Genomic DNA, 228877 nt, shown 5'->3' with positions numbered 1-228877 from the left:
ACTTTTCTGCCGAACCCAGTCGAGCTGCGTGTAGAGAGGCGAGTCGTTCCCGAAGAGCTTCTCGTTGATTTCTCCGAAGTCGCGGTTCCGGAGGCCTGACGACTGGTTGGCGCGCTGATTGAGCCGATGCGTCTCGTCGACGATGAGGAGGGAGTAATGCTGGTCGCTCTTACCCAAGGAGAAGGGTGCGAGAACCATGTCCTTCGACAGCTGAGGCGTTCTCGTGAAGACAGCTTGGATGGACTTCCGGAGGGCCTGCTGCGGCACAACCAGACCGATGGTGAAGTCTTGCAGCGCCTCCCGGAACTCCGGGGTGAAGAACTCGGAGAACCGGCTGTCCCCTTCGAGGTCTTCCGCGATCTCCTCATCGGTGACGGTCGCAATGTCGCTCAACAGCTTCATCAGGTAGACAGCGACCACCGTCTTGCCAGTGCCAGGGTCTCCTTGGATGACCAATGAACGTGGCTCAGCGCCTGACTCCAAAGACGAGCGCAAGGCCCGTAGCAGGTCCTCGACAGCGAGCGCCTGCTCGGGCGTCAGCGTCTTGAAAGGAGACAGCTTGAAGAGGTCCGAGTTCTCGATCTCCGGGATGCTTCGCTCGAAGATCTCCGCCTCGCGGAGTGCTTCGAAGATCTCGGGGAACGCGTCTCGATACGTCTCGCGGTCGTGATAGTCCGCATCGACGATGCCATGGTTCCGGTTGATGACCTCATACTTGCCGTCGCCGGCTAGCCATCGGATCAGATGAGACTCGAGGTCGAGAGCCGCCGACTTGTTGAAGTGCTCGTGCAGCAGGAGCCGCACCAGTTGCATGTCGCGCTTGCTCTCAGATGCTTGATGCTGGCGGATGCGGCTCGTCGCGCTGAGAGTCTCACCGACGTAGATCTTCTTTCCACCGTTCAGCGCGTAGACGACTGGCCAGTTCTTGAGTCGGGCGTCGTCGTTCTCCGGGAGCTGTTCCCGCATGGAGAACTTGCGAATCTCAAAGGCGGTCATATTTGGTGCTCCGCCCACGTGCCTTTTCGGTCGGATACTTCTCTCTGGTCCGCTGCAGCTTCTGCCGCACGATCTCTTTCGGATCCAGGCCGAGACGGTCGGCGAGCAGCAGGCAATAGGTCAGCACATCAGCAAGCTCGTCTCGGACTTCGGCAGATGAGTAGTCGGGGCCCGACCATTGGAAGCACTCGAGCAGCTCGCCAGATTCGATGGAGATGCTCTTCGCCAAGTTCTCCGGAGAATGGAATTGGCTCCAGTCGCGTTCGGAGACGAAGTCTCTGAGTTCGTGCGTGACGTCATTCACCTGATTCACGCTATCAGCATGGGAAGTTCGACCCATCACATACTGCCTACTCGTGCCCGATCACCTGGACTCGTGGTTCAGAAGCCACGGCCCTTGCGCCGGGGCGATCGGCGAGCCTGTCTGCTACCGTCGAAGTCGCCAGGTCCCGGGGCAGCACCTCGGAGAACTTCAGACCATCCAGTGCCCCCGGCGATACAGCGGGAAGGACTGCGGACCAATCGGACGAGTCGAGTGCATCAGAGAGCTTCTTAACCACCTCGGGACCGAGGAGCCGGATGCGGGAGTTTTCCGGCCGTTGAGTCTCATCGGCGATGCCCGGGAGTCCGGCTATCAAAGTGGCGTTGGCACGAGCACCAGCCCATGTGTACCAGTGTGTCTCTCCCCCAGCACGCAGTATCACCGACCCGTGTGCCGCGACTTCGGCTGCGTGTACGTCACGGATCTCCGCAAGCTTCGAATCCGCACGCTTGGAAATCGTGACGTCCGGGTCTTCACCGAGCAGGATCTCACGCTCGGCGCGTGTCAGTGAATAGCTCAGTGGGGCCGCTTCACCGACCCATCGCATCTTGACGGGAACGTCGGACGGCTCGACGAAGCACCTCCGTCGCTTCCAATCGATGTGAGTCACCTCCCACGAACGCGCAGCGAGGACGATGAACCGGGGTCCCTCAACCTTGCGCGTCAGTACCAGTGGATCGACAGCACCAAGCTCCTGACGCCCCTCGATGACGGTGAACTCGGGGTTCGCGGTGAAGACTGATACCAGGTCCATGAAGTTGCGGCGGCCGAAGCGCTCCTCCGTTTCCGGACCGATGAAGAGCATCTGACCGTCGGACTCCAGGTACAACGACTCCACAAGTGAGTCGACGATCTCTGGGGCCTGGTCTCCGAAGATCGACAGGCCCCTCCACCAGTCCGACCAGACGTGCTTTCCGACGCGCCCCTCCTGAAGACAAAGCGCCAGCACCTGCTGCGCCGCAATGTGCCGAGGACTCGGCGGGGCGGAGATCGGCTCGACGTATCCTCGCGACCACAGACGCAGCAGTCCGGCGGCCTGCAGCAACCCATCATCCGTAGTGGTCAGGAAGAGAGCATTGCGCGCTGTGCCGGACCGGCGGCCGGTCCGTCCCATGCGCTGCAGGAAAGAAGCGACAGCTCCTGGGGCATTGATTTGAATTACCCGGTCCAAATCACCGACATCGACGCCGAGTTCAAGCGTCGAGGTGGAGACGATCACACAGTCACGTGCCTCCGCGAAAGCTTGCTCGGTCCGTCGACGTTCATCGAACGACAACGACGAGTGGGAGACGAAAATAGTGACATCGCGCTCTCGCAGATTCCTCGCGAGTTCCTCAACTTCGCGACGCGACTCACAGAAGACCAGTCGCTTCTCCCCAACGTGCAACAACGAGATGACCTTCGCAGCATTGCTGAGAGACCCGACGTGGTCCAACGTCACGTCCCCGGCAGAACTGCCACCTGCCGGAGCCACGTCGGGCGAGACCACAGAAGCCGGCCGAGAGTCAGCTTCTGAGCCTTGAAGCCAGGTCAACAGCTCGTCGGGGTTTCCGACAGTCGCCGACAGCCCGATGCGCTGGATCGGGTGACCCGCCAGTTTCTCCAAGCGTTCGAGAACGGCCAACAGATGCCATCCTCGATCATCGCCGGCGAACGAGTGAACTTCGTCGACGACGATCGCACGCACATTCGCAAAGTGCTCCCGAGGATCGACCTTGGTCGAGACCAACATCGCCTCGAGTGATTCGGGAGTGGTCAGGAGCATCTCCGGCGGGTCTATCAGCATCTTCCTACGCTGGCCCTGGGTCGTATCGCCGTGCCAGAGCTGAGCTCGACGCCCCAACCAACCGGAGTACTTGTCCAGACGTGGCTCCAGATCATTCAGCAGCGCCCGCAACGGGCACACATACAGCACCGACATCCCCTGCCACCGTTCATTCGCGGCCCGTGTCAGCAGGGGGAAACTCGCTGCTTCGGTCTTGCCTCCTGCCGTCGGCGCAAGCAGGAGTGCATCGTCGCCCCGAAGAATTGGAGTGACGGCCTCCTCCTGTAGCGGGCGCAACCCTGGCCACTCCAACGTGTTGACCACGTGGTGGAGCAGAACGGGGTGAAGGTCAGCAGCGCTCACAGTTCGATGTCATCCACACTCGTCGCGGCAGCATTCTGCTCGACGTCGTTGAGCTCCGAGTTGCCGACCGTGAGCTTGTAGTGCCGGCGCGGGTCGAATTCTTCGAACTGGTCCACACGATCGAGGATGTCTCCGACGAGCTTCTTCAGAAACAGCCGCGGGGCGACCCCGACTTTCCCGCCGAGCGATCCGGCGACGGCGGCGGCCAGATCGGCGATATACGCATCGTCCACCGTCGTCCGGATCCGCTCCGCTGACTCAGTTCCTGAGGCGTACAAATCCCGCACGGCCTGGCCGACGTCTTGCAGGAGCGACTGAGAAAACCCCGGTAGGCGGAGCTGAACGGCACGGGGATTGTCGAACCGTTCTTCCGTGGTGAAGTCCGTGGCAAGGCGCTGCGCGAGCGGAGGAAGACGCTGCAGGCCCTGGGCGCCGTCGAAAAACGCTGGCGTGCCAGTGATCAATAGGTAAAGGCCAGGGAAACGCCCACTGTCAATCTCATCGATAAGCTGCCGCAGAGCGTTGAGTGCCTTCTCTCGGACATCGGTTCGAACCCGCTGGAGCGTCTCCACTTCATCCAGAATCAGCACGAGACCAGGATGGTCGGAGTCGCGGAGGACGGTCAGGAGTCCCTGCAGAAACCCGAAGGCGCCGAAATGGTCGAGGTCGCCACGCACACCAGCTTCACGACGGATAGCGGCAGCAACGTGCGGCTGCCCGCCCAGCCACGCGACCAACCCTTCTGCAGTCGCCTCATCTCCTCTCAGCAGGGCATCGCGATATCCCCGGAGAGCAGTAGAGAACGCGGGAGTCGTCCTGGAAACTTCAGCCAACCGCTTCTCGACGACGGCGTCGACGGATTCGCCCTCCGACTCAAGCGCAAAGAGCCACGCATCGAGAATAGGTCGGAACGCAGAAGGTGGAAACTCAGCAGTTTCCATCGACTCGCAAACGCGGCGATATACCGTCTCCAGCTTATGAAGAGGCGTCTCGGTTTCGGAGATCTGTACTTCAGCAACTGCCATCCCGGACTTTTTTGCTCGCTCACCCAACCACCGAGAGAAGAAGGTCTTCCCGGACCCGTACTCACCTCGAACAGCTTTGAAGGATGCTCCACCGCTTCGAGCAGTCCCCAACTCGGCATCCAGCGCTGCCTCGAACCGCGACAGGCCGACAGCCAGCAAATCCAGACCATTATGCGGCACCGTCCCACGGCGCAGTGCATCAATTACTTCGCGCCGCCGGCGAATGCTAACAACTCCACTCACGTGGTCACTCCGAACTGCTCCTGGAGCAAATCGAGGTCAAGAACAATCTCGATGCTGTCCGGATCACGGTACAGCACGGGATACTGGTCCACGTTCAGGAGCCGCTGCGCCACAGGAAGTGCACCTGACAGCTGGAACACGGGCACTTCTAGTGCCTCTGCTGCGTCGGACTGGTAGATCCGGTGTCCAGGTGCAGACATCAGTCGGCGCAACAAAGAACCAATCTGCTGGTCCGAAAGGGACGCCCGTCGGGCACGCCGACGTTGCTCCGTGAACATCGCCGAGTCCAGGACCTGGGCTACGACACCGTCTTCCGGTTCGCGACCAGCATTCTCCTTAGGTTCCGCCTGAGTGGGTTGCATAGGATCGGCGGAATGCGGCTGCGCCGTTCCAGAACTCGACCCGGGTAGGCCGTGATTTCCCGGCAATCCTAGCGCGAATGGTTGAACCGTCAGCATCGCATGAGCAACGCTCTCCCCGCGCCATGTCTCACCTTCCAGCGACTGACGCACCTGCTCCACTGCGGACATCGCGTCGTCGCGGGACTCAAAAGTGCCGAGCGCTACCCCCAGCTCGTCGGGCCCATTGGTGTCATACATGACGCTGAGAGACATCGGCGAACTTTCCTCGTCCAGGAAGAACCTAAGAGGAGTGCTACTCTTGCCTACCTGCTCCGCCTCGCTTGCAGCACCAGGGACACGCTCCTCCAGAGTGGATGGCCCACGCGTTTCCTCAGTTCCATCTCGTGAGACCCTCTCACTGCTTTCCGGGGACGCAGAGTTTACCGGTTCGGCCCCGCTGGGAACTCGACCCGGGGTCGAGCTGTCATGCCCTGTAGCTCCACCTGCTGGAGCCTCATCATCGCTCTTTCCAGCAGCTCTCAACTTTGGAAGCACGAGCGCGCCAGTCACCAATGCGACAAGGGCGCCGCCGATCCCTAGCACCCAAGTCAACACGCCGCCGGAGTCGCTGAACAGGCTACTGGCAACGAACGTACCACCAACCGCACCCAGGGGAGGAATTACGCATAAGCCCACACACGACTCCCAAGCGGGTGAGTCATCGTGATTTTTCGTAGAATCAGACTCACTCATTAAATGCCCCCTAAACAGCTATTCACCAAAAGTTAAACAGGTCCATCTCCGGCGAGCGAACACTTCGCCACAAATACTGCATGAAAGATTGATATAGACGAGAGGTGTTCAACTACTTCAGAGCCCACTCGCACGTCATTTTTCAAGCTGACCACGTCGCCATCCTTCACGACGGAGTCCTCGCCCTACGAGCGCCTTCCCGTTGACCTTGGCCTCCGCCATCGAGCCGGCGGCCATCAGAGCCTCGTGAGAGACCATCCGGGCATCGACGATGCCGCGCTGGAAGTCGGCGTGGATCGCCAGACCGTTATGCGGCACGGATCCCAGCGCAACGCATCAATGACTTTGCGGCGTCGTCGGGCGCTGACGGAGTGCGTCACTCTGTTCATCGGCCCACTCCGAACTGCTCCTTCAATAGTTCGAGATCCAGGACCACAGTCTCCCCATCAGGAGCGCGGTCCAGAACCGGGTACTGCTCGACATTCAGCAGACGTTGGACCATCGGCAGGGCCCCAGCGAGCTGAACCTTAGCAACTCCGAGGGCCGATGCCGCGGAGGCGGGATCGGCACGATGGCCAGGAGCCGCAATGAGCGAACGCAGGAGCGCAGTGATCTTCTCGTCCGACAGACTGATACGGGATGCTCGTTCACGTTGAGCTGCGTACGTCGGTGAACGAACCACGTCAGCGGCCATATCCTGAACCCTGGGATTGGGTTCCGGCTCGACTTCGTCAAACAGCGTGGGGCTCTCGGAGGGCGGAAGGACCAGTCGTCTCAGTGTCGCCGGTCCTGTCGTTTCCGAGGCAAGCGGATTGCGCCACCAGTCCGGTTCCTGTGGCGTCGCGAGATCCCAGCCCTTCGGCGGTTCCCCTGTGACTAGCACATGGATCGGCACGACCACTTCAGCCGGTGCGGCACCGCCATGATAGCCAGCCTTCAACGACCCGTACCGCAGACGCTCGTCGACGGCGAGCACAGCGTCACCATCGTGCAGCAGCACCCGCGGGCCGACCACCCGAATCTCGTCGTCCGTGACCCCTCCGCCATCCGAGGCAGGCCGCGACCGGTTGCTGGATGTCGCTGAGACAGACTTCTGGTGGCCGTCACGACGCTCGATGACGTGCCCGTGATCGGACGTCATGACGACGGTCCGCCCTGCTCGTCGAGCGCGGTCCAGCAACGGGCGCAGGTGTGACACAGCATCGGCCGTCCAGTCCATCCCTGGATCGGAACGATCCAGCGCATCATCGATGGTGTTGAGCACGCAGGCCACGACCTGAGTGTCCTCAGTGTCATCGATGGCAGTCTGAACGTCCGGCGCAAGCTCCGTCCCAGCACCGGACGTCTCTAGGCTCAGTTTATGGAAGAGACCCCCGGTAAGGCCGTGAGCTTTCATGAGGGCGGAGAAGCCCTTGCGCTCAGCATTCTGCTGTCCCGTCGCCAGCGTGCCGGACAGCAAGCTGCAGCGGGACACTTCAGTCAACGACGGCAGGGCGGAGACGCCGACGCTTCGCCTCTCGGCTCCCGACGGAACACATTCTAACCAGGAGTCGTGGCGGTGCTCGATGTCATCCAGGATCTCGGAACCCACCGCCGCACTCATCCCATCGGCAACGATCATCAGCACCGGACGAGGCTCTCGAGCCAGCGGAACGACTGTCCGAGCGATCACGTCCTCGAGAGGAATGACATCGTCGGGCAAGGCATCCCGAGACTGCGCAGCGACAGCGAGTTCCTTTGCGAAACAGCGATCATGAGCGTCCCGTCGCAGGCGCACGGCCGCCAGGACGGTCTCGAGCCCCTTTGACAGAGCTTCATCGCCGACGCCCCGCCACGCGTCGCCGTACGCTCGATCGACCCACGCATCGTCATCCCGATGCCTCCGCATGTGATCAGCGAAGGAGCCGCTCCGAGTGTCCTCGCCAGACGTGAGGTCGGCCGCGAGCCAACGAGTGAGACGCACACCGTCTTTGGCCCGTGAGACGCGACGCTCGTCTCGGTGGTGGGCGAGAACATGAGACTCAACGTCGGCCAATGCACGCTCCACATTGTCTAGTTGGGACCGGTCGGCCAAGGGAGCATCTACCTGTGCGACATTCTGCGTGGAGAACTGCGTCGCCTGGTGCAGGGCGTCTCCGAGCGTCCCCAGGCGTGCTGTAAGGCTCCGACGCAGAACCGAGGAATCCTGAACGCCAGCATCTGCTCGGAGCTCTGCGATGAGAGCATCCGCACGTGTGAGCACCCGGCCCACATCACGCTGAGACTCATCGTTGCTGCTCATCAGGAGTTCGCGAGTGACCTGCTCGGCGGCATCGACGAGGGTGTTTACCTGTGCCGGCGTGACCTCCTCGACCTGCAGCTGCTGGACCCGCAGCAGAACCCACGGTTCCGATCCTCCCGGGCACGCCAGCACCGCGCGACTCGCGAGCCCGAGCGGGACGAGATCAGCCAGCCGGTCGCTGGCAAGCAGCGTGGAGACGAGCGGTTGTGCACGTCCGCAGCGCCGGGCCAACCAATCGAGGGCCGCGTCGGCAAGCGCGTCGCCGACCTGCTTCCGCAATTCCCGAATGCGACTGCTCCGGTCAGCACGAATCGCCCATCTCAGGACATCGTCGATGCCGGGGTTCGGCAGCTCTCGACCGAGGTCAAACCAGCGCATCGCCACAGAGGCGAACGCGTGATCGTACGTGAGGAAGCCGGCGCGAGCCGGGTACCATGGTTTGTCCCCACGAGCTGCCAGAAATCCTGTCGCCAGCTCGCGAGCCCGCGGATGCGAGCTCAACTGCCTGTCTACGCCGACTGAGGCTGCGAACTGCTCGCGAACGGCCGCCCATGGGTCCGGGTTGCGCAACGTTTGGCCTTGGAAATGGGTGAGAATCCCGGTGCCGAGATCCGCCTCGTCCCGGTCGGTAAGGATGACCAACCATAATCCGCTGCGTCGGTCCTGGAGTGCTTCCCGCACTGCCAACGCCGAGCGGCAGGGCGCGACGATGACATCGGACCCATGGTGGGAGAACTCAGTCGCGCCGGACCACATCGTGGACGCGCGGATGCCAAGAACTCCCTCGCGGCGCCCCTTCTTCGAGGCCGATTCGAGGAGCTGACGAACGATGGGCAGCGTGGCTTCCGGGAGGCGCACTGACGCGTCGACAGTCACGGTTCGACCCTCCATTCGACGACCACGCGAGCACCGCCATGTTCTTCCAGGAAATTGTCGAGCTCTTCTCGAACACGGTGGAGATCATCCGCTGAGGTCACAGTGCGCCGTCCGTTCGTTGCGGCCCCCGCAGCCTCCGACGAAGCCGGTCCAGACGGGGTGGCGGGCTCCTGTTCCACGGCCTTCTGGCCCTCTTCGAGCCATGCGAACGCATCGTCTTCGGCACGCTTCAGCGCATTGGTGAGCGGCTGCGCCAGCTCGTCCGCCGTCAGAGAGTTCCGCAGTCGATCCAGCGCCTCTTTCGCCGACCGGCCCCGGTCGCTGTGATATCCCTCAGCATCGAGCAAGGGCGACAGACGTGACCACCCGAAATCGTGCAGCTGGCGGGCCACAGTCCCCGACTTCGACGCGGAACGCCCCGCAGCCTGATCCGTCGCCGTCAGCTCGGCACGACCCAGCGTTTCGATCAAGCTGACGTTGTCGGTCTTCGCCTGCAAGTCTGCGAACAGCTCAGCAGTCGATCGCGCAGTCGCCAGACGACCACCCGCCGTGCCGTCCAACGGCAGGCCGAGTCGCTGATAAGCCTCCGACAGCGCATCGACCAGTCCTCGGGAATCTGCGGACAGCTCGGCAATACGTTTCCGGATCTGCGTGGCGAGCTCGGACACCGCGCTGCCCGTCAGGTAGGTGTTCGCGTTGATGCCGAACATGGCCCCTGCGCGATCGACCGCCGACCGCCAAGCCGCCGCGTCCGGCAGGGCTTCGGGCCGAAGCTCCATCTCCTTGGTGAGACTGCCGGGCTTCGGGGCCGCCTCAAGCGCCGAGCCGTAGCGATACCAGGCACGCCCCTGGAGGATCGCCCACGCGCAGATGACCAGATCGGCGACCTCAGTACGGAGCCCGGGGGCAGGTGTGGTCTCGCGGATCCAACGACGGAGAGTGGCGACGTCGATCACGTCAGTCTGCTCCAGCTCAGCAGCTCCCATCGCCTTGGCGAACGTCATCTGCCACGGGAACCGGTCGGCGCCGAAGAGGAAGTGCGTCTCCCCCATATGCCCGACACCGAGCTCGTTGGCGATACGACGTACGGAGTCTCGCCGCGCCGACTCCACAAAGACACGACCGTCGGGGTCCTGCTGCGCCTCATTGACCGCGTCCAGTACAGCGTTGAGCTCGCGGGGTTTGACTTCGGCATCCTCGGGTTCGAACTTGGGGTGCCCGGGAAATGCCGCGGAGAAGACCTGGTCGACCAGGTTCGTGAATGCTGCCTCCAAGTCGTGCCCGACCGGGGCCTGCGGGGTGAACTCGTGGGTAAGCGAGATCAACACGCGCTCATGGGCCTCGTCGACGTCCAGATTGCCGGTCGTCGCACGAGCGGCGCCGTATGCTTCCTGGACGGCGCCGCGCATCCTCTCTCGGAGTGCATCACGCTGGTTCTCAAGAATGATCTTCGCTTGACTTCGGTCTGCCGGTGCGAGGTCGCTGGACATGGAGGTCCAACGATCCCCTGACCCACCGAGCAACCAGTCGAGGACAGCCAGTCGACCGAGCTCGCGCTGGCGCTTGTCCGACAAGAAGTGCGGCACCCAGGCCACGGTGCGCGTGTCGAGTCCCTTGTTCCGCAGGTCGTCAAGCCGCTGGTCGTCCTCCCGGACGCCGTGCCCGTGTTCGTCGAAGGGGTAGTCGATGATAAACCGCCACGTGTCGGACCCAGCTTCGAACATCTCATCGGCCAGCCATGTGCGATCGCGGATATTCGCGAATATCACCTCCACTTCACGCCGAGAGCCTCGCCAGATCCGGTTCTGCCTGCTGATACCGGTGACATCACCGTCGATCTGTTCGAGCCCGAACTCCTCCCAGACGATGTTCTTGAGAACTTCACGACGACGCCCCTCGTTATCTTCGCCTTTGGCCTTCTCGACCACGGACTCGTAGTCGACCTCGGAGATCCGGAGTCGGACCGTCGGGTTCCGACTGTCACCGGAGATATGGATCTCCGGGACCTCGCCGTTCCACTTCTTCAGTTTGGACAGCACCGTGGTCGCTTCTTGGCCCGGCAGGGGGCTGACGATCGAACCATGGTTCAGCGAAGCCAGCCGTCCTGGTGTGAGCTCCCGCAGTGCCGGCACCTCAGGTGCGATCGCGGACAGCACCAGAGTCTTCACCAGGCGGTCATCAGCGTGGAAGACGTGGTCGGGAGCGAGGCCCTCGACGTCCGCGTCGTCGAACCGGTGCTCGCGCAGCAGCAGGGGGCGGAGCTTCTCCTCGTACAGCTTCAGGGCATTGCGGAAGCGCCCTCGCATGTCTTCAGTGATGGCCTGATTGCCGTTGACGACCAGGTCGAATACGTCACCGACGGGGATCACGTCATCGACGGTGAGGTGGTCGCGCTGATCGACCAGCAGTTGCTGCATCACCTTCAGGGCCGTGCGGTCACGCTGCATCGCCGAGGCGAGCGTCCGGAGAGTCGAGACCAAAGCCGGGGAGAATGGGTACGTCCGCCGGAACGCCTGCCGGTCGGCGCCCTTGGTCCCCTCATCGTTGTTGATGCCGTCCAGCAGCACATCCCACAGGTATTCACGACGGTCGAGCCCGTTGAACGCATCATCGATGGTTCGGCGAGCCTCCCCGGAGACCGGCTTCAGCAGGCGCTTCTCAGCGACATACGGCAGGTTGTCGTCCCCAAGCACGATGGTGCGGAAGCGACCTTCCTGGTGCTGGAACGCCGAATCGAGCGCCTCCTGATGGGAGCCTGTACCTCCACCCGATTCGACGAAGTACTTGCGCAGGTCCAGCTGGCGAGCGACGAAGGTGATGAGAGGAATGTCCAGCTGGCCAGCACCGGACTCGACGAACTTGGTGAGCTTCTGCGCTTCACGCCCGAAGAACTCGGCGTCCCGAACCCGGAACGCCAGCCACAGCACGAGCTCGTCGAGGAACATCACGATCGCGTCGTAGCCGAGCGACTTTGCATGATTGCTGATGACGGCCAGCCCCTCGTCCAGGCTGACGAACTCCGCGCCGCGGGTGAAGGCCTTGAAATAGGTGTTGACCAGGGCCGAGACCAGTCGCTGCCGATCCTCAGAGTCCGGGGCCGCGGTACGGGCGCGATCGTAGGACTCGGACGTCCAGGTGCCCTCTTGCAGCACCTTGCCCCAGACGTCATCTTCACCACCGGCGACGTCGGACTTGTTGAGTCCCGCAAGGAAGGCGTCGTCTCCCATCTTCGCTCGCCAACCATCAGCATCATCAAGAAGTTGGTCGCTCTGGTGCACTGCAGGGAGGGGCGCTTCCGGGTGCAGCTCGGCGACCTGGTTCACGTATCCAGAGAAGATGGCCTGTTCGATGCTGTCGGAGTCGAGGAAGTGGAATGCCAGTCGCAGGACCTTCTTGCCTTGAAGCTCGCCATCGTACCGCTGGACGACTGGAGCGAGCTCGGGCTTGGCACGAGCAGTGGGATTGTGACCCAGGAGTGCGTAGAGCACCGCCATGAAGTGCGACTTACCGGAGCCAAATGACCCGGAGAGGAACGACGCCCGACTGGTGCCATCTTTCAGCGAGGTGGCCACCAGATCCAGTGCTTGGTCGAATGCCTCAGTGAGCGCATCCGTGACGACGTAGTCCTCAATGGTGGTGTCGAGACGCCCTTCCCCGACGCCCTCAGTGAGTCGGAGGACGTAGTCGTCGGCCCCGGCACGCTCAGGGATGCTGATGACATCTCGGAGCAGCGTCTTCTTCGAGGAATTGCTCATGCCTTCGCCTTCCGTCCCTTCTTCGCCGGTGCCGGTCGCCATGCTTTCAACTGGTCGGCTGTCGCCTCTACCTGCGTCATCCGCTCCTCGAGCTGCTCGGCCATGAACTCGGCCAGATTAGCGCCGCCGAACCGATCATCCGGCTCGTCGTGCCACTGCTGCACCCACGGCAACACCTCGGCCAGCCCAGCGACGAGGGGCACCAGACGCTCGTCTTCCCAACCGTCGGACTCCCGCTGCTGGATCAACATTGCGATCGCCAGGGCTCGCTCAGCGTGGTCCCAACCCGCCCAGCCCAGCATCGGGGTCGGATCGGTCTCGCGACCAGCGTCGGGATAGAGGATGAAACGCTCCTTGGGCACGTCGAGCTTGCCGCGATGCGCCCAGTACTCAGGCTTGCGGAAGTCACTGCTCTTGTACTTCGGCGGCACCGGGATCGGCCCGTCGCCACCCAGCTCCTTGCGCGCTGGTTTGTACGTACCGGCATCCTCGCGGCGCTGGAGTTCCCACGTGGACTCCCAATCGGCGTGCTTCCGCAGTCCGGGCTCCTTGTAGCGGTAGGCCGCCAGGTACGGCACAGCCTCGTTAGCGAGCAGAGACTCCAGACTCTTCACGACGGGCACGTCAGGCCGGCCCTCCCACAGAGCGAGAACTGCCACCATGTCCGCGTCACGAGACACCTCATCGGCCAGCGTGGCGACGCTCTGCGGAGCCGGTCGGCCATGGGAGTCGAACCAAAACGCCCGGTGCTCCAGCCGATCAAGCAACCAATCCCGCAGTGAGCGCTCCTTTTGCTCCCATGGATCGGTCACCCACCTACGTTTGTACTCTGGCCGTTCCAACAGATTAATGAACTTGCTTGACTCAATAAGGCTTATCCGCTTCTGGACTAGTTCACGGTAAGCTTTTGGCCAATGTTCTGGAATTTCAGTGATTGGCGTCGAACCGTGGCGACTAAACCAAGAAGTCTCTGCGCCATCTCGCATTCTTCGCGCCAAAACCATCTCGAATGCTCGTTGCCCCTTCCCAAGGCCAGGCAAATCATCGCCGGAGTAGGTCAAATCCTCATCAACGATCCCGTACAGACGATAAACTTCCCAGTCCAGCTCCTCCTGCCGGGAGATCATCTCGGCTCGCAGTCCAGCGTATTTGACTGAGGCATCAGAAAGTTCGTCGGCGGTAGGCGCTGTCTCGCCTTCGACGATCGACTGCGGTGTAGTCGCCGCAGCTTCTGATGCAAGCGATCGAAGGCGTTCGCCGGAGACTGACGGCAAGTACACTGGCATGGGAATCTCCGCGATGTTAGTGCCATTGAACGAGTAGCGTTCCTCCCATGCCTCCCCTGTCACGCGAGCCCCCTTTCCACCCTTTTTGTCCCCTCCCTTGGGGTAGCAGACCTGCTTCAGCCAGAAATTTGCGGCCGCTGAGTTCAGTACAGCTTGAACGCCAGCGTCAGGACTACCCTCCCTCAACTTCAAGACAATAACCGTTTCCTTGAACACCCCCGGCTGTTCGTGAAATGCACACTCCAAATGCGTAGATATATTCGCAATCACCAATGATTCTGGAGTGTCATATGCCGATTTTGTGTGCTGTTGGTATTCGGTCCAATGTAGTGCGCTATCCGCCATAGAACCCTGGAAGGTCTTGCGTGCCGCCAGGGTTGTCCGCAGAGGCCAGAGGGCGCCCTCAAGCTTGGCATCTGCAGGCCCTTCCGAGGCGTACGGATACAACACCCTTTGCCCGACGAAAACCCCCCAATCTCGCACCCCTGCCCCCACCACAAACGGGCGAAGGTATGAGCCAACCTCCCGCCGCACCAACGGGCCAGGGTCGGTATAGGCATCATCAGATCCAGCTCGGATGGCCAGGCCCGGCGGAAAAACAAGAAGGCTTGAAAGGGGCTGCGAACTTGCCTCGAGCGCCATTTTTGCCTCAGCTGCACTGCCGCCCTTCAACTGCCAGGGATGCACAGCTAGAGTCGAGCGGGCAACGTCTCGAACCGCAACAAACTCGCCTTCCCATGTGGGGTCGTCGACATTCTGCAACATCTCCGTCCATACGAGTCCGCGTGACGGATCATCTGGCACACCGGGTTCGCCCCGCACCCCAAGTACAGCACGAACGCTACCTGCCCTGGGAGCTCTATTTCGTCCTACCAGAATCACCGTTGGGGTCCCATGGCCGGGCAAATATGCACCCGATGTGTTTGCAACTAGCTCCAAGTCCTTGGACGCAAGGAACTTCTCAATGAGAGGTACACCAAACTCTCGCTTCATAAAAGCGTCATCACTGATCAGACCAGTCCGGCCAGAGGGATGGCCGAGCTCGAAGAATCTGACCGTAAATGGAGAAGAGAGATGGTATTGCCCCTTACAGGCCACAGGGTAGCGACGTCGGTATAGAGCATTCAGCGAGGCATCCTTAACCGCGATGTACGGAGGGTTGCCGACCACACAGTCATACTGCCCGTTACGAAGGATCCGTTTGAGTTCAGTCAAGTTCTCGGTGGCGTAGGCGAAGTTGGCGGCCACCCGGTCGGATGCCATCTCAGCCCCGAAGTCGAGCTCCTCCTGAGCAAGACCGTGCAGGAGCGAGTCGCCTGCTGCCAAGTGGTACTTGAACGCTGGCGCTTCTTCGAGACTCATCATGCCGCAGGCTTGGAGCGCGGCCACCGTCAGCCGGAACCGAGCAATCGACACAGCGAACGGATTGATATCGACACCATGCACCGCGTCGAGCGCCGTCTGTACACGTTCACGTTCGTCCATATTGGGGGCCTTGCGGTGCCACCGGTCCAACAAACGATGGAAAATGCCGAGCAGAAAATGTCCGGAGCCACACGTCGGATCGATCGCTCTGAAGCCCTCGAGCGGACGCTCGTTGAGCGCAGGTTCAAGAGCGCGATCGAGGATGAACTCTTCAACGAAGACTGGGGTCTGAAGCAGCGCAAACCGCTTCTGAGCATCCTCAGAGATCTCCTGATATAGGTCCCCGAGGAACCGGGTGTCCAGGTCAGCATCCGTCATATCCCGGAGCAGAACGCCGTCGTCGTCGCGCTCCCGCCAGAAGTTGAGGAGTCTGGTTGCCGCATCGCCGGAGGGTTGCACCAGCCACATAGGTGAGTTCCCATCCACCAGACCAGCTGTCGCCTGCAACTGACGCAGGTACCCCACTGCCTCGAGAAGCCACTCCCGGTCGGTGATATCCGGGTTCGTCCGCGCGGCTTCACGAAGGAAGTGCTGCTGGGCATCGAGAGCCTCTGCGTGTCGCGCTCCCGAATGAGTGATCCACACCGGTTTGACGAGGTCGTTGTCCTCACAGAACCGAACGAAGACTGTGGTGAGGGCCCACGCCACAGCGGCGAGAGTCACCCGTTCATCGACCCAGGCTTCCCACGTCGCCGATGTCCGTTCAGAGGCACGAGAGGCCTCGTACTCGTCGCGCCAGGCCGCCTCCACCTCAGGCTGGGAAGTGACCCGCGCGCGCAGGTCATCTTCGAGGTGGAGCACTTCGGCTCGCAGCTCAGCGGTCAACGTGTCGCGTGCGCTCACTGCGTTTCTCCTTCGGCGGCCGCCGGAACGGCGACGCGATTGTCGAGGTTCAGGAACTGGGAGGAATAGGACAGAGGGATGGGGGTGCCGTCAAGATGGGCCCCAGGTTCCGGCCCCTGGGGCACGATCAGCCACACGGCGTTCGACCGGTGCTGAGCGACGTCCGCGAGCCGGGCGATCACCCTGAGGTGCCCGTAGCGCGCCAGGGGCGCCGCGTCGGTCACCACCACCGGCTGCGTGGCCTCGGAGGCAGACTCCATCGCTTCGGCGATTGCAGTCTCGATCGTCGAGATCGACTGACGCACCAATGCAGCGAGTCCGTCAGCGGCACGCGTGCCTGACTCAGCGGCGTCTGCTGCCAACACGGCGTCCCACGGGACTGATTTCTCTTCAGCTTGGGACCGCAATCCTCCCAAAAGGAGGTCGGTGACGTTGACCTGGACACCGCCGTACGTCGACAGCAGATCTGATGTTGTCCGTTCGACCTGCCGCGCTGGGATACCGATCGCCAGGAACGAGCGTGCGCCGACGCTCTCTCGCAATTCTCGAACAAGACGTTCTGGCTGTTTTCCGTCGGCCCGTCCCACAGGAATCGTGGTGTGATGGGTTTTCGTCACGAATGTGGTGTCCGAGTGGCTGGAGGGAACCGCATAACCGTTGCCCGTCCACTCGAGTCCGGTGCCCGCCTGACGCAGGACGTCATCAAGGTCCGGGCGTCGTGGCAGATCGGCGACACCGGGGAATCGCACCTGCACAATCTTGTGTACATCCGCGACGGTGAACTCCTGAGAGGGGATGGTGGCGCCCAGCGCCAACCTGACGGCGTCGGCAGATGGCATCTCGCGTGAGTACAGCTCACCCGATGTCGAAGCGGCCGCGCTGTCCGACATCCGTGCAGCCAACCTGACGAGACGTACATCGTCGAGGTTCAGCAGATCGCCAGTCCAATGTGCTCGAAGCACAGCAGCTGCCCGACCACGAGATAGGACCGCGTCACCCACGTCGCGCGCCTCAGTCACCAACTGGTCGGCCACCTCACCAAGGGGACCTGCCACCGCAGCCAATGACGGTCTCACGGCAAGGATCAGGCGGGAATCTGACCGCCGACGCCGCCGTGCGATCGGAGACTCCTCGTCAGCGCCCTTCGCCTTGTCGTCCGTCCTGTCCAAGGCGGCACGAACCAGGCCAGCAATGACTCGGCGGTCACGCTCAACTGCCTCTGCCGGTGCCATCGAGTTGACGACGGTCTCGGCCCAAGCGGCTCCGTCCAAACCGTCTAAGGTCACGAGCACTTGATCAGCGATGTCATCAAGGATGGACGTGGCGGTCGCGTTGGCAGTCCACCCGTCCCGGATCGCGGCGAGCAACTGGGAGACCTGCGGCGAACCGCCCAGTTCGAGTGGCCCGGCCAGTTCGCCCAGGGTGCCGAAAGCCGGGGCACGTCCGGACAGTCCGAGGAGGACCTCTGCGCCGGTTCGCCGCGCAGCTGCCCGCTCGCTCCCGGCAGACTCGACCAAGAGCTTCGCCGTCGCGACCGGGGCGACGAGCGGGTCATCCGGGCGAACTGTCTCTTGGTCCTCGTCCGCACCGGCCACCGGCAGACTGTCGCCGAAGCGCTCGCGCCATTGCTTCGCCCGCGTGCGGATCTCGCGTTTCGTTGCATCGACGATCCCTGAGAATCGGCTGAGTTTGCCGGTGTCGAGCGCCGCCAGGTCGCCCACCGTCTCCAGGCGGAACGGCTCAAGAGCCGAGAGAGCCCGGGGGGTCAGCCCGGACTGCGACAGTGAGGTCCCCGGCGTGGCCTGCTGAGCGAGTTCATCGGCGTCGTCAGGCGTCGTGGTGGTCGTGGCCGACAGCGCACTGCGCCACGCCGCGAGCATCTCTGCGGCCGTGCCGAAGCGCTGCTTGGCGTCCCTGTCGAGCGCGCGGGTGAAGAACGCGACGAGCCCGTCAGCCGCCGTGGGGTCGAAGGCCGCTGCTTCGATGGTGGCCGGCTCTCGGATCGAGCCAGGATCCGACTGTCCATCGCCGTACACCGGAGTATTGCCAGTCGCCATCTCGAACAGGGTCACGGCGACGGCATACCGTTCAGCAGCCGAATCCCAGTGGCTCCGAGAGCCGGTGCCCAAAAACGGGTCGAGGTAGGGCGGTGTACCGGCCTTCACCGTGGCCGCACTGGCACGTGCCAGGGAGAAGTCGAACAATACAAGATGCTTAGCCCGGTCGCTGCGCTGCTCGCGGACTCCGAGGTTGGCCGGTTTGATGTCTCGGTGGTCGACTCCGGCTTCATCGAGCCCGACAAGAGCTTCCAGGAGGTCAGTTCCCCACCGGTCGAGCAGGTCCAATGAGAGCCGGCGCCGATCCCGCAGTTCATCTCCGAGCGTCTTCTCCCCGGCAGACGCCAAGAGCAGCGCGGTCCGTCCGCCCACCTCGAGGGGAGACTTCTCCACCAACCGCACGAGGCGTGGGTGTTTCTTCCCCCGCAGAGCAGACAACACTTCGGCCTCGTCATAGATGCGCTGACCTGCAGCGTCGTCGACAGCAACCTTGAGCACGCGTTGGGCCTCGTTCGCCTGGTGGTCGATGACGAGCAGTCCCACGGCAGTCGAGCCAGAACCGAGCCGTCGCACCAGTTCGAACCGATCGCCCAGGAACGTGCCCGGCGCGGCATCCAATGGATCCACATCGACGTTCGTCTCACCAGCCGAGAGTGCTCGTTCGACGTGGCTGAGGCCTTCGAGGAACGCCGGGACGTCACGCAGACGCTGGGACACCTGGGGGCGGGTCGCATCGCGGATGAGCTCTCGGAGCGGTGCAGGAGCCTCAGGTAGGTCGGCGGCCAGATCAAGGCCCCCATCACGAGCCAACCGCTCTTTGAGGTCAACTGCGCTCGTCGCGGGAACCTGGTTCGACACCAGAAGATACGCGACAGCTCCGAGGGCGAAGACGTCGAGCTTGACCCGGTGCGCGTGAGGTGACCACTGGCCTTCCGGCGCGACAAAGGAGTCGGCGAACCGCTCCCCTCGGTCCGACCGATCACGGTCGAGCAGGCCGAAGACACGCGTCGCCGTCCCCTGAGTCTCCAGAATGCTGTTCGTGGCGTCGTCGACAGCACCTGCCACCTGCCAGTTGCCCACCTTCAGCTGAGAACCGTCCCGCTGAGAACCGTGCACAGTGATCGCCATGGGGTTCAGGCCCCGATGGACGATGCCGTTGGAGTGCGCGTACTGCAAAGCTTCAGCGAGCTGCCGGACCAGATCGACCTGGTCCGCATGGGACAGGTCAGGGGCCCTATCGGCGAGCCAGAGATCGAGTCGCTGACCATCGGGGTCGTAGGGGAACACGAGCCCGGCACCGAGCTCGTGATCGACCAGGTCACGAGGACTCAAGACTCCGTCGTGACGGAGCCGGGACGTGAGGGAGAACTCCCGGGAGACCAGCTGCCGCCGCGCCTCCACCTGGGCCGCGGAGGAACCGTCCGCGACCAGGAAGAACCGAATCCTGGCGCGCTGCTCTCGAGCAACTCGGTGCTCGGCGGGCCAGTCCTGCCAGCCATCGCCCTCGTTCAGTGGGGCTCCGATGATCCGCCACGAGCCGACCTCGCGCTCCCGACGGACGGCGAAACCAGCAGCCTCGACGACCTCAAGAAATGCGTCCTCAGTCAACCCCGGCCGATCGTGGCGCCGCCGATCAGGCTCGAGAAGCCGATCAGCGATGCTCGGGAGGTTGCTGGCGTCCTCATAACCATCGAGCCCGAACAGATCAGTCTTATCGCTCTCCGTCAGCAAGCACTGAGTGTTGTCCGCGTGGAGGAAGATCGACTCCTGCACGAACGGCACTGCGCTGGGGTCCATGCCGATCCTGCGAGCCGCGTCCTTGAGGACGCTCGCGAGCCGCTGGGCCTTTCGCCGCGCGACGAGCAGTGGGGAGTCCTCGGACCGCTGACCACGCTGCCAGCGGTACGCGTTGCCGGATATCGGACCTTGATAGTGCTTCAGCTCGACGAGGTGCAACCGACCCTCGCCCAGCACGAGCAAGTCGACTTCGGCCCAGCGCCCCTGGTGATCCCGAAACTCGAAATTGCTCCAGGCGTGGAACGGGCCCCGGTCAGGTAGGAGATCACGGACGTGGCCAAGCCCCTCGCGTTCGTGCACGAACTCCGACTCGGAGACGACGTGCCAGCGCTCACTGTTCTGGCGCATGGACGGCTACACCTCCCCTCGTCGTTCAACGTTCGTGCATGGCCAATCCTTCCACGTCGAACCGTCGAGCTGGGAACGACCTCTCATCACGATGTGCGGATGCCCGACTCACGGCCAGTTGTCGAGGCGACTCGTGGAATCAAGGGCTCCGGCGCAAGCTGTGTAGGACTTGACCTGCACATTCTACTCAGCGAGACGGTCCGACTTTAAAAAGGGGGCCGCATCATTTCTCGGGTGAATCGGCCTTCGACTGCTTCACATGTGCTTCCGCGCCTCGTCCAGGATGGCCTGCCGCATTTCCGGGGCATAGACCGACGTCAGGATCGAGGCCAGATACTCGCCGTTCTTGACGACTAGCTCCCGTTCGACGGCGGAGAACTCGCGGCCCGTCTCGGGCTGGCGCTCCGCAGCGGCAGGGGCGGAGGCCGTCGTCGAGCCCAGACTGAACTGCGAACCGACCATCGCCGGCGCCGTCGAACTACTGCTGCTCCTGTTGGATCTCGGCGACCTGCTCCTGGACGGTCATCGTCTCCCCCTGTGCCGGCGTACGGTACTGTTGTTCGTCGAGGACCAAGTTAGAGGGAACCCGGTGACAGGGTTCACGACATCGGCCGGATGCGTCAGAGGCTCTGGTAATAGTCGCGGATGTATTCGGCCATCAACGCCCGGCGCTGCTGGAGGAACTCCGTGTAGGTCTCCGCCGTCGTCGTGCGCAGCGACTGCGGGACCGCGTTCTCGGCGAAGGAGGCCTCAAGCTCCTCGGTGCTGGAGATCTCTACGAGGATCGACTCGCCGCTGGCGATCTGCTCATCCACTCGGGCCAGGTACGCGGCGGGAGCAGTGTCCTTGATCCCGATGTTCACCGGAGTCTCCGTCAGCGCGTAGTTGGCGATCTGGTTGTACAACGACTGATCACGCACCCCGGATTTCACCAAGTAGTTCTTGGGCACCAGGTGGTGGATGTCGCCACCGTCGTCCATCATCTGCCCGACGGTGATGTGCTTGGAGAGGAATCCCTTGGCGTTGCGATGGATCTGCGCGGCCTCACCAGATCTCGGTTCGTCAGGATCCTCAGAAGACCCGGGTCCTCGGCGACGCGTTCGATCGCGGATTGGAACTCACGGACGTACTTCTCCGCCTGTCCCACGCCCCAGCGATCCTCGGTGAAGTCCCAGATCGAGGAGAGATCCCGCTGCGCGGCCGGAGTAAGTCGGTACTCGCTCACGCGGTCTTCGAGGCGACGAAAGCGTCGAAGTCGAAGGGCTCCGCTTCGCCACTGGTCTCACCGGCCACGAGCGCGGCACGCAGCGCGGACAGCTGGAGCTCCTGCTCCTCCAACAGCCGCAGACCGGCGCGGACGGCGTCGCTGGCAGACCGATAACGGCCCGCCTCGACAACGAACGGCTCGAGGTCCTGCCGGTAGTCACTGAGTCGATAGACGACGTTGCGGCCCTCGACAGCCCGCTCGACCACCTCGGCCCGCTCAAGGTCGCCGAGGCGATTGGTCAAGATGTTCGAGGGGATGGACGGGATGCCCTTCCGGAGTTCGTTGAAGCGTTTCGGGCCGACGGTCAGACCGCGCAGGATCACTAGGGTCCACCGCTCGCTTGGAAACTCAGCCGCCCGGGCCGGGCCACAGTACTGGCCATAGGAGGAGTCAAGGGTGCCTGCTCACACGTTTGAACTTGAACTCCACCACGTCGCCGTCCTTCATCACGTATTCCTCGCCCCCCCCATGCGCACCTTGCCGGCGGCCTTGGCGTCGTTCATGGTGCCTGCGGCGTCGAGGTCGCCGAAGACCGAGAACCACACGACACTGACCAGGCTCGGCACCAGCACCACCCCGACGACGACGCCGCGGATCGTACGACCGCGGGAAATGCGCGCAATGAACGTCCCCACAAATGCGGTGAAGAGCAGTACGATGGGTCCTTCGTCGCTGGGCGCCGAACCAGGGTTCAACCCACCGACTTCGCCATTTCCACCGGGCGCCCTGATCCCGCTGCAAACCGAACCGTAATCGTTGAATTCCCATCCGAAAGCCGACTTGTAGAAGACACGGGCAGCAGCGAGGTCCGTAACGCCGAACTCGATATAGCTGCGGCTGTGATGCATCGGCACAGACATGTTGCTAACACCTGCGGGCATCCGGCAGGCACGCCGATCCGCAACATAGTGGGCGAGGGCGCCGTCGATTTCGCCGAGGCCTGCGCGGTGAACTACTCGCAGGGCAGCTGACTGAGCAGGGAGCGCACGCGACTGGCCGAGGCGGTCAAGAAGGCCGAGGGGCAGTCATGACCACCATGACCTGACATTGGGCGAGACAGCCGCGCTCACCGGCCGTTCGCTGCGGCACATTCTGCGCAGTCCGGACACGATCATTACGACGGCGATCATGCCGGGGACCGTCGCCCTGATGAGCACTTTGACGGTGACCATACTGACCGCCACGACGGAGTCCCGCGCGATGGTTGCAGTTTCGCCGGGTCCGAGCATCACCGCGGCAATGAGGACGACTGCACCTACGGCGGCCCAACCGGGGGGATTCTGGCGATGACGGGGCCGCTGAGGATTAAGCGCGCCGCGGCGGTGTTGCGTAGGTTGCCGGATGTCATGAACAAGCCCTGTTCACAGGCTCGTCCTCGTCGTGCCGGCGCCGTCTGCGTCGCGTGGAGCGCTGACCAGTTTGTCTGCTGAGATTGAGTGTCCGACAACCAACCGGCAACTAGGATGTCACCGATTCAGTGACCTCTCCACGAATCTTTGTGACGAGCTCCTCGAGCTGCTCACACATGCCGTGCACTTCATTCGCATGGCGCTCCGCAGGGGTGAACTCACCGTCTTTCCAGTCGATGAACAGGTTGAAGTTGAGTTCAGCGCGAACGAACGGCATCGAGAAGTTCGACACGATCTGCCTCCACTGCTCGATGGCGCGCACCCCACCGACTGATCCCTGTCCGACGAAGGCGACCGGCTTGCCCACCCATTCTGTGCCGAGGGAGTCCACGGCGTTCTTGAAGCCTCCGGGTACTCCGTGGTTGTACTCGGGGGTGACGAAGACGAAGCCGTCGAATTCGTCTATGGCATCGGACCAGTTCTGAACGTTCGGATCGTCGTAGTTCTTATTGGCGACCATCGGGTGCACAGGGCTGGTCAGCAGAGGCACATCGAATTCGGCAATGTCAACGAGCTCGTAGGTGAAGCCCCCGGAGCGGCTTCCCGCGACGTTGTGGACGTACTTCGCTACGGCCTCGGTGACTCGTTCGACACGAATGGATCCGATGATGATGCCGATCTTCATCTGTGCTGCCTCTTTCTACCGTCGATTGATACAGATGTGCCCATCCTGCGACGGGTTCATCCAGCCCCAGGGGGCTGAAGCAAGTCTCACACAGTTCCTCAGGAGCAGACGAGTGGGCTCGTCACACACTGACACAGCTGTGGATCAGCATCGACTTCCTATTGCACTTTGCAACCGGTATGGCGTAGCCTCATGTCTGCTCCCACAAAGTTAGCCGGGATGGGTTGGAGCCTTTCGAAGCCCGACAGCCCCCGCCCCACGGCAGGATCGTATCGCGCTGGAAGGAGAGCCGAATGGGCAAGCTGATCTACTCGATGATCGTCTCCCTCGACGGATACGTGGCGGATCCCGAGGGGGAATTCGCTTCCTGGGCCCAGCCCGACGAACAGGTTCTGGCCGAGGTCACCAAGGAGACCTCGGCTGTCAGCACCTATCTGCTGGGGAAGCGAATGTACCAGATGATGTCGGTCTGGGAAACGGATCCAGAGGTGATTGAGCAGTCACCAGAGTCCACCCAGTTCGCCCAGGTCTGGCAGCGGGCCGACAAGATCGTCTATTCCCGCACCCTCGAGTCCGTACATACCTCGCGGACTGAGCTTCGGAGTCACTTCGACCCCGAAGAGGTGGCACGCATCAAGGCCGCGGCAGAGGGCAATGTGACAGTGGCTGGCCCCACGTTGGCGGCCGAGGCGATCCGGCACGGTCTTGTGGACCGCCTCGATCTCCTGGCGTGTCCGATGGCCGTGGGCGGCGGCGTGCGGTTCCTGCCCGATCAGCGGATCGATCTGGCGCTGGAGCACGAGCAGCGGTTCGACAACGGAATGGTCCAGCTGCGCTACGAGGTGCTCTCCAGCACCTAGAACCGGCGGCGCCTCCCCCTGCACAGGCCTCAGGAGCTCTCGTAGACTACGGGCACACGGCAAGTTACCTACAGGAGGGGCCCTCAAAGATGCCGTCACACCCACAGACCCCTTCTCAGCTGACCGTCCACACAGTCATCACCCACGGAACTGACTGCGGTGCCGACGGCGTCATCTCCTACGCCGACGGGCGCCGTCAGGCCTTCAGCCACGTCGTCATCTTCGCCGGGCACGCGGAGACCGCAAAGATCAGAGCCATCCGCACCTACCTCGTCGACGACACACCCGTGGCGTGACGCGTCCGCAAGTACAAGCCCCTATCGGTGGCCCACAACCTGCGTGCCAGCAGAGTGAGCGCCCCCAGAGCGCAGTCAGTCAAGCACCGAGTGCACGATCTCCACGATGCGCTTCTCAGCGGAATCATCTACGGTCTCGAAGTACCTACGCGGCCGGCATCAGGCCTCCGTCCGTGCCTCCCGGAGGTCGGAGGTCGACCTTTTCTGCGAGTGCCAGAGGCAGGCGATCGTCATTGCGCAGCGTCACGAACGCCGGTGTGCTCGACGATTTCGCGTAGGCGGGCATTCCGTACCAGATCCGCGGTTTAAGGGTGGGTGCTGCGGCCATGATGATCTCATGCACGTGCTGGATGACCGACCGCCGGGGCTCCTCCATCTGTGAGAACTTATCGAGCACCTGGATCAGGTTCTTCTCGTCCTTCGACGAGATGTCATTTCCTTTCGTCGACCGATGTCGGGCACCGGCGCCATCGTGCTGGACTTCTGGCGGTTCGCCCTCTCGGACCTCAAGATGAACAACGTTCGCGGATACGTCGTCGAGTTCCTCGTGGCTCGCGCGGTGGGAACAGACCTACAACGCCGACGTCTACGTGTTCGCCGTCCAGACGGCGACCAACCATAGGGAATACGACGCACTGTCGGTTTCCCAATGGAAGTTCTACGTCATGCCGCGAGGCTCCCTGCAAGAGCTGGGCTCCTCCTCGGTCGGGCTGCCGACTTTGGATCGGCGCGCTGGCCCTCCCATCGCCTACGCCGACCTAGCCACCACAATCCGATCGGCCTCCCTTCAGTCCGGAAGTGGACGCAACTGACCCTGTGACTACCCCTGGGCCCCCAACCCGGCCCGAGACGGGCTGCTGGCGTGGCGAACTTGGAGACGCCGGATAGTTTGAGCTGACATTCATCGCCAGAGACGCGCCCTGTCCATGCACTCCGCCGCCGACAGGGTGGCTAGGCTAGCTGGATGGCGACAGTTATTCTGGTGCGGCACGGCCGCACCACAGCAAATGCGGCTGGAGTGTTGGCCGGTAGGGCCGACGGCGTCAGTCTGGACCAGACCGGGCGCGAACAAGCGGCTCTGACCGGAGACCGACTCGCGGCCGTTCCCCTGGTCGCGGTGGTGTCCAGCCCCCTTGAGCGTTGTCAGCAGACCGCCCAGCACATCCTCGAGCGCCAAGCGGGCACACCGCACGCCCCGACCGAGCTCGACCTCACCGAGTGTGACTACGGCCAGTGGCAGGGCCGGGCCCTCACCGAGCTCGCGAGCGAGAAGCTGTGGCCGCTGGTGCAGTCGCAGCCATCCGCCGTGGTCTTTCCCGACGGTGAAGCCATGGCGGGGATGCAGGCGCGGTCGGTGGCAGCGATCCGCCGCCACGACGCCGCCGTCGAAGCCGAGCATGGGCCCGAGGCCGTGTGGGCTGCGGTCAGCCATGGTGACATCATCAAGTCAGTGCTCGCCGACGCGTTCGGCATGCATCTTGACCTGTTCCAGCGGATCAACGTGGGCCCCGCATCCGTATCGATCGTGCACTACGGCGCCAGCCGGCCGAGCGTCTACGCGACCAACACCGAAGCGGGCGATCTTGCATGGCTGGCGAAGGGCGTCCGGTCTGATGCTGCGCCGGTGGGTGGCGGTGCAGGCCACAACGCGCCGTGAACCGCGTACGCCTAGAATGCTGACATGCCTACACGTGTTCACGAGTTTGACTGGCCGGATCGGGTCGTGGTCGGCACCATCGGCCCTCCCGGGGCACGCACGTTCTACCTGCAGGTGCGCTCCAGGACGCAGATGGTGAGCGTGGCCCTCGAGAAGCAGCAGTCGGCCCTGCTCGCGGAGAAAATCGATGAGATCCTCGACCAGCTCATCAGCGTCGAGGGCAATCCCTTCAGCGTTCCCACGAGCACTCCCCCTGAGCTCGTCGACGATGACCAGCTCGAGGCCGTTCACGAGCATTTCCGCACCGGCACCATGAGCCTGGGCTGGGACCCGGCCACGGCCCAGGTGGTGGTAGAAGCCCACCCGATCACAGACGTCGATGCTGAAGGCAACGAAGAAGCGCCGGAGGAGGACGGCCCTCACCAGACGGAAATGCTCGTAGTGCGAATGCCAGTAGGGGCCGCTCGCGCATTCACCAAGCGCACCCGTGAGGTCGTGGACGCCGGGCGCCCGGTTTGCCCGCTCTGCGGCTACCCCATGGACGCCGACGGGCACACCTGCCCCCTTCCCGAGGAGTGATGACGGCGACGGACCCGGTGACCGGCGAACTGACGCTCACCGGTCGCATCAGAACGGCTTCCAACGCGACGTTCCTGGGCCGGATCGCAGACGTGGCCGTCGTCTACAAACCGATAGCCGGTGAAACTCCGCTGTGGGACTTCTCCGAGGGCACCCTGGCGCACCGGGAGGTGGCCGCCTACCTGGTCTCGCAGGTCCTCGGCTGGGGCGTGGTGCCGCACACCTGGCTGCGCGATGGCCCCCTGGGCGAAGGAATGGTGCAGCTCTGGCAGGAGCGAGACCCTGATCGCAGCCCCGTCGACCTGGTCGCGGCGGACAACGTGCCGAAGGTGGGGTGGAAGCAGGTTCTCCAGGGGCAAGACGAAGAGGGACGGCTGATCACCCTCGTTCACGAAGACTCCGCCGCCCTGCGACGCATGGCCGTCTTCGACCTACTCGTCAACAATGCTGACCGCAAGGGCCACCACATTATTGCGGTGACGCAGGGCCACCGCTACGGCGTGGACCATGGGCTCACCTTCCACCGCGACCATAAGCTGCGCACGGTCCTTTGGGGATGGGTGGGAGACGCGCTGACCGGCGAGGAACGCGACGGCGTCGATCGTCTCAGTGAAGCATTGGACGGCGACCTGGGACGAGACCTGGCGGACTTGCTCAGCGAGGAAGAGACCGCGGCGCTCGCTGCCAGGTGCGGCTCGCTACGGGCAGGAGGAGAGTTTCCGGCCCCTGCCGGTGGGATGCCAGCAGTTCCCTGGCCACTGTTCTGAGGGAGTCGCGGCAACAAGCACTGTCAAGGCGTGTGACGCCCGGGCTACACGTTGAAGCGGAACTCCAATGCGTTCCGAAGCCGAATAACCCCTAAGTTCTCAATCCGTTCCCACTGCTGCAAGAACAGCGTCGCGGAGGCGGACGTCGTCGGAAGCGAGCCCAGCCATGACTTCCGCGAGACTCACTTCGGTCTGGATGACTCGTTCGGGCGGATTCGGACCCGACGGCAAATGAGTGACGAAGACCCGCAAGTAGTCGGGCGACGGCACCAGTTCAGGTGCCCTCTGCACAGTGACGACAGCCGTGTGCCCGAAGACCAAATAAAGGGCCGGGTGGTCATCGGCGCGCCACAGCTGAACGCACCATTGCCACCCGCCCCGATATCTCGCCGAAACCGTTTCAATGAGCCCGCTGTCCAGCTTTTCGTTCACCTGGTCCCTCAGCGCTCTGAGTGCGAAGCTCCTCAGACTGGCCTTTACCTCAGTCAGGGCATTTCGGCTCTCCTCAAACTGGCGCCGCGCATGCTCCGCGAAAATATCGGCGAACTCTGCAGCCGCCCGATCACGGTGCGCCATTGCGTAGCGCTCCGACTCCCCTGTGTCACACATGGCCTTGATGAAAGTGAGCTGGTCGTTGAGGTTCACTGCGGTTGGACCTTCCACGAAATGGTGAAACATCTGCTCAAGAAAGAAGTGCTGTTCGGGGTGCCGTCGGCGCCACACCCCATCGGTGGCAATGTGTGCCTTTAAGTCCCTCAGCACTTCGGCGTAGGTGACCACTGCCGCTTGTTCCCATCCATCCCGCTGCAGATGGGCCACCCGCCGGATGCACAGCAAGACGACGACGGCCCTCCGACCAGACCCTGCGGCATGAGCGAGGTACCGGTGGTAGTCGTGCCCATGCCCGTCGGAGGTCCCATAATTCTCGATGGCGACCGCTGCATCTTCACTGCTCAGGAGGATGTCGGCGATGTCCCGGCCAACATCACCATCGGCTGTCTCATCCTCGCCAGTCGTGTTGACTTCTTGGAATACGCGGTAGCCGGCGGAAGGGAGCTTATCCTCCGTGGAAAGGCCTGCATTGACCCTGTCAAGGAATATTCGCTGAAAGGTGTCACCCAATTCGTGGGTTGCCTCGGGCCTAAGCAGCCACGCGAATACATTTGAAAGCTGCTTCTCATGAGTACCGTGGTGCATGACCCGGAAGACATTAAATTCCTCTGCCAAACTCCGGGACAGTGCCGGAAGCAGGTCAGTGACAAACCCACCTATATCCGCCTTCTCAGCTGACATGCATCCCACTCTACCGGCCCACATCGCAGCGCCCGGTTGAGACTTCTCGCCACGAGACTAAACCAGATAGAGGAGCCTCGTATCCCCCACGTGGCCAGCATCGGTCCAGATAAAGCGGTTCCGCCATTGGCCGCGTAAATAACGCTAGACGTTGAACTTGAAGTCGATGAGTATTCGGAACGAACCAACGTCAGAAGGATGCAACATCGCACGGCAAATCTCGCTAGCGACGTGGAATGCCGACGATCATACCGCCGTCGACGACGAACTCTGCTCCCGTAGTGAACGACGATGCCTCGCTCGCGAGGAACGCGACCGTTGCCGCGACCTCCCCTGCCGTGCCGCCTCGCCCAAGCGGGATGTTGAGTCGAGCTGGGTCCATCCGCAAGAGGCTGCGCATTCGGACGGCGACGTGGGCACCGACGCTACAGCTGCCTCGGCACCACCAAGTGCATCGGCGTCGGCTCCGTCGCTCCCCGTGAGGACCGCGACGAAGAGGACTACCTGGCCGTCTGGGAGGGGAGAACCCGGGCCGGACCGGTCACGGCAGCAGCCTGCAGGACAGGATTACGATGACGGAGAAGACCCTGAAGAGTCGTCGGAGTCCAGGTCGAATTCGTCCTCGCCATCGTCATCGGACCGTCCTGACCCTGCCACTCCGAGTGCTGTCTTGAGGTCGATTGCGTGCTTGCCTGTGAACGCGATCTTGATTCGCTTGCCGTCGAGGATGACTGGAACCTCGACAGCTCCTTGTCCAGCGTCAATGACAGTGCTGTAGAGCTGTTCGAGCAGAGCTTCGTTCTTTGTGCCTCGGGCGTACTTGTATAGCGCTGCGCAGAGTGGGCACAGGGCGATGGCGTTTGCTGTGTGAATTTGCGTACGCGCGTTCACGACACGAACAGCCTCGAAGTACCACGCGCCGTCGTGCGTCTTGAAGGGCAGCGGCTTGCGGCACGCTTGGCAGTGCATCTCACCTATGGAAGTGGAGTACTGGCTTCGCAGGTAGGCCTTGGACTCTGCGGATGCTTGGGTCCGGCCATTGACCACGCTACGTGGCCGGATCGATGTTGAGTGCTGCGGCGCAGTGATTGCGTCGAGCGCGGCAACGCCAGCGCGCCGCACTGGGTCTTCGGATGCGCCCACCGGGAATCGGTCCTTCGCTTTGTGTTCTTGAAGCATACTCCGCAGGTCGTCGCTGGTGAGGCCACTTTCCTTCGCTTCTCGAAGGAATTCGATCGCGTTCTCATCGAAACCCTCCTGGCGGAAGTACTCGGTCACGCCTTCTTCTTGTTCGCGTCGTCGAGCGGCGTCTGCTCCGAAACTCAACTTGTAGATGAGGGACGTCCGCGCCGGGGCCTGCCAGTCATCAGGTAGGTCGTCGACGGACACCTCGCAGGGGAGTTTCAGGTCACCATCACGGTTGAGAACCCACGGTGTCGCGGTCAGAGTCTGAGCCAGTTGGGAAGTGATCTGATGCGGCTGTGCGCTCGCATTGGCCTGGTAAATGGCGATGGCCTTGGAAGCGGGTGCTAGGACGACAACGTTCCAGAGGGAGCGGAGCAAGTCATGATCGGCTGTCTCAATGATGTCGTCCAAGCGCTCGATGCCCCAGTCGACGCGTTTGCCTTGCACGGTCTCGCGATTGATCCAACGCCAGGACCACGACAAGTCCGGGTTATCGATGACGTCGACTTCGGCGATCTCGATCCCCGTCTTTGCGCCGAGCGAAGCTATTAACTCAACGATCCCGTCGACATCAAGATAGACCCTGGCCAGTGGGTATGGCTCGCTGTCGTGTGCGTACTCGCCTCTTCGACTACCGCTGGCCCAGAACATAGGAACCCGGGGATACAGGCCGCTGAGGCCAGTGCTCTCGAACGGCAGGTCAACGAAAGTCTGGCGGGGTGTGACCCATCTCGGTTTCCCTTGGGACTGCTCGGCCAGGAGGAAGGCAACGTCGGAAAGCGCCCACCGAGCGCTGCCATGCCTGGAGGCGTAGCGGATGAACGACCGAACGTCTTCGAGGTGCTGTGCGATCTCGCTTCCCTCGGGAACGGGTCGGTCCGCTTCCCTGTACGCTGCGAGACGGCGCTCGGTCCGAGCGGATTCGTTCCAACGCTTGACCCCTGCTGCCCGGTAAAAGGAGGCGAGATTGTTGGGGCGCGCGTGATCTTCGTCGTCGTCGAAATAGGCGAGGTCTATCGGAACTCGCGACTGGACGGTGTCACTGCGTCCCGAGGGGAGATAGGTGTCAGGACCTCGGAGGTGCGTAGTTACATTGCGCTTCCGCAGTCGGACGATCGGGACAGCTTCAAGCCCGTCGAAGAGGTCGTGCTGACGGTAGCCGAAGCCGAGCAGTTTATAGACGCGGAGAAGGGAATCATCACTCTTCGCTCTGAGCCACGAGAACCAGACTCTTAGCGTGGCCTGGGCGGCTTCGTCGTTGGAGCTGTCAGGGTCCGCGAGAATCTCATCGGCGTCGCTTGCTGCGCTGACCGCCTCGCTGAGTTCTTCCCATCCGAACTCGATGGTGTCCAAGCTGGCGAGGAACTTCCCGGCACGCCCAACGGGGTCTCGAACCCAGCGCGGAGGTTGGTCGGTTTCCGTTCCAGAGAGATCCAAGAGAGTCGCGAGGTCACCCGGTTCCAACCAACGTCTGAACCCGATTGGGCTTGCCACGAGAGTGCGGGCAGGTGCGAATCCGCCCTCGCTTCGCCCTACCGGCGTAAGCTCCTGGTCGTTGAAAGCCTCAGCGACGGCAGCACGGATCAGGCTGTAGGGATGGCCGATTGGGTCGTCGTGGTTCGGAAGCGTCGCAAGAAACGCGTCGTTCAACAGTCCTTGGGTGCGAAGGCGCGGAAGTGCATCAACGATCAACGCAGCGATGTCTTCGACTAGGCGGACGTTGCCTGGGTCGTCCCGGACGCTGTCGCGCGCAACCGTGGACGCGAAGGGCGCGTGGATATGGAACCGCAGCCCCGAGGACTCCTTCACAGCCGGAAAGTAGATCGAGACATCGCCTTCATCGAGCGGAACGATCGTTCGTTGCGATTCAGCCGACGGGCCGTCGGAGCCGGATTGCTTTCCGCGCTTCGACCGGCCCTCCTTCGGCTGATCCATACGGAACGCGGCAGCGACGCTGAGCGCGTTCATCCCGTCGTGGCTCACGCTTGCCGGCCCAATCAGTCTCAGCCAATGCGACTCGATGAAGTCCTCACCTCCGGAGTTCTTGATCGAGATGACGAGATCGTCGACCGCTTCGCGTTCGATGATTCCAACGCGTCCATCCGGAAGTTCGAATGTGATCGTCCGGATGTGGTTCAAGAACAGAAGCGTCTTCTCGTCAAGCACTGACAGGCCGTGGGCCACCTCTTCCGCCGCAGTGGACGCAGGCTTGTCGGCCCGATCGAACGGGAAGACGAAGGTGGTTGCATCTGGCTTTTGCGTGTCACCGAGAACTATGGGAACGAAAAGATCTTCAATGGCGAAGGAGTGCTCCCCGGACCGCACCTCGGGTCGCGTGGTGTACGCAAAGACGGCCTTGAAACCGACCCCGAACTTGCCGATCTGCGTTGGGTCGTCGCGCTTGGTGGAGTTTCCGATGCCGGTGATCGATTCGATGTCGGCGAGTGAGAAGGGTCTCTTCCCATCGTGAGTCACAGTGAGGTGGTCTTCGGCGAGCACGAACTCGATGGTCGATGCGAGCGCGTCTTCGGCGTTCTGGAGCAGCTCGTAGATGAAGTGTGCGTTGTCGGGGTACAGCTCGGAAAGGAGGCTGTTGAGGCCTTCCTCAAAGTTGTTCTCCCTAGCGGACTCGACGTAACGGAGGCGCTTCTGTCGGAGCTCCTCGAAGCCTAGGTTCTCAGTCACTTATGACCTCCACCGTCCCGGTGTAGAGCAATGAGGTTGTGATGTCACTCCGCTGGATGCTGTCCTCCAGTCGTTTGCGGCGGGCTTCAAAGTCTTGCTCAAGCGAATGGAGCTCTGACTCGCGCATACGTCGGATGTTTTCATGGGTCGCCGAGACAATCTGGTCCTCAAGCAACTGCACGCGGGCCTGATGCGTCGTCGCCAGCGAGGACAACTGGCTCTCAACGTGGGCGCGAGTGCGGTCGATGTGCGTCGCTCGGGCGTCGGTCCAGTCCTCGTAGTGCTGGTCATCTAGGGAAGTAGTGAGATCCGTAGGACTGTCAGCGGCGTCCGTCGCCTCTGCAAGAAGACCTTCGAACTCATCGCCAAGACCCGGGTTGGCGGCTGTCACGACAATCTCGAAGTCGTCCCGAGCGCCCAAGTAGGTCCAGGAATGGACGGCCACCGGGTACGTTCCTGGCGCCAGGGCCACCGAGCGCACTTGAAGTGCCGCTGTGCTGTCAGGGGGGAACTGCGCCTCGTTGGACGCAGCGACGCGAACCAAGTCGTGTACGGGCGAGAGTAATTCGACGTCGTCATCCGTCGCCATCGCCGGATCAAACGTGAGTCGGCGTGATTGTTCGCCACCAGACTCTAACCAGCGACGCCACGGTGAGGTGCTGTTAGGAAGGGAGACTCGCAGATCCTCCAGAAGTAAGGCGCGGACGTCTTTGGTCGGTCTCAGCAGCGCGAGTGGCTTATCGAACAATGAATCAGCCCGCTCATAGCCTCGGTTGGCGAGGAAGCGTTGCACGAGGCGCCGGAGCTGGTCAGGGGCGAGCCAAGGACTTGCGGCTTGTTCGACTCCCTCGGCATCGAACTTCCTCAATGGCAGGCCGAAGAGCGCGCTCTCTCGCTCTTCGAGCTCCTCCTGCTCTTGGATGCGGCCGATCTTGTTGTCTGCGAGTTGACGTAGGCGCGCGTCACGTTCGGTCACAGTGAGGGTGAGGTCCTCGCCAATCTTGCGAATTTCTCGGGTCAGATCGCCGAGGATCGCCTCGCTGCCGCCGAGCGCCCCCGTGAACACTCCGATCCGCTCCAAGCAACGCTCGAAGATCACAGCATCGACTGTGCCGCTGACGACGAGGTTCTTTATTGCCACGGTCTCGCTGGCCTGGCCGCGTCGGTCGATTCGCCCAATCCGTTGCTCGATGCGCATGGGGTTCCACGGGAGATCGTAGTTCACCAACGCATCACAGAACTGGTAGTCGAGGCCCTCTGTGCCCACTTCCGACGACAAGAGCACATCGATTGCATCCGGTTCACTCTGGTCCTTGGCAAAGCGAACGCGAAGTTCTCGACGTTCGTCGTCCGGCACACCGCCGTGGACCAAGCCGACTCGGACTCCCGTCTTCGTCAAGTGATTGGCGATGTATCTTAGGGTGTGGCGGAAGGTGCTGAACAGGAGCAACTTGTTGTTGGGGAGTTGTTGCTTCTCCTCGACATAGGCAAGTAGTCGGTCGAGCTTCGGGTCCTCGGTGAGGTCGGACGCTTGGCGAGCGAGTTCCAGGATCTCGTCGATGAAACCCTCCAGTGGTGATGCATCGAGTTCGTCCGCATCGACGTCGGCCTCGCTTAACTCTTCGGCAGTGAGCTTTCTGGAAAGTACGTCCTCTACGAATGGAGCCAGCCCGTTGAGGCAACTTGCTGCCTGGCGCTGAAGGGTGGAGAGAATGAAGTCCAACGACTGACCGTGACCCTTGGATACAGAGATCCGTCCGGCGAGGTCGAGCAGGAGGTCGTGGACGACCTGTTGCTCGGGGGTGAAGTCGACCTCAAATGTCTCGGGCTTCCTCGTGGTGAACGAGCCGATGTCTCGTCGTCGAGTGCGATTGACGAGCCCGGAGAAGGTGTTGAGGGATTGTGTGATTCGAAGGGCATTGACTCGCTCGTGATCGGCGACTTCCGGCTGATCGAGAAGGTCGCGTAGCTCTTGAGCGCGCGGATTGGACCGGAGGACTCGGCTGCCCCAGGGCGTCGCGAGTGCAGCGTCCAACTTCTTGACTGAATCCTCCTGCCAGCCCGCCCCGGCGACGCGAACCGAACTCTCAACACTCGCCAGATGAGCGTTTGGTTCACGCATGAGTTCGAACGTCTGGTTGTGAACGAACGTGTCAGGGCGCAGGAGTCGAAGCAAGGTTCGGAGATCTTCGCTGCCGGTTTGGATTGGGGTGGCTGAGATAAGGACTGCAGCTTCCGCCGAGTCGAGGAGGTGCTTGACGATTCGATGGCTCCACGTCTCGCTGTTGCGAACGTGGTGTGCCTCGTCAACGATCACGAGGTCGAACTTCACCGGCGGATCAAGCGAGACCAAGCCAGCACGAGGCCGTCGGCCGGAGCTTTCGCCGAGTAGCAGCTTCTCGTCGAGGAGCGAGTACGGGAGGATTGCCTTCTTATATCGCGATGGCCATCTGCCCTCGGCGCGGGTCTCATCGATGCAATAACGGAGTGTCGCGCTGTCCAGATGCGCGAAGTCTTCGCCGAACCGCTTGAGTTCGGAGCGCCACTTGTTCTCGGCCACGAGCGGTTTGGGGCAGATCACCAGGACGGAGTCGAGCTTTTGGCGTGCTTGCAGCTCTTTGATAATGAGGCCGGCCTCGATAGTCTTGCCGACGCCGACGTCGTCGGCGATAAGGAGACGGGGCCGGTCGGCGTTGATAAGCTTCATGACAGGGCGGTACTGGTATGGCTCATAGTCGATTCGGCCGCTGTTGAGTGAGTAGAGCCGGTTCACGGACGGGTGGAGTACGTGGGCAGCAGTGAGTCGCGCCTTCATCTCCTCTGCCGTCAGGTGTTCTGCCGACATGGAATCCACGATCTCGACCTGGCTCTCGTAGTAGGTCTGGGTCATGCTTCCGTGAAATACCGTGAGGCGCGTCTGAGACCCAGAGGTGTCGACAAGAGTGATGACGCCTGTCAGTTCCGGTCGAGCCGTCAGGCGCACCAGTGTGCCCGGCGAGAAGGTGCTTGCGGCACCAGAAGAAGCTTCCTTCGCGGTCGATGGAGCTGGCTCGGCGTCTGCCTGAGGTCTCAATCGTACGAGCGCATCAGCCCGTGCACTCGCCAGCAGATCGGCCTCTGCGCTTCCCGGGTCAAGCGCCTCCGCGAGGAGTGCCAGCGTGTCGATGTCGCGGTAGACGGAGTCCGCGCTGGGTTCCCGGCCTGGTGCGTCGTGCGAGTACCGGTTGCGAACAGTCGATGCCTCCTTGAGCCAGTTGCGGTTATCCCACTTCACGAGTCCCCGTCGCCGGAACAGTTCCCAGTTCTGATCGACCACACGCAAGGTGGCTGCTACGTCGAGGTCATCGAGTGTCGTCCATCGCTGCTCGTCAGCTTGAGTCCGCTGTTGATACGAGAGCTTGTCGAGTACGCCTCCGCGCCACCAGTCGGAGCCGAGCGACGGAAGCTCGCGGGCAAGGAATCGGCGAATTAGAGACGCCAATGCCATCAGGTTCTCACGCATCGTCTTCTCCTGCAGTGGTCCGGCGGTCTCAGGGCACGTCCACCGGTTGGATAAGGATTTCCGGAAGGTGTGCTGCGCGGGGCTCTCGTCAGCCCGCTCGTTAACGAGCATTTACGAATGGTGGACAGACATGCATCTACATTCGACCCTAGGCGAATTGAACCCCCTGGAGGGGTCGCGTCGAGCCTCACCGCGTCTAGCGGAACGCCGTCTCGACCGGCTATAAGAGGAACAGGCATGAGTTGGGCTCATATTCGTCGATCTGGGCTGTCTCGTAAATGTGGGTGCCGACACCGATCGTGTCCGGCATGTCGCCGGTGTAGTGTAGATCGCCCGTGGGGTTCACGTCGCGGAACTGAAACGCGGGGCCGGATGCTGAGGCCTCACTGAAGTCGCCTGCGCCGATCAGGATGTCGTACCGCATGCTGGCGCCGTCGTGGCTGTTCATCGCTCCGATGTTTCCGCCGAAGGCGATCGTCTGACCGCGGTACTTCTCTGCGAAAGCTACGATAGAACCGTAGCAATAGTGGCCGAGGCCGAGGACCGCCGCAAGTTCCGTGTTGCTCTCAGGACTGAGCACGACGTCACCTGCTTTGGCCGACTCTGCGGGCGTCGGCTCCTTGGGAGGTGTTTCGCTTGGGGTGGGTGGGGTCTTGCTTGCGGAGGCTACAGTCGTCTCTACTGCCTCAATGCTGCTCTCCTCGCGGATGATCCCATTCACCATGAGGGCTATGATCGGGACCGCGCGCTCCCCACCGCCGATGGCGACAAGACGCCAGGGCGTCTTCGGTTTGCGCCGACGAATAATGATCTCCGGTCGCAGTTTTCCCCGCGACTGGGGGACGATCTCCCAGCCTTCCTTCTCCCATTTCGATACAGTCCGAGATTCAGCGCCGCAGATGGCCCGCACGGTTCTAGACTCGTACTTGACGCCATCGCCGGCCATATAGTGCCCATCCCCCGTTCACGCTGGCACCATGCCAGGCTCGATGAGCTTATCAGCTTACGGCGACCAACCATGGCATCGCTGTCGTGGCAGTAATGTGCGAGGCGTGTAGCGCCGAGGTCTACACGTTGAAACGAAATTCCACCACGTCGCCGTCCTTCATCACGTACTCTTTGCCCTCCATGCGAACCTTGCCCGCGGCCTTGGCATCGTTCATGGTGCCTGCGGCGTCGAGGTCTGCGAAGGAAACGATCTCCGCCTTGATGAAGCCCTTCTGGAAGTCGGTGTGAATCACCCCAGCGGCCTCGGGCGCGGTATCGCCCTTATTGATCGTCCACGCGCGAGCCTCCTTCGGCCCCGCGGTGAGGTAGGTCTGCAGCCCCAGGGTGTCGAATCCGACGCGGGCCAGCTGGTCCAGGCCGGACTCTTCCTGACCGTTGAGCTCCAGCATCTCGCGGGCCTCCTCCTCGGAGAGCTCCACAATGTCAGACTCCAGCTTCGCGTCCAAGAAGACCGCTTCGGCCGGCGCCACCAGCTCAGCCAGCTCCCGACGCTTCTGCGCAGAGCCGAGCACGGAGTCATCGGCGTTGAAGACATAGATGAACGGCTTGGCGGTCAGCAACCCCAGATGCTTCAGGTGCTCCATCTCCAGCTTGTCCGACTCGATGGAGGAGACGATCGAATCGCCGCGCTCCAGCACCTTCTGCGCTTCCAAGTACGCATCCAACTGGGCCTGCTCAGCCTTCTTGCCCTTGACCTGCTTCTCCAGCTTCGGGACCGCATTCTCCAGGGTCTCCATGTCGGCCAGAATCAGTTCGGTGTTGATCGTCTCCATATCGGAGCTGGGATTCACGCTGCCCTCCACATGGACCACGTTGTCGTCTTCGAAGACACGCACCACTTGGGCGATCGCATGGGCCTCACGGATATTGGCCAGGAACTGGTTGCCCAGCCCCTCCCCCTCAGAGGCACCCTTGACGATGCCGGCGATGTCCACAAAGGACACGGTGGCCGGCAGGATGCGCTCCGAGCTGAAGATCTCAGCCAATCTGTCCAGGCGCTCATCCGGGAGGTTGACCACCCCCACATTGGGTTCGATGGTCGCAAACGGGTAGTTCGCCGCCACGATCGTCTGCCGGGTCAGTGCGTTGAAGAGGGTCGACTTGCCCACATTGGGCAGCCCCACGATTCCGATAGTCAGTGCCACGGTCCCCTAACCTACCGCTGAACCGCCCGCAGCGCCGATTCGGCACACCGTCACAGGGACTCACCCCGCGGATGGACTCAGGTGTTCCAGGCCAGAATGAGGATCATCGTCGCTAAGAACCCCGCCCCGTAGTTCAGGAAGATGAACCGTCGCCACGCAGGATTGATCCTGCCCGAATCCGCCTCGCTGACTGAGGCCCAGGGCGCGGCGTTGATCACATACGGGATCACCAGCACAGCGGCCAGTGGCCCGGGCCAGGAGACGCTCAGCACCACCAGCCCCGCCAGCACCCACAGCACCAGCGAGAACCGCACGGTCACCCGAGCGCCCAGCACTGTGGCAATCGACCCGATACCAGCTTCTCGGTCGGGCCGGACGTCTTGGACCGCACCGAAGGCGTGGGCGGCCATCCCCCAGAGGAAGAAGGCAACCAGCACGACGACGACGTCGAACGTTGCCTCTGCTGCGGCCAGTGTCAGCCCCACCACAGCGGGGCTGACGAAGTGGGTGCTGGATGTGATCGAATCCAGGAAGGGCCGTTCCTTGAAGCGAAGCTTCGGAGCCGAGTAGGCGATGACGGCGAAGACGCTGACTGCCAGCGCCGCCCAACTGGCCGGCCCTCCCCATGCGGCCAGCACCGCCAGCATCGGCAGGGTGGTCAGCGCCGCCGCCCACAGTGTGGGTCCGTGCAGCCGCGGCTGCAGCAGCGCCCCTTCGATCCCGCCCTTACGGGGGTTGGCCACATCGGAGGCGTAGTCGAACACGTCGTTGATGCCGTACATCGCCAGGTTGTACGGGATCAGGAAGAACAGGGTGCCCAGCAGCAGCACCGCATCGATCTCACCGGCAGTGAGCAAGTAGGCGGCGGCAAAGGGGAAGGCTGTGTTGATCCAGCTGACCGGCCGCGACGCCAGCAGAACCTGGCGCGCATCGTCTCTGATCATGACGCCTGATGCTCCTGGACGCTGCTGGTCTCGGGCCGCGACCGGCTGCGCAGCAGCGCCCACAGGCACGGCAGCAGCACCGCCCCGGCCAACGGGTAGGAGAAGTCCTCCACCGGAGCCAGGCCGATATGTGCGCCCACCAGCATCTCAGGTGCGTAGTGGAAGAGATCCGCTGCGATCATCAGACTGTCGAACACCGCGGTCAGCAGCACCAGAGCAGCAATCGTCATCGCAATCGCCCCCAAGTGGGCAGGCGCACCGGCACGACGACGGGTCACCAGCTGCAGCACGACGGCGGCCAGCATCGCAGCAGCAAGGACCCACACCGCCAGTTCCAGATAGCTCATCAGCGCACCTGCCTCCGAGGCGCCGCCGCGATGAGTCGGGCGCTTCCGGTGTAGATCACCATGGTGCACACCACCAGAAAGATGAGAAAGACCGGTTCTTCAAGCGGCATCTCCGGGGCGAGCATAATGCCGGTGGCCACCACCGCCTCACCGCGGAAGAAGATGCCCAGCACAATGCCGGCGGCGTCCCAGAGCAGGAAGAAGACGGTTCCGACCAGTGTCACCACCAGCGCTGCACGCCGGTCATTCCAGAAGAAGAGCCGGAACCGCCGGTCTATGAGCAGCATGCAGCCCAAGAAGGTCAGCAGCAGGCCCAGGTAGACGACGCCCATCACTGCGCCCCGTACCTCGGCCGGGCCGCAGCGTGGGTCGGTTCGCGCATCGGCCCGGGACTGTGATCGCCCAGGATGCGCTTCAGCACCAGCTCCGCGCTGATCAGGCACATCGGCACCCCCACCCCAGGCGCCGTCGTCGCACCGGCGTAGTAGAGCCCGTCCACCCGGCGCGAGGCGTTCTGCGCACGGAACATCGCGCTCTGCCTCAGCGTGTGGCCAGGGCCCAGCATCCCGCCGCGCCAGGAGTTGTAGTCGGCTGCGAAGTCGGCCGGACCCAGGGTCTTCCTGAGCACGATTCGCCGCCGCAGGTCAGGGACATCGGCCCACTGGGCCACCTGGTCGATCACTGCGTCGGCGGCCTGCTCGAGAATCTGATCTCCGGCGCCGTCGCTGCCGCCGGCTCCCAGGGACGCATCGGCGGGGATGGGGACCAGCAGGAAGAGATTCTCGTACCCCTGCGGGACAGCTGCCGGGTCGGTGGCGCTGGGGCGGCAGACATAGACCGAGGCGGGGTGGGGGATATGGGCGTCGCGGCCGAAGATCGCCTCGAAGTTTGCCGACCAGTCCGCGGTGAAGAACAGCGAATGGTGCGGCAGCTGCTCAAGGTCTCCGGTGACCCCCAGCATCACGATCAGCGCCCCCGGACCGCTGGTGCGGCGCTGCCACCAGGGTTCGGGGTAGCTTCTGTGCGGAGCATCCAGCAGGGTGGTCTCGGTGTGGTGAAGATCAGCGGCGGAGACGACGACGTCGGTCTCCTCGGCGTGGATCTGGCCGGCGTCGTCGACCCAGCGCACGCCGGTGACCTGTGGGTGCTTTCCCCCGCCCGTGGACGTGAGGATCCGGGTGACCTCCGCGTTGGTGGTCATGGTGGCACCGGCCTGCTCGGCGAGCGCACCGATGCGCGCCACCACCTCGGAGAAGCCGCCAGCCGGGTACTGAACGCCTTCCTGCAGGTCCAGGGCGCTCATCAAGTGGTACATGGCAGGCGCACGAGCAGGGTCGGTGCCCAGAAACACTGCCGGGTAGCCGAGCATCTGGCGGATCACCGGGTGTTCGAACCGTGCGGCGACGTACCCCTGCAGACTGCGCAGCAGCAGGCCCGGCAGCTTGGGCAGACTGCTCAGCACTTCCCGGCCGAGCAGTGAGGAGATCCGGGTGAAGGGGTTGTAGAGGAAGTAGTCCTCCGCCAGCTTGGTCACGTGCTGGGCGGAGGCCAGATAGGTCTGCAGCCTGCGGCCCGCCCCGGGTTCTAAAGTTTCGAACAGCTCGATGACCTCGCCGGATCCGTGCGGCACGGTGATCGGTACAGATGCGGCGCCAGGCGCGTCCGGTTCGGGGAAAATCCGGTAGCCGGGCCGAAGCATCTTCAGATCCAGCTGCTCGGAGGTTGAGGTGCCCATCATGGCGAAGAAGTGGTCGAAGACCCGCGGCATCAGATACCAGGAGGGCCCGGTGTCGAAATGAAAACCGTGCCGCGCAAAGCTTCCTGCCCGGCCGCCGATCCCCTCGTTCTTCTCCAGTACGCGGACCTCGAACCCGCGCTGAGCCAGCAGCCCGGCAGTGGCCAGACCAGCCACCCCTGCCCCGACGACGACAACTTTCGTCATGCTGCGGCTTCCCTCCACGTCTGCAGCAGTGCTCGTGCGGCCAGCATCGCCTTGACCGGGTCAGAGACACGCACTCGTCTGCCGTAGAGGGCAGCGGCCGGTGTCCGGTCCACCTTCTTGGTCAGCGCTTCGAACAGCGCCAACGCCCCACGGACCGCGGCTCGGGCATCCTTGGGCAGCAGCGGCAGCGCGCGGCGGGCCTGGTCAAGCTGGGTGTTCACCAGCTCCACCCAATCGTCCTTCAGATCTTCGCTCATCTGTTCTCCGCGTGTGAGGTAGCTGCGGTTCAGCCGATCGGTGTCATCGCCCAGGTCTCTGAGAAAGTTGACGTTCTGGAAGGCGGCCCCCAGGTGACGGGCGCCGTCCTCCAGCCGGGCCAATTGGCCAGCATCGCGCTGCTCCTGACGCAGAAACACCTTCAAGCACATCAGGCCCACCACTTCAGCTGAACCGTAGACGTAGTGGTCATAGTCCTCACCCTGATAGGTCTGCACGTGATCCGACTGGGGGCCATCGCGGCCGATATCAGCCGCCATGGCCGTGAAGAACGGCTGAGTCAGATCCGGTCCGATGCCGCTGGCGCGCGCAGTGTGCGCGAAGGCATGGAGTACCAGGTCGCTGCTGTAGCCGCGTTCCATCGCGCGGTGGGTCTGGTCAGCGTACTCGCTGAGCGTCAGTCGCTGCGCGGCGGCGTCGAGTCCCGCTTCGTGGGCGACTCCGTCGACGATCTCATCGGCGACCCGCACCATCGCGTAGATATTGCGCACGTGATCGCGATGACGGGCGCCCAGCAGGCGTGTGGCGACCCCGAAGGAGGTCGAGTAGGCGTCTATGACGCTGGCCGCAGCAGTTTGCGACGCCTGAGTGAAGCGTTCGAGGCTCTCATTCATACGCTGCGGCCCCGCATAGCATCACTGTGCACACTGAGCACCCGCCGGACCTCCGCCGATATGGGGGAGGAACCTTCCAGCAGGTGGTCCAAGGCGCTCAGATGCTGGGTCAGCAGATTGTGGATGAACTGTTCTGCTCCGCAGTCACGCAGCAGTGCACGCAGCTGCTCTGTGTTGTGAGCAGTGGCCGTGTCGTGACCAGTGATGTCGCCGCGGCCCAAGCAGTCAGCGATCTGCGGCCACCAATCGGTGGTGCGTGCGTAGGCGATCAGCGGGGTCTGCTTGCCCTCACGGAAGTCTGAGCCTGACTCTTTGCCGTGCCGTTGGGGATCCCCGAAGGCCGAGAGCAGGTCATCCTGGAGCTGGTAGGCGATTCCCATATGTCGTGCTGCTGCGGTCAGCGCAGACTCGGTCACCTCATCGGCGCCCTCGACGATGGCTGCCGCCCGCAGGGGCAGTTCGAAGGAGTAGGTGGCCGTCTTGTACTGGGTCATCGACAGTGCGGCGGACAGGGTGGGATCGACGGCGCCCACACTGAGTCCGACGTCGGCCGCTTCGCCGCAGACGCTGGCTTGGATGGTGTCATCCAGCAGGTCCAGCAGTCGGTGCCCAGCCGTCTCACGGACCCGGGCGCGGGCGAAGATTTGGTGCACTTCAGAGATCATCAGGTCACCGGCCAGGATCCCCACCGCCGTCCCCCAGCGGCGAGCAGCCTCGCTCTGCGGCGCCGGGTGAGCATCCCGGACCTCGCCGAGCAGGTTCACACCCTGCCGACGTCGAAAATCGCGGTCGATGACGTCGTCGTGGAGAAGGAAGGCGTAGTGCAGCATTTCGATGCCCACACCGAGTTCGATCAGCAGATCGCGATCCAGCACCCGACCGTGCGCGAGAGCCTCTGCGGTGTCCAAGAAGAGCCGCGGTCGCAGCAGCTTGCCCCCTGCCGCGTGCTCTGCCATCTGCGCCCACAGCTCGGCAAAGTCCCCACCATAGCGTTCGGCCTGGCCGGCACGTCGTCGGATGCGGCGCCTCAGCGCCTCGCCGATGAGCGACCCCAGGTCTTGGTTCACCGCCTCCGGTGCTTGGACGTCACTCATGTGACCTCACTCATGTGGGGAGGCAGACGGGACGAGGGGCAGCTGTTCCACCATCCAGGGGCTGAACGCGAACGGAGCCGCCGCTGCCGCGGCCCGAAGCTGAGCAGGGTCCACCCACTGCCATTGCGTCAGCTCCTCCGGGTTCGGCTCCAGTGCTGACTCCAGGGTGGCGGTATAGACGGGGCAGACCTCGTTCTCGACGATGCCGCCGGGGTCCACCGCTCGATAACGAAAGTCCGGGGCCACCAGGTGCACTCTGCCCACCGCAGCTCCCAGTTCCTGTTCGGCACGGCGGTGAACGGCGTCCTGAACGGACTCACCAGGCTGGGGGTGGCCGCAGAAGCTGTTGGTCCATGCTCCGGGCCACGCCACCTTGCTCAGCGCTCGGCGGGTCACCAGCAGCAGCCCCTCGTCGTTGTAGAGGTAGCAGGAGAATGCCAGGTGCAGCGGGGTCGACTCTGAGTGGACCTGACTCTTCGCCATGGCACCGCTGGGCTCACCACGCTCGTCAAGCAGAACGACCTGCTCCATCAAGCCTCCACGTCAAATCATCTAGCCAAGCTAACAATTAAGCCTAACACTATCGATTGTGCCGATACCATGGACGCCATGAGCCCCAGAAGCAGCGAGGAGCCCCCCTCCGGGGACGGTCCGCCGCCGGAGCCTGCTCAGCTCTCAGAATCAGGGCAGCGCTCAGAATCAGGACAGCTCTCAACGCTCTACAGCATCCGGGCCAACGACCCGGACCGAAGCTGGACCGACACCCAGGGCATGTCGCAGCAGGATCTGGATCAGATCAGTGAGCTGATGAATGCACTGGGAGACCTCCGTCGCACTGAGCGTGACCTTTCCGAAGCCTCGCGCCGGTTCATGAAGCTCAATGAGACCGATATGCGCGCCATCCACTATCTGACCCTGTGCGCGAACCAGAACGTGGTGGCAACTCCCGGCTCCATCGCCCGGCACCTGGGCATCTCCACGGCCTCGACCACCAAACTGCTAAACCGGCTGCAGGCCGGCGGTCACACGACCCGGTCTGAGCATCCCAGCGATCGGCGCGCCCTGGCGATCAGCGTGACCCAGAAGACTCACCAGGCGGCCATCGAGACTGTGGGGCGGCAGCAGGCCAAGCGTATTCATGCCGCTGCTCGTCTCAGCCCGCAGGAGCGCGAGATCGTCATCCGCTTTGTGCGCGATATGACGGCCGAAATCTCACCGGAGGGTGAGCCCTGGGCCTCTGACCGCTGATGATGTGGGTGATTCTTCCCACACCGGCCCGCCGGCTCACTTCGCTACTTCCCAGTAATGAGGCACCAAGCACGCTGAGGGACGCCCCTGCACCTAGCCAAGCCACCTGAGTGTGTGACATAACGTAGATACGTTTTGCAGATGAATCACTGCTGCGCACATTGAGTTGAAAGGTACATAAGCTATGGCAGACGCACCAGCGTCTTCAAAGGTCAACTGGCCGGTGTTCATCGCCTCCACCGCGATCCTTCTGGGGTTCAGCGTCTGGGCGGCGATATTCCCCGACACGGCGTACTCCACCATGGAGACGATGTTCAACTGGGCCAGCGACTACTTGGGCTGGTACTTCGTACTCACCGCAGCCATCATTGTGGTCTTCGTCCTGATCGTCGCCCTGACCCGAATGGGCAAGACGAAGCTCGGCCCGGACCACTCCAAGCCGCGATTCGGCCTGTTTACCTGGGCGGCGATGCTCTTCGCCGCCGGCATCGGCACCGATCTGATGTTCTTCTCCGTCGTCGGGCCCGCCACCAACCTGCGCGTGGGCCCCGGCACGGAGGCCGGCAGCCTCCAGGCGGCTGAGGAGGCTGCCCTGTGGACGATGTTCCACTACGGCATCCCCGGCTGGGCGATGTACGCGCTGACCGGTATGGCATTCGGTCTCTTCGCCTACCGGTACCACCTGCCGCTGTCGATCAAGAGTGCGCTCTACCCCATCATCGGCAAACGCGCCCAGGGGGCCGCCGGGGACACTGTCCAGGTCGCAGCGGTGATCGGCACCGTGTTCGGCATCGCCACCACGCTGGGCATCGGCGTGGTCTTCGTCTCCTTCGGCCTGAGCATGATCTTCGACGTCGAAATGGGCCTGGGAGCCCAGGCAGCACTAATCGTCTTGGCGGCCATCGTGGTGACCATCTCCACCGTCTCCGGTGTGGAGAAGGGCATTCGCCGCATTTCCGAGATCAACGTGGTCGTCGCCGTGCTGCTGATGCTCTACGTGCTGTTCTCCGGCGACACGATGTACCTGCTCAACGCACTGGTGAAGAACATCGGCGACTTCTTCGCCTTCCTGCCCAGCGCGCTCACCGACACCTTCGCCTATGACATGTCGCCGGCGTGGGTCGATGAGGGATGGATGCAGTGGTGGACCATCTTCTTCTGGACCTGGTGGATGGCATGGGCCATCTTCGTGGGGCTCTTCCTGGCGCGCATCTCCCGCGGCCGCACCCTGCGCCAGTTCGTCATCGGCGTGCTGCTGGTGCCCTTCGCTTTCAACCTGCTGTGGATCGCGATCTTCGGCAACGCCACCATCGCACGGATCATGGGCGGGGACACTGAGTTCGCCGAAGAGGCCGAGAACGCTGAAGGCTCGGGCTTCTTCGCCCTGCTGGCAGAGTTCCCCGGGGCCACCTTCGTCATCGGCATCGCCGTCATGGTCGGGCTGCTGTTCTATATCACCAGTGCGGACTCCGGCTCGCTGGTGCTGGCAAACTTCACCTCTAAGACCACCGTCACCGACTCAGACGGGCCCCCATGGCTGCGCATCATCTGGAGCGTGATCATCGGTGCACTGACGCTGGCGATGCTCGCCCTGGACGGCATCTACACCCTGCAGATGGGAGCGGTGATCATCGGGCTGCCGCTCTCCATCGTGCTCTATCTGCTGCTGTTCAGCGTCTGGCGCGCCCTGCGCGTGGAGGGCCTGGCCGCAGACTCGAAGGAAGCCACCCTGCCCTCGGCGCTCTCTGAGCGCATCGCGCAGTCCTCCCCCGGGGCCTGGCGGCGTCGTCTGGCACGGCACATGCACTACCCCAGCGCCGCGGAGACCACTGAGTTCCTGGAGAACGTAGCCCTTCCAGCAGTGGAAGAGGTCGCCGGCGAATTGAAGGAGCGCGGCGCCGAGGTCACCTGCGGCCGCGGCACGGTGGAGGACAGCGGACTTCCGGAGGTGGATCTGCACGTCTACTTCGGCGATAAGTCCATGTTCAAGTACCAGGTGTACCCGGTGCAGTATGAGGTGCCCAGCTTCGCCACCCGATTCCGGCCCGCTGGGGAAACCTACTACCAGGTGGAGGTGTTCTCGGCGACCGGTTCCTCCGGTCAGGACCTCTTCGGCTACAACCACGAGCAGGTCATCGCCGACATCCTCGACGCCTACGAGCAGCACCTGACCGTGCTGACCATGGACGAGTCTGAGGGCAACACCCGCCCCACCACCCTGGACGCTGATGCGATCCCCACCGATTGGGACTCGGTGCGCACCCGCCGATCAAAGCCCAAGGCTGAGTAGCGGCTCGCTGCCAGTTTCGGCGTCGGCCCCTACTGATTAGAGTGAGGCAGGGGGCCGACGCCGACACGATCCATCACGGTTTTCCACACGTTATAAGGAGCTTCAATGACCGCGACTCTCTACATCGATGGCCAGTGGGTACCGGCCGCCGCCGGTGAGACCCGCACGATCATCTGCCCGGCCGACGGCAGTGAGGTCGGCGCCGTCTCCGAGGCATCGGCGGCAGACACCGAAGCCGCCATCGCCGCCGCCCGGAAGGCCTTCGACGCCGGAGAGTGGGCCAACACCCCGGCCGCCGAGCGTGGGGAGTTCCTGTTCAAGGTGGCCTCAGAGATCGAGCGCCGCAAGGAGGAATTCGCCCGGGCTGAAGCGCTGGACACCGGCAAGCGCCTGGTCGAGGCCGAGATCGACATGGACGACATCATCGGCTGCTTCAAGCATTTCGCGAAGCTGGCCGACGCCGATCCCGGCCGCGTGATCGACGCCGGGGACCCCACGGTGCGCTCCCGGGTGACCTATGAACCGGTGGGCGTGTGCGGAATGATCACCCCGTGGAACTACCCGCTGCTGCAGGCCGCCTGGAAGCTAGCCCCTGCGCTGGGCGCCGGAAACTCGCTGGTCCTGAAGCCCGCCGAGCTGACCCCGCACACCTCCATACTGATCATGGACGTCTTCGACTCCCTGGGGCTGCCGGCCGGGGTGGCCAATGTGGTCACCGGCGCCGGGGCCACTGCCGGGGCTCCGCTGTCCTCCCACCCGGATGTGGACCTGGTCTCCTTCACCGGCGGACTGCTCACCGGCCGAAAGATCGCCGCCGCCGCCTCCGAGACGGTGAAGAAGGTGGCCCTGGAGCTGGGCGGCAAGAACCCCAACGTGGTCTTCGCCGACGCGGACTTCGACGCCGCAGTCGACAACGCGCTCAACGCCGGCTTCGTCGACTCCGGCCAGGTGTGCTCCGCCGGTGTGCGGCTGATCGTGGAGGAGTCCATCAAGGAGAAGTTCGTCGCCGAGCTGGTGCGTCGGGCCGAGAACATCACCATGGGCGGGCCCTTCGACGAGAACGCCGAGACCGGACCGCTGATCTCCGCAGCGCACCGGGACAAGGTGACTGCCTACGTCAAACACGGCATCGAGGAGGGCTGCGTGCTGCGCACCGGCGGCCACTGGGGCGGCGAGGAGCACAAGGACGGCTACTTCTACGCGCCCACCGTGCTGGACAATGTGCAGCGCGGCATGCACGTGGTCACCGAGGAGGCCTTCGGCCCGGTGATCACCGTGGAGACCTTCACCACCGAAGAGGAGGCCATCGCCACCGGCAACGACACCATCTACGGGCTGGCCGGAGCAGTGTGGACCTCCGACGCCGGCACCGCCCACCGGGTCTCCGCCGGTCTGCGCCACGGCACCATCTGGATCAACGACTTCCACCCCTACCTGCCGCAGGCCGAATGGGGCGGGTTCAAGCAGTCCGGCGTCGGCCGCGAACTGGGCCACGCCGGCTTCGACGAGTACCGCGAAGCCAAGCACATTTACGAGAACACCGCCCCGGCGGTCACCGGATGGTTCCGCATGCCCGAGCAGGGCTGAACCCCTGCCGCCCCGCACTGTTTAGTCCCCCCTGAGCCGAAGGAGCACCCGACGTGTCAGATCAGCCCACCACCAATCGCCTCTCCCCCAATGTGGCCGCCGAAACACTGGATCAGACCTTCGACTACGTGGTGGTCGGCGGCGGCTCCGCCGGGGCCGCAGTGGCCGCCCGGCTCAGCGAGGACCCTGAGGTCACCGTCGCCCTGCTGGAGGCCGGCCCCACCGACGAGGGCAACGACCAGGTCCTGCAGCTCAACCGGTGGATGGAGCTGCTGGAGTCCGGCTACGACTGGGACTACCCCATCGAGCCGCAGGAGAACGGCAACAGCTTCATGCGCCATGCCCGGGCCAAGGTGCTCGGCGGCTGCTCCTCGCACAACTCCTGCATCGCCTTCTGGCCCCCGGCAGAAGATATGGACGATTGGGAGGCCTCCGGTGCCCTCGGCTGGAACGCGCAGAGCACACTTCCGCTGGTGAAGCGCCTGGAGACCAACGACGCCGAGGGTGAGCACCACGGCCGCAGTGGCCCGGTGCACCTGATGAACATCCCTCCCCATGACCCCTGCGGCGTGGCCCTGCTGGATGCCTGTGAGCAGACCGGCATTCCACGCGCCGAGTTCAACTCCGGTGAGACGGTGGTCAGGGGCGCCAACTTCTTCCAGGTCAACCGTAAGGATGACGGGACCCGGTCGTCGTCGTCGGTGTCCTATATCCACCCGATCCTGGACCGGGAAAACTTCACCCTGCTCACCGACACCTGGGTCAAGGAGATCCTGTTCGACGACGAGGCCCCCACCCCGCGGGCATCCGGCGTCTCTGTGGTGAACAACGCGTTCGGCCGGGCCTCCACGGTGCGGGCGAACAAAGAGGTGGTCCTCTCCGCCGGGGCGATCGACTCGCCGAAGCTGCTGATGCTCTCCGGCATCGGCCCCGCCGCCCAGCTGCGTGAGCACGGCCTGGATGTGCGCGTGGACTCCCCCGGCGTGGGCGAGCACCTGCAGGACCACCCGGAGGCGGTGATCGCCTGGGACGCCAAGCAGCCCATGGTCACCGACTCCGTGCAGTGGTGGGAGATCGGGATCTTCGCAGACACCCAGGAGGGCACCGGTCAGGCCGACCGCCCCGGCCGGCCGGACCTGATGATGCACTACGGCTCGGTGCCCTTCGACATGCACACCCTGCGCCAGGGCTACCCCACCAGCGAGAACAGCTTCTGCCTGACCCCGAACATCACCCACGCCAAGTCTCGCGGCACGGTGCGGCTGCGCTCCCGCGACTACCGGGACAAGCCGATGGTGGACCCGCGCTACTTCACCGACCCCGAGGGCCACGACATTCGGGTGGCCGTGACGGGCATCAAACTGGCCCGCCAGATCATCTCCCAGCCGGCGATGAGCGAGTGGGCCGGCGAGGAGCTGGCCCCCGGCCCGGATGCGCGCACCGACGAGGAGATCGCCGAGTACGTGAAGAAGACCCACAACACCGTCTACCACCCGGCCGGCAGCGTGCGCATGGGGGCCGCCGAGGACGAGCTGAGCCCGCTGACCCCGGATCTGAAGGTCAAGGGCGTGGAGGGCCTGCGCGTCGCTGATGCCTCAGTGATGCCGGAGCTGACCACCGTCAACCCGAACATCACCACCATGATGATCGGTGAGCGCTGCGCCGATCTGATCAGGGGAGCCTGATCAGGGGCTAGGTCACCAGCAGGAAGACCAGCGCAGCGACCCCCAGCATCATCACCGCCAGGGTCAGCCCGGCCACGGATCCGATGGCCGGGCGGTACTGCTCATCGGCGATCCCCCAGGTCGCGCTGATCAGCCGGTGCCGTTGGGTCAGCGAGACCCCGGCGGCCACTGCGAGCGCGGCGATGAACAGCGTGAGCACTGCGGCACCGTGGTACGGCGCCCAGCGCAGCAGCAGCCCGGCAACCACCACCAGCAGAAGGGAGGTGCGGGTCCACGAGAGCAGGGTGCGTTCAGGCTGAACCCCGGGATCCTGGTGGGCGGCTGGCCGGGTGCGCACCGCTCATCCACCCACCAGCGTGATGACCAGCACCACCGAGATCAGTGCCGCACCCGCTGCCAGCAGCGGGGCAATCAGCGGCAGCGGCAATGGCCGTTGGTGCCGCATGCTGCGTTCGACCCGCAGCCACCGGGTGAAGGCGCCGGCCGCCAGCAGCGCACCGAGCACCAGCAGCACCACCGCCAGAATGGTGCGGATCTGAGGCTCGAAGATCTGCTGGGTCAGCGCTTCCACGGCTACCCCGCCGGCCAGCAGCCCCAGTGAGGTGCGGATCCAGGCGAGGAAGGTGCGCTCATTCGCCAGGCTGAACCTGGGGTCCGGCTCCACGCCCCCGCCGAGGACCCGCTGGCGCCAACCGGCTCTGTGTTCACTCATGCCCCCAGATTACCTGCGCGCCCAGCCGCTGCACGCTCGCTGCCCCGCCCTCGCCGTTCGGTCACGCAGTCTGACCGCACTTTGGGCCCAAAAGTGGCTAAGAAAGGGTCATACTGCGTGACCGAACGTAGGGGCTAACGGGGCGGTCGAGCAGCTCGGCGATCAGGGCCATACGGTGAAGCCCGTCGACTCCGTCGACGGCGGTCCCGCCCCGGTGCACCGATTCCTGCCAGAGCGGATCGACCTGAACACCACCGGCCTCAATTCGGATAGGTGTTGGTTTTATCGGGCGCCTGGGCCGCTCGCTTCGGTATAGGGGTCGCGAGCGGTGATACCGGGAAAGCGGCAGAAGTCGCGGTCGGCAGTGAAGATCGTAGAAACCCCGTGCTGGCGCATCAGCGCAGCGATGTGCGAGTCGGTCACCAGGTTGCCGCGGATCGCGTCATCGCCGACGAGATCTTGATACACCTGCCAGAACCTATCGGTCTCGCCGGGACATCGCACGTGTGCACGAGCGAAGAGCTGATCCAGGTTCCCACGCGCCTAGGCCAACAGCTCGGAGGCGAGCACCCCCAGTGATTTGCCCCTGCTGCGCTGGCCGCGGCCCACCGGCATCTTCTTCTTGACCAGTTCAGCATCGATGCGCTGTCTTCTAGAGCCAGCCGCTGTGCATCGCCTGGCGGGCGGCGTCGTGCCGGTTCTCCGCACCGGTCTTGCCGATGGCCGCCGACAGGTGGTTCCGCACGGTTCCTTGGGAGAGGTGCAGCCTCGCGGCGATCGCTCTGATCGAGCCGCCCTCGGCCGCGGCCCGCAGGACCTGCTGCTCGCGCTCGGTCAGCGGGTTGATCCCGCCGGCCAGCGAGTCGGCGGCCAGCGTGGGGTCGACCACCCGGTCCCCGGCGGCCACCCGGCGCACCATCTGGGCCAGCTGGTCCGAGGGGGTGTCCTTGACCACGAACCCGGCCGCTCCGGCGTCCATGGCGCGGCGCAGGTAGCCGGGCCGGCCGAAGGTGGTCACGATCAGGCACCGGGCGCTCAGTCCGGCGGCAGTGATCTGGCGGACCGCCTCGATCCCGTCCATCCCGGGCATCTCAATATCAACCAGGGCGACGTCGGGGGTGTGTTCCCGCGCGGCCTGAACCAGCTGGTCCCCGCGGCCGACCTCAGCGACCACTTCGATGTCCGGCTCCAGGTTCAGCAGTGCCGAGAGTCCCCCGCGCACCAGGTCCTGGTCATCGGCCAGCAGCAGCCGGATCATCGGGCTGCTCATGCCAGCGTCACCTCGATCCGTGTGCCCGAGGCATCATCGCCAGCGCCCACTGCCACCTGTGCCCCTTCAGCTTTGGCCCGCTCGCGCAGTCCGCGCAGACCGGAGCCTTCATGACCGTTGACACCGATCCCATCATCGGTGACCCGCAGACTCTCCGGTCCGATCTCAATGCGGCATCGACTGGCCTGGGAGTGGCGCAGCACGTTGGTGATGGTCTCGCGCAGCGTCCAGGCCAGCAGCTGGGATTCACTGTGCTCCTCCTCCGCCCGGATGTCAGCGCTGATGCCGCCAGCCTCCAAGGCGGTGCGGGCGACCTCAAGCTCCTCCGGCAGCTGCGGCGCCCGCAACCGGGTCACCGTGGTGCGCACCTGGCTCAGTGAGGACCGGGCCAGCTGTTCAATCTCATCCAGCTCAGCCTGGGCCCGCTGCGGCTCGGTCTCCATCAGCCGGCGCGCCACCTGAGCTTTGATGGACAGTACGGTCAGCGAGTGTCCCAGCACATCGTGGACGTCGCGGGCGATGCGGTCACGCTCCTCAGAGGTCCGCAGCTGCTGCTCAACGGCTCGGGCGCGATCCTCATAGTGCTCGGTGGTGCGGATCACCACGATGAAGAGCATCCCCAAACCTGGTCCCAAGGCAATCCAGACTTCGGTCTCACCGGAGATCAGATATGCCGCGGCTGTGGACACGGCCCACACTCCCACGCCGATGGGGATGCCCACCATGGGAGGGCTGGTGAAGATGATCAGCGCAGCAATATAGACGCAGAATGTCACGGCCCAGGTGCCGGCGGCGGGAATGGTCAGGGCCCCGATTGCTGCCAGAGCCACACAGATCACCGCCAACCTGGACGGCGCCGGATGGTTTCGGTGGTCGTCGGCGAACAGTCGGGCCATCTGCCAGACGTAGACCAGGGCGAAGACGCCGGTGGCGGCCCAGGCCAACAGCTTCAGGCCCAGGTGGACGTCGCTGTAGGCCGCAGCCATCACCGGCGAGGCCAGGAACACCAGCCACACCGTGGCATAGAACAGCCCGGCGATCTGCGGACCGCTGACCGTGGGCCAGAGGCTGCGCTTGTCCTGATTCGCCCGCCGCCGCGGCTGCTGCGTCGTCGTCATGGGTCTTATCCTAGGTTCCCTCAGCGCCGGGTGGTCCGGCGGCCCTGCAGGGCCAAGCACCCGACGACGAAGACTGCGGTCCAGGCCGCCACGTTGGCCAGGATCATCCACAGCGGGTCGGTGCCGATCGGCCCCTCCATGCCGACAATTTCACCCTCGGTGAGCGGATAGCGGGCGAGGGCGGCTGAGCCGTACATGGGGGTGAACTTGCCGATGTCCAACAGCACGCCCCCCAGCGGCATGAACACGTTGCCCAAGAACGCGAAGACCACCAGCACCCCGGAAGCGGCGCCGATCGCCGCATCGGAGCGGAACAGCAGCCCCACGGCCAACCCGTAGAAGGCGAAGGGCAGCGCGGCGACCAGGGTGAGGCCCGCCGTGGCAATCCAGGTTCCCAGGGGCATGTCGGCAGCGGTGAAGTAGGCGACCACATTGAGCACGATCACCGGAAGGGTCGCCGTGGCCAGGGCAATGATCGACTTGGCCAGCACGAAGGCACCATGCGGCATCGCAGTCAGCGACAATGCCCGGCCCCAGCCCTGCTGCAGCTCCACTGCGGCGGATCCGGCCAGCGCTGTGGTGGCGGTGATCGCCCCATAGACGGCCATGCCGATCATGATCCAGGCGCTGACGTTGCCGCTATCGCCGACCGGGATGTCCGACCAGTCGTTGTAGACGCCGAAGAACAGGTACAGCAGGGTGGGCAGCACGATGACGAAGAAGGTGTTGCCGAAGTTGCGGAAGTTCCGCCAGAAGTCCATGACGATGTAGGTCGCGATGCTCATCGAACTGGCCTGAACAGTGGCGCTGGCGGCGGTGCGGGGTGCGGTGGCACTCATCGTGCAGTCTCCTTCTGCGCGGTCTCCATCTGGGTGTGCTCCATCTGGGTGGTGGCCCGTGGGGCCCGGTGCTGGTCGTCGGCGGTGGTCAGCTGCATGAAGGCTTCCTCCAGGCTGGCCGAACGAATGGTCAGCGAGTGAGCATCGGTGGTGGTCAGCAGGTGCTTCGCGAGCTTGTCGGCGTTGTCGGTTCTCAGCAGAACCTGGTTGCCGCGAACCTCATGGGCCTCCACGCACGGCAGCCCGATCAGCTCGGTCGGCGTCGGGCTCCAGGTCACCGAGACATGTGCCGACCCGGCGTGACGACGGACCTCGTCAGTCGGACCGTCGGCGATCACCCGGCCGCCGTGCATCAGCACCGTGCGGCGGGCGAACTGTTCAGCCTCCTCCAGATAGTGGGTGGCGAACAGGACTGTGGTGCCGGTGGCGGCCTGCTCGTTCATCCGGTCCCAGAACTCGTGGCGGGCTGCCGGATCCATGCCGGCGGTGGGCTCATCGAGGATCAGCACATCGGGTTTGGGCAGCAGGGCGAGTGCGAACTTCAGTCGCTGCTGCTGGCCGCCGGAGCACTTCCCCACCGCCTTGGACGCGATGCCGGTGAGCCCGGCAATCTCCATGACCGTGTCGACCCCGACGTGGTGGTGGTGCAGTGCGGCGATGATCTGTACGGTCTCTTTGACGCTGAGGTCCGGCAGCAGTCCGCCGGTCTGCAGCAGGGCTCCGACGTGTCCGTGCTGCACAGCCTTTTTGGGTGACTTGCCGAGAATCGTCAGATTCCCGGTGTTCGAGGTGTTCAGGCCCAGCACGATGTCTAGGAAGGTGGTTTTTCCGGCACCGTTGGGGCCGAGGATGGCGGTGACTTCCCCGGGTGCGAAGCTGAGGCTGACGTCGTCGACGGCTCGGAACCGGCCGCCGTCGCCGGTGGGGTAGGTTTTGGTGATGTGCTCTGTGCGGATGATGGGTTCGCTGCTCATACCCTTCAGTGTTCCGGGTGGCAGCAGGCACTGAGTAGAGCAGGTGTCACCTTCTTGCTATGACATTTGTCAGTTGGTCCGGGTCTGCTGCAGCTCACTGAGTGCGGTGAGGTAGCCCTCGCTGAAGGTCGGGAACTGTGCGACCTGCTCGATGAGCCGGCTGATGGGGATTTCGGCGCCGATGGCCAGAGCGGCCTGGTGTATCCACTCACTGGACTGAGGTGCCACCGCCCACGCGCCAAGCAGCGTCTCGCCCTCGGCGTCGGCCACCAGTCCCAGCTCGGCCCCGCTGGGCTGCTGCTCATAGGTCCAGGGGCGGGCCAGTGCGGCGGTCAGATCCACCACTGCGGTGGTGACCGGCAGCCCCTGCGTCTTCGCCTGTTCCACGGTGAGGCCGACCGATGCGACCTCGGGGGAGCCGAAGACCACCCGTGGGATGCTGCCGTACTGGGCGGTGCGGGGTCGGCCGAGTATCGCGTCGACGGCAATGGATGCCTGATATTTCGCGACGTGGGTGAACGGCATTCTGCCGGTGACGTCGCCGACGGCCCACAGACCTGATCCGGCGCGGCAGTGCTCGTCCACCTCGATCGCACCGTGGTCCTCCACGCTGACGCCCAGTGCCTCCAGGCCGAGTCCGGCGGTCCGGGGGCGGCGACCAGTGGCCAGAGTGATCACCTCGGCGCTCAGTGTGGTGCCGTCATCGAGCTCCAGTGTGCTGTGCGTGCCGTGGTTGGAGGCGCGCACCGGCGTCGCCCCGAGCCGCAGGCTGATGCCTTGGCTGCGCAGGTGCTCCTCCATCAGGGTGCTGACCCGGGGCTCCTCGCGGCGCAGGATTCGCCGACCGCGCCCGACTATGGTGACCTCGGCACCGAAGCCGCGCAGGTACTGGCTCACTTCCACCGCGACTGCACTGGCCCCGATGATGACGGCTCGCGCAGGAACTTCAGAAAGGTTGGTGACCTCGCGGTTGGTCCAGACGGCGGCCTGGTCGAGTCCCTCGATCTGCGGACGCTCTGGCGCGGAGCCGGTGGCGATGATGATGTGGTCGGCCGAGATTCGGCGACCATCGACGTCGACGAGGCCCGGTGCCGCAAGCCGTGCGGTGCCGCGGATGACGGTGGCCCCCTGCTTTTGGTAGTCGGCCGCCTGCTTGGTGTCGTCGAGGTGGCGCACCATATCGTCTCGCCAGGCCCGGGCGCTCTCCCAGTCGAGGGTGCCGGCAGTGATGCCCGGGGTGGCAGCGGTGGCCAGCGCCAGCTCGACGGGGCGCAGCAGGGTCTTCGACGGGATACAGGCCCAGTAGCCGCATTCGCCGCCGATGAGCTCTGACTCGATGAGAGCGACCCGCTTGCCTGCCTGCAACAGTTGGCCGGCAGCTGCTTCACCGCCCGGGCCCATACCGAGGATGACGACGTCGTAGTGCTCTGACATACGCTCAGCGTACTCGGCTCACCGCTCGGCCAACAGGGCTGTCACCTGAGGCCGATGAAGTCTGTCATCTGATGGCCACTGAGTCTGCGGCTGCGGGGTTGAGCAGCTCGGGTGAGAGGTTGATCAGCCGCAGCCGGCACCGGTCGGTGATCTGCTCGTCGCTCAGCCCAGCGATGTGTCGGGCCTCTACGGCGGCGTCGTCCTCCTCATCCAGCCCGCTGTGCGGCAGCGTGGAGGAGATCGTCCCGCGGTGCAGGGGAATGTCGATCATGGTCACCGAGGCTGGGGTCAGCGGGATGAACTGGTGGCGGTCGATCAGCCTAAGGCCTTCCAGCAGCACCCGCAGCGCGGCACCGTGGGAGACGACGACGGCGGTGCGCAGCCTAAAGCTGAGGTCCACAGACTCGGTGGGCCGGCTCTGCGCGGTCGCCCGGACGATGTCGAAGAAGGCGCGCTTCATCCGGGTCAGCAGGTGCTGGTGGGACTCGCCGCTGGCGGGGGTGTGGGTGCCGGCCCGCCAGCCCTCGAAGTCCTCGGGGAACTGGGTGCGCACGTCCAGGCCGTACCAGCCTTCCCACTCCCCCAGGTTCTGCTCAGCCAGGTCAGGGACCACCTGCGGTGCACGGTCCAGGCCGAATTCGGCGAAGGTCTGCTGGGTGCGCACCAGGTTGGAGACGTAACCCTGCTGGGGATTCTGGGCGCGGACGAACCCGCCGGTGATGCGGGCCTGCTGGACCCCGGATTCGGCCAGGGAAATATCGGAGTGGCCCTGGAGCCGATGGTCTTTGTTCCACTCGGTCTCGCCGTGCCTGACCAGCAGAATCCGGATCATTGTGCTCCTTCGTGTGTGCCCCCGCGTGCGCTCCTCAGCCTATGCCATCACCTATGACCGCCGCCGGCGAGCTGCAGGTGCCGGTAGCGGTTGACCGCTGCGTGGATCTCCTGGGCTCGGGGCCGGGCGAGATGCCCGGGGTGGCCGCGGTGCGGGGAGAGCGCATCCACCCCGTCGTCGTCGATTCTGGCCAGCAGCGCGGTCACGGCCTTTGCCAGGCTGGACTCGCCGTCGAAGGTCTCCGCCAGCCGGTCCATGGCGTGGGCGATCGCCTGGGTCTGTGCGGCGTCGACCAGTTGGGCCACCGCGGCAAGGTCCACCCGTTCCCGCCCGTACTGGATGACTGACCGTCCCCGCGCCGTGGCCGGTTTCGTCTTGCCCCGCTCAGCCAGTGCCGTGCTGGCGGGCACCCGGGGACGGCGGTCATGGCTGAAGATCAGCTCCTGACCCGCAGATTCGACGTCGGCCGCGTCACTGGCCGCATCAGTATCCCCGCCAGTGGCCGCATCACTGCGGGCAATCTCACCGGCGGCCTGGGTGACGTCCTTCGGCACGTACTCGTCCAGGGCAATCACCTGGTCGGCGACGTCGAAGAAGGCCCCCGATCCCCCGGCGACCAGCACTGTGGAGACCCCCTGCTGGGTCCACAGCGGCCGGACCCGGTCGATGAACGGGGTGATGGGTTCCCTCTCATCAGCGATGAGCCGTCGCATCCGCTCATCGCGGATCATGAAGTTGGTCGCCGAGGTGTCCTCATCGATCAGCAGCGCGGTGGAGCCAGCCTCCAAGGCTTCGACCAGGTTGGCCGCCTGTGAGGTGGAGCCGGAGGCGTTCTCCGAGGAGAAGGACCTGGTGTCCGCGCCGGAGGGCAGCCCGGAGATGAACGCGGAGATGTCGACGCCGGTCACCGCTCGCCCGTCTTCGGCCCGAATCGTGGAGGTCGCTTCTCTGGCGATGACCCATTCGCGCCCGTCGCCTGCCACATGGGAGTAGACCCCGCGCTCCAGGGCGCGCAGCAGCGTGGATTTGCCGTGGTACCCGCCGCCGACGATCACCGTGACTCCTTCGGGAACCCCCATTCCGGTCACGCTGAGTCCGCTGGGCAGATCGAAGCTGACCCGCAGGCTGTCCGGAGCGATGAACGGCACGGCTCCCTGCTTCAGCGGCGCATCAGAATCACCTGACCGCCGGGGCAAGATAGCACCCGCGCCGACAAAGCCGACCAGCCCCGCGGTGCCCAGCTGCTCACGCAGCGACTGCTGGTCCCGGTAGAGGCGCACATGCTCGGCCAGCGCACCTGCGTCGAGGTTCTTGTGCTTCAGCGCGGCGTCAACGATCTGCGGCAGCTGATCAGTGAGGATGCGCGCGGCCTGGCGTCCACGGATTCGCCGGCCGGAGGCCGGAAGCTCCACTGCGATGCGAGCCTCGATCCGGTCTTCGGCGATGAGCACGCTGGTGCGCTCCAGCACCTGTTGGCCCGGGGTGCCGATGCTCACCGCACTGCCCTTGCCCGCACTGTCCTTGCCGGCCTCGGCGGCAGAGCGCGCGTGGTCTCCTATGGCCTCAGCGAATCGCCGGGTGAGGAAGTCGCTGACGGCGGTGCGGCCCGCGGCGTCATCAATCAGCTCAGCGGGCAGGCCGACGACGCCGGGCTCCAGAATCACCCGCATCAGCGAGGGCGGGGCGTAGGGGTCCACCTGCACTTTGTCGACGGATAGTCGGAAGTCCTCGAACTGGTGGGTCCCGCGGATCTCTCGGTAGGTGCCGTAGCCCTGCCCGTCGATCCGGTGGAGCGTGTCCTGCAGTGCTCTGTTGTTGGCCATCGTCCCAGTCTGCCAGCCACCCGGGCTGGATGCTCAGCTGAGCAGCACCGTCGCTCCGATCAGCACTGCGGCGATCACCGGGAAGATGAAGATGCGCAGATAGTTCATCCGCAGTTCAAACCGACGACGCCGTTCCAGCTCCTCCGAACTGTCCAGGGGGCGCGAAATCTGTTCCTCGGCGGCCTCGGTACGCACTCGGGCCACCTCCCACACCGTGCCGACCAGCAGGAAGACCACCCCAAAGCTGACCGCACTGAGCACGGCGAATTCGGCGATCGGGTGCTGCCACAGCACAAGCGGCAGCAGCATCACCAGCATCACCGCCATCAGACCCGCTGTGGCCACCACCGGTCGGCGCAGCACCAGATTCGTCAGGGGCCGGATCTGCCAGGCAAAGACGACGACGGCGCCCACGAGTATCGCGAACATCCCCACATCCCCTGCGGTGATCGCGACCGGATCGCCAGAAACGTAGGACGGCGAGGCGCGAATCAGGGTCATGAACCCGATGATCTGCACGGCGGTGGGGATCAGTCTGATCACCGTCGCGCGAGGACTGTTGGCCGGATCGGTGGGCAGCTGCAGGCTCTTGGCGTAGACCGCCGGATCGCCGAAGGTCTGCCGGGCGGACTCGTCAGCGTCGGCGCAGTGGGAGTCGACTTCGGCCAGCGCAGCCCCGAGGTTCTTCCCGGAGACTCCCTGAAGGCGCAGCTCCACGATGAAGGCTTCGGCCCACTGCTTCTCCACGTGGGGTGCTAACTCCTGCTCATAGGAGCGGCGATTCGAAGAGGCGGTGGCGTTCATGTCTGCTCCTTCTGCGGTGCATGCTCAAGCATGGTCTCTGTCATCTGGGTGAACGCCCGCCACTGGGCGCTCCGTTCGGCCAGGACCTCCCGGCCGTGGTCGGTGAGCGTGTAGTACTTGCGTCCGGGCCCGCCGTCGCCGGGTAGCCATTCCGTCTGAACCCGGCCACCCTCTTCGAACCGCTTCAGCAGCGGGTAGAGGGTGCCGCCTTTGACCGTACCGAGCCCGCCGGAAGCCAACCGCGCAGAGATCTGGTACCCGTAGGTGGGGCCGTCGGCCAACACCCGCAGCACGCAGAGCTCCAACACCCCGCGCAGCCATTCGGCCGGCCAGTCCTGTGTCGTGATCACATCTAGATCGTAAGTCTATCTAGTCAGTCACGCAACTTAGTGGTCACGAGCCCAGCGGCCACCACGAGCCTCCGGCATGCTGGTTAGAATTCGTCGAGCACGGGCATAGCAGAAATCCACACCGGCGAACACAGGAGGGCGGTCCCACTATGACCAGGACGTACGCCTACATTGCGTGCGCATTCGTCGTCGTCTTCTACGCCGGAAATATTCTCGTCGGCAGCGCGCTGAACGACCTTCCCCCGATCACCGTGACATTCTTCCGACTGGTGATAGCCGCCGTGGTGCTGCTTCCGCTCGCCTGGCGCCCGGCGTGGGAGCACCGGGCGACGTTCCGCCGCCATGCCGGGCCTCTGCTGGTGCTGACGCTGACCGGGGTCACTTTCTTCAGCACGTTCATCTACGGGGCCCTGCAGTTCACCTCCGCCACGAACGTCTCGGTCTTGGAAGCGCTCATTCCCGTGGCCACGGCTGTGCTGGCGGCGTGGCTGCTGCGCGAACGGCTGCGACTGGTGCAGTGGGTGGGGGTGCTGATCTCCTTCGCCGGCGCACTGTGGGTGGTGCTGGCCGGTGCCGGTGATGGGCTGGGGGGTTGGAACTCCGGGGATCTCATCATGGTCGGCGCGATCCTCTCCTGGGCGATCTACTCGGTGGCGGTCAGGCGCTACATGCACCTGTTTCCCGAGTTCAGCACGGTATTTGTGATGACTGCTTTGTCGGTGGCGGTGCTGGCCCCGTTGGTGGCCATCGAGTGGGCGGTCCTCGGAGTTCCTGACTTGGGGCAGTGGAGCTATTGGCCGGGGCTGGCCTATCTGGGCATTTTCCCCTCAGTGATCGCACTGCTGCTGTACAACCGTGCCGTGGCAGTGCTCGGCGCCTCCCAGGCAGCAGTCTTTCTGAACTTCCTGCCGGTGGTCACGATGATCGGCGCCTACGCCTTCCTCTCGGAAGCAATCAACGCAGCACAGATCATCGGTGCGGCTCTGGTCATCAGCGGAGTGCTGCTGACCACCCGCGCAGCCCGGTCAACGCAGCACGAAGATTAGCGCCTCATACCCTTGACAATTGTCCTGCGACTCCCCCATAGTTAACCTACTCACTAATTAAGGGAGTGGTTACATGGCTTCGGATGACCGACTCAGCCTCGCATTCGCGGCATTAGCTGATCCCACCCGCCGGGCCATCCTGACCAGGCTGGCGCAGGGCCCGGCCACGGTGCAGGAGGTAGCGGAGCCGTTCACCATGAGCGCTCCGGCCATCTCCCGGCATCTGAAGGTCCTGGAGCGCGCAGGGCTGGTGACCCGTACAACCCGGGCACAGTGGCGGACGCTGTCACTGCAGTCAGAGCCCCTCGACGAGGTCTCGGCATGGATCGACCAGCAGCGCCGCGAGTGGAACCTCCGCCTCGACGCCCTGGAACAACATCTGGAAACTATGAAGGGCAAGGACCATGAGCACTTCCCCTGAGACACCCACCCCAGAGTTCTCCATCACCCGCCGCTTTGATACACCGCGCGAAATGGTGTGGCGGGCCTGGACCGAGGAGCTGGAGCTTGCGCAGTGGCTGCGACCCTTCGGCGTCAGTACCGATTCGGTCTCCTTTGATGTGCGCGTAGGCGGCACCTACCGCTACACCATGACCAGCGAGGAGACTGGCGAGAAGTTTCCCACCGGCGGAACGTTCTTGGAAGTCGAGCCCATCCACCGCCTCGTCCTGACGTGGGGCGACCCGCAGACGCCTGTGGAGACTGCACCAATCATCACGCTGACATTCTCCGAGCATGACGGCGGCACTGAACTGGTCTTCCACCTGCGCGGCATCGCAGGCCAGCACGGCGACGGCTTCGTCTACGACGGCTGGGAGGAAGCCCTCACCAATCTCGGCCACCACCTAGCAGGCGACCTGTCCTGGTGATCTTGGGAGCCGCCTACCCTGTTGCCCAGAGGTATCATTGTGAGCATGGTGGATCCAACGTTGATGGACGAAGCCCAGCGTCTTAATGATGCGGACAAGGTCGAGCTTGCGTACGCGCTGCTGCACACCGTGCATCAAAAACCGGTGGACCCCGAAACCGCAGCCCTGATCAAAGAACGTGTCGCCCATGCTGAGAGCAATCCTGACGACAGTATTTTGTGGGAAGACCTGCAAGCCGATCTTCGCCGCAAATACGCATGAGTTCCGCAGTTCGGATCACCTCTGGAGCTCACCGCGACATCAACAACGCCCTTGCCTGGTACGACAATGAGGCTCCCGCTCAAACTGCTCTGTTTCTAGATCACATTGATGAGCTCGTCGAGTCACGCAGACTTCTGCTGCTTCTTCTGGCCCTTGCTCCCGTCGGACTTCTTGCGGCGCTCGTCGACCGACTGCTTCAGCGCTTCCATCAGGTCGACCACATTGCCGTCGCCGCCGTCGTCCTCCTCATCCACGTCGCCGAAGGTGGCCTCGGTGTCGATCTCCTCACCGGACTCCAGCTTCTCCTCAATCAGGGTCTGCAGCTGCTCCTGGTACTCGTCGGTGAACCGTTCGGGCTCGAAGTCCTCGCTGTAGGACTCCACCAATGATGCCGCCATGTCCTGTTCCTTCTTCGACACCTTCGACTGGGGAACATCGAACTCCGGCTCCCGCAGCTCATCAGCCCACCTCAGGCCCTGCAGCACGATGACGTCGTCGCGGACCCGCAGCACCCCCAGTCGGGTCTTGGTGCGCAGGGTGAAGGTCACGATCGCTGAGCGCTCAGAGGCGTCCAGGGTCCGGCGCAGCAGCACGTAGGCCTTGGCGTTCTTTCCGGCTGGCTCCAGGTAGTAGGACTTGTCCAGCACCATGGAGTCGATCTGGTCTTTGGGGACAAACTGCTCGACGGCGATCTCTTTGGACTCGTCGGCGGGCAGCTCGGAGAGCTCCTCCTTGGTGATGATCACCGATTTCTCGCCGTCGTCGTAGGCCTTGTCGATGTTCTTGTAGTCGATGGTCCTGTCGCAGACTTCGCAGCGGCGCTGGTAGCGGATGCGGCCGCCGTCGACGTCGTGGACTTGGTGCATACTCACATCGTGGCTGGTGGTGGCGGAGTAGAGCTTCACCGGCACTGTGACCAGCCCGAATGACACGTCCCCTGACCATATGGCGCGCATAGTCGATCACCTGCTCCTTCAGCTGTGCGTGTGCCTCCGGGGACCATCTAAACACTTGGGACTTGGCAGAAGCCGGACGACGACGTCGCAGGGACCCCCGGCTGCCACCACGTATCCTGGCAGGGTCCAGGTGCTTGAAGCGGAAGAGGAGAGACATCCCGTGGCTGATGATTCGTTCACGATCCACACCCAGACGGTCGGGGATTCCGGTGAGGTGGTCGTCTTCTTCGCCGGACTGTTCGGACAGGGCAAAAACTTCACCCAGATCGCCAAAGGGCTGACCCCCGACTTTCAGTCACTGCTGGTGGATCTGCCCAATCACGGCGGCTCGGGCTGGACCCAGAGCTTCGACTTTGTCGGTCACGCAGACTTAGTGGCCGAGCACCTGCGCGCCACCGTGGCCAGCGACGAACCGGTGCACCTGGTGGGGCACTCCTTGGGCGGGAAAGTGGCCATGGTCCTCGCGCTGCGGCACCCGGATCTGCTGCGCAGCCTGACCGTGGTCGACATCTCTCCGGTCAGCCACGACTCCGGCGGTGAGTTCGAACACCTGCTGGGCACCCTCATGGAGCTCAACGTCGATGATCTGGAGTCCCGCAGCGACGCCGACCAGCGCCTGCAGGATCCGATTCCGCAGGACATGACCCGCGGTTTCCTGCTGCAGAGCCTGGCGCGGACCAAGGACGGATTCCAGTGGAAGCCCAACCTGAAGCTGCTCTACGAATCGCTGCCGAAGATTGCTGAGTTTCCAGAGTTCGACGGCGCCCAGTACAACGGCCCCGTCCTCTGGGTGGGCGGCTCCAAGTCTGACTACGTCAAGGACGAGTACGACGAGGCCATGCGTGAGCTCTTCCCGCGCACCACCCAGACCACGGTGAAGGACGCCGGCCATTGGGTCCACGCCGAGCAGGCGGAGGTGTTCACCGCAGTGCTGAAGCGCTTCCTCTCCTCAGCGGAGGGCTGAGACGTAGTTCAGGCATCGCTTAGCTGCAGCTAAGCGCGGGAACCTTGTGCCCGCATGGCCTTCATCAGTCGCTCCTGGACGTGGCTGCTTGCCGGCCGGTCACCATCAGAGTCTGGGGTGCTGGAGGACGCGCCTTCGCCGTCGTCGCCTTGCTGCCTCTCATCCTGCCGAGGCCCAGCCTCGGCGGATGCCGGTGCCAGCAGCCGACTCATGCCTACTCCCAACAGGTCGTCGTCGAGCGTGCTGCCGCCCAGCAGCATCAGCCCGGATCCCTGATCCAACGCGGTGAGCAGGGTCCCGATCTGTTCGGGGTTCAGGTCCTCGTCAGCACCCTGGAAATCCCGTGCGACCTTGGTGTACTCACTCACCACGTCCTGGATGCGCACTTGCAGCTGCTCGCGCAGCTGGGAATCTCTGGCAGCAACGGCAATGAACTCCAAGGTGGCCAGCGCGAAGCCCCGGATGAGCTCTTCGAGCTCCTCTTCGTCGATCTCCTCGGCGATCTCCTCCAGCGCAGACGGCACCGAACCGCTGGTGGGTGGCCGCGGATCGGTCCACACCGTCTGCAGATTCGCGTCCATCACCGCCAGGAACAGCGAGGCCTTCCCGTCAAAGTTCGAATACACCGCACCCTTGGAGAACCCCGCCTGCCGCGCAATTCGGTCCAGATTGGCGCCGTGGTAGCCCAGTTCGGCGAAGACTTCACGCCCAGCTTCGACCAGTGCGGCGCGGGTCTGCTGCTGACGTTGGTGGCGGGAGGGCGGCCCGGGGATCTCTGCCATCCCTCGATCGTACGACAGCACCGGCATTCCTCCATGATTGACATCCCGCCAGTATCCCAATACCGTCAGTATTCACATACTAATAGTATCTGAGGAGTTCTCATGGACCACGTACTCACCATCTCCGGACTCATACGGCGCTTCGGCTCGGTCCTGGCCAATGACGGCATCTCGCTGCGGGTCAGGCCCGGCGAGGTGGTCGGCCTGCTGGGACACAACGGCGCCGGCAAGACCACGCTGGTCTCCCAGCTGGTCGGGCTGCTGCGCCCCGATGCTGGAATCATCCACTTAGGCGAGGTCGACGCCGTCAACCGCCCGGCCGAGGCTCGCCGCCGGGTTGCTCTACAGTCTCAGTCTCAGGCCCCAATCGATGGACTGACGCCCCGATCCGCCATCGAGATCGCCTGCCGACTGCGCGGACTCTCCACCACAGATGCACGCAGCTCCGCCGAGGTTCTGGCTGAGGAACTGGACATCGGCGACTGGATCGATCAGCGCGCCCTGCCCGAAGGCAGGGGACTCTCCGGCGGAGTCCGACGGCTGACCTCCTTCGCCATGGCAGCAGCCGCCCCCACTCCCCTGCTGGTGCTGGATGAACCCACCAACGACGTCGACGCCTCCCGACGACGACTGCTGTGGGACGCGGTGCGACGCCGGGCCGACGAAGGCGCCGGGGTCCTGCTGGTGACCCATAACGTCACTGAGGCCGAACGGATCGTCGATGAACTGGTCATCCTGGATCGCGGCCGCGTCGTCGCCTCCGGCTCACCGGCTCAGCTGCGCGGAACCCAGGACACGGATCTGCGCCTGGAACTGCAGCTGCCCCGTGCCGGCGCCGATCCCTCTGCTGAACTGGCATCCGACTCTGTGGCACCGCCCTTCGGGCGCCGGATGCGCAGGGGGCGCAACATTGTGCTGACCCTGGCCGAACAGGATGCGTCCCAGGCGGTGACCTGGGCAAACAGGCTGCGCGCGGCGGAGCAGATCAGCGGCTACGGGCTGGCGCCGACCACATTGGAGGACGCCTACCTTGGTCTCACCTCATCAACCCCCGACGACGCCGAGACACCTGATCAGGAGTCCATCCATGTCTGAGAAAGCCATTCCCACCACTGCGTCCACCGCCGATGCATCCACCACCCCCGAACAGCCCGCTCCGAGACAGCCCGCTCCGGGAAAGCCCGCGTCTGCACAGCTCGACCCCGCGCGGGCGACGCTCTGGGCGAGCTTCAGCTCGCTGATGCGCTGGCAGCTCTCCGGGATCGGCACGGCCCTGCCGCTGATCGTAGTGATTCAGGCCATGCTGGCGGCGGGGATCGTCGTCGGCTTCGGCTTCATCATTCCCGACATCACCGATGAGACGGCCCTGTTCCTCTCCACGGGGGCACCAGCCATGCTGCTGCTGACCATCGGCCTGGTGGTGGTGCCGCAAGCGGTCTCACGGATGCGCACCGATGGCACCTTCGAGTTCATGCGCTCACTGCCGGTGCCCCGCCCACTGATGCTGCTGGTGGACCTGACGGTGTGGACTGCGATCGCACTGCCCGGCCTGGCCATCGGAGTGCTGGTGGCCCAGCTGCGCTATGACCTCGACCTGTCCATCAATTGGCCGCTGCTGATCGTCTCAGCGCTGCTGGTAACCGTGATGGCCACTGCCGTCGGCTACGCGATCGCGGTGAGCATCAAACCGATGATCGCGCAGCTGCTCTCCCAGGTGCTGGTCTTCTTCGTGATGCTCTTCTCCCCCATCACCTTTCCTGCCAGTCAGCTGCCGGAATGGTTCCAGTCTGTGCATCAGTTTCTGCCAGTCCAGGCCGGCGCGGACATGCTGCGGGCCGGCCTGGCATCGGATACCTATACCGCCACCGGCCGCGACGCACTGGTCCTGGCACTCTGGTGCGCGGTCGCCGTCGTCATCACCCTGCGAGCGCTGATGCGCCGCAAGTGACGCAGGGGCCCACTTCGCACGGGCCAAATTCACGACGGATGTCTTCCAGCGTGTACTGCACGACGTCGTCGTGGTTCATATGGCAACCGCACCCTGTACAGCTTCTGCCGCGCGAGGTGCTCTGTCCAGATAGGACGGCGCGAGTTTGACGTCAACAGGTACAGCTAACAGGTTCTCAAGGCGGTCTCCGAGCCGAAACAGATCGAAGATGTCTCCCGTCTCGGGGTCGTCGAAGTCCACAAAGAGGTCAATATCGCTGTCCTCAGTTGCATCGCCACGAGCAATCGAGCCGAAGACCCGAACGTTGGTAAATCCGAAAGCAGCAGCTTCTGCCAACACTTGGTCGCGGTGCTTCTGCAAGAGATCTGCGGGATGTGCCCTCATCAACCTACGCAGCTTGGTCTCCATAGTCGGAGTCAATCGCCGTTGCACTCGCTCAATCGCAGCGATAACCGACTGCGCGGTCCCCGCACGCTGTGCCAGCTCATGCTGGCTGATGCCCAACGCCCTCCGGCGAGTCCGCAAAAACTCCTGCGGACCCATTTCCGAAAGTGGCACATCTTCCATACCCAGAATTGTGTCATTTACCGATGTGCGCTCCGGAAGCAGAAGTGTTGAGACATATGATGAGATCACAGAATTCTGGGTCGGCGATGGTGAGCAGTCTACGAGCGGGTAGCCGCTCAGAGTGAGTCGATGAGTCCGCGCATCAGATTCGAAGCAGTGGTGTTCTGCTCCTTGGCAATTTTGTCGAGCTTGGCGCGGCGATTGGCGTCGAGGCGCAATGTGAACGGGCGCGCCTCAGCGCCGACGCTGACCGGGCGACCCGGGACTGACGGACCCAGGTGCTTGCCGGTATAGCCCTGCTCCGACTCAGCTTCACCGGCCCACCGCTCGATATCTTCGTCGGTAAACGGGGTGCCGTGGACGTCGGTGTACTTCGTCATTCGTTTCACCTCCCTAGCCCAACTTCGTTGAGAACTTTCGTGGTGGCGACCATCGCGTGGAAGACCAGCCACCCCTCGGATTCGGGCCGCTCGGCTAGGACTCCCGGATGTACATGAATCCGCACTCGACGCCCCTCGGAAACCTTTCGTACTACATATTGTATGTACGAAGCCTGCGGGAAACGCCGGAACGGTCTGTGCGCGATAACTCGGCCGCGCTCTACACTGAGCTCAAGCTGAGAGAACTGTTCCTGAGGAGAAGTCTGTGCGTAGAACTGCCCCTGTCCGAATAGCCGCTCTGTCCGCAGTCGCAGCCTTGGTGCTGACAAGCTGCTTGGAGGAGGGCGGGGACACCAACGACGACGGCCACGAGGTTGAGGCGGCGCAACCTCAGGAGACTGATCGCCTACAACAAGTCCTCGATGCTGGCGAGCTGGCCGTCTGCACCACCGGCGACTATCCGCCGTTTACTGAACTCGACGAAGATACCGATGAGCTCACCGGCATCGATGTGGATATGGCACAGCACCTCGCCGACACTATGGGCGTGGATATCGAATGGGTGAACACCAGTTGGGACAGCCTCATGGAGGATTTCCTCGCATCCTGTGACGTTGCAGTAGGCGGCATCTCCATGAACCCCGACCGCGCCGAACAGGTGTTTTTTACCGAACCGATCCTTGAAGACGGGAAAACCCCGATCGCCCGCTGCGAGAACGCCGCGAACTACCAGAGCATCAATGACATCAATCAGCCCGATGTCACCTCAATCTTCCCCGAAGGCGGAACCAACCAGGAGTTCGCCGAGGCCAATTACCCCGACGGCGAGCTGGTGACTCACGCCAACCTGGCCATCTTCGATGAGCTGGCCGCGGGAAACGCAGACGTCATGACCACAGACCGGGCCGAGGTGCTCTACATCGCCAATGAGTATGACGCGCTGTGTGCCACCCTCCCCGATGAGACCTTCGACTACTCCCTCATGGGGTACATGCTCCCGCAGGACGATGCCACCTTTAAGCACTACGTTGATCAGTGGCTGACGATCGCACTGAATGACGGCACCTACGAGGACATTGCTGAACCGTGGGTGGGCAATGTTGAGCTGTCGATGGACAACTAAACAGCAAGCCCGACCCCGAAGTCTCACGCGGCCCGGGGCCACTCGCAGTTGAGTTCTGAATACATTCAGAAGTAGCATGGAGTCATGACTGTCACGGCATCTCAGCTGCAAGAAGTTCGCTCTTCAGATCTCAGCCGGTCCTCTGCTGAGGCTTTTGCTGCTGCTTCAAATCACCCTGTCCGCGTAACTCGGCGTGATGGGGAGCCCTTAGTGCTGATGAGCGAGTCGCAGGACACTGCCCGCAGCAGACTTCTGGAGCTTGCTTCACAGTTGATTGCAGTTGCCACTGATACTGAAGGCAGTCTGGTTCAGCGCATGGCCCGGCTGTTTCCATGGATCCTCGCACTGTCACCGCAGGATCGTGAGACCTGTGCAGCAGAGGTCCTATCGGCTGCTCGCGTTTCCTTTGCCACGCAACAGCCTCACTTGGCGCTTGCGGAACTGACCTCTTGGCGAGAGACAGCCACAGCACTGGCGGCTGGTTTGCACTCTGAGTCTGTAGAGTGGTTGGAGAATTCCGAGACCGTTGAGCGACCATAAGAAATGGTCAAGAAAAACGCCGACAAGGTCGATCGTCCAACCAAAAAGCACGAATACCAGATCCGCTACGCTTCGACTGGCGCAAAAAAGGGCTGGCGCGACCTCTGCGCCACAATGCGCGGGCCCATGTCCGAAACTTGGGACTTCCTCACCCGCTCCCCCTCGGATCGGACACCTGTGAATTATCCGCTCAAGGGCGCACTTGCCACAGTGACCCGCGACGGGAGAACTTTCCAACGTTGGCAGCACAAGCCCACCGCCAAAGGCGACGCGCGGATCTGGTTCTATATTGAGGGACAGACGGTGTACCTAGAACAGGTGCACACGCACCACCCACATCAGACCAAATAGGCTGCTGATCGGGCCAGTGGTTGACTATCGCGCTGAATGACGGCACCTATGACGACATTGGTGAACCCTGGGTCGGCAATATTGAGCTGTCGATGGACAGCTGAATCAGCAAACCCGCGCCTGCCCAGGGGAAATGCACGGTGTCCTGGAACCCCCAACTGTGTTTCATTGGGGGGCCAAACATGACCCGATGTCTGAGCCGACCGACTGAACCATCTTAATCTGACGAGTATCTAGAAGATGTAGAGGAGTCATCATGGCAGTTTGTGATACCTGCGGAAACGACTACGACAAGGCCTTCACCCTCACCTACTTCGGTGAGCAGCGCACCTTCGACAGCTTCGAATGCGCCATCCACCTCATGGCGCCCACCTGCGCACACTGCGGGGTCCGGATCCTCGGTCATGGCGTCGAAGCTGAAGAAGCGCTGTACTGCTGTGCCCACTGCGCACGCCGGGCAGGCCACGACGAGCTGGTCGATAACTCCACCGTGTAACGACCCGGGATCCTGGCCCCCGACTGCCTAACGGGCTCCGGCCCAGGCGAAGAAGTCGGAGGCTTCGATCACGGGCTTTCCCCACTGTTGGGCGTTCTGAGCCTTGCGGGACTGGGTGCCAAGCTCGGCGACCACCAGCACGTCACACTTGGTCTTGGTGACGTTCTTCACCGGTGCCAGCCCCTGCTTCTCAGCCAGAGCGTGCATCTCCTCACGGTCCCACTCGCGGCCGTCGGGGCCGATCGTGGTGCCGGTGAAGCAGACCCGCGAGGCTGGCACCAGGATCTCATCGAGAGAGACCTCATCCTGCGCTGAGGTTTCCGGAGCAACCCGCTCCCCCAGGATGCGTTCGACGTCGTCCAGTCTCTCTGCCAGCGTCGCGGGGATCTGGACGCGCTCCACCGCAGTGCGCAGCTGAGCGGCCAGCAGCGGTCGGGCCGCCTGGTGCCACTCATCGTCGTCGTGAGGCGTTTCAGCCGGTTCATGCCCCAGCAGAGCGGCACCGACGGGGCGGGAAAGATCCAACAGTGCAGCCAGGCCGGGCAGGTGATCAAAGGACGGCGTCGGGTTGGACGCGTCGCGGGTAAGCAGATATCCGGAGGTCTCCTGCTCCGGATCGGGCTCACCGAAGGGACTTGCCGCTGAGTCCTCCACCTGCTGAGAGTCGAACCGGCTCAGCGCGTACTGGGCGGCGTCGAGTGCTCGGCTGAAGCCGCGTCGCTGCGCGTCTGCGAGGTCAATGCCGAAGGGTAAGGGGACCACCGTGCCCAGCCGCTTCAGCTCGGTTTCGATCAGCCCCACGGTGTGGTCGACGTCGATCCCCACTGGGGTGCAGCCAGCCACCGCGTGACCGATCACAGTCCAGGCCTCAGCCAGCGAGGGCGCCAGCAGCACATCGGCCGTGGCGATCCCGTAGGCGGTGCGGGCGTCGCTGACGTCGCGCTTGGGGTTGATCAGGGTGCTGATCGCGGTGCCGTCGTCGAACGCGACAGCAATCTCGATGGGCCGCGGCCGGTCCCGGGTGCCCTCCTCGCCGACGGTCAATGCGGCAACGGCACAGTAGCGGTGTGTGGTGCCCTCGGCGGTGGTGCGGCGCAGAAACCGCAGGATGCGCCGGTCGGTCTTCATGTCCTTGGGCAGCACCGGCCGGGTCAGCACCAGCCCCGCCATCGACGTCGCCCGGCTCAGCGCCACATACAGCTGGCCGGGCGCGAAGGTCCCGCCGCGTAAGTCCACGATCAGCCGGTCCAGGGTCTGGCCCTGGGACTTGTGGATGGTGATCGCCCACGCCAGTTTGAAGGGCAGCTGGGTAAATGAGCCGATCACCCGGTGGGTCAGTGTTCCGCCGTCGTCGACTGGTTCTGTGACGTCCCAGGTCTGCGGGGTCACTGAGACGATGAGGCCATCGCGCAACTCGACCTCTACGCTCATCTCGCCCTCGCGGGTCAGCCCCACGGCCAGGATCTGGCCAAGGGTGCCGTTGACCCATCGGTCGGAGGGGTCGTTGGTCAGCATCATGATCTGCGCGCCGACTTTGAAGACCAGCTCCTTGTCCGTGGGCGGGTCGAAGCCTGCTGTCTCTCCGCTGAGCTGGGCCGTGCTGCGGTGCTCGGCGCCGGGCAGCCGTTCTAGGCGCTGGCGGTTGCGGGATGTGGCGATCCGGTTCGTCGTCGCCAGGGTTAGCCAGAATTCTCCCTCGGGCGGCTCGAAGTCTTCGGCCACCCGAGTGTTGAGGTCCTGACGGGCAGCATCGAGCAGCACGCCTTCGCGGGCGGCGTTGAGGATTGAGGTCAGCCGCTGATCCCCCTGTTGGCGGAACACCTCGGTCAGCGCGACGGTCGGGAAATCCTGCTCCCGGTACTGAGCCGCAGAGAAGAAGTAGGGGGTCTGGTAGCTGGTCTCGAAGATCTGCTTTTCGTAGTCGGGCACTACGGGTGGAAGCTGCAGCAGATCCCCCACCAGCACAATCTGCACTCCGCCGTAGGGCCGGTCCGGACGGGGGCCGAACCGTTCCAAGGCGGCGACGATCTGGTCGAACAGGTCCGCCCGGACCATGGAGGCCTCGTCGATGATCAGCGTCTCTAGGGTTTTTAGGGTCTGGGCGAACCGGCCTGGGTAGTAGCGGCCGCTGCGGATGTCGGTCAGCGTGGTGGTCGGGTGCAGGCTGAAGAGCCGGTGGATGGTGTAGCCGTCCACGTTCAGCGCAGCGATTCCTGTGGGTGCGGTGACCACCACGTTGCGGTCGGCCTCGGCCATGAACGTGCGGACCAGCGTGGACTTACCGGTTCCTGCCTTACCGGTGAGGAACAGATGCCGCCCGCCGTGCAGCAGCTCCAAGGCATGGGTGAACTCCTCGGTCCTGACGATCGCCCCACGCATGCGCCCCCCTCCGTCGCCTGTCAAGTCACCTCCGTCGCCTGTCCGATCACTGTACAAGCCAGTCCGGACACCTCCCTGGCTCAGCTGGAGACTCCGGCGGAGACCTCAGGCAGCCGGGTCGCTGCGATCACCCCGGCCAAGCCCATCCCGGCCAACAGGAGCAGCGCGAGACGGATGTCCAGCAGCACCAGCGCAGAGCTTATGCCGCCGACGAGGAGGAGGACGAGGCCCAGCACGGAGTTGGACACGGCCACATAGGTGGTGCGCCGGTCACCTTCGGCCATATCGACCAGATAGGTCTTGCGTCCGACTCGCACCCCGGTGTGGAGCAGGGTGAGGCTGAAGTAGGCGACGACGAACAGCGCGGAGCCCCACCACGTGTCGCCGGTGAACGCAGGCAGCGACACCATCGCCACTACCGCTAGGATCACCGCTGAGGCCAGGGCCGCCCCGAGCCTCAGGACGCTGCGACTGGACCGGTCAGCCCGGGAGCCGAAGACCCGCCCGCCGATCAGGGCCGCCAGGCCGGAGGCGATGATGAACCCGGCCAGACCGGTCAGGGCCTGCGCCCCGGCGTCCAGGGACAACGCCACCACCAGCGGCGGGCTCAGCGAGGACACCAGCAGCAGGCTGCGCACTCCGACGAACCTGCGGAACGGAGGATCATCCCGCAGCACCATCCAGGTCTCAGCGAACCACGAGCGACGCCGCTCCGGCCCGCCATCCTGACTCCGGACGTCGTCGCTCCCCTTGGTGGGTTCTGTGGGTTCGACGTCGACATCGTCCGGCTCCCGGATGCGCGCGTAGATCACCGCCACCGCCACCCACAGCAGGGCGCCAGCACCGAGCAGCCAGGCGAGCTGGCCGGCACTGAGGTCGGTGCCTCCGACAAACCGGATCCCCAGGCCCAGAGTGATCGCCACAAACCCGGCGGCGGTGGTCGCTAAACCGTTGATCTGGCCGCGCTCGCCGGAGGGGATGGTCCGACCTTGGACATCTTTGGATGAGATCGAGCACAGGCACCGCCCCAGCGCGAACACCGTCAGCGCTGCCACGATGAGAAGCCCTGCACCCAGGCCCCGGCCTAAGGCCGCCACGGCTGTCATCACCGCGACGGCGGCCGCCTGCACCAGGGCTCCAGTGACGAACGCCCACTTACGATGCCGCACCCGCAGGATCAGAGGCGTCAGAAATGCCTGAGGAAGCATGGACCCGGCTTCCCGGACCGGCACCAGCAGACCCGTCAGCGCTGCGGGTGCCCCCAAGGCGTGCAGCAGCCATGGAAGGACAGTGGATGCGTTGACCGTCTGATCTCCGGAGGACTGCAGGGCCGCGGCACTGACCTGCCGCAGACCGTTGCCGCCCACTTGGCGGCGCGCCTGCTCGCGCAGCTTCTGTGCTTGCTCTTCGTTCCGCTTGATCAGCGTGGAATAGACCCTGTCTGCCCGGCTCATAAGGGAAGACTAAGCGCCTTCGGCCGGAGCGACCAACAGCACGCAGGCTCCGCCGGAGCCCGTGACGCCCTCCTCAGCCGCTGTTGAGCAGGGCCACGGTGCACGTCTCCCACGCCGCTGCCCTACCGGTGCGGGCTGCCACCCACCCGTGCACCAGGCGCCAGCTGTTGGCGGGTGCGCCAGGGGCCAGTGTCGAGGACGTTGTTCTGCAGCAGCGAGAAGAAGCTCTCGATGGCTGCGTTATCGCCAGCGGCGCCCACCCGCCCCATGGACCCGACCAGGCGGTGGTCCTCAAGGGCGCGGAGGAACTTCTTCGACCGGAATTGGCTACCGCGATCGCTATGTACCACGCACCCGGCCACCTCAGCGCCGGCGCGGTGTCGGTTGGCTACCGCGTTGGTCAGCGCCCGCACCGCCAAGGAGGCTTTCATCCGGGCATCGATGGCGTAGCCGACGATCCGGCGGGAGCAGGCGTCCTTGATCGCGCAGCAGTAGAGCTTGCCCTGGCTGGTGTGGTGCTCGGTGATGTCGGTGAACCACACGGTATTGACCTCGGTGACGCTGCTGAACTGGCGCTGGACCAGATCGTCATGGACCGGTGGGCCCGGGCGGGTTCCGTTGCCCTTTTTCCATGTTGAGATCGAGGAGGACAACCCCTGGGTGCTGCACAGCCGCCAGGCGGTCCTGGTTGCCATCGGCACCCCGGCATCGGCGGCCTCATCGGCCAGGTAGCGGTACCCGAACTCCGGGTCATCGTGGTGGGCATCGATCAGCGCGTTGAGGCGGTAGGCCTCCACAAGTTCGGCCTCGGTGATGGGGTGGGCCAGCCATCGGTAGTAGGGCTGGCGTGCGATCTCTAAGACCCGGCACGTCACCGCCACAGGGATACCTGAAGCGGCCAGATCGCTGACGAGCGGGTATTTCATTTTGACGGGAGCTGGGCTTGGCCGAAGTAGGCAGCAGCCCGACGCATCACCTCCAGCTCTTGCTCCAGGGTGCGGTTACGGCGGCGCAGTTCACGCAGCTCAGACTTCTCATCAGTAGTGGGACCAGGTGCACGGCCGGTGGGATTACCAGCATCGAGATCTGCTTGGCGCAGCCATTTGCGCAGGGTGTCGTCGTGCAGACCGAAGTCCTTAGCGACTTGACCCATAGTGGTGTGCTCATCCCGGTTCTGGGCCACACCGACGACGTCCTCGCGGAACTCTTTCGGATACGGCTTAGGCATAGTGACTATCCTTCCAGGCCCACAGTCAGCGGGCCAGATCAACTGTCACTCCCCATTGCATCAGCCCCCCCCCCTACTACTGCGGCGTTGATCGTTGCCCAGCCCAGCCGGTGACGGGCACAAGCCCGCCAGATCGGCATCCCCTCATCCAGCACCGCCTCGACAGCGGCCGCCTTCAACCGGGCGGTGCACCGGACCCGGAAGGGCAGCTGGCTGGTGACCTGAGTGAAGGTCCGCCGAGCACAGGCGACCTCGGTGCACAGGAACCGAGGCTTGATGACTATCAGCTCGATGTTCTTGCCGCCGACCCCGAGGTCCTTGACCCGCTGGCGGGTGCGCTGATGCACCCGGGAGGAGATCACCCCACAGTCTGGGCAGGCCGCCTCGACGCTGTCAGCCGCAGCGATGACCCGGCGGCCACCCATCGGCAGATCACACGCTGAGAGCACCTGGTAGCCGGGCAGGTTGAACACCACCGAGACCGGATCCCGAAAGAGCTCGACAGTGCTGCTGGCAGTGGGCAGAGACAAGTCAGGGCCCGTAGGCTGGAACATAGCTCGCGTCCTTCGTGTAGACGATGTGATTCCTCGCAGAACCCATCATCCAACAAGGGCGCGAGCCCCTTGACCCACGACACCTCCACGCTTAACCGCGAATGGCCGCTAATCGCCTAGATTTGTGATCTCGCGTGCCGCTAGATCTTGGCGCAAGAGGGCCACCATATCCCCGTGATGCCTAGTAAGTAGGTCATCGTCCCACTTGTTATGGCGTTCGGTGATTTGTGCCATGAGCTGCAGCTTGGGGCTCTGTGCCTGAATGGCGCCTTTGTAGTTCAACGCTTTGGCCAGAGGCGAGTTGTTACTGAACTTGGAGTTCGCACCCACAGTGACGAGAGCTAGATTACCGAGCAGGTTGAGGTTTTCACGGGACGCGAAATCACCTGTCTGTTCTTGGTCCTGTCCTTGGGGGGAGAAGTGCTCAATTGAGTTACGGAAGCCGAAACGGAAGTTTGTCTTTTGATCTTCCCTGAGCAAGAGGTAGTCCAGATAGGTGAAGACGATTCGTTCGATCTCGAATCCGGTGGGCTCATTCGGCCCCGCGGGATACGCATCTCGAACTCGCATGCGTGCGTAACTTCGCAGGACCATTCCCACCTCAGCCGAAGTGATTAGACCAGGATCCTCAGTGGCGTCGAGCTTCTCCAGCACACGGGTGATCCAGTGCATGGTGCGCGGAGCGGTATAGGTTACTCGGAGCATCGACTGCAGCAGCAGCACGTCGAGATCTACCGAGTTGTTTGGCAAGCTGTCGTCATCTTCAGCTGTGCTGGGCTGAAAGCTATGGAGATATCGTGGTGACGCGCTGCTCTTTCCCGGCCGTGCGCGCCCGCGCAATAGACGCTGAAGCGACCAGTCACCGTCTTCCTCAGCCGTTCCCCCGGTGTACTGCCTTTTCAAGATGAATGCGTCGAAAAACACGCGCAGCCTTAGCAAGCGATAGCCGAATCGCCGAACCCATTCGGCTCTATGCTCGCGTGGCTGGGACTGAACCGCCTGCTCGAAAAACATTATTAGTCGCTTGTCGTCGAGCTGGCCGTCAGCGCTGGAACCTGACTCCTGATGAACTTTAAGCACGTGAAGTAAGAAGAAGGGAAACTGGATCGTAGAACGGAAACGCATGTTGTCCGGTTCGTCCTCAGGAGGCGGTTCCCCCACTGTGCCGTAGACGCTCAGGGCCTCGCACAATGACATGGTCCTTGTGAGTTGCTTGGCAGCGCGCGACGAAGAGCCAGGGGGCAAACGCTTGGCGACCAATTCACTGAAGTCTCTCAGCACAAGCCACTGCCAATCGGAACCGAAGATCTCAGTACGGAGGGCCGGGTCGTTACGCGTGAGTGACATCTGGACGTATGAGTCCATTTCGGCGCAGGCACTCCAGAGCCATCCGAAAGTCTCCTGCTCGGCGTCAGGGAGGTGGCTCATCAACCTGGCCTTGACAATATCGACCTGGTCTAGCTGTTGCCCACGTGTGTTCATGATCTCGAAGTACCTGTTGAGGTCAGTGTTTACGGGCAGGCTCGCACGAACGACAGTCACATGAAACCGGAGGTAGTCCGCGAACTGCTTACGCGCTTCTTCATCGCGGAGTCGGTAATGCTGCTGCATGTACTGGCGGATGACGTTATATCCCTCGTGGATTCCAGGGTCCTCGTTGACCGCTTCCTCAGGGGCCCAAGTCGGACCACTGCTGCTGGCATTAACGACCCGGCGAAGTGCGGCTGTGGCGCGTGGCCGAGACTCATACCGCAGACGATCCCAGTGCTTTTGATACGAGTGCTCGCTGTACTGGTCAAGAATTGCCAGGAGAAGGTACAAGGTTGTGAGCCGCTGCTGTCCGTCGATTACCTCATAGTCGTACTTGTCTCCAGTTTTCCGCTCAGTCACCACCAAGTTCCCCAAGAAGTACCGTGCCTCACCGTTGCTTGCGGCATCATGGACGTCACTGAGCAGCTGCTCGATCTGCTCGGCACGCCATGCGTAGTTCCGCTGATACACGGGAATCGTGTATGTCGCGGAGTTCTCCTCGAAGACCTCTTCGAGGGTGAGCAATTCGGGAGTCAACCGATCGTGGCTCACCGCTGCCCCTTCTCTGTTATGAGTTCAACCAGACCCACTTCGTGCCCTGAGCGATAGGGTTCAACGTTCAGACCGTCCAACTGCTCCAACGCCCGCCAGCTCTCGGCATTACGAATGATCGCGAATGCAGAATCGCCATCAGAACCCCAGTTGTCCATGGACTTGTACTGAACCCTCAGCCTTCGGACCCTCATGGCGTAGGCCCAGCGAAAGAGAATTCGACGAGCCTCGTTAAGGTGTTCGGTTCCGAATCGGTTCACGAAGTAAAGCAGAGCCCCAACGTAGAGCTCGCTCACGTACCGATAACGTCCCCTGTTGGCATGTTCGACGATGTTCGAGTCCTTGTCGGTTCCCAATGTTTCTAATTGATAGATGCTGAACTGTCCGCGATCACCCTCAAACCCTTCACGAATGATGTACTTCAACTCTTCCAGCATGAAGGAAACCATGTCGAAGAAGGGCCGTCCAGCAGCGAGGGGCATATCTAGCTGGAAACGCATTCGTCCAATCTCATGATTGTTGGGACCTGTCTGGGCGTCCCACCTGCTCAGCATGGGTATAGCGAGCTGCGCAGCCGCATGGTAGCGGGCACTCGGGCTCTCGACGGACTCAATTCGTATGCCCTTAAACGCATGGATGTCCGCGGTGCTAAATCCGGGAGCAGGCTTGCTACGCGACCAGTTAACTATTCGATACAGGTAACGAGAGAAGAGCCTATCCAAATCTTCATCCGCGACGGACTCCCAAGCTTCTACCACTGCAGATTTCATGCTCTGTGACTCTCGCCGCATCTCACGGAGGTGGTGGGCCTTGAGCAAGTCGTGGGGCGCTAGAGGTTTCCCGCGATAATTCTGCGAGTCGAAGACTCGAAAGGCTTCGTCGAGGTCGTCAGTGATAACCAGAACCGCCTGGCAGTCTGATCCTATGTATTCCAAAAGGGCGCTTCGCTCTCTCGCCACCAAGACGGACAACCGCCGACTCAGTGCAATCCACACCTGGCCGACTGGGGTGTCCGGGTCGGGGTCAAATTCCGGCGTGACGTCGCCATTTAACAAACATCGAATCATTCGGAGTGTCAGAAGCCTCTGCTGCCCATCGACGACTTCATACGATTGATCATTTTGATGAAGAATGACCGCGCCAAGAACATACGGAGTCCCCGAACGAACCGGGTCTGACTGAGCTTCCCTAATGTCATCAACCAGTCTCAGCGCCGTTTCCGGTCGCCAGCTGAATGGCCGTTGATAATGAGGAATCCGCAGGTCGAATCTCTCCGTGCTGAGAAGCTCCCCCACGGTGACTGCTTGGACGCCTCCATCTTGTATGGCCATTCCATTACCCTAGTCCAGCTTGGCTTTAGAGGATGCCCTCCCGCGACGCACGTCAGCTCAGCATCTCTGACGCTTTCGACTGGATGCTCAATGCCCCTCGCTGCATAGTGAGTATTAGGAGATACCTACGGCAGTGCGCAGACGGGCTTCACTCCGGGTCCGCGGCCTTCAAGGACAATCACTTTTTGCCTCGATGAAAGCCCCAACCTCGGTGGCTGGAAGTTCAACTCCATCCGATCAGAGTGGTGACCCGCTCCAGGATGTCCTTGGCCCGCCAGAGCTGAGTAGTAAGAGCACCGACTCAAAACCAAACTGCACAGTTTGTGGTCCCGAGTCCGAGACAGGTCAGAGTCCTGCTTTGGGCGACAGTTGTCCAACGGTCGCATTAGAATCATCATCATGTCATCCGAGCATGGAACATACTTTGAAGTCGATGGGTCCAAAGCCAACTTCACCGAGGCCCTGGAGACCTGGGTGCCAATTGCCTATGACCTCCTCATCGAAGTGGCCAGTAAGTACAACCGAACGACGACTTACCTAGAACTCACCCAGGCCGTCCAAGATCGCTCGGGAATTCGGACGAGGATGCTGATTGCGAATTGGAGCGGGAAGTTACTCGAGAAAGTGGCCAAGCGCGCGGCTGAAGCTGGCGAGCCACCCCTGACTGCTCTATGCGTCCGTCCGGACGGGACTATCGGCGAAGGGTACTCCCAAGCACCAAAGTCTGTCCCAACCGACCCCAGTGCCCCGGTCGACGACCTCGCCGCCCAGCACCGCCTGCTCTGCTACCGCCGGTTCGCCAACGACCTCCCGGCCGACGGTGGAACCCCCACCCTCACGCCCCAGGTCGCTCGTGCGCGATCCGCGCGAGCAAAACCTGGGCCGAAACCTCCCGAAATATGCCACATACACGGCTTGGAGAAGTCCGCGGTCGGAGAATGCGACATGTGTGAAGACTGAGGTCGCCCCAAGTCTGAGTAGCTTGTTGCGCTCGTGGCACCCCTCAGTCGGAAACGCACTGAGGTCGTGAGTGTGTCTGAGGGAGCCTCTCATCTACCGACACGGCCTGACCCAACCTCTACATCGTCGGAAGGGCGTAGAACTTGTTGGCTAGAACACCGATGTAGCCGCCCTTGGAAATTACCCGTACTGCTGTGTCGGTGATCCCTGCTGAGAGGTTCTTCCCGGCGGTCTTCATCAGCGTGCCTTCTGGGGTGCGAGGCCCGTAGTACATGCCAGTCCTGGTGGGCCGTGGGTAGCTGATGATGTGCTCGCCATCTTCGGTGAAGATCTCGACGAGGGTCTCGGTCCAGATCACGTGCACCATCTCTGCTGCCCGGCTGGTGGCCACATAGAACATGCAGCTCAGTGCTTTGACCTGCCCGTTCTGCTTGACCATCAGATCGGCGCTGCCCACGCTGGGGTGCAGCGCTAAGGGGGCACGGGTATTGGGATGGGGCGCGGTCTCGGCTCAGGGGCCGGTTTCGGCGTTCTCTGCCTGCGTTTGGGCCGAGGGCGGCATGTTGGGCATGCGCGGCTCCGGGGCCGGCGGCGGTGCGGGATCGGTGGCCTCCCAGGCTTCCATCGGCGTCTTGTCGCTCAACGCCTGATGAACGCGCTCATAGTTGTAGTAGGTGTCGAACTCCTCAACCATGATCTGCAACGCCTCGATCGAGTGCGCAGGCGCACGCGCATTCAGCCACTTCTGCAGAGTCTGATGGAACCGCTCATTCTTGCCCTGAGTGGTGGGCCGGTCGGGATTGCCGGTGATGGGCTTGACCCCAAGATCGACCAGGTAGTCGACCAGCTTGCCGGTGAAGCCTCGACGGGTGGGGTTGCACGCCAGCCCGCTGTCTCCAGAGCAGCCGCTGCGGCACACCCCACCGACGGACCGCGGTGGAAACGGCCTTCAGCGCGGCCTTACTCCTCTCACCCTCGGCCACCAAGGTCGCCAATGCCAGTCGCGTGTTGTCGTCGATAACTTGAAGAATCGTGGTCGCAGTCCCGTCGGCTAACGACCAGGTGAAGGCATCGATCTGCCACCAACGGTTCGGTGCGGGATAGACAAATCGACGATTGGCCGCCCTGGGCCGCTTACGCGGTTCCGGCTTAGAGACGCCAGCCGCGGCGAAGGCCCTGGCCAGCGTGGCCCGTGAGGGCGGGTTCAGGCCTTGGCGGCGCATCCTGGCCAGCACCGACAACGGCCCAGCATCCAGGCTCTGCTCGATGAGCCATACCCGCACCGCCAGCGCGTGCTCAATCACGACAGAGTCGGTGCGCCCCGGGCTGTTCAGCGGCTGCCGTGATCCCGGCTCTGTCGCACCGACCGGGCCCTGCTCAAGCGCCTGACGGCGGATCTTATAGAACACCGAGCGGCTAATGCCCTGCCGCTGACAGAAACGTTTCACCTCACCCCGCTCAGAGTCCTCGGGCCAGTTCGCAATCGCCCAGCGCACATCGGCGGGCACAGTGTTGGAGCCCATGCCAGAACACAACACGAAACCGAAGTGCCCACGATGTCATGAGACCAACTGTCCACGATCATATGAGACAGAAGCATCCACGATGTCCCGAGACTTCACACAACAGAGCCAGCTACACCACTACACGGGACTTGCCTGCAGGGGCAGTGTGGCCCTCGCGGTAGTCGTTGAAGAACGTGGTCAGCAGATCCGTGATCAGCTCCTCAACGTTGCCGCGCTCCCACTTGTACTCGCGCTGGTACTCATCGATCGAGAACGATCGCCCCTGGAGCAGCTGACGAATAGAGCGGTAATTCGGCGTGATTCCTGACATTGACGTGCGCCTTCCTTCCATCCCCTCGGATGCGAGTGGGTTCAGCTTACCCAGAGCGCTCAACCCTTGAGGCCGGCACACCGTGAGGTGATGGTTGTTAGCGAACTCGTCCTGCAGTCCTGGCAATCGTCTGCGCCAAGGCAGCAACCTCGTGCTCAACCTGGTCTGGGGAGCCTGACAGATCGACCGATTGGAGCGTGAGCTGAGTTCCAACATTCTTAACCGTCAAGGTCCGCCGGTCGGCGTCGTCCTGGCCACGACAATAGATCAGCATCCCTTCAGGCAGGTCCATTGCGGTCGCATACGCCAGCAGCTGATAGTAATCACTGCTTCGCCCTCGGGCGTCCACCGCAGGTTTGTACTTGATGTCTCCCACCAGACGGTCCGCTCCCCCAGGTTCGCGGAACACGAGATCCGGTTGCATAGAGACTTGGCGGCCCTGAGCCAGGTACACGGTCGGTTCGTCAATGACCTCTAATCGCCCCCGCAGAGCTCGGCGCAGCCTCTCAGTCACGAAACGCTGGAACAGATCGTTCATGTTGACCATGAACGAGGAGGCAGAGACGGCACCCCGGGCGTCGGTCAGAGTGAGGTTCGCCAGCACCAGGCGAGCAAGGCCCAAAGCCGGTGCATAGTGCTGGTTGAGTCGAGTGAAGTGAATGCTGTCAACCGTCTCGACGCGGACCGGAACGTCGGCAACTGCTTCCAATGATGCGAGTTGCCGCATCAGTCGCTGGCGTTCGGTGGGAGCCACACGTGGCACCCGCAGCGCCACACGAATTGCGGCTCGCAGCACCCTGTTCTCCACGATGTCCTCGGTAAAGTCGTCATACTTACTCGCTATTGGAGTGAGAAGACCTGCGCGCTTGAACTGACCCGCCACATCCATCCGGCCGCGCAAGGCGGTCAAAGACTCCTCCCGCGCCTGGTACGAGCGCAGGACCCCTCTTCCTAGAGTGGTGTCGACTGTCCTGGCGAAGAACGCGATGACTGAGGGCAGCAGGTCCGAAGATGCGTCGTAGTTGAAGGCTTCCCTCCTCCAGGCTCCCGGCGGCAGACCAGGCTCCAGCAGCAGGAAGAGGTTCTCAGGGTTGATCTTCGGGCGAATCAGAAGTTCGACGCCGTCGACCACCAGAGATCCAACATAGGACGACGCCGTCACACGCCACCGGTCCCCCTCGGCAGGGGCAACGTCCACGAAGCCCGACCGATTGAGAGCTTCAGCCTGGCTGCGGCTCAGGTTCAGATAGACGGAGCCGTACTCAAAAAGGACCGGCACGATGGCTAGGCCTCTGTATCGTCGTCGTCGGCTGCTTCTTCACCGATCGACTCCCCGGCCAGGTGACTGAAACGACTCCAGACTTGGTCAAACCGGTACCTGTCGATGCTGGCTGCGTCGCCGAAGAACTGATCCTCGATGAAGGGCTCAATGTCGTACTGCCAAATGCGGCGGAGGGCGTCTTGGTTGAGACCGTGCTTCATAAAGTGACTGGCACCGAGCTGCAGATGCGGGCCACCAAGGTCCCGCTCCAATTCGTCGTTGACTTGGGCCACCAGCTCACCCACCCATGCGGGTTCGTGCTCACGTTCGAGCCAGCGATCGAGGAGACCAGCCATGGGACCGTGATTCGGGAAGAACGGGATGAAGTGGAATCTGCGCCGAAGAGCCGCGTCAACCAGCGCGATGGACCGGTCCGCCGTATTCATCGTGCCGATGAACCAGATGTCCTGGGACAGTTCGAAGGGGTCATCCGGGCGGTAGAGAGTACGAACCGGAGTATCTCGGTACTCAAAGAGAAACAACAGCTCACCGAGGACTTTCGGCAAGTTGGCGCGATTGATCTCATCGATGATCATCACGTGGCGCCGGCCCGGCGCCTCAGCTGCACGGGCGGCGAGCTCTGCCAAAGGTCCTTTCTGCAGCCGATAGGTCATCACGCCGTCGGCGTCGGTCTCGGGTCGGTAGCCTTCGAAGAAGTCCTCATACGAGGTGGATGGGTGGAACTGCACGGTTGGTCGACGCTCAGCGTCCGGTACCAGTGCGTGCGCCAGTTTCCGGGCGAAGTATGTCTTACCAGTTCCGGGTGGTCCGTAGAAGACGACCTGCTTCTTGTCCTCCAGCAGCGCCACCACATCATCGAGGAACTCCCGGCCCACCAACAGCTCATCAGCCAATTCATCAAGCGGGTCTTCGACAAGCTCGACCTCCGGCTCGTCATCTCGTTGAGCGAACCAGTAGAGAAACTGTCCCATGCCCAACGGGTCGCCGGGGAAGTACGGGTCCAGGCGCGAACGCAGAGCGTCATTTGATGCGACTTGAAGCTGACCACGGGACGATGCTGTCGGAGCGGGTATGCCCAGCAGCTTGAGCATCCTCAACTTCCCTTTCGGTCCCGTGTACGGGTACACAGTGATGAAACGGTCTGGATGGCTAATCGCGAGCATTTTCATGATGACCGACTCACCGAGTCCTTTGACTTGGTGCTGCGAGTCTTCGAGGACACGGTCGATGCGCTCTGCGGGCGAATCGTCGCCCCAACAGAGGTAGGCAAAGGTCTCGATGATTCGGTGATACTCAGCATCGTCGGCATCGCGAATGGTGGTATTCAGAGATGACATAGGCCCCGTGCCGCCGTATCGGCCCGAGTTCCAAATTCGGCGAAGATCAACACGATCGACGATTTCCAGCTCTTCGGGGTCGAGGAGCTTGGCGAACTCTCGTTGATGAGCCATGTCCTGCTCGTGACTGGCCGTAGGGTATCCGGTCGTCTCCTTAAACTCGGTGACGCTGTCAGCCAACTCATCACCGTCCTGTTCGGGCACGGCATCACCGCTCAAGTCTGCGATGAGAGGTGCCACGTCGTCCGCTGCTCTGAGCACCTCCGCAGCTAGGTCCGTTGACGCCACAGAAGCTCGGTCGAACCATCGTGCGTAGATCACTTCACCGGTGCCGCCCCCTGTGAAGCCCACATCTTTACCCACACGGGAGTCACGTCCCTTAAGGACTTCATAACCGGGTAGTGATTGCCTGTCGATAGCCTCCAGTGCGCGCTCTGTGGCGCCGGTATCCGCGTCTGGGAAAGGACGCAGCCCGATCGCAAAGCCCTTTCGGTTGAGCCAAAGACGAACCGCTAGACCATAGGTTTTGGGGACTCGCCAGTCGATCCAAAGGTCCCCCCGGGGCCACTCTTTATTCGCCATCACTTGAGGCTTGTGTGCTTTGAGCGTGCGGCCGGTCGCCTCCGCCACCTTCGCTTCTAAGGAGCCCCCGATATGCTGCGCGACGGCCACAAGCGCCTGGGCGTTCCCCCGGAAGAGTTCGGGGTCGTCGTCGCGGTCTTTGGCGTCCTCCCGCAGGGCAGCGCGATCACAGAGGACTTCGTGGAATACAATGGGACGCTCTTCGGCCCACCATGCGGCGACTTGTTCGAACCGGAGTGGGTCACCGTCGAGGTTCATCGCAAAGTCATAGAGCTCCGCGTAGCGGGTGCCCTGGTCCTCGTACTCGGGGGTGCCGGTGCAATAGACGAAGTAGTCAGACGAGCTCGGCCACGCCACTGGCCATGTCTCGGGGGCGTCGAGGCCCCAATACCATGAGGCGACGAAGGGTGCGCGTCTCGGGCTGGGATGGGCTCCGACCCGAATGGCCCGCAGATGGTCAGCGAGGAGTCGCACCTTCCGCACCGCATCTTCCAGGTTGACCGGAGTCGACAGCGCATCCAGCAGGACAGTGACAGCTTCCTCGGGATCCGGCGAGAGCTTGTTCACTTGGTTGATGATCATCTGACCGCTAGGGCCGCTGTAATCTGACTGGAAACTGCGCACCCAGCGATCAGTTGTCGCTTGGAAGTCGCTGAGATCACGGGTGCTGCGCAACCGTTCCAGGAATGCTCGAGCCTCATCATCGTGAGGAGCCAGCCTGCGGGAACGCCAGGAGGTCTCACCGGCGACGTTCTCGGCGTCGAACCGTTCGATGTGCGCCTGGTGCCAACGGCGTCGAAGGTCACGTTCGCGGACGTCTAGGTCCTCGGCGTTACTCAATTCCCATCTCCTCAATTCTGCGGGGTGATTCAACGCGTAGTTGTCTACAGACTGCCACAGTGTGTGACGCACAACCCTCCGGCGCTGAGTACGCTTGGGTCAGTAGTGACAGGAGAGTCTGCTCAACCGCGGGGGGAAACGCATGTCAAGGTCAGAAGAAGCCGTGGATGGACCGACCGAAGAAGCGAGCGCCTCTTTGGTGGAGATCGAACCGGGCATAGCGGTGCTATTCGGCGATGATCAGATCGCTGATTTTGATGTGGTCCCCTTCGAGATGATGAACTCTCAGGCACGTCAGCGCCTGACAGACCAGCTTGCGGTCGCGACCGGGATCGGAAATGTCGCCGCCCAGGCGGCGCAGGGTATGCAGAACGCCCAAGGACTCGTGCGCCTCACCCCTAAGACCTTGAAAGATCTTAAGACTTTGAAGCCTATGAGGTCAGCTGGCGAGAACTTAGGTGCGCTGGTCGACAGCAACAGCACCATCCGGTCCTTCATCCGCTGGGAACCTGCCACGGCGGCGCAGAGCGCACAGATACTCTCATCGCTGGGACCCGCCGCGACGCTATTGGCCCTGCAGGTGCAGATGGCTTCGATGTCACAACGACTTGATGAAAATATCCAAGTCACCCGCGACGTACTGATGGCCCTGCATCAGGATCAATGGGCGCGATTGCAGGGACTTCATGAAACAACCTTGCGAGCCGTTCGGGAAGCTCGTGCGGCCGGTGTGGTCAACGACCACGTCTACAGTCCCATCTCGACGAGAGAACCGGACCTGCGTAGTCAGCGTCTGCTCTTCACCGAATTTGTGGATGATCACGTGAAAGCCCTTGACACTGACATCAAGGGCCGCCGGGCCTACATTCAGAAGCACGCTGAAAGAATTATCGCTGACGCTCATGGCATGCTCATGGCCGAAGGATCCTGGCACCGAGCGCAGGTTTTACGCGCTGCCCACATTCTTCGGGATGAAGCCAACGCCGCCGAGAACGAAGGGCTGCTAGCCCAACTAGTGGCAGAGACAAAACGAGAGCACACGAGATCGATGGATAAGCTCGCTGATCTGCTAGGCCGGCTGGAAACACACTCGCGCCTGACTGCTGAACTTCCTGGAGAGTGGACTCTTCCGTTCATCAGCAAGCGGCAAAGTGACCGGGACACAGCCGTGATGGCTATGTCGCTGGCTGAACACGTTGCGGCACTTCGCAATCGCGTGCACACACGACCAGCCGAGCTAGACCCAGCGGTAGAAGTTTTCGAAGAAGGATCACCCCAGGATATCCTCCGAATTCTGCGCTGGATTCTCCCTGGCGAGGGCCCCCTCTTGGCCCTTGCAGACGTCAACCTCGATCGGCGTGGGACCGCCGACGCGTACCTTGGCGTAACGCCTAAGCGGTTCTTCATCTCAACTCATAATGCCGTTCGGAAAGAAGGTGTCATCGAGCACGACTTCGCCCTCACGGATGTCCGCTACGTGCGATTTCGCGAGCGCGGCAAGCAGACCCCAGAGATAGAGATCATCACCAAGGATGAAAATATCAAACTGACATTCAGCCCTTGGGCGGCAAGCGGGACGGGGCTGGAGGCTGCTCAGCGAGTGGGAAACCTCTTGGCCGCAGCGATGAATCTGCCGGAGAGTGAGCGGCGCACCGACCCGCTGCTTAACACGGATGTCCTCCCAGAGGGCCGGCCCTCGAACGTCATCTCAGCACCCCAAGCCGAGATGACAGACTGAGAACTCGCTGGCTTTGCCGCCCCTAGCGGGCACCCCGTCCTAGAATTTGCCGTTTACTCTCGGGCTGCCGGAATGAGTTCTAGGGTCTCTTCGTAGGCATCCAGTTCCTCCTGGTCCATCCCAGTAACCGCCGTATTCGGCTGCGGCGATCACCCCTGAGTCCTCGTCGTGGGCGATCCAGTAACGGGCGGTGACTTCGCCGCGATCACCGGGCCAGGTCCGCCCTCCAGGCCACATCGGCACCGGCTATCTCCACCTCTTCAACCTCTTCTATCTGGCCCCCGCGGTACTGGACTTCAGCAGACATCACCCTGTTGGCACTGCCGACGTTCCGCGCCCCCGGAAAATCTGTTCGAGTCATCACGTAACGCTCAGCGGTGCCGTCCTGGGCTTCACTGAACCCGGTGGTCTCGCCCTTATCGGAACTTTCGACGTCGAACTCTTCCCATGCTTCGGGGACGTGCAGGCTCATGGGTCCGATCTGTTGGTTGGCGGGGAATCGCTCATCACTGTCTTCAGGATTCTCGGCATCATCGCCGCCGCAGGCCACAAGAAAAATTCCTAATGCGGTCACCGCGGTGGAAGGCCTCAGTGTGCGCCGACGCCTTCCCCTGCGGGAATGCCCTGGCAAGCTGGTGTGTTCATCGCTTCCGGTACCAGTGTGGACCTCACGTGCAATATCTGCAGGTACCCTCGAGGGGTTACTGACGGTGCATAGGAGGTCAGCATGTTGAATTGGCTGTTGCGTTTGCGCAGGGCTCGTGGTGATGCACGTGCTGTGCAGCGTGGACCAAAGGCGGTGGGCAAGCGCGCCACCCGTCGCGGTGCGCACCGCCTGATTCGTCGCCTTTTCCGGTAACGGCGGGGACTGCGGCCGTCCGAAGAGGAGGACTCCGTCGATGACGCGGCGACCTGGTGGGTATCCACCGCCGGTGGCTGCTGGGATCGTGAATCCAGTGGTCGTCGTCGTACTGTCCAGCATCGGTTACGACGTCTCGGTGTCCAACACAGCCCGCATCAGGCGACCCAAGGATCTTCGGCACTGTCCCTTGTCAGCCCTTGGGCCCCATTGTCATCTGCGGACAAGGGAGACCTGCGCATAGCCGCCAACACCTCTGGGTCTGTCGGGGTCCGCCGGGACAGGCCCCAGGCACGATTCGTCCAATCTCTTTCCGATAGCGCGTCACAATGACGGTCTCGCCCCGCTCAACCTCTTCGAAGGCACCCGTGAGGTTCTGCCGCGGAAGGCCGCTGCTTAAGGACTTCATGTCTACCATTATGCGTCTGCGGAGACGTGGCCGGAAGGCTGCGCCTGGTGTATAGAGTCGTGGCATGAGCCTTCACCCCAGCCTGCAGCCGGCGGCACAGCTTCTCGGAACGTGGCGAGGCGCTGGCCGTGGGGAATATCCGACCATCGAGGATTTCGAATACGTCGAAGAGCTCACCTTCACTGATGTGGGTAAGCCCTTCCTGGGCTACAGCCAGCGCACCTGGTCACCGGATGGTATGCCGATGCACGTGGAGACTGGCTATCTGCGTATCCCCAGTGAATCCAGGATGGAGCTCATCCTCGCCCAGCCCACCGGGCAGACTGAACTGGCAGAAGGGGAGCTGAGGGTGAGTTCGGAGGGATGCTCCGCAGAGCTGCATTCGCAAGTGGTCAACTCCGCCTCCGCCAAGCAGGTCGAAGCCACAATCCGCTGGCTGGAGCTGACCGGGGATACCTTGACCACACGGTTCTCCATGGCCGCCGTCGGGATTTCTATGGCTCATCACCTTGAGTCGGTGTTGAGCCGAAAAGAAGCGTTGACCCGGTCCTGCTCCAGTAACCGACTCAGTTCAGGTTCCGATTGATGAAGGTGATCAATCCAGACTGCAGTATCGACCAAAATCACACAGAGGTCCTCGCTTCTGGCTCGCTCCTGTGCCGGGGAGCCGCTTGTGCCTGTGGGTCCGTCCCACCAAGGGCAGCCAACCGTCTGGAACTTTCCTGACGCACCAGTGCCTCGAGTGCTTGGTGGAGCAACGCCGACCGCTGCGACGTTCCGGTGAGCTCTTCGGCGCGAGCCAGCAGTTCGCCATCCAATGTGACCGTAGTCCGCACCTTGAACCTCCTTACACAGAAACCTATATCTATTGATGCACTTTCTTATGCTCCAATCAAGGTCTCTCTTTCTTAGGTTCAGAGGCCGAAGGCGCCTCCGGTGACCAGGATGATGATGCCTAACGCTATGAGCACCACCGGGAAGAGGACACTCTGCCAGCGGTCGAGAACGTCGGCGATCAACCTGCGTGAGGCGATCCACCGAGCAGCCAGAACCAGCGCGGCAACCAACACCAAGAAAATCAGGCAGCAGACCAGGACCTCACCACCGGTGAGAGTGACGAATACCGGAACATAGACGCCGATGTCGCCGCTGCTGTTTGCCACAGTCACCAGAGCCACTGCAGTGACGGTGACCCGTTTGGCGCCGAACTGGGCTTCGTCGTCGTGATCCGGTGTGCGCCAGGAACGCCAGGCCGCCCGCAGCCCCAGCGCCAGGGGAATCACACCCAGATACGCAAGTGCTTCCTGAGGCAGAAGCCTCTGGGCTCCCAGGGCCGCAATCAGTGAGGTGATCAGAATGGCGCTGAAACCCAGGTATTGGCCCAGCATGATACGCCTAGTGGTGCCTGGTTGGCCGCGGCCACGGCCGAAGAACAGCGATAAGACGATCAGGTCATCGATAGTGGTGACGATGAACAGCAGGACAGCCTGTACCGCGAGGGTGAGCATCAGCGGAAGATGTCAGCCTGAACGTGGCCGGGACGCGGAGCTACGGTCAGCATAAGTTGACCATACATCGGGTGCAGAGGTGCTCAGGTGCCCTCGACACCAGGCGTCGTCGACATCAGACCCTCCGGGAGGAACTGCTGTGCGATGCTGTGGGCACGAAGATGGCAGGTACCTGTGCTGGCCCGAGACGATGAAAACAGGAGCCGTGATAACCATGCACATCCATATTCCACCTCCGCTGATCGCAGCAGCCGCTGGCCTAATTCAGAAGGCGCTGATGAGTAAGGGGCGGTCGCCGTCGTCGGCCAGTAAAGCGGGTGCAGCAGCTGTGGCTGTGAGTTCAGTGGGGATGATCGGAGCTTCCGCGGTGACGTTCTATCGGCACCGGACCACCATCAGCCCGCTCTCAGTGCATAGAGCCACCACGTTGGTGACCGGTGGGCCGTTTCGGATCTCCCGCAACCCGATGTATGTGGGGCTAGCCGGTGTGCTCACAGCCTATGCACTGCTGTACAGGAGTCCACGGGCCGCACTTCCGTTGGTTGGGTTCGTGGTGTTGATGAACCGCAGCCAGATCGCCGCGGAGGAGGCCGCGCTTCAGCAGAAATTTGGTGCCGAGTTCACCGAGTACTGCGGCACAGTCCCGCGGTGGATTTTTGGCCGGCAATAAGGCTTAGCTGGCCACCGGCTGACCCGGGCACTCCCCCCGCTCGGCGCCGGCTTCTACCGTCCATCGCGCTGGCTTACTCCGGCCAGTCGGAGTTCTTGATGACGTCGACGAAGTTCGGGCGCTCAAAGTCCAGCTCGAAGTGATCCTGCACGTCGAGCTCCACACCCCGGGGTCACCAAGGCAGTGCTACCTCGTAGTGCGTTTGCGGCTCGCCCTCGTTGAAGAAGCCCAGCGTGTTCTCATGCAGGGCGTACAGCACCAGCGTCACACCAATGAAAATCAGATACAGCTCCTGGGTCAGCCCGTGATACGGATTTCCGTTTCGTGGACGCCGGGGCCCGAGTGTGTGCGGCATGGGCGATAACGTAGCGGTATGGCGCTGAGTGCTGACCGGGTCGTGGAGGCCGCGCTCCACCTGCTGCAGGAATACGGCCTGCAGGACGTCTCCATGCGGCGGATCGCCGCCACCCTGGACGTCAAACCCGGAGCGCTCTACTACCACGTGCCCAACAAACAACAGCTCCTCCACCTGGTAGCACAGCGGGCACTGGCACCCCTCCACGGCAGCGCGGCCACCCCGGCTGAGCTGATGGCAGAGTTCCGCCACCTCCTGCTGCAGCTGCGCGACAGCGGAGACCTCATGCTCATCGCCTACCCCCTAGAACACGACCTCCCCCCCGTCCCTGAACTGGAAGTCTCCCTCCGCCGCCAAGGGTTCACCCCTGAAGATGCCGCCGAACGGGCCCAGCTGCTGGTCCGCTCGGCCCTGGGTGCGATCGCCCTGGAACAAAACGCCCGGCTCTTCGGCCGCGAAGACCCCACCGGCGGACAGCTCTACACCAAGACCATGCAGCTGCTGCTGCGCCAGGACACCACCATCTGAGTCCACCGCTACGCATCCCTCCACGCCTGGGACGACAGCCGCGTACCCCACCATTTTTTGAACGCCGTTCAATACGGCTTACACTGTTCGCCATGACGGTTGAACAGTGTTCAAAAGCGGTGTCCTTACCCGACTGCGCCACAGAGCTGCTCGCCGGCGGCGCGCTCACCCCCGAGCAGGCACTGGGCGTCCTGCAGACCCCGGAAGCTGACCGGATGCAGCTGGTGGCAGCCGCCTCCAAGGTGCGGCGCCACCACTTCGGCAACACCGTGAAAGTCAACTACCTGGTCAACCTCAAATCAGGCCTGTGCCCAGAAGACTGCGGCTACTGCTCCCAACGGCTGGGCTCCCAAGCAGAGACCCTGCGCTACTCCTGGCTCTCCACCGAGGACGCCGCAGCACAAGCCCACGCCGGGCTGCGGGCAGGCGCCTCCCGGGTCTGCCTGGTCGCCTCCGGAAGGGGCCCCTCCAACTGCGACGTCGAACGGGTCACCGACATGGTCAGCGTGATCCGGGACCAGTCCCCGCAGGCCGAGGTCTGCGCCTGCCTCGGCCTGCTCAAAGACGGCCAAGCAGAACGACTCACCGAGGCCGGCGTCGACGCTTATAACCACAACATCAACACCGCCGAATCCCACCACGCCAACATCGTCACCACCCACACCTACTCCGACCGGGTCAACACCATAGAACGCGCCAAGACCGCTGGTCTCTCCCCCTGCTCCGGCCTCATAGTAGGGATGAAGGAGACCGACGAGCAGATCGTCGAGGCGCTCTTCGCCCTCAAAGAGATCGATGCTGACTCCATCCCCATCAACTTCCTGATGCCCTTCGACGGCACACCCCTAGCCGGCACCTGGGAGCTGACCCCGCACCGGGCGCTGAGCATCGTCTGCTTGGCGCGCCTGATCTGCCCAGACAAGGAAATCCGGATCGCTGCTGGTCGGGAGATGCACCTGCGCTCCCTGCAGCCGCTGGCACTGGAGGCCGCCAACTCGCTGTTCTTGGGCGACTACCTCACCAGCCACGGCCAGGCCGTCGCCGAAGATCTGCACCTCCTGGCAGACCAGGGATTCGTGATCCTCACCCCCGAAGGCGGTACCCAGGATCCTTCCGAGCTGTTAGAGCACATGGACCCCACCACCCCGGAGATCCGGCGCCGCGGAGCCGGCACCGAATTCGCCCCCAACGCCTAACCCGGCTCCCCACTCCCCCGACACGACGAGCACGAAAGCCCACGCCCATGACTGACCTGAAGAACCACGCCGATCCCGCACCCGCAGAGCAGACCGCCGCCACACCGCGCCGGGGGCGCGGCACCAGCCACACCCAAGGCATCGCCCTGATCGGGGGCTTCGCCGCCCTGATGGCCGTGCTGCACTTCACCCCGCCGATCCCGGTGGGCAACTTCGGGGTACCGATCACCTTGGGCACCCTCGGTGCCGGGCTGGCCGGCCTGATCCTCGGGCCCTGGCGAGGCTCAGCCGCCGTGGGGCTCTGGGTTGGCCTCGGCCTGCTCGGGCTTCCGGTGTTCTCCGGGTTTCGCGGTGGCCTAGGGGTGCTGGCCGGACCATCAGTCGGCTACATCATCGCCTTCCCCGTCGCCGCGTTCCTCACTGGACTGCTCGCGCTCTACGTGATCCGCCACGCCTCCCGCAGGTGGTGGGTGCTGCTGTTCACCGTGGGAGGCTTCGCCGCCAGCCTGGCCTCCTACCGGCTCCTCGGCATCCCAGGTATGGCGCTGAACCTGGACGTCTCCCTGATGGAGGCCTTCGCCATGGACCTGGTCTTCTGGCCCGGAGACGCCGTCAAAACCGTCCTGGCCGCTGTCATCGCCGTACTGGTCCACCGCGCCTATCCCTCCATTCTGGTCCGGCGCTGATGCCCCCCGCAGGCATCACCTTCACCGGGGTACGGGTACTGGCCGGTGAGCGGCAGCTGCTTGAAGTTCCCGACCTGCACCTCACCGAGCAGCGGATCAGCGTGATCGGGCCTAACGGCGGCGGCAAATCCACCCTGCTGCAGCTGATGAACAGCCTGATCGAACCCAGCTACGGCCACGTGAGCGTCAACGGGCTCGACACCATCGACGCCGGCTCCGACGTCCGGCAGCAGGTCGGCTTCGTCTTCGCAAACCCCGCCGCCCAACTGGTCATGCCCACCCCGCTGGAGGATGTGGAGCTCTCCCTGCGCGGACGCATCAAGAACTCCCGCGAGCGCCGCGCCGCCGTACGCGACTGCCTGGAGCACCTGGGCATCGCAGACCTGGCCGAACGCAGCTCCCACGAGATCTCCGCCGGCCAGCAGCAGCTGGTGGCCCTAGCCACGGTCGTGGTGCTCAAGCCACGGCTGCTGCTGTTGGATGAACCCACCACCCTGCTGGACCGGGTCAATGCTGGCCGCTTCATGCACACCGTGGAACAGATGTGCACAGCCCAGCAGATTCAGATCGTCACCGCCACCCACGACCTGCAGCTGGCCGCCCGAGCACAGCGCTGCCTGATGATCGAGGACGGCGCTATCAGCCTCGACGGGGCACCGGCCGAGGTCATCACCGAGTACATCAGGCGCACAGACCACGCGAGCCTTCCGGCATGAGCACCGTTCTGCGTCGGCGCAGGCCCCGTCCGCTGCAACCCCGGGACCAGGTCTTCGGCCAACGCGCCCCAGGGAACAGCTTCCTGCACCGGGCCCCGGCAGGGCTGAAAGTCACGGTACTGGCCGCCGTCGCGCTTGGGGTGATGATCATTCGCGAGCCGCAGCTCAACCTCGCCGTCCTAGCCGCCGTCATCATTGTGTCTGCCGCAGCCCGCATCCCGGCGGGGATGCTGCTGACCCTGCTGCGCCGGATCTGGCTGCTGCTGGCCGCGATGCTGGCGGCCCAGTTGGCCTTCAACGACCTGGTCACCGGCCTGGAAGTCTTCAGCAGGGTCTTGGCCGGGCTCTTTTCGGCTCACCTGCTTATTCTCAGCACCACTACGCATGAGCTGCTCGGCGTCTTCCGGGCGCTGCTGAAACCGCTGCGACTGCTCGGGGTCCCCACCGGCAAGATCGTGCTCGCCGCCCTGGTCACCCTGCGGGCGATCCCCTACTTGGCCGACCAGTTCTATCTGGCCGGGCAGCAAGCTCGGGCCCGCGGACTCGAACGCAGCATACGGGCCCGGACGGTCCCTGTTCTGCTGAGCGCAGTGGCCTACGCCCGGGACACCGGACGGGCCCTCTGCGCACGCGGCATCGAGGAGATCAACTGATGAGCCACCAGCCCAGCTTTGTTCCACTGCGGGGTTTCAGCCCACAGGACTTGCTGGAACGGCTGCACAGCATACGGGCGGCCGGAGATGTTCCGCTGGTGGGCGATGACAGCTGGCCGGAGCCGCAGTGGCGCCGGATCGCCGACGAGCTCATGGCTCAGAGCTGTCCACCCGGGGTCGGCTGGGCCGCACTGACCTCCGGTAGCAGCGGCTCCCCACGGATCGTGCTGCGCACCGCGGCCTCCTGGGAGCTCTCCTACCCCGCGTTGGAGGACGGCTTAGGCATCGGCCCGCAGGACCGCGTCGCGCTGCCCGGCCCGGCGTCGTCGTCCCTGACACTCTTTTCTCTGGGGCATTGGCTGGCCGGGGGTCCCATTCCGCTGCTCGCGGCAGGCCGCACCCCCAAGTCGGGGGACTTTGCTGAGGCCACCTGCTTCCACGGCACCCCGCAGACATTCCGGGCACTGCTTGAAGCCGGAGCCCCCCCAATGCTGCGGACAGCCCTGGTGGGCGGATCTCATCTTGACTCACAGCTGCGCCAGCAGGCAGAACACCTTGGCATCCGGGTCATCGCCTATTACGGGGCCGCCGAGCTCTCCCTGGTGGCAATGGACACAGGCCAAGGCCTGGTGCCCTTTCCCAGAGTGGACATCAAGGTGGATGACAATGAGCTCTGGGTGCGCTCGCCTTATCTTGCCGAAGGCTATCTCCCCGGTACAGGACAAGCACGGGCCGGGCCACTGATACGCAGCGGCTCATGGGCCACCGTAGGAGATCGGGCCGAATGGAAGTGGGACAAGCGGCATAGGGCCAGGCGCCTACACCTGCTGGGACGAGCCGACAGCGCCATTCTCAGCGCCTCCGCAACGATTATCCCCGAAGAGGTCGAAGCCGTGCTGCGCAGCGTGGACGGTGTGGCCGATGCTGTGGTCTTCGGGCTGCGGCGGCCACGAGTCGGGGCACTGGTCGCCGCGGCGGTGGAACCCGAGGAAGCTGCGCCCCCGACCGCTGCGGCACTCAGATGTGCGGCGGACCGCCTGCTCGCTCCGACCCACCGCCCCCGCCTCTGGTTCTGCACAGAGATCCCACGGACCACCTCAGGAAAACCCGCTCGTGGCATCCTGCAGGACCAGGCCGAAGCAAGACAGGTACCCCGACTTGCTTGACTTGCCTTCCTCCACCCCGGTGATCGTCGCTGCCCGCCGCACGCCCATCGCCGCCATAGGCCACCGCCTGGCACAGTTAAACCTGACCGGACTGACTTCGCCAGTGCTGCGCGCGGTATGCGAGGACGCCGAAGGGCTCGTGGCAGCCACAGACGGGATCCGCGACGTCGTGCTCGGTAACTGCATGGGCCCGGGAGGCAATCCCGCACGCCTAGCCGCACTGGCTGCCGGTTTGGGCACCCAGGTGCCGGGGGGCACGGTGGACAGGCAATGCGGCAGCGGTCTGGCGGCTATCCTCGACGCCGCGGCGCCGATCCGTGCAGGTGATCCTGGGCTGCGGCTGGCTGGCGGTGCCGAGAGTCCCTCGACCGCGCCCGCACGCTCATTCGAAGGAGTTCCCTATGCCCGGGCCGCGTTCGCCCCGGAGGGCTTCTCTGATCCGGACATGCCCCAGGCCGCCGAAGACTTAGCCGCCGCTGACGGGATCACGCGGCAGCGTCAGGACAGCTACGCCATGCAGAGTCACCGGCGCGCGGCAGATGCGCTGACCGCCGGGCGCCTCCGGTCCGAACTGGTGCCGCTGGGAGGCCTGAAGGCGGACGAAGGGATTGGACGACGGCCCGAGGTGATACCCCGGCTGCGCCCCCTTGTCGATGGAGGCACTGTCACTGCCGGCAACTCCACCCGTATCAACGACGGCGCAGCTGCGGTGCTGCTCGCGCCAGCCTCGGCCACGCAGGCACGGATGGTGCCGGGGCTCGCGCTGCGTTCGCAAGCGATCATGGGATGCGACCCCGCTTTACCGGGTCTCGGAGCCGCGCCTGCGCTGCAGCGGGCGCTGGCCGAGCTCGGGGCAGACGTCGGGGACCTGGCCGCCGTGGAGATAGTGGAGGCCTTTGCCGCGCAGACCCTCGCCGTGCTGGACCGGCTCGGGATCGCAGAAGACGACCCACGAGTATGCGCCGAGGGAGGGGCACTGGCGCTGGGCCACCCGTGGGGAGCCAGTGGCGCCGTCGCGGTGGTGCGGTTATTCAGCCGCCTGGTTCGATCCGGCGCGCCGGCTGGCACGCTCGGGGCAGCCGCAGTCTCGGTGGGCGGAGGGTTAGGGATTGCCGCCGTCGTCGAAGTGGTGCGCTGATTCACTCCGGCCAGTCTGAGTTCTTGATGACGTCGACGAAGTTCTTGCGCTCGAATTCCGGCTCGAAGTAATCCAACACATCGGCTTTGACGTTGCCGAAGGTGGTCGCCGGCCGGCCCTTGAGCCCACCGTGGAAGGCTTCGAGGATCCGATTCTTGAAATCCGGGCGCGGGTGGGCCTCCACCACGGCCTGGCGCTGCTCATCAGTGATCGAGTCGTAGCCGATACCCAGCACGTCGAGCTCCACGCCCCGGGTCACCAGTGCCCGGCAATGGTCGCGCTCGTGTGTGCTCCACTTTCGCGAACCGTCTCAATCGCAGCCAGACTCCTCGTCCTGCTCTCCCCCTCGCTCGCCCTGATCGAAACTTGCGACGTCGACTGGTTCCCACTCTTCAGGGAGGTGAAGGTTCAGCGAGCCGACCTGCTGGTTTGCGGGAAACCGCGCTTGGGAATCCTCGTTCTGGGGCTGTCGGTGCATACGCAGGTGGTTCAACTCCACATCCGCAAAGCAGGGCGAAGCCACAATCCGCAGGCTGGAGCTGACCGAAAATAGGTTGACCACACGTTTCTCCATGGCCCAAGGGCGTCGCAAGTGATCTCATGTGTATGCGCCTCAGCTTGTCTCGTCCGACCGCACCCCGTGATTCTGCTTGGAGCCTGCGACTTCCGGTCGTGGTGCCAGGCTGCGCGCGAACCGTACTATGGGCACCATGGTCGAGCGTCATTCACACATCGTTATCGGTGCCGGCGCCATCGGCTCCGCGGCCGCCTACTGGCTGACCGAGCGCGGGGTCAAAGACGTGTTGGTGCTGGAGCAGTTTGATCTGGTGAATACCCTGAACTCATCGGGCGACCATTCCCGCATCATCCGGAGGGTCTACCACTCCGCGGACTATACCCGCCTCACCGATGCGATGTTCGAAAGCTGGAAGCAGGTGGAGGAGCACAGCTGTCTTCCGGTGTACCTGCGGACCGGAGGCCTCGACCTTACGGACCCGGCAGTCACCCCCGGCGCTGGCTTCGGCACCTATAAGCAGGCTCTGGACGAGGCTGGGGTCGAGTACTCGGAGCTCACCGCCTCCGAGGTGCGTGACGCTTACCCGCAGTGGCAGGTCAGTGATTCAACGGTAGGGCTGTGGCAACGCGACGGCGGTATCATCGACATCCGACGCTCAGTCAGCGCTCACACCTCGTTGGCGATGGCGTGCGGTGTCCACTTCAGACCGCGAACGAAGGTCGGGAAGATCCAACTTCATGACGACCACGTCACGGTGGAAACCTCCACCGGCGTATTCGAGGCCGAGAAGCTCATGGTCGCCACCGGCTCGTGGCTTCAAGAGCATATGCACGATTTGGGACTCTCCTACGAACTGACGCTCTCCCAGGAGCAGGTGAGCTACTTCTCCAGCCCTCACCTGCCGGACTTCGCGCCTGAACGGCATCCGATCTGGATCTACCACGGCCAGGATGTCTACTACGGGTTTCCCGTCTATGGCGAGGCGGCCACGAAGATCGCCCGAGACATGCGAGGCCACTTCATCGCGAGCGAGGACCGAAAGTTCGATGGCGACGACACCGAAGGAAGCCTGCTCCAGGGCTTCCTCTCCGAGCACCTGCCACGGGCGGCCGGGCCGGCGCTGCTGCACAAGACGTGTGTCTACGACATGCCGAAGGACCGCAACTTCGTCCTCGACACGCTGCCTGAGCACCCCCACGTGGCAATCTTCAACGGCGCAGGCCACGCCGGTAAGTTCGCCAGCCTGGTCGGCCAGATCCTCTCCGACCTGCTGACCGCGGGAGAGACACCTCACCCCATCGAACCGTTCAGCCTGACTCGCCCGGCGATCACCGACCCCGGCTTCCCGAGCAGCTTCCGCATCCGTGCCGAGGAGAGCGGAACGTAGGCTTCACGTCACCCACAGTCCGCTGACTACCTTGGGCGTGAAGACGGGCCCATTGAAGTTGCGGTGCATGGGCTTCACCTCCGGTGAGAACACGTCACCCGCCAGCGATGGGCCGAAACGGGGCCGGCGAACAACCAACGAAGCCAACGGCTCCGGGCCCAGGCGCGGTCCCATCGAATTTGTCTGGACGGCGCCGCCAGCTCCTGGCGCCCAGCGCGTAGGCCTTCACTCCGGCCAGTCGGAATATATTGACGACGTCGACGAAGCTCTTGCCCTGGCTGTGCGGCTCGAAGTGGTTCACCAGAGGATCGAACAAACGCCAGCCATGAACAAGGAAGACTTCGAACACGAGACTGGAACTCCCCATGTGGATACCAGCTACGATCAGAGCTGGGTCTGGCGGTTGATGCGCGGCAGGGAGTAATCGACTTCACTGTGACAGACTCAGGACATGTAACTTTGTCTGTCGGGACAGGTCAAGGCACTTCGGGGCGCGATTCAGCGTTCAACAACGTCCAGCAATGGGCTCAGCTGCCGAAAATCGGCAGCATTGCGCGTCACCAACGGGAGCCTCTCAGCAACCGCCGTCGCGGCGATCATACGATCCAGCCGCCTAGCTCGCGCGTCTCCCCCAGCTGCTGAAACGGCATCCATGACACTGTCGTACGCATTCACGCAGTGCTGATCAAACGGTAGGCCGGAGCCTAAGAGGCCCCTCAGTTCCTGATACCGACGCAATCTACTCTTCATCGCCAATGCGGTAGGTGCCAGATGCAAGCCTCGCACAAGCTCTGCCCACGAGATTTCGCTCACCTCAGCTTCGGTGACGTCGGCTAAGTCGGGTTCTGCCTCGTCGAAGGCTGTCATGGCGATCAGAATATTGGTGTCCAGCACAGCCCGCATCAGGCAACCCAAGGATCTTCGGCACGATCCTCTGCACGGTCCCTTGTGAGCTCTTGGGCCCAGTTGTCATCTGTGGAAAGCGGAGACCTGCGCATAGCCTCCAACACCTGAGCACCCGTCGGCGCGCGACGGGTTGGGCTCCCAGGCACGATTCGTCCAATCTCTTTCCGATAGCGCGTCACAATGACGGTCTCGCCCCGTTCAACCTCGTCGAAGGCGCCCGTGGGGTTCTGCCGCAGCTGGCCAATGCTGAAGGACTTCATGTCTACAATTATACGTATGTAGATATTTTAGGGAATACCTCCGTCACGAGGCATCAACGGCGGGCCAGCCCGCATGAGGTGCAGCAGAGAGTAGTGGATGACAGTGGGTGTGTCCTACCCCACGTTTAGGCTGGTGGGTATGGACCAGCTGCCAGTTCTTGACCCGCCGATGCCCCAGGCTGTGGAGCACCTGGGCTTCGAGCCGGAGCTGGCTGCCGCGTGGGAGCACCAGGCCGCCGCCCGCAAGGCGGAGGCGGCCAAGCTGACCGCCCTGTTGGACTACACCGACCGGGTGGTGGCCGAGTGCCGCACCGAGGGTGGCATCCCGGACCAGGAAGCGGTGCGGGCTGCCCACCTTGAGGCGTCGCAGCTGCTGGGGGTCAGTGATATGACCGCCGGGGTCATCCTGGACGCCGCGGGCTTCGCCCGCAACCACCTGCCGGCCACCTGGCAGGCCTTCCACACCGGGCTGATCGACCTTCCCCGGCTGCGTAAGATCGTCGACGCCGGCTGTGAGCTTGATGACCACGTGTTGGCCATCGTCGACGCCGCCGCGGCCGAGCAGGCCGCGGCCCGCAGCACCAGCGACTTCGCCCACTGGTTGGCCCGCTACATCGCCAAGACCGACTTCGAAGCCTATGAGCGCCTGACCCGGACCACCCGCACCCGGCGGCATGTGCAATTCGCCCACCTGCCCAACGGGATGAGCATCGTCTCCGCCTTCCTGCCCACTATCGAAGCCGCCGCCATCGAGAAGCGGCTGAAGATCATCACCCGCCGCCACCACAGTGCTGCCAAAGACACTGCAGCCAAAGACACCGCGGCCGCAGGCGCCCAGCAGGGGTCGGCGGGCTCCTGGTCCCGCGAGCATGGCGCTGGGGCAGGTGAGTGTGGCCGCCCGGGTCAGGCAGGTGAGTCTCCGACGCTGGCCCAGCGGGAAGCAGATCTGTTCTCCGCGTGGCTGCGCACCAACCCCACCGATGAATCAACACCGGTGGAGGCGAAGATCATGATCATGATCCCCGAGACCACCCTCACCGGAGAGACCAACGAACCAGCGATCTCAGCCGACCGGTCCTGGGCGCTGGACGCAGACCAGGCCCGTGCCCTTGCCGGTGACCCCGACGCGGAGCACAACTGGTACGAAGGCATCACCCGCCCCCGGGCCGGCGACGCCGACGTCGATGTCCTCACCGTCACCTACTCCGGCCGGTACCCACCACAGCGGCTGCGAGAGGCGATCATCTTCAGAGACGGGCGCTGCCAGACACAAGGCTGCACCGTCGCCGCAGAACGCTGCGACCTCGACCACCAGATCCCATGGGACTCAGGCGGGACGACCCAGGCCAAGAACCTCTGGGCACTGTGCCGACGGCATCATCGGTTGAAATCCCACGGGCACCTGCACCCACCACCCCGCGGCGACACCGAAACGAGCCCCAGCAGACCACCAGTAATAGACCTCTGGCTGCCCACCCACACCTTCCCCCTGATCACCTGATATAGCACCGGTGGTCAGGGGCACGGCCCGTGCGCCACAGTGCCCCGCTCACCTCAGCTCAGTGCGACCTGGAGAACGCGGTGCCCCCGGAGAACGTGGCGCTACGTCGTCGTCCTGCGCTTGCGGGTTCCTCGGGGGCGGCTTGCGAGCAGGCTGGCGACCACCGTGACCACCAGCACCGAGACGATGACGGTCATAGAGAGCCCAATGCCGACCTCCGGCACCGGCAGCGGTTCGCCGTCGTTGAGGAACGGGAGGGTGTTCTCATGCAGAGCGTGCAGCACCAGCTTCACACCGATGAACCCGAGAATGATCGACAGACCATAGGAAAGGTAGACCAGCCGCTCCAGCATCCCGCCGATCAGAAAGTAGAGCTGGCGCAGACCCATCAGCGCGAACGCGTTAGCGGTGAACACCAGGTAGGGCTCCTGGGTCAGACCATAGATCGCTGGAATCGAATCCAAGGCGAACATCAGATCAGCCATGCCGATGGCCACCAGCGCCAACAACATCGGCGTGACCATGCGCTTGCCATCGATCTTCACCGTCAGCTTGTCCTCGTGATACTCCTCCGTGGTGGGCAGCACCTTCTTCATCAGCCGTACGCCCAGGGACTCCTTCTTCTCCTCCGTAGGCTCCTGCGTGCGCACATGGTCGATTATCAGCTTGATCGCGGTGTAGATCAGGAAGATGCCGAACAGGTAGAACACCCAGGAGAACGCGTTGATCGCCGCAGCACCCACTGCGATGAATCCACCGCGCATCACCAGAGCGATCGCAATACCGATCAGCAGCACCTTCTGCTGATAGGCCCGCGGCACTGCGAAACTGGTCATCAGCAGTAGGAAGACGAACAGATTATCCACCGAGAGCGCCTTCTCGGTGACGAAGCCGGCGTAATACTCACCGCCGTAGCGCCCGCCCCAGACATAGGTGACTAAGACGCCGAAGAGCAGCGCCAGGCCGACGTAGAACGCCGACCAGAGACCGGACTCCTTCAGCGTGGGCTCGTGCGGGGTGCGCACATGGGCGAAGAAGTCGAAGACAAAGAACCCGGCGATCACAGCAATCGTGATCAGCCAGACAGCAAGGGAAACATCCATCAATTAATCCTCCGGTAGCGATGACGCATTACCAGAGGTCTCTCCCGCCGGTGATTCGATCACCAACCTGCGGCCCCGGAACTGGAAACAGTTCGTGATGACGAGACCGCTGCGAGTGGGGATACTCCCCTCTTCGCGTTAAGTATAGGGCATCAGCGCGCCGCCCATCACTACGTTCAAGTAACCTGGCAGCTATGGATTTCTTGTTCTCCCTCTCTCTGTTCTTCCACATTCTCGGCGCCGCCGCACTGGTGGGCGGGTGGCTGGCCACCTTCCGCAAGCCCACTGTCCTTCAGTGGCAGCACATCGGCGCCTGGGTGCAGCTGGTCTCCGGGGTGCTGCTGGTGGGCCTGGCAGAGATGGGCGACGGCGACCTCAACCACGTGAAGATCGGCGTCAAGGCTCTGGTGCTCATTGCCGTGCTGGTCACCGCGATCATCGGGCGCCGTCGGGTCGCGAAGAACGAGACCGTACCCACCGGCATCGCCCACTCCGTCGGCGGGCTCTCGCTGATCAACATCGGCCTGGCCGTCTTCTGGTGATTCGTCGCTGACCCTGCGTCGCGCCGGTCTACCCCGCGCCGGCCTCGCTGCGCAGCAGTCGACCTCGTTCTTCCTCGACGTCGTAGTCAGCCGCCGGCCACTTCAGGTTGAGGTCCCCCAGTGCGGCGATCAGCAGCTCCTGCACTGCCAGGCGGGCGTACCATTTCCGGTCAGCTGCGAGGATGTTCCACCCGGCGTGATCGGCGTCGGTGGCCTCAATGAGCGCTGAATAGACCGTCTGGAATGTGCCGAACTGCGCACGCGCATCGGCATCGGCCGGCCGGTACTTCCAGTGCTTGTGCTCCCGGTCCAACCGGGACATCAGCCGCTTCAGCTGCTCCTGCGGCGAGATGTGCAGCAGCACCTTCACGATCACGAAGCCCCGACGCACCAGGTCGCGTTCGAAGATCTGCACCGCCTCCACCCGGTCAGCCACCTCATCATCGGAATGACTGCCGGTCACCGTGGGAACCAGCACGTCCTCATAGTGGGAGCGGTCAAACACGCCCACGTGGCCCGGGGCCGGCAGCCGGGCGATGATCCGCTGCAGATAGTGCTGACGCGACTGCGCCTCAGTGGGTGTGCCGAAGGCAGCCACATCCACGCCGAGGGGATTCATCGCACCGGCCACCGACTTCACCACCCCGCCCTTGCCGGCGGCGTCCATGCCCTGCAGCACCAGCAGCACCCGCGGACCGGGGGTCAGCGCGTCAAGGGCCTTCTCCACGCGTGCACCGAAGAGCTTCTTGCGCCGGGAGGTCTCCTCCTCATCCTGCTGCGGGGCCCGGGCAGCGAGGGCGGCCAGCACAGCGTCCTTCTCCTGCTGGGGTGCGGCTGCTTCGTGGGCCCACAGCAGCTCCTGAAGATCCGCCAACAGATCAGACCGCGCCGCCAACGCCTTGCGTCCAGCGCGCTTCTTGCCCTCGAACCCGGTTCTGCGGCGGGTGGGGATGTCGCTGAGGTCCAGGGGCGAATCGTGCTGGGCTGCTCGCCAGAGGACCCGCGGGTCGCCGTCGAAGGGTGCCCCGGGTTCCGTCTTCGGCCCGGGCACTCCAGTCAGGTCCACGTCTAATCGGCTCGCACTACCCATGCGGCTAGGCTACAGACCCTTGGTGTCCAGCTGGTATCTGCGCTGCGTATGTAGGAGCGTCTTCGGCGCGGTGACAACGACTGTGTCCGACCCCGGTGGCACAGTGGTCACCATGGAATGGTTGATGCTGCTTCTGGGACTTGCCCTCGGTGTGCTGATCGGCGGGATCGGAGTATTTCTGTGGTTGCGTCCGGTGCGCACGGAACTGCACCACGCGCAGCAGCAGCTGGCTTCGGCGCACGGACAGCTGGACGAGATTGACCGGCGCCGGGCCCAGGAGGCTGAGTCCGCCGGCGAGCGCGAGTCCCTGGTGCAGATGCTGCAGCCGGTGCGCGAGGGGGTCACCGAGATGCGCCGCCGAGTCCAGGAGATCGAGCGTGAGCGCGCCGCCCAGCACTCCCAGCTCAGCCAGCAGCTGAGCCAGGCCGCCCAGTCGGATGCCGAGATCATCGAATCCACCCAGGCGCTGCTGGGCTCGCTGCATTCGACCTCCGCCCGGGGGCACTGGGGTGAGGTGCAGCTGCGCCGGGTGGTGGAGGCCGCCGGGATGCTGCCGCACGTGGACTTCACCGAACAGCACACCAGCGAGAACGGGTCCACCCAGCGCCCCGACATGGTGGTCCACCTGCCCGGCGGCCGGCAGCTGGTCATCGACGCCAAGGCACCGCTGAACCCCACTGACCCCGAAGCCCAGGCCAAAGCGCTGCGGGCCCGGGTGGCGGAGCTGGCCAAGAAGCGCTACTGGGAGGCGGTGGAGCTCTCCCCCGACGTCGTGTTCTGCTTTGTGCCGGCCGAATCCCTGCTCTCCGCCGCGCTGGAGGCCGACGCGAACCTGCTGGACAACTCACTGTCCAAAGGCGTCACCCTGGTCTCGCCGGCCTCGCTGCTGGCCTCGCTGAAAGCCGTGGAGACCGCCTGGCGGCAGGAGCGGCTGGCGACGAATATCAAAGAGGTCGTCGACCACTCCCGTGAGCTCTACACCCGGCTGACCAAGATGAGCAACTACTTGCAGGACACCGGCCAGCGCATCACCCAGACCGTGGAGGCGTACAACAGGCTCATCGGCAACGTCGAACGCCGGGTGCTGCCGCAGGTCGATGCGCTCAGCCGCATGGAGGTCGCCACCGACGACGACGCCCCGGCTGGGCTGGAGGACCTGGGTGAGACTGTGGCCGCCACCAGCGTCTCCGCGGAGGTCAAGCCCCTGGGGCCGCGGCTACAGCGTGATGCCGAAGACCCAGATCAGTAGGGTCATCGAGGCCAGGGTGATGATGACGATGCCGAAGACGTTCAGCAGGACACCACCCTTGACCATCTGGCCGATGGTCACATAGCCGGAGCCGTAGGCGATCGCATTGGGCGGGGTTGCCACCGGCAGCATGAACGCGCAGGTGGCGGCCAGCGCCACCGGTGCCGCCAGCACCAGCGGTTCCACCCCGGTGCCCATGGCCACACCGGAGGCCACCGGCAGGAAGGTGGCCGCCGTGGCGGTGTTGGAGGTCATTTCGGTCAGCACCAGAATGCCGGCGGCGGCGACGAGCACCAGCACCCACACCGGAATGTTCCCCAGGCCCTCCATCTGGGTGCCGAGCCAATTGGAGAGCCCGGAGTCGCCGAACTGCCCGGAGAGCGCCAGGCCACCGCCGAAGAGCAGCAGCACGCCCCAGGGCAGCTTCGCCGCGTAGTCCCAGTCCAGCAGCCGCACGCCTTTCTTCGCGTCGCCGCCGGCCGGCAGCAGAAACAGCAGCAGCGCCACCAGCATGGCGATTCCGGCGTCCTCGATCGGCGGCTCGGTCTCCGCAGCGAGCACGCCGAACTCTATGAGCAGATCCGTGCCGATGGGAACGAACACCCACAGGGTGGCGGCGAGGATGAAGATCAGCAGCACCCGGATCTCACCCTGGCTCATCGGACCCAGATTGCGCAGCTGATCACGGATCAGCTCCTTGCCGCCGGGGATGTTGTCGATCTCCGGGCGGAAGACGACTTTGGTCAGCAGCACCCAGGTGAGGATCATCATCACCACTGCGATGGGCACCCCCACCAGCATCCACTGCGCGAACCCGATGTCCATATCGTGGTTGGTGCTCATGTGCCCGGCAAGCAGCGTGTTCGGCGGAGTGCCGATGACGGTGCTCACCGAGCCGACCGAGGCGGCGTAGGCGATGCCCAGCATCAGCGCGGTGCCGAAGTTGGACTTGATGGCCTCCTGCTTGCCCTCCTGCTGGGACTCCTCATCCTCGGCCGTACCGGCCTCAGCGGGGTCCTCACCGGCCAGGATCTTCTGCACCAGCATCAGCACCGAGATGCCGATGGGCAGCATCATCACCGCCGTGGCCGTGTTGGAGACCCACATGGAGAGGAACCCGGTGGCGATCATGAACCCGCCGATCAGCGCGGAGGGCTTCGAGCCCATCATGCGCAGGGTCAGCAGCGCCACACGCCGGTGCAGGTTCCACCGCTGCATGGCCAGGGCCAGGATGAACCCACCCATGAACAGGAAGATGATGCTGTTGCCGTAGGAGGCCCCGACGTCGTCGACGCCGACTCCCCCGGCCGCCTCATCAGCGCTGCCGGCGTCGCCTGCGGGCACCAGAATCGGGAAGATCAGCAGCGGCAGCAGGGCGGTGGCCGGGATCGGGATCGCCTCGGTCATCCACCAGACTGCCATCAGCACTGCGGTGGCTGCGGTCAGCCGCGGCCACAGCTCAATGTCGCCGGGCATGAGCGCGAAGATGATCAGCGCCAGCGCCACACCCCCGAAGAGCCCGATGAGCCGGCGGATCAGCGTGGGTTTGGCGAAGCCCTCCGCCTGCTGGCCGGCGGAGAGGTCAGCCTCCTCCCGCTGCGACTGCTGCTGCGGGTCGTATTTGTGCAGGTGTGCCCCGGAAACCCGGGATCGTGGAGGCGTCATCGTCTCCGCTCCTGTCTGCTCGATACGTTCTATTCGATACGTTCTGCTCGACACGCTCACATGAGCTGGGTCCCCGGCACGGTACCAGCTAATTCTTGGGGAGAACTGTGATCACCAGCACCGTGGCCGCCGCCGTGAGGACCAGGACCATGGAGACGGTGCCGGGCCATCCGGCCAGCCAGAGGAAGGTCCCGCCCAAGAAACCGAAGACCGAGGACCCGCCGTAGTAGCCCAGGTTGTACAACGACGCCGACTGGGAGCGTCCGGCCACCGCCCGGGCCCCGGCCCAGCCGGAGGCCACAGCGTGGGAGGCGAAGAACCCTGCGGTGAGCACCACGGTGCCGACGATGATCACCCACACGTTGGGGATCAGGGTGACTGCGGTGCCGGCCATCATGATCAGGTTGCCGGCGATCAGCACCGGCCGCCGTCCGTAGCGGGAGGCGAGCTTTCCCGCCTGGGGTGAGGAGACCGTTCCGGCCAGGTAGGCCAGAAAGATGAAGGAGGCCAGCCAGATCGGCATCGAGAACGGCGGGGCGGCCAAGTGGAAGCCTAGGAAGTTGTAGACGGCGACGAAGCCGCCCATGGTCAGAAAGCCCTGCAGGTAGATGACCCACAGTGCCGGTGAGCCCAAGTTGCCGAACAGGGCGGAGGCGGCTTCACGCAGCCCGGGGGTGCCCGGGGTGAACTGCGCCGCGGCCGGCGCCATGCGCAGAAAGATCAGCACACAGGCCACCGCGACGCCGATGACCACCAGCATGCCGGCCTCCCAGCCGAGCTGCTCGCCGACAGGTGCGGCGATCAGCCGCCCGGAGAGCCCGCCGATGGTGGTCCCGGAGATGTAGGTGCCGGCGGCCACTGCCGCCACCCGGGCACTGACCTCCTCGCTGAGGTAGGCCACCGCCAGAGCCGGCACCCCGCCGAGCATGAACCCTTCGACGAAGCGCATCACCAGGGTCAGGGCAAAGCTGGGCATGACGATGCTCAGCACCGCGAACACGCAGGCGAGGCTGATGGCGGTGAGCATCGCGCGCTTTCGTCCCATCGCGTCGCCGATGTAGGACCAGGGGATCACCCCCAGGGCCAGTCCGAGGGTGGCCGCAGAGATCATCAGGGCCGCCTGGTCGGGGCTGACCTCCAGGTCCTGTGAGATCAGCGGCAGCAGACCCTGGGGTGAGTAGAGCTGGGCGAAGGTGGCGACCCCGATGAAGAACAGTGCCACCAGCAGCCGCCGGTAGGGCGGTGTCCCAGCCTGCAGCCCGGGGTCGGCGTCGTTGTTCACAGCGACTCAGCCTACGCGTGTGACTCAGGCGCCTGCGGCCAGCTGGAGGGCCCCACGGATGATGGCCGCCGCCCCACCGAGCCCGGCCAGGGTCATGGCCAGCGCGCGTGCGGCAGCCAGCGATACCCGTTTGGCCAGCTGCGTGCCGATCAGTATGCCGAGCAGCACTGTGACGACGATGCCCAGGAAGGTCCAGCCCAGCGGCAGGCCCGCCCCGGCGTCGAGCTCCACCGAGCCGAGGCTGAGTTTGCTGATCACTGAGGCCGCACCCATGGTCATGAAGATCGGCTGCAGGGTGGCGGCGAAGGAGCGCTGCTCCCAGCGGGAGACCCGCGAATAGATCACCATCACCGGTGCCGCGACCCCGGAGGTGGTGTTGAAGAAGCCCCCCAGTACCCCGGCGATTACCGCAGGAAGCCGGGACCGCCATTCGGGGAGCCTGCGCAGACTGACGGTGACCAGCAGCGCCGCGACCACCAGCACACCCAGGATGATGGACAGCCACCCTGGTGCCAGCGCCCCCACCAGCCAGGCACCGGGCCACGCCCCGACAACGGCGGCCGGGAGGATCAGCCACAGGGTGCGCCACCTGATGTGCGCCCAGACGCTGAGCATGATCAGAAACCCGGAGACCACCGTGGTCATATTGGTCAGCAGCACACCCAGCCCCGGGCCCAGCAGCAGCGCGAGCACCGGCGCCACCACCAGGCCGACACCGGTGCCGGAGAGTCGCTGCAGGATTGTACCGATGAGCACGGCGACGATGATCGTCGCCACCGTGGCCGCAAGCGTCATGTGTGTTTAGTCGGTTCTGCGCTGAGGTCAGCCCTCAGCGTTTGCGTCCGCCGCGGCCGACGTCGTCGTGCCCGGCGTCCTTCATCGCCTTGCGGATCTCCTTGGGCAGGGAGAACACAATGTCCTCCTCGGCAGTGACGACCTCTTCCGGTTCGCCGTAGCCGTACTCGCTCAGCAGCCGTACCACGTCCTGGACCAGCACGTCCGGAACCGAGGCGCCGGAGGTGACGCCGACAGTGGCGGCATCGGTGAACCAGGATTCGTCGATCTGGTTGGCGAAGTCCACCTGTTCGGCGCGCTTGGCACCGTAGTCCTTGGCCACCTCCTTCAGCCGCACCGAGTTGGAGGAGTTCTCCGAGCCGACCACGATCACCAGATCCGATTCCGGGGCGACCTTCTTGATCGCCGTCTGACGGTTGGACGTGGCATAGCAGATGTCATCCGAAGGCGGATCCTGGAGATTCGGGAACCGCTCCCGGAGCTTCTGAACCGTCTCCATCGTTTCGTCCACCGAAAGTGTGGTTTGGGAGAGCCAGATGAGTCTGTCCGGATCCGGAACCTGGATCTGGTCGACCTCCCACGGGCCGTTGACGATCGTCGTGTCTTCGGGCGCTTGACCATGGGTTCCCTCGATCTCTTCGTGACCCTCGTGACCGATCAGCAGAATGTGGTACTCATTCTTGGCAAACCGTGCCGCTTCGCGGTGGACCTTGGTGACCAGCGGGCAGGTGGCATCGATGGTCTCCAGCCCGCGGTCAGCGGCAGTCTGCTTCACCGCCGGGGAGACGCCGTGGGCGGAGAAGATCAGCCGCTCCCCCTCCGGAACCTCATCGGCCTCCTCCACGAAGATCACGCCCTGTTCGGTGAGCGTATCCACCACGTGGCGGTTGTGGACGATCTCCTTGCGCACATACACCGGAGCACCGTACTGCTCCAGCGCCTTCTCCACCGCGATCACCGCACGGTCGACCCCTGCACAGTAGCCGCGGGGCGCGGCCAGCAGCACGCGTTTGGACTCGCTGAAGGTGGACTCGGCGGCGATCTCTTCAGGGCTGCGGCGCTTGCGCGGCACCTGGGGCATCGGCACCGAGATGTGCTTGCGGCGGGGTGCCGCGAGGGCTTCCGGCGTCGTGGTACTCATGGGGGTGAGTCTACCGGGAGCAGCTGAACACATTCATCCCTGTTCGCGGCGGGCTGGTGTGACCACAGCGGCAAGCACCGAGAGCACGACGACGAAGCCTGCCGCACCGGTGAACACCCACCAGGACGGCTGTGCCCAGTCGGTGAAGCGCACCTGAATGTGCTCCAGCAGCACCGTGGTGGCCTCAGGTGTGCCCGGCTGGTGCGCCAGCGACGGTGCGGCCACCGTCGTGGCGACCCACAGGCCGATGACCCCTGCCAGCGCGGCTGCGGTGGCCAGGGCGTACCAGCGTACGCGCCGGGTGCCCAGCAGCACTCCCAGGACGCCGAGCGCGGCGGCGCCGACGCCGAAGATGAGCCAGTGCTGACTCAGGCCGGCGGCAGTGGCCCAGGTGTAGGGGTCAGCGCTCTCGTCGGTGGCCGCCTCCACGTCGATCTGCAGGCTGGGGGCGGGGATCTCGACGTCCTCGGCCTCCACACCGGGGATCAGGGACACGGTGTCCTCCACACCCTGGCGCACCGGCTGGGTCATCGCCTCGGTGACCGGGGTGAGGTCGACTGCGATGTCCAGTTCGCGCACGTCACCGGTGGTGCCCCGGTGGAACATGTCCTCCAGGTGGGCGGTGTAGTCGCTGCGGGTGTCCTGGATGACCTCGTCCCAGGCCTCGGCGGTGCGCTCGGTGTCCAGCGCGGAGCTGATCACCGGGCGCACCAGTGCGTCCACTGAGCCGGGCACAAACTGCTGGAGGCCTTCGGGCAGCCGTGCGACGGCGTCGTCGACGATGGTTTCTGTGACTGCTTCGGAGAAGGCCTCATCGTTGGGCAGCGAACCGGCCAGTTCGCGCACCGGCTCCTCCGCACGAAGCAGCTGGTCGATCTGGTGCCCGGCCAGTGCCGCGGTGGAGAGCAGCCCGGCCAGCAGCAGGCACAGCACGCTGAAGAGGTTGCGCACGCAGATCTCCTTGGGAAGTAGTCTGTCAGGAGTATGAACTATCAGCCGCCGCACACCAAAGGACGTCCTTCGTTGGCGGCCCTGCCTGCCTCCTCGCAGGAGACCTCGGAGGAGACGCCGTGGCCGCTGAGTCATTTCTCCGGCAAGCTGCGGGCTCATATTGACCGGGTCGCCCCCACGTGGGTGGAGGGCCAGCTGGTGGAGTTCAACCTGCGCAACGGCACCGCGTGGATGACGCTTCGGGACCTGGAGCAGGAGATCTCGTTCACCGCTGTGGCCTGGCGCAATGTGGCCGGCGGACTGCAGACCAAGGGGCTGGCGGCCGGCTCACGGGTGGTCGCGCTGGTCAAACCCTCGCTGTGGGAGAAGACCGGTCGGCTCTCGCTGGTTACCCAGAAGATGGAGCCGGTGGGGCTGGGCGATCTGCTGGCTCGCATTGAGCGGCTGAAGGCCGCTCTGGCGGCGGAGGGACTCTTCGACGAGGCGCGGAAGCAGCCGCTGCCGGTGCTGCCGCGCACTATAGGGGTCATCACCGGCCGCAATTCCGATGCGAAGAAGGACATTCTGCGCAATGTCACCGCCCGCTGGTCGGCGGCCGAGTTCGCGGTGGAGGAGGTCGCCACGCAGGGCTCAATGGCGCCGATGGAGGTCGCTGCGGCCCTGGAGCGATTGGACGCGCGCGGTGAGGTCGACGTCGTCGTGATCGCCCGCGGCGGCGGGGCCCTGGAGGAGGTAATTCTGCCGTTCTCCGATGAGCGGCTGATCCGCGCGGTCGCTGCGGCCAATACTCCGGTGGTTTCGGCGATCGGGCATGAGGCTGACCGTCCGCTGTTGGATGAGGTGGCTGATGTGCGTGCCTCCACCCCGACCGGAACGGCGAAGCTGCTGGTCCCCGATGAGCTGCGTGAGCGCGAGAACATCGCCCAGTCCCGGGTGCGGATGTCCCAGGGGTTAGAGCGTCGGCTGGCCCGGGAGGCCGAGTGGCTGGAATCGATGCGAACGCGGCCGGCGCTCTCCTTTCCGGAAGGTATGGTGCAGGTGCGCAGAGAGGATGTGCGAGCACTGCGGCACCGCTCGCTGGTATCGACGCAAACGGCAGTGGACCGTGCCTACGACTGGGTGGAGTCCACCCGGTCACGGGTGAAGGCATTGTCTCCGCAGTCCACCCTGGATCGTGGCTATGCCGTGGTGCAGCACCAGCGCCAGATCGTGCGTCGGGCTCAGGAGCTGCAGCCCGGCGTCGAAGTTCGAGTGATGGTCTCCTCCGGGGAGTTCACCGCTGAGGTCACTGACATTGATGAGGAGCAGACCCGATGAGTGAGAACGAGTTCAGCATCGCGCGCACCGACGATATCGAACAGATGTCCTATGAGCGGGCCCGCGAAGAGCTGGTCGAAGTGGTGACCAAGCTGGAGACCGGCGGTGCGCCGCTGGAGGAGTCATTGGCGCTGTGGCAGCGCGGCGAAGCGCTGGCTGACCGCTGCGAACGGTGGCTGGACGGAGCCAACGCGAAGCTGGAGCAGGTGCGCAAAGAGCTGCAGAGCCCCACCGAGAGTGAATAGTCTTGTAGGTTTGGGGGTATAAGGAACGGCAAAGACGCAAGGAGTCCGTCATGACCCAGCAGGCGAATCAGCCCCCGCAACCACCCAGTCCGGGTGAGGAGCATGGCGTGTCCATCGCCGTCCATATTGGTGGCTTGCTCACCTCGTTCATCGTCCCGCTGGTCCTGTGGCTGATATATAAGGACCGTAGCCCCTATCTGAACGAACACGCCAAGGCCGCGCTGAATTGGCAGATCCTTCTGCTGCCCGGCTACGTCGTGGCCTGGATCATCATGGCTATCCCGATTATCGGTTTCCTCGGCGGGCTGCTGCAGCTGGCGGTCTTCGTCATCAACGCGATCTTCTGCATTCTCAGCGCCGTGGCCGCTTCCAACCGGCAGCCTGCTCGGTATCCGGTGGACCTAAATATTGTGAAGTAGTTGGATCCAGGTGGTGCCCTTTTCCTCCTGCGCCAGCACATGAGCAGGGCGGATGGGGTGTTGGTCTCAAGGTCTCCGGAATCGGCGGGCGGCACCCGCTCCATGGAAAGTACCCCCTGCTGGATGATTTAGGAATAGGAAGGCCTCATGAAGAAAGCACTCTCCGGGGCAGGTCTGTGTATGATCGCCATCATCACAGCATGCGGTGGAGGCGACGAACGCACCCATGAGGGTCCAATGAGCTTCGAAGCCCCCACAGGCGAGGACTGGGAGCAGGTGCCGGTGGAAGGCGACCTGCCCGACCATGCTTGGACCATGGGATTGCACTACAACTCTGATGAGACGCCCAAGTCGCTGCGTGTCATGCCCGACGTTGACTCCAGACCAGACGCTTCGACAGCTGTGAGTACTCTGATCGCGGTCTGCCGGTTCACCGACGTATATGCCACAGATTGCCGAGACACCGGCCAGGAAGCGGCAGACATCCCCGGGTCTGACAATACTGTTCAGGCTGATTTCACCTACAGCGACGAATCAGGCGACCAGGGGCTCGGCCGGTTCTGGGTGGCTGCCGACGAGGACAGTGGCGTGGTCTCCGCCGTGGAATACGCAGGCATCGGTGTTGATGAGGCCGAATTGGACGCCTTCGGCGAGACCATCGAGTTCGACCCGGGCAACGCCGAGTAGCTATGGACCTGCTGCGCGCCTGGATCCTCGCCGCCGTCGTCTACCTGCCGCTGAACTTCGTGCTGAGTGTCACCATCGGCTATTCGCTCTATTGGTTGTACATACTGTGTCCGATTCTGGCCGCGGTGGCAGCCTCCTGGTATCACGCTGAGCGCGGCGTCGGCGGCTGGGCCCGGCATCTTCTCGCCGTTCTGCCCGTCCCAATAGTCTTAAACGGCTACTGGTCGCTGCTGCAGCAGATCCCCTCCACCGCAGAGCAGTGGGGCGACTTTGCCATGGCCTTGGCCCAGGCGGGCATCCTTGCCGCCGTCGGGCTGGGTCTGGTGATGCTGACCCGGCTGCTGCTCGGTGAGCAGGGTGAGTAGCGACCTGGGGCTTCAAACCCGGGCGATGGTGCCAGCGCGGTGGCCACTGAGGAAATCTGCGATGCCAGAGATGGCTTCTTCACAGTCTTCGACGCTGGGCAGGGAGCTGCCCAAGGACGTGGTTGACCACATGACCGGATAGGCCACCACTGCGGTGGTACTCTCATCCGGAATCTATCTGGGGCTTGGAACTGGGTCCGTCAGCCCTCGCGGCACGGAACCATGAGATAGCCCGCTCCACCGTGGCACGGCTGCGGTAGCGTGGTAGTTGAGGATAGAGGCCAGGTCGGCTTCGGCGAAGCGGCCATGGACTGCGGCGTGACCCAAGGCCCAATCGAGGTCGGAAGAAGATCATGGCCAACGAGAGACTGGCTCGGCCGGTGCGCGTTAGAGCGGGAGATGAAGACCTCCGATCGTGACGTTGGACTGTTATCAAGCCCCACCTCACTCGGAGGTCTTCTTTATGTCACCCAGCCACGCCGACTGTTACTAACCTTCCTGGGGAATACAACTAACAAGGCCGGTGCTATTGGAATGCGTCCTTTGGAAGTTCGATCTGCCCGCCGTCCGGCACCCGGAGAATCAACGGACCGTCCAGCTCTTCAGGGAGCTCAAAGGTGGCATATGCCGGCACAGCGTCCGGCCCCAGGCCCTCATAGGTCGACAAACGTTCAGAGCACAAACAGCCCTGATCACCCAGCATCGTCGGGAAATACTGGCGGTCTGCGTTGGGATCCACGAGGCTGATATTCAGCATGTTCGGAGCACTGCGACTTCCGTCCTGGTATGTGCTGCGACCGAACTGGCGCGCCGAACTGCTTCCACCGAAGGTCGAGAATGCTTCCTCGTCAAACTCTGAACCTTCAGCAAGCGCCACACCCAACCGCAGCATCACGGATTTGCCGTCGCGCTCGGCACCGACCAGGTCGATGCGCACATCCTTTTCATTACGGTCCTCCTCGGGGGCCTCCAAGATGTAGGATGCCTCCGCGCCCTCAGCGGCGTCTGTCTCTTCCGCCTGGGGCAGCTCCTCAAGTTCCTCGTAGCCCAGGTCAATCTCCACACCGGAGTCTTCGTCGACAACTGTGTAGCGGAAACTCACGCGACGGTTCAGTTCGCGATTATCGGGCAGATCATTTCCGTCAGCATCCTGGTTGGGCACCAAAGGCCGGTTGAAGCTGAACCCTTCAGTTTCCACCTCAATCTCGTCGTCGAGCTTCGGCTCGATCACTTCGGCCACCGCCTCAGCCCGATCCTCAGACAGTGGTTGGTTAATGTCGTGACCATCCACATTATCGGTATGGCCTTCGACCCTGATCGTCTGCCCACTGGCCTCTTCGTTCAGCTTCTGCGCCGCATCTGAAATGATGCTTTCCGCTTCTGCAGTAAGGGTGGCCTCGCCAAACTCAAAGAGCACATCGCCAGGAAGACTCACCTCTTGGGATTCACCGTCGACCGTGGTTGACACACCTGTCAGCGACTCCGATCGAGCCTGGATGGGGAAGCTCTCAGCATACTCAGCCCCATTGCCATAATCCTCACCGGGCACCTCGTCGTGGATAGATGGCATGGTGACTTCAGTGAACTCGTCCTCAGCATCAAACTCGAAGGGCTCACCGTCGCTGACGGGAACGTCGGTAATAGGCTCGTGCCACTGGCTCGGCAGAATATCGACCGCGTCAGAATCCGGCGCCGGGAAGTCCACGAACATCAGTTCCATCTGGTCCGGCTCTTCTGAATCAGCGGCGTTCTGGGTCGTGACTTCCGAACAGACGCATGTCCTACGTATGCGCCATGGCTCCATCTCATGAACAGCCGATGCGTCTTGATCAATGTCTGCCGGAGCACTGGAGTCAAAGTTCTTCTCCGTGGTCAGCAGCGGCATGTGCGCTTGGCCCGCATCCCGGTCGAGCAACCGCATATACGGCCGGTCCGCTACCCTCCCCGGCTCGTTCTGCAACGATTCCGACCCCAAGAACGCACCATCCTCAGGCGGGAGCCAAGCCACCACCATCCGAGCGAACTCGCCGTCGGTGTCCAACGACAGGACCTCCAGCTTGGCAGAAGCCACCTCCCCGCCCGCTTCCGCAACAGGCGCCTCCATCACTTGCTCAGCCACCGGCTCCGGCAGGGTATTCAGCCGCCAGAAACCGTCCTCAGCCTCAATCTCCGGCTCCGGACTGTCCGCCTCGTCGGCCTCAGGGGCCCCTTCACTATCCTCTTCTGTGCTCTGGTCCTCGTCCTGTGCAGACTCCGTCGGCGCTGACTCGTCAGGGGACTGCTCGCCCCCGTCGACTGCGTCCTGAGGAGCGCAGCCCGACAGAATCAGCCCACTGAGGGCAAGTGCCACCACACCCACCTGCCACCTTGGACGCCGTCCGTTCACGCGCAGAGAGTCTCTGTTCATAGAACTACAAGCTACCCTGACTCTCATCTGGTCGCCCAATAATTGTCGTCGACTTCGTACCCGCCTGGCTCCTCACCTCCGTCGGGCTGGGTCTGGTGATGCTGACCCGGCTGCTGCTCGGTGAGCAGGGTGAGTAGCGACCTGGGCTTCGCACCCGGGCGATGGTGCCGGCGCGGTAGCCACTGAGGAAATCTGCGATGCCGGAGATGGCTTCTTCACAGTCTTCGACGCTGGGCAGGGTCACCAGCTTGCTGTGCTAGCTCATCGGATTTGCTGCAGGTCTGCTGCCCGCAGGCCCAATATCGGCTCGAGGTGGTGAGGATCGTGAAGTCGTCACACCGCTGTTGCTGCCCGATTGTGCCTCGGGTAAGTTTCGCTGAGGCTGCTACTCCGAACTGGTGGGAGCCCAGCATATTCGCGTGAACGGAAGGAATGGCAGCCAATGACGTCGACGGTGGATCTCTGGGCTCGTGCGGCTGCCACGGGGGCCGCAGCTTTGCTGCTCATTACCGCCTGCGCACCGGATGACGTGGGGTCTGACCCATCCGAGACTCAGCAGTCACCTGGGGCAGTCAGTGAACCGAGCACGGACCATGAGACAGGATCTGCGAGTGCTGATCCGCAGGAGACAGAGCTGGAAACGGACGCACAGCCGCGGATGGCCCCCGACGACGACGGCTTCCTGCGATCCACGACCCTTCCGGAGCCGGTGGCCGAACAGGTGATTGAGCTTCCCGTCGAGGGCACTGAGGACCAGACCGCGACGTCCAAGGCTCAAGTGATCTCACTTGACAGTGACGGGGAGTACGCCCGGCTGGTCGTCGCCTGGTTGCGCAAGGACGGCGGAGAAGCTGTCGCCCCCAATGTCACATCCCCCTTTTCGGCTCGGTCAATGTCCAGGCCATTCTCCCGGTTAGTCGACCGCGACGCCGGAGAGCTGATTGAACCGCTGTATGCCGAGAGCTACTTCTTTGCCTCGGACGGTCCGGAGGATGGAGCTGCAGGCTCGCCGTCGCCCGAGGTCCTTTCCGCCGGCGCAGGGCTCAATAAGTCCCAGATCCCCTGTGTGTGCTCCTCAATCGGCATCTCCGGCGGCGATGAAACAACTGGGCTGTTCTATGTGGACTTCCCCGCACCGGAAGCAGACGAAGTGGACCTGATGCTCTCCGAATGGTCCGCACCGATCCGCGAGGTGCCGGTCACCACCGATGAGCCGTTTGAACTGCCCGACGACGAATTCTCCTCCTTCGTGCCCAGCGACCACGAACCAGCAGAGCAGTACGGCACCGGCGCGGTCGCCGAGCGTAAGCTCCCACTGTCCGCGCGCAGTGAGTCATTGACCGGCGTCACTAAGACTCTGGAAGGAGATACCCAAGAAGTCAGCCTTCCAGCGGACGTGCTGTTCGACTTCGGTGAGTCGTCGCTGACCAGCGAGGCGGAACAGATCATCGCTGATGCCGCAGAGAAGCTCAACGAAGAAGCCAGCGGTAAGAGGGTCGTCATCGAAGGCCACACCGACAACGTGGACGGACATGACATCAATCAGCCGCTGTCCGAGGATCGCGCCGAGGCCGTGACCGAGGCCATCGGCCCCATGCTGGATGAGGGCATCAGCATCGAAACCGAGGGGCACAGCTTCAATCAACCACTGGTGCCCAACGAGGACGCTGACGGCAATGACTTACCGCAGAACCGCGAACTGAACCGACGAGTCAGCTTTCGCTATACCGCGGTGGAAGACTCTGGAGTCGAGATAGACCTCGGCTACGAGGAGCTGGAAGACCTGCAGGAGGCAGAAGAAGTGGAGACAGCCGAGGGCGCCCTGGCCTCCTACGTGCTCCCCTCCCCCGAGCAAGACCGTTCCGAGGATGAGGTCCGGCTCGATATCCTCACCCCTGATCGGCAAGACGAGTCAGTCATGATGCGCTTCGAGCTTGCCCTCAACAGCGGCAGCGGCGACACTCAGGCACTGCCCGGCAGTCAAGCGGCCGAGGACCCGCAGCTGTTCGGCAAGAACGCGTTCTCCTCCGGAGTCCATCCGGGCGCGGGAAATTTCGGGCTGCTTGATATGGGCAGCGAGCAGCAGCACTTCCCGGTCACCGGTGGATCACTGCACTGCCTGTGCAGCGAGACCCTGGTCTACGGTCCGGCACTGTCGCCCCTCGGCACTCCGATCTATGCCGAGTTCCAGCTGCCCGAGGATACTGAGGGGCCACTGGTCCTGAGGATCCCGGACAGCGCGCAGATTGAGCTGTCCAAGGACGTGGTTGACCACATGACCGGATAGGCCACCACAGCGGTGCTACTCTCATCCGGAATCTGTCTGGGGCTTGGAACTGGGTCCCTCAGCCCTCAGCGTCGGCAAGCTCGTCTGCGAAGGAGTCCGGCAGGGTGAGTTCGTTGCTGTCAGCAATCCGAAGGGTGAGCGAGCTGCTCAGATTCTGCGGCAGTTGGAACTCAGCGTACATCGGCGACGGCTCTGCTCCCAAACCTGCGCCGGCAGCCGCGACTTCTGTGCACAAACAGTTCAAGGTGCCTGCAGTCACGGGGAAGTGCTGCTGCTCAGCCTCTTCGTCCACGATGGTGATCTCTCCGGCCGTAGGATGACTCGCCGTGAAGTAGGGATTCGTCCCGAAGTGGTAGGCATGGTCCCGCGAGTAGCCGAATGCGTCCGGGGAGAATCCTTCACCTGAGGGGTCTGCCACCGCGAACCGCATGGTCACGGTGTCGCCGTCGCGCTCACTGCCGAGGAGGTCGAACCGGACTTCCAGGTCGCTCTGGTCCTCCTCTGCCGACTGGAGCACATAAGAGGCTGCCGCACCTTCGGCTGCCTCCATCTCCTCAGCTTCGTCCAGCTCCTCGATTTCCTCATAGCCGAGGTCGATCTCCGTTCCGGAATCCTCATCGACGACCTCGTAGCGGAAACTGACCCGCCGGTTGAGTTCACGGTTCTCCGGCAGATCATTACCGTCGGCATCTTCATTGGGCACCAGGGGCTGGTTGAAGCTGTGCCCCACGGTTTCGAGTGTGATCCCCTCATCAAGCAGGGGCTCTATCTCATCAGCCACCACCTCTGCCCGGTTCTCCGAGAGTGGCTGATTGATGTCATGACCGTCGACGTTATCCGTGTGACCTTCTACGACGACCGTTTGTCCGGTGGCTTCAGCGTTGAGCTTTTCGGCAGCATCGGCAATGATCGACTCCGCCTCACTGCTGAGACTGTCCTCGCCGAACTCGAAGAGCACGTCAGCAGGAAGCGAGACTTCCTGCGTCTCGCGGTCAACGACTGTGGTCACACCCGTCAGGCTCTGCGAGCGCGCCGACAGGGGAACCCGGCGCTCGTACAGAGCCCCTGCCCCGTAGACATCGGGAAGCTCAGTGTTGCTTCCGGCAAATTCTGAGAGTCCGTCGTCGGGCAGTTCAAACGGCTCATCAGTACTGAGCGCGACGTCTGTCAGCGGTTCGGCCCATTGGCCGGCCAGCACATCAACGTTTTCTGATTCAGGGGTAGGAAAGTCGATGAACATCAGATAGGTCGATGACCCCGACTGGAGATCGCCGGACGTCGCTGACGAACATATACAGAACCCGCGGGTGTTAGCAGCAGCTGGGTCGTCGCTGACGTCTTCGACGTCGGGCTCTGCCTCAAGGTCTGGGAAACGATCCTCGGCCCGCAGCGGCTCAATCAGCTCACCATTCTCCCGGTCGACCAACCGCACCCAGGGTTTGTCCGGATCGAGCGTCGCCCCTGCGGCACGGATTGCCTCCGGCGCCAGTCTTGGTCCGTCCTCCGGTTCCAACCAGGCTAGAACCAGTCGTGTGAACTCCTCATCGCTGTCCAGTGAAAGCACCTGCATCTTCGCCGATGCGAGCTCTCCCTCCTCCCGACGACTGGGAGCCTCAACGAGTGTCTCCGCCACCGGGTCCGGCAGGGTATTGGCGCGCCAGAATTCATCCTCGACGGCGTACTCGGGTTCCTCCGACTCCTCGGGCTGGCTGCTCGTTTCCTGGGCGTCGTCGGACTCCTGATGCGGTGTCTGGTCCGTCTCAGCATCCGAAGTCTGCGGAGAAGCCGTCTCCGGACTCGACTGCTCTTCCTCCGGTGAAGTCGCGGCATCTTCTGGAGCGCAGCCGGAGAGCGCCAGAGCTGCGATGACAGCACCTGCTAACAGAGACCCTGGTTTTGCCTGCCACATGGTCACACCCGGGCGATGGTGCCGGCGCGGTAGCCACTGAGGAAATCTGCGATGCCAGAGATGGCTTCTTCCAGGTCTTCGACGCTGGGCAGGGTCACCAGCCGGAAATGCTGGGTGTCGACCCAGTTGAAGGCCCGGCCATGGGAGACCAGGATCTTCTGCTGACGCAGCAGCTCGATGACGAAGTGCTCATCGTTGTCGATCGGATAGAGGTCCGGGTCCAGCCGAGGGAACAGATACAGCGCCCCGTCGGCCTTCTCCACGCTGACTCCCTCGATCTGCGCCAGCAGCCGGTGCGCCGTCTCCCGCTGCTCATGGAGCCGGCCAGAAGGCAGGATCAGATCCTCGATCGACTGGTGACCGCCCAAGGCGGCCTGGATCGCATGCTGACCGGGCACATTGGCGCACATGCGCATATTCATCAGCAGCCCCAGGCCCTCCAAGTAGTTCTTCGCCCGATGGGTGGGTCCCGAGATGTAGATCCACCCGGAGCGGAACCCTGCCACCCGCCAGGTCTTCGACAGCCCCGAGAAGGTGATCGTGAGCACATCCTCCGCCACAGTGGCGGCGTTGACCATCTCCACGCCGTCGAAGGTGATGTTCTCGTAGATCTCATCAGCCAGCAGCAGCAGTCCGTGGCGACGGCAGATATCCGCCATCCCCTCCAGCACTTCGCGCGGGTAGACCGCCCCGGTGGGGTTGTTAGGGTTGATCACCACCAGTGCCTTGGTCCGATCGGTGATCTTCGCCTCGATCTCGGCCAGATCCGGCCACCAGTGGTTCTGCTCGTCGCAGATGTAGTGCACCGGGGTGCCGCCGGCCAGTTTGGTCGCCCCGGTCCACAGCGGGTAGTCGGGTGCGGGGATCAGCACCTCGTCGCCGTGCCCCAGCAGCGCGGTCAGCACCATGGAGATCAGCTCAGAGACCCCGTTGCCAAGCCACACGTCATCGGGGCCGGCATCGACCATCCCGCGGGTCTGGTAGTACTGGGCGATCGCCACCCGGGCGGAGTGGATCCCCTGGGAGTCGGAGTAGCCCTGGGCGGTGGGCAGTTCCTTGATCATGGTCTGCAGGATCGAGTCAGGCGCCTCGAACCCGAAGGGAGCAGGATTGCCGATGTTCAGCCGGGTGATGCGGTGCCCTTCGCGCTCCAGTCGCGCCGCCTCCTGGGCGATCGGGCCCCGGACGTCGTAGCGGACCGAGGCGAGCTTGGGCGACTGGACGATTTCGTCAGGGAATTGCTGCATCCCCCCATTCTGCAACACCGAGGGCTCAGGCGCGGGCAGTGACAGGGCTCGGCTTCGCCACGGCGTCGCGATACTCGGCCAGGAACTGGGCAATGCCGGCGATGGCCTCCTCCATGTCCTCCACAGACGGCAGGGTGACCAGGCGGAAGTGCTGATCATCGATCCAGTTGAAGGCCCGGCCGTGGGAGACCAGAATCTTCTGCTGGCGCAGCAGCTCCATGGCGAACGCCTCATCGTTGTCGATCGGGTAGATCTCCGGGTCCAAGCGTGGAAACAGGTACATCGCCCCATCCATCTGCTGGACGTTGACCCCCGGGATGTCGCAGAGCAGGTCGTAGGCCACCTTGCGCTGCTCGTAGAGACGACCACCGGGGGTGATGTACTCATCGATAGACTGATACCCGCCCAGAGCCGTTTGGATGGCGTGCTGGCCGGGCACATTGGCGCACATGCGCAGGTTGCTCATCAGCTGCAGGCCCTCCAGGTAGTTCTTCGCCCGGTGGGTGGGTCCGGAGATGAAGATCCAGCCCGAACGGTAGCCGGCCACCCGCCAGGTCTTCGACAGCCCGGAGAAGGTGATCGTGAAGACGTCGTCGCTGAGCGTGCACGCGTTGATCATCTCGGCGCCGTCGTAGGTGATCTTCTCGTAGATCTCATCGGTGAAGAGCATCAGATTGTGACGCCGGCAGATGTCGACGATGGCTTCAAGGATCTCGCGCGGGTAGACGGCCCCGGTGGGGTTGTTGGGGTTGATCACCACCAACGCCTTGGTCCGGTCGGTGACTTTGGACTCGATTTCCTCCGGATCCGGCCACCAGTGGTTCTGATCGTCACAGATGTAGTGGACCGGAATCCCCTGGTACAGCGCCGTCAGGCCGGTCCACAGCGGATAGTCGGGGGCGGGGATGAGGATCTCGTCGCCGGGGTTGATCAGCGCCTGCAGGGTCATGCCGATCAGCTCGGAGACCCCGTTGCCGAGGTAGACGTCTTCGACGGCGGCGTCCTTCATGCCCTTGGTCTGGTAGTACTGCGCCACTGCTGTGCGGGCGGAGTAGATTCCGGCGGACTCGGAGTACCCCTGTGCGGTGGGCAGGTGCTTGATCATGTCCATCATGATCGAGTCGGGAGCTTCGAAGCCGAAGGGTGCGAGGTTTCCGATGTTCAGCTTGGTGATCCGGTGGCCGGCACGTTCGAGCCGGGAAGCCTCTGCGGCGATGGGTCCGCGGACGTCGTAGCGGACATTGCGAAGCTTGCGCGCCTGGGTGAAGTCCTCGAATTCCTCCATGCAGAGATTCTGCCTCATATTGTCAACAATCTGCGAATCCCCGACGCTGTGTTTGTGGTATGGGCCGCTGCTCACCCCCAGACCTCCGGTTCAGCGATGAACTCGTTCTGAACCAGCCAGTACTCGGCCGCATCCTCAGGGGTCAGGCCCTGCTCGTCGCGGATGAGCCGCCGCAGGGTGACCAGCGCCTCCTCATCGAGCGCGGCAGAGATGTCAGCGACGACCTCGGGGATCCGCTCAGCAATGCGGGAGGCGACCATCGGGGCATACTGGTCGTGGGTGAAGGCCCGCTGCGAGTCCTCCAAACTGGTCAGCGCATGCTCGGCCGCGGCCGGGTGCGAGCTGGTCATCAGGGCGGCGTCGAGCTCGGCAGTGATCAGCCCCTGGATGAGCGCGTCCTCCTCCTGGACCACCCACTGCTGCGGCTGACAGTCATAGACCTCCTCCAGCAGGTCCTGCGAGGCGGTGTGACCGGTGCGGACCCCAATGGTGAGGTCCGAGCAGTGGGTCCCCAGCGACTCCAAGGTCGGGTCGTCGTCGGGCTCCGCACCGAGATCCGTCGCGGTGATGCTGGTGATGAGCATGGAGCTGCGCAGCACCGCTGGGGCCGGATTCAGCAGCTGAGCATCGGTCAACTGGGTCTCAATGACCTCGGTGAGGTCCTCCGGGGCGGCGGCGGGCCCCAGATCGTCCTGACTGCCAGCCTCGGTCAGCTCGGCGTAGCCTTCAGGGTCCAGACTCTGGGCCAGCGGCACCGTGCGGGCCAAGACGATCTCATAGCGGTCGTCCTCCGAATCTTCAACCACGGCATCAGCGCCCTCATCCCCCAGTGCGACGGCGAGCTCGGTGACATCAGCCTCGGTGTCCTCCACCACGGTGGCAGGCCGCTCATGGGCGTTGAGCGCCTGTGAGTACAGCTGCGCGATGGTCTGGTCCAGCGGGTCGGAGCCCACCGCGATCCGCCAGGCACGTTCAAGCTCTGCGCCGGTGGGCTCAGGCGCCGGCGGCGGCGGTTCGGAGCAGCCAGCCACCAGCAGAGCAGCACCCACCACCAGGGCAGCGAGCGAGGCGCGGTAGTGCGGAAGACGGGCCATCAGCCACATTCTACGTACCCAGTGTGAACTGCAGGACCATAGGCCGCTACCCTAGGGAGGATGAAGGGCGATTCTGCTGACCTGCACGTGGAGATTCCGGGATCGGCTCCGCTGAGCAGCCGGCTGCAGTCGATGCTGCACGCTCCCAGCTCCGCTGAGGAGGAGGCTCAGACTGCTCGCGGGTGGGTGGACCTTGCCTACGAAGCCGCCTACGGGGAGCGCTTCGCCTCCGCCGCCGCGGCGGCAGAGCGTGGGCTTACGGCCCCGGGCTCAGAGGACCCGGAGAACCGGCTGATGCTGCTGCGGGTGCTCTCCGGGATCCACGAAATGCGCGGAGACTCGCAGCGCTCCGCCCCCTATGTCGCTCAGCGGGTGGAGCTGCTGCGGCAGCTGGGCCGCACCCGTCAGGCCGATGTGGAGGCGCAGCTGGGCGCGATGCTGCTGCGCGAACCCGACCGGGTGGAGGCAGAGATCCTCACCCGGGTGGCTGAGGAGCTCGACGACGACGGCGCACCCAGCGTGGAGCGTGCCGATGTGCTCTCATCCTTGGCCGTGCACAGCATGCACGATGAGGGGCCCGAGGCCGCTATGCCGCTGATCAGTGAGGCCTGCGCGATGTTGGAGCAGCTTCAGCGCACACAGGCGCTCGCCTCGGCGCAGATGTTTTTGGCTCACGTCCAGCTGCTGACGGACCAGACGGAGGAGGCACTTGCCACCTCGGAGAAGGTCCTGAGCACTCCGACCAACCGGGCGGTGCGCGGGGCCATGAACATGCTTAGGGCCACGGTGCATCACAACGAGGACCGCCCGGAGCAGGCTGCGGCTGAGGCCATCAGCTCCGCGGAGATGTACTGCGCCTCCGGTGTGCGCAAGGGAGCCGCATCGGCGGCGGCGCTGCTGGCCGGGATCAGTGCGAGCCTGGATCAGCACGAGGTGGCGGTGCTGGCCTGGCGGGTCTCGGTGCAGCAGGCCGAGCTGGGCGAGTTCACCGAGTCGCGGATGCTCAGCCTGGCCCTGGGGCAGCAGCTGCTGGACATGGGCGAGCACGCCGAAGCGGAGAAGGTGTTGGACGCGCTCTCGCTGCGGATGACCGGCTCCGAGGTGGACCACTCCACCCGCGGCCGGGCCCTGATGGGCCTGGGCCATGCGGTCACCCAGCTGAAGCGGCCGCTGGAAGCGATGTCGCACTGGGACGAGGCCGCAGGCCACTTCCTCGCCGCCGATGAGGTCGACGAGGCAGCCCGGGCGCATCTGGCCGCCGGCGCGCTGGCGGCCTCACTGGACCGGGCCCATACTGCCAAGCACCACTATTCCGAAGGGCTGCGGCTGGCCGACCAGGGTGCGGACACCGATCCGCTGATGCTGCTGCAGGCTCTGCACTCCTTGGGCCACCTGCTCTGCCGCCACGAGGACCCCTCCGGCCTGGAGCACTTGGACCGGGCCGGGCGCATCGTGGTGGAGCACGGCACCGACTGGCAGCATGCCGACATCACCGACACCCGGGCACGGTCGCTGACTGCCCTGGGCCGCGGCACCGAAGCCGTGGCCGCCGCCTTGGAAGCCGCCGACCTGTTCGCCGGCGCCTCGGACGAGGAAGCCGCCGCCGATGCGGAAATCTTCGCCGCCACCGTGCTGCTTCAGATGAGCCGGGCTGAGGAGGCCGAGACCGTGTTCCGCATGGCCGCAGAGGATCGGCAGATCTCAGACGCACTGCTGGTCAGCGCACTGGAAGGCCGAGTCGAGGCCCTGCGCAGCCTGGCCCGCTCCCCCGACGCCGACGTCGTCGAAGCCCAGCTGCAGCAGCTCAAAGAACGGTTGGCCACTGCGGAAGATCCCCCGCGTCGGCCGTGAGACCCAGCAGCACCTCCGCGCAGCGCAGCCGGTGCTCTGCCTGGACCTGCCAGTCGCTGCGCGTGGCGTCGCGGGCGCCCGCCACCAGAGACAGTGCCACCGAGGCCGAGCGGATCCGCAGCGCCTGAGGGTCGACGTCGGCGGCGAAGGCGCGGGCGAAGCGGTCGAAGGCCGCAGGCGCGTGAATGTAGCGGGAGTCGACCGCTGGCAGCACGGCCAGGTGACCCAGAAAGCAGGCGAGGTCGTCCACCCGGTGGCCGGGCCCCAGCGAGTCCACGTCGAGCAGGCAGCTGATCTTCGAGTCCCGCATCAGCACGTTGGCCTCATAGAAATCACCGTGGGTGGGCACCACCGGGCCCCGGTCGGTGACCGGCAGGGTCGTGAGAATCTCATCCTCCACCCGCGCGATGCGCTCGGTGTGGGCCGGCAGGGCGGAGCTGGCGGCCGAGGCGTAGGCGGGCAGCCGGTCCGTCCACGCCTCACGGGCGGGCAAGGTCATAACCTGGGTGGGCATCCTGTCCAGCAGACTGGTGAAGTCCTGGGGCCGCACCGTGGCGCCGCCGTCGGCCAGGAAATACTCAGCCAGCGACACGCCGGCACCCTGTTCCAGCGCGACGACGTCGCTGACCGGCTCGCTCACCGGCACCGGCGCGGGGACCCCGGCCTCAAGCAGCACCCGGTGCCGGCCGTCGAGTTCGGCGGCCCGCTGGGTGCGCAGCACTTTGAGATACCGGCGGGTGCCGTCTGAGAAGTCTGCTGCGATCACTGCACGGCGCAGCGGGCGGTAGCTGACGGTCTCCAGCCCGGTCAGGGTCCGTCCGGCCCCCCACGTGGCCGCGACGGAGTGGGGGTCGGTGGCCAGGGCCAGACCCGGAAGCGCCGGGTCCTGGGGGTGCTGCCAGATGGCCAGCTGCCCGGAGGGGCAGTGGGCGAAGACCACCCCTGCGGCGTCGTCGTCGATGCGTTCGGTGGTCATGCCCACATAGAGTTCGTCGACGTGGTCGGAGGTTTCGGTGTAGGTGCCCTGCGGGGCGCCGTTGGTGAGCATCGGCCGTGAGGTGGCCACCCGGTAGACCCCGGTGACACCGGCGCCTGGGCGGTGCTGGACGAACTCCAGGTGGACGCTGGTGGTGTAGACCCCGGACTGCTGCAGGGCCGCAGAGATCGGCGAATGTGCGTCGTAGGACTGCAGGAACGCCAGCTGCCGGGCTTCCTGCTCGACGCGTCCGGCCGCCGGCGCCGCCGTCACCGGCCGGGAGGTATCAGGCACGTGGGCGGACCTCAGGCTCGCCGGCGCTTCAGAACCGCATCCAGGTCGATGGATCCCTCCCCGGCCGAGGATTCTGCCTCTTCGCTCTGCGCCGCCGGTGCCGCTGGCTGCTTGAGCTTGGTGTCGGGGCTGGGGGCCGGCTCCTGCGGTGCGACCAACGGTTCCGGTTCGGCGCGTTCCACCTTCTCAGCCACCAAGTACTTCGGGTGCGGCACCGCACGCGGGGTCCAGCTCTGTGCGGCGACGGTGCTCTGATTCTCGCTGCCCTGATCGAACAGGGCTGATCCGGACTGCGCAGCCTGGTCCGCCTGGCCGGCACGCTCACCGAACAGCCGCTCCGCATCCTGGGGAAGACCGTCCTCGTCCAGCGTCACCAGGGAGTCGGGACCCCCGTGGCCGGCCGAATCGGAGCTGAGCGCATCAAAGGGCGCCGACTCAGCGGTGATGCCCAGGGCCGCACCGGCTTCGGCTGCGCTGCGCTGCCGCAGCTCCGTCTCCTCACGCACCTGCGGTTGGGAGTTCATCGCATCCTGGATGGCATGCTCAACCCGTGCCCGGCGCTTGCGCCGACGACGCAGCGCCGCACTGACCTGCAGAGCCCCCAGACTGAGCAGCACGACGACGCCGCAGATGATCGGCACGCTCCAGGGAAGTGCGGTCAGCCAGGCGGCGAGCACCGTCGCCAGCCCCGCCAATGTGCCCAGTGCTGCGGTGGCCGCCAACAGCGTGCGGCCCCAGTGGATGCGGAATCGGCCGGCGGGCGCTGACCCCTGGGGGGCTGCCGCTTGGGGGGAAACCGTGGCCTGCTGCATGTTCTGCCTCATCGTCCCTTCTCTGGCGAGGGTGGTCACCTCAGCATCGTGCGTGTGATGCAGTTCTTCGTTCGGGCTGTCCGGGGCGCGGGAACGACGACGTCCCCGTCGCCGCCGCACTCGTCGGCGCGCGGTGCGGGCCTGATGCCTGGTCAGTCCCGCAGTCTGCCGCGGCTGCACCGGCAGCCGCTGAGCCCGGATGATCAGCGCCGCCAGGAAGAGCCCGGCGATCAGCACGAACAGCAGCGACGAGTGGATGGGCAGGCTGGGAACAGACTCCATGACTGCGGCCGACTCCGGCCGCGGGCCCAGCGCCATGTTGTTCTCCACCTGCCCTTGGTGCTCTGTGCTCAACCTACTCTGTCGTTCAACGTAACTCTGCGCTCAACGCGTGATGCGACGTCGGTGCCGCTGATTCTCCCCAGGGTATCCGATCCCCGGGTGTCCAGGCGCACATATACACGACTGTTCGCCGCGGACGTTCTGCAGCGAGGTTTTGGACTGTTCCGCTGGTGGGCAACAATGGGGCGCGTGACTACTCAAATCCACGCAAAGCGCTTTGCCCCTGACCGGATTGCGATTCTGGGCGGCGGGCCCGGCGGCTATGAGGCCGCAATGGTGGCCGCCGCTGCCGGTGCCGAGGTCACCATCGTCGAGGAGAAGGGCATGGGCGGCTCGGCGGTGCTCACCGATGTGGTGCCCTCGAAGACGCTGGTGGCCACAGCCGATGCCATGCGCCGGGTCAACGCTTCCACAGCGTTCGGAGTGCGCTTCGGCGCCACCGGGGAGGATAAGTATGAGACTGAGGCCTGGGCAGATTTCTCCAAGGTCAATGAGCGGCTGCTGCAGCTGGCCCGCACCCAGTCTCAGGACATCACTGCCACGCTGAAGGCCGCCGGGGTGCGCATCATCACCGGACGCGGCCGTATCCTTCCGCCGACCAATTTGGAAGTCACCGACCCTGCCGGGGAGACCTTCACCGTGGAGGCCGATGCGATCATCGTCGCCACCGGGGCCCACCCCAGGGTGCTGCCCACGGCCGTGCCCGACGGGGAGCGCATCCTCAGCTGGACCCAGGCCTACAACATCACCGACGTTCCTGAGCACATGATCGTGGTCGGCTCCGGGGTCACCGGCGCCGAGTTCGCCTCCGCCTACCGGCGCCTGGGAGCTGCGGTCACCCTGGTCTCCTCCCGGGAGCAGGTGCTGCCCGGTGAGGACTCCGACGCCGCAGCCGCACTGGAGAGCGCCTTCACCCGGGCGGGGGTGAAAGTCGCGTCACAGACGCGCGCCGAATCGGTGGAGCGCACGGCAGAGGGCGTGAAGGTCATCCTGACCGATGGTCGCGTACTGGAGGGCTCGCACTGTCTGATGGCCGTGGGCGGCATCCCCAACACCGTCGGCATCGGACTTGATGAGGCCGGGGTGGAGACCACTGAGTCGGGCCATATCCGCGTCGACACGGTCTCGCGCACCACCGGGCCCAACATCTACGCCGCAGGCGACTGCACCGGCATGTTCCCGCTGGCCTCAGTGGCGGCCATGCAGGGCCGCATCGCCGTGGCTCACATGCAGGGCGATGCGGTGAAGCCGCTGCAGCTGCACCGGGTGACCTCCAACGTGTTCACTTCCCCGGAGATCGCCACAGTGGGGGTCACCCAGGCTCAGGTGGACTCCGGAAAGTATCAGGCAGACGTGGTGAAGCTGGACCTGACCACCAATCCGCGGGCGAAGATGATGAACATCGACCAAGGCTTCGTGAAGATCTTCGCCCGGCGCGGCTCGGGCACCGTCATCGGAGCGGTCATCGTGGCACCGCGGGCCTCAGAGCTGATCTTCCCGCTGGCGCTTGCGGTGACCCATAAGCTGCACGTCGATGACATCGCCGCCACCTTCACCGTCTACCCCTCACTGACAGGGTCGATCTCGGAGGCCGCCCGCCGGCTGCACCTGCACGTCAGCTCCCCCGACGACTGAGCTCCCCCTCAATGACGTTCGGTCACGCACTCTGACAGCATATTTGCCGCTGCGCGCACCGAAACAGGGTCAGAGTGCGTGACCGAACGTGGGGGTGGGGGTGAGGGCGAGGCGGCGGCTAGTGCCCGTCAGCTGCGGCGCATCGCGAAGCGCAGGGTGTCCAGGCCGAGCCCGCCCAGCTGCAGCAGCTCCGTGTGGAAGGCCCGCAGGTCGAAGTCGCTGCCCTGCTGCGCCTCACGCTCGGCGCGGATCTGTTCGAAGACGCGCTGGCCCACCTTGTAGCTGGGGGCCTGACCCGGCCAGCCCAAGTAGCGGACGAACTCGAAGTCCAGCTCAGCTTCGGTCACCGGCAGGTGCTCGCGCAGGAACCGGTAGCCCGTCTGCGGGGTCCACACCTCACCTCCCCACTGCGGGGGTGCGGTGAAGCCGCAGTGGACGCCGATGTCGAAGACGACCCGGGCTGCGCGCATACGCTGCATGTCCAGCATGCCCATCCGGTCGCCCGGGTCCTGCAGGTAGCCCAGTTCGGCCATCAGCTGCTCGGCGTAGAGCGCCCAGCCTTCGGAGAACCCGGAGGTGCTTCCGGCGTGCCTGCGCCAGGAGTTCAGCCGGTCCTTGACCAGCGTGGCGGTGCCGATCTGCAGGTGATGTCCGGGCACCCCCTCGTGGTAGACGGTGGTGGTCTCAGCCCAGGTGGTGAATTCGGTGTTCTCCGGGGGCACCGACCACCACATGCTGCCCGGCCGGGAGAAGTCATCACTGGGCGGGGTGTAGTAGACCCCGCCGTCCTGAGTGGGTGCGATGCGACAGTCCAATTGGTCCATCGGTGCCGGCACGTCGAAGTGGGTGTCGCGCAGGTCGGCGATGGCGGCGTCTGAGAGCTGCTGCATCCAGTCGCGCAGCGCCTCGGTGCCGTGGATGACCCGCGCCGGGTCGCTGTTGAGGATCTCCTTGGCCTCCTCCACCGTGGCGCCGGGTCGGATCTGCTCGGCGACCTGCTGCTGGGCGGCGACGATCCGCTCCAGCTCCTCAAGTCCCCAGGCGTAGGTCTCCTCCAGGTCCAATGTGGCCCCGGTGAAGGACCGGGAGTACAGCTGGTAGAGCTCAGGCCCGACGGCGTCGTGCTGCGGGGCGTGCGGCAGCAGCTCCTCGCGCAGGCGCAGCGCAAAGCGACGGTAGGCCTCGGCGGCCACAGCCACCGCCGCGCGCACATCGGACTCCACCTGGTCGGAGACTCCCGCGGCGGCGGCCGCAGCGGTCAGCGAGCTCAGGGCGCCGTCGTGTGCTGCCCAGGACTCTGCCTGTTCGGAGACGGCCTGCACCTGCCGTGCTGCGGCCACGTGGCCTGCCTGCTGGGAGTGCAGCAGCGACTGCCAGTACTGGTCCAGGGCGGTGGGGACGTTGCGCAGCCGCCCTGAGATATGGGTGAAGTCCTCGTCTGTGGACTGCGGCATCAGTTCAAGCACCATGCGGATGCTGTGGGCGGCGGAGGCGATGTTGTTCAGTTCGGTGCGGCCGGTCTCATGCTCAGCCAATGCCACCCCGAGCCGTTCGCGCATGGCGTGGATGGTGACCTCATCAATCCCATCGGCGGGGTCGAGCTCATCCAGCTGGGCCAGCACGCTGCGGTACAGCTGCGCGAACGCCTCCCGCCCGGCCGGGGAATAGTCCCCGTACTGGGTCTGCACGCCGGTGCGGCCCAGCATGGTGGCCTCCTCCGGCGCCAGGGCGAGCAGGTCCTCGAAGAAGCTCTCGGCCAGGGCGTCGACGGCTGTGGGAGTGCGCGGTGGAGTCATGTCAGGCACTCTAACGCAGCCGCGGTGCGCTCACAGCAGGTAAGTTTGGGGCTATGAGCACATCTGCGGAGACTGAACAGCCCGACGACGACCCGACCGCCTCCGGCTTCGGACATGTCAGGCCCGGCGCCGACGGTGACACTGCGGCCGCCGCGGCGCCGACCAATGATCCCACCAGTCTGCCGAATCAGCAGGCTGATCGGGCAGCCAATGCGCTGTTGGCCGCCGCCGGGGTGGAGCGGGTCGACCTGGCCTGCACCCTGGGCTCCGGCTGGGGCGAGGCCGCCGGGCAGCTGGGCGAGCTGATCGCCGAGGTCGACGCCGACCAGATCCCCGGCTTTCACAGCTCCGGGGTCCCGGGCCACTCCGGGTCGCTGAAGGTGATCCGCACCCCCGCCGGGCAGCACATTCTGGTCATCGGGGCGCGTACCCACTATTACGAGGGCCACGGGGTCGACGCCGTCGCCCACGGGGTGCGCACGGCCGCGGCAGCCGGTGCTGCCACCATGGTGCTCACCAACGGCTGCGGGGGCCTCAACCGCCAGTGGGAACCCGGGACTCCCGTGCTGATCAGCGACCACATCAACCTCACCGGCGCCTCCCCGCTGCGCGGGGCGCACTTCGTTGATGCCACCGACCTGTACTCCCCGCGGATTCGGGCACTGGCCCAGCAGATCGACCCCTCGCTGGCAGAAGGCGTCTACGCCCAGCTGCCCGGACCGCACTACGAAACTCCCGCCGAGATCCGTTATCTGCGCACCATCGGCGCTGACCTGGTGGGCATGTCCACCGCCCTGGAGGCGCTCGCCGCGCGAGCTGCCGGCATGGAGGTCTTCGGCATGTCTCTGGTCACCAATCTCGCCGCCGGCATCTCCGATCACCCGCTGAGCCACCAGGAGGTCATCGACGCCGGACGCGCCGCCGGACCGCGCATCGCCCAGCTGCTGGCCGCCATCATCTCCTTCGCAGTGGACAGTCCCGATCAAGGAGCACCCGCATGACCGAGCTGCTGGCCACCGCCGCCCGCTGGATCCAGCTGGACCCGGATCCGGCCACCGCCACGGAGCTGCAGGAGCTGGTGGACGATTCCGCGGAGAACCAGGTCGCCTACGCCGCGCTGGAGCGGCTCTTCGCCGGCCGGCTGGCGTTCGGCACGGCGGGGCTGCGCGCAGAACTGGGCCCGGGTCCGCTGCGCATGAACCGGCTGGTGGTCCGCCAGACGGCCGCCGGGCTGCTGCGCTACGCCGCCGAGAAGCTGCGCGAAGCCCAGTCGACCGGCACCCACCGCATCGTGATCGGATACGACGCCCGGCACCAGTCCGATGAGTTCGCCGTCGACACTGCGGAGATCTTCCAGGAAGCCGGCTGGCAGGTGCACCTCTTCGACCAGCCGGGACCCACTCCCCTGCTGGCCCGGCAGGTGGTGGTCCACGACGCTGACATCGGCGTCATGGTCACCGCCAGCCACAATCCGCCCTTGGACAACGGGTACAAGGTCTACTTCGGCGGAGAGCTCTCCCGGTTCCTGGAACCAGACGGGCTGGGAGCAGGCGCTCAGATCGTGGCACCGTTCGACCAGCAGATCGCCGCGACCATCGCAGAGCTGGTCGCCGCGGACTTCGCCGCCGACTCAACCACTGGGTCAGTCGAGTCTGCGCCGGTCGAATCCGCGTCGGCGCGTCGTCGTGCGCCCTCAGGGGTGCTGCTCATCGGTGCTGAAGCCCGTGCGGACTATCAGCGCGAAGCCCTGCAGCTTCTGGACGTCGGGGACTACCCGCACCGGGACTTGACCGTGGTCTATACCGCGATGCACGGGGTCGGCGGTCAATCGGTCACCGAGCTGCTGGAGGCGGCCGGCTTCGCCCGGGTGATCCCGGTGGCTGAGCAGTTCGCACCGGATCCCGACTTTCCCACCGCCGACTTCCCGAACCCGGAGGAGCCGGGGGCTCTGGATTTGGCTCTGCTGGCCGCCGCTGAGCATGAGGCTGACCTGGTGCTTGCCAACGACCCGGATGCCGACCGGCTCTCCGCCGCCGTCTACGACGAGCACGCCCAGCAGTGGCGCCAGCTCAACGGCGATGAGATGGGTGCCCTGCTGGGGGCCCACATCATCAGCCGCGGCCCGCTGCGCACCGGCTGGCAGAGCGCCGGCTCGGCCCCGGGGCCGGCCATCGGCAATTCGGTGGTCTCCTCGCGGCTGCTGGGCAAACTCTGCGCGGCCCGCGGGATCGGCCACGAGGAGACCCTGACCGGTTTCAAGTGGCTGGCCCGGGTGCCGAACCTGATCTTCGGCTATGAGGAGGCCATCGGCTTCGACGTCGACCCGGCCAATATTCGCGATAAGGACGGCATCGGTGCCGCACTGATCTTCTGCGAACTCATCGCAGACCTCAAGGCAGAGGGAAAGACCGCGATCAGCGCCCTGGATGACATCGCCGCAGAGGCCGGGGTCCATCTCACCGACCAGGTGACCATCCGGGTGGATGACATCACCCAGCTGGGACACATCACCGCCCAGCTGCGCAGCGCCCCGCCGACCCGCATCGGCGGTGCTGCGGTCACCGAGACCTACGACTTGGTGAAGGATGCGCTGCCGGGGCAGGAGTTTGCCGCATCGAAGTCCACCGACGTGCTGATCTTCCTCACCGAGGACGACGACCGGGTGATCGTCCGGCCCTCCGGCACAGAGCCGAAGGTCAAGTGCTACCTGGAGGCGGTCGCGCAGCCAGCATCAGCGGACCCCGCTGACGTCATCGACGCACGGCAGAGGGCCACCACCCGTTTGGCGCAGCTGCGCAGCGCGATGGAGACGATCCTCAGCTGAGCAGCGGTTCAGAGATCCAACGCTTCAGCACCACCGAGTACATCATCACCACAGTCCATCTGATTAACCGGAGGCACCCCTATGACCACCACACCAGCACCTGAGGATCTGGCCGGACTCATCGACCATACGGTGCTCAAGCCGGACACCGACGAGGCCACGGTCCGCCGTGTCATCGCCGAAGCGGTGGAGCACCACTTGGCCGCAGTGTGCATCAACCCCAAGTGGGTGGCCCTGACCGCAGCCGAATTGGCCGACACTGGCGTGAAGACCTGCACCGTGGTGGGCTTCCCGCTGGGCGCAACCACCACGGCGCAGAAGGTCGCTGAGACGCGTGAGGCGGTGGACGCCGGCGCCCAGGAGATCGACATGGTGGTCGACATCGCCGATGCCAACGCCGGTGCCGCCGAAGCGGTGACCGCTCAGATTGCCGCAGTCGTGGCAGCTGCCCACGCCGGGGGCGCCATTGTGAAGGTCATCCTGGAGACGGTGCTGCTGGACCGGCCGGCCAAGGAACTGGTCTGCCAGGCTGCTCTGCAGGCAGAGGCAGACTTTGTGAAGACCTCCACCGGCTTCGCCGGCGGCGGGGCGACTGTTGCTGACATCGAGCTGATGCATGCAGCGGTCGGGTCCCGGCTGGGAATCAAGGCCTCCGGCGGGGTCCGCAGCTACCAGGATGCAGTGGCCATGGTCCGCGCCGGTGCCACACGCATCGGGGCGAGCGCATCTCTTGATATCGTGGGAGCAAGCACTGCTGGCTGAGCAGAAAGTTCCTCCTGCAGGGGAACTGCTGATCTGACCACCCCTACGACTGCGAAAGACAGGAACACCTATGATCGACTCCACAGGTCAAGTCAGGGCACACTCCGGACAGGGTCACTTTCTGGGCAACCTGGTTGCTTTCATCTTCGTCTTCGGACTGCTCCTCGGCGGCATCGCAGCCATAGGCTTCTGGGAGCTCGATCAGGCCTGGCTGCCCGGTCTGGCGTTCTTGGCCCTCTACGGCGGCGCCTTTCTGATGGCCAAGGAGATCATCGGCCGGTCCGACACGCTGAATGAGCGGGACCTGCATGGTGAGCACGGCGAACCGTTGGACGCTATGGCCTCCCGTGAGGCTGAATCACGTGCCCCGCGCGCCGAGCGCAAAGCATCCGCGCAGAGCTGAGGCCTGGCCGGCTTCAACCCCTCTAGTGCCACACCGAACCCCGGTCGCACACCGCCTCAGCACACCGCGGAATGTGGGCATCGACCTACTGCGGGTGGTCTCGGTGGCCGCCGTCGTCGTGGGCCACGCCTGGCCGTTCATGCCGGGCGAGGAGTACCTGCAGATCTGGCGGATGCCGCTGTTCTTCTTCCTGTCCGGATACTTCCTCTCCTCCTCGCGCCGCTTCGGCGGCGAGCTGCGCACCCGCTGGCGGACCCTCGGGGTTCCCTACCTGGTGTGGCTGGTGCTGCTCACGGGGCTGGTGATCGCCCATCACTTCACGCCGCGGCCGTTCGAGAATACGTGGGAGACCGTGGGCGGAGCGCTGGTCGGCGGAGCTGAGACCGATATGCCGTTCTTGGCGTTCTGGTTCATCTCAGTGCTGTTCTTCGCTGCGCTGCTGGTCCGGTTGGTGTTGCCGCTGCCTTGGTGGGTGCACCTTGTGGTGGCAGTCGCAGGCCTGAGCCTGGCGCAGGTGCCCGACTCAGCCATGTCCTATACGCCTCTGGGCATCGGGCTGGCACCGGCCTGCGCGGCCTACATTCTTGCTGGGTTCTGGTTTCGGCGCCTGCTGTCCACCACCAGGATGAGCACGCTGATGACCCCACGCGCCGCCGGGGTGGGTCTGCCGCTGATCATCGCCGGGTTCGGCGGGGTAGCCCTGGGCGCGGCAACAATGAACATGAAGTGGTCCGGGTTCGGCACGTTCCTGCTCTCGCCGATGCTGGCGGTGCTGATCTGCATCGGACTGGTGCTGATCTTCGGCACCTGGGTCGACTCCGTGCTGCGGGCAGTTCCACGGGCAGGACGCACGGTCTCCGCCCTGGTGAGCACCGGAACCCTGGTGGTGTTCCTGCACCCCTATGTGCTGTTTCTGGCCCGGGATGCGGTGCCGAACCCGCCGGTGCTGATACTCATCGCCCTGCTGCTCTGCTGGGCGCTGGGACTGCTGGTCAACCGCACCAGGCTCAGCCCCTACCTGACGGGGCTGCCACGCCCGCCGAAACCCTCATCGGCCGCCGCACCCTCCTGAGCTGCCGCCCCACTTGACCCCACCCCGACCCGCCTGACCCAGCGCTTTGAAGGATCTGCGTCTCCTCAGGCTGTGTGATCTGAAAAGCGCTGGGGAACTCTGCCGCTGCGGCCCCTCCGCAGAGTTATCCACAGGTTCGCGCTCCCCCTGGTGCTCGCCCACGCGGCGGAGAACACTGGAGTCATGACCACTGATACCACCTCCCGCACGCAGATTCGGCTGCTCAGATCCGGGCTGCAGGACGACGGCCTCCACTCGGGAAGCCGACTGGCCTACCAGCTGCAGCAGGGCAGACTGCTGCGGGTCCGGCGCGGGGTCTACATCGAGGCGCAGGAATGGATCACCGCTCCTGCCTGGACCCGCTTCGACATCGCGATCGCCGCCACCGCCCTGGCGGGCCCGCTGCCGCTGTTCTGCCGAGAAGCAGCACTGCGCCTGCACGGGCTGCCGCTGCCCTACATCCCGAAGAAGGTGGCGGCCCGCACGGCAGAACCGGGGTGGGCCGGAACCAGGAAACCCACCAGAATGACGGGGACGCTGCCGCCGGCTCGCTACCTCACCAAGTATCTGGCCCAGCATTCGTCCTCTCGCCGCGTCGGCACCTCGGATGTGGAGAACATCCCCACTCAGCATTTCGAGCCGGCGCTCGCGTCCAACACCACCCGCACTCAGCTGCGGCGTGCCATGCAGGACGGCGAGTTCCAGTGGCCGCAGGTGCAGGTGGCCGCCGACGCGCTGGCACCTCTCGGCGGTGAGGGCCTCGACTATCGTGCCGAGCCGCTGGGTCTGGCACTGGCCGACACGGTACCGCGCATGTCCTTCCCCGACGCCGTCATCGTGCTCGACGCGGTCAAGGCCCTGCGGCCGCCGGACCTCTCCCCGTGGGAGGACTACATCGGCTCCCAACGGCTGGCCGCCAATTGGCGCAGCGCCTGGGAGTTCGCCGACGCCCGGGCCGAGTCGCCTGCGGAGTCAAAGTCCCGGGCCCTCTTTCACACGCTGGGGTTCCGTGCCCCCTCACTGCAGTCAACGATCCGCACGGAGACGGGCTCCTACCGGTGCGACTTCTGCTGGGAGGAGGACCGGGTGATCGGCGAGGTCGACGGCCGCATCAAGTACTACGATCCCGCGCTGCTCGCCGGCCGGGACCCTGGCGACGTCGTCTATGCGGAGAAGCTGCGGGAGGACGCCCTGCGTCGAGCAGGCTGGATCGTGATCCGCTGGGGGTGGAAGGAGCTGCAGAACCCGCAGCTGCTCGCCCGGCGACTGGTGCAGGCGGGAGTCTCCCGCCAGGCCGCAGCCCGGATCTCCCAGCGCTTTTCAGATCACCCAGCCTGAGGAGACGCAGATCCTTCACAGCACTGGGAAGAGCAGAAAATGCTCAGGGGGTGGGCTTGAACAGGGCCTCGTAGACCTCGTTGAGCCACCCCACCAGGGGCCCGTCCGTCAGCTCGCTGCCGCCGATGGATGCGGTTCTGGGTTTGGCCAGCAGCACCTGCTTCATCGCGGGCCGGTGCCGCCCCGAGTACATCCGCTCCATGCGCAGCTGCCGGGATTCGGCGAGCTCCTCCACCGGCCCGAAGCGGATGTACTTGCCCTGCACGCCCACATCGGTGATGCCCACTGAGCGCACGCGGTTGCGGAACCGTGTCACCTCCACCAGGTTCAGCACCGGCTGGGGCAGCTGGCCGTAGCGGTCGGTCCACTCGGCGACCACCTCATCGACCTTCTGCTGCGTATCGGCAGCCGCGAGCCTGCGGTAGGCCTCCAGCCGCAGCGGTTCCGAGGGCACGAACTCCTCGGGCAGGTGCGCGTCGATCGGCAGCTCGATCTTGACCTCTTCGGGGTGGACGTCCTTCTCACCGCGATAGTCGGCCACCGCCTCGCCGACCATACGCAGGTAGAGGTCAAAGCCCACGCCTTCGATGTGGCCGGACTGTTCGCCGCCGAGCAGGTTCCCGGCCCCGCGCAGCTGCAGGTCCTTCTTGGCCAGCTGGAAACCTGCCCCGAGCTCATTGTGCGCCGCCACGGCCTTCAGCCGCTCCAGCGCCACCTCGCCCAGCGGCTTCTCCGTCGGGTAGAGGAAGTAGGCGTAGGCGCGTTCACGGGAGCGCCCCACCCGGCCGCGCAGCTGATGCAGCTGGCTCAGCCCGAAGGCCGAGGCCCGGTCGACGATCAGCGTGTTCGCGTTGGAGATGTCCAGACCGGTCTCGATGATCGTGGTGGAGACCAGCACGTCGAAGCGGCGCTCCCAGAAATCCTGGACGATCTGCTCCAGCCGGGTCTCGTTCATCTGCCCGTGGGCGACCTCCACACGCGCCTCGGGCACCAGTTCCCGCACCCGGGCGGCGACCCGGTCAATGTCGGCCACCCGGTTGTGCACGTAGAAGACCTGGCCCTCACGCATCAGCTCACGGCGGACCGCGGCGGAGACCTGCTTATCGGTGTAGGGGCCCACATAGGTGAGCACCGGGTGCCGCTCCTCCGGCGGGGTGTTGAGCTCCGAGGTTTCGCGGATGCCGGCCAGCGACATCTCCAAGGTCCGCGGAATGGGCGTGGCGGTCATCGCCAGCACATCCACATTGGTGCGCAGCTTCTTCAGCTGCTCCTTGTGCTCGACGCCGAAGCGCTGCTCCTCATCGATCACCACCAGACCCAGGTCTTTGAACTTCATCTGCTCCCCCAGCACCCGGTGGGTGCCGACGACGACGTCGATGGTGCCCGCGCTCAGCCCCTGGATCACCTCCTGGGACTCCTTGACCGTCTGGAACCGGGAGAGCGCCCGAACCCGTACCGGGAAGCCGGCGTAGCGTTCGGTGAACGTCTCATAGTGCTGGGCGACCAGCAGTGTAGTGGGCACCAGGACGGCCACCTGCTTACCGTCCTGCACAGCTTTGAAGGCCGCACGGATGGCGATCTCGGTCTTGCCGAACCCCACGTCGCCGGAGATCAGCCGGTCCATGGGGACCTCGGCCTCCATATCAGCTTTGACCTCGTCCATGGCGGTGAGCTGATCGGGGGTCTCCACGTAGGGGAAAGCGTCCTCCAGCTCTGACTGCCACGGGCTGTCGGCGTCGAAGGCGTGGCCCCGGGAGGCCATGCGGGCGGCGTAGAGCCGGATGAGCTCAGCGGCGATCTCCTTGACTGCTTTGCGGGCTTTCCGCTTGGTGGCGGCCCAGTCGCTGCCGCCCATTTTGGAGAGTTTGGGCTCGTCGCCGCCGACGTACTGCGAGACCTGGTCCAGCTGGTCGGTGGGGACCATGAGCCGGTCTTTGGGCCCGCCTCGTTTGCTGCTGGCGTACTCCAGCACCATGTACTCGCGCATCCCCGCAGTGCCGGCGCGTACGGCGGCCGGGGATCCGACCGGGCGCTGGATGAGTTCGACGAACTGGCCGATGCCGTGCTGCTGGTGGACCACGTAGTCGCCGGTGCTCAGCGAGAGCGGGTCCACCGGGTTCTTCCGCCGCCGGGTGGCGCGCTTCCTCCCCGCCTGAGCGTCCTGCCGGATGGAGCGGCCGAGCATCTCGGATTCGGTCAGCAGCGCCAGGTGCAGCGCATCGAGGGCGAACCCCTCGGCGACGTTGGCGGTGGTGATGGTGATGGTCCCGGCCGCCGGGACCTGCTGAAGCTCCTCGACCATGCTGTGCGGCACCTGATGCTCACCCAGCAGCTCGGCCACACGGGAGGCGGATCCGGCACCGGCGGTGGTGACCACCACCGACCACCGATCCGCAGCCCGGGAGGCGAGGAACTCCATGACCTGCTCCACGCTGCCGCGGTATCCGATGGGTTCGCGGGACTCCACCGAGACGATGTCGGCATCCTGCTCCAGCTCCGCGTCCAGCCCCAGCGAGGTGATCGACCACCAGCCGCTGCCGTGCTCCAGGGAGGCCTCCCGCGTCTCTGCCAGCGAGGCGAAGGCCCCGGCGTCCAGGCTGGAGCGCTCTTCGGCGGTGATGTCGATCGGTGCTGAGGCGCCCTCGGAGCTGGCCTGCCAGGCGGCGGCGAGGAACTCCTCATTGGTGGCCGCCAAATCGTGGGCGCGGGTGCGCACCTTCTCCGGTTCGACGACGACGGCGAGCGAGCCCTCGGGCAGCTCGGAGAACACCGGCACCATCTGCTCCACCAGCATCGGGGTCAGGGACTCCATGCCCTCCACCGCCTGGTGCTGGCTGATCTTCTCCAGCATGTCCGCCGCATGCGGCATGGTGCTCATCAGGTCTTTGGCGCGTCCGGCAACCTCATCGGTGATCAGCAGCTCCCGGCAGGGCACTGCGTGCACCGTGGTCGGCGGCTCCTCCGAGTCGATCGAGAGCTGATCGGCCACCGAGAAGTGGCGCATCTGTTCAATCTCGTCGCCGAAGAAGTCCACGCGCACCGGGTGCGTCTCTTGGGGCGGAAAGAGATCAATGATGCCGCCGCGGACTGCGAACTCTCCGCGCCGGGTGACCATGTCGACTCGGCTGTAGGCGGCTGCGGCCAGGTGGGAGGCCAACTCGTCGAAGTCGTAGAGCTCCCCGCGGGTCATCATCACCGGCTGCAGGTCTCCCAGCCCGGCAACGATGGGTTGGATCACGGCACGAACCGGTGCGACGACGACGTCGAGCCCCCCAGCCTCGCGGGGGTGGGCCAGCTGACGCAGCACCGCCAACCGGCGACCGACTGTGTCGGAGCGCGGCGAGAGCCGTTCGTGGGGCAGGGTCTCCCAGGAGGGAAAGTGCGCCGTGCGGGCATCCGGTGCGAAGGCCGCCAGCGAGGAGGCCAGCTCCTCCGCCTCGCGGTCGGTGGCGGTGATGGCCAGCACCACGGCGTGCTCGTGAGCTGTGCGAATGTTCTCGGCGATATCGGCCAACAGTGCCGGCCGCAGCCCGGAGACCGCTGAGATCTGCAGCTCCTCGGTGCGACGGGCCGCCGCGTGGGAGGCGGCTGAACCGATGCGCGAGTACGACGACGACTCACCCAGCGCCGTCCGCAGACCCTTCAGAGACACAGCTACACCTCACCACATGAGACCGAGCAGAAAAAGACCTCCCTCACACTACCGGGTGCGGCGAGGATGCCTTCACTCAGTTTCACGGTGAGTCCTGACGGCAGCCGCAGCACCTACAGTGACTTCATGGCCTCGCCTCAGCCCCTGAAGCTTCCTCGCATTGACCTGCACCAGCCTGCCGACCTGGAGCCCGGCACCCTGGCGGACCTTCTCGGTACGCCCGAGGGCCGGCGATTCCAGGGCATAACTGTGCAGAACGAGGACCTGACCGGCACCTCAATCATCGATTCGGTGTTGGAGAACATCGGGCTCGTGGACTCTGATCTCTCCGCGGTCAGTGTCCTCACGTCGTGGCTGCGCGGCCTCAACGCCCCGCACCTGCAGGCTCCGCGCTCGGCCTGGCGTCAGGTGATGGTTGAAGGCAGCCGGATCGGCGCGGCAGAGCTGTATGAGGCTGTGTTCGACACGGTGATGCTGCGTGGCTGCAAGCTGGACCTGGTGAATCTGCGCGGTGCGAGGCTGACTGATGTGGTCTTAGACTCCTGCACCATTGGGGAGCTCGACCTCACCGCAGCCTCGGTACGGCGTCTGCAGCTGCGCTCCTGCGACGTCGACGTCCTCATCCTCTCCCAGGCTTCGCTGGCTCATGCTGATCTTCGTGGCTGCCGCCTGCGGCAATTGGTGGGGTTGGACTCGCTGCGCGGTGCGGTGATCAGTCCCGAGCAGCTCACCGACCTGGCCCCCAGTTTCGCTGAGCAGTTGGGGCTGAGCGTGCTGGCCCCGGACGGCGGGGCGTAACTGTACGGCGGCGCGTGACTGTGATGTCCGATTTCCGCTGGACATCCGGGCCGTTCGGCGGTGGGATGGAACCATGGATGAGCATCCGAGGTTCGCTCAGAGGTACCGTGCCGTGCAGTCGCGGGATGCTCGCTTCGACGGCCAGTTCATCTTCGCCGTCTCCTCCACCGGGATCTACTGCCGCCCCTCCTGCCCCGCACGCGCCCCGAAGCCTCAGAACGTGACCTTCTACACCACCTCGGCCGCCGCGCACCAGGCCGGCTACCGCGCCTGCAGGAGGTGTCTGCCCGATGCCGCACCGGGCAGCCCCGAATGGAACATCCGGCAGGACCTTTCCAGCAGGGCCATGCGACTGATCCGCGAGGGCATCATGAACGAGGGCGGCGTGGCGGAACTGAGCAGGCGGCTGGGATACAGCACCCGGCACATTCAGCGCACCCTGCACGCCCAACTGGGTGCAGGGCCCCTCGCGCTGGCTCGCGCCCACCGGGCCCAGACTGCGCGAACCCTGCTGGTTGCCACAGACCTGCCCATCTCCGAGGCCGTCTTCGCCGCAGGGTTCACCTCCTCGCGGCAGTTCAACGAGACCCTCAGAGAGATCTTCGGCACCAGCCCCAGCGACATTCGAGCACGACGCCGACCCTCGCCGCGCGCCGCAGTTCCGCCGGAAGCTGCTGAGCCCGCGCCGCAGGCCCACCACCGGCTGACGTTGGACCTGGACCTGCCGGTGCGCGAGCCCTTCGACGCCCCCGGGGTCTTCAGATTCCTCGCCCAGCGGGCCGTTGCCGGAGTGGAGGCGGCCCAGCTGGCAGAGAACTGCCTGCTCTACGCCCGGACCCTGCGGCTGCGCCGCGGAGCTGGGGCCCTGCAGCTGACGGCGACCCCGCAGGGCCCACGCTGGCGGGTCCATCTGCGGTGCGAAGTCGCCTCGCTGGCTGATGTGCCCGCCGTCGTATCCGCTGCGCGGCATCTGTTGGACCTCGACGCCGACCCGGTGGCCGCCGGTGCGGCACTGGCCCATGACCCGGCGCTGGCGCCGCTGGTGCGCCGAACCCCGGGAATCCGGCTGCCCGGAATCGCTGATGTGCAGGAGTATCTCTTCCGGGCCATCGTCGGCCAGCAGATCTCAGTAGCTGCGGCCCGCACCCACTTGTCCCGCTTCGCTGCAGCTGCGGGCACCGGCTATAAATCCACCATCGAGGGGCTGAGCACACTGTTCCCCACCGCAGGTGAGATTCTGGCAGCCGTTCCAGACCCCTCGCCAGACGGAGGGCCCTTGGATCCTGAACGCCCGCTGCGTCTGCCCGCCCGCTCCATTCGCACCATCCGCCACACGGCCGCCGCATGGGAGTCCGGGCAGCTGCAGATCGATCGGGGCACCGATCCTGCGGCGCTGCACCAGCAGCTGACCGCCATAGCCGGCATCGGTGAGTGGACGTCGTCGTACCTGGCTCTGCGGGCGCTGGGGCACCCCGACGTGTGGATGAGAGGCGACGTGGCACTCGTGGCAGGAGCTGAGAACCTGAAGCTTCTGGACCCAGAGATCTCACCATCAGCCGCCCACCGGGCCCTGGCCCACCGCGCCCAGAGGTGGTCGCCCTGGCGCTCCTACGCCGCCATGCACCTCTGGAACGCCGCAGCGACCCCACCGAAAGGACCGTACCGATGAGCAGCATCACCGCCGCCTCATGCCAGACCCCCGACGGAGTCTTTACCGTGCTGTCCAATGGCACCCATGTGCTGGCCTCAGGGTGGACCCAGGATCCCGCAGACCTGATGGGGCTGATCCACCCCAGCCTGCGGGGGTGGCTGCAACAGGATCCGGTGCAGGCTCCGCAGGTACTCACCGACGCGGTCCAGGCTGTGGCCGCCTACTATGACGACGATCCCTCGGCGTTGGACGCAGTGCCGGTGCAGCAGCGCTCCGGCCCATTCCGGCAGCGCGCCTGGGAGGTGCTGCGCGAGGTGGAGCCGGGCTCACCACTGACCTACAGCGAGTACGCCGCTGCGGCGGGGAACCCCGCAGCTGTGCAGGCCGCCGCCGGCGCCTGCGCGAAGAATGCCGCCGCGCTCTTTGTGCCCTGCCACCGCGTCATCCGCACCGACGGCAGCCTGGGTGGTTTCCGCTACGGCACAGACCTGAAGCGCAGCCTGCTCAGCCGCGAAGCGGCCCTGTGAACCGCCCCTCGCTGAGCCCGTCGCCCGTGACACTCGGGCTGTTGGCCATAGTCGGCACGGTGCTGATGTGGGCGTCCTCGTTCGTGATCATTCGCGCCTATGCGGTGGAGCTCTCCCCCGGCCCACTGGCGCTGCTGCGGCTGCTGGCCGGGTCTGTGACGCTGACTCTGCTGCTGCTCTGGGTCCGGCGCGGTCAGCTGCGGATGCCCACCGGCCGCAGCCTGCTGCTCTCGTCGACGTTCGGGGTGATCTGGTTCGCCGGCTACACGGTGGTGTTCAACTGGGCAGGGCACTTTCTGGATGCCGGCACGATTGCGATGCTGGTCAATCTTGCGCCGCTGATGGTCGCACTGGGTGCCGGGGCCCTCTTCGGTGAAGGGTTTCCGCGGCAGCTCTTCACCGGTATGGCGGTCTCACTGGTAGGCATCGTGCTGATCACCCTGGCCGGCAGCACCGGAGACCTGGCGCTGGCCGGGATCCTCATCGCGGTGCTGGCCGCCGTGCTCTACGCCGCAGGCATGCTGGTGCAGAAGGTCGCACTGCGGCACACCGACCCGCTGACTGCCACCTGGATCGCCTGCCTCGCCGGAACACTGGCCCTGGTGCCGTTCATCCCGGCGACCCTGGCAGAGGTCGGCGCCGCCTCGGCGGGCAGCATCCTCGGCGCGGTGTATATGGGCATCGGACCCACTGCGGTGGCCTTCTGGTTCTGGGGCTACGCCATGATGCAGTTTCCTGCCGGACGGGTGGCGGCCAGTTCCCTGGCGGTTCCGGCACTTGTGGTGGTGATGGCCGCCGTCGCCCTGGGTGAGCTGCCGCCGCCCCTGGCCCTCCTAGGAGGCGGAATCTGCCTGCTCGGCGTGGGCGTGGCCCAATGGCGGCGCGCAGGACCCCGGGGACTCAGGAGTCCAGGTGCTCAGTGATGCGCTGCACCTTTTCGGTCAGCTGATTGGTATGCCCGGGCCGGATATCGGCTTTGACCACCAGGCTGACGCGGGAGCTGGTGGCGCCCACAGCCTCGGTGGCGGCTTTGATGACGCCGAAGACCTCGTCCCACTCCCCCTCAACGGTGGTGAACATGGAGTTCGTCTCATAGGACAGCCCGGAGTCGCGGACGACTTTGACCGCCTCAGCCACCGCCTTGGCAACTGAACCGTCGTCGGTCTCCGCCGAGGTGGTCGGTGCTACCGAGAAAGCAACAAGCATGGTCACTGGCCTCCTTGGTTTCGTAAAACCGTTGGGGGATACCGCAGGCCGGTCTGACCCGCGTATCGGCCACACTACGTCTCCGGCGCGCTGAGGTTAACCCTTTGCCGCCAGGGGGTCTCACCAGCGCAGCGCCAGCCCTCCCGCTGGGGTGTGCGCAGGTGGATAGAATGGCTCCCGTCAGTTATCGACACCAATCATCCGCAGACACCAACCATCCAAGGAGCCGCAGTGGCCATTGAAGCTGAGAAGGTAATTCCCCACCACGCCGAGGAGATTCTCCAGGCCTACGCCTCTCGGGAGTTCCACGAGCACCTGGCCTCTAAGGTCGGCTCCGAGCTGACCAGCTTCGACGTCAGCGGCACCGCAGCTGAGGGCTATGAGATCGTCACCAAGCAGGCCATGAGCGTAGACCGGCTGCCCGATATCGCCAAGCGTGTCCTCAAAGGCACGGTGAACGTGACGGTCACCGATTCGTGGGGCCCGGCCGACGCCGCCGGATCGCGCCGTGCTGACACCCGGGTGGAGATCGCCGGTGCCCCGGTGAAGGGGCTGGCTTCGCAGAACCTGCATGTGCGTGGGGAGTCGGAGACGCTGGCAACGGTCCGCGGCGAGGTTGAGGTGAAGGTTCCGCTGATCGGCAACAAGGTGAAGTCGGCTGCCGAACCCTACATCGCGAAGTTCATCGAGCTGCAGGCCAAAGAGGTCAGCAGGTTCATCGAATCCCGCAGCTGAGTGGCGCCCTGGCGCACACTCACCGCCCCCGCGCTGATTCAGTGCCCGCTCAGTGCACCTTGTTCTGTGCCGCCGTCATCCCTTCGGTGAGGATGAGCTCCACCGCATCTGCGCACTGATCGATCAGCGCGGGCAGCTCCTCCTGCTGCTGGGCTGAGAACTTCTGGAGCACGTAGTCGGCGGTGGCCATGCGCCCGGTGGGTCTGCCCACGCCTGCCCGGACGCGGATGTAGTCCCGGTCGCCGCCCAGGTGCTGGGTGATGGACTTCAGCCCGTTGTGACCGCCCTCGGAGCCGCCGCGCTTGATCTTGATCCGACCAAAGTCCAGATCCACCTCGTCGTGGACCACCACCAGCTGCGCCGGGTCCACGGAGAAGTAGTCCAAGAGTGCCCGAACCGGCTTGCCTGAGTGGTTCATGTACCCCTCAGAGATCGCGAAGAGCACCTTGGGTCCACCCTGACCCAACTGGGCACCCACGGCCCGGGCTCCGACTTTGGTGCGGGTGTACTCAGCGCCCATACGCTTAAGCAGCTCCTCGAGCACCATGTGCCCAATATTGTGCCGGGTATGACGATAGCGGGTCCCGGGATTGCCGAGACCCGCTATCAGCCAGGTATCTGTTGCCATTGATTCAGCCTAGCAACTGCAGACCTATTCGCTGTCGTCCTCACCCTCTTCGGCAGCAGAGACTTCAGCGCCCTCCTCGGCAGGCTCTTCGGCCTCCTCAGCCTCCGTGTCTTCCTCGACGTCCTGCTCCTGCGGCTCATAGACGGAGACGATCGGGGACTCCATGTCGGACAGCGCCAGTTCGGCACCCTCCGGGAGGATCAGCGCATCCGGCAGCGCGTTCTCCTCCAGGTCGGTGATGTCGATGTCAACGTGCTCGGGCAGGTTCAGCGCATCGGCCTCCACGGGCACGGTCGGCTGATCCAGCATGTGCTCGAAGCCGACGGCGGGCTCACCGATGACCTCCACAGGCACGTCGACGACGATCTTCTCGCCCTTGCGCACAGCCAGCAGGTCCATGTGCACGATGAACGGCTTCAGCGGATCACGCTGGATGTCCTTGGGCACGACCATCTGGGTGTCGCCCTCGATGTCCAGGGTGATCAGCGCGTTGGGGTTGCGCACTGCCAGCGAGGTTTCGTGGCCCGGCAGCAGCACGTGGCGCGGGTCGTCTCCGTGGCCGTAGATGACCCCGGGGATCAGGTTGGCGCGGCGGGCGCGGCGGGAGGAGCCTTTGCCGAACTCAGTGCGAGTCTCAGCGGAAATGCGAATCTTGTCAGCCATTGGAGTTCCTTTGTCGCGATCGGTTTCGCCAGGCTGACACAAGCAGATGAGTACGACGACGTCGTAGGAATCTGGCCTTGTCGATCACGGGGCTGAAGTCACAGCCCCCTCGCCTGGGCACAGCTGATAAGTGTAGCCGACCTTAGGCGTTGCCGTCGAAAAGCGTGGTGACCGAACCGTCGGTGAACACCTCGTTGATGGCCCGGCCCAGAATCGGGGCGATCGAGAGCACGGTGAGCGTCTCGAAGCGCTTCTCCTCCGGGATCGGCAGCGTGTTGGTCACCACCACCTCGCGCGCGCCGCAGTTGGCCAGCCGCTCGGTGGCCGGGTCGGTGAGGATCCCGTGGGTGGCTGCGATGATCACGTCTTTGGCGCCGGCGTCCTTCAGGATGGAGACGGCGTTGGCGATGGTGCCGCCGGTGTCGATCATGTCGTCGATGATCACACAGGTGCGTCCTTCAATGTCGCCGACGACCTGCTTGGACTCTGCCTTGTTCGGTTGGGTCAGGTCCCGGGTCTTGTGCACAAAGGCCAGGGGGACTCCGCCGAGCCGGTCGGCCCAGCGCTCAGCCACCCGCACCCGTCCGGTGTCCGGCGAGACCACCGTGACCTCCTCACCGGTGACTTCCTCGCGGATGTAGTCGGCCAGCAGCGGCACGCCGAAGAGGTGGTCGACCGGCCCGTCGAAGAAGCCCTGGATCTGATCGGTGTGCAGGTCGACGCTCATGATCCGGTCTGCGCCGGCGGCCTTGTACAGGTCCGCCACCAGGCGAGCGGAGATCGGTTCGCGGCCGCGACCCTTCTTGTCCTGCCGGGAGTAGGGGTAGAAGGGTGAGACCACGGTGACCCGTTTGGCGGAGGCCCGCTTCATGGAGTCGATCATGATGAGCTGCTCCATCAGCCAGTTGTTCAGCGGGGCCGGGTGGGCCTGCAGCAGGAAGACGTCTTTGCCGCGCACCGATTCGGAGGCCCGGACGTAGATCTCGCCGTTGGCGAAGTCGTAGGCACTCATCGGCAGCAGCTCGGTGCCGAGCTCCTCGGCAATCTCCTGGGCCAGCTGCGGGTGCGCCCGCCCGGAGGCGATGACCATGGTCTTCTCTGCGCTCTGCTTGATCTCGTCCATCCGCCTGTGTTCCTCTGCTCCCTATTGCTGTGACTTCACTGCTGCTGGTCGGTCTCGGGGGCGTCCCCGCGCTGCTTCGCCTGGGCTGCTGCCTTCGCTGCGGCCTTCGCTGCGGCTGAGCCGGGCCGCTTGGACTCGACCCATCCCTGCGCGTTGCGCTGCGGGGCGACGGAGAGCCCCAGGGCCCCCGGAGGCACATCCTTGCGCACCACGGCACCAGCACCGGTGTAGGCGCCGTCGCCGACTTCCACCGGGGCCACGAACACGGTGTTCGAGCTGGTGCGCACATGCGAGCCGATCACCGTGCGGTGCTTGGCCTCGCCGTCGTAGTTGGCGGTGATGTTTCCGCAGCCGATGTTGGTGCTCTCCCCGATGGTGGCGTCGCCGGCATAGCCGAGGTGGGAGAGTTTGGAACCGCGTCCGATGGTGACGTTCTTCGTCTCGTAGAAGGCTCCGATCCGGCCGTCCTCACCCAGCTGGGTGCCCGGACGCAGATACGTGTAGGGCCCGACGACGGCGCCTGCGCCGATGTGTGCCCCCGAACCGTGGGTGCGAATCACCTGCGCGCCCTCACCGACCGTCACATCGGTCAGCGTGGTGTCGGGACCGACGCGGCCATCACGGGCCACATGGGTGGCCCCGTGCAGCTGGGTGCCAGGAAACACCGTGGTGTCCTCCTCCAGGGTGACGCCGGTGTCTATCCAGGTGGATGCGGGGTCGACCACGGTGGTGCCGGCGCGCATGTGTGCGGTCACCGTGCGCCGGTTGAGCTCAGCGGCCAGGCCCTGCAGCTGGACCCGGTCATTGGCGCCCTCGACCTGCCAGCGGTCCTCGGTGACCAGTGCTGAGACCCTGCGGCCCTGGGACCGGGCGAGGCCCAGCACATCAGTCAGGTACTTCTCGCCCTGAGCGTTGTCGGTGGAGACTGCGGCCAGGGCCTCGGTGAGGGTGGCGGCGTCGAAGGCGTAGATTCCGGAGTTGATCTCGGTGATGGCCAGCTGCTCCTCGGTGGCGTCTTTCTGCTCCACAATGCCGACCACCTGGTCACCTTCGCGCAGGATCCGGCCGTATCCGGCGGCGTCGTCGAGCTGGGTGGTCAGCACGGTCACCGCATTGGCCTGGGACTCGTGCTCGGTCACCAGCTGGCCCAGCAGGTCTGCGCTGAGCAGCGGAACGTCGCCGTAGGTGACCACGACCGTGCCGGAGGTCGCCGGGCTGCCCGCTTCGGCCAGCGCCTCCAGGCCGCACTCGACCGCGCGGCCGGTGCCGGGGACCTCATCCTGATCGGCCAGCAGCACAGCAGCATCATGGTCAGTGATGTGCTCAGCGACCTTCGCACGCTGGTGGCGCACCACGGCGACCAGCTGCTGCGGGTCCAGGGCTCGGGCCGTGCTGAGCGCATGCCCGATCATGGAGACCCCGCCCAGGGTGTGGAGGATCTTCGGGGTGCGCGACTTCATGCGCGTCCCCGCTCCGGCTGCCAGAACTATGACGGCTGTTGGGTTCACGTTCCGCCACTAGGATTCGAACCTAGACTATCGGTACCAAAAACCGAGGTGCTGCCGTTACACCATGGCGGAGAGCATGCGCTGGACCATCATCGCATGACTTCGGCTCCGGTCTCGAACCCGCCCGTGGCTGAGCCCACTGTGCGAAGCTCATACTTGAGCCGCGGCCAATCATCGGCACCACAGGAAGAAGAGGCACACCATGGCAGAGCACACCACACGAGTCGACGTGGGGATCGTCGGCGGCGGCCCCGCCGGGCTGATGACCGCGCTGCTGCTGAAACGACGTGGCATCAGTGCCGCCGTCGTCGAGACGCGCAGCAAGGATGAGATCCACAGGACCCAGCGCGCCGGGATTCTGGAGGCGGGAACCGTCCAGATGCTCGTTGATGCCGATATCGGCTCCCGAGTGCTCACCGACGGCCATGAGCATCCGGGCACCGTGCTCAGCTTCGAAGGAGTCCAGCACCGGATCGACTTCCAGGAGCTTGTCGACAGGTCCGTCTGGCTGTACCCCCAGAACGAGGTGTTTCTGGACCTCGCCACAGCGTGGGAGCGCGAAGGCGGCCAGATCCACTGGTCCGTGTCCGACTCCTCCGTGGAAGGCATCGAATCGGACGCGCCGGCCCTCACCTTCCGCGACGAGCATGGTGATCGGGGACGCATAGAGGCGAAGCTGATCGTCGGTGCAGACGGGTCGCGGTCCAAGTGCCGCAAGCTGATCCCGGAGGATGTGCGCACCGACTACTTCACCGCCTACCCCTTCGCCTGGTTCGGCATCCTCTGCGAAGCACCTCCCACGGCGCCGGAGCTGATCTACGCCAACTCTGAGGTCGGGTTCGCACTGATCTCTCAGCGCAATGAGTCCGTTCAGCGGATGTATTTCCAGTGCGACCCGCAGACCGACCCGGAACAGTGGGAAGAGGAGGCGATCTTCGACCACATCCAGCAGGTGCTGGGTGAGGGCGTGGAGCTCAAGCGTGGCCCGATCTTCGAAAAGACCGTGCTGCCTTTCCGCTCCTACGTCTGCGATCCGCTCACTTACCAGCGGCTGGTGCTGGCTGGCGACGCCGGCCACACCGTTCCTCCCACCGGTGCCAAGGGTCTGAATCTGGCCTTCTGCGACGTGCGCGCACTGATCCCCCGAGTCGAAGAGTTCCTCGCTCAGTCAGAGTCGGCGACCGATCCTTTCGCCCCACTGCGGAACTATTCACGCACTGCGCTAGACCGAGTGTGGAAGGCGCAGAACTTCTCCTACTGGGCGACGAACCTCTTACACCGACAACCGGATGAGAACGCCTTCGCACACCAGCGCCGCCGTGGAGAATTCGACGCCATCACCGGTTCGGTCTACGGACGGGCCTATTTCGCCGACTCCTACACCGGATGGGCTGACATTCATGGCCAACTCCCCCACCGGTGATGCCCTCCTGGACCGTCTCCTGCGGCTCTTTGAGGCACTGGAGGCCCACCCTCGGCTGCACCCCGGTGAACTCGCAGACCGGGCAGACCTGCCACGGACCACCGGCTACCGACTGATCCAGGAACTGACCAGTCGCGGACTGCTGAGCCGATCCGACGCCGGAGAGATCGAAATCGGCCAACGCCTGTGGGAGTTCGCCCAAGGCGCCCCGATCAGCCGCACCCTGCGGCAGAGCTCCCTGCCATACATGCAGGACGTCAACGCAGTCGTATGCCACACCACGCAGCTGGCGGTCCTGGAAGGGTCTCGGGTGCTGATTGTTGAGCGTCTCTCCCAGCACGGGGCAGTGGTCAACCCGGCCGAGGTTGCCGGAACTATGCCGGCCCACCTGACATCGATGGGGCATGTCCTGCTGGCCTTCGCCCCCGCCCAGGTTGCCGCAGAGTGGCTGCAGGCACACGCCCGGACCGTAGAGGCCGAGCGGCCCCAGCTGCGCCGCGAACTGGCTGAGGCTAAGACCCGCGGCTACGCGTCTCTGGGCGGGGTCATCAACTCGGAGACCACCGGGATCTCGGTGCCCATCCTCAACTCCGGCGGCCACGCGGAGGCCGCCTTGACGATTGTTGTCCCGCGCAGCTCACCGAACATCCCGACCTTCCTGATGGCGCTGCAGACCGCGGCCCGCGGGATCAGCCGCGCACTGCGCCGGCGATGATGCCTCTCCACGCTCCATCGCGTGCTGACTGGCCACGAACCACCGTCAATTGCGCACGCTTCATCGAACAGTTGGCACCTACAGGCTCACCTAAGTGTGTGTCACATAGCCCCCGTCACCGGACAAGTCACCGGACCACCTATACGGACACGCCGGGCCGGCATGACCTCAACGCTCCAGGTCAGAGGCGGGGGTGACCGGTGGGGGTTCCTTGGGTTCTTACGGTGATTGCAACACCTGTCTGAAATGAGGTGCCATGGATGCGTTTTTCGGATCATATGGTCCCGGAGGTGTATCAAGTGTTCTGGGCTGTTCTCTCCCACGGAGAGTTCATTACCGACGTTGCCGAGGCAGCGGGTACGTACCGGAAGAAGGGAGCCCGCTGGGTCGCCCAGGCTGGTGGAGTCCGACCCCGACGGGGCCGGAACCTGAAGGGCCGGTGTTTGACCTTCGCAGATCCGCATTCGCCCTGGCAGCGCGGCATCAACGAGAACACCAACGGACTGCTGCGCCAAGACTTCCCCAAAGGCACCGACCTCACGGTGCACAGCGCCGATGACCTGGACTGGGTCGCCGCTGAACTCAACGACCGGCCACGCAAACGATCGCTATAGTCGGGGCGGCCGCGATCAGGAACATGACAGCGGCGATACCGGACAAGGTTGCGGTTGTGTCTTGGTTCACTGCCCCTGGTCATCGCTATTTGTCTGCTGATCAACCGACAGCCATATACGTTGGCGCGTTTCCGTGCAGAGTTCCCTACGGACATTGACTGATGCCGCTTCTGACTACGGTCTGAGCAGCCGAGGCGGCCGGAGCTGGCGCTACACTTAAGAGATTCGGATGATCGTTTTGCCGAAGTTTTCCCCGCGCAGCATGCCGATGAAGGCCTCCGGTGCACGCTCCAGGCCTTCGGTGATGTCCTCGGTATAGACGACGTCGCCAGAGGCCACCCACTGCCCCATATCAGTCAAGAAGTCGGAGAACATCGAGTCGACGAATTCGCGCTGGATGAAGCCTCGCAGCAGCAGGCTGCGGGTCAGCACCGCGCGCATCAGCTGCGGAGTCTTGTCCGGGCCTTCGGGCAGGGCGGTCGCGTTGTAGTTCGCGGCCAGACCGCACACCGGCACGCGGGCGAACTCATTGAGCTGGGGCAGCACTGCATCCCAGACCTGCCCGCCGACGTTTTCGAAGTAGACGTCGATCCCCTCCGGTGAGGCCTCCTTCACCTGAGCGTCGAGGTCCGGTCCACGGTGGTCAATGACCTCGTCGAAGCCCAGTTCCTGCAGGTGTTCGACCTTTCGCTGCCCGCCGGCAATACCGATCGTGCGGGCCCCTTTGAGCTTCGCGATCTGCCCGACCGCCGAACCCACCGGGCCGGTGGCTGCGGCAACCGCCACGGTCTCGCCGGGTTGTGGTTGGCCGATGGCCAGCAGGCCGGCATAGGCGGTGAAGCCGGGCATCCCCAGGACTCCAAGAGCAGTGCTGAGCGGGGCAGCCTGGGGCTCCAGCTTGCGCAGCCTGGTGGCCGGTTCCACGCTGTACTGCTGCCAGCCGCCGAAGGAGAGGACGACGTCGCCTGGTTTGAAGTCGTCGGCGGCGGACTCCACCACCTCGGAGACCGTTCCGCCCACTATGACGTCTCCGACCTCCAGAGGGGTGACGTAGGACTTCGCGGTGCTCATCATGCCGCGCACATAAGGGTCCAGGGAGAGGTACTTGGTGCGCAGCAGCACCTGGCCGGAATCCGGTGAACCCACGTGGGCTGAGTCGTGATGAAAGTCCTCGGGCCTCGGCTCACCGTGAGGCCGGGACCCAAGACGGATCCGATGATTGGTCAGTGACGTCATGCCTTCTCCTTGGTCGAGGATCCCCTGCCGAACGCGGCCCCTGGCCCACGCGTCGCAACGGGCGCCCTCAGCACCGGCTCCGTATGCCGCTCGGCTTATGGGGCCTCGTGCCTGCCCGTTAATTGAGAGCCTACAACAGCTGGATCCTGCACTCGATGCCCGGGGCCCGGGCCAAGCGGGCATCGGTGGTCAGAAGGGCAGTGTCGGCAGTTTTTTCCGCAAGGGCGACGTAGGTGACGTTGTAGCCGCTGAGAGTGTGCCGCAGGGCCCAATCCGCGGTCGAAGCCAGTCGGCGGGAAATCGTGTGATCCTCAGAGCGCTGAAGCCTTGCCATGGCGAAGTTGCCCCAGCGTCTACGACTCTCACGCGCCACGGCCCTCATCGAGCACGGAGAGAATCGTGTTGCGATATGCCGCCCCCTGGACCTTCTCCTGAGTGCGGCGAATGACCGCCCTGTTGTCCTGCGCGATCTGCGAGCTCTCAGGAACCTCGGCAGAACCCGAGATCATGGCCGCGCTCTGGTCTGTGTCGACGACGTGCCGGAAGGAGACCGCGACTGCATCGTCTTCGGGCGTGACGGCAAGAATGAGCTCCTCGGCTTCGACAGTTGCCCGAAGGCAACCTGCGCAGACAAGCTCTGCGAAACCGGCAGAGGCCATGATGCAACTCGCCCAGGCGGAGTGGCCCGTTTACCGCGCACACTCGTGGCTGGTCACCGTCCTGGCCAGCACTCGTCCGCCGCTGACCCCCCATCGTCCTGGACATCGCCCAAGAGTATGTCGATGCCTTTATTGCGCTGGACACAGACCCTTCGGTCGCCCTGGGCCGCTACCTTGCGCTGAATGCCTACGTTCAGGGCATGGCGCTGCTGTTGGTGGCAGAACAGCAGGAAACAGCGCGAACGCAAAAGAGTGGTGACGCCTGGTGGTCGGACGAGATCAACCGGCTGACCCGCACCGGGGCGGCGTCGCACGCCAGATGGATCGCCGAGGTGAGCACCGGTGAAGTACCGGACTCCGACGACATCGAGATCTGGTTTCAGGACGGCCTGAAACGAATCATCGCGGGTCTCAGCGACGAAGGTGCGAACGGGTCAGCCCCAGGGTTGGCCAGAGACTTTTCCGTCGAGTTCATCAATCGGGAATACACGCTCGCTCGGTCCTCGCCAGAGCTTGGGTCACGTTCGTGTCTGTGGAGCCCGTTTTGATAGGGGCTGTGGGTATGGCACCACCGGATAGCGGGCCTAACACCATCTGCGGAGGGCCCCCACACTGTTGGTCTTGCGGGACGGTTCAATGTGCTTCGGTGGGGGCCTTCACCGGCACGCCAGGGGTGTCGGCCCCCACCCAAGTTGGCAGTTCCGGTTTTCTGGTGCACCGCCGCTAACCAGTGAAAGGACGACGACGCCGACCAAGAGTAGAAAGTGGACCTGTGACACCATTGAATGGGATTCTGCTGGTGGCAGGTCTCCTCCTGACGCAGAATCGTGGGGAGAACCACATCCAGGGCGAAGGAGTTGAGCGCTGATGGCGCAACCACCGACCAATCCCGACGCGGCGGCGGCCTCTCAGGAGCAGATCAGCGCCGAAATCGCTGAGCAGCACCGGAACTACCAGCAGCAGAAGGACCACGGGACCGAGGAGACCAGCGCCCGGCTGAACTTCCCGCCGTATCGCAGCTCGCTGCTGCGCCACCCCACCAAGTCGCTGCAGCATGCAGACCCCGAAGACATCGAGCTGCACAGCCCGGCCTTCGGCCAACGCGACGTCTCCCCCTTGGAAGCCGACCTCACCATCCAGCACGGCGGCGAGCCCATCGGGGAACGAATCGTGGTGTCCGGCCGGGTCCTCGACGGCGACGGCCGCCCGGTGCGCCATCAGCTCGTCGAGGTGTGGCAGGCCAATGCTGCTGGCCGCTACATCCACAAGCGCGACCAGCACCCTGCGCCGATCGACCCGAACTTCACCGGCGTCGGGCGCACGCTGACCGGACCGGAGGGCGAGTACAGCTTCACCACCATCAAACCAGCCCCCTACCCGTGGAAGAACCACATCAACGCCTGGCGTCCGGCCCACATCCACTTTTCACTCTTCGGCACCGACTTCACCCAACGCATCGTCACCCAGATGTACTTCCCCGGTGACCCGCTCTTCAGCCTGGACCCCATCTATCAGGCCATCACTGACCCGCAGGCACGCCAGCGGTTGGTGGCCACCTACGACCACGGCGTCTCCCAGCACGAATGGAACACCGGGTACCGTTGGGACATCATCCTGTCCGGCAGCAACCGCACCTGGAGTGAGGAGGACCAGTAATGGCATTGCCCCCCACCCCGGCCCAGACCGTCGGACCGTTCTTCGGCTACGCCCTGCCCTACGACGGCGGCCCGCAGCTGGTGGCCCCCGGCAGCAGCGGATCGATCCGGCTGCACGGAACCGTCTACGACGGCGACGGCGCCCCCATCCCGGACGCCATGGTCGAAATCTGGCAGCCCGATCAGCACGGGCGCATTTCTCAGCAACCGGGCTCACTCAGCCGTGACGGCCACACCTTCACCGGGTGGGGCCGCACCGAGGTGAACTATGAGGGTCAATTCACCTTCACCACAGTGAACCCTGGACCCACCGCACCTGGCAAAGCGCCCTACATCCTGCTGACCGTCTTCGCCCGGGGCCTGATGGACCGACTCTTCACCCGGGTCTATATGCCCGAGGACCGGCAGGCTCTCGGTGCCGACCCCCTCCTGTCCACACTTGCCGAAGACCGCCGGTCCACCCTCATCGCCCACCGCGACGACGACGGGGGCCTCCGCTTCGACATCCGGCTCCAGGGCGAGGACGAGACCGTCTTCCTGACCTACCCCAGGACTCCCCAGTTCACCGGCCGCCGCGCATGAACACCCCCGCAGGCCTGCTGTCCCCCGTCTGGGCAGATACCGAGGCAGCACAGCTGACCTCCGAGCAGGCGCTGCTCACCACCCTCGTCGAGGTCGAAGCAGCCTGGGCCGAGGTGCTGGCCGAAGCCGGCGAGGCACCTGCGGCCGGTGCGGCAGCCCTGCGGGCGATAGCCACCGATCCGGCAGCAGCCGGGCTGGACCCAGCAGAGATCGCAGCAGCCGGGGTCGGCGGCGGGAACCCCGTGATCCCCCTGCTGGCTCAGCTGCGCAGCGTCCTCAATGCACAAGAGACCTCTGACGAAGCTCTGCACCGGGGGGCTACGAGCCAGGACGTGCTCGACACAGCCCTGGTGCTCACCGTCCACCGGGCCTGCGCTGCGGCTCTGCGGGACGCGCGGGCCACAGCCGACGCCCTGGCGGAGCTGGCCGAGACCCATCGCAGTACTGTGTGTGTGGCCCGGTCACTGACCCAGCACGCCCTGCCCACCAGCTTTGGTCTGCGGGTGGCCGGGTGGCTGGACGGGATCCGCCGTGCCGCGGTGCGGCTCAGCGGCGCTGTGGCAGAACTGCCCATCCAGTGGGGCGGGGCCGCGGGCACTCAAGCAGCCCTGACCGACATGGTCGGAACAGCACGGGCCGCAGAGCTGACACGGCAGCTGGGCGTCCAACTGGGTCTGCCCACACCCTCCAGGCCGTGGCACACCCAGCGGCAGCCGCTTCTGGAGGTGGCCTCCGCCCTAGCCGGACTGCTGGCAGCAATGGGCAAGGCCGCCGATGATGTCCTGACGCTGCAGCGCCAAGAAATCGCCGAAGTCCGCGAATCTGCCTCCGGACAGTCCGGAGGCTCCTCCGCGATGCCCCAGAAGCAGAACCCGGTGCTGTCGGTGCTGATCCGGTCGGCTGCCCTGGCCGGGCCGGCACAGCTGGCCGGGCTCCACTACGCCGCAGCATCTGCGGTGGACGAACGGCCTGATGGCCCCTGGCACGCAGAGTGGCCGCAGCTGCTGGAGCTGCTGCGCCTGACGTGCGGGGCGGCAGCCCGGGGCGCAGAACTCTTCGCAGGGCTGATCACCATTCCGGAGAACATGGCACGAAACCTCCGGCTCACCGGCGGGGCTGTCCTGAGCGAACGCCTGGTGGCCGCACTCTCGGATTCGTTCCCCGGCGGAAAGTCCGCGCTGCTGGAGGTCATCAGCACCCACGCGGCCGGAACCTCGCTGCGCGCTGAGATCACCCGAGCATATGCCGCGGCCGGGTCGGTGGCCCCCGAACTGGACCGGCTGCTGGATCCGGCAGACTATCTGGGCCGGGCCGACGACTTTATCGACGCTGTCCTGGCCGACTTCGCAGCAGAGAGGACCACATGGAGCTGAACGAAACCTCCGTTCCGGAACTGACCGCATCCCTGATGAGCGGTTCCCCGCACGATCTGGCATCCGAGGCGCGACCGATCCTGGTGGTCGGCCCCTCACTGGGCACCAGTGTCAGCGCCCTGTGGCAGCCGGCGCTGGACCAGCTGGCCGATGATTTCACCGTCATCGGCTGGGACCTGCCCGGACACGGAAACAGCCGGGCCTCGTCTGCGCCCTTCACCATAGAGCAGCTGGCCGATGCGGTCGAAGCACTGATCGCGGCCCAGACTGCTGAGAACGCAACACCGGATGATCACCCGATGTACTGTGCCGGCGTCTCGCTCAGCGGTGCTGTGAGCCTGGAACTGTCCAGGCGAGCAGAATCGCGCTTCAGCGCCCATGCGGTGATCTGTTCCGCGGCAAAGATCGGCCAGCCTGAGGGTTGGACCGAACGGGCCGATCTGGTGGCCACAGCCGGCACTCCCACCATGGTCGAAGGTTCGGCCCAGAGATGGTTCGCGCCGGGGTTCATCGACAAGCACCCCGACGTGGCAACGACGCTGCTGGACTCACTCCAGCATGCAGACCGCCACTCCTACGCGCACGCCTGCCGGGCACTGAGCCAGTTCGACCTGCGGGAGCAGCTGGGCACCATCACCAGACCGGTGCTCGCTGTGGCTGGTGAACAGGACGCCGTCTGCCCACCGGCAGAGGCCCACTTCATCGCAGAGCACGCGCCCAATGCACACGCCCAGGTACTCTCCGACGTCGCGCATCTGGCACCGGCAGAAGACCCTGAGAACACCGCAGGACTGTTGAAGGAGCATTTCCTTGGCTGATGACACCTACGAGGAAGGTATGCGGGTGCGCCGTGAGGTGCTCTCAGATGCCCATGTTGACCGTGCGGAAGAGGCGAAGAACGCGTTCACCGAGGACTTCCAGGAGCTCATCACCCGCTACGCGTGGGGCTCGATCTGGACTCGTCCCGGGCTGTCCAGGACCACCCGTTCGGCTATCACGCTGACCGCAATGATCGCTGGCGGCTATTGGGAGGAGCTGGAGATGCACATTCGGGCCGCACTGCGCAACGGCATGAGCGCCGAAGAGATCAAAGAGGTGTTCCTGCAGTCGGCGATCTACTGCTCGGTGCCAGCCGCCAACGTCGCCTTCGGCATCGGCAAACGCGTACTGGCCGAAGAACTGGGCGAACAGTAGTCGACCGACACCGAACGCCGTACGTGCCGGTCAGCGAGGACACCGTCCACTAGAGTGTGCCGATGGCGCCGAGTCCTATGCCGGCAAACAGCAGCACGACGAGCAGAATAGCGACGGCTTGGGTCAGGGCCCCATTCTTCACGAGAGTAGTGTTCCTCCAAAAGCAGGTACGCAGATCTTCTCCAGGGTACCCAATGAGGCACGCTCTGCGGCGAATCGAACGTCACAGGGATCTGGGTCCGGGGCCGCCGCTCGGGGCCCCAGCGATGCGTCGGCTAAGACTCTGCCACCTCTGAGGCTTCCAACCAAGCCTCTTCGGCTTCGGCCAGCTCCTCCTCAACGCTGCTGAGCTCCTCCTGCAGCTCTGTCAGCCTCTCCACCTCAGCGGCGTGGGAGGAATCAGCCATCAGCTCATGGAGCTCGGCTCGGCGCAGGGAGAACTTCTCCATCTGCCTCTCCACCCGCCGCATGACTTTGCGCGCCTGCCGCTTCTCCCCCTCGGAAGGGCCCGCAGTGGAGTTGTCGGCCCCAGTGTCCTGCGGAGGTGGCTGAGCCGCAGAGCGAGCGGCGGTGCGCTGGGGCGTCTGAGCGGCCGTCGTCGAGCTCTGTCCGCGGTAGGTGCGGCCGTCGACGGCGGGGGCTTCCTCTTTGCCGGATCGGATACGCAGATACTGCTCCACCCCGCCGGGCAGGGCGCGCAGCTTCGCGTCACCCAGCAGCGCCACCTGGTGGTCGGTGACGCGTTCCAGCAGGTACCGGTCGTGGCTGACCACGATCAGGGTTCCCGGCCATCCGTCCAGCAGGTCCTCCATCGCGGCCAGCGTGTCGGTGTCCAGGTCGTTGGTGGGCTCATCGAGCATGAGCACGTTGGGCTCACCGGTCAGCAGCTTCAGCAGCTGAAGTCTGCGTCGCTCACCGCCGGAGAGGTCGCCGACTGGGGTCCATTGCCGTGATTTGCTGAACCCGAGGGTCTCCAGCAGCTGGGAGCCGCTGAACTCCTTGCCGCCGACGTTGAAGGTGGACTTGTGCTCGGTCATGACCTCCAGCACGCGCCTATGCTGGTGCTGCATCAGCTCGGTGACATCCTGGGTCAGCACCGCTGTCTTCACCGTTTTGCCGCGCTTGACCCGTCCGGCGTCGGGCTCAACCTGACCGTCCAGCAGGCGCAGCAGTGTGGACTTGCCGGCACCGTTGACGCCGACCAGACCGACCCGCTCCCCCGGCCCGAGCCGCAGGGTGATGTCCTCGAACAGCGGGGGCCCGGTCTTCGCCGCGGAGTGTGTGACGCTCTCCACGTCCAGCACGTCCTTGCCGAGCCGCGCGGTGGCCATGCGCTTCAGGCTCACCTGGTCGCGGGGCTCGGGCACGTCGTTGATGAGAGCGTTGGCGGCATCGATGCGGAACTTGGGCTTCGAGGTCCTTGCTGGGGCGCCGCGGCGCAGCCAGGCAAGCTCCTTCTTCACCAGCTGCTGGCGCTTCTGCTCGGCCGCGGCGGCACTGCGGTCACGTTCGGCTCTGGCCAGAGTGTAGGCGGCATAGCCGCCGTCGAAGGAGTCCACGGTGGCGTCGTGGACCTCCCAGGTGAGCGTGCAGACTTCGTCGAGGAACCAGCGGTCGTGGGTGACCACCAGGAAGGCGCCCTCACCGTGCTTCCACCGGGTCTTCATGTGATGCGCCAGCCAGGCGACACCTTCGACGTCGAGGTGGTTGGTCGGCTCATCGAGCATGATCACATCGTGGTCCTGCATCAGCAGCTGGGCCAGCGCCACCCTGCGGCGCTGGCCGCCGGAGAGCGACCCGATCGCGCTCTCCCAGCCGAGACCGCCGAGCAGGCCATCTACGATGTCGCGTTTGCGGCTGTCAGAGGCCCATTCGTGGTCGGCGGCGTCGCCGAGCACTGTCGCGCGCAGTGTCTGGGTGTGGTCCAGGACGTCCTGCTGGTCCAGGAATCCTACAGAGACACCGCCTCGCCAGGTGACCCTCCCGGCGTCCGGCTCGCCGCGTCGGGCCAGCAGACGCATCAGGGTCGATTTGCCGTCGCCGTTGCGGCCCACCACCCCAATGCGGTCGCCCTGATCCACCCCCAGCGTGAGGTCCTCAAGGACAGTGCGGGTGCCGTACGTGATGGAGAGCCCTTCGGCTCCAAGCAGATGAACCACGGTTGTTAACCCTATCGTCCCTGGGCCACAGTGCTCACCGATAGGGTGGAGGCCCGGGGCGCACCGGCGCCGGGGTGAGCACGAGGTGAGGGAGACTGCAGCACAGATGAGCGCAGATCTGCTGGTGGCGGTGACCATCATTGCTCTGCTGGTGCTGGCGGTGGTTCTGCAGCGGCTCACCGGAGTGGGATTCGCGATGATGCTGGCACCGTTCGTGGTGGTCATGATCGGTCCCCACGCCGGGGTGATGCTCACCAATGTGCTCGCCATTGTGGCCCCGGCCCTGGTGGTCCCGCTGGTGTGGAAGGACATTGAGTGGTCGAAGTTGGCGATCATTGTTCCCGCGGCGCTGGCGGTGATGCCGCTGTTCGGGTGGCTGGCGGCGGCCACGCCCCAGGGTCCGCTCTATATTGTGGTCGCCGTGCTGGTGATCCTGGGGCTGAGCGTCTCACTGGTGGCCAGCCGTACCAGTCGCGCGGTGGATGGCGGACTGGCACGGGGGCTGACCGGCGCAGGTGTGGGCGCCGGCGTGGTGCTGGCTGGAGTCGGCGGGCCTGCGATCACCATCTATACGGTGCTCTCCCGGTGGCGCATCCGAACCTTCGCCGCCACTATGCAGCCGATGTGGGTGATGGTCTCCATTGGTGGCTTCGGCACCAAATGGGCCATCAGCGGCGATGAGTTCCCGGCATTTCCCTGGTGGTTCTGGGTCGGCTGCCTGGCTGCCATCCTGACGGGACTGCTGATCGCCCACGTCATCCGACCGTGGGTCAGTGACCTGCTGGCCCGCCGGACGGTGATCGTCCTGGCGTTCGTCGGGGCGCTCACCTCCTTGGGGATGGGGATCGGCGAGACCCTCGGCTGAGCCGCTACAGCAGCCGAGCCCCGGAGGCGGGGCCGGTGACCGGGATCGCCCACACCCCGGTGCTCTCCTCCAACCGGGTGGCCAGCTGCACTGCTGCGGCGGCGTCGTGGACCAGGAACATCACCGTGGGCCCGGATCCGGAGACGATGCCCTGCAGGGCGCCCTCGGCCATACCAGCGTCCATCATGTCCTCCAGGTCGGGAGTCAGATGCACGGCGGCCGCCTGCAGCTCGTTGCCCATCAGGGCGGCGATCTGAGCAGTGTCGCTGGTGCACACCGCGCGCACCAGGTCGGCGTCCAGCTCGGGGACCTCAGCGGTGATTGATGCCTCGGCACGCAGCGTGTCAAGCGTCTGATAGACCTGCGGGGTGGAGAGCCCCACCGACGCGGGCACCAGCACCAGGTGCAGCTCTCCGCGGGTGAGCAGCGGAGAGAGCTCCTCGCCGGCCCCCTGGCCCACGGCCGCTCCGCCCAGAATGCTGAAGGGCACATCTGCTCCCAGGTTCGCACCCAGTTCGGCCAGCTGATCCTTGGTGAGTCCCGCTTCCCACAGTGCCGAGCAGGCCAAGAGCGCCGCCGCGGCGTCAGCTGAGCCGCCGCCCATCCCCCCGGCGATCGGCACGTTCTTGGTGATGGTCAGATCCACCCCGCCGCTGGGGCCGGGGGCCTCTGAGCTGCTGACCTCTGAGCTGTTCGCCGGGAAGCTGAGCACCGAGGCCTGACGCTGCTGCAGGGTCTGGCGCAGCAGTTCGGCGGCCCGGTAGGCGATGTTGTTGCTGTCCAAGGGCACCTCGGCGGTGAGCGTTCTGCCGGACTGCGGGTCTTTGTGATCGACACTGGTGAACGCTGAGCGGTGCGAGAGACTCACGGTGATGGCGCCGTCGTCCCGGGGCGCTGCTGTGACCTCTTCGTAGAGCGACACCGCGAAGTACAGGGTGGCGACGTCGTGATACCCATCATCGCGCAGCGGACCCACCCGCAGGCTCAGGTTCACTTTGCCTGGGGCCAGCGCGGTGACGTGGCCGAAGAACTCGCTGTCTCGCATATCACTCAACGGTAGCCGAGACTGCTGATGCCGCCGGTGTCAGACGCGCGGCCGGCAGGCCAGCCGCCTACTGCGCGAACCACGCGTCAGGCGTCGTCTGGGTTCAGCGCCGCTGCAATGCGCGCGAAGGCGGCAGTATCCAGGGTTTCGCCGCGGGCGACGGGGTCGACCCCGGCCTGCTGCAGGGCTGCGGCCGCCGCTGCTGCGGAGCCGGCCACCGGCGCCAGGGCGGCGCGCAGGGTCTTACGACGCTGAGCGAAGGCGGCATCGATCACTGTGAACACCTGCTCCCGGGTGACAGAGGAGGATGCAGGTGTGCGGCGTTGGAAGCGCACCAGCCCAGAGGAGACGCGCGGCTCGGGCCAAAAGACCTTGGTGCCGACCACTCCCACTTTGCGCGCCTCGGTGTCCCAGGCGATCTTCGCGCTGGGCACACCATAGATCTTTGAGCCGGGGCCGGCGGCGAGCCGATCCGCCACCTCCTCCTGCACCATGATCAGGCCCTTGGTGAGGCTGGGCAGCACCTGCAGCAGGTGCAGCACCACCGGAACGGCCACGTTGTAGGGCAGATTGGCCACCAGCACCTGGGGAGAGTCGACGTCGTCGGCGGTGATCCTCAGCGCGTCCTGATGCAGCACGCGCAGCTGATCGGTGCGGTGGCCGCGCAGCCGCTGGACCGTAGCAGGCAGGTGGGCGGCGAGCGCGGCATCAATCTCGACGGCGGTGACGTGTGCAGCCTCATCCAGCAGACCGAGCGTCAGCGACCCCAGGCCGGGGCCGACCTCCAGGACGTGTTCGGTGCCCTCCAGCTGCGCCAACCCCACGATGCGGCGGATCGTGTTGGGGTCTATCACGAAGTTCTGGCCGCGCTGTTTGGTGGGCCGGACCCCCAGCTGATCGGCCAGCTGACGAATATCGGCCGCAGAGAGCAGCCGAGGCTTGCCGGCCTGCGCGCTCACGTCCACGCACCGTAGGCCTGGGCGGTGTTGAACATGACCTGCTGGCAGAGCTGGCTGAGGTCGCTGCCGCGCACCTGGGCCATCAGCCGCATGGTCTGCGGGATCATGTATGGGGCATTCGGCTGGCCGCGGTAGGGGTGGGGGGTGAGGAACGGGCAGTCAGTCTCCACCAGGATCAGCTGCGGATCGGCGACGGCGAGCGCCTCGCGCAGCGACTCGGCGTTCTTGAACGTCACCGTGCCGGCGAAGCTCATGAACCAGCCGTTGGCGTTGCAGATCCGCGCCAGTTCGGCGTCGGCCGAGAAGCAGTGGAAGACCACCCTCTCAGGCAGGGCGGGCGCATCCTTGAGGACGGAGACGATGTCTTGGTGAGCCTCACGGTCATGGATCTGCATCGCTTTGCCGGTCTGGGCGGCCAGCGCGATGTGGTCGCGGAAGCTGCGCACCTGGTGGTCCCGACCCCACTCGCCGGTGCGGAAGTAGTCCAGGCCGGTCTCGCCGACAGCGACCACCTCTGGGTCCTGCGCCAGCTGGGTGATACGGGAGAAGGCGTCGTCGTAGGTCTTCTGCTCGAGCAGGTGCGGGGCGTCGTTGGGGTGCAGGGCGACGGCGGCCTTGGCGCGGGGCTCGGCGTGGGCGGCCTCTACAGAGAATTCACTGCTGGCCAGGTCATAGCCCACCAGCACGGCACCGGCGACGCCGACCTGCTGGGCCGCGTCCAGGTGCTGTTCCACGGTGACCTGCACCAGCCCGTCACGGAAGTCCAGGTGTGCGTGATTGTCGAGCACCGGCACCGGCAGCGGCTCCGGGGCCGGCGGGTACTGCAGGCGGCGCCGCTTCTTGGACTTCTCCTCGGTCTGGCTGCGCGCCGGGGCGTCGTCGTGCTCAGTGTGCCCCGCGGTGGGGATGTAGGCCTGCGGGGTCTCTCCGGGGGTCACGCTCTGCTGATGGCTCACAGCATCCCATCCTATGGCCACCGGACGCCCCCAGCACGCCCCTGCGACTCCGCTGTGCCGCAAGTGGGTGCCCCCGGGCCGCAGGTGGGCGTTAAGCGCAATAACGTTCAATTAGGTGATCTTGATGGCGTCGGTGCCTCGTCGTAGGGGCTGGGGCCAGTCGTAGTGGTGGGCGCGTTTGACGTGGGTTCTGGTGCATTTGCGTTTGACGACTCGTGGGTTGGATCGGGCTCGTCGGCGGGGCAGCAGCCGGTGGGCCAGTTCCCGGATGGCATAGCGCCACAGGCTCTGGTGGATGTCTGGGGTGTCAGGGGGAAAAAGCGCCCTGCTGGGCGATGGTTCGGCGGCTGATGTGCAGGGCTGTGATGAATGAGGCCCGATCAGGGTCCCGGCCGGAGCCGGCGGTGGCTTCATACATCAGCACTCGGATGGCGTAGTGGCAGCACAGGTGCCCCCAGATCTCTTGGTAGACCAGCTCGGGTTTGGCTGAGCGCAACACCCCGCGGGCTCCGCGCTGATGGGTCTTCAGCTCATCGAAGGCGGTCTCGATCTCCCACCGCTGGGTATAAGCAGCCGCCAACTGAAGCGCATCAGCTTCCTCAGGGTTGAAGATGGTGGTGATCAGCCGGTAGGTCTCCTCGTTGTCCCGGCCGTCATCGAGGCTGTACTCAATCACCCGCACCCGAGTCGGATGCTGGCGTTTGCGGTCGTTGACCGAATCGTAGATCTCACTGATCCAGGAGCCGTCCTCCAGGGCTTCGATCACCGGCAGTTTCAGGTTTGCTCGCACCCGCCAGCACAGATCCGCGCCCGTTGCGGCGGCGTTCTGCCAGGCGGTGTGGCTGTAGATGCCCCGGTCAGCCAGACACAGCACCCCCGGGGCCAGGCGGGCCAGCACGCTGGAAGAGGCCTCAGCCTCAGAGACCGTGTAGGGGACCACCTCGGCATCAGTGATCGCGTGAGTGCCGCATTCGGCCACTGCGACCATTCGGGCCTGCGGGAAGGCAGCCCGCTCGCCCTTGGCGGTGCCGGGCCGACCGAAATGGGCCTCATTGGCCGGGGTGTCAGGCACATCAAGACACGTACCGTCGAGGGCGAGAAGCCGCCGTCCGGCCAGGAAACTCTCCGGGGCACCCTGGGCGACCAGTGGCTTCGCCGCCCGGCAGAAGAGCTCTTTGACCGGCTCAGCACCCAACCGGGTACGGGCATGAGAGATCGCCGCCTTATTCGCCAACCGGGCCGGCATCTCATCCCGCTCTGCCCAGGCCAGCCCATCAGTGACCAGCGACGCCACATCCTCATAGGAACCATCAGTATGCAGTGCCATACCGATAGCGAAATAGGCCATCGCCCGAGCCGGCAACTGCCGATTCCGCTGCTCCCTTCGGCCGGTGGCCTCGATCACCTCATCAACCAGCCCCGGCGGGAACACCCGCATCAGCACACCCACCGAGACCGCGTCACTCAAGCGACGATCAGATTCTGGCTTCCTCCATCCAACACGTGGCATACCCCAAGACTACACCCATATAACCCTAATTGAACGGTATTGGCGTTAAGCGCCGCAATAGTCCGGCCGCCGTGGTGTATTGCGGCACGTAACGCCCACTACAGCGTTGGGGGGATTCGGCGCGGGGATGCGCAGCGTGGGGGTGGGACATGCGCAGCGTGCGCGTGGTGGTGCGCGTGGTGGGCCGCTCTCCGGGACCGGGCCGCGCCGACCACGGTTATCCACAGGCTGTGAATGACGCCTGCGGGGCAGGCCGGAAACCGCCAGGATGGCAGGATGAGGAACCCCACGCCCCTGCCGGAGCCGCTGCGCCGCGGCCCGGTGACCCAGCAGATGCTCACCGACGCCGGGCTGCCCCGCAGCCGGATGCGGCGCCGGGACATGGTCCGGCTTCACCGCGGCAAATACGCACACCAGGACACTTTCAGCGGGCCCGGGCCGGAACAGAACCTCCGTTGGGCGGTGCTGCTGGCCCGGAGCATCCCCGACTGCTGGATCTCCCACACCACTGCGGCCAAGGTCCACGGTCTCAGCCTTCCCACTCGGTTGGACGCCGAAACCACCGTTCACCTGTCCCAGCCTCTGGGCACTGCCCGCCGGATTCGGCGTCACGGAGTCCGGGCCCACCGGATGAAACTGGACCCGGCCGATCTGGTGACAAAATACGCAGCGTCTATCGCCTCCCCGGCCCGGACCCTGCTGGATCTGGCATCGCAGGCAAGCGTTGATGAGCTCATCATTGTCGGCGACCAACTGGTGCGCACGCCCTACGCCGCCTATGAGCCGCGGGTCGGCGCCTTGGCGACGCTGGGTGATCTGCAGGCGGTCACGGCCAAGTACATCGGCACGGCGGGCCGGCCCCGGCTGACTGAGGCGGTGAATCTGATTCGCATCGGGTCGGACTCCGCCGCGGAGACTCTGCTGCGGCTGGCCCTGGTGCGCGCCGGCCTGCCGGAGCCGCAGCTTCAAGTGCCGGCCGAGGCGTCCGATCCGCGCGCACCCTGCGCTGACATGGGGTATCCGCAGGCAGGCATCGTGATCCAATACGACGGCGCCACACACGCAGACACCGGCCAGTACCGCAGAGACGCGCTGCGCGACAACACGTTCACCGCCCTAGGGTGGATCGTTCTGCGGTTCACCGTCGATGACTATCGCAACGGGTTCCGCCGCGCCACGGCGCAGGTACGCCGCATCCTCGCCGAACACAGCGGCTAGTGGGCGATTAGTGCCGCAAACATGGGGCGGAGCCGGATCATTGCGGCACGTAACGCCCACCAGCGGTCGACGGCGGCGGGTTCACACCCTAAGGCTCCCGACGACGGCGCAGCGCGACGGCGGCGTCGTAGAGTTCACTGGCCGGCACCCGGTGTGCGGCGCCGACGTCTTTGGCCGCGGCCTTGAGCCGCTCTCCGGCGGCGGCCCGCTCCAGGACGGTCCCTGCCAGCTCTTCCGCCGTGGGCGTCGGCTCCCCGGGACGGTCGCCGGCAGATGTCCCGGCGAGCACCAGCACGAACTCCCCCTTCAGCCCGGCCTCAGACCGCTGGGTGAGCTCGGCGGCGAGTTCGCCCAGGCTTCCGCGGAGCACCTCTTCAAACTTCTTGGTCAGCTCCCGGGCCACCGCCGCCTGCCGGTTCTCCCCCAGGGCGGCGGCGAGCTCGGCGACGTTCTCCGCGATCCGCCGCGGTGAGTCGAACAGCACAGTGGTCCACTCTTCAGTGCGCAGCCGTTCGACCAGACCGGCGCGCTCACTCTGCTTGCGCGGGATGAATCCGGCAAAGGTGAAGCGGTCGGTGCCCAGCCCGGAGACTGCCAGAGCAGTGGTGACCGCCGAGGCTCCGGGGGCCACGGTGAGGCCGATGTCCGCACCGATGGCGGCTGCCGCGATCCGGAACCCCGGATCGGAGACGGCGGGCATTCCTGCGTCGGAGACCACCAGCACCCGGGCGCCGGTTTCAGCCTGCTCCACCAGCTGCGCGGCGCGGGAGGCCTCATTGTGCTCATGCAGGCTCACCAACCGGGCTGCGGTGCTCAGGCCCAGGGCGTGGATCAGGTGGCGGGTGCGCCGGGTGTCTTCGCAGGCGATGATGTCTGCGGTGCTGATGAGCTGCTTCAGCCGGTCAGTGGCGTCTGCGAGATTGCCGATCGGGGTCGCCGCCAGCACGATTGGTGATTCCCACAGCGGGTCAGGCTCTTCCTCACGGCTCATCCTCAGTAGGATACCCAGGATGAGCGCCGCTGTGACCGGACCCCAGGCCGACGACGCCGAACCCACCCCTGCGCAGGCACCCACGGAACCCTCGTCAAGCGCGCGCACAGCTCATCAGCGATGGTTGGAGAACCGGCTCAGCGCTCACCGGTTCTCCCCCGGCATCTGGGGGTGGCTGGTGCCGGCAGTGGTGGCAGCCTTCGCCGCAGCCCTGCGATTCACCGGCATCGGCAACCCCCATCAGCTGATCTTCGATGAGACCTACTACGCCAAGGACGCCTACGCGCTGCTGCAGGCCGGCTACGAACTGACCTGGCCCGAGGAGGCCGACGGCGACTTCCTGGCCGGAAACCCGCAGGTCACCGATGAGCCCTCCTATGTGGTGCACCCGCCGCTGGGCAAGTGGCTCATCGCAGTGGGGATCCGGCTCTTCGGCACCGAGACGGCGTTGGGGTGGCGGTTCTCCGCCGCCGTGGCCGGAGTGGTGGGTGTGCTGCTGGTGGCCCTGATCGCCCAACGCATGTTCCGTTCGGTGTTCCTCGGAGGTGTCGCCGGGGTGCTCACCGCTGTTGAGGGTCATCACCTGGTGATGTCGCGGGTGGCGCTGCTGGACATCTTCCTGATGATGTTCGTGCTGGCGGCCTTCGGCGCCGTGGTGATGGATCGCTACAGTTCGCGACGTCGTCTGGCCAGCTGGGCGGCGGCCCACTCTGCTGATGCTGCTGCTGAGCGCTGCGGCCCAGTGCTGTGGTGGCGGCCCTGGCAGCTGGCCGCAGCAGTGCTGCTGGGGTGTGCGGTGGCGGTGAAGCTGTCGGCACTGGCGTTCTTCGCAGTCTTCGGCATCCTGGTGGTGCTCTGGGACCTGCAGGCCCGTCGGCTGGTGGGGGTACGCCGGTGGGTGCGGTCCGGGCTGCTGCGCTCTGGGCTGCCGGCGGTCATCACCGTGCTTCCGGCGGCCGCCGTGACGTACCTGATCTCCTGGAGCGGCTGGCTGTTCACCACGGGCGGGTGGGGTCGGATGTGGCACCAGGACAACCCCGCCGAGGGGCTCGGCGTGCTGGTGCCGGGGCCGCTGCGCTCGCTGTGGAACTACCACGCCTCTGCCACCGATTTCCACACTGGCCTCGCTGATGGCCACGAATACGCCTCCGGACCGTGGACCTGGCTGTTTATGGGCCGTCCGGTCTCGATGCACTACCAGGGCCTCAGCCGCGGGGAGGAGTATGAGCACACCAACGAGGTCTGCGCGGTTGATTCCTGCTCCTCGGCCGTTCTGGACCTCGCCAATCCGCTGATCTGGTGGGCCGCGGCGGTGGCACTGATCGTCGTTGTGCTGCTGTGGCTGGGTCGCCGCGATTGGCGCTGCGGGGCGATCCTGGCCGGGTACGTGGCTGGATGGTTGGTGTGGCTGCTCTTTCCCGATCGGACGATGTTCTTCTTCTACACCATCGGTTTTCATCCCTTCGTGATCCTGGCGCTGACCGCGGTGGCGGCGGCAGTGCTGGGTATCGGCACCGGGGCACGGCATCGGCGCTCAGTGCCGCGCACCGCCGCCCAGATCCTCAGCGCCCGGCAGCGCAACACGGTGCTGGTGCTGTGCTTCGTGCTGCTGGCGGTGGCGGTCTCCGTGTTCTTCTGGCCGGTGTGGACCGCGGAGCTCATCCCCTACGATCAGTGGCAGCTGCGCATGTGGCTGCAGTCCTGGGTCTGATCGGAGGCCGTGGGTGGAACCCAAGGCAGAAGTACGACGCCGCCATCGCGCCCAACGCGCTGCGCTGAGCCGGGCGGAGATCGCCGCACGCGCTCAGCGACTCGCTGCGGTGCTCGGTGAGCAGATCGGCGCAGAATCGGTGGTAGTGGGGTACATGCCCATGCGGGGTGAGCCGGACGTGCTGCCGCTGCTGGGCGAGCATATTCGTCGCGGGGGCCGGGTCTTTGTGCCGGTGATCATCGACGCCGGCACCCGCCGGCTCGCGTGGGCACAGTGGACCAGCACCGTCCAGCTGCGACGCAGCACCCTGTTTCCGGTCATGGAGCCGGTCGGTGTGCGAACCACCACCACCGAACTTCTGCAGCTGGCGGCGCACACCGGCCTCACAGTGCTCGTCCCCGCCCTGGCAGTGGATGCTGCCGGGGCGCGCTTGGGCCAGGGCGGGGGGTTCTACGACACGCTCTTCGCTGAGCATTCTGAGCTGGTGCAGCGTGCGGAGCTTCTGGCTGTGCTCCACGCCGAGGAGGTGCTGAGACCGGGTAGCTTCGCCGTGGAGGACCATGATCTGCGGGTGCACCGGGCGGTGACTCCCGAGGGGATGATCACCCTGTCAGGAGAGCACGATGAATCAGTATAGAATTGGCACTCAGACCTTTCGAGTGCTAAGCCGTTGGTGAGGAGCCCTATGCCTACCTATGCGTACGCCTGCAAAGAGTGCGGGCACGCCTTTGATATTTTTCAGTCCTTCAGCGAGGATGCGCTGACCGAATGCCCACAGTGCTCCGGGCTGCTGCGGAAGAAGTTCGGCAACGTCGGTGTGACGTTCAAGGGTTCGGGCTTCTACCGGACCGACTCACGCAAGAGCTCCAACTCAACACCTGCGTCCAGCTCGACAAGCTCGAACGGCTCATCAGAATCCAAGGGATCATCGGGGTCTGATGGCGCCAAGGGTTCGGACTCTGCCAGCTCCACCAAGGCCAGCTCCACCAAGGAGTCCTCCTCCACCAGCTCCAGCTGACTGCTGGCAGCTACGTCTGCGGTTCGCTGACCAGGCTCAGGTGCAGCCGACTCTGGTGACTTGCCTCCGCGATCGCAGCCGCTGTGGCGGAGTCCACCGCGAGGATCACCACCTGCCTGGCCTGCTCGGCCGCGCCGAGCCAGTTCTCCGACTCCCCCTGCGGAATCCACAGCACCGGGGCTGACTCGGCGACGCGCTGTGTGCCGCCCTCGGATTCGGGGGCGTCGGATGAGGCAGTCACATCAACGTGCTGACCCGGGGAGAGCAGCCCAATCATCGACGCATCAGAGGGTCGGACAGGCACTGCGACGGTCTCGGGTCCGTGTCCCTGCAGCAGCCCGGGTCCCACCATCTGGGCTGGATGGACCAGCGCACCGGTCGGCAGCGCCGTCGCAGCCGTGCGGCCTGCGTACTCCTCAGCCTCACCGATATGCTCCGCCGGGACGGCCTCCACATCCACTGCGGCCTCCTCCAGCAGCTCAGCAGTGAGCACATCACCGGCTGCCACCGGTGCGGTCACTCGCACGGCTGTGGTGGTTTCCACCTGGGAGGACTCTGCAGCAAGCATCGCCGCTGCAGCCGCGCACAGCCCCAGGACCAGTGCCACCGGGACTCGAAACCTTCGCACCCACCGGTAGAGACCGCCGGGTCTGAGCCTTCGGCGCACGCGCGGAGGTTTGGGGCCACGCGGAGGCTTGCGCGCACGCGGAGATTTGGGCAGACGCGGTGCAGCTTCGGCGCCTCGGCGTCGTCGTCGGGTGCTCGGTGCAACGGTGGCGCGACCGCGTGCGTGCTGCGGCTGAGGTGCGTGCTGCGGCTGAGGCTTTTCCTTCTGCGGTTTGGCCGGCACAAAGGGAACGGTCTTCTCCGCCGTCTGCGTGCTGGGCCACGGGGCACGGCGCCGGCGAGCCGATACTGGCGAGAAGGTGTCGCTGCTCATGTCCCCACCCTGGTGCCGCCGCCGCTGCGGCGGATCACTCTGCGCTGCCGCTGTGGCGTCTTCGGCGTGTGCGTGGCCGGCCAGCACTGATGGGGAAAACTCACAGTTACCCGCTCGCGGTACTACCCATTCGGCAGTGGCGGATTCGACGTCCTCGCGCAACCGCGTGTCCATGGAGTGATGAGATTCAGAGTCCACGATGATGCGAGCTTGCACATCATGGAGCTTGTCGCAATGCGCAACTCTCTCTCCGATGGTCAGGCTCCTGGCATAGACCGTGAGAAGACTCTCATCAGGCTAGGTCAACCGGCATCGATGCATGTTCGCCATCTGCTGCGAGTAGGTGTCCTCACGGTTCTGAGGCACTTCGATCTCAACCTGACCGGCAGCCTCGGGCAACTGAGTCTTCGCCCGGGTGCCGCTATGGCCATTACCATCCTGTCGGCCAAAATCGTCACGGACATTCTCATGCCCTAGGTTGGTTGGTCACACGATCGAGCGGGTAAACTCGCGGCACGGAGGCGAGGAGCTTCTTCGTGTAGGAGTGTTCCGGGGCGATGATCACGTCGGCCATTCTGCCTGATTCAACCACCTCCCCTCTGTTCATGACGTACACATCGTCGCAAAAACGGGCGGCGACCCCCATGTCATGTGTGATCATAAGCACCGACATCCCTCGTTCTTCGGCCAGCTGTTCGATCGTGTCAAGCACGGCATCCTGAACGGTAACGTCCAAGGCTGAAGTGGCCTCGTCGGCAATAAGTAGCTGTGGTTCCGAGGCAATGGCCATAGCAATCATAACTCGTTGACGCATGCCTCCCGACAACTGGTGAGGATAGCTACTGAAGACCCTTTCGCTCGTCCGAATGCCGACAGCATCGAGGCTGGACATCACTTTATCCTTAGCCTCGCCCCGCGGCAGAGGTTTGTGCGTAAGTAGCACATCCAATATTTGGCGCCCCACGCGGATAAGGGGGTTTAACGTTGACATGGGATCCTGAAAGATCATGGCGATCCGTTTACCCCGGATCTCCGTCAACTCGGCGGCACTAGCCGTGAGAATATTCTTGCCTTCGAAATCGACCCGGGACGTCCGCCCGTAGGCCATCTGGCGCTCGTCGTTCAATCGCAAAATCGACATGGCGGTGACGGACTTGCCGGAACCGGATTCTCCGATGATGCCAACTCGAGCTCCTGCGCCGAGGGCCAAGCTAACATCAGCCACTGCAGGATACGGTAATGAACCAAATACCACATTGAGGTTCTCAATTTCAAGCAGGGGGCTAGTCACCGCGCACCTCCTGAATTTTCAGATGAATCTTTCATTTTTGTCAGTCTACGACGCCCCCTGTGCCGAGAACTCGGCTCAGGCTCAAGTACAGCATTCAGAAGCGCTTTGGTGTACCAATGTTGCGGATTGTCGAAAACCTCTTCAACGGAGCCGGTTTCGACGAGCTTTCCCATATACATGACAGCGACCCGATCAGAAACTTGGCGCACGACTCCCAAGTTGTGCGCGATAAAGAGGTATGCAATTCCGTGGTCTCGTTGCAGTCCGTCAAGGAGTTTCAGAATCTGTGCCTGCACGGATACGTCGAGGGCGGACGTCGGTTCATCACATACGATGAGCTTAGGAGAGAGTCCGATGGCACGGGCAATAGCAACTCGTTGTCTTTGACCTCCAGAAAACTGGTGGGGATAGTTGGCTGCCGCCGAGCCATCGAGCTCAACCATCTCCAGCAACTCACTCACTCGAACTTTTAGCTGATCCCGCTGCACGAAACCGTGCGCCAACAAAGGTTCCGCAATCTGCTTTCCAATTGGCATCCGCGGGTCGAGCGTTCCGTAGGGATCCTGAAAGATCATTTGCAAATTCTGGCGAACGCGACGCAACGCCCCGCCTCGTAGTTGATTCATATCTGATCCGTCGAAAGCAATCTGTCCTGACCACTTGGTCAATCCCACCACTGATCGCGCGATGGAAGACTTTCCGGATCCGGATTCACCTACTAACCCAAGCGTCTCTCCAGCCTGGAGTGTCAAATTAACACCATCAACGGCATTCGCAACCTGGTGCTTATTCTGTACGTTTCCATAATTAACGACTAGGTCTTTTATCTCCAAAAGTGGCTCGTTCATGTAAACCTCCTCAGCACTGTTCCGGGACGAGTCTCGTTCGGCACGTCGGCCCATAGCACGTTGCGGTGGCACACCCTGCAGAACGCGTATCGGCGTCCGGATAGCAAATGCAGTCAAGGTCGCAGTTCGTAGGAGTGTCGATGGAACCAGGAGGTATCAGAGAGCCTCTGAAACCGCCGTTCGTCGAACCTGAGGGTTCTTCGGGTCGTGCCATAGACTGCGCTCGACCGTCTGCAACGAAACCGACGGATCCTATGGGCCCTGTTCTGGTGCCGTCGACGGCGATTCCGCCACGTACCGCGAAGTAGCTCATTTTTGCCTTCTCTTCTTCAGGGGATTGAAAGACTCAGCAGCAAGTTCTCCGGAGGCCATCAGAAGTCCGGCCGCTATCGTGATCGTCAGACCAGCTGCGACCGCATAACCGGGCGACGTGACGTAGTAGTCCTTCGAGCTCTCGAGAATGGTCCCCCAGGTTGAATCCGGGAGTTGAACTCCCAGTCCCAAAAAGCTGAGGCCAGCCTCGATGAGGAGCGCTTCCGCCATCAGCTGCGGGATGAGGGTGAAAAGCGGGCCTGCCATATTTGGAAGGACATGACGCGCCATTGTACGCCTCGGCGAGATTCCGGTCACCCGGGCTGCCACCACAAACTCCCGTTCTTTCAGCGCTTTTGTTTGCGCACGCACGAGAACAAATACCCGCGGGGCGAAGACAAACCCAATAATACCGACCAGCGTCAGAGCTGTCGTTCCAAAGCTCGACACTACTAGGATCGCGAAAAGCACCATTGGAAAGGCCAGAATGGCCGAAGCCCCGCTGGATATTCCACCATCGATAAGCTTGCCACTGTTGCCGGCGAGCAATCCAGATGGTACGCCAATTACAAGCGCAATTATGACACTGCCCGCCGCGATCACGACCTCGAGCTGGGTCGCATGGACGAGTCGTGCGAGCACATCTGCACCAGCTTCATCCGTCCCCAACGGATGTTCCCATGAGGCGGACTGCAGGATCGAGTCCGAATCAACCGCAGTCGGATCATGCGTCACGAACAATTCCGGCCACAGGGCAACCGTGAGCACCAAGATCCCTGTCGCTATTAGTAAAAGACGGGCAACCCCGACTCCCTTTAACCACCGCATCATTTGGCAATCCTTGGGTCTATAAGGCGGTTCGCCATGTCGGACAGGAATCCAACCAGCACTACGACAACAGTGGTGATTAGCACCGCACCCTGGACGACCTGATAGTCACGATTGAGTACGCTGCTGAGCAACAATTGCCCAAGGCCGCCAATACCAAATACTGCTTCGACTAGTACAGCATTTCCCACCAACACACCGATTTGGACGCCAACGATCGTAATCATCGGAAGCACTGCATTTCTTGTTGCATACCTAAATATTCTCGTTCGCCGGGGAATCCCCATAGCTGTCGCCGTCCGCATATAGTCCTGCCGAAGCACGTCCGAGCCTTCCGCATAAACGAAGCGCGTAAGCACTCCCGTCAGAAACACTGAGAGCGTAGCCACCGGCAATATCATGTGCCTGATGAATCCGCCAGGGTCGATGAGCGGAGAGACGTACCCCCCTGAGGGCAGGACACCGAGATTCACAGAAAAGAAGATGATTAGAATCAGCCCCAGCCAAACACCGGGTATGGCGATCGACATGGTCGTTACGACCCGCACCCCACGGTCCACCGCGCCGTTTCGATGACTCGCGGCCCACATCCCAATGGCGATTGAGAGCGGCACTGACACCATCACTGAAAGTAGGACAAGCCAGAGCGTGGGCGGGACTGCATTGACGATTAGCGAGAGGACTGAAACGCCACTTCGGCTGGAGTTACCGAAATCACCGCGCAGTATGTCGCCAATCCATATCCCGTACTGGACTATCCACGGCTGGTCGAACCCCATTTCCGTCCGTACTTGGGCGAGCAACGCCTCAGCATCTTCGTGTCCCGCTTGGGGCCCGAGCAGCAGCACGGCAGGGTCCCCAGGCGTCAGGCGGAGAGCCAGGAACGCCAACACGGACACCAGCCACAGGACGAACACGAGTCTTGCGATCTCTAAAAAAGTTCTCGTTATTGCTGGCATTCCTAGCGCGCCTCATTCTTGCTCGACTGCGACATTATCGAGCAGTGACCATCCGAGCGGGTTCATCTCATAGCCCCTCACGTCATCGGCGATAATCGAAGCGACAGGGATCGACTGTACGACCATAACGGGAAGTTCCTCAACAAGAACCTGCTGCAGTTCCGCATATATGTCCGCTCTTTTGGCTTGATCTGACGTGCTTGTTGCCTCAGCGATCAGTTCTTTCATCCTCGGGTTGTCGTAGTCGTCGTCCAGGTGTGGCGTCATAATGACGTCGAAGAACGAGTGCGGATCTCCACCCACGTTGAACACGTTCCAGGTTGCGTCGTAGTCACGTGAGACATAGGCGTCGAGCCAGACGGAACTCTCGTTAATCTCTGGCGTCATGCTGACACCGACCTCGGCGAGCGAAGCTTGCCATACTCGCGCGATCTGCTCCGCGTCCGGGAATCCGCTCGGTACTTCGAGAGTAAACGTGAGGTCTGATGCGCCAGCCTCGGCTAGTAGGTCCTCGGCCCTCTGGAGATCGTACTCGTAGTCTTCAACATTCGTATAGGCCCAGCTGGTCTCTGCAAAGGGGCTGTAGCTCAGCGATCCCTCACCGCCGTATGCCACCTCTTGGATCGCTTCCTTGTCTAGCGTATGAGCAAGAGCTCGTCGAACCTGAGGGTCGTCAAGCGTACCCGAAGAGTTGAATTCGATGAGCGACAGACTAGTGGATGCGTCCGGCTGTATGATCTCGGCCCGGTCGGTGTCGACTTGGGCGCGGGTGTTAACCGATGCGCTGGCGATAATGTCGATGCTCCCGCTGTAAAGATTGTTCAGAGCGACCTGTTGATCACTGATAGGCCGGTAGATAATAGTTTCGGTGGGCGACGGCTCGCCGAAGTGATTGTCGAAGCGCTCCAATTCGATCTGCTGGTTTGCTTCCCAGGAGACAAACTTGTAGGGGCCCGAGCCTACGGGGGCAGAGTCGACGTCCTCGAAGTTCGAAGGAGCAATAATCGATATATCAACAATTCCTGCGAGGAACGCCGCATTTGGGTCATTGAGTGTGATCACGACCGTATGCTCATCGGGACTCTCGTAGCTCGCAACATCGGCAAGCCGCGGAGCCCAGATGGAGTTCTCTTCCCCTGCAGCACGCTCGAACGACGCGATGACCGCCTCCGCATTAACGGAAGTTCCGTCATGGAAAACCGCCTCGGGGTCGATTTCAAAAGTGAAAACCGTGGCGTCAGCGTTGACGTCGAACGTAGCCAGATCTGGTTCGATATTGAGACTGGCATCATATCTAACCAGTCCGTTGAAAACTAGAGAACGGACGGCGTAAAGGTAGGTGTTGAGTTGGTTTGTATGCGGATCAAAATTGTCAATATCCTCTGGCAACGCGACCACAGTCTCGTTTTGTATTGACGCATTCTGATTGTCTCCCGTGGGTGACCCCCCAGATGAACCGCCGGAGCAACCCACTAATGTAAATGAGGCCGCTATAATCGCTGCTATTACAGTTTTTTTAGTCCTGCGCATGTTTAGTACCACAATAGATCCTTATCGAGTTGTTGTTGACATTAGGCATCAACCAATGTCGCTCCTTTGCCGCCATATTGACCGGAAACTATGTTTCGTCAAATGCGCCTTCGTCAAGAGTGAGCTACAACCGCGCGACCTCATCATCAAAGTTTGAAGTGTGGGCGACGATCTGCCTCAGCCAAACGATGTGGGAACCATGGAGCTAAGGTCGGTCCTGAGTCCCGTCGGGTCTACGACCAAAGCTGGCGTTTCGTTTAGGTCCTGCTCATCGTTCTCCTTTCATCACGGCGACCGCGTCAGCAACCCAGGACAAGGTATCCCTCGTGGCTGTGCTGTAGTTATACAGAGCCAGGGTGTTGATGTCTGCATCGCGCACGAGGTTGACTTTGCTAAGGAACCCTTCCCTCGTATTGTGATGGTCAGGCCACAGAGTCATTGCTACGGCCAGTTCGCCAATGGGCAGATCACGGGCCGCAGCCAGACCAAACGTATGGTCGATTTCGCGTGCTACCTCCCCGCCTCTGGGGTAATAGCTTTGCAACATAAACTTGTCCGCAATATCAAATGAAGAACTGATATCAACGCCTTCTAGCCAGTTGAGGGGGCTGGGTCGCCCCCACACTGCAGCACCCAAGTCAAAATGGACCCTCTCGTTGTGGCAGACATGCGCAGTCGTAGCCGCCAAGGAGGTCACCGTGTCGAGACGCATGCGCGTATATGCAGCGAGATCTGGCCAATTGACATGCAGAGATGCTAGTTCAAGGCCCTCATCATGGTCTCTTCCGGCGGGGTACGACTGATTCCAAGTGCGGGTCAGCTCGGCGGCCACCTTGGATCGGAGAGACTCCACGTCAATATTTCGCTCGGCACCGCTTTCGGCGCAGTGCTCGCAGAAGCAAAGTGAAAGGAGGTAGCGCGTTGTCGTGTCTAGCCGCGCACCCCATAGTTCATGCGGATGCCCATGACCATACAGTAGGTATGAAATGCTCTCCGCCAGCACGCGTTCGAAGAGTCCGCTGCCCGCGATTCCTCCAAACAATTCGCTGACATACCTGCGAACTGCGGGGTTATTCGGACAAAGTCCATGGGTGAAGCGATCGTTGAAACAGCTCAGTATCGCACATTCGGGGTGCTGTGTGGCCAGCCGCGAGTTATGCAACGCCACGACCCATCCATCAAGTCGAATACCCGCTGCATCCGTCGCCGCCTTCAGCTCTGGGTAGAGGTCAGGGCTGTTTGTCGCCATCGAAGAAGGCGGAACGGAGAGACCCGAGAACGCGTCGCGCGCCAATGGCAGATGAACGCTGTTAGGTTCAGCTCGGGTAAAGACTCGTGAGGTACGCCTGGGGGCAAGAACCTCAGCAGAGTGATAAGCCGCCGCGATTGTAAGTCCAGTCACGCCAAGTTCGGACAGCGTCCCGACCACCTCGTCGACGCCGTCGGTCTCAATGTCCCAAGGGTATATGAGCATGCTGATGTCAGGCATATGTGTATCTCCTATAAATCCGTTCGACTAAGCCGAGGGTCGGCTCCAAATCCTCCAGGTCGAAGCCGGAACGACTGGCCTTGAAGGCTTGCCACTGCCGCGCAAAGGGCTCATCGGGCTCGATTGCAGGGCCGCATTGTTCTTCCTGACCCGTTATCAGCTGCCAGCTGCCATCCATGTGAACGACGGCGCTGCCGCGGGTCCCATTGACCGTCAACCCCGTGTTTCCGGAGGCGTATGGAGACCAAAGCAGACTCAGATGCACCGGGATACCGGTGTGGTTTCGCAATTGGATTTCAGCTGAATCTTCACATCGGTGGCTGGGAAATACGCGGACTAACCGGGCCCCGTCTAGCTCCAATCCGGGTCCGACCAACGCTCGGGCCCGGTCGATCGCATGCACGCCGTTGGTCAGCAAGACGCCGCCGCCACTGAGTGTGGCGTCGAAGTACCACGGGGGCAAGTCAGTTTCCGCCAACCGGAAGTGCATTCGATCAGTGTAGGTAAGAATCTGCCCCAAGCTGCCATCGGCTATCGCGTGAGCTGTGGCCTCGATGCCGGGCCAGTGTCGCGTTGTCATCGCCACGAAGTAGCGCCGTCCCCCAAGCGAGGCTCGCAGACCTGCCGCTACTTCTCCGGGCACCCGATGCGGTTTCTCAACAAGAACATCGAGCCCAGCCCGCACTGCAAGTACCGACTGATCGAGGTGCTGACCGGAGGGAGTAGCGATGACAGCCACATCCGCGTCCTCATCCGCCAAAGTCTTAGCGAGACTCGTCTGGGCCACTGACCCGGCCGGTCTCGCCGCTTCACGCGCTGCCACAATGTCCGTGTCAACAACCGCCGTCACGGTGTCGCCGGCTTGCCTCACCGCCTTGATGTGTCGACGACCAATCGCCCCCGCGCCCACCACGATCACGCTCAAAGCGCTCATTGACAGGAGCCCTCGCGCGTCATTTCACCAAGAACAACTTCGGCGATGGTGTGCTTGATACCCTCCTCCAAGTGAGGGGGGGGAAGACGTTGCGAGTGATTTGACGTGACACGGTGTTTCATGTGAGGAAATCTACTCGAGTTTGTCAGGGTTGGTCAATAGATTCTTTAGTAGAGTTTTCGCAACTCGACGTGGAACGGTGACTGCGCAGAGCCGCCTCCGTCGCGTGATCATCGCGTCGGAAGTCACGCCGCAGTTCAAAGCCGAGGCAACCCACTGGTCATCCCTAGTCCACACCCGATCATCAGGAATGCCGAGAAGTTTGCCTGAAACTTTGGCACCTCGGGGAACTGGATGAAGAAGTACCGCCAAGACAAACCTGGACCGAAGCAAAAGATGGGGTGCATCAAGGATGCTGGAGGGGTGTGAACCATTAATGGTTGACACTTCACTGTGTACTATTAAGCGGTAAGATCAAGCATAGACAGGGCCTATAGACGGTAAACGCATGGAAAGTTTTCAGCCTGGGACTGTCGTTCCTGATAGAACGGATCGCACCGTAATCAGTCCCTAGCTGCTAACCCCATCCCGGCGCATCGTGCTCGTGGGCACAAACGGTCGTGGCAAGGAACGGTGCCAGTCAATCCCACTCATACGTGGGGGATTTGAAGAACTGCTTGACATGGAACGTCGTTCCACGTAATGATCGAGTATGCCATCAAACGCACAGTCGTATCATTCGCAGGGCTTAACCCGCGCCCTGACGGCATTGCGTGTGCTAGGTCAGACCCAGGCCCCGATGTCGCTCGCAGACCTCGCGAAAACCATGGATCTTCCAAAGCCCACGCTTCTCCGTTTACTTTCGGTCATGGAAGAGGAGAGGTTCGTGGCGAAATCCGGAACTCTGCCGCTGTACGCAATCGGGTCCAGCATCTTCGAGATCGCAGAGTCCGCCGAAACAGTCGAGTTTGAGGACTTAGTTTCAAACACACTCAAGTCTTTGGCAGACGATTTAGGATTCACCGCCAACATGGGGGTGTTGCAAGGACAGTCTGTATTGCACCTGTGTGTGGAAGAACCGGCCCGTGCGTTGCGTATTGCAGTCGGCGGATTTCTTGACCACACCTATTGCACGGGTCTTGGCAAAATGCTTCTCTCCCGGCTTGAAGCCGATAACCTAGATCAACATCTTCCACCGGAGAAGACTTGGCAGAGCTTTACGCCGCGAACCCTCACCTCGCGAGCACGACTCGACGTAGAACTAGAGCGTGTGCGTAAACACGGCTTCAGTGTGGATGATCAGGAGCGAAATCGTGGTGTGCGCTGCCTGGCTGTTCTGGTCCCGACCGGAGCTCCCTTCGACATTGCCCTTAGCGTCTCGGGGCCGCTCGGGGAGATGCCCGAGACTGACGTGTCACGAATCGTCGAGGACCTCCGTCAAACTGCACACAGAATTGCGAATTTGCCACGCCTTAACGAGGCTTTGGAATCCGTACGAACTCGATGGGGAATCACATGATTATCGACGTGCATACGCACTGCCACCAGCCCGAACATTGGGGAAACGAGCATAGGGAGCACTGGGCCCCTGCATACGGCGGTACGCCTTACCCGGTAGTTAGCCCCGAAGACTTCGACACAGCTATGCGCGAGGGCGGTATCGACATCGCTATCACGTTCGGCTTGGCCGCATCCCAGGCCGGGGTCCGCACGCCAAACTCTTTCGTTGCCGACTTCGTCAGCAAGCTGGAGACCCCGACAATCCCGTTCGCCTCGATCGATCCGCTGGATGCCGACTGGCGTGAGCAACTCGAAGAAGCGATCTCGCTCGGCTTTCAGGGGGTGAAACTCTATCCCGTGTTGGCGCTCTTTGACCCCCTTTCGGATGAATTCGACGAGTTTTACACGATTCTTGCCGCCAACGGGATGGTTGTTCTTTGGCATATGGGTGCTACGCCCAGCCCTATCGGGCGTCTTTCGGTCACTCAGCCGCTGGTCGTCGATGAGGTCGCCCGCCGCCACCCGAATCTAGTGCAGATCATGGCGCACATGGGGCATCCATGGCAACGAGACACGAACGTCGTATTGCGTAAGAACCCAAATGTGTTCGCCGACGTCTCGGGTGTGCCTTCACGGCCTATGGACGCATTCTTCGCTCTCGTTGGGGCACAAGAATGGAGAACTGTTGACAAGCTGCTGTTCGGTTCCGACTATCCGCTGTGGAGCCCAAGCAAAGCGCTGCAGAACTTCAGGAGCATCGGTGGTTTCCGAGCAGGCAACCTGCCGTACGTAACCGAGGACACGATCGAATCCGTGATCAGCCAGGATGCATTAAACCTGCTCGGACTCACGAATCCCAGTAAATGACCAACCAGAAATGAACGGACCAAGTATCCCCATGTCCAACACCACAACGACCATCGGACCACAGCGCGACTCGACGACGAGTCGCGCCCGAGAGCTAGCAGGGCGAGCCTCTGCGATCATTCCCGGAGGGGTGAACTCAGCGACGCGGGCGATTGGATCCCCATGGGCATTCTCTTCTGCCAAGGGCTCGACGATCACTGATGCGGATGGACGCGTCTACACGGACTACCATGCAGCCTTCGGCGCGATCCTTCTCGGGCATGCGGACGAACGCGTCAATGGTGCGATCACCGAAGCGATTCGTGACATGGATCTCGTCGGACTTGGCACTACGGACCTGGAAGTCGAGGCGGCCGAACTGACCATTGACGCTATTCCTTCGGCGGAGATGGTGATCTCGACAATGAGCGGTTCAGAGTCGGTTCTGCAGGCAATCCGTCTCGCGCGAGGCACAACTGGTCGCGACCTCATCGTGAAGTTTCAGGGCTGCTTTCACGGCTCCTATGACGCGATCGCTCGAAACGTGATCTCAAGCCCCGAGCACGCATGGAAATTCGACCCGAACTCCAGCGGAATTCTTAACGACGCTTTGAACCACACGTTGATCGCCGAGTTTAACGACTTAGCAAGCGTCGAGGAGCTGTTCGATCAATACCCAGACCGGATCGCTGCGGTGATCATTGAGCCCGTCCCCCATAATGTGGGCTCACTTATCCCCGAACAGGCGTTCCTAGAAGGACTACGTTCTCTCACGACGAAAAACGGCTCGCTATTAGTTTTCGACGAGGTGATCACGGGGTTCAGGCATGCAATCGGCGGGTATCAGGAGCTCTGCGGCGTCACCCCAGACCTCACAACTTTCGGTAAGGCTATGGGTAACGGCTATCCGGTTGCCGGCCTCGCTGGGTCCGCAGAGGTAATGCAGCACTTCACCCCGACGGGAGGCGCTGTGATGCTCGCTGGTACCTTCAACGGCAACGCGGTGTCGATGGCGGCGGCCATCGCGACCATCAAAGTACTGCGAGACCCTAAGGTTGGGTTTTACGAACACGTTTACAGACTTGGCGACAGGATGCGCGAGGGGCTTCGCTCCATCACCACGGAACACGGAATCCCAGCAGTTGTCTCCGGTATCGGCTCAATTTTCGTGACCTACTTCCTCGACCGTGAGGTCCAGGGCTATCGCGACCTGTTGCACAACAACGACGCCAGCTATGAGACATTTCATCGCCGCATGATCGACAAGGGATCGTTCATGTATCCGATGGCGCTGAAACGTAATCACATCTCTCTCGCGCACACCGACGAGGACATCGACCGCACCTTGTCACAGGCGGATGAGGTGCTCGGCCAAATGGCTCGCGAAGGACTCTTTGAAGACTTAGGGAAGCGTGCATGACATGGCTACCTCTGCACACACACGCACAGTTTTCACTGGGGGTCTCGTCGCCGACGGCAGCGGCGCCGATCTACAACCTGCAGACGTCGTAGTTTCAGGTGAGGTCATCGAGGCGGTCGTGCCGTACGAGCAGCGGCCTGAGAGTGGGTACGACGCAGAAGTCGTGAATTGCGTAGATCGCATAATCGCCCCGGGTTTCGTCGATATTCACTGTCATTCTGATCTCAGTCTGATCGCCTACCCGGGAAATGAAAGCCGCGTCGGTCAGGGCATTACTACCGAGGTCGTCGGCAACTGCGGAATGAGCCCCGCGCCGTCGGGTGGCGACCGCGCTGGTCTCAAACGCGTCATCAGTACCATTGATGTCGTCCCCGATCTCGATTGGACGTGGACCGACGTGCAGGGCTGGCGTGAGGCCTTGGAAAGTACCCCCACTGCTACTAATGTCGCGATGCAGTTGGGACACGGCGCGGCGCGTTTCGCCATTGCGGGCGAAGCGGGGCGTTTTCTGGCCGATGACGAGCTCGACAGCATGACCCGTGAGCTGCACACGGCTATGGATTCCGGGTGCGTCGGGGTGAGCCTTGGCTTGATGTACGCGCCAGGCGAGGGGGCATCCACCGCGGAGCTCACGCGCATCGCCCAGACCGTCGCGAAGCACGACGGCGTCCTCTCAGTCCACTTAAGTGACTACCGGGCATCGTCACTCATCAGCGCTATCAATGAAGTGGCCTTGCCAGCACGCAAAGCGGGAGCCAGGCTTCAGATCTCTCATCTCCGCAGCATCGGTTACGGGACCGCGTTCCAGGATGTACTTGAGTACATCGAAGATCTTCGTCTCGAACAGGACATCGCCGCAGATTCGTACCCCTACGTGCACGGACATACAACACTCCTACAACTGCTGCCGAGCGAAATGCGCGGGCAGGGTCCGTCCGCTGTCCTGGCTACGGCCAAAGCCAATCCGTCAGATGTCGCTCGCATGTTCCGCGAAACCGGCTATACAACTGACTCGATCATCATCATGAAGGCAACGGCACGACCTGATGCTGTGGGGTTGTCGCTCAGCGACATCGATGCGGATCCATGGGGTTGGCTCACCGCGCTGCTGGTCGATTGCGGTGGAAACGTCGATGTTGCTGTGGAAAGCGGTGTCTGGAGCGATGTCGACCTGGCTATGCGTACACCGTGGGTCAGCATCGCATCCGATGGATCTGCACTTGGGTTCGGGCACCGAGCATCTGTTGCCCACCCTAGGTCGTGGGGCGCATTTCCCGCATCCTATCGACGCATGCGCGATGCAGGTGTCTGGATTGGCGAGGCTGTAAGACGCATGACCGAGGGCCCAGGCGAGCGGGCCGGGATCACCGCGCGTATCGAAGCCGGGCACCGGGCGGACATCTCAGTAATCGAGGATGCGCGGTTCGATTCCGCAGCGACGTTCGCTTCTCCGGCCACCTGGGCCGTCGGGCTCGACCACGTCATGACCAACGGCACCCTCGTACTTCGCGACAGGGCCGGCACCACAGCCCGCCCAGGCACGGTGCTGACCAACTCGAACCAGAGGGGCAACTCATGTCTAATCAGCCACTAGGAGTCGCGATCATCGGCGTTGGCGGCATCAGCACATGGCATACGAGAGCAGATTGTCTTGCAGGGAGATCTGCCGTCGACCGCGAATCCCGCCGACGGTTGCAGCTTCCGCATGCGCTGCTGGCTTGCTACGGAACGCTGTGCGCTGGAAAAGCCACTGCCTGCCATTATCCTCTCGACCTACTATGAGGGCACGAAGAATGTCGAAACTAATGACTGATCATGACTTCATTGGCGCGCGCGTCGAAGATCTACCGAGCCCGGTTGTGTTGATCGACCTACCGACTGTTCAGAGAAACATTGCAGCAATGGCGGCACATGCAGACAAGCTTGATGTTGCGCTCCGTCCGCACTGGAAGACGACCAAGTCCGCGCAGGTTGCGGGTCTTCAACTCGAAGCCGGCGCCTCTGGGCACACCGTGGCCACTGCTCAAGAGGCGGTCGCTTTGGCAGACGCAGGGTTCACTGACATCTTCTGGGCGTATCCGACAGTCGGCCCGTATAGGGTAGCGGCAGCCCTCGATTTGGCCCAGCGAACCCGATTGATCGTCGGACCCGACTCCGTTGCTGCTGCTCGGCCACTCGCCACCGCAGCCACAGAGCGTGGAATTGAGGTCGAGGTGCGATTAGAAGTCGATACGGGTGTTAACAGAACCGGCGTGGAGCCTGAGGCGGCTCTCGAGGTTGCCAAGGAACTATCCCGGATGACGGGCATCCACCTAGAAGGCATTTTTACGCATGAGGGCCATGTGCAGGGTGTTGGAACCGATCATGCTCTTCGAGAGCGCACGGGGATAGCCGCCGGAGCACTCCTAGCTGAGGTGGCGGAGGAAATACGCACCGGAGGCATTGGGTTGGACAGCGTTTCGGTGGGCTCCACCGCTGGGGTACAATCTGCGCCGACAGTGGCTGGTATTACAGAGGCCCGTCCCGGCACCTATATATATGGGGATGAGAATCAGGTCTTCATCGGGACCATCGCGTCGGACGAGACCGCAATGACGGTGCTAAGCCGTGTCATCAGTGTTGAACGAAGCGGGCCTGTGTTAATCGATGCTGGTATAAAGGCGATGAGTAGCGACGCGAGCATGCACGGCGATGGACGGATCGGCACCGTCCCTTCTGGCCCCGGTGTCGTCGTTGCGGGGCACGAGGAGCACGGCTTTTTGCGAGGAAGTGTCGGACTTCGCGTAGGCGACCTCGTCTCGATCCGTCCAAATCATGCATGTGGTGTAACAAACATGCACTCTCAAGTCTTCGCTGTCGAGAACGGTCTCGTCGTAGATCGCTGGGCGACACTGGGTCGGCACTGAACGCAAGGGCCGGCCGAGGTCTTTCACCGACGAATTACACCCCATGAGCACAACTAACGAACAGAGGAGAACCCATGCTGAAGGCTATAAAAACGGAACTCGCTCCGCCCCCGGTGGGACCGTACTCGCCCGGTGTCGCGTTCGAAGGCTTAGTCTTCCTCGCGGGCCAAGGACCGTTCGACGCCAACGGTCAGCGCATCGGTGGAACGTTCGCGGACCAAGTGCGGGCTACATTCCATAACCTTGAAACAATCGCCCAAGCAGCCGGCACGAGCCTACACAACGCGGTTCGCTACAGCGTCTACCTGAACACTCTTGACGACTTCGCCGAGTTCAATGAAATCGCCATGGAGTTCCTAAGCGAGCCGTTCCCGGTTCGCACCACGATCCAAGCGAACCTACGCGGATTCGATGTAGAAATCGACGCCATCGTCGCTGAACCAGAAGCATAGTCTGAAGTAGTTGGGCAACTGTATTCTCCAACCGCGCGACCCTCCAGACGATCGTGTGCGAGACCTAGTTTCCCCTTGATGGTTCCGTGGGGCAACAGAACAATCCGAACAGCGATTCCGAATTCTGTTCCCGACTTGAAGCATAGTGACCGAATAATGCTAGAACGATTCCCGAACCTGATCCTAGGGTCTGAGTCCGCTAGAGGCGCCACGGCACACATCGAATAATGCATCGATTGTCGGATCTATGGGATTTACGGTCAGTGGGGATGCACGGCCCGGAACAAATTAGCGCCCGTAGAATAGCATATTTAGCCCACACTTATCGTGGTGTGGACCCAAATTATGATACGCCAAGTGGAGAATCTAGAAACGACAGGAGAACCGATGAAGGTTTATGTGCAGAAAGGCCGGGCATTCTTGCTCGGCGCCCATGAAGTCGTTGACATCCACGAGCGAAGTGGCGGTGAGTTCTCGCCGCATATCGAGGAGATTTATCCAAGATGGAGTGACTTTCTTCGCTGGGCCCAGCCGTTCGGATCGGGTGCAATCGAAATGGGCCGACTGTCATCGAACGACCTGGGGGCTATCTCGCCCGCACCTAGGCAGGTGCTCGCAATCGGCCTAAATTACGTAGACCACGCTGCCGAGTCGGGATTCACCGTGCCTGAGTTTCCGATTGTGTTCACGAAGTTCCAGTCGTCGATAGTTGAACCGTTCGGAGATTTGGCGCTGACGAGCAACTCGGTGGATTGGGAGGTCGAACTGGTCGCCGTCATCGGAAACGGGGGGCGGGGTATTTCTGCGGAGAACGCTTGGAAACATGTCGCGGGTCTCACCATCGGGCAGGACTATTCCGATCGCGATGTCCAATTCCGCGGACAGCCCCCACAATTCTCACTTGGCAAATCCTTTGCCGGCTTCGCTCCGATCGGTCCGGTTCTAGTCACTCCCGATGAATTCATGGCTCAAGAGGATTCTGTAGTGCAATGTACAATCGACGGTGAGATTGTGCAGTCTTCACCTGTATCAGACATGGTGTTCGGGGTCGCGGAACTCATAGAAGAGCTCTCTGCCGTCGTGGAATTGCTACCCGGAGACGTACTGTTTACCGGCACCCCGCCCGGTGTGGGCTTCGCCCGCGTTCCTCAACGTTACCTACGCAAGGGTGAACGCGTGCGATCAAGTATTACCGGCTTAGGTTATATGGAACAGATCTGTCGGTAACCCACTGCAGGACACATATGACTATCGTCCCCGTTGCGTGTATGGCTCATGTGAAAGGTCCGTGATCTATACGAAGGACTGCGACATCGATGCGGGCAACCACACTCTGAATCGGCCTCGGAGCGGTGCGTTCATAGAGGCACCCGCAGGTCGGATACTTCTATGGACGAATGTCAAGTGTTTGAGGTGAGGGTTCTGCCGGCGAGGGAGCGGCAGGTGACTGGGTAGAGCTGGCGGACGAGGTAGCGTTTCAGGCAGCGGATGGTATCCATTTTGGTTTTTCCTTCTTCGGTGCGACGTTCAACGTAGTCCCGTGTGGACTGGTCATAGCGGATCCATACGATCACCACGTGATAGAGCGCAGAGTTCGCCTGACGGTCGCCAGCTCGGTTCAGCCGATGCCGGTTGGTCTTGCCGGAGGATGCTGGGACCGGGCAGGCCCCGGCCAGGGCAGCGAAAGCGGCCTCGGAGCGCAGCCGGGCTGGCTTGTCACCGGCGGTGATTAACAGCTGCGCGGCAGTGTCACGCCCGAGACCGAAGGGCTGCATCAGCTCAGGTGTGTGACCACACTGCGACCCGGTCGGGCAGGCCCATGTACGTCCAACATCCGTGATACACCTCCATCAGCAGCAGTAGCCGTGGTGCTCATGCGGGTTCCTCAATGTCGGCCTGGTTAGTGATGGCGGTGATTTGGTCATAGACGCCCACGTCCACCATCGCGGCGACAGGTTCGGTGCCTTGGGCGATGCGCAGGGCCAGCATCCCCAGCCCCGCCGATGCGGGATCATCACCGATGGTGATCAGCGTGGTCGCGGCCTCAATAGCAGTGCCGAAACTTGTGACGGTGGCGACCTAATCAAATTTGTTCACACACAACCATGTGCGCATACCCCTACCAGTGGGGCGGGCGTTCAGCCTTCAGCCACTCGTCCCGGCCATCGTGCACGTCCTCATCCTGGGAGTCAGCCGGATCCTGCAGGGGATCGCGGACATCGGCCTCCTGCTCCTCGGGCTGGCCGGAGGTCCCCGGGGCGGTCACCCTGCGGTGGCCCCCACGGGCCGGCTTCGGTGAGTCAGCGGCCACAGTGGCCGCCCACCCCGTGCGTCACTGGACTCACGGGGCCCCGTCGCTTCGCACGCGTCGCTGCTGCGGTGCCAGCCACTGCTTCTGGCGCCGCTCGGCGTCCTCATCCTCGGCGTCGGCGGCACCGCCGAACCGTACCGGCCCGGTGGTGCTGCTCAGCGGGCCCCGCCCGGCCTGGGCGAACTCAGGCCCGGCAGCCAGTCCCACCTTCTCCGCCACCCGTTCGGTGGTGCCCGCCGGGTCGGTGAAGACGTCGATGGTCCACAGCACGATGTAGTGCCATCCCAGCTGCTCGAACTGTTCGGGGCGCAGCCGGGAGCGCTCCCGCACCGGAAGCTCAGCGTATTCGGCGGTGCCGTCGGAGATCATCGCCACCGGCTTGATCTGCGCCTCGGGGGTGCTGCGGCGCGGGCAGGCCGCCAGGTCCAGGGTGCCGCGGAAACCGTCCTCGACCCTGCCGCCGCGAGCGCGGATCCGGTCCACCAGGTCAAGGACCAGCGGGTCGGTGACCTCGGCGGAGACGCTGGGATTGGAGTCGGCGCCGGCCCCCAGCTGCAGCAGGTCGTGGACCAGCAGCGCCCCCTCAGTCAGCTGGCTGCGGTCCAGCTGCTCAGCTGCGATGGAGCTGACCACCTTCATCCGGCCGCGGGCCCGGGTGACGGCCTGCACGAAGTATTCGCGGCCGCGGGGCCCGGAGAGTTCTCCGAATTCGTGGGCAGGCTCTCCTTTGACACTTCGGCCGAAGCCCAGGGAGAAGATCACATCGTCTCGGACCACACCGTGGGCCCGCTCCACCGGGGCGACGACGAAGCGTTCCCCGGTGCCCTCCCCTGCGGCACCGGATCCTGAGCCGCCGGGGACACCGGCGGCACCGTGCTCGAAGAAGGTCGCGGCCCAGGGGTGGTTGGACAGGTGCAGCCGAATCGCGTCCGCGACCCGTTTGGCGTGCCACTGCGACCCGGTGACCACCGCCAGCGAGCGGTTGCGGCTGGACCGGATGTGTTCGAAGACCAGGTCCACCACGCGGTTGACCTCAGCAGTGGGCGACTCCACCGGTTCACGTCCGGCACCGCTGGATATCCGCTCCAGCGTCAGCCGCCGCTGGTTGCCGAGCAGCTGGGCGGCGTCGGGCAGCCGGGTCAGCGGGCGGGATCCCTCATACAGCCCGGAGATCAGCTCGGTGAGCTCCTGGTCGACCCCGCGGTGGACCTGCCGCAGCCGGTATTCGGGCAGGATCCGGGCCAGCTCGGCATACATGGACCCCGGCACCTGCGCCTCCGCCTCCCGGGCGATCGGATCGGCCGAGACCGTCATGGGTTTCGGCGCCCCGGAGACCGGATCGCCGAAGGCCACCACCTGCTGCGCCCGTGAGACTGCTCCCAACCCGGAGGGCACCGCCAGGGTTTCGGAGTCCAGCAGCAGCACGACGTCGAAGCTGGGCTCGGCCTGCGGCCCACCGGAGAACTGTCCGGCCAGGCCCAGCGGCGAGGTGGTCCAGATCGGCGTCAGCGGTTGGGTGATCCGCCCAGCCACTGATTCCAGGGCCGGCACCGTCGGTGCGGCGTCGCGCAGCAGACTGCGCAGGTGCGCTGCCGCGTCGGGGTGAGCTTCCACCGCAGACTTCCAGCGCGTGGCCAGGGCGTGATTGAGCCGTTGGGCACCGGATTCGATGTGCGCGGCGTCGGCCCGGCGATACTCCGCTTCGATGCGGCGCAGGTTTTCCCCGCTGGTCATCGCGAGGTACTCGTCGCCGGAAATCATCGCCTCCAGCGCAGACTGCCACCATGCCAGCTCCAGCTCGTCAGCCGCTTCAGCGGCCGGCACGTGACGCTGGGCGAAATCCTCCAGCAGGTCGGCGAAGCCCTGTTCGCGCAGCTGCTCAGCCAGCAGGGTCCGCTCCGGCAGGGTGTGCAGGGACCGCTCGTCGTCGGCCAGCGTGCCGATGAGTGTCTCCAGCCGCTCCACCGGCAGATCGAAGAGTGACTCGTCCTGGTCCGCGGCCGGCTTCAGCACCTCCCCCAACCGCTGAAGCCGGGTTTGGACCTCGCCGACCTGGTCGACCAGCTGGTCCAGCTGCCGCGGAACTTTGGGCAGGGAACCGTCCTTGGCCCATTTCATCCACTCTTCACGCTCGGACTGCACATCCACCAGTGCGCCGTGGAGGTCGCTGAACGAGACCCCCGAGCGGATGTACTCCTTGGCCACGCGCCGCAGCCGCGAGCGGGCCATAGAGTTCATCTCCACGTTGTGCTGGCGCCTCCACCAGCCCGGAGCCGTGGCGGCGATCAGATCATCGACGTCGCGGGCGTAGACGTCGTGGCTAAACCGGCCCATCGACTCCTGGACCCGCTGGAAGAGCAGCACCTGGGCGTGCCACTGCGCAAACGTCTCCCCGGCAACGACCTCAGCCTGCTCGCACGCCTCGCGGATCTTCTCACGGCAGTCGGGCAGCTCCTCGCGCAGGCGCTTGACCAGCGTGTGCGCATCGTTGGTCTCCTGCCGGTTGGACAGCGCCGCGCCGAACCACGGGCTGGACCGGGTCTCGGCGGAGAACTCACCCAGTTCGGCGATGCGCTTCAGCTTCACCGCAACGGGGCTGCGGTCCACCGTGTTGTCCAGCACTGAGCGCTTCAGCCGCACACTGGTCCCCGGCGCCGGGGTCAGTGAGGTCAGCGCCGCCAGGGCCTGCATCGCCTGGTAGGGCGAGCACCGCCAGCGCTCACGGACCTTGTGCAGGCTGCTGACGTGGTCGCGCAGCTGATGCCGGGTCTCGGTGAGCTTCTTGTGCACCCCGGCCAGCCGCGGCGGCTCGGCACGCTCGGCACGCTTGATCGCCCGGACCACTTGGGTGCGAATATCCTCAGGAGCCGACGACGCCGGCACGTTGACCGCCAGGGTGCCGATCTTGGCGGCGGAGAGCCGCGCACTGAACTCGGTGAGCGTCTCTGTGCGTTCGGCGATCACCAGGACCCGCTTGCCCGCCCAGGCAAGCCCTGCGGCGGCGTTGACCGCAGTCTGGGTCTGACCGGAGCCCGGTGGGGTGCTGACCACCGTGGAGACTCCGCTGAGGATCGCATCCAGTGCTGCCTGCTGGTCGGCGTCGGCGTCTGTGACCAGTCGTTCCTGCTCCGGGACTCGCTCATCCAGCGGCGCCAGGTCTTCGGCCGCACTCAGCGCCTGCGTCTGGTCCAGCTGCCCGCCTTCGGCCAACTGCCGGAGGATCGGGTGCTCGGTGTTCAGCGCCTGCGGGTTGCCCAGGTCGGCCAGGTCGGCGAAAGTCGAGACGTAGAGCTGTCTCCACACCTGCAGCGACCCCAGGCTGGAGTCTGGATCCTCGGCCGCGGCCGCAGCCGCGATCTTGGTCAGCAGCTCGGCGGCGGGGACGACGTCGAACCGTGCGGTGACGTAGCTGGCGCGGTGGAACTGGGCCGGGTCCAGGTCGATTCCGTGGGCGTTTTCGAAGTGCCGCACCAGCGCACGGTTCAGTCCGGCTTGGGCGTCGAACTGGATCTCGTAGTCGTTGGTGTCTGCCCGGGTGCGCAGCGAGACGGGAAGGAGCATCACCGGTGCGGTGAACGTCTCCGTCCCAGCTTGGGTGGCCTCGGTCCAGGAGGCGATGCCGGCGGCCAGGTAGCCGACCTCGATGCCGCGCTCATCTCGCATTTCACGGATCTTGGCCCGAATATTGGCCGCGGCCTGGGCGCCGGCGTCGAAGGCGGCGGCTTCGTTGAGCAGCGTGGAGAGTCTGGTGCGGCGCCCACCCACCAGCTGCATCATGCCGGAGGCGTTGGCCTCGGTGAGGTCGATGGCATTGTGCTGGCTGGGCGTGAAGCGCAGCATGGTGTCGTTCTCGGTGCCGGTGCCCAGCGACTCGACCCAGGAGAGCACCGGGGCCGTGGTGTTCACCGCAGCCGTGGTGCTTATCCCAGCCGGTGACTCGGCCGAGCCGGCTCCGGCGGTGGTCTCGTCGACGGCGCTGCTCTCTGCGGCGTCAGGGCTGTCTGCGGCGTCGGGGCTCTCGGGGACGTCAGGGCTCTGCGGTGAGGCTGCAGAATCAGCGCTGATGGGGCTGTCGGCGCTGCTCGGGCCCGTATCCGGCCCCGCTGCGGGCATAGGGCTGTCTGCGGAAGCAGCAGGCTTGTCTTCGGTCACCGATTCCCTCCACGACACATACACGTTTAGCTCAGAAGGTTACCGTCACTCCCACTCGATCGTCCCCGGTGGTTTCGAGGTCACATCGAGGGTTACGCGGTTGATCTCTTCGATCTCGTTGGTGATGCGGTTGGAGATGGTCGCCAGCAGCTCGTAGGGCAGCCGCGAGAAGTCTGCGGTCATCGCGTCCTCAGAGCTGACCGGGCGCAGCACCACCGGATGGCCGTAGGTGCGGCCGTCACCCTGGACCCCGACCGAGCGCACATCTGCCAGCAGCACCACCGGCATCTGCCAGACCTCCGCGTCCAGACCCGCACGGGTCAGCTCCTGGCGGGCGATGGCGTCGGCGCGGCGCAGGATGGCCAGCCGCTCCTGGGTGATGTCACCGATGATGCGGATGCCCAGGCCCGGCCCGGGGAACGGGTGGCGCTGCACCATCGCTGCCGGCAGGCCCAGCTCGGCGCCGACAGCGCGGACCTCGTCCTTGAACAGGGCCCGCAGGGGCTCGACGAGCTGAAACCTCATGTCTTCGGGGAGTCCGCCGACGTTGTGGTGGGACTTGATGTTGGCCGCGCCCTCGCCGCCGCCGGATTCGACGACGTCGGGGTAGAGCGTTCCCTGCACCAGGAAGTCCACTGTGGCGCCGGCTGCCGCGGCGTCGGCCAGCACCGCCTCTTCAGCGTCTTCGAAGGCGCGGATGAACTCGCGGCCGATGATCTTGCGCTTCTGCTCAGGGTCGGCGACCCCCTCCAGCGCCGCCAGGAAGCGGTCGGCCTCGTGGGCGACGTGCAGCTTCGCTCCGGTGGCGGCGACGAAGTCGCGTTCGACCTGCTCGGCCTCACCTTCGCGCAGCAGTCCGTGATCGACGAACACGCAGGTCAGCTGGTCCCCCACCGCCTTCTGGACCAGGGCTGCGGCCACCGCGGAGTCCACCCCGCCGGAGAGCCCGCAAATCAGTCGGGCGTCGCCGACCTGCTCGCGGATGGCAGCGACCTGCTCCTCCACGATGCTGCCGGTGGTCCACTCCGGTCTCAGGCCCGCCCCCTGGTAGAGGAAGTTCTCGATCAGGCGCTGCCCCTGCGGAGAGTGCCTCACCTCGGGGTGCCACTGCACCCCGTAGAGGCGACGCTGGTCATCGGCGAAGCAGGCCACCGGGGCGGCGTCGGAGGTCGCGAGCACCTCGAAGCCCTCCGGGGCCTGCTGCACGGAGTCGGAGTGGCTCATCCAGGTCGACTGCACCGGGTCGGTGCCGTCCAGCAGTCCGTGCGGGGCGGTGGTGGTGCGCACTTCGGTCTTGCCGAACTCGCGCTCGCCGGTGCGTCCGACGTGACCGCCCAGCGCGTGCGCCATCGCCTGGAACCCGTAGCAGATGCCCAGCACCGGCACGCCGGCCTCAAAGAGCTCACGATCCACTGCCGGCGCCCCGTCGGCGTACACGCTGGCCGGGCCTCCGGAGAGGATCACAGCCGCGGGGCGGCGGGCCAGGACTTCGGCCGCTGAGAGCGTGTGCGGCACCACTTCGGAGTAGACGCGGGCCTCGCGGACGCGGCGGGCGATCAGCTGGGCGTACTGGGCGCCGTAGTCGATCACCAGCACCGTCTGCGCGGTCTGGACAGGTCGTTCGGCTGCGGCTGCGGGAGAATTCACCCTCCCATCCTAATAGCGTCTGGCCGCCTGCGGGTTCTGCTGAACCTCCCGGCGCACCTCGGCGGCGATCCGCCGCTCCACGATGAAGCTCAGGAACGGCACCACTCCCCCGGCGACGATGACCAGCAGCCGTCCGATCGGCCAGCTCATCAGGTACCAGAGCCTGAACCCGGCGACGACGTAGACCACGTAGATCCACCCGTGGATGACCGCCACCCAGAAGGAGATGGCCTCGCCGTCGACGATGGACCCCTGGGGGTGGAACCCCAAGCTGTTCGCCTCCCCAGCGAGCGTGGCACCGCCGGCGTAGAGCTCGTAGCCGAACCCGTAGTCCATGATCATCTTGGCCACCAGGATCAGCAGCATGACGCCGGTGATGAAGGCGAACACCCGGTAGAAGTTCAGTGAGCCGCTGATCTGGTCCACGGTGCCGGAGAAGCGCCGCTGCTTGGGTCTGGGCGGCGGGGTCCCCAGGTTGAGCTCGTCGTCGGAATGTGAGCGGGATTCGGGGTCAGTCACGCGGTGGGTCCTTCGGTTCGTCGTCGGTCTCAGAGTGATCTCCATCCGGCTGGGACTGCAGTTTGGCCAGCTGCTCGCGGCGCCACTGCTCTTCCCATTCGCGGTCTAGGCGCTGCTCCTCCAGCTCTTTGAGGTGAGCGTCCTTCACCAGGCGCCACCACAGGTAGAAGGCGAACCCGGCGAACACGAACCACTCCAACCCGTAGAAGAGGTTGAGCCAGTTGATCTCATCCGGTTCCGGCTGCGGGTCCACCCACACCGGTTCCAGTCCGGAGTCGCCCAGGGCCGCGCCGCTGAAGTCGACGACGAACCCGGAGTAGGAGTCCTCCTCCCACAGGTTGATCAGTTCGGCCACCGACAGGCTGGGCAGCACGCCGACGGGCTGATCACGGGGGGCCGGTCCGGGCGCCTCAGTGGGCAGCAGTCGTCCCTGAAGGTCCAGCTCACCGGCGGGCGGCTCCCCGGCGTCATCGTAGTCTTCGCTCCAGCCGCGCACCACGGGGATGACTTCACCATCGGGGGCACCGTCGACCCGGAAGGCTGCCACCGCCCAGTAGCCCGGCACATCGTCTTGGAGCCGGTCGGCGACCATGACCTGGGTGTCGGCGACGAACTCCCCGCGCAGCTCGACGATCCGGTCGGCCTCATGCATGGTGATCCCGCGGGCCGGCTCATAGATCTCGGTCAGCGCCACCGGCTCCTCGGTATGCTGCGGGATTTGGTCCTCGTCGGTGGTGGACTGGTCGAACTGCCAGGCAGAGAGCACCACGAAGACCGTGGAGAGTACGAGGGCGAGGACCAGCATGGCGATCCATTTTGGCTGGCGGGCAGTGTGGAGCACCACTACAGGATACGTGCCGCAGCACTACGTTTTCTACGTGACGTAGAAGAACCTCGATTTCAAGTCTGGCACCGGCGGTGTCAGGATAGGAGCATGATGCGACTGGACCACGTCTCCTTTGCAGTCGGCCCGGATGGCATGGACGCCACGGTCGATGAAGTCACCCAAAAGCTCGGCGTTGACCGCGTCAGGGGTGGAATTCATCCACGGTTCGGCACCGCCAACGCGATTATCCCGCTGGCCAACCGCCAGTACCTTGAAATTGTGCAGGTTCTGGATCATCCCAGCGCCGATAAGGCGCCCTTCGGTCAGGCAGTGCGCAACCGCTCACAGATCGGCGGCGGCTGGATGGGCTGGTGCGTCAGCGTCGACGACCTGGCCTCCTTCGAGGAGCGGCTGGGCCGGCGCAGCGTGCCGGGGAACCGGAAGTTCCCCGACGGGCAGGAGCTGACCTGGCAGCAGATCGGGATCAAGGGTCTCATCGCCGACCCTCAGGTGCCCTACCTGCTGCGCTGGGACGACGGCACTGAGCACCTGCACCCCTCCCGGGCCTATGAGCCGCAGGCCAAACTCACTCGGCTGTCGATCGCCGGGTCCCCGCAGCGCGTGGCTGATTGGTTGGGCTCCTCCGAGGCTGACCCCTTCGACGACCTCGCCGTGGACTGGCTCGCCCCCTCAGGGACGCCGGGGATCATGAGCGTGACCTTCCAGACCCCTCAGGGCGAAGTCACCATCTGAGCGGGGTCCTCCGAACTTCATGCGGCAGCGGGGTCCTCCGGATTCGACGCCGCCGCAACGGCATTTGTCCCCGTCCATGTTGCATCTGCGCCGTGTTTCAGCACTCAGATGCAACATCGGCGGGGACTCTCCGCAGAAGTGCCGGTCAGTGGTGCGCCGAAGAGGAGTTCAGCTCTTTGATCAGCTTCTGCCGACGCCGGTCCTGAACCTCTGCCAGCCGCTCAGCACGCCGTGCCCGGCGACGCTTGGTGGGCCAGGTGATCAGCAGTGCCACCAGGGTGAAAATCACCAGAAGTGCGGCGATCCAGATGCCGGCGTCCACCCAGAACTGGTTCGGGTAGAGGCGGATCAGCGTGAAGTCATCCGGGAAGGCCCAGTTGCCGTCGAAGAAGAGGTTGTGGAACTCAGCGAAGAACATCCGCCAGTCCAAAATGGCCAGCACGGCCAGCGCGATGAGCACTGCCACAGTGGCCCACGCGCCGGCGAAGACCCCACGGGCAAAGCTCCCGGGCCTCCAGGAACGCAGCATCAGGGCGAACACCAGTGTCAGCAGCAGCAGTCCCATGCCGACCAGCATGGCGATCCACACGACCTCTTTGACGTCGACCATATGGCTGACCTCGTTCATGTCTGAGCCATCGGAGGTGAACAGCGGCTCGCCGTCGGGCCCCGTAAGATCCGCCAAGTAGCGGAAGTTGGCCAGGTTGAAGAGAAAGTCCATGCCGTAGGAGCCGTAGAGCATCCGCTCCTCCAGCCCGAAGCCCTGAGGGTCCTCCGGGAAGCCGGGACGCCGGTAGGTGAACCACAGGAAAACGGGCGTGCCGACCAGTCGCACGGCGGCGACGACGAAGAGCACGGGGGTGAAGATCGCGATCAGGACGGTGAGGAAGCGCGAGACGCCGCGCTTTGACTTGGTGACTTCCTCGTCGATGTCAGCCGTGGTGATCTCATCGTTGGACCCTGTATACCGGGACCCCGAATGCTGAGCGCCGGCATACTGTGCCGGCGGCGGTGCGGGGGTCACAGCCGCTGGGGGCTGCTGGTGACCCGGGCCGGGCTCAGCCGACCCGGAGATGGATTCCCTCTGGGGGGTGGTCTCCGACTGCGTCGACGGGGGAATCACCGTCGTGGACTGCTCATCGGCCGCTGCAGGCGCATCGGCAGAGGCGGTTTGGGCGGCCTCCAGCCGATCTGCCGAGGAGTCTGACCTGGCAGCGGCCAGTTCCTCAGACAGTGACCGGGTGCGCTCCTCCTCGTAGCCAGCTGGGTCTGCCGCGCTGGCAGCCTGGGGCTCATCAGCCGCCGGTGCCGAGTCAGCCGCCGGTGCGGTGGCCGGAGTGGCGGCGGACTGTCCGCCGACCGGGGCCCCGCTCTGCTCAGAAGCGTCCTCGGGCGCACGTTCCTTGTCGAGCCGATCTTCAGGAAAATCAGGCTCATCCGCTGCGAAGGCGCCGTAGTCGAGCTCGGACTCGCTGTCCTTCGGCCCCCGCGTCTCGTCAGGGTTCTGACTCATGAAATCGCCTCTCCACGCATTGCTGTCCACTGACAACTTTATGCTGGGCAGCCGCAGCTGACAGGGAAGGCACTCGGAGAGTCGAGAAGTTCAGGCAGTCAGCTCATGGCTTCCGGCGTCGTAGGAGCCCAGATCTCCGGTGACTCCGGCCTCAGCGGCACGCCGCCCCAGGGTCAGCGCATAGGCCCAATAGCCGCCCAACACTGCAGCGCCGATGCCGATGCGCACCCAGTCGGGCCACGGGGCCGGCGTCACGAAGCCCTCCACGATTCCGGAGATGAGCAGCACCACCACCAGCCCGAGGGCAACTGTGATCAGACTGCGCGCCTCTTCGGTGAGGGCGGTCAGCCGTCTGCGCTGACCCGGGGCCACCCACGCCCAGAAGATCCGCAGCCCCGCAGCACCGGCGACGAAGATCGCGGTCATCTCCATGAGTCCATGGGGCAGCAGGTTCAGCCAGAAGTCGGCGGCTGCGCCCTGCTCATGCATCACACCGCCGGCGATGCCTATGGAGCCAGCGTTGATGCCCAGAATCGCTGCCGGCCAGATGCCGGTGACGCCGAAGGCCACGCACTGCGCGGCGATCCAGGCGTTGTTGGTCCACACCTGGGAGGCGAAGGATGAGCTGGGATGCTCCGAGTAGTAGTTGACGAAGTCTTCCTCCGCATAGGCCTGCCGCGCCTGTTCGGGCATGATCAGGTCCAGCTGCGGATGATGGTAGGCCCAGTATCCGGCGGCCACGCTGATCACGATGAATGCCGCTGCGACGATCAGCGTCAGCCATCGCAGCCGGTAGAACGCCGCCGGCAGCGTCTGCACAAAGAAGTTCGCCGAAGCCGTCAGCGGGTTCTCGCCGGCTCCGGTGAGGTGGGTGCGGGCACGGCCGATCCTGGCTGAGAGCTGAGCGGCCACCGGTGAATCAGGCTCCGCCGCCTGGATCATCGATAAGTGGGTGGAGGCGCGCTGATAAAGCACCAGCATCTCGTCGGTCTCAGCCGCAGAGAGGCGGCCGCGTTTGGCCAGCTGGTCCAGCCTGTCCCACTGCGGCTGGTGCACCGCGATGAAGGCGTCGATGTCCACGCGTGGCCCACTCCCCTGTTCGGCGTCGTCTGCTGCTCTGTGCTCACCCTATAAGCCAGCGGACCGATACGCTGTCGGCATGGGGAGTCGACGTGTCATCACCGGGGAGGCCGTAGCCTTAGACCTTCCGGCTGCCTCACTGATCACCCGCGGGGGCTCGCTGCTGATCGATGTGATGGCGTACTGGCTGCTGTTCGGGGCCATGGTGCTGCTGGGCGGCTACGTGGTGATGTTCAGCATGGATCCGGCCATGCAGGCCGCGCTGAGCCTGTCCATGATGGTGCTGTGCCTGGTGATCGTCCCGATCACTGTTGAGACCCTGACCCGTGGCCGGTCTTTGGGCAAGCTGATCTTCGGGCTGCGCACCGTTCGCGACGACGGCGGGGCGGTGCGGCTGCGCCACAGTGTCATCCGTGGTCTGGCCGGTTTCGGCGAGATCTATCTGACCCTGGGACTGGCGCCGCTGCTCACGGCGATGTTCACCGAACGCAGCAAGCGCCTGGGCGACGTGATGGCCGGCACCTACGCGGTGCGCATGCGTCATCCGCCGGTGCGCCCCATGATGCTTCCGGTCCCGCCCGCCATGGCCGCATGGGCGCAGATCGCTGACATCGGGCGCATTCCGCAGGACCAGGCCACTCGGGCCGCACGGCTTCTTCGCACGCTGCAGACCGGCGGCAAGAAGGTCAATATGGCTGCGCTGAGCGCTGCCAGCGACCGGATCGCCGATCAGATGCTCAGCCACATCTCCCCGGCTCCTCCGACGACGTCTTCCATCGATTTCCTCTCCGCAGTGATGGCCGAGCGGCGCAACCGCGAGTATCAGCGGCTGTCCCGCGCAGCCCAGCGCACCGGCCGGCTCCACCAGCGGCTGCACACGCTGCCCTACGCCTAAGTCCGCCGAAACGCGCGGCTAGGCTGGTGAGCACGACTGATGCCCGGGTCCGCGACGCCTACGCCGCGCGCGCCGCGATCCCGGTCAGAGGCCGCACGCCTCGATCTCAGCCGCAGCACGGTAGACCCGGGGTCGAGTAGGCTGATTCTGTGTATGAGAGGGTCTCACCCGTTGCCTCCGGCCTGTTGTCCATGAGCGATGGTCAGGGCGTTTACTGGGAGGACTCAGGCGCCCGGGACGGGATCCCGCTGTTATACCTGCACGGTGGTCCCGGCGGCGGCCTGGGCAGTCGGGGCTACGTGACCAAGGCCGATCCGAGCCGGTATCGGATCCTCGGTATAGACCAGCGAGGATGCGGCAAGTCCACACCCCTGGCATTGGACCCGCAGCATGATCTGGAGGCGAACACCACCTCCCGACTCATCGCCGATCTTGAGGAGCTGCGCGCGCATCTCGGGATAGCGAGTTGGGTCCTCAATGGTGTTTCCTGGGGGGCAACCTTGGCGATCGCATACGCCCAGGCACACCCGGAACGGGTGCGGGGCGTCATCGCCATGGCGGTCACCACCACTTCGCGTTGGGAGGTGGACTGGATCACCGAGACCATTGGGGCGGTCTACCCGGAGGAGTGGGAGCTGTTCGTCCAGCATGCCGAGCAGGCCGGTCTGGGCTATCGCCGCGGCGAGACGCGCCTAGTAGAGGCATATCGCCAGCTCATGAGGCATCCCGACTCGATCGTGCGAGAGGCAGCGTCGGATGCTTGGGCGCGCTGGGAAGATGCCCACATCGCCATCGGGACTGGTGGATTCCAACGTGATCCCAGGTGGGATGACCGGGCGTTCCGTCACAACTTCGTCACCCTGACGACGCATTACTGGGCGAACGCTGGATTCTGTGACCCACCGCTGCTGGAACGAATGGAACGGCTCGCCGGCATCCCGGCCGTTCTGATCCACGGGCGCCTCGACGTCAGCGGACCACTGCGCACCGCATGGGAGGCCCATCGGCGGTGGCCCGGCAGCCGGCTCATAGTCGATGAGGGCGAAGGGCACGGGGGCAGCACGATGGTGAAGGCCTGGCGGCAGGCAAACGACGATATGGCGTCCCATGTGCTCGCTGGAACCGACATGAGTTAGCTGAAGCCATCCACGGGTATGTCCCCTTCGGCCGCCCTTGGGTCACAATGATCTTGTGTCCTTCACGGTTCGCCGTACTGATCGCCGCCGCGCGTGAGCAATAGGGCTGGTGTCCTTGAGCCTGAGCGTGGAGTCGGACCTCTACGCACGGGGTCTCTGCCGTCAGCCGCGCTCTGGAATACTGACTTGCGACGAGTACCGCTGATCCGAAGGAGACACATGTCGAAAGCCGTCACGCTTATCCGTTCCGATTCGCTCTCCGACGCCGCCGAGTATGCCTATGCCGCCACCGCCCCTGCGGAGGCCAGGCTCATCTTCCTCGCCGGCTCATGTCCCCTCACCGAGGACGGAGCAACGGTCGGCCTTGGTAACTACGCGGCACAGGCTGCCCGATGCATCGAGAACATAAGCACGGCCCTGGCTGAGGCCGGAGCGAGTATTGAAGACGTCATCAGCACCCGTGTCCTGGTCGCATCGACGCAGCAAGCAGACCTTGTTACCGCCTGGGAAGTCGTTCGCGATGCCTTCGGCGAGCACGACGCGCCAAGCACGCTGCTCGGCGTCACCGTCCTCGGCTATGACGACCAGCTTGTTGAGGTGGAGGCGGTCGCAGCCGTCCGCGACTGAAAGGACACCTTGTCCTGCCAAGGAGCCGCCCTCGCCACTGACTCGTGGGCAGGCTGCAGCATCCCGTAGGCCGCACTCCAGCCCCCGCCGGAGACCTCAGTACCGGTAGTGGTCGGGCTTATAGGGCCCGGCGACGTCGAGTCCCAAGTAGTCGGCCTGCTCCTTGGTGAGTTCGGTCAGGCCCACGCCCAGTGCGTCCAGGTGCAGGCGGGCGACCTTCTCGTCGAGCAGCTTCGGCAGCACGTAGACACCGTTGCGGTAGGTGTCATGACCGGAGTAGTCCGCCTTGTGGGACTTGGCGAACAGTTCGATCTGGGCCATGACTTGGTTCGTGAACGACGCCGACATCACGAAGCTGGGGTGGCCGGTGGCGTTGCCCAGGTTCAGCAGCCGGCCCTCGGAGAGCACAATGATGGAGCGGCCGCCAGCGTTGGGGAACACCCATTCGTGCACCTGCGGCTTGATCTCCACCTTCTCCACACCCTCGATCTCGGCCAGCCCGGCAATGTCGAGCTCGTTGTCGAAGTGGCCCACGTTGCCCACGATGGCCTTGTCCTTCATCTGCTGCATCTGGTCCGCGCTGATGATGTCTTTGCCGCCGGTGGTAGTGATGAAGATGTCGCCGGTGGAGATCACATCATTCAGCACAGCAACCTGGAAGCCGTCCATGGCCGCCTGCAGGGCGTTGATCGGGTCGATCTCGGTGATCACCACGCGTGAGCCCTGGCCCTGCAGCGCCTCCGCGGCGCCCTTGCCGACGTCGCCGTAGCCAGCGATGACCGCAGTCTTGCCGGCCAGCAGCACATCCGTGGCACGCATGATGCCATCGGGCAGGGAGTGGCGGATCCCGTACTTATTGTCGAACTTGGATTTGGTGACCGCGTCGTTGACGTTGATCGCCGGGAACAGCAGCTGGTCCTCGTTGGCCAGCTGGTAGAGCCGGTTCACCCCGGTGGTGGTCTCCTCAGTCACGCCCCGCAGCGCGGAGGCCACCCCGGTCCAGCGCTTGGGATTCTCCGCCAGGGAGCTGCGCAGGGTCTCCAGGATGACTGTGTACTCATAGGGGTCGTCGGCCGTGGCCGAAGGCACCGCACCGGCTGCTTCGAACTCCACCCCCTTGTGCACCAGCAGGGTCGCGTCTCCGCCGTCGTCGAGGATCATATTGGCGCCCTGCTGCGGGTCCTCGTCCGCTCCGGGCCAGAGGAAGATCTGCGAAGCGGTCCACCAGTACTCTTCCAGCGTCTCGTTCTTCCACGCGAAGACCGGCACGCCTTGAGGGTCCTCGGCAGTCCCATGAGCACCGACGACGACGGCGGCTGCGGCCTCGTCCTGGGTGGAGAAGATGTTGCAGGAGGCCCACCGGACTTCGGCCCCGAGTGCGGTGAGCGTCTCGATCAGCACAGCGGTCTGCACGGTCATGTGCAGCGATCCGGCGATCCGTGCGCCCTTCAGCGGCTGCTCCTCGGCGTACTCCTCGCGCAGCGCCATCAGCCCCGGCATCTCATGCTCGGCCAGCCGGATCTGGTGGCGGCCAGCCTCGTGCAGGGTGATGTCGGCAATGCGGAAGTCGAAGCTCATAGTTTTCCTTCTGGTTCGGCGGCGTCGGCCAGCAGCTTGGGCACCCCGTGCTGGATCGGGTAACGGATGGTCTCATCAGCGACGACGAGGAGCGCACCACCGCGCTGGGTCAGCGCACTGCCGGTGACTGGGCAGCGCAGAATCTCAAGGATCCTCGGCTCAATGGCATCGGCGATCGAGGACGTGCTGGACATGGCTTCCAGGGTACCCCTCCAGCCGGTCAGCAAGCAGCGCGACGCGTCACGCGACGACTCACAGCTGGGGTCAGTCGCGGAGCATGCGCAGATGACCCCGGGCAATGGAGCCCTCCGCCTCCGGCGGGGGCATCGGCGCCGGGGCTTGTCGCGCCGAGGGCCCCTGATCAGCGAGGCGATTCTGCTGATCATCACGCTGCCTTCTGGGTTCGCGGACGGCCTCGGCCAGTGCCAGCAGGTCGTCGTCATCTGCGGCAGCGGCACTGTAGTCCAGCCGGAGAATCTCCCAGAACCGCGGAGGGCTCACCGCGTCGGCGTGCGCGGCGCACAGGTCGTAGCTGTGCGGCTCCGCATAGACACTGATGGGGCCGACCACAATGGTGGAGTCGGCGTAGGAATAGGTCAGAGTTGCCACCGCTGAGCCTTCACAGCTGCTCTTGGTGCATCGGCGCTTAGGATCCACAGCACCTGAGCCTACCCATGACCGCAGCACTTCGCCGGGAACCGCTCAGGCATGTCAGCGCTGCAGGCGCAGGGGCACGTACTGTGCGGTGGGGCTGATGGTCTGCAGGTCGCCGATGCTGTATCTGCCCTCGTCATCCCGGGAGATCGTGCCCCCACGAATCTCCCCCGCGGACTCAGTGACCACGATGCTGTGGACATCGTCGAGCCCGGCGGCCTCCGCCTGATCCTGCAGCTGCCCATGGGAAATCACCGTGGAGCGGTCGGCCTCGACCTCGATGGTGAGGTCTTCACTGCTGGCACCGGAAGTGTCCAGCAGCCGGTAGGTGAGCTCCCCCTGACCAAAGAGGTGCATGTCCGTCTGCCCCGCCGGGGGAAGCAGCGCGCCGAAGCCGGGCTGCACCGCATCGGCGGCCGCCGACCAGCTGAGGTCCTGGGCTTCATCGTTCTGCTGGGCGTCGTCGTCCGGCTGGCCGTCGTCGGTGCTGCGCACAGCGGCGAGGCTGGGCGCCTCGGTGCGCACCACGACGTCGTAGGTGCCCGCTTCCAGCCCTTCGATGTCCACCACGGTGACCGCCCCCTCTTCTACGGTGAACACCCCGGGGGTGTCGATGGGCACCTGGCCCTCAGAGTCGAAGACCTGCAGCTCCACGGTTCCTGCCTGCTCACCGGGGGTGTGGATCCACAGCTGAGGCGGCTCGTCCGCGCCGGCCGGCGCAGCGAGCAGGTGGTGCTCAGTGCCCGGTTCAGCCAGTGCTGGCAGCATGTCGGTGCCCTGGCCTCCGCTGCCGGAGGCACGGCTGGTCTGCAGGTGGCTGGCCACCGGGGCACCGGAGGATCGGACGTGGACCGCCATGGCAGAAGCGTCCTCAGTCAGGGAGGCCATGTTGATGGTGCGCACCGAGTCCGCCGGCACCAGCAGCGTCGTGCTGCCCAGACCCCCGGTGCTGCCCTCTGGGCTGTAGGTGGAGACCGTCACGGTGGCTTCGCGGCTGTTCGGGTTGGTCAGGGTCAGCAGCGAGGCCGAGTCGGACGCGGTTTCAGGCCCGAGGAACCAGCGGCTGGGCTGTGGAGGGGTGCAGGAGGATGCGATGAGCCCGGACTGGGGACCGTCCTCAGCAAGGTAGGTGAAGCTGGCTGCTGCTGCGGGGGCGTCGTCGACGGCGACTCCCTCCAGGGGCTGGACCTCCAGCACGGTGGGCAGGTCAGTGTCCTGGGATTCGGCCAGCGTCGGCTCCCGATCAGCCAGCAGCTGGCTGTTGGACCCGCTCTGCGGGGTGGTCTCCTCCTGGAAGCGGTCCTGCTCGCCGCGGCCGTCCTGGGTGATGGTGCCCCACTGCGCGCTGGGAGCGACACCCCACGCCGATGCGAACAGCAGAGCGTCCCGGGAGGTCTGGACCGATTCATCACGATCGGCATATTCCATGATTCCGGATTCACCCAGCGAATCCGGCGTTCCCGGAGTGGGCGGGCAGACCAGCCGGTCGGCCACCGGTGGTGCCACCACATAGTTTGCGGGCACTCGCAGCGGGTCTGCGGCCTGCGTGTCGGACAGGTGGAACGCGGCCGACCCACCGGCTGCGCCGATGAGGCAACACCCGGCCAGCACGGCCGCGATGCGGGCCGCTGTGGAGGTTCGCGCAGCGGAGGTGCGCACAGCCTGGGCCCTCACCGTCGGCTGCTCTGCCGATTCCGGGCTGCTGTGGCGCGGCTGCGACTGGACCGGGGATCCGTAGCGGTCCTGCTGCCTGATCGCCTTCTTCCGGGCCCGACGCTGCCTGCGAAGATGTTTGCTGACTTTGGCGCTCATGGTCGCACCTCCAAGATTCTCCAGCTGCGCGGCAGCGGCACCGCAATGAGGGCGAACAGCACCAGCAGGCCGGCAATGACCAGAAGGACCGGATACTGGAAGTCCGAACGGTGTCCCAGCACCAGTTCGGCCCGGTCCTGGGTGAGCGCTTCGGCGGGGAGGTGGTACTGGCGCATCCAAGGAACGGCCTCGGGTTCGACGTCGAGGCTTGCCGCGGTGACCGTCCGCAGGGGATCGCCGTTGAGCTGGGCGTGCCACCCTTGGGCCCGTTCGGAGGCGATCTCCAGGTAGTACTGGCGCTCTGGGTCCACGGTGAGCGGTTCGCCCTCGGGCCCGGTGATGGTGCTTAGGTCGGTGTGCACCTGGTTCTCGGAGCTGGGCAGCAGGGCAATCATCTCGCCCTGATCATCGACGATCCGCGCCCAGGCGGTGGCAGTGCCGGACACTCCGGGCCCGCCCGGCAGCTCCTCTGCGACAGGTTCGGCCCGCCACAGGGCCCCGCGGCTGGTCTCGCCGACGCTGACCAGGCCGCCGGCGGTATCGGTGACCGCCGCCAGACCGCTGCCTTCAGTGACCAGTACGTGGCCGATCCCCAGCTCCTGCATCAGCGAGGTGACGTGCTGCGAGCCCGGAGAGACCAGTGCGGCGATGAGCTCTGCCAGGCGCAGGCTGCTCGCGGAGAGCTCCTGGGCGGCGGGCTGGGAGGTGCCCAGTGGGCCGGCTGGGTCGCTGGCCCACAGTGGGAGGTCCGCTGCCGCTGAGGCGGTGCGGGCCTTGTCCAGAGTGTGGCCATCTCCGGAGACGACCTGGGCAGTGACCCCGTCGGGTCCGCTGGCCAGCATCAGGGTTCGGGTGGCCGCCGGGCCTCCACCCTGGTCGGCGGCTGTGGCCGGCAGGCTTCGGACGCTGCCGGGTGCGATGAGGACCGGTTCGGTGTTGACTGCGGTGACCGTGCGGTCCGATATTCCGCTGGCGGCCAGCATCCGCGGCGCCGCCCAGAAAACCCCCGAGACGAAGATCGCCACGATCAGCAGAGTCGATGCAACGGGCACAAAGAGGCTGCCGAGCCCGGATGCGGAGTGAGATGCAGATCCGGAGTGAGGTGCGGCCTCCAAGGCCCGCAGGGCTGCGGCGATCAGGCACAGGGTCAGCACCGAGACCAGCACCGAGGGGTCGGCTGCCACCAGCTCACCAGCGGCGTGGCTCGCGCTGAGCTTGGTCACCAGACTGGAGTACCCCAGGGTGCCCAGGGCGATGATCCCACAGGTCAGCACCGTCGCCCGGCGTCCGGCGGCGAACAGGGCGATCAGCGCGATCAGCAGCAGGGGCCCACCGATGAGCAGCGCCAGTCGCAGACTCCAGAAACTCTCGTCGAACACTGCGGGAAGCCAGGCTGCCGAATCTGCGAAGGATGCCCCGGGCAGGCCGGCCGCGGCGTCGAATGATCGCGAGAACCCCAGAAGCTGCTGCCACACCGGCGCCGGGGCACCCGCCTCGGCAGCGTCGAGCGCAAGGCCCGGTTCACTCAGCAGCACTGCCACCAGGTTGGCCCCGCGATCCCACGCGGAGATCAGCATGGGGACAAAGATGGCCACCGCAGGAATGGGCACCAGCCACAGCACTCTTCCGCTGCGACCGGTCACCAGCGGCACCACCAGGCAGGTGATGACCGCCGGAACCAGCAGCACCGGGGCGGCTGCGGCGATCACGGCCAGCAGCAGGGCAGCTGCGGCGGCAGTCTCCCACCCGGCGGCCAGCCGCAGCGACGTCACCCTGCGGTGTGCAGCGGCCGGCTCAGCGCGCCGTCGAGCCTGGACTGCCCGCACGGCGGCCAGCACGAGGATCGGCAGCAGAATATGAGCGATGACAGCGCCGATTCGGCCCTGCCCGGCCGAGGTGTGCAGCGCCGGCAGCAGCCCCCAGATGAGGGCCGCGATGATCCGGTGGAAGGTCCTGGCGCTGAAGAGCCCAGCGGCCCACCATGCTGTCAGCGCACTCAGCGGCACAGCCAGGATGGTGATCCATACCAGCACCGCAGACGCGTGGCCCAGGGAGAGGACCGAGAGCACCAGCAGCACCAGGGCAAAGGGATCGGCGGCTGCCCGCTCCCCCAGAGAATCTGGGACGAGGAACGAGGTGATCTGGTGCCAGACCTCCGCGAGAGAACCAGAGACCGGCAGTGCGGCCCCGCCGCCCAGGGCTGGGGCGGTGAGCAGTTCGCGGTAGCCCACCAGTGAGATGCCGGTGAGGACAGTCAGCACCAGGAAGAGACCGAGGCGGTCCTCCGAGCGGCGCGCAGGGATCTGATCGAACTCGCCGTCGCCGCTTCCGGGTTCGCCCACCCCACGATCCTCGACCTCGGGTCCGGCGGTCAGCCGGTGGTTCGGGCTGCTGACCGTCTCAGCAGTCACATCACGTCTGCGCTGGGCCCGCAGGGACGCAGCGGACAACCGACCCTCCCGGTGTCTCTGCCGCCCCCGAGCGACCCGGCGCTTGGCCTCGTCAGGACCCTCGGCGCGTGCGGCCGCCACCCGCCGGCCGGTCCGACTGAAGCGACGCAGGTGAGCCAGAGCCCTGATGTTCAGCAGCGCAGAGGTGCTGGCGGCAAGCTGGCTCAGCGCCGCATCGGGCGCCTTGCAGACGAACAGCGCGATCACCCGCAGCAACGCGGTGAACCACTGTCCCACCCACAGCAAAGGCAGTGCCAGCACACCGGCGGCGCCCAGTCGGGTGCGGATCTGGCTCTTGCGCTGCTGCGGCGGCAGCCACAGCGCCCCGCCCAACCGGTGCACCAGGTCACGGCGCTCCGGCTGGGTTCTGCGGATATGAGCGCTGGGTTCCACCACGACGCCGGCCGCGGCTTCCTGAGCGCGGGCACAGAACTGGGCGGCGGCGTAGTCCCCGGTCAGGGTCGGGTCGAAGCCGCCGAGGTCGCCGAAGAGTCGGGCGCGGACGAGCATCCCGTGGGCTGACACGGCCGGCACCTCGTCCTCGCCGTCGTACTGGCCCTGGTCCAGTTCCCACGGCTCGGTGCCGGTGAGGATCTCTGCGGAGCGCACGGAATGCAGCCCCACATTGACCAGGCGGTGCGGGGCCTCAGCATGGACCTGTTTGGCTCCGATGATGCCGATCTGGTCGTGGGTCGACTCGTCCTTGACGGTGAAGAGCCGATCCTCCAACCGCTGCAGGGCCTCGGGTTCGGGCAGCGCATCGGCCGGCAGAATCCACAACCACTGGTAGTTGGGGGCGAACCCCTGCCCCAGCTGACGCTCTAATGTGCGCCACAGGCTGGTCGCCGCGGCTCCGGCGCCCCCGGTGGTGCGGGTCTGCTGTGCCGCCCGGTGATCAGTGAGCAGACCAGAGCGCAGCGAGCGGGAAAGATCCTCAGGACCGCGGTAGCCGGCAGCGGACAGTTCGATGATCGAGTCCGGCGGCCGCGTCTGGGCCGCCAGTGCTTGGGAGAGCGCAGTAAAATCGCCGCCGTGCAGCACGACGGCGGCGATATGAAGTGGGGCGCCGGCAGCGCTGCTCACCGACTAAGCCCCCGTCTGCGGCAACAAGGCTACGCGAACTTCTTCTTCAGCTTGCGGCGCTCCCGCTCGGAGAGTCCGCCCCAGATGCCGAAGCGTTCATCGTTGCCCAACGCATAGTCGAGGCACTCCTGCTTCACCGTGCACGCAGCGCAGACCTTCTTAGCATCCCGGGTGGAGCCGCCCTTCTCCGGAAAGAACGCCTCCGGATCGGTCTGGGCGCACAGCGCGTCGACCTGCCAGGCGAGCTCTCCCTCAATCTCCTCGGCCGGAATGAGTGCCGGCAGGCCCAGCCACACCGAGTCGGCGTCGTCCTGCGGACTCTCATCAGACTCAGTGCGACGGGAGGGAGCCTCACTGAGGGCGGTGACGGTGGAGTCAGGCTCTTCGGCTTCTGCGGCCGCGAGGAAGGCTGTGGCCTGGTCCTCCAAGGCGCTGCCGTGCTGGAGCTTCTGCGCAGCGGCGGGATCAGCTGGGTCGACGAACCAGTCCGGTGGGACGTCGAGTCCGTTCCTCTGGACAGGTGTCTCGTCCTGCTCCGGGCTGACGCTCGGCAGCCGCTGTGCCTTCCCCATGGTTCCGGGCCTCCCGATAAATTGAGTGACATGGTCTGTGTCTGCACCTAATTACACTGGTGTGAGTAAACATTCGTCAAGTGGCCCCGGCGCGTCGAACACCCGCGGCGCGGCGCGGAATTCTCGCAGCGACCCGGTCTTCTCGCAGCGATGCCGTGACCGGGGACTTTTCAAGGAGGTCGACAAACATGGCGCCGTTATCCCTTTCTGGGCCGACCCGCAGCGTTCCCACGGACTATTCCGAGCTGTTGGACCTGCTGGGGTCACGGCCCCAGCCGGCGGTGGTGTTCTACAGCGCTGACGAGTCCCGTGTGGAGCTGTCCGGTCGGGTGCTGGCCAACTGGGCGGTGAAGCTCATCGGGCTCCTCAGCGAAGAGTACGACCTCGGCGAGGCCGACGTGGTCCTGCTGGACAGCCCCGCCCATTGGAAGGCGGCGGCGGTGCTGCTGGCCGCTTCGGCCATGGGAGCCGAGGTCGCTGTGGGTTCCGCCGATGATGCCGAGGTGGTCATCACCGATCGGCCGAGGGACTGGATCGGCTCGCCGCAGCTGGGTCAGGCTGAGCTGGGGGCACTGTCTGCCGGGATGCTCGACGCCTCCTTCGAAGCGGCCACCGGTGAGGCGCTGCCCGCCTGGGTTCTGGACATCTCCGCGGAGACCCCGCAGCAGCCGGATCAGCTGCTGGCGCCCCTGGATCCGGTGTCGCTTCCGGAGACGGCCCAGGAGGCGGCCTCACCGCTGGTTCTGACCGATTGGCAGCCGGACTCGGTGCCCGCGATGGTCAGCACCTGGGCGCACGGCGGTGTGGTGGTGCTGTTTGAGGGCGAAGCCGGTGGTCCCAGGTGGGAGCAGATGCGGCGCAACGAAGGACTTGCCTGAAGCTGCTCAGCGGCGCGGGTCGGCAGCGTCGTGCTGGGCGGCTTCCGGAGCAAGCGAACCGGACTCGCCGGTGAAGACCCAGAGCTTATAGGCCACAAAGCGGAAGCACATGGCGAAGCCCAGGCCGATGATATTGCCGGAGACGAACGACGCCGTCGCCGAGGTCAGCCCCAGACCGTAGAAGGAGATGAACACGCAGGCAGCCTGGATGCCCATGCCGATGAGGTTCATGATGATGAACATCACCAGTTCCCGCACCCGGGTGGGGGTGCGCTGGTGGCGGAAGGTCCAGTAGCGGTTTCCGATCCAGGAGAAGAGGGTGGCCACCGCGCCGGCAATGAGGCGGGACTTCACGTGGGAATCCTCCATGGGCCCGGTGATCAGTGCCAGGAAGATCGCCGAGTCGATCACGAAGGCCACCCCGCCGACGACGCCGAACTTGGCCAGCTGCCGCCAGAAGGCACGCACCAGTGCCATGGCCTTCTGCCACAGCCCGCTCATGCCGGGTCCCCATGCTGCCCTGGGATGCCGGCGGATGTGGCACTGGGGGCTGTGGCGATGAACAGCTGCGCTGCTGCACCGCTGAAGTCTGTGGGTTCGCCCGCGGGGATGAACACTGACTCTCCGGCGCTGAGCAGCATCTGGCCTGCGGTGACCGTCCCGGCGGTGCATACCGCGATGGCAGGGCCGGAGTCGCGTACTTCGTGGTGCAGCCCGGAGTCAGGGAAGTCGATGCGTCGCAGGGAGAACTCCTCCGCTGGGGTGTGGTAGATGTGTTGGTGCGGGGTGGAGGCGTCCGGCTCCAGCAGCTGCTGTTCGACGACATCGCTTGCCGCGACGCGCAGCAGTTCGGGCACATCGACGTGCTTGGACGTCAGCCCTCCGCGCAGGACGTTGTCGGAGTTGGCCATGATCTCCACACCGACGCCGCCCAAATAGGCATGCAGGCTCCCCGAGGGAAGGAACAGGGCTTGGCCGGGCTCAAGATCTCGGCGATTGAGCATCAGTGCCACGAACAGCCCCGGGTCTCCGGGGAAGGTTGCGGTGATGCGTTCAACGGTGTCCAGGCTCTGTGGCGCCAGGGACGCCTGGTGGGCCCGCAGGTCGGTGGCTGCCAGCAGCTTCGCCGCGTGGCCCAGCTCCTCCGCGCAGTCCTGCAGCGAGGCCCGCAGTGCGGCGCGGGTTTCGCCGTTCTGCAGGTGCCGGCTCAGCGTCTGCACCGCCTGGACAGTCTCGTCGTCGTCTGAGGTGACCTGGGCGGCCACGATCTCTTGCAGCGCAGTCAGGTCCCTGAGGGTCTGGCGGGGGTCCCGGAATCCGCAGAGTGCGGAGAACCTGGTCAGCGCCACGATGAGCTCGGGCTTGTGGTTGGTGTCGACGTAGTTGCGCTGCGGCGCCTTCAGATCAGTGCCGCGCCTCTCCTCGGCGGCAAAGCCGGAGCGGGCCTGCTCCCGGGAGGGGTGCACCTGGATGGACAGCGGCGTGGCCACAGCCAAGATCTTCAGCAGGAACGGCAGTGTGGTTCCGGAGTGCTGCCAGGTGCCCAGCTGCTGGGGGTGCTCGCTGAGGTGGGTGTCCAGGCGCGGCAGTTCGCCGGAGCCCTCAACAAGTTGGGAGGGAGCCTTGGCGTGGGATCCCATCCAGATCTCTGCTTGAGGAGTCGTCGACTCGGCCCAGCCGAAAAGCTCGCTGAACGCCGCAGTGGACCCCCAGGCATAGTCCTGAATGGGGTTGATCATCCTGAACATCGCAGAAACCATACCAGCGGAAACCGAAAAGAGACCGGAATCCGGCCGCAGGACCGGCCAAGTGTGGCCGAGATCCCACTGCGGCTCACTGCGCAGGGCTGCATTCTCCGTTGGTGCTGGCAGCCTCTTGGAGGATGCCGGTCTCCCCGCGGTCCTCAGCTGCTATGAGGTACTCCACGGTCAGCGGCGAGCCGTCGGGCTGGGTGAGTTCGCTCGGCTCGGCGGGTGTCTCCACCTCAGGCTCATCATCAGAGACGGCTGGATCGTCCTGGTCAGGGGTCGGCCCTGCCGGGGAGTCCTCGGAGCTCTGGTCGGTCTCGGACTCGGTGTCCGCCTCGTCCTGAGCCTGCGCGGGCGACTCCTGGGCGTCGTCGTCCTGGTCCTCATTGGCCTCCTCATTGGCGAGGAGCTCGTCGACGCGGGCACGGATCTGCTCGAAGTCGGGGTAGGTGGAGAAGTTGTCGCCGGCGGATCCGAAGTCCGGTGCACCCAGGGTCAGTCGCTGCGGGTCGTGCTCCTGAGCTTCTGCGGCCAGGTTCATCAGGCTTCCCAGCTGGGATTGGGGCAGGTCGGTCTCCACCAGGTTCTCCCCGGCGGCCATAATGTCGGTGAACCGGGTGAGCAGAGTCTGCGGGGTGAACTGAGCAATCATGGCCTGCTGGATGCACTGCTGGCGCTGGATCCGGTTGAAGTCGGAGCTGTGGTCCCTGGATCGGGCGAAGGCCAGGGCCTCGTCGCCGTCGAAGGTGTGCACTCCGGGTTCGAACCAGGTATCGCCCCAGCCTGATCCGTCGGGACGCTGGCCGCGGTAGGGCACCCAGCCGCCGGACTCGACGGTCACTCCTCCCATCGCGTCGATCAGTTCGGAGAAGCCGGCCATATCGACCATCACGTAGCCGTGCATGGTCATATCAAGGGTTCCAGCGGCGGCGTCCATCATGGCTGCCGCACCCGGATCCTGAGCGTCGGGGTAGAGGTGGGCGTAGTTGTTCTGGGTTTCGGTGTAGAGGAAGTTGATGATGCAGTCATTGCCGCAGTTGTAGCCGTTCGGGTAGACCTCGTTCAGCGGGGAGTCTGCGGCGAACTGGGCGTTCTGGAAATTGCGCGGGATCGAAAAGATGATGGTCTCAGCCGAGGATTCGTTGACCGAGATGACGTGGATCGAGTCCGGGCGCAGACCTTGGCGTCCCTCTCCGGCGTCGGCACCCATCAGCAGGAAGTTGTAGCGGCCCTCTGCGGCGTCGATGGCGGGCCCGCCGGAGAATATCCCAGCCAGCGCCTGGCGGCTCTCGTTGAGAAGATAGGCGCCGTATCCCAGTCCGCCGGAGGTCAGCAGGGTGGCCAGCACCAGTGCGACCCCGATGATCGGCTTGAATCCGGGGGCCAAGGTGGTGAACCGGATGAGCCGCAGGGTGTCCACCCAGAGGATGAGCCATCCGATGGCCAGTGCTGCCAGCACCACTGAGCCCACCCACATGAGGAACGGTTGGGTCAGTGCGCTCAGCAGCACAGAGCGCAGCGTGAAGAACATGATCAGGCCCAGCAGCAGCACGAACCAGCATCCGATGGTGACCGCCAGCGCGAACCGGCCCAGCTTGCGCGAACCGGCGGTGGTTTGGGCTCCGCCGGGTAGAAAGAGGGTGAGCAGGGTCAGGATGACGGCGCGGCGGCTGCGGTCGCGCTGACTGGCCCGGCGGGGATCGCGGACCACATCGTGCTCGGCACGGAACTGGTGGTAGCTGATGGTCGGTGTGGTCACTGCAGCTGCTGAGCTCCGCCGTCGTCGGGGGGTGTGTGGGATGTGGGTGGGATGTGGGTGGGCCAGTGAGCGGCCTCGGTGCGCAGCGCCTCGCCCTTGGCGTGGGCTGCGGAGGCGAGCTCCGTCTGAAAGTCCACCAGCTTATCGCGCAGGAGCCCGGCGTGCTCATCGGAGCCTGCGGCGAGGGTGCGCACCGCCAGCAGCCCGGCGTTGCGCGCACCGGCCACCGAGACGGTGGCCACCGGCACCCCGGCCGGCATTTGGACGATGGAGAGCAGCGAGTCCATACCGTCGAAGTGCTTCAGCGGCACCGGAACCCCGATCACCGGCAGCGGGGTGACTGCGGCGAGCATGCCCGGCAGGTGGGCCGCTCCCCCGGCACCGGCGATGATCACTCGCAGCCCGCGCTGATGCGCCTGCTTGCCGTAGCTGATCATCTCCTCGGGCATCCGGTGGGCGGAGACGACGTCGACTTCGAAGCTGATGCCGAACTCCTCAAGCGCCTGGGCGGCTGCCTTCATCACCGGCCAGTCGGAGTCTGATCCCATGACCAGGCCGACCAGGGGCGTGTTCGATGGGCTCATTGGGCTGATCCTTCCACCATGATGGCGGCCGCCTCGGCAGCGGCATCGCGTGCGGCCTGCAGCCGCGCCTCGGCGTCGTCTGTGTCGTCGGGCCTGTTGGTGTGACTGAGGACGTTGACGTGACCGATTTTGCGACCCGGTGTGGGCTCCTTGCCGTAGAGGTGGATCTTGCAGTCGGCGCTGCGGCGCATGGCCTCGGGCACGGCCGCATGGAGGTTCTGGTTGCTGCCGCCGAGCAGGTTCTTCATCACCGCATATCCCCCGGCGCCGCCGGTCACTGCGGTGGCACCCAGGGGAAGGTTCAGCACGGCGCGCAGGTGCTGTTCGAACTGGCTGGTGACGCAGCCGTCCATGCTCCAGTGCCCGGAGTTGTGCGGGCGCATGGCCAGTTCGTTGACGTAGATGCCCGCCGGGGTGCCGCGGTGAGCGTCGTCCTCGGCGATCTCAAAGAGCTCCACGGCGAGCATTCCGGTCACCCCCAGCGTCTCGGCGATAGTGCGTGCGATGCGTTCGGCCTCAGCCAGATGGGCTTGGGAGGTGTGCGGGGCCGGGGCGATCACCTCATCGCAGACGCCGTTGGTCTGGGTGGACTCCACCACCGGATAGGCGGCGACTTCCCCGGAGGCGCTGCGGGCCACCTGGGCGGAGAGCTCACGGGTGAAGGGGACCTTCTGTTCGGCCAACAGTCCGGTGCCGGACTCGGCGGCTCGGCTGAACCAGTCGGCGACCTCGGTCGCGTCGGCGGCTGCGGCGTCGTCGATGATCATCACGCCTTTGCCGTCATAGCCGCCGCGGGGCGTTTTCAGAACCACCGGCCACCCGGCGGAGTCGCCGAAGCTTGTCAGCTCCTGAAGGGCGTGCACGTGCCTCCAGCGGGGATTGGGCAGACCACAATCGTCGACGACGCCGCGCATCGCCAGCTTGTCCTGGGCGTAGACGAGCGCCTGTGGGGTGGGCTGCATGGTGATGCCGGCCTCGGCGAGCGCGTTGAGCACTTCGGCAGGCACGTGCTCATGGTCGAAGGTGACCACGTCCAGGCGTGCGGCGAAGGCCAGCACGTCCTTGACGTTTCGGTAGTCGCCGATGGTGGTCCTGGCGATGACCTGCGCGGCAGAGGCTGCGGGACTGGCGGCGAGCAGATGGAGCTCGAGACCGAGGTGGGTGGCGGCCGGGGACATCATGCGGGCCAGCTGGCCGTCGCCGAGGACCCCGACTCTCGGTGGGGTGGAAGGGTGTGCGCTCACAGTCCCCCATTATGTGGCACCGGCTTGGGCAATCGGTAAATCACCACACCATCACAATCCTGCCGCCCTTATTTTGCGCGGCTGGATTACGAGGCTGGCGCGCAGGTTCTGCCGGTACCATGGCACCAAGGTTCCCCGACGCAGGAGTGGGCAGCATGGCACGCTACGTAGTGACGTTCGACACCTCCGGACCGGCTGTACTGGAAGAGGAGGCCCCCGGGCTGCTCAGTGCCGAGGGGCTGTCCACGCTGATGTACTTTCCACGGCTGGGGATCGGTGTGGTGGACGCGCAGAGTGATCAGTTGGACCTGCTGAACATCAAATGCCGAGAACGCCGGGTGCCGATGAGCTTCCGCCCGGAGCTGACCTACTACGCCATCACTGAGGGCCCAGGCCCTGCCCAACTGACCGACACCGCCGAGCTGACCTGGGGGCTGCAGGCGGTGGAGATCACTGCCGCGCAGCAGGCCGGGCAGGCAGGCGCTGGTGTGCGGGTGGCGATACTGGACACCGGCTTCGACCCCGACCACCGCGACTTCGGGTCCCGGGCCGCTGTCACGGAGTCCTTCGTCGAGGGTGAGGACCCGACCGACGCCCACGGGCACGGCACCCACTGCGTGGGAACTGCCTGCGGCCCGTGGACGCCGGCAGAAGGTCCCGGCTACGGCGTCGGTGCCGAGGCGGAGATCTACTCGGGAAAGGTTCTCGGCGCTGACGGTTCGGGCTCTGACGCCACGATCCTGGCCGGCATCGACTGGGCGCTGCAGCACGATTGTCAGATCATCTCCATGTCGCTGGGAGCCGACGTGCGTGAGATCCACCCGCCCTACGTGGCTGCCGGGCGTCGGGCACTGGAGCGCGGTTCGCTGATCATCGCCGCTGCCGGAAACAATGCCCAGCGCAGTGCCGGCGACTACGGGTTTGTCGGCGCCCCGGCCAACAGCCCCCACGTGATGGCGGTGGCCGCCGTGGACTCGCAGCTTCGCACAGCGGACTTCTCTGCCCGGTCCTCACCGCACGACGGCGGCGAGGTGGACATCGCCGCCCCGGGCGTGGATGTGCACTCCGCCTGGATCGGAGATGAGCACTACCGGCGGATCAGCGGCACCTCCATGGCCACCCCGCACGTCTCCGGCATTGCCGCACTGATCTGCGGCGCCACCGGTGCCCGCGGCGAAGACCTGTGGCAGCAGCTGACCGGCCACGCCTCCACCCTGCAGGGCCAGGACGATCTGGACGTCGGTGCTGGCTTGGCGCGCGTGCCGGTGGGGTGGGCCTCGTGAGCAGAGTGTGCGTCATGAGCTGTGCCCGGGGAGGCTGAACGATGGCCAGGCAGCAATGGATCGTCACGGTCCGCGATGATCACCGGGACCAGATCGATACGGTCATCGGTGAGCTTGAGGCCGCCGGACTTCAAGTGGAGCAGGTGCTGGGCATCCTCGGTCAGATCACCGGCCGTGCTGGAACAGTCGGCAGCGATGAAGGAACTGTTCACAGCAGACTGAGCGCCGTGGCTGGCGTCGAATCGGTGGACTCCGCCCAGCAGTACAGTGTGGGGCCACCGGATGCTGAGATCCAATGATGCACCGGTCCTCAATGAAACCCTGAGGCGCTCATCAGGTCGGCGGCTCCTGCAGCTGGGCGAGGACATCTTTCCACACTGCCTTCCACGGGCCGATCAGCTCCGCGGACTCAAGCTTTGAGTGCTGCACGGCCACTGTGGACTTGCCCCCGGGCTTATCAGAGACGGTGACCGCGACGCGGGTGCCGTCTGCCAGCTTCGCCCGCCAGTACCGCCACTTCTCCGTGGAGGAGGTGGTGGGATCCTCTTGAAGCGGGACATCGCCGAACTGTTCGGCGGAGGCAACGACCTCCATCCACCGGGCGAAGGCTGCGTCCTTGTCACCGGGGTAGGTCTTGGACACGGATGCGGAGAACTTCCCGTCGCTTGCCTGACCGGGCACACGCAGGCCCTTCTGATGCTCATAGGCGATAGCCACCCCCTGGGCCCACCACCCAGCATTGGTGACGTGGGCGGGCATGTTCTGGTGGCTGAGCACCGCGATTTCGGCGTGGGTGAGGTTCTCTGCCCCGGCGTCGTCGAGCAGTGTAACCCAGTCGTACCACGTGATGCCGGTGGTCTCTTCGATGCCGGCGGTGGAGTGCGCCTTGACTGCGGAGGGGTTGCTCATGCGTTCAAAGGTATAACCGCTCAGCCGTTCCTGGCCAAACCTGCTGTGCCCGCTCAGCCCCCTGAAGGCAGGCTCAGCCGCCGGGCCGCAGCGTGGCTGGTGCGGGGAAGGGCAGGTCGTGGTCCTGGACCTCGGCACCAGCAGCGGCTGCCGCCCCGAAGTCGTCCTCCCGCACGCGTACACCAGCGGGGCTGGCTTCGACGATGCGCACGAAGACGGTTCCCCGAACAGGGGAGTCGAACAGCCACCTCTCAGCAAGGAAGCCGAGTCCGCGTTCGTCGAGAGTCTCCTCGGCCTCAAGCCAGTCGACCTCTCCGGTGATCTCGCGGCCGAGCACATCGACGGCGATGAACTGCTCCCCCACCATGCGTATCCAACCGAGGCGTTCGCCGTCCTCGCGCCGGTGCTCAATCCAGTCTGCGTCCATGGTGCCAAGTTATCGGCTCAGGCCTCGCGCAGGAAGGCCCGCACGGTTCTGGTCAGGTTGGCGAGCTGCTGGGCGGCGTCGAAGTCCGGCGCTAAGGCAGTCTGCAGATACACGGCGCTGACCAGGGCGCTGATCCAGGCTGCGGCGTCGTCGGCGTCCAAAGCCGGGTCGGCCTCTCCTGCCTGCACTGCCCTGCTCAGCAGAACTCGCAGACCCCGCATCTCGTCGTCGTCGACCCTGGCCAGCTCCGCACCGACCTCCGGGTCACGATGGGCCTGAAGCATCGCCTCCAGCACGAGCTTGGGCACGATCGGATCAGCTGTGGCGGGCCGGGCCAGATGAAGGACAAAGCTGATCAGAGCCTCCAGCGGCGCAGCCTCTTGGGTGAGCCGATCCAGCAGCGCATGCGTGTCGTGCTCGTCCTGAGTGAGCACTGCCAGGAACACCTGCTTCTTGCCCGCGAAGTAGTGATAGAGGTTGCCGGGGCTGATGCCGGCCCGTGCACACAGCTGGGAGGTCGTGGTGCGCTCATACCCCTGCTGGGCAAAGAGGACGGCGGCGCAGTCGAGTATGTGCTGCCGCTTCGCCGCGTACTTCGCGGGGTCGACCGTGCGTGCCACAGAATCCCCTCCCCCAATTAATAGATCGAGCGCTCGGTTTTAGGGTACTATGTCTCTGCCCCATCGACGCAATCCGCCGCCGTCGAGGCCACGACAGATTGAAGGAGCCCGCCACGATGTCCGAGTCGAGTATCACGGTGACGGTCGATTCCAAGCTCGCCCCGGCCTTCGCTGCGGTCGGGGCCGGCATCGGGCTCGTCGTCGCGCTGTTGGTGGGGCCGGTGGTCTCCTGGCTGCTGGATCGGATCGACACCGCACCGGCGCCGCTGCGCCTCATCGATCAGCTTCCACTCATCTGGTCGGCACCGCTGCTGACGATCGCCGGTGCGGTGGTGGGATGGATCGTCTTCTCCATCTGGAATGACGAGGTCGGCCGCGTGGTGATCGATCCTCAGGCTGTGCGGGTGGAGAGCGGGGACTCCGCAGCGGTCTTTGGTCGGGAGGAGATCGCCGAGATTTTTCTGGACAAGGACGAACTGGTGCTGGTCGACGGCGATTCGATGGAGCTCTCACGCACTGCGTCCGACAACAGTCTCGCCGGCAGGCTCTCCGAAGCGCTGAACGGCTTCGGGTATCCCTGGGTCGGTGCGCAGGATCCGCGCGAGGGCGACTTCTGCGACTGGGTGGACCGCAGCCCAGACTTGGCCGAACCAGTGCACCAGCTTCTGCGGGCCCGCAGCCGAGCGCTTGCCGACAACAGAACCGGAGAGGCACAGGCCCGCCGCGATGAGCTGGCCGCCCGCGGAGTGGTCGTCCGCCTCCGCGATAAGCGGCAGCAGTATCGGCTCAGATGATCGACAGCCCGCGCAGCTTCTCCTCGACCTCATCGTTGCTGGGCTCGACCTGATGCCCGCCGTCGGGGTAGACCACTACCGGGATTTTCGTGCTGTCCGAGATCTGCTGGGCCCGCTGGGCAGCCTGCGCATCGGCGTCAGTGTCGATGCAGTCGAAGTCAACGTCCAGCTCGGTGAGCTGCTGCCTGGTGCGGCGAAAGTCGCGGCACCAGTCGGCTCCGTACACAAGGACCTGGTCGCGGTCAGTCATCGCGTCGCTGCCTTCTTTCACCTGGCTGTTCCCTCCCACCTGGCCGGCGCTCCCCGCAGGGCTGGGTTCACGTGCGTGCCCTACCCAGCACGCGTCCTACCCAGTGTAGGTCTCCCATTTGCGGTGGCGGTGCTCGGCTTCGACCATGCGCACGGTGCCGGACTTGGACCGGGTCACCATCGACTGGGTCCATACTCGGTCGCCGCGGTACCGCACCCCGCGCAGCAGGTCGCCGTCGGTGATCCCAGTGGCGGCGAAGTAGCAGTTGTCGCTGGTGACCATGTCTTCGGTGCGCAGAATCTGGGTCACGTCGTGTCCGGCGTCGATGGCCCGCTGCTTCTCCTCGTCGTCGATCGGGGCCAGCCGGCCCTGGATCACCCCACCGATGGCCCGGATCGCACACGCGGTCACGATGCCCTCCGGGGTGCCTCCGGTTCCCATGAGCACATCGACGTCGGAGCCCTCACTGGCTGCTGCGATCGCGCCGGCGACGTCGCCGTCCATGATGAACCGGGTCCGGGCACCGGCCTCGCGGATCTCCTCGACCAGCTGGTTGTGCCGCGGCCGGTCCAGCACGCAGACGTTGAGCTGGTCGATGCTCTTGTGGGTGGCCTTGGCGATCAGCTGCAGGTTCTCCTTCACCGACAGCCGCAGGTCGACCACATCGGCGGCCTCGGGGCCGGTGACCAGCTTCTCCATGTAGAACACCGCCGAGGGGTCCAGCATGGAGCTGCGCTCGGCGACCGCCAGCACGCTGAGCGCATTGTTGTAGCCCAGTGCCGTCAGCCGGGTGCCGTCGATCGGGTCCACGGCGACGTCGGCCTCAGGGCCCGCGCCGTTGCCGACCCGCTCCCCGTTGAAGAGCATCGGGGCTTCGTCCTTCTCGCCTTCACCGATGACGACGACGCCGTTGAGGTTCACCGTGTCCAGCAGCGAACGCATCGCATCCACAGCCGCTCCGTCGGCTCCGTTCTTGTCTCCCTTGCCGACCCAGGCGCCGCCAGCGATGGCTGCGGCCTCGGTGACACGCACCAGCTCCAGGGCGAGGTTGCGGTCCGGTTCGGAGTCGCCCACCGCCAGCCGCGGGTTCAGCTGCGAGAAGTCCTGGTCGTCGTCGTGGTGTGCGTTGTCTGCAGTCGGCATGATCCACCTTTGGGTCCGGGTTCTTCAGCTGAGCGTCGTATCGGCTTTGACCCTCAGCATATCTGTGCCGGCCGGCCGGTAGTATTTTGTGAGGTTGGTCCGGCGCGTTGGCAGTAGGGGCAACAGGTGAGCGGCGGTGACCAGGGTGAGATGATGGTGCCATCCGATTCAGGCGCGCCCTTCGAAGGGAACCAGGCCCAGGCCGTGTTTGAGCCCGCCCCGCACCCATTCCCGATGCGCCTGGGCATATGCGATCGCCAGAATTGCACCCCAGCAGCGCAGTCGCCTTGAGGGGGCCTCATTCTCGATGTTTGCCTGTCAGTCTGCCAGGTCAAATGCTTCCTGGAACGCTCTTGTTAAGTCATACTCTTGTTCCTCCAGAAGCCCGCCGAGGGGGCGCACCAATACCTTCCGTGGAACTGTGGCGATAGAGTCCAGGTTGACCACAGACTCGTGGTCAAGTCCGTTGCGTCGCCCAACGACCACTTCGCTGCTCAAACCTCGCACTGTGCTGGTGATCGGTGCGACCGTGACCAGGTCGCGTGCGGCCCTCACCTCTTCGCGGGTGAGCACCAACACCGGGCGGGTCTTGTCGAGTTGAGCCAGCCAGATCGGATGCATCAGTCGAGTTCCGACCACACCTTGTTGGCATTTTTCGCGGCCCATGCCGCATAGGCGTCGGTCTCCAGATCGGGGTCAGCGTCAGAGGCGTATATCTGCGCGTCCCGTTGGGCCGCGCGTCGCCGAACTTCCCTCTTGATCGCGCGGTTGATCACGTCGGCGCGACTACCCTCGCCAACCTTGGTGGCCTGGTCGATAAAGGCGGCCAGGTCGTCGTCAATTCGAATCGTCATCTGCACGGACATACCGATATCATACCAGCATGGTATGGCGACGGCGCGCACCGCTTAGCAGTGCGTTCATACCTCAGCCCTCGTGCGTCCGGGGAGGGACCCCTCAGCGGGACGCCGGTGGTGGTCAGGAGAGCACGTGGCGGGTTCGAGGAGGTCGCGAGACTTGTGTATATCCAGGTGATTACGCGTCAGTCGAAACCCATGCTTGGACACTTCAGAATCACTGGCGTGTGGGCCGAGCGCCCATGAGCAACACAATGAGCCCGCCGGACAGAGCCCCTTCGGTCTAGTAGCTCATACGCGGCCTCCTCAGGTGTCTCAAACACCAGTGGAACAGTGATTCATCGTCGCCTTGTTTAAACTGTCAGTGCGTCATGTGCTCTCCACTTCACATTCGGCACCGCTGGGCAGTTCGAAACTGTAGCTTGCGTGGGGCTCGGTATCTCGGTCTGACCAGTAACTGCGCAGTTCCACCACGGCCACCGCAGCAGCACCGCCGCCAAGTAGCACACAAGCGGCCAACCCGACAGCCGCCCCTCGTGATAAACGTAGACGTCCAGTACGACGTCGCCCGCTTGCCTCCTGACGGGTCCGAGCAGCCAGACGAATCACTTCCTCCTCAAGTTCGTGTGTAGCCGTTGTACCAGAGGGGGCGGAACGGGTTAGTCGTCCCTCAAGGGAAGTATCGGCATCGTCCTGCTGATGATTGGTTTCTGGGGGCCAAGCCATGCTGCGCTCTCTGACGATCGGGAATGTTTCCTTGCCCTGTACATGTCCGGCCAAGCACAAAACGTCCGCCGCATCTAAGCCCCGATAAACCGGAAGCAGCGGTCTGATTTGCAGAGATCCCCTCATCCGCCGCGCCATCCCAAATGGGCACAGCACGGTACAAACCGCCTGGTGCCTCAAGTGGCAATGGGTGTAAACTTGTCTTACGACGATTAGAAGGGTGCCCGATGACTATCTCGATCCGACTCACTCCCGATGAAGAAACACGTCTAGATGATCTTGCCCAGCGCACCGGACGTTCCAAGAGTTTTTATGTACGAACTGCGCTTCATGAGTATTTGGCAGAGCTCGAGGATGCATTTGATGCCGATGCTGCCATCGATGCTTTCGAGAAAGGCGGCCGTCGTAGTAGGCCGTTGAGCCAGCTGAAGGCGGCAACGCAGCACTGATGTCGCAATGGCAGGTTGAGACTACCGAAGATTTTGATCGTGACTATAGGAAGCTCGACCGTGCTGTCCAACGTCGCGTGATAGCCTACCTCGAAGCAATCGAACAGCTCGATGATCCGCGACAACGCGGTAAACGGCTGACCGCCAACCACGCCGGCGTGTGGCGTTACCGCGTCGGAGATTATCGTATTCTCGCCCAGATCACTGACGAGACCCTGACTGTACTAGCGCTCCGGGTCGGCCACCGCCGCAAAGTGTACTAACCTCGCCGTGCACTGTTGGCATCGTTGCAGTTAGTGCAATGCTGGCTTGAATCACCGACTGACCGATAACCGATCGGCGGCTGGGGCAGCCTGAGAGGCTAGGCGCCTGGTGGCCACGAGCATGTTGCCGGTTGGACGGCTCGAAGAGCACCCAGCGGCTCCCTTAGATCGGGCAGTTGGCCGGCCACGCTCGCGCCGATACAGTAGATCCTCGACGCTGGTCTGGATCTTGGCCCCATCACC

Annotated in this window: 211 protein-coding genes, 1 tRNA gene and 6 pseudogenes (1 of these 218 cut by a window edge); 87 read left to right on the top strand and 131 right to left on the bottom strand. The window is 64.4% G+C overall.

The window, feature by feature from the left end; translation table 11 throughout:
* The 15 genes and pseudogenes from FHX47_RS01360 to FHX47_RS01290 all read right to left on the bottom strand — a co-directional run.
* A protein-coding gene (locus FHX47_RS01360) for a DUF2075 domain-containing protein (protein ID WP_246327890.1) crosses the window boundary here: on the bottom strand, positions 1–996 show its 5' portion. 846 nt of this gene lie to the left of the window's left edge; only the first 996 of its 1842 coding nucleotides appear in the window; its start codon is at positions 994–996; its stop codon lies beyond the left edge, outside the window.
* The gene (locus FHX47_RS01355; protein WP_183357102.1) at positions 983–1336 is read right to left on the bottom strand and encodes a nucleotide pyrophosphohydrolase; all 354 of its coding nucleotides are present in this window, start codon (positions 1334–1336) and stop codon (positions 983–985) included. The genes FHX47_RS01360 and FHX47_RS01355 overlap by 14 nt, the downstream gene beginning before the upstream one ends.
* A 10-nt stretch (positions 1337–1346) precedes the next feature.
* On the bottom strand, positions 1347–3446 hold the full coding sequence (locus FHX47_RS01350) for a DEAD/DEAH box helicase (protein ID WP_183357101.1): 2100 nt from the start codon (positions 3444–3446) through the stop codon (positions 1347–1349).
* Positions 3443–4714, bottom strand: coding sequence for a BREX system ATP-binding protein BrxD (gene brxD / locus FHX47_RS01345; RefSeq protein ID WP_183357100.1), 1272 nt, complete (start codon positions 4712–4714; stop codon positions 3443–3445). Before brxD ends, FHX47_RS01350 begins: the two co-directional genes overlap by 4 nt.
* A complete protein-coding gene (locus FHX47_RS01340) occupies positions 4711–5328 on the bottom strand; it encodes a hypothetical protein (RefSeq protein ID WP_183357099.1) in 618 nt (205 codons plus the stop codon). Before FHX47_RS01340 ends, brxD begins: the two co-directional genes overlap by 4 nt.
* 615 nt (positions 5329–5943) lie before the next feature.
* On the bottom strand, positions 5944–6126 hold the full coding sequence (locus FHX47_RS01335; protein WP_183357098.1) for a DUF933 domain-containing protein: 183 nt from the start codon (positions 6124–6126) through the stop codon (positions 5944–5946).
* A 67-nt stretch (positions 6127–6193) separates the two neighbouring features.
* Entirely contained in the window at positions 6194–8965 is a 2772-nt protein-coding gene (gene pglZ / locus FHX47_RS01330; RefSeq protein ID WP_183357097.1) for a BREX-2 system phosphatase PglZ, read from the bottom strand.
* Complete coding sequence (locus FHX47_RS01325; RefSeq protein ID WP_183357096.1) at positions 8962–12720, bottom strand: BREX-2 system ATPase PglY family protein; 3759 nt, start codon at positions 12718–12720, stop codon at positions 8962–8964. Before FHX47_RS01325 ends, pglZ begins: the two co-directional genes overlap by 4 nt.
* The gene (gene pglX, locus FHX47_RS01320) at positions 12717–16274 is read right to left on the bottom strand and encodes a BREX-2 system adenine-specific DNA-methyltransferase PglX (protein ID WP_183357095.1); all 3558 of its coding nucleotides are present in this window, start codon (positions 16272–16274) and stop codon (positions 12717–12719) included. The genes FHX47_RS01325 and pglX overlap by 4 nt, the downstream gene beginning before the upstream one ends.
* On the bottom strand, positions 16271–20476 hold the full coding sequence (gene pglW / locus FHX47_RS01315; protein WP_183357094.1) for a BREX system serine/threonine kinase PglW: 4206 nt from the start codon (positions 20474–20476) through the stop codon (positions 16271–16273). The genes pglX and pglW overlap by 4 nt, the downstream gene beginning before the upstream one ends.
* Before the next feature lie 255 nt (positions 20477–20731).
* Positions 20732–20938 carry a hypothetical protein gene (locus FHX47_RS01310; RefSeq protein WP_183357093.1) on the bottom strand — a complete coding sequence of 69 codons (207 nt, stop codon included), beginning with the start codon at positions 20936–20938 and terminating at the stop codon, positions 20732–20734.
* A 158-nt stretch (positions 20939–21096) separates the two neighbouring features.
* On the bottom strand, positions 21097–21459 hold the full coding sequence (locus FHX47_RS01305) for a hypothetical protein (protein WP_183357092.1): 363 nt from the start codon (positions 21457–21459) through the stop codon (positions 21097–21099).
* A complete protein-coding gene (locus FHX47_RS01300; protein ID WP_183357091.1) occupies positions 21456–21701 on the bottom strand; it encodes a type II toxin-antitoxin system RelE/ParE family toxin in 246 nt (81 codons plus the stop codon). The genes FHX47_RS01305 and FHX47_RS01300 overlap by 4 nt, the downstream gene beginning before the upstream one ends.
* Positions 21698–22069: pseudogene (locus FHX47_RS01295) on the bottom strand (type II toxin-antitoxin system ParD family antitoxin); the annotation flags it as partial. The pseudogene FHX47_RS01295 and the gene FHX47_RS01300, both read right to left, overlap by 4 nt.
* Positions 22070–22246: 177 nt before the next feature.
* Positions 22247–22390 (bottom strand): annotated as a pseudogene (locus FHX47_RS01290) (BCCT family transporter); the annotation flags it as partial.
* A 394-nt stretch (positions 22391–22784) separates the two neighbouring features.
* Between FHX47_RS01290 and FHX47_RS10765 the strand changes: the two are divergent.
* Positions 22785–22895: pseudogene (locus FHX47_RS10765) on the top strand (ABC transporter permease); the annotation flags it as partial.
* 306 nt (positions 22896–23201) lie between these two features.
* Here the strand turns inward: FHX47_RS10765 and FHX47_RS01285 are convergent.
* Positions 23202–23777 carry an NADPH-dependent FMN reductase gene (locus FHX47_RS01285; RefSeq protein WP_183357090.1) on the bottom strand — a complete coding sequence of 192 codons (576 nt, stop codon included), beginning with the start codon at positions 23775–23777 and terminating at the stop codon, positions 23202–23204.
* A gap of 293 nt (positions 23778–24070) precedes the next feature.
* On the opposite strand from FHX47_RS01285, the gene FHX47_RS01280 reads away from it, so the two are divergent.
* Together FHX47_RS01280 and FHX47_RS01275 are read left to right on the top strand one after the other, a co-directional pair.
* Positions 24071–24637 carry a dihydrofolate reductase family protein gene (locus tag FHX47_RS01280; protein WP_183357089.1) on the top strand — a complete coding sequence of 189 codons (567 nt, stop codon included), beginning with the start codon at positions 24071–24073 and terminating at the stop codon, positions 24635–24637.
* Positions 24638–24726: 89 nt separating this feature from the next.
* Complete coding sequence (locus tag FHX47_RS01275; protein ID WP_183357088.1) at positions 24727–24933, top strand: hypothetical protein; 207 nt, start codon at positions 24727–24729, stop codon at positions 24931–24933.
* Between the two features lie 145 nt (positions 24934–25078).
* Here the strand turns inward: FHX47_RS01275 and FHX47_RS01270 are convergent, their stop codons facing one another.
* The gene (locus tag FHX47_RS01270) at positions 25079–25330 is read right to left on the bottom strand and encodes a DUF1801 domain-containing protein (protein WP_221205956.1); all 252 of its coding nucleotides are present in this window, start codon (positions 25328–25330) and stop codon (positions 25079–25081) included.
* A gap of 567 nt (positions 25331–25897) precedes the next feature.
* Here FHX47_RS01270 and FHX47_RS01265 point away from each other — a divergent pair.
* The 3 genes from FHX47_RS01265 to FHX47_RS01255 are packed head-to-tail and all read left to right on the top strand — an operon-like array spanning position 25898 to position 27936.
* Entirely contained in the window at positions 25898–26590 is a 693-nt protein-coding gene (locus FHX47_RS01265; RefSeq protein WP_183357087.1) for a histidine phosphatase family protein, read from the top strand.
* Positions 26591–26614: 24 nt separating this feature from the next.
* Positions 26615–27169, top strand: coding sequence for a DUF3090 domain-containing protein (locus FHX47_RS01260; protein WP_183357086.1), 555 nt, complete (start codon positions 26615–26617; stop codon positions 27167–27169).
* A complete protein-coding gene (locus tag FHX47_RS01255) occupies positions 27169–27936 on the top strand; it encodes an SCO1664 family protein (RefSeq protein ID WP_183357085.1) in 768 nt (255 codons plus the stop codon). Before FHX47_RS01260 ends, FHX47_RS01255 begins: the two co-directional genes overlap by 1 nt.
* 99 nt (positions 27937–28035) lie before the next feature.
* On the opposite strand, the gene FHX47_RS01250 is transcribed toward FHX47_RS01255, so the two are convergent.
* From FHX47_RS01250 to idi, 13 genes are all read right to left on the bottom strand, one after another.
* Positions 28036–29229: a PD-(D/E)XK nuclease family protein gene (locus tag FHX47_RS01250; protein ID WP_183357084.1), complete on the bottom strand. Its 1194-nt coding sequence runs from the start codon at positions 29227–29229 to the stop codon at positions 28036–28038.
* Positions 29230–29452: 223 nt separating this feature from the next.
* Positions 29453–29611 (bottom strand): SDR family oxidoreductase, encoded by a 159-nt coding sequence (locus tag FHX47_RS01245; protein WP_343064253.1) that lies wholly within the window; start codon positions 29609–29611, stop codon positions 29453–29455.
* A 185-nt stretch (positions 29612–29796) separates the two neighbouring features.
* Positions 29797–33099: a sacsin N-terminal ATP-binding-like domain-containing protein gene (locus FHX47_RS01240; protein ID WP_183357082.1), complete on the bottom strand. Its 3303-nt coding sequence runs from the start codon at positions 33097–33099 to the stop codon at positions 29797–29799.
* Positions 33092–36601, bottom strand: a complete 3510-nt coding sequence (locus tag FHX47_RS01235; protein WP_183357081.1) for an SNF2-related protein — start codon at positions 36599–36601, stop codon at positions 33092–33094. Before FHX47_RS01235 ends, FHX47_RS01240 begins: the two co-directional genes overlap by 8 nt.
* Before the next feature lie 220 nt (positions 36602–36821).
* Positions 36822–37547 carry a DUF4839 domain-containing protein gene (locus FHX47_RS01230; protein WP_183357080.1) on the bottom strand — a complete coding sequence of 242 codons (726 nt, stop codon included), beginning with the start codon at positions 37545–37547 and terminating at the stop codon, positions 36822–36824.
* Between the two features lie 121 nt (positions 37548–37668).
* A complete protein-coding gene (gene ychF, locus FHX47_RS01225) occupies positions 37669–38754 on the bottom strand; it encodes a redox-regulated ATPase YchF (protein WP_183357079.1) in 1086 nt (361 codons plus the stop codon).
* Positions 38755–38831: 77 nt separating this feature from the next.
* Positions 38832–39698: a prenyltransferase gene (locus FHX47_RS01220; RefSeq protein ID WP_183357078.1), complete on the bottom strand. Its 867-nt coding sequence runs from the start codon at positions 39696–39698 to the stop codon at positions 38832–38834.
* Positions 39695–40045, bottom strand: a complete 351-nt coding sequence (locus FHX47_RS01215; RefSeq protein WP_183357077.1) for a lycopene cyclase domain-containing protein — start codon at positions 40043–40045, stop codon at positions 39695–39697. The genes FHX47_RS01220 and FHX47_RS01215 overlap by 4 nt, the downstream gene beginning before the upstream one ends.
* Complete coding sequence (locus FHX47_RS01210) at positions 40045–40377, bottom strand: lycopene cyclase domain-containing protein (protein WP_183357076.1); 333 nt, start codon at positions 40375–40377, stop codon at positions 40045–40047. Before FHX47_RS01210 ends, FHX47_RS01215 begins: the two co-directional genes overlap by 1 nt.
* Complete coding sequence (gene crtI / locus FHX47_RS01205; RefSeq protein WP_183357075.1) at positions 40377–41987, bottom strand: phytoene desaturase family protein; 1611 nt, start codon at positions 41985–41987, stop codon at positions 40377–40379. The genes FHX47_RS01210 and crtI overlap by 1 nt, the downstream gene beginning before the upstream one ends.
* Positions 41984–42877 carry a phytoene/squalene synthase family protein gene (locus tag FHX47_RS01200; RefSeq protein WP_183357074.1) on the bottom strand — a complete coding sequence of 298 codons (894 nt, stop codon included), beginning with the start codon at positions 42875–42877 and terminating at the stop codon, positions 41984–41986. The genes crtI and FHX47_RS01200 overlap by 4 nt, the downstream gene beginning before the upstream one ends.
* The gene (locus FHX47_RS01195) at positions 42874–43971 is read right to left on the bottom strand and encodes a polyprenyl synthetase family protein (RefSeq protein WP_183357073.1); all 1098 of its coding nucleotides are present in this window, start codon (positions 43969–43971) and stop codon (positions 42874–42876) included. Before FHX47_RS01195 ends, FHX47_RS01200 begins: the two co-directional genes overlap by 4 nt.
* A 6-nt stretch (positions 43972–43977) precedes the next feature.
* A complete protein-coding gene (gene idi / locus FHX47_RS01190; protein WP_183357072.1) occupies positions 43978–44502 on the bottom strand; it encodes an isopentenyl-diphosphate Delta-isomerase in 525 nt (174 codons plus the stop codon).
* Positions 44503–44580: 78 nt separating this feature from the next.
* Between idi and FHX47_RS01185 the strand changes: the two genes are divergently transcribed.
* The 4 genes from FHX47_RS01185 (at position 44581) to FHX47_RS01170 (ending at position 50781) form a co-directional block, all read left to right on the top strand.
* A complete protein-coding gene (locus tag FHX47_RS01185) occupies positions 44581–45219 on the top strand; it encodes a MarR family winged helix-turn-helix transcriptional regulator (RefSeq protein WP_183357071.1) in 639 nt (212 codons plus the stop codon).
* A 184-nt stretch (positions 45220–45403) separates the two neighbouring features.
* Positions 45404–47509 (top strand): choline BCCT transporter BetT, encoded by a 2106-nt coding sequence (betT, locus tag FHX47_RS01180; RefSeq protein WP_183357070.1) that lies wholly within the window; start codon positions 45404–45406, stop codon positions 47507–47509.
* Positions 47510–47614: 105 nt separating this feature from the next.
* A complete protein-coding gene (locus tag FHX47_RS01175) occupies positions 47615–49096 on the top strand; it encodes an aldehyde dehydrogenase family protein (RefSeq protein ID WP_183357069.1) in 1482 nt (493 codons plus the stop codon).
* A gap of 92 nt (positions 49097–49188) precedes the next feature.
* A complete protein-coding gene (locus FHX47_RS01170) occupies positions 49189–50781 on the top strand; it encodes a GMC oxidoreductase (RefSeq protein ID WP_183357799.1) in 1593 nt (530 codons plus the stop codon).
* A gap of 7 nt (positions 50782–50788) precedes the next feature.
* Here FHX47_RS01170 and FHX47_RS01165 read toward each other — a convergent pair whose 3' ends face one another.
* The 12 genes from FHX47_RS01165 to FHX47_RS01110 all read right to left on the bottom strand — a co-directional run bounded on the left by FHX47_RS01165 (position 50789) and on the right by FHX47_RS01110 (position 60937).
* The gene (locus FHX47_RS01165) at positions 50789–51118 is read right to left on the bottom strand and encodes a DUF202 domain-containing protein (protein WP_183357068.1); all 330 of its coding nucleotides are present in this window, start codon (positions 51116–51118) and stop codon (positions 50789–50791) included.
* A 3-nt stretch (positions 51119–51121) separates the two neighbouring features.
* The gene (locus FHX47_RS01160) at positions 51122–51493 is read right to left on the bottom strand and encodes a YidH family protein (RefSeq protein ID WP_183357067.1); all 372 of its coding nucleotides are present in this window, start codon (positions 51491–51493) and stop codon (positions 51122–51124) included.
* Between the two features lie 282 nt (positions 51494–51775).
* On the bottom strand, positions 51776–51961 hold the full coding sequence (locus tag FHX47_RS10760; RefSeq protein ID WP_183357066.1) for a PIN domain-containing protein: 186 nt from the start codon (positions 51959–51961) through the stop codon (positions 51776–51778).
* 184 nt (positions 51962–52145) lie between these two features.
* Positions 52146–52751, bottom strand: coding sequence for a response regulator transcription factor (locus tag FHX47_RS01150; protein ID WP_183357798.1), 606 nt, complete (start codon positions 52749–52751; stop codon positions 52146–52148).
* Between the two features lie 8 nt (positions 52752–52759).
* Positions 52760–53881: a sensor histidine kinase gene (locus tag FHX47_RS01145; RefSeq protein ID WP_183357065.1), complete on the bottom strand. Its 1122-nt coding sequence runs from the start codon at positions 53879–53881 to the stop codon at positions 52760–52762.
* 20 nt (positions 53882–53901) lie between these two features.
* The gene (locus FHX47_RS01140) at positions 53902–54720 is read right to left on the bottom strand and encodes an ABC-2 transporter permease (RefSeq protein WP_246327889.1); all 819 of its coding nucleotides are present in this window, start codon (positions 54718–54720) and stop codon (positions 53902–53904) included.
* Entirely contained in the window at positions 54717–55694 is a 978-nt protein-coding gene (locus FHX47_RS01135; RefSeq protein WP_183357064.1) for an ABC transporter ATP-binding protein, read from the bottom strand. Before FHX47_RS01135 ends, FHX47_RS01140 begins: the two co-directional genes overlap by 4 nt.
* A gap of 69 nt (positions 55695–55763) precedes the next feature.
* Entirely contained in the window at positions 55764–57128 is a 1365-nt protein-coding gene (locus FHX47_RS01130; protein ID WP_183357063.1) for a dihydrolipoyl dehydrogenase family protein, read from the bottom strand.
* Positions 57129–57192: 64 nt separating this feature from the next.
* A complete protein-coding gene (locus FHX47_RS01125) occupies positions 57193–57960 on the bottom strand; it encodes a histidine phosphatase family protein (RefSeq protein WP_183357062.1) in 768 nt (255 codons plus the stop codon).
* A 47-nt stretch (positions 57961–58007) separates the two neighbouring features.
* Entirely contained in the window at positions 58008–59783 is a 1776-nt protein-coding gene (locus tag FHX47_RS01120; RefSeq protein ID WP_183357061.1) for an ABC-ATPase domain-containing protein, read from the bottom strand.
* 33 nt (positions 59784–59816) lie between these two features.
* The gene (locus FHX47_RS01115; protein WP_183357060.1) at positions 59817–60587 is read right to left on the bottom strand and encodes a hypothetical protein; all 771 of its coding nucleotides are present in this window, start codon (positions 60585–60587) and stop codon (positions 59817–59819) included.
* Positions 60584–60937 carry a PadR family transcriptional regulator gene (locus tag FHX47_RS01110; protein ID WP_343064252.1) on the bottom strand — a complete coding sequence of 118 codons (354 nt, stop codon included), beginning with the start codon at positions 60935–60937 and terminating at the stop codon, positions 60584–60586. The genes FHX47_RS01115 and FHX47_RS01110 overlap by 4 nt, the downstream gene beginning before the upstream one ends.
* Before the next feature lie 149 nt (positions 60938–61086).
* Between FHX47_RS01110 and FHX47_RS01105 the strand changes: the two genes are divergently transcribed.
* The 4 genes from FHX47_RS01105 to FHX47_RS01090 all read left to right on the top strand — a co-directional run bounded on the left by FHX47_RS01105 (position 61087) and on the right by FHX47_RS01090 (position 63113).
* Positions 61087–61983 carry a DMT family transporter gene (locus FHX47_RS01105; protein WP_183357059.1) on the top strand — a complete coding sequence of 299 codons (897 nt, stop codon included), beginning with the start codon at positions 61087–61089 and terminating at the stop codon, positions 61981–61983.
* Between the two features lie 73 nt (positions 61984–62056).
* On the top strand, positions 62057–62404 hold the full coding sequence (locus tag FHX47_RS01100; RefSeq protein ID WP_183357058.1) for an ArsR/SmtB family transcription factor: 348 nt from the start codon (positions 62057–62059) through the stop codon (positions 62402–62404).
* Entirely contained in the window at positions 62388–62852 is a 465-nt protein-coding gene (locus FHX47_RS01095; RefSeq protein WP_183357057.1) for an SRPBCC family protein, read from the top strand. Before FHX47_RS01100 ends, FHX47_RS01095 begins: the two co-directional genes overlap by 17 nt.
* A gap of 45 nt (positions 62853–62897) precedes the next feature.
* Positions 62898–63113, top strand: coding sequence for an addiction module protein (locus tag FHX47_RS01090; protein WP_183357056.1), 216 nt, complete (start codon positions 62898–62900; stop codon positions 63111–63113).
* 122 nt (positions 63114–63235) lie between these two features.
* Here the strand turns inward: FHX47_RS01090 and ku are convergent, their stop codons facing one another.
* Positions 63236–64069, bottom strand: coding sequence for a non-homologous end joining protein Ku (ku, locus tag FHX47_RS01085; RefSeq protein WP_183357055.1), 834 nt, complete (start codon positions 64067–64069; stop codon positions 63236–63238).
* Positions 64070–64229: 160 nt separating this feature from the next.
* Here ku and FHX47_RS01080 point away from each other — a divergent pair, with 160 nt between their 5' ends.
* Positions 64230–65033: an alpha/beta fold hydrolase gene (locus FHX47_RS01080; RefSeq protein ID WP_343064251.1), complete on the top strand. Its 804-nt coding sequence runs from the start codon at positions 64230–64232 to the stop codon at positions 65031–65033.
* 29 nt (positions 65034–65062) lie between these two features.
* On the opposite strand, the gene FHX47_RS01075 is transcribed toward FHX47_RS01080, so the two are convergent.
* The gene (locus FHX47_RS01075) at positions 65063–65815 is read right to left on the bottom strand and encodes a TetR/AcrR family transcriptional regulator (protein ID WP_183357053.1); all 753 of its coding nucleotides are present in this window, start codon (positions 65813–65815) and stop codon (positions 65063–65065) included.
* Positions 65816–65917: 102 nt separating this feature from the next.
* On the opposite strand from FHX47_RS01075, the gene FHX47_RS01070 reads away from it, so the two are divergent.
* Positions 65918–66910 (top strand): ABC transporter ATP-binding protein, encoded by a 993-nt coding sequence (locus FHX47_RS01070; protein ID WP_183357052.1) that lies wholly within the window; start codon positions 65918–65920, stop codon positions 66908–66910.
* On the top strand, positions 66903–67763 hold the full coding sequence (locus FHX47_RS01065; protein ID WP_183357051.1) for an ABC transporter permease: 861 nt from the start codon (positions 66903–66905) through the stop codon (positions 67761–67763). Before FHX47_RS01070 ends, FHX47_RS01065 begins: the two co-directional genes overlap by 8 nt.
* 75 nt (positions 67764–67838) lie before the next feature.
* On the opposite strand, the gene FHX47_RS01060 is transcribed toward FHX47_RS01065, so the two are convergent.
* The 3 genes and pseudogenes from FHX47_RS01060 to FHX47_RS01055 form a co-directional block, all read right to left on the bottom strand.
* Positions 67839–68171, bottom strand: coding sequence for a nucleotidyltransferase family protein (locus tag FHX47_RS01060; protein ID WP_246327888.1), 333 nt, complete (start codon positions 68169–68171; stop codon positions 67839–67841).
* Positions 68172–68180: 9 nt separating this feature from the next.
* A pseudogene (locus FHX47_RS11095) lies at positions 68181–68306 on the bottom strand (helix-turn-helix domain-containing protein); the annotation flags it as partial.
* Between the two features lie 140 nt (positions 68307–68446).
* Positions 68447–68710: a CopG family transcriptional regulator gene (locus FHX47_RS01055; RefSeq protein ID WP_183357049.1), complete on the bottom strand. Its 264-nt coding sequence runs from the start codon at positions 68708–68710 to the stop codon at positions 68447–68449.
* Between the two features lie 265 nt (positions 68711–68975).
* Between FHX47_RS01055 and FHX47_RS01050 the strand changes: the two genes are divergently transcribed.
* From FHX47_RS01050 to FHX47_RS01040, 3 genes are all read left to right on the top strand, one after another.
* On the top strand, positions 68976–69833 hold the full coding sequence (locus FHX47_RS01050; protein ID WP_343064250.1) for a transporter substrate-binding domain-containing protein: 858 nt from the start codon (positions 68976–68978) through the stop codon (positions 69831–69833).
* Between the two features lie 543 nt (positions 69834–70376).
* Positions 70377–70724, top strand: a complete 348-nt coding sequence (locus FHX47_RS01045; protein ID WP_183357048.1) for a hypothetical protein — start codon at positions 70377–70379, stop codon at positions 70722–70724.
* A 256-nt stretch (positions 70725–70980) separates the two neighbouring features.
* Positions 70981–71220, top strand: a complete 240-nt coding sequence (locus tag FHX47_RS01040; RefSeq protein ID WP_183357047.1) for a hypothetical protein — start codon at positions 70981–70983, stop codon at positions 71218–71220.
* Between the two features lie 27 nt (positions 71221–71247).
* On the opposite strand, the gene FHX47_RS01035 is transcribed toward FHX47_RS01040, so the two are convergent.
* The 7 genes from FHX47_RS01035 to FHX47_RS01005 all read right to left on the bottom strand — a co-directional run bounded on the left by FHX47_RS01035 (position 71248) and on the right by FHX47_RS01005 (position 80248).
* Complete coding sequence (locus FHX47_RS01035; protein ID WP_183357046.1) at positions 71248–73599, bottom strand: AAA family ATPase; 2352 nt, start codon at positions 73597–73599, stop codon at positions 71248–71250.
* An 80-nt stretch (positions 73600–73679) separates the two neighbouring features.
* Entirely contained in the window at positions 73680–75053 is a 1374-nt protein-coding gene (locus tag FHX47_RS01030; RefSeq protein ID WP_183357045.1) for an MFS transporter, read from the bottom strand.
* Between the two features lie 122 nt (positions 75054–75175).
* Positions 75176–75979: an IS3 family transposase gene (locus tag FHX47_RS01025; protein WP_183357044.1), complete on the bottom strand. Its 804-nt coding sequence runs from the start codon at positions 75977–75979 to the stop codon at positions 75176–75178.
* A complete protein-coding gene (locus FHX47_RS10665) occupies positions 75976–76281 on the bottom strand; it encodes a transposase (protein ID WP_221205955.1) in 306 nt (101 codons plus the stop codon). The genes FHX47_RS01025 and FHX47_RS10665 overlap by 4 nt, the downstream gene beginning before the upstream one ends.
* Before the next feature lie 38 nt (positions 76282–76319).
* Positions 76320–76835 (bottom strand): transposase family protein, encoded by a 516-nt coding sequence (locus tag FHX47_RS01015; RefSeq protein ID WP_183357043.1) that lies wholly within the window; start codon positions 76833–76835, stop codon positions 76320–76322.
* A 108-nt stretch (positions 76836–76943) separates the two neighbouring features.
* The gene (locus tag FHX47_RS01010; RefSeq protein WP_183357042.1) at positions 76944–78917 is read right to left on the bottom strand and encodes a GmrSD restriction endonuclease domain-containing protein; all 1974 of its coding nucleotides are present in this window, start codon (positions 78915–78917) and stop codon (positions 76944–76946) included.
* Complete coding sequence (locus FHX47_RS01005) at positions 78914–80248, bottom strand: DUF262 domain-containing protein (protein WP_183357041.1); 1335 nt, start codon at positions 80246–80248, stop codon at positions 78914–78916. The genes FHX47_RS01010 and FHX47_RS01005 overlap by 4 nt, the downstream gene beginning before the upstream one ends.
* 399 nt (positions 80249–80647) lie before the next feature.
* On the opposite strand from FHX47_RS01005, the gene FHX47_RS01000 reads away from it, so the two are divergent.
* A complete protein-coding gene (locus tag FHX47_RS01000; RefSeq protein WP_183357040.1) occupies positions 80648–81208 on the top strand; it encodes a hypothetical protein in 561 nt (186 codons plus the stop codon).
* Between the two features lie 118 nt (positions 81209–81326).
* Here FHX47_RS01000 and FHX47_RS00995 read toward each other — a convergent pair whose 3' ends face one another.
* The 5 genes from FHX47_RS00995 to FHX47_RS00975 all read right to left on the bottom strand — a co-directional run bounded on the left by FHX47_RS00995 (position 81327) and on the right by FHX47_RS00975 (position 87118).
* Entirely contained in the window at positions 81327–81647 is a 321-nt protein-coding gene (locus FHX47_RS00995) for a hypothetical protein (protein WP_183357039.1), read from the bottom strand.
* Positions 81648–81719: 72 nt separating this feature from the next.
* Positions 81720–82127: an integrase core domain-containing protein gene (locus FHX47_RS00990; RefSeq protein WP_183357038.1), complete on the bottom strand. Its 408-nt coding sequence runs from the start codon at positions 82125–82127 to the stop codon at positions 81720–81722.
* A 716-nt stretch (positions 82128–82843) separates the two neighbouring features.
* On the bottom strand, positions 82844–83044 hold the full coding sequence (locus tag FHX47_RS00985) for a DUF262 domain-containing protein (protein WP_183357894.1): 201 nt from the start codon (positions 83042–83044) through the stop codon (positions 82844–82846).
* A gap of 97 nt (positions 83045–83141) precedes the next feature.
* Positions 83142–84206, bottom strand: coding sequence for an McrC family protein (locus tag FHX47_RS00980; protein ID WP_343064249.1), 1065 nt, complete (start codon positions 84204–84206; stop codon positions 83142–83144).
* Between the two features lie 122 nt (positions 84207–84328).
* The gene (locus FHX47_RS00975) at positions 84329–87118 is read right to left on the bottom strand and encodes an McrB family protein (RefSeq protein ID WP_183357036.1); all 2790 of its coding nucleotides are present in this window, start codon (positions 87116–87118) and stop codon (positions 84329–84331) included.
* 109 nt (positions 87119–87227) lie between these two features.
* Between FHX47_RS00975 and FHX47_RS00970 the strand changes: the two genes are divergently transcribed.
* Positions 87228–88823 (top strand): hypothetical protein, encoded by a 1596-nt coding sequence (locus FHX47_RS00970; RefSeq protein ID WP_183357035.1) that lies wholly within the window; start codon positions 87228–87230, stop codon positions 88821–88823.
* Positions 88824–89028: 205 nt separating this feature from the next.
* Here FHX47_RS00970 and FHX47_RS00965 read toward each other — a convergent pair whose 3' ends face one another.
* Positions 89029–89397, bottom strand: a complete 369-nt coding sequence (locus tag FHX47_RS00965; RefSeq protein ID WP_183357034.1) for a DcrB/PsbP domain-containing protein — start codon at positions 89395–89397, stop codon at positions 89029–89031.
* Positions 89398–90155: 758 nt separating this feature from the next.
* Here FHX47_RS00965 and FHX47_RS00960 point away from each other — a divergent pair.
* Positions 90156–90677 (top strand): heme-binding beta-barrel domain-containing protein, encoded by a 522-nt coding sequence (locus tag FHX47_RS00960; protein WP_183357033.1) that lies wholly within the window; start codon positions 90156–90158, stop codon positions 90675–90677.
* Positions 90678–90714: 37 nt separating this feature from the next.
* Here FHX47_RS00960 and FHX47_RS00955 read toward each other — a convergent pair whose 3' ends face one another.
* Both FHX47_RS00955 and FHX47_RS00950 read right to left on the bottom strand, forming a co-directional pair.
* On the bottom strand, positions 90715–90927 hold the full coding sequence (locus FHX47_RS00955) for a type II toxin-antitoxin system VapB family antitoxin (protein ID WP_183357032.1): 213 nt from the start codon (positions 90925–90927) through the stop codon (positions 90715–90717).
* Positions 90928–91005: 78 nt separating this feature from the next.
* Positions 91006–91599, bottom strand: coding sequence for a cadmium resistance transporter (locus tag FHX47_RS00950; protein WP_183357031.1), 594 nt, complete (start codon positions 91597–91599; stop codon positions 91006–91008).
* Positions 91600–91927: 328 nt separating this feature from the next.
* Between FHX47_RS00950 and FHX47_RS00945 the strand changes: the two genes are divergently transcribed.
* Entirely contained in the window at positions 91928–92269 is a 342-nt protein-coding gene (locus tag FHX47_RS00945) for a methyltransferase family protein (protein ID WP_221205954.1), read from the top strand.
* A gap of 172 nt (positions 92270–92441) precedes the next feature.
* Here FHX47_RS00945 and FHX47_RS00940 read toward each other — a convergent pair whose 3' ends face one another.
* The gene (locus FHX47_RS00940; protein ID WP_183357893.1) at positions 92442–92624 is read right to left on the bottom strand and encodes a hypothetical protein; all 183 of its coding nucleotides are present in this window, start codon (positions 92622–92624) and stop codon (positions 92442–92444) included.
* An 18-nt stretch (positions 92625–92642) separates the two neighbouring features.
* Between FHX47_RS00940 and FHX47_RS00935 the strand changes: the two genes are divergently transcribed.
* From FHX47_RS00935 to FHX47_RS00905, 7 genes are all read left to right on the top strand, one after another.
* A complete protein-coding gene (locus FHX47_RS00935; RefSeq protein WP_183357030.1) occupies positions 92643–93152 on the top strand; it encodes a TetR/AcrR family transcriptional regulator in 510 nt (169 codons plus the stop codon).
* A 92-nt stretch (positions 93153–93244) separates the two neighbouring features.
* Complete coding sequence (gene bioB, locus FHX47_RS00930; RefSeq protein WP_183357029.1) at positions 93245–94348, top strand: biotin synthase BioB; 1104 nt, start codon at positions 93245–93247, stop codon at positions 94346–94348.
* 47 nt (positions 94349–94395) lie between these two features.
* The gene (locus FHX47_RS00925) at positions 94396–95034 is read left to right on the top strand and encodes a biotin transporter BioY (RefSeq protein WP_183357028.1); all 639 of its coding nucleotides are present in this window, start codon (positions 94396–94398) and stop codon (positions 95032–95034) included.
* Entirely contained in the window at positions 95034–95750 is a 717-nt protein-coding gene (locus tag FHX47_RS00920; RefSeq protein ID WP_183357027.1) for an energy-coupling factor ABC transporter ATP-binding protein, read from the top strand. The genes FHX47_RS00925 and FHX47_RS00920 overlap by 1 nt, the downstream gene beginning before the upstream one ends.
* Positions 95747–96403, top strand: a complete 657-nt coding sequence (locus FHX47_RS00915; protein ID WP_183357026.1) for a CbiQ family ECF transporter T component — start codon at positions 95747–95749, stop codon at positions 96401–96403. The genes FHX47_RS00920 and FHX47_RS00915 overlap by 4 nt, the downstream gene beginning before the upstream one ends.
* Positions 96403–97569: an AMP-binding protein gene (locus FHX47_RS10750; RefSeq protein WP_183357025.1), complete on the top strand. Its 1167-nt coding sequence runs from the start codon at positions 96403–96405 to the stop codon at positions 97567–97569. The genes FHX47_RS00915 and FHX47_RS10750 overlap by 1 nt, the downstream gene beginning before the upstream one ends.
* Positions 97562–98707, top strand: a complete 1146-nt coding sequence (locus tag FHX47_RS00905) for a thiolase family protein (protein WP_343064248.1) — start codon at positions 97562–97564, stop codon at positions 98705–98707. Before FHX47_RS10750 ends, FHX47_RS00905 begins: the two co-directional genes overlap by 8 nt.
* A 1-nt stretch (position 98708) precedes the next feature.
* Here the strand turns inward: FHX47_RS00905 and FHX47_RS00900 are convergent, their stop codons facing one another.
* Both FHX47_RS00900 and FHX47_RS00895 read right to left on the bottom strand, forming a co-directional pair.
* Positions 98709–98954, bottom strand: coding sequence for a hypothetical protein (locus tag FHX47_RS00900; protein ID WP_221205952.1), 246 nt, complete (start codon positions 98952–98954; stop codon positions 98709–98711).
* Positions 98955–99017: 63 nt separating this feature from the next.
* Positions 99018–99281: a hypothetical protein gene (locus tag FHX47_RS00895; protein WP_183357024.1), complete on the bottom strand. Its 264-nt coding sequence runs from the start codon at positions 99279–99281 to the stop codon at positions 99018–99020.
* A gap of 136 nt (positions 99282–99417) precedes the next feature.
* On the opposite strand from FHX47_RS00895, the gene FHX47_RS00890 reads away from it, so the two are divergent.
* Together FHX47_RS00890 and FHX47_RS00885 are read left to right on the top strand one after the other, a co-directional pair.
* A complete protein-coding gene (locus FHX47_RS00890; protein ID WP_183357023.1) occupies positions 99418–100611 on the top strand; it encodes an FAD-dependent oxidoreductase in 1194 nt (397 codons plus the stop codon).
* A gap of 67 nt (positions 100612–100678) precedes the next feature.
* Positions 100679–101035, top strand: a complete 357-nt coding sequence (locus FHX47_RS00885; RefSeq protein ID WP_183357022.1) for a hypothetical protein — start codon at positions 100679–100681, stop codon at positions 101033–101035.
* Positions 101036–101109: 74 nt separating this feature from the next.
* Here FHX47_RS00885 and FHX47_RS00880 read toward each other — a convergent pair whose 3' ends face one another.
* Positions 101110–101505 carry a PIN domain-containing protein gene (locus FHX47_RS00880; protein WP_183357021.1) on the bottom strand — a complete coding sequence of 132 codons (396 nt, stop codon included), beginning with the start codon at positions 101503–101505 and terminating at the stop codon, positions 101110–101112.
* 411 nt (positions 101506–101916) lie between these two features.
* On the opposite strand from FHX47_RS00880, the gene FHX47_RS00875 reads away from it, so the two are divergent.
* The gene (locus FHX47_RS00875; protein ID WP_183357020.1) at positions 101917–103278 is read left to right on the top strand and encodes an HNH endonuclease; all 1362 of its coding nucleotides are present in this window, start codon (positions 101917–101919) and stop codon (positions 103276–103278) included.
* Positions 103279–103379: 101 nt separating this feature from the next.
* On the opposite strand, the gene FHX47_RS00870 is transcribed toward FHX47_RS00875, so the two are convergent.
* On the bottom strand, positions 103380–104381 hold the full coding sequence (locus FHX47_RS00870; RefSeq protein ID WP_183357019.1) for a TerC family protein: 1002 nt from the start codon (positions 104379–104381) through the stop codon (positions 103380–103382).
* 194 nt (positions 104382–104575) lie between these two features.
* Between FHX47_RS00870 and FHX47_RS00865 the strand changes: the two genes are divergently transcribed.
* Entirely contained in the window at positions 104576–104923 is a 348-nt protein-coding gene (locus FHX47_RS00865; protein WP_183357018.1) for a hypothetical protein, read from the top strand.
* 28 nt (positions 104924–104951) lie between these two features.
* Here FHX47_RS00865 and FHX47_RS00860 read toward each other — a convergent pair whose 3' ends face one another.
* Complete coding sequence (locus FHX47_RS00860; protein ID WP_183357017.1) at positions 104952–106013, bottom strand: polyphosphate kinase 2 family protein; 1062 nt, start codon at positions 106011–106013, stop codon at positions 104952–104954.
* A gap of 70 nt (positions 106014–106083) precedes the next feature.
* On the opposite strand from FHX47_RS00860, the gene FHX47_RS00855 reads away from it, so the two are divergent.
* The gene (locus tag FHX47_RS00855; protein WP_183357016.1) at positions 106084–107262 is read left to right on the top strand and encodes a DNA recombination protein RmuC; all 1179 of its coding nucleotides are present in this window, start codon (positions 106084–106086) and stop codon (positions 107260–107262) included.
* Here the strand turns inward: FHX47_RS00855 and FHX47_RS00850 are convergent.
* The 5 genes from FHX47_RS00850 to FHX47_RS00830 form a co-directional block, all read right to left on the bottom strand.
* Entirely contained in the window at positions 107230–108927 is a 1698-nt protein-coding gene (locus FHX47_RS00850; RefSeq protein ID WP_183357015.1) for an SLC13 family permease, read from the bottom strand. The genes FHX47_RS00855 and FHX47_RS00850 overlap by 33 nt on opposite strands.
* Before the next feature lie 88 nt (positions 108928–109015).
* The gene (locus tag FHX47_RS00845; RefSeq protein ID WP_183357014.1) at positions 109016–110209 is read right to left on the bottom strand and encodes an MFS transporter; all 1194 of its coding nucleotides are present in this window, start codon (positions 110207–110209) and stop codon (positions 109016–109018) included.
* A 24-nt stretch (positions 110210–110233) separates the two neighbouring features.
* Positions 110234–111004, bottom strand: a complete 771-nt coding sequence (locus tag FHX47_RS00840; protein ID WP_183357013.1) for a sulfite exporter TauE/SafE family protein — start codon at positions 111002–111004, stop codon at positions 110234–110236.
* A 34-nt stretch (positions 111005–111038) separates the two neighbouring features.
* Positions 111039–112145: a 4-hydroxy-3-methylbut-2-enyl diphosphate reductase gene (locus FHX47_RS00835; protein ID WP_183357012.1), complete on the bottom strand. Its 1107-nt coding sequence runs from the start codon at positions 112143–112145 to the stop codon at positions 111039–111041.
* 33 nt (positions 112146–112178) lie between these two features.
* Positions 112179–113096, bottom strand: a complete 918-nt coding sequence (locus FHX47_RS00830) for a hypothetical protein (RefSeq protein WP_183357011.1) — start codon at positions 113094–113096, stop codon at positions 112179–112181.
* Between the two features lie 33 nt (positions 113097–113129).
* Here FHX47_RS00830 and xseA point away from each other — a divergent pair, with 33 nt between their 5' ends.
* From xseA to FHX47_RS00805, 5 genes are all read left to right on the top strand, one after another.
* Positions 113130–114413, top strand: coding sequence for an exodeoxyribonuclease VII large subunit (gene xseA, locus FHX47_RS00825; protein ID WP_183357010.1), 1284 nt, complete (start codon positions 113130–113132; stop codon positions 114411–114413).
* Positions 114410–114658 (top strand): exodeoxyribonuclease VII small subunit, encoded by a 249-nt coding sequence (locus FHX47_RS00820; protein WP_183357009.1) that lies wholly within the window; start codon positions 114410–114412, stop codon positions 114656–114658. The genes xseA and FHX47_RS00820 overlap by 4 nt, the downstream gene beginning before the upstream one ends.
* A gap of 107 nt (positions 114659–114765) precedes the next feature.
* Entirely contained in the window at positions 114766–115077 is a 312-nt protein-coding gene (locus FHX47_RS00815; RefSeq protein ID WP_183357008.1) for a magnetosome magnetite crystal formation protein family, read from the top strand.
* 147 nt (positions 115078–115224) lie between these two features.
* Positions 115225–115764 carry a hypothetical protein gene (locus FHX47_RS00810; RefSeq protein ID WP_183357007.1) on the top strand — a complete coding sequence of 180 codons (540 nt, stop codon included), beginning with the start codon at positions 115225–115227 and terminating at the stop codon, positions 115762–115764.
* 2 nt (positions 115765–115766) lie between these two features.
* On the top strand, positions 115767–116129 hold the full coding sequence (locus tag FHX47_RS00805) for a hypothetical protein (RefSeq protein WP_183357006.1): 363 nt from the start codon (positions 115767–115769) through the stop codon (positions 116127–116129).
* A gap of 526 nt (positions 116130–116655) precedes the next feature.
* On the opposite strand, the gene FHX47_RS11020 is transcribed toward FHX47_RS00805, so the two are convergent.
* Entirely contained in the window at positions 116656–118479 is a 1824-nt protein-coding gene (locus tag FHX47_RS11020; protein WP_183357005.1) for an OmpA family protein, read from the bottom strand.
* Positions 118480–118978: 499 nt separating this feature from the next.
* Between FHX47_RS11020 and FHX47_RS00795 the strand changes: the two genes are divergently transcribed.
* Positions 118979–120823, top strand: a complete 1845-nt coding sequence (locus FHX47_RS00795) for an OmpA family protein (RefSeq protein WP_183357004.1) — start codon at positions 118979–118981, stop codon at positions 120821–120823.
* Positions 120824–120881: 58 nt separating this feature from the next.
* Here the strand turns inward: FHX47_RS00795 and FHX47_RS00790 are convergent, their stop codons facing one another.
* From FHX47_RS00790 to FHX47_RS00775, 4 genes are all read right to left on the bottom strand, one after another.
* Complete coding sequence (locus FHX47_RS00790; RefSeq protein WP_246327937.1) at positions 120882–122732, bottom strand: OmpA family protein; 1851 nt, start codon at positions 122730–122732, stop codon at positions 120882–120884.
* Positions 122733–122734: 2 nt separating this feature from the next.
* On the bottom strand, positions 122735–123979 hold the full coding sequence (locus FHX47_RS00785; protein ID WP_183357002.1) for a pyridoxal phosphate-dependent aminotransferase: 1245 nt from the start codon (positions 123977–123979) through the stop codon (positions 122735–122737).
* Positions 123980–124004: 25 nt separating this feature from the next.
* Positions 124005–125264 (bottom strand): pyridoxal phosphate-dependent aminotransferase, encoded by a 1260-nt coding sequence (locus FHX47_RS00780; RefSeq protein ID WP_183357001.1) that lies wholly within the window; start codon positions 125262–125264, stop codon positions 124005–124007.
* 71 nt (positions 125265–125335) lie between these two features.
* Positions 125336–126358: a glycine betaine ABC transporter substrate-binding protein gene (locus FHX47_RS00775; protein ID WP_183357000.1), complete on the bottom strand. Its 1023-nt coding sequence runs from the start codon at positions 126356–126358 to the stop codon at positions 125336–125338.
* A 60-nt stretch (positions 126359–126418) separates the two neighbouring features.
* Between FHX47_RS00775 and FHX47_RS00770 the strand changes: the two genes are divergently transcribed.
* Positions 126419–128209: a hypothetical protein gene (locus tag FHX47_RS00770; protein WP_183356999.1), complete on the top strand. Its 1791-nt coding sequence runs from the start codon at positions 126419–126421 to the stop codon at positions 128207–128209.
* Here the strand turns inward: FHX47_RS00770 and FHX47_RS00765 are convergent.
* Positions 128163–129479 carry a phosphotransferase gene (locus FHX47_RS00765; RefSeq protein ID WP_183356998.1) on the bottom strand — a complete coding sequence of 439 codons (1317 nt, stop codon included), beginning with the start codon at positions 129477–129479 and terminating at the stop codon, positions 128163–128165. The genes FHX47_RS00770 and FHX47_RS00765 overlap by 47 nt on opposite strands.
* Positions 129480–129490: 11 nt before the next feature.
* The gene (locus tag FHX47_RS00760) at positions 129491–130645 is read right to left on the bottom strand and encodes a hypothetical protein (protein ID WP_183356997.1); all 1155 of its coding nucleotides are present in this window, start codon (positions 130643–130645) and stop codon (positions 129491–129493) included.
* Positions 130646–130813: 168 nt separating this feature from the next.
* On the opposite strand from FHX47_RS00760, the gene FHX47_RS00755 reads away from it, so the two are divergent.
* A complete protein-coding gene (locus tag FHX47_RS00755; protein WP_183356996.1) occupies positions 130814–132268 on the top strand; it encodes an NAD(P)H-quinone dehydrogenase in 1455 nt (484 codons plus the stop codon).
* Positions 132269–132396: 128 nt separating this feature from the next.
* Here the strand turns inward: FHX47_RS00755 and FHX47_RS00750 are convergent, their stop codons facing one another.
* The gene (locus FHX47_RS00750) at positions 132397–134064 is read right to left on the bottom strand and encodes a DUF885 domain-containing protein (RefSeq protein ID WP_183356995.1); all 1668 of its coding nucleotides are present in this window, start codon (positions 134062–134064) and stop codon (positions 132397–132399) included.
* Positions 134065–134117: 53 nt separating this feature from the next.
* Between FHX47_RS00750 and FHX47_RS00745 the strand changes: the two genes are divergently transcribed.
* The 6 genes from FHX47_RS00745 to FHX47_RS00720 all read left to right on the top strand — a co-directional run bounded on the left by FHX47_RS00745 (position 134118) and on the right by FHX47_RS00720 (position 140463).
* Entirely contained in the window at positions 134118–135065 is a 948-nt protein-coding gene (locus tag FHX47_RS00745) for a purine-nucleoside phosphorylase (RefSeq protein WP_183356994.1), read from the top strand.
* Positions 135062–136888, top strand: coding sequence for a phospho-sugar mutase (locus tag FHX47_RS00740; RefSeq protein ID WP_183356993.1), 1827 nt, complete (start codon positions 135062–135064; stop codon positions 136886–136888). The genes FHX47_RS00745 and FHX47_RS00740 overlap by 4 nt, the downstream gene beginning before the upstream one ends.
* Before the next feature lie 81 nt (positions 136889–136969).
* Complete coding sequence (deoC, locus tag FHX47_RS00735) at positions 136970–137650, top strand: deoxyribose-phosphate aldolase (protein ID WP_183356992.1); 681 nt, start codon at positions 136970–136972, stop codon at positions 137648–137650.
* A 70-nt stretch (positions 137651–137720) separates the two neighbouring features.
* On the top strand, positions 137721–138053 hold the full coding sequence (locus tag FHX47_RS00730) for a hypothetical protein (protein ID WP_183356991.1): 333 nt from the start codon (positions 137721–137723) through the stop codon (positions 138051–138053).
* Positions 138054–138126: 73 nt separating this feature from the next.
* Positions 138127–139125, top strand: a complete 999-nt coding sequence (locus FHX47_RS00725) for an acyltransferase family protein (protein ID WP_183356990.1) — start codon at positions 138127–138129, stop codon at positions 139123–139125.
* Between the two features lie 183 nt (positions 139126–139308).
* Positions 139309–140463, top strand: a complete 1155-nt coding sequence (locus FHX47_RS00720; protein WP_183356989.1) for a hypothetical protein — start codon at positions 139309–139311, stop codon at positions 140461–140463.
* A gap of 43 nt (positions 140464–140506) precedes the next feature.
* Here FHX47_RS00720 and mfd read toward each other — a convergent pair whose 3' ends face one another.
* Positions 140507–144115 (bottom strand): transcription-repair coupling factor, encoded by a 3609-nt coding sequence (gene mfd, locus FHX47_RS00715; RefSeq protein ID WP_183356988.1) that lies wholly within the window; start codon positions 144113–144115, stop codon positions 140507–140509.
* A gap of 126 nt (positions 144116–144241) precedes the next feature.
* Between mfd and FHX47_RS00710 the strand changes: the two genes are divergently transcribed.
* From FHX47_RS00710 to FHX47_RS00695, 4 genes are all read left to right on the top strand, one after another.
* Positions 144242–144913 (top strand): pentapeptide repeat-containing protein, encoded by a 672-nt coding sequence (locus tag FHX47_RS00710; protein WP_183356987.1) that lies wholly within the window; start codon positions 144242–144244, stop codon positions 144911–144913.
* A gap of 73 nt (positions 144914–144986) precedes the next feature.
* Positions 144987–146582 (top strand): Ada metal-binding domain-containing protein, encoded by a 1596-nt coding sequence (locus FHX47_RS00705; RefSeq protein ID WP_183356986.1) that lies wholly within the window; start codon positions 144987–144989, stop codon positions 146580–146582.
* Positions 146579–147091, top strand: coding sequence for a methylated-DNA--[protein]-cysteine S-methyltransferase (locus FHX47_RS00700; RefSeq protein ID WP_183356985.1), 513 nt, complete (start codon positions 146579–146581; stop codon positions 147089–147091). The genes FHX47_RS00705 and FHX47_RS00700 overlap by 4 nt, the downstream gene beginning before the upstream one ends.
* 26 nt (positions 147092–147117) lie before the next feature.
* The gene (locus tag FHX47_RS00695; protein ID WP_221205951.1) at positions 147118–148014 is read left to right on the top strand and encodes an EamA family transporter; all 897 of its coding nucleotides are present in this window, start codon (positions 147118–147120) and stop codon (positions 148012–148014) included.
* Here FHX47_RS00695 and FHX47_RS00690 read toward each other — a convergent pair.
* Positions 147992–148297 carry an MTH1187 family thiamine-binding protein gene (locus tag FHX47_RS00690; protein ID WP_183356984.1) on the bottom strand — a complete coding sequence of 102 codons (306 nt, stop codon included), beginning with the start codon at positions 148295–148297 and terminating at the stop codon, positions 147992–147994. The genes FHX47_RS00695 and FHX47_RS00690 overlap by 23 nt on opposite strands.
* A 231-nt stretch (positions 148298–148528) precedes the next feature.
* Between FHX47_RS00690 and FHX47_RS00685 the strand changes: the two genes are divergently transcribed.
* Positions 148529–149032 carry a DUF2505 family protein gene (locus FHX47_RS00685; protein ID WP_183356983.1) on the top strand — a complete coding sequence of 168 codons (504 nt, stop codon included), beginning with the start codon at positions 148529–148531 and terminating at the stop codon, positions 149030–149032.
* 49 nt (positions 149033–149081) lie between these two features.
* Here the strand turns inward: FHX47_RS00685 and pth are convergent, their stop codons facing one another.
* The 5 genes from pth to FHX47_RS00660 all read right to left on the bottom strand — a co-directional run bounded on the left by pth (position 149082) and on the right by FHX47_RS00660 (position 153026).
* Entirely contained in the window at positions 149082–149660 is a 579-nt protein-coding gene (gene pth / locus FHX47_RS00680; RefSeq protein WP_183356982.1) for an aminoacyl-tRNA hydrolase, read from the bottom strand.
* Between the two features lie 24 nt (positions 149661–149684).
* Complete coding sequence (locus FHX47_RS00675) at positions 149685–150323, bottom strand: 50S ribosomal protein L25/general stress protein Ctc (protein ID WP_183356981.1); 639 nt, start codon at positions 150321–150323, stop codon at positions 149685–149687.
* Positions 150324–150465: 142 nt separating this feature from the next.
* Positions 150466–151446, bottom strand: a complete 981-nt coding sequence (locus FHX47_RS00670; RefSeq protein ID WP_183356980.1) for a ribose-phosphate diphosphokinase — start codon at positions 151444–151446, stop codon at positions 150466–150468.
* Between the two features lie 35 nt (positions 151447–151481).
* Positions 151482–152954: a bifunctional UDP-N-acetylglucosamine diphosphorylase/glucosamine-1-phosphate N-acetyltransferase GlmU gene (gene glmU, locus FHX47_RS00665; protein WP_343064247.1), complete on the bottom strand. Its 1473-nt coding sequence runs from the start codon at positions 152952–152954 to the stop codon at positions 151482–151484.
* Position 152955: 1 nt separating this feature from the next.
* Positions 152956–153026, bottom strand: a tRNA-Gln gene (locus FHX47_RS00660).
* Between the two features lie 130 nt (positions 153027–153156).
* Here FHX47_RS00660 and FHX47_RS00655 point away from each other — a divergent pair.
* The 3 genes and pseudogenes from FHX47_RS00655 to FHX47_RS11090 all read left to right on the top strand — a co-directional run.
* Entirely contained in the window at positions 153157–154377 is a 1221-nt protein-coding gene (locus tag FHX47_RS00655; RefSeq protein WP_183356978.1) for a 4-hydroxybenzoate 3-monooxygenase, read from the top strand.
* Positions 154355–155092 carry an IclR family transcriptional regulator gene (locus FHX47_RS00650; RefSeq protein WP_183356977.1) on the top strand — a complete coding sequence of 246 codons (738 nt, stop codon included), beginning with the start codon at positions 154355–154357 and terminating at the stop codon, positions 155090–155092. The genes FHX47_RS00655 and FHX47_RS00650 overlap by 23 nt, the downstream gene beginning before the upstream one ends.
* Positions 155093–155541: 449 nt before the next feature.
* Positions 155542–155706 (top strand): annotated as a pseudogene (locus FHX47_RS11090) (IS30 family transposase); the annotation flags it as partial.
* A 216-nt stretch (positions 155707–155922) separates the two neighbouring features.
* Here FHX47_RS11090 and FHX47_RS00635 read toward each other — a convergent pair.
* The 3 genes from FHX47_RS00635 to FHX47_RS00625 all read right to left on the bottom strand — a co-directional run bounded on the left by FHX47_RS00635 (position 155923) and on the right by FHX47_RS00625 (position 157601).
* On the bottom strand, positions 155923–156942 hold the full coding sequence (locus tag FHX47_RS00635; protein WP_183356976.1) for an NADP-dependent oxidoreductase: 1020 nt from the start codon (positions 156940–156942) through the stop codon (positions 155923–155925).
* 130 nt (positions 156943–157072) lie between these two features.
* On the bottom strand, positions 157073–157276 hold the full coding sequence (locus FHX47_RS00630; RefSeq protein ID WP_183356975.1) for a PIN domain-containing protein: 204 nt from the start codon (positions 157274–157276) through the stop codon (positions 157073–157075).
* Positions 157277–157304: 28 nt separating this feature from the next.
* Positions 157305–157601 (bottom strand): hypothetical protein, encoded by a 297-nt coding sequence (locus FHX47_RS00625; protein ID WP_183356974.1) that lies wholly within the window; start codon positions 157599–157601, stop codon positions 157305–157307.
* 200 nt (positions 157602–157801) lie between these two features.
* Here FHX47_RS00625 and FHX47_RS00620 point away from each other — a divergent pair, with 200 nt between their 5' ends.
* The 6 genes from FHX47_RS00620 to pcaC all read left to right on the top strand — a co-directional run bounded on the left by FHX47_RS00620 (position 157802) and on the right by pcaC (position 162405).
* Positions 157802–158149: a hypothetical protein gene (locus FHX47_RS00620; RefSeq protein WP_183356973.1), complete on the top strand. Its 348-nt coding sequence runs from the start codon at positions 157802–157804 to the stop codon at positions 158147–158149.
* A gap of 319 nt (positions 158150–158468) precedes the next feature.
* Positions 158469–159257, top strand: coding sequence for a protocatechuate 3,4-dioxygenase subunit beta (gene pcaH / locus FHX47_RS00615; protein WP_183356972.1), 789 nt, complete (start codon positions 158469–158471; stop codon positions 159255–159257).
* Entirely contained in the window at positions 159257–159838 is a 582-nt protein-coding gene (pcaG, locus tag FHX47_RS00610; protein WP_183356971.1) for a protocatechuate 3,4-dioxygenase subunit alpha, read from the top strand. Before pcaH ends, pcaG begins: the two co-directional genes overlap by 1 nt.
* The gene (locus FHX47_RS00605; protein ID WP_183356970.1) at positions 159835–161211 is read left to right on the top strand and encodes a lyase family protein; all 1377 of its coding nucleotides are present in this window, start codon (positions 159835–159837) and stop codon (positions 161209–161211) included. Before pcaG ends, FHX47_RS00605 begins: the two co-directional genes overlap by 4 nt.
* A complete protein-coding gene (locus FHX47_RS00600) occupies positions 161202–162029 on the top strand; it encodes an alpha/beta fold hydrolase (RefSeq protein ID WP_246327884.1) in 828 nt (275 codons plus the stop codon). The genes FHX47_RS00605 and FHX47_RS00600 overlap by 10 nt, the downstream gene beginning before the upstream one ends.
* Positions 162022–162405 (top strand): 4-carboxymuconolactone decarboxylase, encoded by a 384-nt coding sequence (gene pcaC, locus FHX47_RS00595; protein ID WP_425484878.1) that lies wholly within the window; start codon positions 162022–162024, stop codon positions 162403–162405. The genes FHX47_RS00600 and pcaC overlap by 8 nt, the downstream gene beginning before the upstream one ends.
* A 275-nt stretch (positions 162406–162680) precedes the next feature.
* On the opposite strand, the gene FHX47_RS00590 is transcribed toward pcaC, so the two are convergent.
* Positions 162681–164564 (bottom strand): ATP-binding cassette domain-containing protein, encoded by a 1884-nt coding sequence (locus FHX47_RS00590; RefSeq protein WP_183356969.1) that lies wholly within the window; start codon positions 164562–164564, stop codon positions 162681–162683.
* A 106-nt stretch (positions 164565–164670) separates the two neighbouring features.
* Between FHX47_RS00590 and FHX47_RS00585 the strand changes: the two genes are divergently transcribed.
* Entirely contained in the window at positions 164671–165429 is a 759-nt protein-coding gene (locus FHX47_RS00585) for a TSUP family transporter (RefSeq protein ID WP_183356968.1), read from the top strand.
* Between the two features lie 4 nt (positions 165430–165433).
* Here FHX47_RS00585 and FHX47_RS00580 read toward each other — a convergent pair whose 3' ends face one another.
* The 4 genes from FHX47_RS00580 to FHX47_RS00565 all read right to left on the bottom strand — a co-directional run bounded on the left by FHX47_RS00580 (position 165434) and on the right by FHX47_RS00565 (position 169899).
* A complete protein-coding gene (locus tag FHX47_RS00580; RefSeq protein WP_183356967.1) occupies positions 165434–166474 on the bottom strand; it encodes a 4-(cytidine 5'-diphospho)-2-C-methyl-D-erythritol kinase in 1041 nt (346 codons plus the stop codon).
* Between the two features lie 86 nt (positions 166475–166560).
* Complete coding sequence (rsmA, locus tag FHX47_RS00575; RefSeq protein ID WP_343064246.1) at positions 166561–167433, bottom strand: 16S rRNA (adenine(1518)-N(6)/adenine(1519)-N(6))-dimethyltransferase RsmA; 873 nt, start codon at positions 167431–167433, stop codon at positions 166561–166563.
* On the bottom strand, positions 167430–168389 hold the full coding sequence (locus FHX47_RS00570; RefSeq protein ID WP_425484877.1) for a TatD family hydrolase: 960 nt from the start codon (positions 168387–168389) through the stop codon (positions 167430–167432). Before FHX47_RS00570 ends, rsmA begins: the two co-directional genes overlap by 4 nt.
* A 307-nt stretch (positions 168390–168696) precedes the next feature.
* Positions 168697–169899: an IS4 family transposase gene (locus FHX47_RS00565; protein ID WP_183356965.1), complete on the bottom strand. Its 1203-nt coding sequence runs from the start codon at positions 169897–169899 to the stop codon at positions 168697–168699.
* A gap of 276 nt (positions 169900–170175) precedes the next feature.
* On the opposite strand from FHX47_RS00565, the gene FHX47_RS00560 reads away from it, so the two are divergent.
* A complete protein-coding gene (locus FHX47_RS00560) occupies positions 170176–171117 on the top strand; it encodes a DUF559 domain-containing protein (RefSeq protein ID WP_183356964.1) in 942 nt (313 codons plus the stop codon).
* A gap of 88 nt (positions 171118–171205) precedes the next feature.
* On the opposite strand, the gene rsmI is transcribed toward FHX47_RS00560, so the two are convergent.
* Positions 171206–172108: a 16S rRNA (cytidine(1402)-2'-O)-methyltransferase gene (gene rsmI, locus FHX47_RS00555; protein WP_183356963.1), complete on the bottom strand. Its 903-nt coding sequence runs from the start codon at positions 172106–172108 to the stop codon at positions 171206–171208.
* Between the two features lie 19 nt (positions 172109–172127).
* Here rsmI and FHX47_RS00550 point away from each other — a divergent pair, with 19 nt between their 5' ends.
* From FHX47_RS00550 to FHX47_RS00540, 3 genes are read left to right on the top strand one after another with little or no spacing between them, the layout of a single operon-like run.
* On the top strand, positions 172128–173819 hold the full coding sequence (locus tag FHX47_RS00550; protein ID WP_183356962.1) for a dolichyl-phosphate-mannose--protein mannosyltransferase: 1692 nt from the start codon (positions 172128–172130) through the stop codon (positions 173817–173819).
* Between the two features lie 13 nt (positions 173820–173832).
* Positions 173833–174456 (top strand): 5-formyltetrahydrofolate cyclo-ligase, encoded by a 624-nt coding sequence (locus FHX47_RS00545; protein WP_183356961.1) that lies wholly within the window; start codon positions 173833–173835, stop codon positions 174454–174456.
* Positions 174457–174504: 48 nt separating this feature from the next.
* Entirely contained in the window at positions 174505–174837 is a 333-nt protein-coding gene (locus FHX47_RS00540; protein WP_183356960.1) for an FmdB family zinc ribbon protein, read from the top strand.
* A 10-nt stretch (positions 174838–174847) separates the two neighbouring features.
* Here FHX47_RS00540 and FHX47_RS00535 read toward each other — a convergent pair whose 3' ends face one another.
* The gene (locus FHX47_RS00535; protein WP_183356959.1) at positions 174848–175951 is read right to left on the bottom strand and encodes an RcpC/CpaB family pilus assembly protein; all 1104 of its coding nucleotides are present in this window, start codon (positions 175949–175951) and stop codon (positions 174848–174850) included.
* A gap of 45 nt (positions 175952–175996) precedes the next feature.
* Between FHX47_RS00535 and FHX47_RS00530 the strand changes: the two genes are divergently transcribed.
* Positions 175997–176254: a hypothetical protein gene (locus FHX47_RS00530; protein WP_183356958.1), complete on the top strand. Its 258-nt coding sequence runs from the start codon at positions 175997–175999 to the stop codon at positions 176252–176254.
* Here the strand turns inward: FHX47_RS00530 and FHX47_RS00525 are convergent.
* From FHX47_RS00525 to FHX47_RS00495, 7 genes are all read right to left on the bottom strand, one after another.
* Positions 176244–177068: an ATP-binding cassette domain-containing protein gene (locus FHX47_RS00525; RefSeq protein ID WP_183356957.1), complete on the bottom strand. Its 825-nt coding sequence runs from the start codon at positions 177066–177068 to the stop codon at positions 176244–176246. The two genes, FHX47_RS00530 and FHX47_RS00525, sit on opposite strands and share 11 nt — an antisense overlap.
* Positions 177065–177916: an ATP-binding cassette domain-containing protein gene (locus FHX47_RS00520; protein ID WP_183356956.1), complete on the bottom strand. Its 852-nt coding sequence runs from the start codon at positions 177914–177916 to the stop codon at positions 177065–177067. The genes FHX47_RS00525 and FHX47_RS00520 overlap by 4 nt, the downstream gene beginning before the upstream one ends.
* 309 nt (positions 177917–178225) lie before the next feature.
* The gene (locus FHX47_RS00515) at positions 178226–178996 is read right to left on the bottom strand and encodes an ABC transporter permease subunit (protein ID WP_183356955.1); all 771 of its coding nucleotides are present in this window, start codon (positions 178994–178996) and stop codon (positions 178226–178228) included.
* Positions 178997–179055: 59 nt separating this feature from the next.
* Positions 179056–180015: an ABC transporter permease gene (locus FHX47_RS00510; RefSeq protein WP_183356954.1), complete on the bottom strand. Its 960-nt coding sequence runs from the start codon at positions 180013–180015 to the stop codon at positions 179056–179058.
* Positions 180016–180027: 12 nt separating this feature from the next.
* Positions 180028–181557, bottom strand: coding sequence for an ABC transporter substrate-binding protein (locus FHX47_RS00505; protein WP_183356953.1), 1530 nt, complete (start codon positions 181555–181557; stop codon positions 180028–180030).
* Between the two features lie 256 nt (positions 181558–181813).
* Positions 181814–183034, bottom strand: a complete 1221-nt coding sequence (locus FHX47_RS00500) for a hypothetical protein (protein WP_183356952.1) — start codon at positions 183032–183034, stop codon at positions 181814–181816.
* Positions 183027–183968, bottom strand: coding sequence for a Gfo/Idh/MocA family protein (locus tag FHX47_RS00495; RefSeq protein ID WP_183356951.1), 942 nt, complete (start codon positions 183966–183968; stop codon positions 183027–183029). The genes FHX47_RS00500 and FHX47_RS00495 overlap by 8 nt, the downstream gene beginning before the upstream one ends.
* Before the next feature lie 712 nt (positions 183969–184680).
* Here FHX47_RS00495 and FHX47_RS00490 point away from each other — a divergent pair.
* From FHX47_RS00490 to FHX47_RS00460, 7 genes are all read left to right on the top strand, one after another.
* Positions 184681–185487 carry an IclR family transcriptional regulator gene (locus FHX47_RS00490; protein ID WP_183356950.1) on the top strand — a complete coding sequence of 269 codons (807 nt, stop codon included), beginning with the start codon at positions 184681–184683 and terminating at the stop codon, positions 185485–185487.
* Positions 185484–186335, top strand: coding sequence for an amidohydrolase family protein (locus FHX47_RS00485; protein WP_183356949.1), 852 nt, complete (start codon positions 185484–185486; stop codon positions 186333–186335). The genes FHX47_RS00490 and FHX47_RS00485 overlap by 4 nt, the downstream gene beginning before the upstream one ends.
* 31 nt (positions 186336–186366) lie before the next feature.
* The gene (locus tag FHX47_RS00480; protein ID WP_183356948.1) at positions 186367–187734 is read left to right on the top strand and encodes an aspartate aminotransferase family protein; all 1368 of its coding nucleotides are present in this window, start codon (positions 186367–186369) and stop codon (positions 187732–187734) included.
* 1 nt (position 187735) lies between these two features.
* Positions 187736–189328, top strand: coding sequence for an N-acyl-D-amino-acid deacylase family protein (locus FHX47_RS00475; RefSeq protein ID WP_183356947.1), 1593 nt, complete (start codon positions 187736–187738; stop codon positions 189326–189328).
* A 211-nt stretch (positions 189329–189539) separates the two neighbouring features.
* Positions 189540–190640 carry an alanine racemase gene (locus FHX47_RS00470; RefSeq protein ID WP_183356946.1) on the top strand — a complete coding sequence of 367 codons (1101 nt, stop codon included), beginning with the start codon at positions 189540–189542 and terminating at the stop codon, positions 190638–190640.
* Between the two features lie 74 nt (positions 190641–190714).
* Entirely contained in the window at positions 190715–191092 is a 378-nt protein-coding gene (locus FHX47_RS00465) for a RidA family protein (RefSeq protein WP_183356945.1), read from the top strand.
* Positions 191093–191449: 357 nt separating this feature from the next.
* On the top strand, positions 191450–192319 hold the full coding sequence (locus tag FHX47_RS00460; protein WP_343064245.1) for a fumarylacetoacetate hydrolase family protein: 870 nt from the start codon (positions 191450–191452) through the stop codon (positions 192317–192319).
* A gap of 173 nt (positions 192320–192492) precedes the next feature.
* On the opposite strand, the pseudogene FHX47_RS00455 reads toward FHX47_RS00460, so the two are convergent.
* The 6 genes and pseudogenes from FHX47_RS00455 to FHX47_RS00430 form a co-directional block, all read right to left on the bottom strand.
* Positions 192493–192876, bottom strand: a pseudogene (locus tag FHX47_RS00455) (transposase); the annotation flags it as partial.
* A gap of 335 nt (positions 192877–193211) precedes the next feature.
* On the bottom strand, positions 193212–193403 hold the full coding sequence (locus FHX47_RS00450; protein WP_183356944.1) for a hypothetical protein: 192 nt from the start codon (positions 193401–193403) through the stop codon (positions 193212–193214).
* 30 nt (positions 193404–193433) lie between these two features.
* Entirely contained in the window at positions 193434–197555 is a 4122-nt protein-coding gene (locus tag FHX47_RS00445; protein WP_183356943.1) for a DUF4011 domain-containing protein, read from the bottom strand.
* A gap of 45 nt (positions 197556–197600) precedes the next feature.
* Positions 197601–199151, bottom strand: coding sequence for a glutamine-hydrolyzing GMP synthase (guaA, locus tag FHX47_RS00440; protein WP_183357787.1), 1551 nt, complete (start codon positions 199149–199151; stop codon positions 197601–197603).
* A 60-nt stretch (positions 199152–199211) separates the two neighbouring features.
* Positions 199212–199721, bottom strand: coding sequence for a DUF3817 domain-containing protein (locus FHX47_RS00435; protein WP_343064244.1), 510 nt, complete (start codon positions 199719–199721; stop codon positions 199212–199214).
* Positions 199714–200562 carry an SURF1 family cytochrome oxidase biogenesis protein gene (locus FHX47_RS00430; RefSeq protein ID WP_183356941.1) on the bottom strand — a complete coding sequence of 283 codons (849 nt, stop codon included), beginning with the start codon at positions 200560–200562 and terminating at the stop codon, positions 199714–199716. Before FHX47_RS00430 ends, FHX47_RS00435 begins: the two co-directional genes overlap by 8 nt.
* A 93-nt stretch (positions 200563–200655) precedes the next feature.
* Between FHX47_RS00430 and FHX47_RS00425 the strand changes: the two genes are divergently transcribed.
* Positions 200656–201300 (top strand): VOC family protein, encoded by a 645-nt coding sequence (locus FHX47_RS00425; protein ID WP_183356940.1) that lies wholly within the window; start codon positions 200656–200658, stop codon positions 201298–201300.
* 145 nt (positions 201301–201445) lie between these two features.
* Here the strand turns inward: FHX47_RS00425 and FHX47_RS00420 are convergent, their stop codons facing one another.
* Together FHX47_RS00420 and FHX47_RS00415 are read right to left on the bottom strand one after the other, a co-directional pair.
* Positions 201446–202813, bottom strand: coding sequence for a DUF1461 domain-containing protein (locus FHX47_RS00420; protein ID WP_183356939.1), 1368 nt, complete (start codon positions 202811–202813; stop codon positions 201446–201448).
* A gap of 90 nt (positions 202814–202903) precedes the next feature.
* Positions 202904–203893 (bottom strand): stage II sporulation protein M, encoded by a 990-nt coding sequence (locus FHX47_RS00415; RefSeq protein WP_183356938.1) that lies wholly within the window; start codon positions 203891–203893, stop codon positions 202904–202906.
* Between the two features lie 79 nt (positions 203894–203972).
* On the opposite strand from FHX47_RS00415, the gene FHX47_RS00410 reads away from it, so the two are divergent.
* The 3 genes from FHX47_RS00410 (at position 203973) to FHX47_RS00400 (ending at position 206551) form a co-directional block, all read left to right on the top strand.
* Complete coding sequence (locus tag FHX47_RS00410) at positions 203973–204788, top strand: RDD family protein (RefSeq protein WP_183356937.1); 816 nt, start codon at positions 203973–203975, stop codon at positions 204786–204788.
* A 191-nt stretch (positions 204789–204979) separates the two neighbouring features.
* Positions 204980–205924, top strand: coding sequence for an alpha/beta fold hydrolase (locus FHX47_RS00405; protein ID WP_183356936.1), 945 nt, complete (start codon positions 204980–204982; stop codon positions 205922–205924).
* Between the two features lie 219 nt (positions 205925–206143).
* Positions 206144–206551, top strand: a complete 408-nt coding sequence (locus FHX47_RS00400) for a RidA family protein (protein ID WP_183356935.1) — start codon at positions 206144–206146, stop codon at positions 206549–206551.
* Positions 206552–206647: 96 nt separating this feature from the next.
* Here the strand turns inward: FHX47_RS00400 and ahcY are convergent, their stop codons facing one another.
* The 6 genes from ahcY to FHX47_RS10730 all read right to left on the bottom strand — a co-directional run bounded on the left by ahcY (position 206648) and on the right by FHX47_RS10730 (position 214700).
* Positions 206648–208129 (bottom strand): adenosylhomocysteinase, encoded by a 1482-nt coding sequence (gene ahcY, locus FHX47_RS00395; protein WP_183356934.1) that lies wholly within the window; start codon positions 208127–208129, stop codon positions 206648–206650.
* A complete protein-coding gene (locus tag FHX47_RS00390) occupies positions 208126–208323 on the bottom strand; it encodes a Trm112 family protein (protein ID WP_183356933.1) in 198 nt (65 codons plus the stop codon). Before FHX47_RS00390 ends, ahcY begins: the two co-directional genes overlap by 4 nt.
* A 70-nt stretch (positions 208324–208393) precedes the next feature.
* Positions 208394–208786, bottom strand: coding sequence for a DUF3499 family protein (locus FHX47_RS00385; protein WP_183356932.1), 393 nt, complete (start codon positions 208784–208786; stop codon positions 208394–208396).
* 54 nt (positions 208787–208840) lie between these two features.
* Positions 208841–210595, bottom strand: a complete 1755-nt coding sequence (locus FHX47_RS00380; RefSeq protein ID WP_183356931.1) for a DUF5719 family protein — start codon at positions 210593–210595, stop codon at positions 208841–208843.
* Positions 210592–214128 (bottom strand): glycosyltransferase family protein, encoded by a 3537-nt coding sequence (locus FHX47_RS00375; RefSeq protein WP_183356930.1) that lies wholly within the window; start codon positions 214126–214128, stop codon positions 210592–210594. Before FHX47_RS00375 ends, FHX47_RS00380 begins: the two co-directional genes overlap by 4 nt.
* 29 nt (positions 214129–214157) lie before the next feature.
* Positions 214158–214700, bottom strand: coding sequence for a WhiB family transcriptional regulator (locus tag FHX47_RS10730; RefSeq protein WP_246327882.1), 543 nt, complete (start codon positions 214698–214700; stop codon positions 214158–214160).
* Positions 214701–214888: 188 nt separating this feature from the next.
* On the opposite strand from FHX47_RS10730, the gene FHX47_RS00365 reads away from it, so the two are divergent.
* Complete coding sequence (locus tag FHX47_RS00365; protein WP_183356929.1) at positions 214889–215578, top strand: TIGR03089 family protein; 690 nt, start codon at positions 214889–214891, stop codon at positions 215576–215578.
* Between the two features lie 6 nt (positions 215579–215584).
* Here FHX47_RS00365 and FHX47_RS00360 read toward each other — a convergent pair whose 3' ends face one another.
* From FHX47_RS00360 to FHX47_RS00340, 5 genes are all read right to left on the bottom strand, one after another.
* Positions 215585–216079: a GtrA family protein gene (locus FHX47_RS00360; RefSeq protein ID WP_183356928.1), complete on the bottom strand. Its 495-nt coding sequence runs from the start codon at positions 216077–216079 to the stop codon at positions 215585–215587.
* Entirely contained in the window at positions 216076–217326 is a 1251-nt protein-coding gene (gene manA, locus FHX47_RS00355; protein WP_183356927.1) for a mannose-6-phosphate isomerase, class I, read from the bottom strand. The genes FHX47_RS00360 and manA overlap by 4 nt, the downstream gene beginning before the upstream one ends.
* Positions 217327–217411: 85 nt before the next feature.
* Complete coding sequence (locus tag FHX47_RS10725; protein WP_183356926.1) at positions 217412–219085, bottom strand: LCP family glycopolymer transferase; 1674 nt, start codon at positions 219083–219085, stop codon at positions 217412–217414.
* On the bottom strand, positions 219082–219669 hold the full coding sequence (gene purE / locus FHX47_RS00345; protein WP_183356925.1) for a 5-(carboxyamino)imidazole ribonucleotide mutase: 588 nt from the start codon (positions 219667–219669) through the stop codon (positions 219082–219084). Before purE ends, FHX47_RS10725 begins: the two co-directional genes overlap by 4 nt.
* Positions 219666–220913, bottom strand: a complete 1248-nt coding sequence (locus FHX47_RS00340; protein WP_183356924.1) for a 5-(carboxyamino)imidazole ribonucleotide synthase — start codon at positions 220911–220913, stop codon at positions 219666–219668. Before FHX47_RS00340 ends, purE begins: the two co-directional genes overlap by 4 nt.
* 155 nt (positions 220914–221068) lie before the next feature.
* Between FHX47_RS00340 and FHX47_RS00335 the strand changes: the two genes are divergently transcribed.
* Together FHX47_RS00335 and FHX47_RS00330 are read left to right on the top strand one after the other, a co-directional pair.
* Positions 221069–222196: a S8 family serine peptidase gene (locus FHX47_RS00335; protein ID WP_246327881.1), complete on the top strand. Its 1128-nt coding sequence runs from the start codon at positions 221069–221071 to the stop codon at positions 222194–222196.
* A gap of 41 nt (positions 222197–222237) precedes the next feature.
* The gene (locus tag FHX47_RS00330; protein ID WP_183356922.1) at positions 222238–222495 is read left to right on the top strand and encodes a hypothetical protein; all 258 of its coding nucleotides are present in this window, start codon (positions 222238–222240) and stop codon (positions 222493–222495) included.
* A 34-nt stretch (positions 222496–222529) separates the two neighbouring features.
* On the opposite strand, the gene FHX47_RS00325 is transcribed toward FHX47_RS00330, so the two are convergent.
* The 3 genes from FHX47_RS00325 to FHX47_RS11015 form a co-directional block, all read right to left on the bottom strand.
* Complete coding sequence (locus FHX47_RS00325) at positions 222530–223105, bottom strand: hypothetical protein (protein WP_183356921.1); 576 nt, start codon at positions 223103–223105, stop codon at positions 222530–222532.
* A gap of 73 nt (positions 223106–223178) precedes the next feature.
* Complete coding sequence (locus FHX47_RS00320; protein WP_183356920.1) at positions 223179–223532, bottom strand: hypothetical protein; 354 nt, start codon at positions 223530–223532, stop codon at positions 223179–223181.
* A gap of 17 nt (positions 223533–223549) precedes the next feature.
* A complete protein-coding gene (locus FHX47_RS11015) occupies positions 223550–224152 on the bottom strand; it encodes a TetR family transcriptional regulator (protein WP_183356919.1) in 603 nt (200 codons plus the stop codon).
* 116 nt (positions 224153–224268) lie between these two features.
* Here FHX47_RS11015 and FHX47_RS00310 point away from each other — a divergent pair, with 116 nt between their 5' ends.
* Positions 224269–224946 (top strand): YqeB family protein, encoded by a 678-nt coding sequence (locus FHX47_RS00310; RefSeq protein WP_183356918.1) that lies wholly within the window; start codon positions 224269–224271, stop codon positions 224944–224946.
* Here the strand turns inward: FHX47_RS00310 and FHX47_RS00305 are convergent.
* The 4 genes from FHX47_RS00305 to FHX47_RS00290 all read right to left on the bottom strand — a co-directional run bounded on the left by FHX47_RS00305 (position 224939) and on the right by FHX47_RS00290 (position 227205).
* Positions 224939–225196 (bottom strand): glutaredoxin domain-containing protein, encoded by a 258-nt coding sequence (locus tag FHX47_RS00305; protein ID WP_183356917.1) that lies wholly within the window; start codon positions 225194–225196, stop codon positions 224939–224941. The two genes, FHX47_RS00310 and FHX47_RS00305, sit on opposite strands and share 8 nt — an antisense overlap.
* Positions 225197–225292: 96 nt before the next feature.
* On the bottom strand, positions 225293–226339 hold the full coding sequence (gene glpX, locus FHX47_RS00300; protein WP_183356916.1) for a class II fructose-bisphosphatase: 1047 nt from the start codon (positions 226337–226339) through the stop codon (positions 225293–225295).
* Between the two features lie 318 nt (positions 226340–226657).
* Positions 226658–227005 (bottom strand): type II toxin-antitoxin system PemK/MazF family toxin, encoded by a 348-nt coding sequence (locus FHX47_RS00295; RefSeq protein WP_343064243.1) that lies wholly within the window; start codon positions 227003–227005, stop codon positions 226658–226660.
* Positions 226960–227205, bottom strand: coding sequence for a hypothetical protein (locus tag FHX47_RS00290; RefSeq protein ID WP_183356915.1), 246 nt, complete (start codon positions 227203–227205; stop codon positions 226960–226962). The genes FHX47_RS00295 and FHX47_RS00290 overlap by 46 nt, the downstream gene beginning before the upstream one ends.
* Positions 227206–228149: 944 nt before the next feature.
* Between FHX47_RS00290 and relB the strand changes: the two genes are divergently transcribed.
* Complete coding sequence (gene relB / locus FHX47_RS00285; protein ID WP_183356914.1) at positions 228150–228371, top strand: type II toxin-antitoxin system RelB family antitoxin; 222 nt, start codon at positions 228150–228152, stop codon at positions 228369–228371.
* A complete protein-coding gene (locus tag FHX47_RS00280; RefSeq protein ID WP_183356913.1) occupies positions 228371–228634 on the top strand; it encodes a type II toxin-antitoxin system RelE family toxin in 264 nt (87 codons plus the stop codon). The genes relB and FHX47_RS00280 overlap by 1 nt, the downstream gene beginning before the upstream one ends.
* Positions 228635–228877: the final 243 nt, after the last annotated feature.

The sequence above is a fragment of the Garicola koreensis genome (genome assembly GCF_014195445.1).
Lineage (GTDB): Bacteria > Actinomycetota > Actinomycetes > Actinomycetales > Micrococcaceae > Nesterenkonia > Nesterenkonia koreensis.
The sequence above is the reverse complement of the archived record's forward strand: the minus strand, read 5'-3'. Positions and strand labels throughout refer to the sequence as shown.

What these genes read in the sequence shown, in the direction of transcription:
- FHX47_RS01355 (WP_183357102.1), bottom strand. Translation starts at nt 1,336, where the DNA reads ATGGGTCGAACTTCCCATGCTGATAGCGTGAATCAGGTGAATGACGTC.
- FHX47_RS01340 (WP_183357099.1), bottom strand. Translation starts at nt 5,328, where the DNA reads ATGTCTCTCAGCGTCATGTATGACACCAATGGGCCCGACGAGCTGGGG.
- FHX47_RS01325 (WP_183357096.1), bottom strand. Translation starts at nt 12,720, where the DNA reads ATGAGCAATTCCTCGAAGAAGACGCTGCTCCGAGATGTCATCAGCATC.
- pglW (WP_183357094.1), bottom strand. Translation starts at nt 20,476, where the DNA reads ATGCGCCAGAACAGTGAGCGCTGGCACGTCGTCTCCGAGTCGGAGTTC.
- FHX47_RS01310 (WP_183357093.1), bottom strand. Translation starts at nt 20,938, where the DNA reads ATGGTCGGTTCGCAGTTCAGTCTGGGCTCGACGACGGCCTCCGCCCCT.
- FHX47_RS01305 (WP_183357092.1), bottom strand. Translation starts at nt 21,459, where the DNA reads ATGATGGACGACGGTGGCGACATCCACCACCTGGTGCCCAAGAACTAC.
- FHX47_RS01285 (WP_183357090.1), bottom strand. Translation starts at nt 23,777, where the DNA reads ATGAAGATCGGCATCATCATCGGATCCATTCGTGTCGAACGAGTCACC.
- FHX47_RS01280 (WP_183357089.1), top strand. Translation starts at nt 24,071, where the DNA reads ATGGGCAAGCTGATCTACTCGATGATCGTCTCCCTCGACGGATACGTG.
- FHX47_RS01275 (WP_183357088.1), top strand. Translation starts at nt 24,727, where the DNA reads ATGCCGTCACACCCACAGACCCCTTCTCAGCTGACCGTCCACACAGTC.
- FHX47_RS01265 (WP_183357087.1), top strand. Translation starts at nt 25,898, where the DNA reads ATGGCGACAGTTATTCTGGTGCGGCACGGCCGCACCACAGCAAATGCG.
- FHX47_RS01260 (WP_183357086.1), top strand. Translation starts at nt 26,615, where the DNA reads ATGCCTACACGTGTTCACGAGTTTGACTGGCCGGATCGGGTCGTGGTC.
- FHX47_RS01255 (WP_183357085.1), top strand. Translation starts at nt 27,169, where the DNA reads ATGACGGCGACGGACCCGGTGACCGGCGAACTGACGCTCACCGGTCGC.
- FHX47_RS01250 (WP_183357084.1), bottom strand. Translation starts at nt 29,229, where the DNA reads ATGTCAGCTGAGAAGGCGGATATAGGTGGGTTTGTCACTGACCTGCTT.
- FHX47_RS01245 (WP_343064253.1), bottom strand. Translation starts at nt 29,611, where the DNA reads ATGGACCCAGCTCGACTCAACATCCCGCTTGGGCGAGGCGGCACGGCA.
- FHX47_RS01235 (WP_183357081.1), bottom strand. Translation starts at nt 36,601, where the DNA reads ATGCGTGAGAACCTGATGGCATTGGCGTCTCTAATTCGCCGATTCCTT.
- FHX47_RS01230 (WP_183357080.1), bottom strand. Translation starts at nt 37,547, where the DNA reads ATGGCCGGCGATGGCGTCAAGTACGAGTCTAGAACCGTGCGGGCCATC.
- FHX47_RS01220 (WP_183357078.1), bottom strand. Translation starts at nt 39,698, where the DNA reads ATGATCAGAGACGATGCGCGCCAGGTTCTGCTGGCGTCGCGGCCGGTC.
- FHX47_RS01215 (WP_183357077.1), bottom strand. Translation starts at nt 40,045, where the DNA reads ATGAGCTATCTGGAACTGGCGGTGTGGGTCCTTGCTGCTGCGATGCTG.
- FHX47_RS01210 (WP_183357076.1), bottom strand. Translation starts at nt 40,377, where the DNA reads ATGGGCGTCGTCTACCTGGGCCTGCTGCTGACCTTCTTGGGCTGCATG.
- crtI (WP_183357075.1), bottom strand. Translation starts at nt 41,987, where the DNA reads ATGACGAAAGTTGTCGTCGTCGGGGCAGGGGTGGCTGGTCTGGCCACT.
- FHX47_RS01200 (WP_183357074.1), bottom strand. Translation starts at nt 42,877, where the DNA reads ATGAATGAGAGCCTCGAACGCTTCACTCAGGCGTCGCAAACTGCTGCG.
- FHX47_RS01195 (WP_183357073.1), bottom strand. Translation starts at nt 43,971, where the DNA reads ATGAGTGACGTCCAAGCACCGGAGGCGGTGAACCAAGACCTGGGGTCG.
- idi (WP_183357072.1), bottom strand. Translation starts at nt 44,502, where the DNA reads ATGGAGCAGGTCGTTCTGCTTGACGAGCGTGGTGAGCCCAGCGGTGCC.
- FHX47_RS01185 (WP_183357071.1), top strand. Translation starts at nt 44,581, where the DNA reads ATGAGCCCCAGAAGCAGCGAGGAGCCCCCCTCCGGGGACGGTCCGCCG.
- betT (WP_183357070.1), top strand. Translation starts at nt 45,404, where the DNA reads ATGGCAGACGCACCAGCGTCTTCAAAGGTCAACTGGCCGGTGTTCATC.
- FHX47_RS01175 (WP_183357069.1), top strand. Translation starts at nt 47,615, where the DNA reads ATGACCGCGACTCTCTACATCGATGGCCAGTGGGTACCGGCCGCCGCC.
- FHX47_RS01160 (WP_183357067.1), bottom strand. Translation starts at nt 51,493, where the DNA reads ATGAGTGAACACAGAGCCGGTTGGCGCCAGCGGGTCCTCGGCGGGGGC.
- FHX47_RS01150 (WP_183357798.1), bottom strand. Translation starts at nt 52,751, where the DNA reads ATGATCCGGCTGCTGCTGGCCGATGACCAGGACCTGGTGCGCGGGGGA.
- FHX47_RS01145 (WP_183357065.1), bottom strand. Translation starts at nt 53,881, where the DNA reads ATGACGACGACGCAGCAGCCGCGGCGGCGGGCGAATCAGGACAAGCGC.
- FHX47_RS01140 (WP_246327889.1), bottom strand. Translation starts at nt 54,720, where the DNA reads ATGAGTGCCACCGCACCCCGCACCGCCGCCAGCGCCACTGTTCAGGCC.
- FHX47_RS01135 (WP_183357064.1), bottom strand. Translation starts at nt 55,694, where the DNA reads ATGAGCAGCGAACCCATCATCCGCACAGAGCACATCACCAAAACCTAC.
- FHX47_RS01130 (WP_183357063.1), bottom strand. Translation starts at nt 57,128, where the DNA reads ATGTCAGAGCACTACGACGTCGTCATCCTCGGTATGGGCCCGGGCGGT.
- FHX47_RS01125 (WP_183357062.1), bottom strand. Translation starts at nt 57,960, where the DNA reads ATGATCCGGATTCTGCTGGTCAGGCACGGCGAGACCGAGTGGAACAAA.
- FHX47_RS01120 (WP_183357061.1), bottom strand. Translation starts at nt 59,783, where the DNA reads ATGGCCAACAACAGAGCACTGCAGGACACGCTCCACCGGATCGACGGG.
- FHX47_RS01115 (WP_183357060.1), bottom strand. Translation starts at nt 60,587, where the DNA reads ATGAACGCCACCGCCTCTTCGAATCGCCGCTCCTATGAGCAGGAGTTA.
- FHX47_RS01105 (WP_183357059.1), top strand. Translation starts at nt 61,087, where the DNA reads ATGACCAGGACGTACGCCTACATTGCGTGCGCATTCGTCGTCGTCTTC.
- FHX47_RS01100 (WP_183357058.1), top strand. Translation starts at nt 62,057, where the DNA reads ATGGCTTCGGATGACCGACTCAGCCTCGCATTCGCGGCATTAGCTGAT.
- FHX47_RS01095 (WP_183357057.1), top strand. Translation starts at nt 62,388, where the DNA reads ATGAGCACTTCCCCTGAGACACCCACCCCAGAGTTCTCCATCACCCGC.
- FHX47_RS01090 (WP_183357056.1), top strand. Translation starts at nt 62,898, where the DNA reads ATGGTGGATCCAACGTTGATGGACGAAGCCCAGCGTCTTAATGATGCG.
- ku (WP_183357055.1), bottom strand. Translation starts at nt 64,069, where the DNA reads ATGCGCGCCATATGGTCAGGGGACGTGTCATTCGGGCTGGTCACAGTG.
- FHX47_RS01075 (WP_183357053.1), bottom strand. Translation starts at nt 65,815, where the DNA reads ATGGCAGAGATCCCCGGGCCGCCCTCCCGCCACCAACGTCAGCAGCAG.
- FHX47_RS01070 (WP_183357052.1), top strand. Translation starts at nt 65,918, where the DNA reads ATGGACCACGTACTCACCATCTCCGGACTCATACGGCGCTTCGGCTCG.
- FHX47_RS01065 (WP_183357051.1), top strand. Translation starts at nt 66,903, where the DNA reads ATGTCTGAGAAAGCCATTCCCACCACTGCGTCCACCGCCGATGCATCC.
- FHX47_RS01060 (WP_246327888.1), bottom strand. Translation starts at nt 68,171, where the DNA reads ATGGAGACCAAGCTGCGTAGGTTGATGAGGGCACATCCCGCAGATCTC.
- FHX47_RS01055 (WP_183357049.1), bottom strand. Translation starts at nt 68,710, where the DNA reads ATGACGAAGTACACCGACGTCCACGGCACCCCGTTTACCGACGAAGAT.
- FHX47_RS01045 (WP_183357048.1), top strand. Translation starts at nt 70,377, where the DNA reads ATGGTCAAGAAAAACGCCGACAAGGTCGATCGTCCAACCAAAAAGCAC.
- FHX47_RS01040 (WP_183357047.1), top strand. Translation starts at nt 70,981, where the DNA reads ATGGCAGTTTGTGATACCTGCGGAAACGACTACGACAAGGCCTTCACC.
- FHX47_RS01035 (WP_183357046.1), bottom strand. Translation starts at nt 73,599, where the DNA reads ATGCGTGGGGCGATCGTCAGGACCGAGGAGTTCACCCATGCCTTGGAG.
- FHX47_RS01030 (WP_183357045.1), bottom strand. Translation starts at nt 75,053, where the DNA reads ATGAGCCGGGCAGACAGGGTCTATTCCACGCTGATCAAGCGGAACGAA.
- FHX47_RS01025 (WP_183357044.1), bottom strand. Translation starts at nt 75,979, where the DNA reads ATGAAATACCCGCTCGTCAGCGATCTGGCCGCTTCAGGTATCCCTGTG.
- FHX47_RS10665 (WP_221205955.1), bottom strand. Translation starts at nt 76,281, where the DNA reads ATGCCTAAGCCGTATCCGAAAGAGTTCCGCGAGGACGTCGTCGGTGTG.
- FHX47_RS01015 (WP_183357043.1), bottom strand. Translation starts at nt 76,835, where the DNA reads ATGTTCCAGCCTACGGGCCCTGACTTGTCTCTGCCCACTGCCAGCAGC.
- FHX47_RS01005 (WP_183357041.1), bottom strand. Translation starts at nt 80,248, where the DNA reads ATGGCCATACAAGATGGAGGCGTCCAAGCAGTCACCGTGGGGGAGCTT.
- FHX47_RS01000 (WP_183357040.1), top strand. Translation starts at nt 80,648, where the DNA reads ATGTCATCCGAGCATGGAACATACTTTGAAGTCGATGGGTCCAAAGCC.
- FHX47_RS00995 (WP_183357039.1), bottom strand. Translation starts at nt 81,647, where the DNA reads ATGGTCAAGCAGAACGGGCAGGTCAAAGCACTGAGCTGCATGTTCTAT.
- FHX47_RS00985 (WP_183357894.1), bottom strand. Translation starts at nt 83,044, where the DNA reads ATGTCAGGAATCACGCCGAATTACCGCTCTATTCGTCAGCTGCTCCAG.
- FHX47_RS00970 (WP_183357035.1), top strand. Translation starts at nt 87,228, where the DNA reads ATGTCAAGGTCAGAAGAAGCCGTGGATGGACCGACCGAAGAAGCGAGC.
- FHX47_RS00960 (WP_183357033.1), top strand. Translation starts at nt 90,156, where the DNA reads ATGAGCCTTCACCCCAGCCTGCAGCCGGCGGCACAGCTTCTCGGAACG.
- FHX47_RS00950 (WP_183357031.1), bottom strand. Translation starts at nt 91,599, where the DNA reads ATGCTCACCCTCGCGGTACAGGCTGTCCTGCTGTTCATCGTCACCACT.
- FHX47_RS00940 (WP_183357893.1), bottom strand. Translation starts at nt 92,624, where the DNA reads ATGCCGCACACACTCGGGCCCCGGCGTCCACGAAACGGAAATCCGTAT.
- FHX47_RS00935 (WP_183357030.1), top strand. Translation starts at nt 92,643, where the DNA reads ATGGCGCTGAGTGCTGACCGGGTCGTGGAGGCCGCGCTCCACCTGCTG.
- bioB (WP_183357029.1), top strand. Translation starts at nt 93,245, where the DNA reads ATGACGGTTGAACAGTGTTCAAAAGCGGTGTCCTTACCCGACTGCGCC.
- FHX47_RS00925 (WP_183357028.1), top strand. Translation starts at nt 94,396, where the DNA reads ATGACTGACCTGAAGAACCACGCCGATCCCGCACCCGCAGAGCAGACC.
- FHX47_RS00920 (WP_183357027.1), top strand. Translation starts at nt 95,034, where the DNA reads ATGCCCCCCGCAGGCATCACCTTCACCGGGGTACGGGTACTGGCCGGT.
- FHX47_RS00915 (WP_183357026.1), top strand. Translation starts at nt 95,747, where the DNA reads ATGAGCACCGTTCTGCGTCGGCGCAGGCCCCGTCCGCTGCAACCCCGG.
- FHX47_RS10750 (WP_183357025.1), top strand. Translation starts at nt 96,403, where the DNA reads ATGAGCCACCAGCCCAGCTTTGTTCCACTGCGGGGTTTCAGCCCACAG.
- FHX47_RS00895 (WP_183357024.1), bottom strand. Translation starts at nt 99,281, where the DNA reads ATGGAGAAACGTGTGGTCAACCTATTTTCGGTCAGCTCCAGCCTGCGG.
- FHX47_RS00890 (WP_183357023.1), top strand. Translation starts at nt 99,418, where the DNA reads ATGGTCGAGCGTCATTCACACATCGTTATCGGTGCCGGCGCCATCGGC.
- FHX47_RS00885 (WP_183357022.1), top strand. Translation starts at nt 100,679, where the DNA reads ATGGGCTTCACCTCCGGTGAGAACACGTCACCCGCCAGCGATGGGCCG.
- FHX47_RS00875 (WP_183357020.1), top strand. Translation starts at nt 101,917, where the DNA reads ATGGACCAGCTGCCAGTTCTTGACCCGCCGATGCCCCAGGCTGTGGAG.
- FHX47_RS00870 (WP_183357019.1), bottom strand. Translation starts at nt 104,381, where the DNA reads ATGGATGTTTCCCTTGCTGTCTGGCTGATCACGATTGCTGTGATCGCC.
- FHX47_RS00865 (WP_183357018.1), top strand. Translation starts at nt 104,576, where the DNA reads ATGGATTTCTTGTTCTCCCTCTCTCTGTTCTTCCACATTCTCGGCGCC.
- FHX47_RS00860 (WP_183357017.1), bottom strand. Translation starts at nt 106,013, where the DNA reads ATGGGTAGTGCGAGCCGATTAGACGTGGACCTGACTGGAGTGCCCGGG.
- FHX47_RS00850 (WP_183357015.1), bottom strand. Translation starts at nt 108,927, where the DNA reads ATGACGCCTCCACGATCCCGGGTTTCCGGGGCACACCTGCACAAATAC.
- FHX47_RS00840 (WP_183357013.1), bottom strand. Translation starts at nt 111,004, where the DNA reads ATGACGCTTGCGGCCACGGTGGCGACGATCATCGTCGCCGTGCTCATC.
- FHX47_RS00835 (WP_183357012.1), bottom strand. Translation starts at nt 112,145, where the DNA reads ATGAGTACCACGACGCCGGAAGCCCTCGCGGCACCCCGCCGCAAGCAC.
- xseA (WP_183357010.1), top strand. Translation starts at nt 113,130, where the DNA reads ATGAACTATCAGCCGCCGCACACCAAAGGACGTCCTTCGTTGGCGGCC.
- FHX47_RS00820 (WP_183357009.1), top strand. Translation starts at nt 114,410, where the DNA reads ATGAGTGAGAACGAGTTCAGCATCGCGCGCACCGACGATATCGAACAG.
- FHX47_RS00810 (WP_183357007.1), top strand. Translation starts at nt 115,225, where the DNA reads ATGAAGAAAGCACTCTCCGGGGCAGGTCTGTGTATGATCGCCATCATC.
- FHX47_RS00805 (WP_183357006.1), top strand. Translation starts at nt 115,767, where the DNA reads ATGGACCTGCTGCGCGCCTGGATCCTCGCCGCCGTCGTCTACCTGCCG.
- FHX47_RS00795 (WP_183357004.1), top strand. Translation starts at nt 118,979, where the DNA reads ATGACGTCGACGGTGGATCTCTGGGCTCGTGCGGCTGCCACGGGGGCC.
- FHX47_RS00790 (WP_246327937.1), bottom strand. Translation starts at nt 122,732, where the DNA reads ATGTGGCAGGCAAAACCAGGGTCTCTGTTAGCAGGTGCTGTCATCGCA.
- FHX47_RS00785 (WP_183357002.1), bottom strand. Translation starts at nt 123,979, where the DNA reads ATGCAGCAATTCCCTGACGAAATCGTCCAGTCGCCCAAGCTCGCCTCG.
- FHX47_RS00780 (WP_183357001.1), bottom strand. Translation starts at nt 125,264, where the DNA reads ATGGAGGAATTCGAGGACTTCACCCAGGCGCGCAAGCTTCGCAATGTC.
- FHX47_RS00775 (WP_183357000.1), bottom strand. Translation starts at nt 126,358, where the DNA reads ATGGCCCGTCTTCCGCACTACCGCGCCTCGCTCGCTGCCCTGGTGGTG.
- FHX47_RS00770 (WP_183356999.1), top strand. Translation starts at nt 126,419, where the DNA reads ATGAAGGGCGATTCTGCTGACCTGCACGTGGAGATTCCGGGATCGGCT.
- FHX47_RS00755 (WP_183356996.1), top strand. Translation starts at nt 130,814, where the DNA reads ATGGGGCGCGTGACTACTCAAATCCACGCAAAGCGCTTTGCCCCTGAC.
- FHX47_RS00750 (WP_183356995.1), bottom strand. Translation starts at nt 134,064, where the DNA reads ATGACTCCACCGCGCACTCCCACAGCCGTCGACGCCCTGGCCGAGAGC.
- FHX47_RS00745 (WP_183356994.1), top strand. Translation starts at nt 134,118, where the DNA reads ATGAGCACATCTGCGGAGACTGAACAGCCCGACGACGACCCGACCGCC.
- FHX47_RS00740 (WP_183356993.1), top strand. Translation starts at nt 135,062, where the DNA reads ATGACCGAGCTGCTGGCCACCGCCGCCCGCTGGATCCAGCTGGACCCG.
- deoC (WP_183356992.1), top strand. Translation starts at nt 136,970, where the DNA reads ATGACCACCACACCAGCACCTGAGGATCTGGCCGGACTCATCGACCAT.
- FHX47_RS00730 (WP_183356991.1), top strand. Translation starts at nt 137,721, where the DNA reads ATGATCGACTCCACAGGTCAAGTCAGGGCACACTCCGGACAGGGTCAC.
- FHX47_RS00720 (WP_183356989.1), top strand. Translation starts at nt 139,309, where the DNA reads ATGACCACTGATACCACCTCCCGCACGCAGATTCGGCTGCTCAGATCC.
- FHX47_RS00710 (WP_183356987.1), top strand. Translation starts at nt 144,242, where the DNA reads ATGGCCTCGCCTCAGCCCCTGAAGCTTCCTCGCATTGACCTGCACCAG.
- FHX47_RS00705 (WP_183356986.1), top strand. Translation starts at nt 144,987, where the DNA reads ATGGATGAGCATCCGAGGTTCGCTCAGAGGTACCGTGCCGTGCAGTCG.
- FHX47_RS00700 (WP_183356985.1), top strand. Translation starts at nt 146,579, where the DNA reads ATGAGCAGCATCACCGCCGCCTCATGCCAGACCCCCGACGGAGTCTTT.
- FHX47_RS00690 (WP_183356984.1), bottom strand. Translation starts at nt 148,297, where the DNA reads ATGCTTGTTGCTTTCTCGGTAGCACCGACCACCTCGGCGGAGACCGAC.
- pth (WP_183356982.1), bottom strand. Translation starts at nt 149,660, where the DNA reads ATGGCAACAGATACCTGGCTGATAGCGGGTCTCGGCAATCCCGGGACC.
- FHX47_RS00675 (WP_183356981.1), bottom strand. Translation starts at nt 150,323, where the DNA reads ATGGCTGACAAGATTCGCATTTCCGCTGAGACTCGCACTGAGTTCGGC.
- FHX47_RS00670 (WP_183356980.1), bottom strand. Translation starts at nt 151,446, where the DNA reads ATGGACGAGATCAAGCAGAGCGCAGAGAAGACCATGGTCATCGCCTCC.
- FHX47_RS00655 (WP_183356978.1), top strand. Translation starts at nt 153,157, where the DNA reads ATGGCAGAGCACACCACACGAGTCGACGTGGGGATCGTCGGCGGCGGC.
- FHX47_RS00650 (WP_183356977.1), top strand. Translation starts at nt 154,355, where the DNA reads ATGGCCAACTCCCCCACCGGTGATGCCCTCCTGGACCGTCTCCTGCGG.
- FHX47_RS00635 (WP_183356976.1), bottom strand. Translation starts at nt 156,942, where the DNA reads ATGACGTCACTGACCAATCATCGGATCCGTCTTGGGTCCCGGCCTCAC.
- FHX47_RS00630 (WP_183356975.1), bottom strand. Translation starts at nt 157,276, where the DNA reads ATGGCAAGGCTTCAGCGCTCTGAGGATCACACGATTTCCCGCCGACTG.
- FHX47_RS00625 (WP_183356974.1), bottom strand. Translation starts at nt 157,601, where the DNA reads ATGGCCTCTGCCGGTTTCGCAGAGCTTGTCTGCGCAGGTTGCCTTCGG.
- FHX47_RS00620 (WP_183356973.1), top strand. Translation starts at nt 157,802, where the DNA reads ATGGCGCTGCTGTTGGTGGCAGAACAGCAGGAAACAGCGCGAACGCAA.
- pcaH (WP_183356972.1), top strand. Translation starts at nt 158,469, where the DNA reads ATGGCGCAACCACCGACCAATCCCGACGCGGCGGCGGCCTCTCAGGAG.
- pcaG (WP_183356971.1), top strand. Translation starts at nt 159,257, where the DNA reads ATGGCATTGCCCCCCACCCCGGCCCAGACCGTCGGACCGTTCTTCGGC.
- FHX47_RS00605 (WP_183356970.1), top strand. Translation starts at nt 159,835, where the DNA reads ATGAACACCCCCGCAGGCCTGCTGTCCCCCGTCTGGGCAGATACCGAG.
- FHX47_RS00600 (WP_246327884.1), top strand. Translation starts at nt 161,202, where the DNA reads ATGGAGCTGAACGAAACCTCCGTTCCGGAACTGACCGCATCCCTGATG.
- FHX47_RS00585 (WP_183356968.1), top strand. Translation starts at nt 164,671, where the DNA reads ATGAGCGCAGATCTGCTGGTGGCGGTGACCATCATTGCTCTGCTGGTG.
- FHX47_RS00580 (WP_183356967.1), bottom strand. Translation starts at nt 166,474, where the DNA reads ATGCGAGACAGCGAGTTCTTCGGCCACGTCACCGCGCTGGCCCCAGGC.
- FHX47_RS00565 (WP_183356965.1), bottom strand. Translation starts at nt 169,899, where the DNA reads ATGCCACGTGTTGGATGGAGGAAGCCAGAATCTGATCGTCGCTTGAGT.
- FHX47_RS00560 (WP_183356964.1), top strand. Translation starts at nt 170,176, where the DNA reads ATGAGGAACCCCACGCCCCTGCCGGAGCCGCTGCGCCGCGGCCCGGTG.
- rsmI (WP_183356963.1), bottom strand. Translation starts at nt 172,108, where the DNA reads ATGAGCCGTGAGGAAGAGCCTGACCCGCTGTGGGAATCACCAATCGTG.
- FHX47_RS00550 (WP_183356962.1), top strand. Translation starts at nt 172,128, where the DNA reads ATGAGCGCCGCTGTGACCGGACCCCAGGCCGACGACGCCGAACCCACC.
- FHX47_RS00540 (WP_183356960.1), top strand. Translation starts at nt 174,505, where the DNA reads ATGCCTACCTATGCGTACGCCTGCAAAGAGTGCGGGCACGCCTTTGAT.
- FHX47_RS00535 (WP_183356959.1), bottom strand. Translation starts at nt 175,951, where the DNA reads ATGGACACGCGGTTGCGCGAGGACGTCGAATCCGCCACTGCCGAATGG.
- FHX47_RS00530 (WP_183356958.1), top strand. Translation starts at nt 175,997, where the DNA reads ATGGAGCTTGTCGCAATGCGCAACTCTCTCTCCGATGGTCAGGCTCCT.
- FHX47_RS00520 (WP_183356956.1), bottom strand. Translation starts at nt 177,916, where the DNA reads ATGAACGAGCCACTTTTGGAGATAAAAGACCTAGTCGTTAATTATGGA.
- FHX47_RS00510 (WP_183356954.1), bottom strand. Translation starts at nt 180,015, where the DNA reads ATGCCAGCAATAACGAGAACTTTTTTAGAGATCGCAAGACTCGTGTTC.
- FHX47_RS00500 (WP_183356952.1), bottom strand. Translation starts at nt 183,034, where the DNA reads ATGCCTGACATCAGCATGCTCATATACCCTTGGGACATTGAGACCGAC.
- FHX47_RS00495 (WP_183356951.1), bottom strand. Translation starts at nt 183,968, where the DNA reads ATGAGCGCTTTGAGCGTGATCGTGGTGGGCGCGGGGGCGATTGGTCGT.
- FHX47_RS00490 (WP_183356950.1), top strand. Translation starts at nt 184,681, where the DNA reads ATGCCATCAAACGCACAGTCGTATCATTCGCAGGGCTTAACCCGCGCC.
- FHX47_RS00485 (WP_183356949.1), top strand. Translation starts at nt 185,484, where the DNA reads ATGATTATCGACGTGCATACGCACTGCCACCAGCCCGAACATTGGGGA.
- FHX47_RS00480 (WP_183356948.1), top strand. Translation starts at nt 186,367, where the DNA reads ATGTCCAACACCACAACGACCATCGGACCACAGCGCGACTCGACGACG.
- FHX47_RS00475 (WP_183356947.1), top strand. Translation starts at nt 187,736, where the DNA reads ATGGCTACCTCTGCACACACACGCACAGTTTTCACTGGGGGTCTCGTC.
- FHX47_RS00470 (WP_183356946.1), top strand. Translation starts at nt 189,540, where the DNA reads ATGACTGATCATGACTTCATTGGCGCGCGCGTCGAAGATCTACCGAGC.
- FHX47_RS00465 (WP_183356945.1), top strand. Translation starts at nt 190,715, where the DNA reads ATGCTGAAGGCTATAAAAACGGAACTCGCTCCGCCCCCGGTGGGACCG.
- FHX47_RS00425 (WP_183356940.1), top strand. Translation starts at nt 200,656, where the DNA reads ATGATGCGACTGGACCACGTCTCCTTTGCAGTCGGCCCGGATGGCATG.
- FHX47_RS00420 (WP_183356939.1), bottom strand. Translation starts at nt 202,813, where the DNA reads ATGAGTCAGAACCCTGACGAGACGCGGGGGCCGAAGGACAGCGAGTCC.
- FHX47_RS00410 (WP_183356937.1), top strand. Translation starts at nt 203,973, where the DNA reads ATGGGGAGTCGACGTGTCATCACCGGGGAGGCCGTAGCCTTAGACCTT.
- FHX47_RS00405 (WP_183356936.1), top strand. Translation starts at nt 204,980, where the DNA reads ATGAGCGATGGTCAGGGCGTTTACTGGGAGGACTCAGGCGCCCGGGAC.
- FHX47_RS00400 (WP_183356935.1), top strand. Translation starts at nt 206,144, where the DNA reads ATGTCGAAAGCCGTCACGCTTATCCGTTCCGATTCGCTCTCCGACGCC.
- ahcY (WP_183356934.1), bottom strand. Translation starts at nt 208,129, where the DNA reads ATGAGCTTCGACTTCCGCATTGCCGACATCACCCTGCACGAGGCTGGC.
- FHX47_RS00390 (WP_183356933.1), bottom strand. Translation starts at nt 208,323, where the DNA reads ATGTCCAGCACGTCCTCGATCGCCGATGCCATTGAGCCGAGGATCCTT.
- FHX47_RS00380 (WP_183356931.1), bottom strand. Translation starts at nt 210,595, where the DNA reads ATGAGCGCCAAAGTCAGCAAACATCTTCGCAGGCAGCGTCGGGCCCGG.
- FHX47_RS10730 (WP_246327882.1), bottom strand. Translation starts at nt 214,700, where the DNA reads ATGGGGAAGGCACAGCGGCTGCCGAGCGTCAGCCCGGAGCAGGACGAG.
- FHX47_RS00365 (WP_183356929.1), top strand. Translation starts at nt 214,889, where the DNA reads ATGGCGCCGTTATCCCTTTCTGGGCCGACCCGCAGCGTTCCCACGGAC.
- FHX47_RS00360 (WP_183356928.1), bottom strand. Translation starts at nt 216,079, where the DNA reads ATGAGCGGGCTGTGGCAGAAGGCCATGGCACTGGTGCGTGCCTTCTGG.
- manA (WP_183356927.1), bottom strand. Translation starts at nt 217,326, where the DNA reads ATGTTCAGGATGATCAACCCCATTCAGGACTATGCCTGGGGGTCCACT.
- purE (WP_183356925.1), bottom strand. Translation starts at nt 219,669, where the DNA reads ATGAGCCCATCGAACACGCCCCTGGTCGGCCTGGTCATGGGATCAGAC.
- FHX47_RS00335 (WP_246327881.1), top strand. Translation starts at nt 221,069, where the DNA reads ATGGCACGCTACGTAGTGACGTTCGACACCTCCGGACCGGCTGTACTG.
- FHX47_RS00330 (WP_183356922.1), top strand. Translation starts at nt 222,238, where the DNA reads ATGGCCAGGCAGCAATGGATCGTCACGGTCCGCGATGATCACCGGGAC.
- FHX47_RS00325 (WP_183356921.1), bottom strand. Translation starts at nt 223,105, where the DNA reads ATGAGCAACCCCTCCGCAGTCAAGGCGCACTCCACCGCCGGCATCGAA.
- FHX47_RS00320 (WP_183356920.1), bottom strand. Translation starts at nt 223,532, where the DNA reads ATGGACGCAGACTGGATTGAGCACCGGCGCGAGGACGGCGAACGCCTC.
- FHX47_RS00310 (WP_183356918.1), top strand. Translation starts at nt 224,269, where the DNA reads ATGTCCGAGTCGAGTATCACGGTGACGGTCGATTCCAAGCTCGCCCCG.
- FHX47_RS00305 (WP_183356917.1), bottom strand. Translation starts at nt 225,196, where the DNA reads ATGACTGACCGCGACCAGGTCCTTGTGTACGGAGCCGACTGGTGCCGC.
- glpX (WP_183356916.1), bottom strand. Translation starts at nt 226,339, where the DNA reads ATGCCGACTGCAGACAACGCACACCACGACGACGACCAGGACTTCTCG.
- FHX47_RS00295 (WP_343064243.1), bottom strand. Translation starts at nt 227,005, where the DNA reads ATGGGCCGCGAAAAATGCCAACAAGGTGTGGTCGGAACTCGACTGATG.
- FHX47_RS00290 (WP_183356915.1), bottom strand. Translation starts at nt 227,205, where the DNA reads ATGTCCGTGCAGATGACGATTCGAATTGACGACGACCTGGCCGCCTTT.
- relB (WP_183356914.1), top strand. Translation starts at nt 228,150, where the DNA reads ATGACTATCTCGATCCGACTCACTCCCGATGAAGAAACACGTCTAGAT.
- FHX47_RS00280 (WP_183356913.1), top strand. Translation starts at nt 228,371, where the DNA reads ATGTCGCAATGGCAGGTTGAGACTACCGAAGATTTTGATCGTGACTAT.